This is a genomic window from Aeromonas sp. DNRA1 (assembly GCF_963888745.1).
GTDB classification, from domain to species: Bacteria; Pseudomonadota; Gammaproteobacteria; order Enterobacterales; family Aeromonadaceae; genus Aeromonas; species Aeromonas hydrophila.
This window is the reverse complement of sequence record NZ_CAWPKQ010000002.1, coordinates 57,672-281,477: the sequence shown is the minus strand read 5'-3', so window position 1 is coordinate 281,477 and position 223,806 is coordinate 57,672. Positions and strand designations below refer to the sequence as shown.

At 62.7% G+C, this 223,806-nt stretch carries 214 protein-coding genes, 2 tRNA genes and 2 pseudogenes (2 of these 218 running past the window's edge); 102 read left to right on the top strand and 116 right to left on the bottom strand.

The annotated features are described in order from the left end of the window. The 7 genes from mscM to frdD form a co-directional block, all read left to right on the top strand. Nucleotides 1–819, top strand: partial view of a miniconductance mechanosensitive channel MscM gene (mscM, locus tag AACQ43_RS07355; protein ID WP_168966723.1) — the 3' end only. The gene continues 2,460 nt to the left of window position 1, outside the view; the window shows 819 of its 3,279 coding nt (coding positions 2,461–3,279); the start codon falls outside the window, past its left edge; it ends in the stop codon at nt 817–819. A 22-nt stretch (nt 820–841) separates the two neighbouring features. Beyond that, a complete protein-coding gene (locus AACQ43_RS07350; RefSeq protein ID WP_168966721.1) occupies nt 842–1,561 on the top strand; it encodes a glycerophosphodiester phosphodiesterase in 720 nt (239 codons plus the stop codon). 125 nt (nt 1,562–1,686) lie between these two features. Continuing rightward, on the top strand, nt 1,687–3,564 hold the full coding sequence (locus AACQ43_RS07345; protein WP_076360364.1) for a methyl-accepting chemotaxis protein: 1,878 nt from the start codon (nt 1,687–1,689) through the stop codon (nt 3,562–3,564). 517 nt (nt 3,565–4,081) lie between these two features. Further along, on the top strand, nt 4,082–5,866 hold the full coding sequence (frdA, locus tag AACQ43_RS07340; protein ID WP_011706984.1) for a fumarate reductase (quinol) flavoprotein subunit: 1,785 nt from the start codon (nt 4,082–4,084) through the stop codon (nt 5,864–5,866). Next, the gene (locus AACQ43_RS07335) at nt 5,859–6,593 is read left to right on the top strand and encodes a succinate dehydrogenase/fumarate reductase iron-sulfur subunit (protein WP_011706985.1); all 735 of its coding nucleotides are present in this window, start codon (nt 5,859–5,861) and stop codon (nt 6,591–6,593) included. Before frdA ends, AACQ43_RS07335 begins: the two co-directional genes overlap by 8 nt. A gap of 16 nt (nt 6,594–6,609) precedes the next feature. Continuing rightward, nucleotides 6,610–7,008 (top strand): fumarate reductase subunit C, encoded by a 399-nt coding sequence (locus tag AACQ43_RS07330; protein WP_005298336.1) that lies wholly within the window; start codon nt 6,610–6,612, stop codon nt 7,006–7,008. Between the two features lie 112 nt (nt 7,009–7,120). Beyond that, nucleotides 7,121–7,477, top strand: coding sequence for a fumarate reductase subunit FrdD (frdD, locus tag AACQ43_RS07325; protein WP_011706986.1), 357 nt, complete (start codon nt 7,121–7,123; stop codon nt 7,475–7,477). A gap of 143 nt (nt 7,478–7,620) precedes the next feature. Here the strand turns inward: frdD and AACQ43_RS07320 are convergent, their stop codons facing one another. Continuing rightward, nucleotides 7,621–8,319: a DAPG hydrolase family protein gene (locus AACQ43_RS07320; protein WP_168966719.1), complete on the bottom strand. Its 699-nt coding sequence runs from the start codon at nt 8,317–8,319 to the stop codon at nt 7,621–7,623. Between the two features lie 93 nt (nt 8,320–8,412). Here AACQ43_RS07320 and AACQ43_RS07315 point away from each other — a divergent pair, with 93 nt between their 5' ends. Further along, nucleotides 8,413–9,054 carry a TetR/AcrR family transcriptional regulator gene (locus tag AACQ43_RS07315; RefSeq protein WP_168966717.1) on the top strand — a complete coding sequence of 214 codons (642 nt, stop codon included), beginning with the start codon at nt 8,413–8,415 and terminating at the stop codon, nt 9,052–9,054. 138 nt (nt 9,055–9,192) lie between these two features. Here the strand turns inward: AACQ43_RS07315 and AACQ43_RS07310 are convergent, their stop codons facing one another. From AACQ43_RS07310 to AACQ43_RS07300, 3 genes are all read right to left on the bottom strand, one after another. Continuing rightward, on the bottom strand, nt 9,193–9,969 hold the full coding sequence (locus tag AACQ43_RS07310; RefSeq protein ID WP_073351283.1) for a substrate-binding periplasmic protein: 777 nt from the start codon (nt 9,967–9,969) through the stop codon (nt 9,193–9,195). Nucleotides 9,970–10,024: 55 nt separating this feature from the next. Then, the gene (locus AACQ43_RS07305) at nt 10,025–11,245 is read right to left on the bottom strand and encodes a winged helix-turn-helix domain-containing protein (RefSeq protein WP_168966714.1); all 1,221 of its coding nucleotides are present in this window, start codon (nt 11,243–11,245) and stop codon (nt 10,025–10,027) included. A gap of 277 nt (nt 11,246–11,522) precedes the next feature. After that, entirely contained in the window at nt 11,523–12,161 is a 639-nt protein-coding gene (locus AACQ43_RS07300; protein WP_168966712.1) for a class I SAM-dependent methyltransferase, read from the bottom strand. Nucleotides 12,162–12,379: 218 nt separating this feature from the next. Here AACQ43_RS07300 and AACQ43_RS07295 point away from each other — a divergent pair, with 218 nt between their 5' ends. From AACQ43_RS07295 to AACQ43_RS07265, 7 genes are all read left to right on the top strand, one after another. Beyond that, a complete protein-coding gene (locus tag AACQ43_RS07295; RefSeq protein WP_076360370.1) occupies nt 12,380–13,024 on the top strand; it encodes a thermostable hemolysin in 645 nt (214 codons plus the stop codon). Next, entirely contained in the window at nt 13,021–14,487 is a 1,467-nt protein-coding gene (locus AACQ43_RS07290) for an AMP-dependent synthetase/ligase (protein WP_168966710.1), read from the top strand. The genes AACQ43_RS07295 and AACQ43_RS07290 overlap by 4 nt, the downstream gene beginning before the upstream one ends. After that, on the top strand, nt 14,484–15,143 hold the full coding sequence (locus AACQ43_RS07285; RefSeq protein ID WP_076360372.1) for a TenA family transcriptional regulator: 660 nt from the start codon (nt 14,484–14,486) through the stop codon (nt 15,141–15,143). The genes AACQ43_RS07290 and AACQ43_RS07285 overlap by 4 nt, the downstream gene beginning before the upstream one ends. Then, nucleotides 15,140–15,985 carry an SDR family oxidoreductase gene (locus tag AACQ43_RS07280; RefSeq protein WP_168966708.1) on the top strand — a complete coding sequence of 282 codons (846 nt, stop codon included), beginning with the start codon at nt 15,140–15,142 and terminating at the stop codon, nt 15,983–15,985. The genes AACQ43_RS07285 and AACQ43_RS07280 overlap by 4 nt, the downstream gene beginning before the upstream one ends. A 1-nt stretch (nt 15,986) precedes the next feature. Next, the gene (locus tag AACQ43_RS07275; protein ID WP_076360374.1) at nt 15,987–16,625 is read left to right on the top strand and encodes a tetratricopeptide repeat protein; all 639 of its coding nucleotides are present in this window, start codon (nt 15,987–15,989) and stop codon (nt 16,623–16,625) included. A gap of 82 nt (nt 16,626–16,707) precedes the next feature. Continuing rightward, nucleotides 16,708–17,397 (top strand): response regulator, encoded by a 690-nt coding sequence (locus tag AACQ43_RS07270; protein ID WP_168966706.1) that lies wholly within the window; start codon nt 16,708–16,710, stop codon nt 17,395–17,397. Next, nucleotides 17,394–18,833: an ATP-binding protein gene (locus tag AACQ43_RS07265; protein WP_168966704.1), complete on the top strand. Its 1,440-nt coding sequence runs from the start codon at nt 17,394–17,396 to the stop codon at nt 18,831–18,833. Before AACQ43_RS07270 ends, AACQ43_RS07265 begins: the two co-directional genes overlap by 4 nt. A 55-nt stretch (nt 18,834–18,888) precedes the next feature. Here the strand turns inward: AACQ43_RS07265 and rloA3 are convergent, their stop codons facing one another. Next, nucleotides 18,889–19,395 carry a retropepsin-like aspartic peptidase RloA3 gene (gene rloA3, locus AACQ43_RS07260; RefSeq protein WP_076360376.1) on the bottom strand — a complete coding sequence of 169 codons (507 nt, stop codon included), beginning with the start codon at nt 19,393–19,395 and terminating at the stop codon, nt 18,889–18,891. A 405-nt stretch (nt 19,396–19,800) separates the two neighbouring features. On the opposite strand from rloA3, the gene AACQ43_RS07255 reads away from it, so the two are divergent. The 6 genes from AACQ43_RS07255 (at nt 19,801) to AACQ43_RS07230 (ending at nt 25,521) form a co-directional block, all read left to right on the top strand. Then, nucleotides 19,801–20,844: a GMP reductase gene (locus AACQ43_RS07255; RefSeq protein ID WP_017409231.1), complete on the top strand. Its 1,044-nt coding sequence runs from the start codon at nt 19,801–19,803 to the stop codon at nt 20,842–20,844. A 198-nt stretch (nt 20,845–21,042) separates the two neighbouring features. Beyond that, on the top strand, nt 21,043–22,251 hold the full coding sequence (gene earP / locus AACQ43_RS07250) for an elongation factor P maturation arginine rhamnosyltransferase EarP (RefSeq protein ID WP_168966702.1): 1,209 nt from the start codon (nt 21,043–21,045) through the stop codon (nt 22,249–22,251). A gap of 43 nt (nt 22,252–22,294) precedes the next feature. After that, nucleotides 22,295–22,861, top strand: a complete 567-nt coding sequence (efp, locus tag AACQ43_RS07245; RefSeq protein WP_011707002.1) for an elongation factor P — start codon at nt 22,295–22,297, stop codon at nt 22,859–22,861. A gap of 139 nt (nt 22,862–23,000) precedes the next feature. Then, nucleotides 23,001–23,627, top strand: a complete 627-nt coding sequence (locus AACQ43_RS07240) for a DUF2238 domain-containing protein (protein WP_168966700.1) — start codon at nt 23,001–23,003, stop codon at nt 23,625–23,627. A 67-nt stretch (nt 23,628–23,694) separates the two neighbouring features. Continuing rightward, entirely contained in the window at nt 23,695–24,447 is a 753-nt protein-coding gene (locus tag AACQ43_RS07235; protein WP_168966698.1) for a DUF3530 family protein, read from the top strand. Nucleotides 24,448–24,564: 117 nt separating this feature from the next. Then, a complete protein-coding gene (locus tag AACQ43_RS07230) occupies nt 24,565–25,521 on the top strand; it encodes a D-2-hydroxyacid dehydrogenase (RefSeq protein WP_168966697.1) in 957 nt (318 codons plus the stop codon). A gap of 60 nt (nt 25,522–25,581) precedes the next feature. Here the strand turns inward: AACQ43_RS07230 and AACQ43_RS07225 are convergent, their stop codons facing one another. Together AACQ43_RS07225 and AACQ43_RS07220 are read right to left on the bottom strand one after the other, a co-directional pair. Beyond that, complete coding sequence (locus AACQ43_RS07225; RefSeq protein WP_017409236.1) at nt 25,582–26,052, bottom strand: YMGG-like glycine zipper-containing protein; 471 nt, start codon at nt 26,050–26,052, stop codon at nt 25,582–25,584. Between the two features lie 209 nt (nt 26,053–26,261). After that, entirely contained in the window at nt 26,262–27,815 is a 1,554-nt protein-coding gene (locus AACQ43_RS07220; protein ID WP_168966695.1) for a GGDEF domain-containing protein, read from the bottom strand. 289 nt (nt 27,816–28,104) lie between these two features. Here AACQ43_RS07220 and AACQ43_RS07215 point away from each other — a divergent pair, with 289 nt between their 5' ends. After that, nucleotides 28,105–28,707: a nitroreductase family protein gene (locus AACQ43_RS07215; RefSeq protein ID WP_076360383.1), complete on the top strand. Its 603-nt coding sequence runs from the start codon at nt 28,105–28,107 to the stop codon at nt 28,705–28,707. An 83-nt stretch (nt 28,708–28,790) separates the two neighbouring features. Here AACQ43_RS07215 and AACQ43_RS07210 read toward each other — a convergent pair whose 3' ends face one another. After that, a complete protein-coding gene (locus AACQ43_RS07210) occupies nt 28,791–29,444 on the bottom strand; it encodes an HAD-IA family hydrolase (RefSeq protein WP_029299333.1) in 654 nt (217 codons plus the stop codon). Beyond that, nucleotides 29,441–29,686, bottom strand: coding sequence for a hypothetical protein (locus AACQ43_RS07205; RefSeq protein WP_011707010.1), 246 nt, complete (start codon nt 29,684–29,686; stop codon nt 29,441–29,443). The genes AACQ43_RS07210 and AACQ43_RS07205 overlap by 4 nt, the downstream gene beginning before the upstream one ends. 117 nt (nt 29,687–29,803) lie before the next feature. On the opposite strand from AACQ43_RS07205, the gene AACQ43_RS07200 reads away from it, so the two are divergent. Continuing rightward, nucleotides 29,804–30,712: a LysR family transcriptional regulator gene (locus tag AACQ43_RS07200; protein WP_029299332.1), complete on the top strand. Its 909-nt coding sequence runs from the start codon at nt 29,804–29,806 to the stop codon at nt 30,710–30,712. A 71-nt stretch (nt 30,713–30,783) separates the two neighbouring features. Here AACQ43_RS07200 and AACQ43_RS07195 read toward each other — a convergent pair whose 3' ends face one another. The 4 genes from AACQ43_RS07195 to AACQ43_RS07180 form a co-directional block, all read right to left on the bottom strand. Next, nucleotides 30,784–31,740: a diguanylate cyclase domain-containing protein gene (locus AACQ43_RS07195; RefSeq protein WP_029299331.1), complete on the bottom strand. Its 957-nt coding sequence runs from the start codon at nt 31,738–31,740 to the stop codon at nt 30,784–30,786. A 160-nt stretch (nt 31,741–31,900) separates the two neighbouring features. Continuing rightward, the gene (locus AACQ43_RS07190) at nt 31,901–32,539 is read right to left on the bottom strand and encodes a cold shock domain-containing protein (RefSeq protein WP_029299330.1); all 639 of its coding nucleotides are present in this window, start codon (nt 32,537–32,539) and stop codon (nt 31,901–31,903) included. Between the two features lie 116 nt (nt 32,540–32,655). After that, a complete protein-coding gene (locus tag AACQ43_RS07185; protein ID WP_029299329.1) occupies nt 32,656–33,222 on the bottom strand; it encodes an isochorismatase family cysteine hydrolase in 567 nt (188 codons plus the stop codon). Between the two features lie 33 nt (nt 33,223–33,255). Continuing rightward, nucleotides 33,256–34,419, bottom strand: coding sequence for an FAD-dependent oxidoreductase (locus AACQ43_RS07180; RefSeq protein WP_168966693.1), 1,164 nt, complete (start codon nt 34,417–34,419; stop codon nt 33,256–33,258). A gap of 267 nt (nt 34,420–34,686) precedes the next feature. Between AACQ43_RS07180 and miaB the strand changes: the two genes are divergently transcribed. The 5 genes from miaB to lnt all read left to right on the top strand — a co-directional run bounded on the left by miaB (nt 34,687) and on the right by lnt (nt 40,413). Next, a complete protein-coding gene (gene miaB / locus AACQ43_RS07175) occupies nt 34,687–36,120 on the top strand; it encodes a tRNA (N6-isopentenyl adenosine(37)-C2)-methylthiotransferase MiaB (protein WP_168966691.1) in 1,434 nt (477 codons plus the stop codon). Nucleotides 36,121–36,175: 55 nt separating this feature from the next. Further along, nucleotides 36,176–37,219 carry a PhoH family protein gene (locus AACQ43_RS07170; RefSeq protein ID WP_029299326.1) on the top strand — a complete coding sequence of 348 codons (1,044 nt, stop codon included), beginning with the start codon at nt 36,176–36,178 and terminating at the stop codon, nt 37,217–37,219. Continuing rightward, nucleotides 37,216–37,680, top strand: coding sequence for an rRNA maturation RNase YbeY (gene ybeY / locus AACQ43_RS07165; RefSeq protein ID WP_016351673.1), 465 nt, complete (start codon nt 37,216–37,218; stop codon nt 37,678–37,680). Before AACQ43_RS07170 ends, ybeY begins: the two co-directional genes overlap by 4 nt. Before the next feature lie 95 nt (nt 37,681–37,775). Further along, a complete protein-coding gene (corC, locus tag AACQ43_RS07160; RefSeq protein ID WP_011707019.1) occupies nt 37,776–38,660 on the top strand; it encodes a CNNM family magnesium/cobalt transport protein CorC in 885 nt (294 codons plus the stop codon). 208 nt (nt 38,661–38,868) lie between these two features. Further along, on the top strand, nt 38,869–40,413 hold the full coding sequence (gene lnt, locus AACQ43_RS07155) for an apolipoprotein N-acyltransferase (RefSeq protein WP_029299325.1): 1,545 nt from the start codon (nt 38,869–38,871) through the stop codon (nt 40,411–40,413). An 88-nt stretch (nt 40,414–40,501) separates the two neighbouring features. Here the strand turns inward: lnt and AACQ43_RS07150 are convergent, their stop codons facing one another. Next, on the bottom strand, nt 40,502–40,990 hold the full coding sequence (locus tag AACQ43_RS07150; RefSeq protein WP_005298255.1) for a zinc ribbon-containing protein: 489 nt from the start codon (nt 40,988–40,990) through the stop codon (nt 40,502–40,504). 145 nt (nt 40,991–41,135) lie between these two features. Here AACQ43_RS07150 and leuS point away from each other — a divergent pair, with 145 nt between their 5' ends. The 16 genes from leuS to AACQ43_RS07070 all read left to right on the top strand — a co-directional run bounded on the left by leuS (nt 41,136) and on the right by AACQ43_RS07070 (nt 57,365). After that, on the top strand, nt 41,136–43,715 hold the full coding sequence (gene leuS / locus AACQ43_RS07145) for a leucine--tRNA ligase (protein WP_029299324.1): 2,580 nt from the start codon (nt 41,136–41,138) through the stop codon (nt 43,713–43,715). Between the two features lie 117 nt (nt 43,716–43,832). After that, a complete protein-coding gene (locus AACQ43_RS07140; RefSeq protein WP_016351676.1) occupies nt 43,833–44,315 on the top strand; it encodes an LPS-assembly lipoprotein LptE in 483 nt (160 codons plus the stop codon). A 27-nt stretch (nt 44,316–44,342) separates the two neighbouring features. Continuing rightward, nucleotides 44,343–45,374 carry a DNA polymerase III subunit delta gene (gene holA / locus AACQ43_RS07135; RefSeq protein WP_029299323.1) on the top strand — a complete coding sequence of 344 codons (1,032 nt, stop codon included), beginning with the start codon at nt 44,343–44,345 and terminating at the stop codon, nt 45,372–45,374. A 40-nt stretch (nt 45,375–45,414) separates the two neighbouring features. Then, nucleotides 45,415–46,059, top strand: a complete 645-nt coding sequence (gene nadD, locus AACQ43_RS07130) for a nicotinate-nucleotide adenylyltransferase (RefSeq protein ID WP_029299322.1) — start codon at nt 45,415–45,417, stop codon at nt 46,057–46,059. Nucleotides 46,060–46,244: 185 nt separating this feature from the next. Next, nucleotides 46,245–46,586 (top strand): ribosome silencing factor, encoded by a 342-nt coding sequence (rsfS, locus tag AACQ43_RS07125; RefSeq protein WP_011707026.1) that lies wholly within the window; start codon nt 46,245–46,247, stop codon nt 46,584–46,586. A gap of 22 nt (nt 46,587–46,608) precedes the next feature. After that, on the top strand, nt 46,609–47,076 hold the full coding sequence (gene rlmH / locus AACQ43_RS07120) for a 23S rRNA (pseudouridine(1915)-N(3))-methyltransferase RlmH (RefSeq protein ID WP_005298242.1): 468 nt from the start codon (nt 46,609–46,611) through the stop codon (nt 47,074–47,076). A 207-nt stretch (nt 47,077–47,283) separates the two neighbouring features. Further along, nucleotides 47,284–49,200, top strand: coding sequence for a penicillin-binding protein 2 (gene mrdA / locus AACQ43_RS07115; protein WP_016351679.1), 1,917 nt, complete (start codon nt 47,284–47,286; stop codon nt 49,198–49,200). Continuing rightward, complete coding sequence (gene rodA, locus AACQ43_RS07110) at nt 49,193–50,296, top strand: rod shape-determining protein RodA (protein WP_016351680.1); 1,104 nt, start codon at nt 49,193–49,195, stop codon at nt 50,294–50,296. Before mrdA ends, rodA begins: the two co-directional genes overlap by 8 nt. After that, on the top strand, nt 50,296–51,294 hold the full coding sequence (gene mltB, locus AACQ43_RS07105) for a lytic murein transglycosylase B (RefSeq protein WP_168966689.1): 999 nt from the start codon (nt 50,296–50,298) through the stop codon (nt 51,292–51,294). The genes rodA and mltB overlap by 1 nt, the downstream gene beginning before the upstream one ends. Further along, nucleotides 51,236–52,201, top strand: coding sequence for a septal ring lytic transglycosylase RlpA family protein (locus tag AACQ43_RS07100; protein ID WP_029299320.1), 966 nt, complete (start codon nt 51,236–51,238; stop codon nt 52,199–52,201). The genes mltB and AACQ43_RS07100 overlap by 59 nt, the downstream gene beginning before the upstream one ends. 195 nt (nt 52,202–52,396) lie before the next feature. Next, nucleotides 52,397–53,587 (top strand): D-alanyl-D-alanine carboxypeptidase family protein, encoded by a 1,191-nt coding sequence (locus AACQ43_RS07095; protein ID WP_011707032.1) that lies wholly within the window; start codon nt 52,397–52,399, stop codon nt 53,585–53,587. 292 nt (nt 53,588–53,879) lie between these two features. After that, nucleotides 53,880–54,143, top strand: coding sequence for a DUF493 family protein YbeD (gene ybeD / locus AACQ43_RS07090; protein ID WP_005298227.1), 264 nt, complete (start codon nt 53,880–53,882; stop codon nt 54,141–54,143). A 96-nt stretch (nt 54,144–54,239) separates the two neighbouring features. Next, on the top strand, nt 54,240–54,944 hold the full coding sequence (gene lipB, locus AACQ43_RS07085; RefSeq protein ID WP_017409254.1) for a lipoyl(octanoyl) transferase LipB: 705 nt from the start codon (nt 54,240–54,242) through the stop codon (nt 54,942–54,944). Nucleotides 54,945–55,029: 85 nt separating this feature from the next. Then, the gene (gene lipA, locus AACQ43_RS07080) at nt 55,030–55,995 is read left to right on the top strand and encodes a lipoyl synthase (protein WP_011707035.1); all 966 of its coding nucleotides are present in this window, start codon (nt 55,030–55,032) and stop codon (nt 55,993–55,995) included. 164 nt (nt 55,996–56,159) lie between these two features. Continuing rightward, nucleotides 56,160–56,657, top strand: coding sequence for a GNAT family N-acetyltransferase (locus AACQ43_RS07075; RefSeq protein ID WP_029299319.1), 498 nt, complete (start codon nt 56,160–56,162; stop codon nt 56,655–56,657). Between the two features lie 138 nt (nt 56,658–56,795). Then, the gene (locus tag AACQ43_RS07070; RefSeq protein WP_029299318.1) at nt 56,796–57,365 is read left to right on the top strand and encodes an RBBP9/YdeN family alpha/beta hydrolase; all 570 of its coding nucleotides are present in this window, start codon (nt 56,796–56,798) and stop codon (nt 57,363–57,365) included. Between the two features lie 44 nt (nt 57,366–57,409). Here the strand turns inward: AACQ43_RS07070 and nqrE are convergent, their stop codons facing one another. The 6 genes from nqrE to AACQ43_RS07040 all read right to left on the bottom strand — a co-directional run bounded on the left by nqrE (nt 57,410) and on the right by AACQ43_RS07040 (nt 63,082). Beyond that, nucleotides 57,410–58,009, bottom strand: coding sequence for an NADH:ubiquinone reductase (Na(+)-transporting) subunit E (gene nqrE, locus AACQ43_RS07065; RefSeq protein ID WP_011707038.1), 600 nt, complete (start codon nt 58,007–58,009; stop codon nt 57,410–57,412). A gap of 155 nt (nt 58,010–58,164) precedes the next feature. Further along, entirely contained in the window at nt 58,165–58,476 is a 312-nt protein-coding gene (locus AACQ43_RS07060; protein WP_029299317.1) for a hypothetical protein, read from the bottom strand. A 318-nt stretch (nt 58,477–58,794) separates the two neighbouring features. Continuing rightward, nucleotides 58,795–59,298: a GNAT family N-acetyltransferase gene (locus tag AACQ43_RS07055; RefSeq protein ID WP_029299316.1), complete on the bottom strand. Its 504-nt coding sequence runs from the start codon at nt 59,296–59,298 to the stop codon at nt 58,795–58,797. Nucleotides 59,299–59,337: 39 nt separating this feature from the next. Next, complete coding sequence (locus tag AACQ43_RS07050) at nt 59,338–60,519, bottom strand: MerR family transcriptional regulator (protein WP_168966687.1); 1,182 nt, start codon at nt 60,517–60,519, stop codon at nt 59,338–59,340. Between the two features lie 150 nt (nt 60,520–60,669). Then, nucleotides 60,670–62,400, bottom strand: a complete 1,731-nt coding sequence (gene recJ, locus AACQ43_RS07045) for a single-stranded-DNA-specific exonuclease RecJ (protein WP_029299315.1) — start codon at nt 62,398–62,400, stop codon at nt 60,670–60,672. Then, a complete protein-coding gene (locus AACQ43_RS07040; RefSeq protein WP_029299314.1) occupies nt 62,366–63,082 on the bottom strand; it encodes a disulfide isomerase DsbC N-terminal domain-containing protein in 717 nt (238 codons plus the stop codon). The genes recJ and AACQ43_RS07040 overlap by 35 nt, the downstream gene beginning before the upstream one ends. A gap of 258 nt (nt 63,083–63,340) precedes the next feature. Here AACQ43_RS07040 and mscL point away from each other — a divergent pair, with 258 nt between their 5' ends. Continuing rightward, complete coding sequence (mscL, locus tag AACQ43_RS07035) at nt 63,341–63,748, top strand: large-conductance mechanosensitive channel protein MscL (protein WP_016351692.1); 408 nt, start codon at nt 63,341–63,343, stop codon at nt 63,746–63,748. A gap of 59 nt (nt 63,749–63,807) precedes the next feature. Here the strand turns inward: mscL and xerD are convergent, their stop codons facing one another. Continuing rightward, on the bottom strand, nt 63,808–64,707 hold the full coding sequence (gene xerD / locus AACQ43_RS07030; protein ID WP_039215876.1) for a site-specific tyrosine recombinase XerD: 900 nt from the start codon (nt 64,705–64,707) through the stop codon (nt 63,808–63,810). Between the two features lie 187 nt (nt 64,708–64,894). Between xerD and fldB the strand changes: the two genes are divergently transcribed. From fldB to AACQ43_RS07010, 4 genes are all read left to right on the top strand, one after another. Further along, nucleotides 64,895–65,413 carry a flavodoxin FldB gene (gene fldB, locus AACQ43_RS07025; RefSeq protein WP_017409266.1) on the top strand — a complete coding sequence of 173 codons (519 nt, stop codon included), beginning with the start codon at nt 64,895–64,897 and terminating at the stop codon, nt 65,411–65,413. A gap of 305 nt (nt 65,414–65,718) precedes the next feature. After that, nucleotides 65,719–67,119: a TldD/PmbA family protein gene (locus tag AACQ43_RS07020; RefSeq protein ID WP_011707048.1), complete on the top strand. Its 1,401-nt coding sequence runs from the start codon at nt 65,719–65,721 to the stop codon at nt 67,117–67,119. Beyond that, a complete protein-coding gene (locus tag AACQ43_RS07015; RefSeq protein WP_168966685.1) occupies nt 67,119–68,459 on the top strand; it encodes a TldD/PmbA family protein in 1,341 nt (446 codons plus the stop codon). The genes AACQ43_RS07020 and AACQ43_RS07015 overlap by 1 nt, the downstream gene beginning before the upstream one ends. A gap of 176 nt (nt 68,460–68,635) precedes the next feature. Next, on the top strand, nt 68,636–69,028 hold the full coding sequence (locus tag AACQ43_RS07010) for a VOC family protein (RefSeq protein WP_168966683.1): 393 nt from the start codon (nt 68,636–68,638) through the stop codon (nt 69,026–69,028). 75 nt (nt 69,029–69,103) lie between these two features. On the opposite strand, the gene AACQ43_RS07005 is transcribed toward AACQ43_RS07010, so the two are convergent. From AACQ43_RS07005 to AACQ43_RS06985, 5 genes are all read right to left on the bottom strand, one after another. Next, complete coding sequence (locus AACQ43_RS07005) at nt 69,104–70,030, bottom strand: L,D-transpeptidase family protein (protein WP_016351698.1); 927 nt, start codon at nt 70,028–70,030, stop codon at nt 69,104–69,106. Nucleotides 70,031–70,307: 277 nt separating this feature from the next. After that, nucleotides 70,308–71,591: a glycosyltransferase gene (locus AACQ43_RS07000; protein WP_168966681.1), complete on the bottom strand. Its 1,284-nt coding sequence runs from the start codon at nt 71,589–71,591 to the stop codon at nt 70,308–70,310. Next, entirely contained in the window at nt 71,591–72,466 is an 876-nt protein-coding gene (locus tag AACQ43_RS06995; protein WP_168966679.1) for a TauD/TfdA dioxygenase family protein, read from the bottom strand. Before AACQ43_RS06995 ends, AACQ43_RS07000 begins: the two co-directional genes overlap by 1 nt. A 10-nt stretch (nt 72,467–72,476) precedes the next feature. Continuing rightward, nucleotides 72,477–73,451: an L-tyrosine/L-tryptophan isonitrile synthase family protein gene (locus AACQ43_RS06990; protein ID WP_168966677.1), complete on the bottom strand. Its 975-nt coding sequence runs from the start codon at nt 73,449–73,451 to the stop codon at nt 72,477–72,479. Between the two features lie 555 nt (nt 73,452–74,006). Next, the gene (locus AACQ43_RS06985) at nt 74,007–74,843 is read right to left on the bottom strand and encodes a patatin-like phospholipase family protein (RefSeq protein WP_029304266.1); all 837 of its coding nucleotides are present in this window, start codon (nt 74,841–74,843) and stop codon (nt 74,007–74,009) included. A 140-nt stretch (nt 74,844–74,983) separates the two neighbouring features. Here AACQ43_RS06985 and AACQ43_RS06980 point away from each other — a divergent pair, with 140 nt between their 5' ends. After that, complete coding sequence (locus tag AACQ43_RS06980) at nt 74,984–76,345, top strand: endonuclease/exonuclease/phosphatase family protein (protein WP_168966675.1); 1,362 nt, start codon at nt 74,984–74,986, stop codon at nt 76,343–76,345. 56 nt (nt 76,346–76,401) lie between these two features. Here AACQ43_RS06980 and AACQ43_RS06975 read toward each other — a convergent pair whose 3' ends face one another. From AACQ43_RS06975 to dsrO, 3 genes are read right to left on the bottom strand one after another with little or no spacing between them, the layout of a single operon-like run. After that, the gene (locus AACQ43_RS06975) at nt 76,402–79,509 is read right to left on the bottom strand and encodes a tetrathionate reductase subunit A (RefSeq protein WP_168966673.1); all 3,108 of its coding nucleotides are present in this window, start codon (nt 79,507–79,509) and stop codon (nt 76,402–76,404) included. Next, nucleotides 79,509–80,615 (bottom strand): NrfD/PsrC family molybdoenzyme membrane anchor subunit, encoded by a 1,107-nt coding sequence (nrfD, locus tag AACQ43_RS06970; protein WP_168966671.1) that lies wholly within the window; start codon nt 80,613–80,615, stop codon nt 79,509–79,511. Before nrfD ends, AACQ43_RS06975 begins: the two co-directional genes overlap by 1 nt. Next, on the bottom strand, nt 80,605–81,393 hold the full coding sequence (gene dsrO, locus AACQ43_RS06965) for a sulfate reduction electron transfer complex DsrMKJOP subunit DsrO (protein WP_168966669.1): 789 nt from the start codon (nt 81,391–81,393) through the stop codon (nt 80,605–80,607). Before dsrO ends, nrfD begins: the two co-directional genes overlap by 11 nt. A gap of 259 nt (nt 81,394–81,652) precedes the next feature. Here dsrO and AACQ43_RS06960 point away from each other — a divergent pair, with 259 nt between their 5' ends. From AACQ43_RS06960 to fumC, 7 genes are all read left to right on the top strand, one after another. After that, entirely contained in the window at nt 81,653–83,608 is a 1,956-nt protein-coding gene (locus AACQ43_RS06960; protein WP_168967153.1) for a sensor histidine kinase, read from the top strand. 1 nt (nt 83,609) lies between these two features. Next, the gene (locus tag AACQ43_RS06955) at nt 83,610–84,221 is read left to right on the top strand and encodes a response regulator transcription factor (RefSeq protein WP_168966666.1); all 612 of its coding nucleotides are present in this window, start codon (nt 83,610–83,612) and stop codon (nt 84,219–84,221) included. A 223-nt stretch (nt 84,222–84,444) separates the two neighbouring features. Continuing rightward, on the top strand, nt 84,445–86,139 hold the full coding sequence (locus tag AACQ43_RS06950; protein ID WP_168966664.1) for a LytS/YhcK type 5TM receptor domain-containing protein: 1,695 nt from the start codon (nt 84,445–84,447) through the stop codon (nt 86,137–86,139). Next, nucleotides 86,133–86,870, top strand: coding sequence for a two-component system response regulator BtsR (gene btsR, locus AACQ43_RS06945; protein ID WP_168966662.1), 738 nt, complete (start codon nt 86,133–86,135; stop codon nt 86,868–86,870). The genes AACQ43_RS06950 and btsR overlap by 7 nt, the downstream gene beginning before the upstream one ends. Before the next feature lie 220 nt (nt 86,871–87,090). Beyond that, nucleotides 87,091–88,899: a carbon starvation CstA family protein gene (locus AACQ43_RS06940; protein WP_024944260.1), complete on the top strand. Its 1,809-nt coding sequence runs from the start codon at nt 87,091–87,093 to the stop codon at nt 88,897–88,899. 192 nt (nt 88,900–89,091) lie between these two features. Then, entirely contained in the window at nt 89,092–89,820 is a 729-nt protein-coding gene (gene pepE / locus AACQ43_RS06935) for a dipeptidase PepE (RefSeq protein ID WP_168966660.1), read from the top strand. Nucleotides 89,821–89,893: 73 nt separating this feature from the next. Then, entirely contained in the window at nt 89,894–91,288 is a 1,395-nt protein-coding gene (gene fumC, locus AACQ43_RS06930) for a class II fumarate hydratase (protein WP_168966658.1), read from the top strand. 69 nt (nt 91,289–91,357) lie between these two features. On the opposite strand, the gene AACQ43_RS06925 is transcribed toward fumC, so the two are convergent. Continuing rightward, nucleotides 91,358–91,732, bottom strand: coding sequence for a DUF1090 domain-containing protein (locus AACQ43_RS06925; protein WP_168966656.1), 375 nt, complete (start codon nt 91,730–91,732; stop codon nt 91,358–91,360). Nucleotides 91,733–91,910: 178 nt separating this feature from the next. Here AACQ43_RS06925 and AACQ43_RS06920 point away from each other — a divergent pair, with 178 nt between their 5' ends. Both AACQ43_RS06920 and AACQ43_RS06915 read left to right on the top strand, forming a co-directional pair. Beyond that, nucleotides 91,911–92,264: a DsrE/DsrF/TusD sulfur relay family protein gene (locus tag AACQ43_RS06920; protein ID WP_168966654.1), complete on the top strand. Its 354-nt coding sequence runs from the start codon at nt 91,911–91,913 to the stop codon at nt 92,262–92,264. A 134-nt stretch (nt 92,265–92,398) separates the two neighbouring features. Continuing rightward, a complete protein-coding gene (locus AACQ43_RS06915) occupies nt 92,399–93,481 on the top strand; it encodes a protoglobin domain-containing protein (RefSeq protein ID WP_168966652.1) in 1,083 nt (360 codons plus the stop codon). 3 nt (nt 93,482–93,484) lie between these two features. On the opposite strand, the gene AACQ43_RS06910 is transcribed toward AACQ43_RS06915, so the two are convergent. The 16 genes from AACQ43_RS06910 to rlmE all read right to left on the bottom strand — a co-directional run bounded on the left by AACQ43_RS06910 (nt 93,485) and on the right by rlmE (nt 110,225). After that, on the bottom strand, nt 93,485–94,780 hold the full coding sequence (locus AACQ43_RS06910) for an MFS transporter (protein ID WP_282434307.1): 1,296 nt from the start codon (nt 94,778–94,780) through the stop codon (nt 93,485–93,487). 48 nt (nt 94,781–94,828) lie between these two features. Next, a complete protein-coding gene (gene pnp, locus AACQ43_RS06905; RefSeq protein ID WP_011707071.1) occupies nt 94,829–96,967 on the bottom strand; it encodes a polyribonucleotide nucleotidyltransferase in 2,139 nt (712 codons plus the stop codon). A 167-nt stretch (nt 96,968–97,134) separates the two neighbouring features. Beyond that, a complete protein-coding gene (gene rpsO, locus AACQ43_RS06900) occupies nt 97,135–97,404 on the bottom strand; it encodes a 30S ribosomal protein S15 (protein ID WP_005298162.1) in 270 nt (89 codons plus the stop codon). Nucleotides 97,405–97,548: 144 nt separating this feature from the next. After that, complete coding sequence (truB, locus tag AACQ43_RS06895) at nt 97,549–98,508, bottom strand: tRNA pseudouridine(55) synthase TruB (protein WP_016351717.1); 960 nt, start codon at nt 98,506–98,508, stop codon at nt 97,549–97,551. 1 nt (nt 98,509) lies between these two features. Then, nucleotides 98,510–98,944, bottom strand: coding sequence for a 30S ribosome-binding factor RbfA (rbfA, locus tag AACQ43_RS06890; RefSeq protein WP_168966646.1), 435 nt, complete (start codon nt 98,942–98,944; stop codon nt 98,510–98,512). A gap of 55 nt (nt 98,945–98,999) precedes the next feature. Continuing rightward, nucleotides 99,000–101,693, bottom strand: a complete 2,694-nt coding sequence (gene infB / locus AACQ43_RS06885; protein ID WP_016351718.1) for a translation initiation factor IF-2 — start codon at nt 101,691–101,693, stop codon at nt 99,000–99,002. A 20-nt stretch (nt 101,694–101,713) separates the two neighbouring features. Then, a complete protein-coding gene (gene nusA / locus AACQ43_RS06880) occupies nt 101,714–103,216 on the bottom strand; it encodes a transcription termination factor NusA (protein ID WP_011707075.1) in 1,503 nt (500 codons plus the stop codon). 14 nt (nt 103,217–103,230) lie between these two features. After that, the gene (gene rimP, locus AACQ43_RS06875) at nt 103,231–103,689 is read right to left on the bottom strand and encodes a ribosome maturation factor RimP (protein ID WP_016351719.1); all 459 of its coding nucleotides are present in this window, start codon (nt 103,687–103,689) and stop codon (nt 103,231–103,233) included. A gap of 167 nt (nt 103,690–103,856) precedes the next feature. Beyond that, nucleotides 103,857–103,933, bottom strand: a tRNA-Met gene (locus AACQ43_RS06870). A 92-nt stretch (nt 103,934–104,025) separates the two neighbouring features. Beyond that, nucleotides 104,026–104,110, bottom strand: a tRNA-Leu gene (locus AACQ43_RS06865). 7 nt (nt 104,111–104,117) lie between these two features. Next, on the bottom strand, nt 104,118–104,444 hold the full coding sequence (gene secG / locus AACQ43_RS06860) for a preprotein translocase subunit SecG (RefSeq protein ID WP_010633113.1): 327 nt from the start codon (nt 104,442–104,444) through the stop codon (nt 104,118–104,120). Next, complete coding sequence (gene tpiA / locus AACQ43_RS06855; RefSeq protein ID WP_168966644.1) at nt 104,445–105,209, bottom strand: triose-phosphate isomerase; 765 nt, start codon at nt 105,207–105,209, stop codon at nt 104,445–104,447. 131 nt (nt 105,210–105,340) lie between these two features. Next, the gene (gene glmM, locus AACQ43_RS06850; protein WP_016351721.1) at nt 105,341–106,675 is read right to left on the bottom strand and encodes a phosphoglucosamine mutase; all 1,335 of its coding nucleotides are present in this window, start codon (nt 106,673–106,675) and stop codon (nt 105,341–105,343) included. 17 nt (nt 106,676–106,692) lie between these two features. After that, complete coding sequence (gene folP, locus AACQ43_RS06845; RefSeq protein ID WP_168966642.1) at nt 106,693–107,538, bottom strand: dihydropteroate synthase; 846 nt, start codon at nt 107,536–107,538, stop codon at nt 106,693–106,695. A 62-nt stretch (nt 107,539–107,600) separates the two neighbouring features. Beyond that, nucleotides 107,601–109,550, bottom strand: coding sequence for an ATP-dependent zinc metalloprotease FtsH (ftsH, locus tag AACQ43_RS06840; protein WP_011707080.1), 1,950 nt, complete (start codon nt 109,548–109,550; stop codon nt 107,601–107,603). Between the two features lie 45 nt (nt 109,551–109,595). Then, nucleotides 109,596–110,225 carry a 23S rRNA (uridine(2552)-2'-O)-methyltransferase RlmE gene (rlmE, locus tag AACQ43_RS06835; protein ID WP_011707081.1) on the bottom strand — a complete coding sequence of 210 codons (630 nt, stop codon included), beginning with the start codon at nt 110,223–110,225 and terminating at the stop codon, nt 109,596–109,598. 97 nt (nt 110,226–110,322) lie between these two features. Between rlmE and yhbY the strand changes: the two genes are divergently transcribed. Together yhbY and AACQ43_RS06825 are read left to right on the top strand one after the other, a co-directional pair. Next, a complete protein-coding gene (gene yhbY, locus AACQ43_RS06830) occupies nt 110,323–110,619 on the top strand; it encodes a ribosome assembly RNA-binding protein YhbY (protein WP_005298134.1) in 297 nt (98 codons plus the stop codon). A 104-nt stretch (nt 110,620–110,723) separates the two neighbouring features. After that, entirely contained in the window at nt 110,724–111,317 is a 594-nt protein-coding gene (locus AACQ43_RS06825; RefSeq protein WP_168966640.1) for a PilZ domain-containing protein, read from the top strand. 47 nt (nt 111,318–111,364) lie between these two features. Here the strand turns inward: AACQ43_RS06825 and greA are convergent, their stop codons facing one another. The 3 genes from greA to pomA all read right to left on the bottom strand — a co-directional run bounded on the left by greA (nt 111,365) and on the right by pomA (nt 113,662). Then, nucleotides 111,365–111,841 carry a transcription elongation factor GreA gene (gene greA, locus AACQ43_RS06820; protein ID WP_011707083.1) on the bottom strand — a complete coding sequence of 159 codons (477 nt, stop codon included), beginning with the start codon at nt 111,839–111,841 and terminating at the stop codon, nt 111,365–111,367. Between the two features lie 154 nt (nt 111,842–111,995). Further along, nucleotides 111,996–112,895: a flagellar motor protein MotB gene (locus AACQ43_RS06815; protein ID WP_076360425.1), complete on the bottom strand. Its 900-nt coding sequence runs from the start codon at nt 112,893–112,895 to the stop codon at nt 111,996–111,998. 8 nt (nt 112,896–112,903) lie between these two features. Continuing rightward, complete coding sequence (gene pomA / locus AACQ43_RS06810; RefSeq protein WP_076360426.1) at nt 112,904–113,662, bottom strand: flagellar motor protein PomA; 759 nt, start codon at nt 113,660–113,662, stop codon at nt 112,904–112,906. A 220-nt stretch (nt 113,663–113,882) separates the two neighbouring features. Here pomA and xseB point away from each other — a divergent pair, with 220 nt between their 5' ends. Genes xseB through dxs form a run of 3 tightly spaced genes read left to right on the top strand, consistent with a single transcriptional unit; the run spans nt 113,883 to nt 116,912 of the window. After that, nucleotides 113,883–114,134: an exodeoxyribonuclease VII small subunit gene (gene xseB / locus AACQ43_RS06805; RefSeq protein ID WP_024944269.1), complete on the top strand. Its 252-nt coding sequence runs from the start codon at nt 113,883–113,885 to the stop codon at nt 114,132–114,134. Beyond that, nucleotides 114,135–115,025, top strand: coding sequence for a (2E,6E)-farnesyl diphosphate synthase (gene ispA / locus AACQ43_RS06800; RefSeq protein ID WP_168966638.1), 891 nt, complete (start codon nt 114,135–114,137; stop codon nt 115,023–115,025). 21 nt (nt 115,026–115,046) lie between these two features. Then, nucleotides 115,047–116,912 carry a 1-deoxy-D-xylulose-5-phosphate synthase gene (gene dxs / locus AACQ43_RS06795; RefSeq protein ID WP_168966636.1) on the top strand — a complete coding sequence of 622 codons (1,866 nt, stop codon included), beginning with the start codon at nt 115,047–115,049 and terminating at the stop codon, nt 116,910–116,912. A gap of 77 nt (nt 116,913–116,989) precedes the next feature. On the opposite strand, the gene AACQ43_RS06790 is transcribed toward dxs, so the two are convergent. The 8 genes from AACQ43_RS06790 to ribH all read right to left on the bottom strand — a co-directional run bounded on the left by AACQ43_RS06790 (nt 116,990) and on the right by ribH (nt 125,282). Continuing rightward, nucleotides 116,990–117,931 (bottom strand): ABC transporter permease, encoded by a 942-nt coding sequence (locus AACQ43_RS06790; RefSeq protein WP_016351728.1) that lies wholly within the window; start codon nt 117,929–117,931, stop codon nt 116,990–116,992. A gap of 3 nt (nt 117,932–117,934) precedes the next feature. Continuing rightward, nucleotides 117,935–118,909, bottom strand: coding sequence for an ABC transporter permease (locus AACQ43_RS06785; RefSeq protein ID WP_168966634.1), 975 nt, complete (start codon nt 118,907–118,909; stop codon nt 117,935–117,937). Between the two features lie 99 nt (nt 118,910–119,008). Beyond that, entirely contained in the window at nt 119,009–120,565 is a 1,557-nt protein-coding gene (locus AACQ43_RS06780; RefSeq protein WP_113994139.1) for an ABC transporter substrate-binding protein, read from the bottom strand. A gap of 70 nt (nt 120,566–120,635) precedes the next feature. Then, nucleotides 120,636–122,360 (bottom strand): dipeptide ABC transporter ATP-binding protein, encoded by a 1,725-nt coding sequence (locus AACQ43_RS06775; protein ID WP_011707092.1) that lies wholly within the window; start codon nt 122,358–122,360, stop codon nt 120,636–120,638. Between the two features lie 511 nt (nt 122,361–122,871). Continuing rightward, nucleotides 122,872–123,366 (bottom strand): phosphatidylglycerophosphatase A family protein, encoded by a 495-nt coding sequence (locus AACQ43_RS06770; protein ID WP_168966631.1) that lies wholly within the window; start codon nt 123,364–123,366, stop codon nt 122,872–122,874. Beyond that, nucleotides 123,363–124,322 (bottom strand): thiamine-phosphate kinase, encoded by a 960-nt coding sequence (thiL, locus tag AACQ43_RS06765; protein ID WP_168966629.1) that lies wholly within the window; start codon nt 124,320–124,322, stop codon nt 123,363–123,365. Before thiL ends, AACQ43_RS06770 begins: the two co-directional genes overlap by 4 nt. A 61-nt stretch (nt 124,323–124,383) precedes the next feature. Next, the gene (gene nusB / locus AACQ43_RS06760; RefSeq protein WP_011707095.1) at nt 124,384–124,797 is read right to left on the bottom strand and encodes a transcription antitermination factor NusB; all 414 of its coding nucleotides are present in this window, start codon (nt 124,795–124,797) and stop codon (nt 124,384–124,386) included. 14 nt (nt 124,798–124,811) lie between these two features. After that, nucleotides 124,812–125,282: a 6,7-dimethyl-8-ribityllumazine synthase gene (ribH, locus tag AACQ43_RS06755; protein WP_016351731.1), complete on the bottom strand. Its 471-nt coding sequence runs from the start codon at nt 125,280–125,282 to the stop codon at nt 124,812–124,814. 197 nt (nt 125,283–125,479) lie between these two features. Between ribH and AACQ43_RS06750 the strand changes: the two genes are divergently transcribed. Next, a complete protein-coding gene (locus AACQ43_RS06750) occupies nt 125,480–126,691 on the top strand; it encodes a S1 family peptidase (protein WP_168966627.1) in 1,212 nt (403 codons plus the stop codon). Between the two features lie 63 nt (nt 126,692–126,754). Here the strand turns inward: AACQ43_RS06750 and ribBA are convergent, their stop codons facing one another. From ribBA to glyA, 7 genes and pseudogenes are all read right to left on the bottom strand, one after another. Further along, nucleotides 126,755–127,864 (bottom strand): bifunctional 3,4-dihydroxy-2-butanone-4-phosphate synthase/GTP cyclohydrolase II, encoded by a 1,110-nt coding sequence (gene ribBA, locus AACQ43_RS06745; RefSeq protein WP_016351734.1) that lies wholly within the window; start codon nt 127,862–127,864, stop codon nt 126,755–126,757. A gap of 141 nt (nt 127,865–128,005) precedes the next feature. Further along, the gene (locus AACQ43_RS06740) at nt 128,006–128,659 is read right to left on the bottom strand and encodes a riboflavin synthase (protein ID WP_168966625.1); all 654 of its coding nucleotides are present in this window, start codon (nt 128,657–128,659) and stop codon (nt 128,006–128,008) included. Nucleotides 128,660–128,712: 53 nt separating this feature from the next. Continuing rightward, a complete protein-coding gene (ribD, locus tag AACQ43_RS06735) occupies nt 128,713–129,822 on the bottom strand; it encodes a bifunctional diaminohydroxyphosphoribosylaminopyrimidine deaminase/5-amino-6-(5-phosphoribosylamino)uracil reductase RibD (RefSeq protein ID WP_168966623.1) in 1,110 nt (369 codons plus the stop codon). 96 nt (nt 129,823–129,918) lie between these two features. Beyond that, nucleotides 129,919–130,368: a transcriptional regulator NrdR gene (gene nrdR, locus AACQ43_RS06730; RefSeq protein WP_010675395.1), complete on the bottom strand. Its 450-nt coding sequence runs from the start codon at nt 130,366–130,368 to the stop codon at nt 129,919–129,921. Nucleotides 130,369–130,490: 122 nt separating this feature from the next. Then, nucleotides 130,491–130,823, bottom strand: a complete 333-nt coding sequence (locus AACQ43_RS06725; protein WP_168966621.1) for an NIPSNAP family protein — start codon at nt 130,821–130,823, stop codon at nt 130,491–130,493. A gap of 75 nt (nt 130,824–130,898) precedes the next feature. Then, nucleotides 130,899–131,378: pseudogene (locus tag AACQ43_RS06720) on the bottom strand (hypothetical protein). 84 nt (nt 131,379–131,462) lie between these two features. Next, nucleotides 131,463–132,716 (bottom strand): serine hydroxymethyltransferase, encoded by a 1,254-nt coding sequence (gene glyA, locus AACQ43_RS06715; protein ID WP_106553204.1) that lies wholly within the window; start codon nt 132,714–132,716, stop codon nt 131,463–131,465. Nucleotides 132,717–133,148: 432 nt separating this feature from the next. Between glyA and AACQ43_RS06710 the strand changes: the two genes are divergently transcribed. The 7 genes from AACQ43_RS06710 to AACQ43_RS06680 all read left to right on the top strand — a co-directional run bounded on the left by AACQ43_RS06710 (nt 133,149) and on the right by AACQ43_RS06680 (nt 139,526). After that, a complete protein-coding gene (locus tag AACQ43_RS06710; RefSeq protein WP_168966620.1) occupies nt 133,149–133,436 on the top strand; it encodes a hypothetical protein in 288 nt (95 codons plus the stop codon). Between the two features lie 23 nt (nt 133,437–133,459). Beyond that, the gene (locus tag AACQ43_RS06705) at nt 133,460–133,864 is read left to right on the top strand and encodes a GFA family protein (protein ID WP_146062903.1); all 405 of its coding nucleotides are present in this window, start codon (nt 133,460–133,462) and stop codon (nt 133,862–133,864) included. A 148-nt stretch (nt 133,865–134,012) separates the two neighbouring features. Beyond that, nucleotides 134,013–134,657 (top strand): molecular chaperone TorD, encoded by a 645-nt coding sequence (gene torD / locus AACQ43_RS06700; protein WP_016351741.1) that lies wholly within the window; start codon nt 134,013–134,015, stop codon nt 134,655–134,657. Between the two features lie 7 nt (nt 134,658–134,664). Next, on the top strand, nt 134,665–135,033 hold the full coding sequence (locus tag AACQ43_RS06695) for a hypothetical protein (protein ID WP_016351742.1): 369 nt from the start codon (nt 134,665–134,667) through the stop codon (nt 135,031–135,033). Nucleotides 135,034–135,202: 169 nt separating this feature from the next. Further along, nucleotides 135,203–136,342 (top strand): hypothetical protein, encoded by a 1,140-nt coding sequence (locus AACQ43_RS06690; protein WP_011707106.1) that lies wholly within the window; start codon nt 135,203–135,205, stop codon nt 136,340–136,342. Further along, nucleotides 136,332–136,970 (top strand): hypothetical protein, encoded by a 639-nt coding sequence (locus AACQ43_RS06685; protein ID WP_168966619.1) that lies wholly within the window; start codon nt 136,332–136,334, stop codon nt 136,968–136,970. Before AACQ43_RS06690 ends, AACQ43_RS06685 begins: the two co-directional genes overlap by 11 nt. 105 nt (nt 136,971–137,075) lie before the next feature. Continuing rightward, a complete protein-coding gene (locus AACQ43_RS06680; protein WP_168966618.1) occupies nt 137,076–139,526 on the top strand; it encodes a sensor domain-containing protein in 2,451 nt (816 codons plus the stop codon). A gap of 18 nt (nt 139,527–139,544) precedes the next feature. Here the strand turns inward: AACQ43_RS06680 and AACQ43_RS06675 are convergent, their stop codons facing one another. Then, the gene (locus AACQ43_RS06675; protein WP_168966617.1) at nt 139,545–139,841 is read right to left on the bottom strand and encodes a hypothetical protein; all 297 of its coding nucleotides are present in this window, start codon (nt 139,839–139,841) and stop codon (nt 139,545–139,547) included. Nucleotides 139,842–140,009: 168 nt separating this feature from the next. Here AACQ43_RS06675 and acs point away from each other — a divergent pair, with 168 nt between their 5' ends. The 7 genes from acs to AACQ43_RS06640 all read left to right on the top strand — a co-directional run bounded on the left by acs (nt 140,010) and on the right by AACQ43_RS06640 (nt 147,884). Next, complete coding sequence (acs, locus tag AACQ43_RS06670; RefSeq protein ID WP_168966616.1) at nt 140,010–141,956, top strand: acetate--CoA ligase; 1,947 nt, start codon at nt 140,010–140,012, stop codon at nt 141,954–141,956. Nucleotides 141,957–142,222: 266 nt separating this feature from the next. Next, the gene (gene aroQ, locus AACQ43_RS06665) at nt 142,223–142,672 is read left to right on the top strand and encodes a type II 3-dehydroquinate dehydratase (RefSeq protein ID WP_016351748.1); all 450 of its coding nucleotides are present in this window, start codon (nt 142,223–142,225) and stop codon (nt 142,670–142,672) included. A 36-nt stretch (nt 142,673–142,708) separates the two neighbouring features. Continuing rightward, a complete protein-coding gene (gene accB / locus AACQ43_RS06660) occupies nt 142,709–143,164 on the top strand; it encodes an acetyl-CoA carboxylase biotin carboxyl carrier protein (RefSeq protein ID WP_168966615.1) in 456 nt (151 codons plus the stop codon). Nucleotides 143,165–143,179: 15 nt separating this feature from the next. Further along, complete coding sequence (gene accC, locus AACQ43_RS06655; protein ID WP_011707113.1) at nt 143,180–144,520, top strand: acetyl-CoA carboxylase biotin carboxylase subunit; 1,341 nt, start codon at nt 143,180–143,182, stop codon at nt 144,518–144,520. Nucleotides 144,521–144,632: 112 nt separating this feature from the next. Next, nucleotides 144,633–144,911, top strand: a complete 279-nt coding sequence (locus AACQ43_RS06650; protein ID WP_016351749.1) for a YhdT family protein — start codon at nt 144,633–144,635, stop codon at nt 144,909–144,911. Next, a complete protein-coding gene (gene panF, locus AACQ43_RS06645; RefSeq protein WP_168966613.1) occupies nt 144,901–146,370 on the top strand; it encodes a sodium/pantothenate symporter in 1,470 nt (489 codons plus the stop codon). The genes AACQ43_RS06650 and panF overlap by 11 nt, the downstream gene beginning before the upstream one ends. Before the next feature lie 86 nt (nt 146,371–146,456). Further along, on the top strand, nt 146,457–147,884 hold the full coding sequence (locus AACQ43_RS06640; protein ID WP_106553211.1) for a PTS transporter subunit EIIC: 1,428 nt from the start codon (nt 146,457–146,459) through the stop codon (nt 147,882–147,884). Nucleotides 147,885–147,886: 2 nt separating this feature from the next. Here AACQ43_RS06640 and AACQ43_RS06635 read toward each other — a convergent pair whose 3' ends face one another. Then, the gene (locus AACQ43_RS06635) at nt 147,887–148,759 is read right to left on the bottom strand and encodes a LysR family transcriptional regulator (protein ID WP_043160238.1); all 873 of its coding nucleotides are present in this window, start codon (nt 148,757–148,759) and stop codon (nt 147,887–147,889) included. A 100-nt stretch (nt 148,760–148,859) separates the two neighbouring features. On the opposite strand from AACQ43_RS06635, the gene AACQ43_RS06630 reads away from it, so the two are divergent. The 4 genes from AACQ43_RS06630 (at nt 148,860) to AACQ43_RS06615 (ending at nt 153,180) form a co-directional block, all read left to right on the top strand. Continuing rightward, entirely contained in the window at nt 148,860–149,876 is a 1,017-nt protein-coding gene (locus tag AACQ43_RS06630; protein ID WP_168966611.1) for a zinc-binding alcohol dehydrogenase family protein, read from the top strand. Nucleotides 149,877–150,403: 527 nt separating this feature from the next. Beyond that, nucleotides 150,404–151,282 (top strand): 50S ribosomal protein L11 methyltransferase, encoded by an 879-nt coding sequence (prmA, locus tag AACQ43_RS06625; protein ID WP_168966609.1) that lies wholly within the window; start codon nt 150,404–150,406, stop codon nt 151,280–151,282. A gap of 300 nt (nt 151,283–151,582) precedes the next feature. Continuing rightward, on the top strand, nt 151,583–152,587 hold the full coding sequence (locus AACQ43_RS06620) for a D-2-hydroxyacid dehydrogenase family protein (protein WP_168966607.1): 1,005 nt from the start codon (nt 151,583–151,585) through the stop codon (nt 152,585–152,587). 44 nt (nt 152,588–152,631) lie between these two features. Next, entirely contained in the window at nt 152,632–153,180 is a 549-nt protein-coding gene (locus tag AACQ43_RS06615) for a sugar O-acetyltransferase (RefSeq protein ID WP_049048223.1), read from the top strand. Nucleotides 153,181–153,200: 20 nt separating this feature from the next. On the opposite strand, the gene AACQ43_RS06610 is transcribed toward AACQ43_RS06615, so the two are convergent. The 3 genes from AACQ43_RS06610 to AACQ43_RS06600 all read right to left on the bottom strand — a co-directional run bounded on the left by AACQ43_RS06610 (nt 153,201) and on the right by AACQ43_RS06600 (nt 157,481). Continuing rightward, nucleotides 153,201–154,280, bottom strand: coding sequence for a methyl-accepting chemotaxis protein (locus AACQ43_RS06610; protein ID WP_049048224.1), 1,080 nt, complete (start codon nt 154,278–154,280; stop codon nt 153,201–153,203). A gap of 530 nt (nt 154,281–154,810) precedes the next feature. Next, nucleotides 154,811–155,359, bottom strand: a complete 549-nt coding sequence (locus AACQ43_RS06605; RefSeq protein ID WP_168966605.1) for an NAD(P)H nitroreductase — start codon at nt 155,357–155,359, stop codon at nt 154,811–154,813. A gap of 106 nt (nt 155,360–155,465) precedes the next feature. Continuing rightward, entirely contained in the window at nt 155,466–157,481 is a 2,016-nt protein-coding gene (locus tag AACQ43_RS06600) for an NADPH-dependent 2,4-dienoyl-CoA reductase (protein ID WP_168966603.1), read from the bottom strand. A gap of 310 nt (nt 157,482–157,791) precedes the next feature. Here AACQ43_RS06600 and sppA point away from each other — a divergent pair, with 310 nt between their 5' ends. Then, entirely contained in the window at nt 157,792–159,636 is a 1,845-nt protein-coding gene (sppA, locus tag AACQ43_RS06595; RefSeq protein WP_168966601.1) for a signal peptide peptidase SppA, read from the top strand. A gap of 61 nt (nt 159,637–159,697) precedes the next feature. Here the strand turns inward: sppA and AACQ43_RS06590 are convergent, their stop codons facing one another. Then, entirely contained in the window at nt 159,698–160,255 is a 558-nt protein-coding gene (locus AACQ43_RS06590; RefSeq protein ID WP_017409320.1) for an NUDIX domain-containing protein, read from the bottom strand. A 6-nt stretch (nt 160,256–160,261) separates the two neighbouring features. After that, nucleotides 160,262–161,062 (bottom strand): DUF2989 domain-containing protein, encoded by an 801-nt coding sequence (locus AACQ43_RS06585; RefSeq protein WP_076360455.1) that lies wholly within the window; start codon nt 161,060–161,062, stop codon nt 160,262–160,264. Nucleotides 161,063–161,259: 197 nt separating this feature from the next. On the opposite strand from AACQ43_RS06585, the gene AACQ43_RS06580 reads away from it, so the two are divergent. Next, complete coding sequence (locus AACQ43_RS06580; RefSeq protein ID WP_102988105.1) at nt 161,260–162,690, top strand: glyceraldehyde-3-phosphate dehydrogenase; 1,431 nt, start codon at nt 161,260–161,262, stop codon at nt 162,688–162,690. Between the two features lie 40 nt (nt 162,691–162,730). Continuing rightward, entirely contained in the window at nt 162,731–163,024 is a 294-nt protein-coding gene (locus AACQ43_RS06575; RefSeq protein WP_011707127.1) for a YeaC family protein, read from the top strand. Between the two features lie 219 nt (nt 163,025–163,243). Here the strand turns inward: AACQ43_RS06575 and ansA are convergent, their stop codons facing one another. Beyond that, the gene (gene ansA / locus AACQ43_RS06570; protein ID WP_011707130.1) at nt 163,244–164,251 is read right to left on the bottom strand and encodes an asparaginase; all 1,008 of its coding nucleotides are present in this window, start codon (nt 164,249–164,251) and stop codon (nt 163,244–163,246) included. 514 nt (nt 164,252–164,765) lie between these two features. Here ansA and gltS point away from each other — a divergent pair. After that, entirely contained in the window at nt 164,766–165,965 is a 1,200-nt protein-coding gene (gene gltS, locus AACQ43_RS06565) for a sodium/glutamate symporter (protein ID WP_168966599.1), read from the top strand. 185 nt (nt 165,966–166,150) lie between these two features. Here the strand turns inward: gltS and AACQ43_RS06560 are convergent, their stop codons facing one another. Continuing rightward, a complete protein-coding gene (locus tag AACQ43_RS06560) occupies nt 166,151–168,022 on the bottom strand; it encodes a methyl-accepting chemotaxis protein (protein WP_168966596.1) in 1,872 nt (623 codons plus the stop codon). Nucleotides 168,023–168,275: 253 nt separating this feature from the next. On the opposite strand from AACQ43_RS06560, the gene prfB reads away from it, so the two are divergent. After that, nucleotides 168,276–169,374, top strand: a protein-coding gene (gene prfB, locus AACQ43_RS06555) for a peptide chain release factor 2 (RefSeq protein WP_102988103.1) whose coding sequence is annotated in 2 segments (ribosomal slippage) — nt 168,276–168,350 and nt 168,352–169,374 — 1,098 coding nt in all. Because the reading frame shifts where the segments join, the coding sequence is not laid out codon by codon here. A 24-nt stretch (nt 169,375–169,398) separates the two neighbouring features. Further along, on the top strand, nt 169,399–170,934 hold the full coding sequence (lysS, locus tag AACQ43_RS06550; protein ID WP_011707134.1) for a lysine--tRNA ligase: 1,536 nt from the start codon (nt 169,399–169,401) through the stop codon (nt 170,932–170,934). A 132-nt stretch (nt 170,935–171,066) separates the two neighbouring features. Here the strand turns inward: lysS and AACQ43_RS06545 are convergent, their stop codons facing one another. Continuing rightward, nucleotides 171,067–171,870 (bottom strand): PhzF family phenazine biosynthesis protein, encoded by an 804-nt coding sequence (locus tag AACQ43_RS06545; RefSeq protein WP_168966594.1) that lies wholly within the window; start codon nt 171,868–171,870, stop codon nt 171,067–171,069. A 198-nt stretch (nt 171,871–172,068) separates the two neighbouring features. Here AACQ43_RS06545 and AACQ43_RS06540 point away from each other — a divergent pair, with 198 nt between their 5' ends. From AACQ43_RS06540 to AACQ43_RS06530, 3 genes are read left to right on the top strand one after another with little or no spacing between them, the layout of a single operon-like run. Then, nucleotides 172,069–173,859: an assimilatory sulfite reductase (NADPH) flavoprotein subunit gene (locus AACQ43_RS06540; RefSeq protein WP_168967152.1), complete on the top strand. Its 1,791-nt coding sequence runs from the start codon at nt 172,069–172,071 to the stop codon at nt 173,857–173,859. Next, nucleotides 173,859–175,571, top strand: a complete 1,713-nt coding sequence (cysI, locus tag AACQ43_RS06535; RefSeq protein ID WP_168966592.1) for an assimilatory sulfite reductase (NADPH) hemoprotein subunit — start codon at nt 173,859–173,861, stop codon at nt 175,569–175,571. Before AACQ43_RS06540 ends, cysI begins: the two co-directional genes overlap by 1 nt. Next, complete coding sequence (locus AACQ43_RS06530) at nt 175,561–176,367, top strand: phosphoadenylyl-sulfate reductase (RefSeq protein ID WP_118880605.1); 807 nt, start codon at nt 175,561–175,563, stop codon at nt 176,365–176,367. The genes cysI and AACQ43_RS06530 overlap by 11 nt, the downstream gene beginning before the upstream one ends. A 91-nt stretch (nt 176,368–176,458) precedes the next feature. On the opposite strand, the gene proX is transcribed toward AACQ43_RS06530, so the two are convergent. The 7 genes from proX to AACQ43_RS06495 form a co-directional block, all read right to left on the bottom strand. Beyond that, nucleotides 176,459–177,460 (bottom strand): glycine betaine/L-proline ABC transporter substrate-binding protein ProX, encoded by a 1,002-nt coding sequence (proX, locus tag AACQ43_RS06525; RefSeq protein ID WP_168966584.1) that lies wholly within the window; start codon nt 177,458–177,460, stop codon nt 176,459–176,461. Next, nucleotides 177,457–178,608, bottom strand: a complete 1,152-nt coding sequence (gene proW / locus AACQ43_RS06520; RefSeq protein ID WP_065479113.1) for a glycine betaine/L-proline ABC transporter permease ProW — start codon at nt 178,606–178,608, stop codon at nt 177,457–177,459. Before proW ends, proX begins: the two co-directional genes overlap by 4 nt. Further along, a complete protein-coding gene (proV, locus tag AACQ43_RS06515) occupies nt 178,605–179,801 on the bottom strand; it encodes a glycine betaine/L-proline ABC transporter ATP-binding protein ProV (protein ID WP_168966581.1) in 1,197 nt (398 codons plus the stop codon). Before proV ends, proW begins: the two co-directional genes overlap by 4 nt. Before the next feature lie 501 nt (nt 179,802–180,302). Beyond that, on the bottom strand, nt 180,303–180,794 hold the full coding sequence (gene folA / locus AACQ43_RS06510) for a type 3 dihydrofolate reductase (protein WP_168966578.1): 492 nt from the start codon (nt 180,792–180,794) through the stop codon (nt 180,303–180,305). A gap of 24 nt (nt 180,795–180,818) precedes the next feature. After that, on the bottom strand, nt 180,819–181,286 hold the full coding sequence (locus tag AACQ43_RS06505) for a threonine/serine exporter family protein (RefSeq protein ID WP_011707143.1): 468 nt from the start codon (nt 181,284–181,286) through the stop codon (nt 180,819–180,821). Further along, nucleotides 181,283–182,080, bottom strand: coding sequence for a threonine/serine exporter family protein (locus AACQ43_RS06500; protein WP_011707144.1), 798 nt, complete (start codon nt 182,078–182,080; stop codon nt 181,283–181,285). Before AACQ43_RS06500 ends, AACQ43_RS06505 begins: the two co-directional genes overlap by 4 nt. A 235-nt stretch (nt 182,081–182,315) precedes the next feature. Beyond that, nucleotides 182,316–182,657, bottom strand: a complete 342-nt coding sequence (locus tag AACQ43_RS06495) for a DUF3135 domain-containing protein (RefSeq protein ID WP_073351432.1) — start codon at nt 182,655–182,657, stop codon at nt 182,316–182,318. Nucleotides 182,658–183,055: 398 nt separating this feature from the next. On the opposite strand from AACQ43_RS06495, the gene mog reads away from it, so the two are divergent. Next, complete coding sequence (gene mog / locus AACQ43_RS06490) at nt 183,056–183,586, top strand: molybdopterin adenylyltransferase (RefSeq protein ID WP_043162010.1); 531 nt, start codon at nt 183,056–183,058, stop codon at nt 183,584–183,586. A 31-nt stretch (nt 183,587–183,617) separates the two neighbouring features. On the opposite strand, the gene AACQ43_RS06485 is transcribed toward mog, so the two are convergent. From AACQ43_RS06485 to AACQ43_RS06400, 18 genes are all read right to left on the bottom strand, one after another. Continuing rightward, on the bottom strand, nt 183,618–184,031 hold the full coding sequence (locus tag AACQ43_RS06485) for a DUF2541 family protein (RefSeq protein WP_168966576.1): 414 nt from the start codon (nt 184,029–184,031) through the stop codon (nt 183,618–183,620). Nucleotides 184,032–184,120: 89 nt separating this feature from the next. After that, on the bottom strand, nt 184,121–185,347 hold the full coding sequence (locus AACQ43_RS06480; protein ID WP_168966574.1) for a beta-ketoacyl-ACP synthase: 1,227 nt from the start codon (nt 185,345–185,347) through the stop codon (nt 184,121–184,123). Then, nucleotides 185,344–186,069: a 3-ketoacyl-ACP reductase FabG2 gene (locus AACQ43_RS06475; RefSeq protein ID WP_076360469.1), complete on the bottom strand. Its 726-nt coding sequence runs from the start codon at nt 186,067–186,069 to the stop codon at nt 185,344–185,346. The genes AACQ43_RS06480 and AACQ43_RS06475 overlap by 4 nt, the downstream gene beginning before the upstream one ends. A gap of 9 nt (nt 186,070–186,078) precedes the next feature. Continuing rightward, a complete protein-coding gene (locus AACQ43_RS06470; RefSeq protein WP_043162006.1) occupies nt 186,079–186,540 on the bottom strand; it encodes an ApeP family dehydratase in 462 nt (153 codons plus the stop codon). Then, nucleotides 186,533–187,717 carry a beta-ketoacyl-[acyl-carrier-protein] synthase family protein gene (locus tag AACQ43_RS06465; RefSeq protein ID WP_168966572.1) on the bottom strand — a complete coding sequence of 395 codons (1,185 nt, stop codon included), beginning with the start codon at nt 187,715–187,717 and terminating at the stop codon, nt 186,533–186,535. Before AACQ43_RS06465 ends, AACQ43_RS06470 begins: the two co-directional genes overlap by 8 nt. Next, nucleotides 187,714–188,271: a DUF3261 domain-containing protein gene (locus AACQ43_RS06460; RefSeq protein ID WP_168966570.1), complete on the bottom strand. Its 558-nt coding sequence runs from the start codon at nt 188,269–188,271 to the stop codon at nt 187,714–187,716. Before AACQ43_RS06460 ends, AACQ43_RS06465 begins: the two co-directional genes overlap by 4 nt. Further along, on the bottom strand, nt 188,268–190,616 hold the full coding sequence (locus AACQ43_RS06455) for an MMPL family transporter (protein ID WP_168966568.1): 2,349 nt from the start codon (nt 190,614–190,616) through the stop codon (nt 188,268–188,270). Before AACQ43_RS06455 ends, AACQ43_RS06460 begins: the two co-directional genes overlap by 4 nt. Nucleotides 190,617–190,666: 50 nt before the next feature. Then, nucleotides 190,667–191,281, bottom strand: a complete 615-nt coding sequence (locus tag AACQ43_RS06450; protein ID WP_139393661.1) for an outer membrane lipoprotein carrier protein LolA — start codon at nt 191,279–191,281, stop codon at nt 190,667–190,669. Further along, nucleotides 191,278–191,718: an acyl-CoA thioesterase gene (locus AACQ43_RS06445; RefSeq protein ID WP_016351786.1), complete on the bottom strand. Its 441-nt coding sequence runs from the start codon at nt 191,716–191,718 to the stop codon at nt 191,278–191,280. Before AACQ43_RS06445 ends, AACQ43_RS06450 begins: the two co-directional genes overlap by 4 nt. Continuing rightward, nucleotides 191,715–193,277: an HAL/PAL/TAL family ammonia-lyase gene (locus tag AACQ43_RS06440; protein WP_168966566.1), complete on the bottom strand. Its 1,563-nt coding sequence runs from the start codon at nt 193,275–193,277 to the stop codon at nt 191,715–191,717. Before AACQ43_RS06440 ends, AACQ43_RS06445 begins: the two co-directional genes overlap by 4 nt. Then, on the bottom strand, nt 193,264–194,967 hold the full coding sequence (locus tag AACQ43_RS06435; RefSeq protein WP_168966564.1) for a glycosyltransferase family 2 protein: 1,704 nt from the start codon (nt 194,965–194,967) through the stop codon (nt 193,264–193,266). The genes AACQ43_RS06440 and AACQ43_RS06435 overlap by 14 nt, the downstream gene beginning before the upstream one ends. Beyond that, entirely contained in the window at nt 194,964–195,335 is a 372-nt protein-coding gene (locus AACQ43_RS06430; protein ID WP_168966562.1) for a 3-hydroxyacyl-ACP dehydratase FabZ family protein, read from the bottom strand. Before AACQ43_RS06430 ends, AACQ43_RS06435 begins: the two co-directional genes overlap by 4 nt. Next, nucleotides 195,319–196,689, bottom strand: coding sequence for an AMP-binding protein (locus AACQ43_RS06425; protein WP_168966560.1), 1,371 nt, complete (start codon nt 196,687–196,689; stop codon nt 195,319–195,321). The genes AACQ43_RS06430 and AACQ43_RS06425 overlap by 17 nt, the downstream gene beginning before the upstream one ends. Next, nucleotides 196,686–197,273: a hypothetical protein gene (locus AACQ43_RS06420; RefSeq protein WP_168966558.1), complete on the bottom strand. Its 588-nt coding sequence runs from the start codon at nt 197,271–197,273 to the stop codon at nt 196,686–196,688. The genes AACQ43_RS06425 and AACQ43_RS06420 overlap by 4 nt, the downstream gene beginning before the upstream one ends. 19 nt (nt 197,274–197,292) lie before the next feature. After that, nucleotides 197,293–197,541, bottom strand: coding sequence for an acyl carrier protein (locus AACQ43_RS06415; protein ID WP_011707160.1), 249 nt, complete (start codon nt 197,539–197,541; stop codon nt 197,293–197,295). A 3-nt stretch (nt 197,542–197,544) separates the two neighbouring features. Then, nucleotides 197,545–197,811, bottom strand: coding sequence for a phosphopantetheine-binding protein (locus AACQ43_RS06410; RefSeq protein WP_029299230.1), 267 nt, complete (start codon nt 197,809–197,811; stop codon nt 197,545–197,547). Nucleotides 197,812–197,828: 17 nt separating this feature from the next. After that, the gene (locus tag AACQ43_RS06405; RefSeq protein ID WP_168966556.1) at nt 197,829–198,587 is read right to left on the bottom strand and encodes a lysophospholipid acyltransferase family protein; all 759 of its coding nucleotides are present in this window, start codon (nt 198,585–198,587) and stop codon (nt 197,829–197,831) included. Then, the gene (locus AACQ43_RS06400; RefSeq protein ID WP_168966554.1) at nt 198,572–199,285 is read right to left on the bottom strand and encodes a beta-ketoacyl synthase chain length factor; all 714 of its coding nucleotides are present in this window, start codon (nt 199,283–199,285) and stop codon (nt 198,572–198,574) included. Before AACQ43_RS06400 ends, AACQ43_RS06405 begins: the two co-directional genes overlap by 16 nt. A 176-nt stretch (nt 199,286–199,461) precedes the next feature. Here AACQ43_RS06400 and AACQ43_RS06395 point away from each other — a divergent pair, with 176 nt between their 5' ends. Genes AACQ43_RS06395 through AACQ43_RS06385 form a run of 3 tightly spaced genes read left to right on the top strand, consistent with a single transcriptional unit; the run spans nt 199,462 to nt 201,284 of the window. After that, on the top strand, nt 199,462–199,926 hold the full coding sequence (locus AACQ43_RS06395; protein WP_011707164.1) for a hypothetical protein: 465 nt from the start codon (nt 199,462–199,464) through the stop codon (nt 199,924–199,926). 18 nt (nt 199,927–199,944) lie between these two features. Next, entirely contained in the window at nt 199,945–201,021 is a 1,077-nt protein-coding gene (locus AACQ43_RS06390) for a methyltransferase (protein ID WP_168966552.1), read from the top strand. A gap of 47 nt (nt 201,022–201,068) precedes the next feature. Continuing rightward, nucleotides 201,069–201,284, top strand: a complete 216-nt coding sequence (locus AACQ43_RS06385) for a hypothetical protein (RefSeq protein ID WP_011707166.1) — start codon at nt 201,069–201,071, stop codon at nt 201,282–201,284. Between the two features lie 45 nt (nt 201,285–201,329). Here the strand turns inward: AACQ43_RS06385 and AACQ43_RS06380 are convergent, their stop codons facing one another. Then, nucleotides 201,330–202,085: a DNA/RNA non-specific endonuclease gene (locus AACQ43_RS06380; RefSeq protein ID WP_011707167.1), complete on the bottom strand. Its 756-nt coding sequence runs from the start codon at nt 202,083–202,085 to the stop codon at nt 201,330–201,332. A gap of 242 nt (nt 202,086–202,327) precedes the next feature. Continuing rightward, nucleotides 202,328–203,305 (bottom strand): cytochrome-c peroxidase, encoded by a 978-nt coding sequence (locus AACQ43_RS06375; protein ID WP_168966550.1) that lies wholly within the window; start codon nt 203,303–203,305, stop codon nt 202,328–202,330. 447 nt (nt 203,306–203,752) lie between these two features. Between AACQ43_RS06375 and AACQ43_RS06370 the strand changes: the two genes are divergently transcribed. After that, a complete protein-coding gene (locus AACQ43_RS06370; RefSeq protein WP_168966548.1) occupies nt 203,753–204,478 on the top strand; it encodes a carbonic anhydrase in 726 nt (241 codons plus the stop codon). 75 nt (nt 204,479–204,553) lie between these two features. Here the strand turns inward: AACQ43_RS06370 and AACQ43_RS06365 are convergent, their stop codons facing one another. Both AACQ43_RS06365 and AACQ43_RS06360 read right to left on the bottom strand, forming a co-directional pair. Next, nucleotides 204,554–205,462, bottom strand: coding sequence for a pseudouridine-5'-phosphate glycosidase (locus AACQ43_RS06365; RefSeq protein ID WP_168966546.1), 909 nt, complete (start codon nt 205,460–205,462; stop codon nt 204,554–204,556). Continuing rightward, nucleotides 205,456–206,547 carry a PfkB family carbohydrate kinase gene (locus AACQ43_RS06360; protein ID WP_168966544.1) on the bottom strand — a complete coding sequence of 364 codons (1,092 nt, stop codon included), beginning with the start codon at nt 206,545–206,547 and terminating at the stop codon, nt 205,456–205,458. The genes AACQ43_RS06365 and AACQ43_RS06360 overlap by 7 nt, the downstream gene beginning before the upstream one ends. Before the next feature lie 197 nt (nt 206,548–206,744). Between AACQ43_RS06360 and AACQ43_RS06355 the strand changes: the two genes are divergently transcribed. The 3 genes from AACQ43_RS06355 to AACQ43_RS06345 are packed head-to-tail and all read left to right on the top strand — an operon-like array spanning nt 206,745 to nt 207,531. Next, complete coding sequence (locus AACQ43_RS06355; protein WP_076360487.1) at nt 206,745–207,251, top strand: RNA methyltransferase; 507 nt, start codon at nt 206,745–206,747, stop codon at nt 207,249–207,251. A 6-nt stretch (nt 207,252–207,257) separates the two neighbouring features. After that, nucleotides 207,258–207,356 carry an RNA methyltransferase gene (locus AACQ43_RS06350; protein WP_168966542.1) on the top strand — a complete coding sequence of 33 codons (99 nt, stop codon included), beginning with the start codon at nt 207,258–207,260 and terminating at the stop codon, nt 207,354–207,356. Between the two features lie 7 nt (nt 207,357–207,363). Then, nucleotides 207,364–207,531: a hypothetical protein gene (locus AACQ43_RS06345; RefSeq protein ID WP_168966540.1), complete on the top strand. Its 168-nt coding sequence runs from the start codon at nt 207,364–207,366 to the stop codon at nt 207,529–207,531. On the opposite strand, the gene AACQ43_RS06340 is transcribed toward AACQ43_RS06345, so the two are convergent. Beyond that, on the bottom strand, nt 207,521–207,892 hold the full coding sequence (locus AACQ43_RS06340; RefSeq protein WP_146062869.1) for a FlxA-like family protein: 372 nt from the start codon (nt 207,890–207,892) through the stop codon (nt 207,521–207,523). The two genes, AACQ43_RS06345 and AACQ43_RS06340, sit on opposite strands and share 11 nt — an antisense overlap. 61 nt (nt 207,893–207,953) lie before the next feature. After that, nucleotides 207,954–208,697: a hypothetical protein gene (locus AACQ43_RS06335; RefSeq protein WP_168966539.1), complete on the bottom strand. Its 744-nt coding sequence runs from the start codon at nt 208,695–208,697 to the stop codon at nt 207,954–207,956. A 186-nt stretch (nt 208,698–208,883) separates the two neighbouring features. On the opposite strand from AACQ43_RS06335, the gene AACQ43_RS06330 reads away from it, so the two are divergent. Then, nucleotides 208,884–209,315: a universal stress protein gene (locus tag AACQ43_RS06330; RefSeq protein WP_060389869.1), complete on the top strand. Its 432-nt coding sequence runs from the start codon at nt 208,884–208,886 to the stop codon at nt 209,313–209,315. Between the two features lie 69 nt (nt 209,316–209,384). On the opposite strand, the gene AACQ43_RS06325 is transcribed toward AACQ43_RS06330, so the two are convergent. The 6 genes and pseudogenes from AACQ43_RS06325 to gpt form a co-directional block, all read right to left on the bottom strand. Further along, complete coding sequence (locus AACQ43_RS06325) at nt 209,385–210,020, bottom strand: murein L,D-transpeptidase catalytic domain family protein (protein WP_076360490.1); 636 nt, start codon at nt 210,018–210,020, stop codon at nt 209,385–209,387. Nucleotides 210,021–210,173: 153 nt separating this feature from the next. Next, a pseudogene (locus AACQ43_RS06320) lies at nt 210,174–211,439 on the bottom strand (glutamate-5-semialdehyde dehydrogenase); the annotation flags it as partial. A gap of 81 nt (nt 211,440–211,520) precedes the next feature. Next, nucleotides 211,521–212,624, bottom strand: coding sequence for a glutamate 5-kinase (proB, locus tag AACQ43_RS06315; protein ID WP_168966535.1), 1,104 nt, complete (start codon nt 212,622–212,624; stop codon nt 211,521–211,523). Between the two features lie 159 nt (nt 212,625–212,783). After that, entirely contained in the window at nt 212,784–213,176 is a 393-nt protein-coding gene (gene crl, locus AACQ43_RS06310; protein WP_011707187.1) for a sigma factor-binding protein Crl, read from the bottom strand. Nucleotides 213,177–213,237: 61 nt separating this feature from the next. Continuing rightward, nucleotides 213,238–214,506: an esterase FrsA gene (frsA, locus tag AACQ43_RS06305; RefSeq protein ID WP_043167599.1), complete on the bottom strand. Its 1,269-nt coding sequence runs from the start codon at nt 214,504–214,506 to the stop codon at nt 213,238–213,240. A 119-nt stretch (nt 214,507–214,625) separates the two neighbouring features. Further along, the gene (gpt, locus tag AACQ43_RS06300; RefSeq protein ID WP_016351815.1) at nt 214,626–215,093 is read right to left on the bottom strand and encodes a xanthine phosphoribosyltransferase; all 468 of its coding nucleotides are present in this window, start codon (nt 215,091–215,093) and stop codon (nt 214,626–214,628) included. Between the two features lie 919 nt (nt 215,094–216,012). Here gpt and AACQ43_RS06295 point away from each other — a divergent pair. After that, complete coding sequence (locus AACQ43_RS06295) at nt 216,013–217,464, top strand: beta-Ala-His dipeptidase (RefSeq protein WP_168966533.1); 1,452 nt, start codon at nt 216,013–216,015, stop codon at nt 217,462–217,464. A gap of 690 nt (nt 217,465–218,154) precedes the next feature. Here AACQ43_RS06295 and AACQ43_RS06290 read toward each other — a convergent pair. From AACQ43_RS06290 to AACQ43_RS06270, 5 genes are all read right to left on the bottom strand, one after another. Beyond that, nucleotides 218,155–219,156 carry an ABC transporter ATP-binding protein gene (locus AACQ43_RS06290; protein ID WP_076360494.1) on the bottom strand — a complete coding sequence of 334 codons (1,002 nt, stop codon included), beginning with the start codon at nt 219,154–219,156 and terminating at the stop codon, nt 218,155–218,157. Further along, the gene (locus AACQ43_RS06285) at nt 219,153–220,196 is read right to left on the bottom strand and encodes an ABC transporter ATP-binding protein (RefSeq protein ID WP_168966531.1); all 1,044 of its coding nucleotides are present in this window, start codon (nt 220,194–220,196) and stop codon (nt 219,153–219,155) included. The genes AACQ43_RS06290 and AACQ43_RS06285 overlap by 4 nt, the downstream gene beginning before the upstream one ends. A 25-nt stretch (nt 220,197–220,221) precedes the next feature. After that, complete coding sequence (locus AACQ43_RS06280; RefSeq protein WP_168966529.1) at nt 220,222–222,039, bottom strand: extracellular solute-binding protein; 1,818 nt, start codon at nt 222,037–222,039, stop codon at nt 220,222–220,224. Between the two features lie 82 nt (nt 222,040–222,121). After that, nucleotides 222,122–223,165 carry an ABC transporter permease gene (locus tag AACQ43_RS06275; RefSeq protein ID WP_168966527.1) on the bottom strand — a complete coding sequence of 348 codons (1,044 nt, stop codon included), beginning with the start codon at nt 223,163–223,165 and terminating at the stop codon, nt 222,122–222,124. A 2-nt stretch (nt 223,166–223,167) separates the two neighbouring features. After that, a protein-coding gene (locus tag AACQ43_RS06270) for an ABC transporter permease subunit (RefSeq protein WP_024943518.1) crosses the window boundary here: on the bottom strand, nt 223,168–223,806 show its 3' portion. Its footprint extends 387 nt past the window's final position; only the last 639 of its 1,026 coding nucleotides appear in the window; its start codon lies beyond the right edge, outside the window; its stop codon occupies nt 223,168–223,170.

The window sequence follows — 223,806 nt, the reverse complement described above, 5'->3', positions numbered from 1 at the left end:
CAGGTGAGCAGCAAGATTGGCGGCATTGAACAGCTCTCCGCCATCACCTTGCAGGATCTGATGCTGACGGTGTTTACCTTCATCCTGACCGTGGTCACCGCCCGCAACCTGCCGGGCCTGATGGAGCTGACCCTGCTCCAGCACCTGAGCCTCTCCCCCGGCACCGGCTTTGCCATCACCACGGTGACCAAGTACATAGTGCTGGTAGTGGGGGCGCTGACAGGCTTCTCCATCCTCGGCATCGACTGGTCCAAGGCGCAGTGGATGGTGGCGGCCCTCTCCCTGGGTCTGGGTTTCGGGCTGCAGGAGATCTTCGCCAACTTCGTGTCGGGCCTCATCATCCTGTTCGAGAAACCGATCCGGCTCGGCGACACCGTCACCATTCGCGAGCTGACCGGCACCGTCACCAAGATCAAGACCCGCGCCACCACCATAGTGGACTGGGACAGGAAAGAGATCATCGTCCCCAACAAGGCTTTCATCACCGAGCAGTTCATCAACTGGTCGCTGTCAGACGCCATCACCCGGGTACGGCTGCGCATCCGCATCGGCCTGACCCAGGAGCCCAGAAAGATACAGACCATTCTGGAAGAGTCGATCCGGGCCTCCACCCTGGTGCTGGAGACTCCCTCCCCCGAGGTGTTCCTGATCGAATTTACCGACTCGGCGCTGATCTACGAGATCCGGCTCTACGTGAACAGCATGGATCACCGCATGCCCATCACCCACGAGGTCCACTCGCTGGTGCTGGAAAAATTGCAGCAACAGGGGCTGGGGCTGCCGCACCAGCAGATCGACATTCGTCTGAGCCGGGCCTGAGCAGGCCCCACAGGAGTACATCATGCAGATCATTGCCCATCGCGGTGCCAGCGGACTGGCGCCGGAAAATACCCTCAAGGCCATCCGGCTGGCACTGGCGCTGGGCGCCGGGGCCATCGAAATCGACGTGCAGCTGGCCGACGGCGAGTTGTGGGTGTTCCACGACCGGAGGCTGGAGCGCTGTACCGACGGCAGCGGCGTGTTGACGGCCCAGTCGCGCGCCTACCTGGCGAGCCTGGATGCCGGTGAGGGGGAAGGAATCCCGACACTGTGGCAGGTGATGGAGGTGATTGCCGGCCAGGCCGAGCTGCATATCGAGCTGAAAGGATCACAAACAGCTGACGAGGTGGCCCGACTGACCCGGCGCGCCGAGGCCGAGCTTGGCTTCGGGCCCACGCAGTGGGTCGTCTCCTCCTTCCATCACCCGGAGCTCGCCCGCTTTGCCGCCCTGCGCCCCGACATCCGGCTGGGGGCACTGACTTCCACTATTCCCCTCACCTTGGCCAAATTTGCAGCCGAGCTGGGGGCCTGGTCGCTCAACTGCGACGTGGATTTTGTCGATCAGGCTCTGGTGCAGGATGCCCACAAGAGCGGGCTCAAGGTGCTGGTCTATACGGTCGATGAGCCCGCCGATCAGGCGATGCTGGCTGCCATCGGCGTCGATGGCATCTTTACCAACCGGCCGGACCGCTTCCTGCCGTCGACCAAAAACGGACTCATTGTGTCAGGGGGAGTTCGATAACCGCTGATTTAAGCTATAAATTTAAAGGCACACCGGGATACAAAAAGTTCTACTTTGGCCGATACAGTGTTGGCCCATAACAATAAGACCACACATCGCAGACTGACGCTCACAAGGATGTAAACATGAACTTATCCATCAAGAACAAGCTTGTCCTCGCCATCGGGGTCATTATCCTGGTCATCACCGGCCTGCAGGTCTGGTACAACACCACCCAGCTAAGAAGCGAAACCCAACGCCTGATCTGGAGCTTCATCGACGACAGCTCGGCTGCCAATGTGAAAGGCATCTCCCGCTGGCTGGACGCCCGCATCAGCATGGTTACTTCCACCAAGGAGGCCTTCGCCAAGGAAGACGAGCCCATCAGCCACCTGGCCCAATCCATGAATGCCGGCAACTTTGACCTGGTCTACGTCGGCACCAAGGATGGCAAGATGATCCAGAGCAAGCCGACCGACCTGCCGGCCGGCTATGACCCTCGTCAGCGCCCCTGGTACAAGGACGCCATGGCCGCCGGCAAGCTCGCCATCACGGCGCCCTACGCCGACATCACCACCGGCCAGCTGATCATCACCATCGCCGAGCCTTTCACCCGGGGCAATACCCAGGGTGTCATCGCTGGTGACGTCTCCATCGACGCCCTGGTACGCGATGTGCTGGCCATCAACTCGGAAGGGACCTACGCCATCCTGGTGGACAGCAACGGCACCATCATTGCCCACCCGGACAAGGAGCTGGCCCTCAAACAGGCGACCGCCATCTCCCCCGAGCTGACTGCCGCCAAGGTCAACGAGCTGGCCCATGACAATACCATCTCCGAGATGGATATCAGCGGCAAACCCAGCGTGTTCGACCTGACCGAGATCCCCAACACCAACTGGTATTTCGGCATCGTGGTGGATGAAGCAGTCGCCTACCAGTCCGTCTCCCGCATGGTGACCTCCGCCCTGCTGCAAGGCCTGCTCACCATTCTCATCGTCGCCGGCTTCTCTTATGTCGCCATCAACGGTTCGCTGGCCCCGCTGAAAACCCTGGGCGAAGCGATTGCCGATCTCTCCCGCGGCAACGGCGATCTGACCCGCCGCGTCAAGATCGAGCGTGAAGACGAAGTGGGCATTGTCGCCAAGCACGTCAACACCTTCATCGACCGGATCCACGTGATGGTGCAAGACATCTCCAACTCCTCCGGCCAACTGAACCAGCAAGCCAAGTCGTCCCACAACATGGCGGAAAAATCGAGCCAGGGTCTGGCTCGCCAGCAAAACGAGATCTCCCAGATCGCTACCGCTGTGCACGAGATGTCCGCCACTGCGGTGGAAGTGGCAAGCAACGCCGAGCAGACCGCCGATGCGGCCCGCAGCTCTTCCAGCAGTTGCGAGCATGGCAAGCAGGTGATCGCCCGCAACCAGCGCTCCATCACGGATCTGGCTACCCAGGTCAAGCAGGCCTCCGGCATCATTCAGGAACTGGAAAAGAACGCCCAGGAGATCAACACCATCCTCTCCACCATTCAGGGCATCGCCGAGCAGACCAACCTGCTGGCGCTGAACGCCGCCATTGAAGCGGCACGGGCCGGTGAACAGGGTCGCGGCTTTGCGGTGGTGGCCGACGAAGTGCGGGTGCTGTCCCAGCGTACCCACAGCTCCACCGTCGAGATCCGCAGCATGATCGAAACCCTGCAGCGCAACACCCAGGGCGCCGTCAGCACCATGCACGAGGGTCAGTTGCTGGCCCAGAACAGCGTGGAAGATGCCAACGATGCCACCCAGGCACTGGAGCAGATCACCGCCTCCATCAACCAAATCTCCGACATGGCCACCCAGATCTCCAGCGCCGCCGAGGAGCAACGGGCGGTGACCGACGAGGTCAGCCGCAACATCCAGGCGGTCAAGGATGTCTCGGACGAGCTGGCGGTCGATGCCGACAGTTCGCGCCATCTGTCTGAACAACTTAAAAATATTTCAGGTGAACTGAGCAATCAGGTCGGCATGTTCCGGATCTGATCAACCGAAATCAAAGGGGCCACACAGGCCCCTTTTTTTATAGAAAAATGCTTTTGTTTCAATAGTTATTACCACATCAACCATCGGGACTATGGGGATGAAAATCCCCATACGAAGCGCTATCTCATCATAAAGCAACGCATCAAGGCTGACATTCGGATTAGTTTTTTGAACTCAATCACAGTATTGTTCTATCCGTGAATAATTCTTATTAAATATTTTTGATAAAAAACTTAAAAACTTTATGGGTAATACCTAAAAAGAGAGGTGTTTCTCATTTTTTTGAAAGAAAACTACGTATAATCCTGAGCTTAAAATAACCATAGCAATGACTGCGGCTGATACCGATAACTGAAGGATGGCGATAATTACGGCGTTTTCATCCAAGGAATGGGGTGATTTTGATAAAAGTCACCATTGCCAAGCACTAAAACAAACCAGTTTGACTTGCATCAAGCCTGAATTTTTTTCATAGAGCAAAATCGTGCCCAGCAAATCTATCCCTAAGGAGGCAGATGTGGATATTATCAAGACCGATGTCGCCATCATCGGTGCTGGTGGCGGTGGCCTGCGTGCCGCAATCGCCATAGCAGAAGCCCACCCGGAGCTGGAGATCGCCCTGATCTCCAAGGTCTACCCGATGCGCAGCCACACCGTGGCCGCAGAAGGCGGTGCCGCCGGTGTCGTCCGTGATGATGACTCCCTCGAAAACCACTTCAACGACACCGTATCCGGTGGCGACTGGTTGTGTGAGCAGGACGTGGTCGACTACTTCGTCAACAATGCCACCAACGAGATGATCCAGCTGGAGCACTGGGGTTGCCCCTGGAGCCGCAAGCCGGACGGCAAGGCCAACGTGCGTCGTTTCGGCGGGATGAAGATCCCCCGCACCTGGTTCGCGGCAGACAAATCCGGTTTCCACATTCTGCACACCCTGTTCCAGACCTCCATCAAGTACCCCACCATCAAGCGCTTTGACGAGCACTTCTGCATGGATCTGATCGTGGAAGATGGCCGCGTCCAGGGCGTTCTGACCTTCGACATCCAGAACGGCATCACCCGCTTCATCCAGGCCAAATCCGTCATTCTGGCCACCGGTGGCGCCGGCCGTGTCTACCGCTACAACACCAACGGCGGCATCGTCACCGGTGACGGCATGGCGCTGGCCTACCGCCACGGCGTGCCGCTGCGCGACATGGAATTCGTGCAGTACCACCCGACCGGTCTGCCGGGTACCGGCATCCTGATGACCGAAGGTTGTCGTGGTGAAGGCGGCATCCTGCTCAACAAGGATGGCTACCGCTACCTGCAAGACTACGGTCTGGGTCCGGAAACTCCGGTCGGCCAGCCGAAGAACAAGCACATGGAGCTGGGTCCGCGCGACCGTCTCTCCCAGGCCTTCTGGCAGGAGCAGCAAAAAGGCCGCGTGATCCAGGGCCCGATGGGCGATGTGGTTCACCTCGACCTGCGCCACCTCGGCGAGAAGTACCTGAAAGAGCGTCTGCCGTTCATCTGCGAACTGGCCAAGGCCTACGTGGGTGTGGATCCGGTGAAAGAGCCGATCCCGGTCCGTCCGACTGCCCACTACACCATGGGCGGCATCGAGACCAACGGTCAGTGCGCCACCCGCATGCCGGGTCTGTACGCCCTGGGCGAGTGTGCCTCCGTCGGTCTGCACGGCGCCAACCGTCTGGGTTCCAACTCCCTGTCCGAGATCGTGGTATTCGGCAAGGTAGCCGGTGAGCACGCCGGTGAGTTTGCCAAGACCCAGCAACACGGCAACACCCAGGCGCTGGCCGCCAAGGCCGAGGCGCTGATCAAGCAGCACCTCTCCCTGCTCGATATCGACGGCACCGAAAACCCGGCCGATATCCGCAACGAGTTGGGCATGTCCATGGAAGCCGGGGTCGGTATCTACCGTACCGAAGAGCTGATGCAGGGCACCATCGACAAGATCAACGAGCTGAAAGCCCGTTACAAGAAGATCAAGATCAACGACAAGTCCTCGGTTTTCAACACCGACCTGCTGTACGCCATCGAACTGGGCTACATGCTGGACGTGGCCGAAGCCATGGCGCACTCCGCCCTCAACCGGAAAGAGTCCCGCGGTTCCCACCAGCGTCTGGACGGTTACGAAGAGCGTGATGACGTGAACTTCCTCAAGCACACTCTCTCCTTCTACAACGGTGAAGGGGCCCCGACCATCGATTACTCCGATGTGAAGATCACTAAATCCCAACCGGCGAAACGCGTATACGGTTCCGAGGGTGAGAAACAAGACGAGGCTAAGAAGAATGGCTGAGATGATCGAAATTGAAATCCTGCGCTACCGTCCCGAGCAGGATAACGAGCCCTGGATGCAGACCTTCCAGGTGCCCTACCTCAAAGAGATGTCCCTGCTGGATGCGCTGCAATACATCAAGGATCATCTGGACTCTACCCTGAGCTTCCGCTGGTCCTGCCGGATGGCGATCTGCGGCTCCTGCGGCATGATGGTCAACGGCATTCCCAAGCTGGGTTGCAAGACCTTCCTGCGCGACTACCTGCCGGGCAAGATGACCATAGAGCCGCTCAACAACTTCCCGATCGAGCGCGATCTGGTGGTCGACATGTCCGACTTCATCGAGAAGCTGGAGAGCATCAAGCCGTACATCATCCCGGCCGAGCCGCGCAGCCTGTGTGACGGCGAGTACACCCAGACACCGGCTGACATGGCGAAGTATCACCAGTTCTCCATGTGCATCAACTGCGGTCTGTGCTACGCGGCCTGCCCGCAATATGGCATCAACAAGAAGTTCACCGGTCCGGCAGCACTGGCGCTGGCCTATCGCTACAACGCCGACAACCGCGACAGCGCGTCCAGAGAGCGGATGAAGATCATCAGCCAGGACGAGGGCGTCTGGGGTTGTACCTTCGTGGGCTACTGCTCCGAAGTGTGCCCGAAAGGCGTGGATCCGGCGGCGGCCATCCAGCTTGGCAAGGTCGAGAGCGCCAAGGACTACATGATCGCCATGTTCAAGCCAGATTGAGATCAGGAATGAGACCATGAACAACACCAATAGCAAACGTAAGCCTTACGTCCGCGAAATGAAGAAAGACTGGTGGCTGAAGAATGCCTTCTACACCGGTTACATGATCCGCGAAGGCACCAGCATCTTCGTCTCCATCTACGCCGTCGTGCTGATGTGGGGTCTGTTGCGGCTGGTACAGGGTCAGGAGGCGTTCAACGGCTGGCTGGAATCCCTGCAAAGCCCAATCGCCATCCTGTTCCATGTCATCGCCCTGGCAGCCTGCCTGTTCCACGCCAAGACCTGGTTCGCACTGGCCCCGAAAGCCATGCGCATCTTCCGTGGCGAAGACCTGGTGCCGGAGAAGCCGATCGTCATCGCCCAGTATGTGGCGCTGGCGGTGGTATCCCTGCTTGTCCTGATCATCGTGGCCTGAGGAGAAAACCATGAGACGTTCTGACGAACCCAGTTATTGGTGCCTGTTTGGTGCCGGGGTGTCACTCAGAAACGTTGGCCACGATCTCTCAATCATGATTTGAGGAAAAAATATGAGACGTTCTGACGAGCCTATATATTGGGGACTGTTTGGTGCCGGCGGCATGGTGGTTGCCATGCTGCTGCCGGTCATTGTCCTCATCACCGGTCTGCTGGTGCCCATGGGCATCATGGACGTGGAGACCATGAGCTACGAACGCGCACTCGAGTTCGCCAGCTCCTGGTGGGGTGCCTGCATCCTGCTGGTCATCATCGCCCTGCCCATCTGGCACGGCATGCACCGCATCTACCACGGTCTGCATGATCTGGGGATCCACACCACCAAGCTGCACCACTATGTGTTCTATGGCTTCGCCTTCCTGGTGTCCGCCATCACTCTGGGTCTGCTGATGGTACTGGTATTCCAGTAAGCGCATCCTGACGCAATGACAAACCGGGCCAAGTGCCCGGTTTTTTTATGGCCCCTCGGCGGCTCACACCACAGCCCGATAGCGGCATTCCCCCTGGATGTGCCAAGGCACTCAGCCACATTCAGCGCCAACGGTCAGCCCCGTCACCACAGCGTCGGCGCCGGTTCACGACCATTTTCCGCGTAGTAGAGCGACGGCAGAAACTGCGCCAGATAGCTGAACTCGCTGTAGCAGTGGCGCATCAGGTTGAAGCCTATCTCGTCCGGCACCTCGTCAAACGGGTTGGCGCAGGTTTTGCCCAGCAGGAAGCGGCTACGCAGCACACAACCATAAGGGGTATCACGCGCCAGGTGCAGCATCTCGCCATCCAGCGGCGCACCGTTGTCATCCAGAGCTACCTCGTCGCCAAAGCCGATGCGGGCGCAGATGGCGGCAGAGAGAGCCTGCGTCTCCCGCGCCTCCTGCAGCGGCTGCGACGCAAACACCTCTTCGGCGCCATGGAACTTGAGGCGGGCTGCCACTGGCGGCAGCTCGGCAAGCCACTCCACCGCCGCTATGCTAGCCCCCACATAGCGCTCCCCTTTTTTCCAGTGATGATCCCAGCCCCGGTGCTCGACGTGGTCGTGCGGGTGCCACCACCTGATGTGCTGGGTCGTTTCGAAGAAGGTGAACCACCAATCCAGCATGCGCCCCTTGCAGCCGTGCAGATCGGTGCGGATGGCGACCGTCAGCAGGCCGTCGGAGCTGCGGGTCAGGCCCATTTCCAGGCGTAGCGGCTGCGGCCTGAGCAACTCATTGATGTCATTGACGCCCCAGGGGGCAAACAACGGGGAAGTATCCATGATGAGACTCCAATAAATTAGGAAACGAAATTAGTTTCCTAATTTAAGCTATGCCTGTATGCTGGGTCTGTCAATGCTTTCCAGGAACCAATCATGTCACAGCAAACCGATGAAGAGACACGCTCACGAGGCCGTCCGGTCACCCCGGAAGCCGACCTGCGCGCCGCCCTTGCCGAAGCGACGCTGACCTTGTTGCTCAAGGGGGGTTACGGCGCCGCGACCGTGGATGCGGTGGCCAAACAGGCGGGGGTTGCCAAGAAGACCCTCTACCGCTTCGCCGCCAACCGTGACGAGCTGGTGGCGCAGGCGGTGCGCAGCTGGACCGATGCCTTTCAACCGGCCTTCGAGCAGGATGCTGCTCACCCAGGCGCGCTGGGGGAGATGTTGGAGCAGGGCTTGCAAGCCATTGCCAGCCAGGTGTTAAGCGCGCAGGCGGTGGGCATGTTCCGGCTGCTGCAGCATGAATTCGCGGGGCGCGATGCCCTGCTGGCGGCCTATCAGGAGAACGGCATTGCGCGCGGCAGGGCGACCCTGGCGGCGTGGTTGCAGCGCCAGCAACAACTGGGCTGGCTGCGCGAGCTGGACACCGCCCAAACCAGCGATCTGTTGCTGGCGATGACCATGGCGGAGCCGCTGCGCCAGATGGCGCTCGGCTTGCTGGCGCCTGGCAGCGACATCCGCGCGCGCATCGCCGCCGCCGTAGCCCTGGTTCTGCCCGGCCTGGTGCGAGGGTAAAACCCCCTCGGTAAGGAACCTGCACCAGGGCAACGGGCGAGATGACATCCGAGATCGGAACCTGCCGAGGAGCCGCCGCCAGGCGGCCCCCATCCCAGCCATAAAAAACCGGGCGTCAGGCCCGGTTGTTGATGCAGGTCACTCTGTCGGTGGCAAAAAACGGCGCATCACCTCGTCGCTGTAACCGCTGTCCTGAAACTCGATGAACACCTGGTTGAGGCGGGTCACCAGCTCATAGGCCCGTGGCGACCCCTTGCTCACCAGCAGATAGAAGCCCTTGCGGCTGGGCAGGGCCAGGTTGAGCAGGCCGCTCTCGCTCTGGTAGATGCCAAGGCCGATGCCGCTCATCAGCGGCTCAATCTCGCTGGGCAAGAAGTCGCAGCGATCACGCCCCAGCATGTCCAGCGCCTGCTGCAGCTGCTTGACCCGGCGCGGCTCCAGAACCAGTCCGTAAGGGGCATAGTTGTAGCCGATCACCCCGCACACCCGGGAGCGATTGACCGTCTGCAGATCAGGCGCCTCGGGAAAGCGCCGCTTGAGGTAGAAAAATCCGAGGTGGGTGTAGTAGAGCGGCACGCTGTAGAAGGCATATTCCGCCCGCTCCGGCTTGTAGCTGGCATCCCAGGTCAGCTCGCACAAGCGATTCTGGCGATAGTCGGCCAGCTCCTGCTGCACCCGCGCCCAGGGCAGATAACGGATCTTGTAGGGCAACCCGAGCTTTTTCAGGGCCTCGAGCACCTGGGTTGTGGCGGAGCCGGTGAGACGGCGGGTGTCGGGCACGCCATCCTTGCGCTCCCAGTAGGTGAAGGGAGCCCACTCGTTGCCCTCCCCCAGACAGATCTGCACCTCAGGCTCCGCCGCCTCCACCAGCCCGGCCAAGCCCCATCCCAGCAGCAACAACATGGATCGCGTCATCGTCTCACTCCTTTGCTTCCCTTGCAGCTTAGTTCAGGCGGGAGTAACGCCCCCGTCAGGAGGCTCTCTCCTGCCACAGGGCCAGCAGGGGCGCGGGGATGGCGCCGTAGCGCAAGATCGGGGTCTGATGCCAGTCGGCCAGCCGCTGCAGCGCTTTGGCCAGATCCTGCGCCAGGGTCCTGGTCACCCTGACCCCCGCCTCCAGATAGAGGCTCTTTATCTCGAAGATCCCCTGCTGGCGATGGGCCTTGGCATCCATCCTGCCCACCAGCTTGCCGCGATGCAGCAGCGGCAGCACGAAGTAGCCGTACTGGCGCTTGGGCGCCGGGGTGTAGCACTCGATGCGATAGTCGAACTGGAACAGCTCTCTGGCCCGTTTGCGATCCCAGACCAGCGGGTCAAACGGCGACAGCGCCGTGGTGTGGCTGGCCTTGAGAGTGCCGGACTGGGCCTGGGCCAGTTCGTCTGCCAGCGAAGCGTGCACGAAGGCGCCGTGCTGCCACCCCTCCACCCGCACCGGCAGCAGCTCTCCCTCGTCCGCCAGCTGATGAAGCAGGGCATCGTATTTGCCGCGCCGCAACCGATAGTAGTCGGCCACCCAACCGGTCTTGACCAGCCCCAGCGCCCGACAACTGGCTCGCACCATGTCCCTTTGTGCCTGTTCCGGGCTTGGCAGATCCCGCTCGTCGCGCCACTCGGGCATCACCCGCTCGGCCAGATCGTAAACCCGCTGGAAATTGCGCCGCTCACGCACCATCAGCTGGCCTGCGGTAAACAGCACCTCCAGATGGCGCTTCTCCGGCTTCCAGTCCCACCAGCCGTTGCCCTTTCCCCCCTTGCGTTCAAAATCCGCCGCCCGCACCGGGCCGTGCTGGCGAATGCGTTCGATGATTTCGCCAATCTCCTGTTGGTGGGTGGCAAGCCAGTTGGCCGAAAATTTCCAGCCCATGGCGGCGGGATCCAGCATGCGATGGCGCAGCAGGCGGTAATCCTCGCGCGGCACGAAGCAGGCCTCGTGCGCCCAGTATTCGAAGATCTCGCCATCGGCCAGCAGCTGCTCGAGCCAGCGCGGATCGTAGTGGCCGAGACGGCTAAAGAGCACCAGATAGGGGCTGCGCGCCACTACCGAGATGGTATCGATCTGCAGCAGCGCCATGCGGCGGATGGTTGCCAGCAGATCGGCCGCTCGCGCCTTGCCACGGCGCGGCGTCAGCAGGCCCTGGGCCGCCAGTTGTAGATGACGGGCATCCTGCAGTGAAAGATGGGGAATCGACATGACGAACCACTCCTTGGTATCGGGATATGGGCGGCTTGCGGCGCCTGGGAGTCAATGCAGAGAAACAGGCAAGCGGACCCCGCCAATCAGGCCATCAGCATGCCCAAGCCGCCGTCAAATGAAAATGCCCGGCTCAGAACCTGTTCACGATCTGTGACGAGAGGTCGTCAGCAAGGTAAAGAGCAGCGCAGGAACCAGAGTGTATATAAATACATGAGGATTCCGAGCAGCACATGAGCCTTGATCACGACCTCACAGTAAGAACATGAGCAGGTTCTCAGGGTTTGGTGATGACCGCCACATCCGCGTGAGGAAACTCGACCTGCGCCTGCCAGCGGGCCGCCAGAGCGCGAAACGACGCCTCGGCAAAGAAGACGATATGGGTAGGATCGTGGCGGTAACGCCAGTTCTTGAACCGCTCGTCACCGAGCACCCGCTGGGTTTGCAGCACCAGCATGCCTCCAGGCTTGAGACAGGCCCACAACCGGTCAAGCACGGCGCGCGGTTCGGCAATGTGCTCGATCACCTCGGTACTGGTGATGAAGTCATACTGCTGCGCCAGCAGCTCGGGCTCATCGGCATAGAACTTGTCATAGCCCGCCATCTGGTAGCCCGCCTCGCGGCCCATGGTGATGAGTGCCGGGCCCGGGCCACAGCCAAAATCGAGGCCGCTGGCCGGTGGAGGCAGGCGGCGCTGCACCTCGCCGAAGGCCCGCTGCAAAAACTGGCGATAGCGGGGGTCATTTACCTGGTTGTCGTGGCCGTCATAGACCGCCTTCTCGCGCGCAGGATCCAGGTGCTCGGCCGCATCCAGCCAGACCAGCTCGCAGGCCCGGCAACGATGGTACAGCTTGCCGGCCACCGGCAGCTCATAGGCATCGGCGACGCAGCAGAGCGGGCAGGATAAGGGGGTCATGGCATCTCCTCTCGAAAGCGGGGCGGTCAAAAGTGGCCGCAGCTTGCCTGCCCGCCTGGCGGCTGACAAGGTTTTTGTCCGGCCACCCCGCAATCGCGGTCGCAGCATTATCTATTTTTTCAACCAGTTGCCTCTGTGTGAAACAGATTTTTTACCTCTTAAGGGTTTCTTAAGTTTGCCCCTTTAGTCTGATGACAATCGACAAGAAGGAGCCATCCATGACCACAGACATTCAAGCCCCCTATCGGCTGACGCTGGCCGACACCCCGCAGCAGGTCATGGCTCTGCAGGGCTACATCCAGGCCGCCTACAGCCAGGAATTCAACGCCCGCATTCCCCATTTTCTGCCCTGCCTGCTCGGCCTCTACCGGGCCGACGGCCTGCTGGTCGGCGCCTGCGGTCTCAAGCTGGCCAGCAGCGAGCGCCTCTATCTGGAGCAGTATCTGGAACAACCCATCGAGGCCGCCATCGAAACCCGGCTCGGCGCCCCCGCCCGGCGTGATCGCATCGTCGAAGTGGGCAACCTCGCCTGCAGCGAGCCCGGCAACGCCCGCCTGATGTTTGCGGCGCTCTGCCGCCTGCTGTGTGACAACGACCTCGATTACGTGGTGTTCACCGGCACCGCCAAACTGCGCAACAGCTTCCACCGCCTCCACCTCACCCCGGTCGAGCTGGCTCCCGCCCAGGCCGACAGGGTGGGTGACGACGCCAGCGCCTGGGGCGCCTATTACCACTGCCAGCCCAAGGTGATGGTCGGCGATCTCGGCATCGGACGGCAGGCACTGGCTCAGGGCAGCCTGCTGCTCTCGCTGCTGGCACCCATGCCCTCCCTGTTCAACTGCCCACACCGGAGCGCCTTATGATGCTGTTTGACCAAATCGCCTACTTCGCCCGCCAGACGCCCCACAGCCCGGCTCTTGCCAGCAGTCAGCACAGACTCAGCTACGAGGTGCTGTGGCAGCAGTTGCCACCGCTGGCCGACCGCCTGCAGATGGCCGGGATCCGCCGGCTGGCGCTGCAGCTGGACAACGGTCTGCCCTGGGCACTCATCGATCTCGCCTGCACCATGGCCGGCATCGTGGTGATCCCGATCCCCCACTTCTTCAGCCTGGAGCAGCAGGAGTGGCTGCTGGAGAGCAGCGGCGCCGACGCCCTGATCGGCCCCCACCATCCCGGCTGGCAGGCAAGCGACCCGCTGCAACTGGCGGTCGGTGAACTGCCGTTGTGGCGCCGTACCCCTGCCCGGCTGCCACCTCTGCCCGCCGGCACCGCCAAGATCACCTATACCTCCGGCACCACAGGGCAGCCCAAAGGTGTCTGCCTGTCACTGGCCCAGATGATGGCGGTCTGCGCCTCGCTGGCCGATCGGGTCGCCCCGGCCAACGTCGAGAAACACCTGACCCTGCTGCCGCTCACCACCCTGCTGGAAAACCTGACCGGCCTCTACGTGCCGCTGCTAACCGGCGCCTGCAGCCGCATCCCTTCACTGGCAGAGCTCGGCTTTGCCGGCTCCAGCAAGCTGGACCCTGCTACCCTGGCCCAGGCCCTGCTGCGCTGGCCCACCCACAGTCTGGTGCTGGTGCCCGAGCTGCTGCGCCTGCTGCTGGCCCTGTGCAACGCCAACCCGGCGCTGGCCGAGCAGCTGACCGGCCTGCGCTTCGTCGCGGTGGGCGGCGGCAAGGTCTCGCCCGAGCTCATCAGCCGGGCCCGCAAGCTGGGGCTGCCGGTCTACGAGGGGTATGGCCTGTCGGAGTGCGGCTCCGTCGTGGCCCTCAACGGCCCCGACGGCCACAGCTTGGGCAGCGTCGGCCAGCCACTGCCCCACTGCCGGGTATCGATCGCCGCCGATGGCGAGATCCTGGTGGAGGGAGCCGCCATGCTCGGCTATCTGGGCAGCGACGAGCCGACGCCAGTACTGGTCGCCACCGGCGATCTTGGCCACCTGGATGATGAGGGGTATCTGCACATTACCGGGCGCAAGAAGAACGTCCAGATCACCGCCTTTGGCCGCAACTTCTCCCCCGAGTGGGTCGAGGCGGAAGCCCAGCTCTGCCCGGCCATCGCCCGCATCGTGATCTTCGGCGACGGCCAGCCAGCCAACGTCGCCCTGATCCAGCCACTGCCCGGCGCCGACGCCCAGCTGGCCCAGCAGATCAAGCAGCTCAATCACCGCCTGCCCGACTATGCCCGCATCCATCACTGGCTGCCGGTGGCGCTGGATCAGCATCCGGAGCTGCTGACCGCCAACGGCCGCCCCCGTCGCGAACGGATTTATCACCACTTTTCCCGGCAGATCAGCCAATGCCTTACAGGAGAGACCTCATGAGCTTCTATCAAGTGCTGCAACAAGCCACCGCCCCGGCCCGGGAGCATCTGTTCAACGCCCCCATCATAGAGGCGTGCCGCAAGGGGGAGATCTCCCGCGACATCTACCTGCGCTTCCTCGCAGAGGCTTACTATCACGTGCGCCACACGGTGCCGCTCTTGATGGCCACCGGCGGCAAGCTGGGCCAGGAGTATGAGTGGGTACGTGGCGCCATCGCCGAGTACATCGACGAGGAGTATGGCCATCAGGAGTGGATCCTGAGCGACATCCGCGCCTGCGGCGGCGATGCCGAGGCGGTGCGCCACGGCCGGCCCGGGCTGCCCATCGAGCTGATGGTGGCCTTTCTCTATGACCAGGTGCAACGCGGCAACCCCATGGGCTTCTTCGGCATGGTACAGGTGTTGGAAGGCACCAGCGTCGCCATCGCCCTGACCGTGGCCGATCAGCTCAAGGCGGGTCTCGGCCTGCCCCCCCAGGCCATGAGCTATCTGAGCTCCCACGGCGCACTGGATCAGGAGCACCTCAAGTTCTTCGAGTCTCTGATGAACCGGGTGGAAAGCCCGGCCGATCAGGCGGCCATCATTCACTCGGCCAAGGTGGTCTACCGCCTCTACGCCGACATGCTCTATCAACTGACGGAAAACCAGACATCATGAAGCTTGAAGGAAAACTCGTGCTGCTCACGGGCGCCAGCGGCGGGATCGGCGAAGCGCTGGCCCAGGAGCTGGCAGCTCAGGGGGCGCGCCTGTTGCTGCACGGACGCAGGGCCAGTGCGCTGGAGAGGCTTCGCAAGGAGCTGCCGCACCCGGAGCGCCACCAGATGGTGATCGCCGATCTGGGCTCGCCCCAGGAGCGGGCCAAACTGCTGCAGCACCCGGCGCTGGACGAAGGGCTGGACGTGCTGATCAACAACGCCGGCTGCAACCAGTTTGCCTGGCTGGAGGATCAGAGCAGCGAGCAGGTGGAGCGCCAGTTGCTGCTCAATGTCGAGGCACCGATCCAGCTCACCCGCATGCTGCTGCCCCGCCTGCGCAAACCGGCGGTGATCATGAACGTCGGCTCCAGCTTCGGTGCCATCGGCTACGCCGGCTACAGCGTCTACTGCGCCAGCAAGTTCGCCCTGCGCGGCTTCAGCGAGGCGCTCGGCCGCGAGCTGGAGGGAACCGGCATCCAGGTGCTGCACTTTGCTCCCCGCGCCACCCGTACCCGCCTCAACTCGGAGGCGGCCTACGAGATGAATGCCGAACTCGGCACCCACACCGACAGCCCCCAGGACGTGGCCGAAGAGGCCGTCATCGCCCTGTGCAACGAAACCCGCCGCAGCTGGCTCGGCTGGCCGGAGAAGCTGTTCGTGCGGCTCAACGGCCTGCTGCCCGGCCTGGTCGACCGGGCTCTGGCCAAGCAAAAACCCATCATAGAGCGCTATGCCCGCCACGCGACGCCTGCTGCCGGCAACTCGGGGCACGCCATTTCCGTCATGACAGAGAAGGAACGTTAAGATGAAGCACGCCACTTTCCGCCCCCGTTTCACCCACGGCGCCCTCCTGCTGCTCATGCTGGGCTCGGGGATGGCCCAGGCCGCCGACGCCCTGCCCGTCATCCAGCAGCAGTGGGCCGTCTGTCAGTATCAGCAGACCGGCAAGGCCAAGGAGAGCTGCCTCGAACAGCTGAGCAGCCAGGCCGATCAGGCCAGCGCCAAGGAGGCCTTTCGCACCGACCTGCTGATCTGGTCGGCCATCGTCAAGAGCACCTGGGCCGGCGCCAAGGGTGGGCTGGGGGCGCTGGGTCTGGTCAAGGAGGCCAAGGCCAAGCTGGAGATCGCCCTCAAGCAGGATCCCAAGGCACTGGATGGCTCCGCCTATACCAGCCTGGGCTCGCTCTACTATCAGGTGCCGGGTTGGCCTGTAGGCTTTGGCGATGACGAGAAGGCCGAGCAGCTGCTCAAGCAGGCGCTGGCCATCAACCCGACCGGCATCGACCCCAACTTCTTCTACGGCGACTTCCTGCTGGATCAGGGCCGCAAGGCCGAGGCCAGGGGCTATCTGGAGAAGGCGCTGACCGCCCCGCCCCGGCCTGGTCGCGAGCTGGCGGATCAGGGTCGACGCATCGAGATCCGCGATCGCCTCGACAAGCTATAAACCCAAGTCGGATCAGTGCGCTATTTAAACTCTGCCCACCAGCTTGCATACTGGTGGGCAGCGTCTTTTGAGGGGAATAACAATGCGGATCCTGTTGGTGGAAGATGATGTGATGCTGGGCGACGGCATGGTGGATGCCCTGCGCAGCAGCGGCTATACGGTGGATTGGCTGCAGCAGGGGCTGCCCGCCCTTTCTGTGCTCAAGAGCGAGGAGTTTGCCGCGCTCATTCTGGATCTCAACCTGCCGGACATCGACGGCATCAGCCTGCTGCGCAAACTGCGCCGGGAAGGCCAAACGCTGCCGGTGCTGATCCTCACCGCCCGCGACGCCCTGGACGACCGGGTACTGGGGCTGGATGCGGGTTCCGACGACTACATGGTCAAGCCGTTCGCCCTGCAGGAGCTCAACGCCCGCCTGCGCGCCCTGGTGCGGCGCAGCAAGGGCCAGGCCCAGGCGGTACTGGAATACGGCGAGCTGCAGCTCTATCCCGAGTCCCAGCAGGTCACCTATCGGGGCGAGCCAGTCAAGCTCACCCCCCACGAATACAAGCTGCTGCAGGAGCTCATCACCCAGAGCGGCCGGGTGCTGAGCAAGGATCAGCTGCAGCAGAGCCTCTACGGCTGGGACGAGGGGGCAGAGAGCAACGCGGTGGAGGTGCACATTCACCACCTGCGCAAGAAGTTCTACAGCGACCTCATCCGCAATATCCGCGGGGTCGGCTATATTATTCCCCAGCTTGAACAGGCCCAGCGCCGGGGCCACCGGGCATGACGCGTCCCCGCTCCATCCGCCGCTTCCTGCTCTCCGGCATCCTGGCGCTGGTCAGCGCCAGCCTGGCCATCAGCGCCCTCATCGGTTATCTGGAGGCCAACCACGAGATGGAGGAGCTGTTCGATGCCCGTCTCGCCCAGTCCTCCCGCATCACCAACCAGCTGCTCAGCCGCTATCTGGAGCAAAATGGCGAACTGCCCGCCAACGGCACCGTCTATCAGGACTGGGAGCAGCACAACCCGGATCAGTGGCAGAAGGACACCAGCTTCAACCTGCGGGGGGAGGACAGGGAGCTCACCCCCTTCGGCCACGAATTCGAGCGCAACCTCTACTTCCAGCTGCTGAGCGAGCAGGGCCACATACTGCTGCGCTCCCCCAGCGCCCCCAGCCAACCCCTCGGCGCCCTGGCCCCCGGCTTCAACAACGTCACCAAGGACAACCACGAGTGGCGCACCTTCACCCTCTACAACCAGGACGAGCACACCTGGCTCATCGTGGCGGAGCGGGATGACGAGCGCAGCGAGCTGGCCAGCAAGATGGCCACCCTGGCCATGCTGCCGCTGCTCATCACTCTGCCCTTTCTACTCGGCCTGCTGTGGTGGCTCATCTCCCGCGGGCTGGCGCCGCTGCGACAGCTGGCCCAGGCCATCGGTGAGCGCCACCCGGCCAACCTGAGCCCGCTCACCCTGAAGATCCGCGCCCAGGAGCTGACCCCGCTCACCAACGAGATCAACCGGTTGATGCACGCGCTGGCCGACACCATAGAGCGGGAGAAGCAGTTCACCAACGAGGCCGCCCACGAGCTGCGCACCCCCCTGGCGGTGCTGCGCATCCACAGCGAGAACGCGCTGGCTGCCGAGGATGCCGAGAGCCGTCAGCACTCCCTGCAGAAGATGCTGCTGGCGCTCGATCGCAGCGATCGGCTGCTGCGCCAGCTGCTGACCCAGGCCCGCATCGACAACCAGCAGGGGCTGGAGCTGACCGAACTCAACCTGAACCAGCTGTTGCAGGGCACCCTGGCCACTCTGGCCCCCATCGCCTTGAAAAAGGATCAGCAGCTGTCGCTGGAAGGCACCGAACAGCTGACGGTGATGGGACAGGCCACCCTACTGGAGCTGATGTTCAGCAACCTCATCGACAACGCGCTGCGCTACACCCAGGCGCAGGGCGAGATCGCGGTCGAGGCGTGCCAGGAGGGGCACAGGGTAAGGGTCGACATCCGCGACAACGGCCCCGGCATCCCCACCGCCGCCCTGTCACGCCTGTGCGAGCGCTTCTTTCGGGTCAATCCCCAGCAGGGGGACGGGGTCGGCCTCGGCATGGCCATCGTCTCGCGCATCGCCCAGCTGCACGGCGCCGATCTCGACATCCACAACCGGCCGGAAGGGGGGCTGGAGGTGAGCGTGCTGCTGCCCGCCCCCTCTCGCCCAGCCTGATCATCACCATAAAAAACGGGGGCCAGGCCCCCGTTTTTTATGCCGTTCGCTTCCCTCAGCGACAGCTCGGCTGCACCGTGAAGGTGCGGCTCGAATCCACTGCGCCGAGATCCGCCAGCAGGCGACGCCCCAGCAACACCGGATAGATCATCTTGCTGCGATCCCGCAGGGTGAACCACTCCTCATACACCTTGTCGCCCAGGCAGATGGACATGGTAACCGTGGGGCGCTGCTCCATGCCGCCGGCACCACGTACCGTCACCATGTGCTCCACCGGCCGTTCCAGGGTCTGGCTCACCTGCCGATCGGTATTGGCATCGGTGACCTTCAGGGTAAAGCGTACCCAGGACTTGCCGTCACGCTTGAAGTGGCGCAGATCCCGCGCATCGAGCGAGGAGGTGAGTGCCCCGGTATCCAGCTTCATCTTCACCGCCACCCCGCTCGGCATGATGAGTCCCTTCTCAATCCAGCCATAGACGGCAGGATCGGAGGCAGCCCGAGCCGCTCCCGGCAGGGCGAGACCGACCAGCAACAGCAGTGGCATCATTCGCAATCCGAACATCTTTACTCCTTGTCAGGGCAGGGCCGACGCTGACCCGAGCAGCCCAGAGTGGGGATGGAAAAGGCGGCTGTCAACTGGTGAACGTGGCCGCCTCGCCGCCACCAGCGCGGCCATGGCGCATGGCGTCAGGATCACGCAGCAGCTTGCCAAAAAGGATTCTGTCAGGATCTTTCAATTAGACGAACGGGGGAACATCAACGGGGCTGGATGAAACCCAAGGCTGTGCTCAGGTTGTGACGCCAAAGGCTACCACAAGGCTTCGTGAATTATCAGTCTTGTTCTGGCGGGATTTTTGCCTACACTGTTGTAAACCGGAGGGCCTGAAAACCACCGGTTTTTTTGCGCCTGCCGAAAAGTTGCCACTGCAAAGTGACCTATCAAACAAGGCTCAATAAGGAATTCGTAATGCGTATCGAAGAAGACTTGAAGCTCGGTTTCAAGGATGTCCTGTTCCGCCCCAAGCGCTCTACTCTCAAGAGCCGTTCCCAAGTCAGCCTGACCCGTCAGTTCACCTTCAAGCACACCCAGACCCAATGGCAAGGGGTGCCCGTCATCGCCGCCAACATGGATACCGTCGGCAGCTTCGCCATGGCGCGTACCCTGGCCAGCTTCGAGATGATGACCGCAGTTCACAAGCACTACAGCCTTGCGCAGTGGCAAACCTTCGTCAATGAGACCGACCCGGCGCTGCTGGGTCACGTGATGGTCTCTACCGGCACCTCCGAGGATGACTTCACCAAGACCCGCCAGATCCTGGCCATGTCCAGCGCCCTGCGCTTCATCTGCGTCGATGTGGCCAACGGCTACTCCCAGCACTTCGTCGAGTTTCTGCGCAAGATCCGCGAGGCCTGCCCGAACCACGTCATTCTGGCGGGCAACGTGGTCACCGGCGAGATGGTGGAGGAGCTGATCCTCTCCGGCGCCGACATCGTCAAGGTGGGCATAGGCCCGGGCTCGGTCTGTACCACCCGGGTCAAGACCGGGGTCGGCTACCCGCAGCTCTCCGCCATCATCGAGTGTGCCGATGCGGCCCACGGCCTCGGTGGCCAGATCGTCGGTGACGGCGGCTGCACCTGCCCGGGGGATGTGGCCAAGGCGTTTGGCGGCGGTGCCGACTTCGTGATGCTGGGGGGCATGCTGGCGGCCCACGAGGAGTGTGGCGGCGAAATCGTCGACGTGGATGGCGAACCCTTCATGAAGTTCTACGGCATGAGCTCGTCCAGCGCGATGGACAAGCACGCCGGCGGCGTTGCCGAGTACCGCGCCTCCGAGGGCAAAACCGTGCTGCTGCCCTATCGCGGCCCGGTCGAAAACACGGTGCGCGACATCCTGGGCGGGGTGCGCTCCACCTGTACTTATGTGGGTGCCAGCCAGCTGAAAGAACTCACCAAACGCACCACCTTTATCCGGGTGCGTGAGCAAGAGAACAACGTCTACGGCAAGGAGTAAACCTGGTTCATCTGCTGTACCGCCTGCTTAAAGAGCTGCACAAAGCACACAACACCTTTATCCGGGTACGCGAACAAGAGAGCAATGTCTACGGCAAGGAGTAACCTGCCGCAGCCACCGTCACGCGCTGACGGTTAGAAGCCAGTCAACCGGTGTGCTACCCTGCGCACCGGTTTTTTTGTATCTGGATGCCCTGACATGACCAGCTCCCTCCCCCAATTTGACTGGGATATCTTCTGCTGCGTAGTGGACAACTTCGGCGACATCGGCGTCACCTGGCGGCTGGCTCGCCAGCTGAAACAGGAAGGCGCGCTCCCGACCCACGGCAATGAGGTCCAGGTGCGGCTCTGGGTGGACGATCTGGCAAGCTTTGCCCGCATCTGCCCTGGGCTCGACCCCGCGCTGGATAGCCAGTGGGTCGATGGCATCCATATCCAGCACTGGCACGACACCCTGCCGCCCGATACCCTCCCGGCCAGGGTGGTGATCGAGGCCTTTGCCTGCCAGCTGCCCGCCCCCTTCATTGAACGAATGCCCGAGCAGATGGCGAGCCAACCCAAGCCCCCCTGCTGGATCAACCTCGAATACCTCTCGGCCGAATCCTGGGTCGAGGATTGCCATGCCCTCGCCTCGCCCCAGCGGGTCGGCAACCAGAGCCTCAACAAATACTTTTTCTTCCCGGGCTTTACCGCTAAAACCGGCGGCCTCTTGTGCGAGCGCGGCCTCATCGTCGAGCGCGAATACTGGCAACAGGATGAAGCCGGGCTTGCCGCCTACTGGGCCAGCCTCGGCCTGCCGCCCAAACAAGAGCACGAGCTGCGGGTCAGCCTCTTCACCTACGAGAGCCCTGCCCTGACCAGCCTGGTCGAGAGCTGGTGCCAGAGCGCCACCCCCGTCACCCTGCTGCTGCCGCTCGGGCGCTCCCTCAACGACGTGCTCACCGGCGCCGGGCTGGCAGCGGCCATTCCGACGGCCAGGGCAGGGGCACTGCTGCAGGCGGGCAACCTCACCATCAAGCTGCTGCCGATGACCGATCAGGCCGGTTACGATCGGCTGCTGTGGAGCTGCGATCTCAATCTGGTGCGCGGGGAGGACTCCTTCGTGCGGGCCCAGTGGGCCGCTCGCCCTTTCCTGTGGCACATCTATCCGCAGGAAGAGCAGGCTCACATGGTCAAGCTGGACGGCTTTCTCGACCACTATCTGGCGGAGCTGCCCGCCGCCACCGGCCAGTGGCTGCGTGGTTTCAGCCACGCCCTCAATCAGGGGGAAAACTGTCGCGATTGGTGGGCGCAATGGCCGGAACACGCCGCGATATGGCTGCAACATGGGCGACCTTGGTCACAGAAGCAGCTCAGGGATGGGGATCTCGTCACTCGGCTGGTGAAATTTTTAGAAAGCCGTATATAATCTGGCAGTTTTTATCTGCCCGTATACGAACAGGAATTTTTACATGAAAACCGCACAGGAAATCCGCGCTGGTAACGTCGTCATGATCGGTACCGAGCCGATGGTGGTCCAGAAAGCCGAATTCAACAAATCCGGCCGTAACTCCGCCGTGGTCAAGATGAAGCTGAAAGGCCTGCTGAACGGCAGCGCCACCGAGACCGTCTTCAAGGCCGACGACAAGCTGGAAGTTGTTCAGCTGGAACGTAAAGAGTGCACCTACTCCTACTTCTCCGACCCCCTGTATGTCTTCATGGACACCGAGTACAACCAGTACGACGTCGAGAAAGACAACCTGGGTGATGCCCTGAACTACATGGTTGACGGCATGGAAGACATCTGCGAAGTGACTTTCTACAACGAGAAAGCCATCTCCGTAGAACTGCCGACCACCATCGTTCGCGAAGTCGAGTACACCGAGCCGGCCGCCCGTGGCGACACCTCCGGTAAAGTGACCAAGCCGGCCCGTCTGAAGGGCACCACCTACGAGCTGGCCGTTGCCGCCTTCGTAGAGATCGGTGACAAGATCGAAATCGATACCCGCACCGGTGAGTTCAAGCGTCGCGTCAACTAAGTTGGCCCCTTGAATCCATGGTAAAAAAGCGAGCCTTTGGCTCGCTTTTTTTATGGGTGCACGACGCCACCCGGCTGTATTCGAAACGCAAACATGGCTAAATGGGCAAGCTGGTTTGTGCCATCCTCCGGAGCGCCCCATGACATCTCTGCATAAAGGTCTGTTGCTGCTGTCGACCCTGGTACTGCTGATCCTCTCCGGCTGGCAACCCTATGACAGGGCGACCTGGCTGATGGAGATCGCGCCCGTGCTCATCGCCATGCCGCTGCTTGCCCTGACACACCGCCGTTTTCCGCTCACCAGCCTGCTCTATCTGTGCATCACCCTGCACGCCATGGTGCTGATGCTGGGCGGTGCTTATACCTACGCCCGCGTCCCGCTGGGATTCGAGCTGCAGCAGTGGCTCGAACTCAGTCGCAACCCCTATGACAAGATTGGCCACTTCTTTCAGGGCTTCGTGCCTGCCCTGGTGTGCCGGGAGATCCTGCTGCGCGGAGGTTATGTGCAGGGCCGGCGCATGCTGGCGTTCCTGGTGATCTGCGTGGTGCTCGCCATCAGCGCCACCTACGAGTTCATCGAGTGGGGAGCCGCCCTCGCGCTCGGCCAGGGGGCGGATGAGTTTCTCGGCACCCAGGGCGACCCCTGGGATACCCAGTCCGACATGTTCTTCGCCCTGATTGGCGCCGTCACTGCCCTGCTGCTGCTCTCCCCCCTGCACGACCGCCAGCTGGCCGGGCTGGCAAGTACCAAACGGCCGTCACCCTAGCGCTGTCACTTCCCCCTTCAGAAAACCGGCCTGGTGCCGCTAACCCAAATAACCGGGGGAGCGCACTATGGCCAGATTGTTCTTATCACTGCTGTTACTGACCCTGCTGGCAAGCAACCCCTTGCAGGCCAGCGAGGGCACACCGCTGACGCCGCTCGACTACTGGCAGAACAACGACTGGCAGGGGCTGCCCAACAGCACCCAGATTGACAAGCAGACAGTGCTGTTCGCCAAGCACGACAGCGACAGCTATGTGGGGCTGGCCATCCTCTTGCCCGACTGGCAGCGCAGCGGCCAGCTGTGGCAACTGACCCGGGCCCTCGGCCGGCTCGGCTTCGACACCCTGCTGCTGCTCCCCTCGCCCCAACAGACCGAACTGGACCCCGCCGCCGAGAAAAAGCAGCAGGCCATCGACGACTTTCGCAAACAGTTTGCCACCCGCATCAGCAAGCTGGGGGATGCCAAGATGCAGGAGGGGGGCTTCAAGCTGATATTGGCGCAGGGCACCGGCGCCGCCTGGGCCACCAACCTCATTGCCAGCGAACAACTGCCCGCCCCCGATGCGCTGGTGCTGCTCGACGGCTTCTTCCCCGACCAGCAGAGCAACCAGATCTTCGCCAAGGAGATCGCCCAGGCCACCATGCCGACCCTCGACCTCTATCAGGAGGATGGCGGACGCTGGCCATTGCTGGCCGCCGAGGCACGCAGAAGCGAAAGCCGCCGCAGCCACAAGCTCAACTACCGCCCCTACGCCCTGCTGGAGCTGGATGAAACGCCGACCCGGATCCAGGGCTGGCTCACCCACCTCGGCTGGCTCTGACCCAAAAAATGCCGTCTGCCTCACATCCGGCGCGATTGCCAAGCCATTGATGCGCAGTAAACTGGCCCTCGGTCGCCGATGTTTGGCATCATGAACGCCTCAACGGCAGGAGGCTTCATGCAGCAAATTGTGTTTCTCGACAGCGATACCCTGGATACCGGCATCACCCTGCGCCACCCCGATTTTCCCCATCACTGGCAGAGCTACCCGAGCACGGCCCCCGAGCTGGTGGTGGAGCGACTCAAAGACGCCAGCATCGCCATCATCAACAAGGTGCGCATCGGCGCCGCCGAGCTGGCCCGGCTGCCGGACCTGAAACTCATCGCGCTGGCCGCCACCGGCAGCGAAAACGTGGATCTGGAGGCGTGCCGCGCCGCCAACGTCGGCGTCTGCAATATCCGCAACTACTCGGGCCCCTCGGTGCCGGAACACGCCATGACGCTGATGCTGGCCCTGGCGCGCAACCTCTTCTGCTGGCGCCAGTCGGTGCTGGAGGGGCGCTGGCAGCAGAGCGGCCAGTTCTGCTTCTTCGATCACCACATCACGGATCTGCACGGCAAGCGGCTCGGCATCATCGGCAAGGGGACGCTCGGTCAGGCCCTCGGCGAGCGGGCCAGGGGGATCGGCATGGAGGTGCGCTACGCCCAGAGCCAGGTCGGCGCCAGCCACGACGAGGATCGGTTGCCACTGGACGAGCTGCTGCAAAGCGCCGACGTCATCAGCCTGCACTGCCCGCTCACCCCTTATACCCGCAACCTGATTGGCGAGCGGGAACTCGAGCTGATGAAGCCGGGCGCCTTGCTGATCAACGTCGGCCGCGGCGGTCTGGTGGATGAAGATGCCCTGCTGCGGGCACTGGCCAACGGCCGCCTCGGCGGCGCCGGTTTCGACGTGGCAAGCGTCGAGCCGCCGCCCCCCGACCATCCGCTGATGCAGGCGCTGCAGTACCCCCACTTCATCCTCACCCCCCACGTGGCCTGGGCCAGCGAGGAGTCGATGCAGCGCCTTGCCGATCAGCTGATCGACAACATCAACGCCTTCGCCGAGGGGCGCCGCCAACACCGGCTGGTGTGAGCGGCGGCCGAGCCAAACAAGAGAGGGGCCTGTCGGCCCCTCTCTCATTGCTGGCTGCGATCAATCATCGTCGTGCCATCTGTGTTTCTTGTGCTTTTTGTGTTTCTTGTGGTGCCTGTGCTCATCGTCGTAGTAACGATCGTTGTTGCTCTTGTGGCCATCGCCCGTCTTGGCACCGATGGCGGAGCCGCTGGCCCCGCCGACGCCAGCCCCGATCAGCTGACCCGTGCTGCCACCCACGCTCTTGCCGATGGCCGCACCACCGAGCGCCCCGACGGCACCACCGAGGGCCGCTTCATTCTTGTTGCCCTTGTTGGCCGTGGCGGCGCCACCGGCCGCACCGCCCAGCGCCGCCCCCACCAGGGCTCCGGTATCACCACCCAGCTCCTTGCCGATCATGGTGCCGGCCACGCCACCTGCACCGCCACCGAGGATGGTATTAAGTGTTTCCGAGGCTTGCGCCACGCCGCTGACCAGCAACAGTGAGCCCAGCAGGGCCAGGGCGCTCATGCCACGCTTGTTCATCTCCATGGGGTACTCCTGTCAAACCTGATTAATTTCCCCGAACTATACGATTCCCGCCAAAGGGCGCCACTGTCGCAGGAGAGCGACACCGCCTCCCGCACCGCCTTCGGTACCGTTCAATTCATGCATAAGGTATTGAATTTAAATACGTAAATGACATCGCCTGGAAATTGGGCAACGAACCGTACCGGGGCCCACCGAGCGGCAGCGGTCGCCTAGCCGTTATCCATATGACAGGATCTGTCAGCCCCCAGCTCCTGCCGGGTCAGCTCCGTCAAAGACCAGCCATCGCGCCCCAGCCGCTTGCTCCGATAGAGACACTCGTCGGCCCGCTCGAACAGCAGCACACCGTCATCCGGGCTATGGGCACCGCCCACGCTCAGGGTCACCGCCTCGCGAAACTCGCGCCACTGCTGATTGCGCACCCGCGCCAGCAGCCGGGTCAGCCCGGACTCCAGCTCGCTGCGCGGCCAGGCCAGCAGGGCGGCGAACTCGTCTCCCCCGATCCGGTAGACGCAGCCACTGCCCAGCTCCGCCACCAACAGCTCGGCGACCCGGCAGAGCACGCCGTCCCCCACCGTGTGTCCCCAGTTGTCATTGATGCGCTTGAAGTTGTCGACGTCGAACAGCAGCAGCCAGTGGGGTGTGGCGCTCTCCTCCAGTTCGCTGCGACGCTGGGTGAAGGCCCGCCGGTTCATGATGCCGGTGAGGGGGTCGTGCAGCAGGGCATCCTGCCCCTGCAGAAAGCTGGCCCGCACCTGATCTATCTCGCTCAGGCTGTTGTGCACGAACCAGGTCTTCAGCTGGCAGGGTGTCTGGGTCGGATCCCGCACTATGCCGGTCAGCGAGCCGGCCACCAGCGCCTGCTCCTGATTGAACACCCGCACCAGAAAGTTGATGCTGCAAAACCAGATGGCAAACAGCGAGAGCAGCGGCAGCACCACCATCAGCAGGGCCTCCTCGAGGCCGTCGTGAAACAGCTCGGGCGGCAGATAGATGTTGAGATCCCAGTCGATCCCTTCCAGCTCCCGGCGCAGATGGCGGCCATGCCAGATCACCTCCAGAGCGCTGCCCACCACGCCCGTCGTGGTCGCCGGCGGCTGATAGAGCGCCATGTTGCAGCCCACCACCAGTTCATCTCCCCCCCGCGAGCTGATGTAGATGGCCGCCTGGTTGCGACCCATGGCCCGCTGCAGTGCCTGCTGGATGGCGTTGAACGACATGTCGACCATCAGCAGGCCGAGCAGCTGACCATCCAGCCCTTTTACTCGCTTGATCAGGGTCAGGATCTGCTTGTCCGAGCCGAACTCCTGGTAGGGACCCAGCCAGATGAGGTCATCGCCCGGCATCGACAGCGCCCGATACCAGGGCCGGCTGGCGGCACGATACTCGGCCGGCTGCTGCCAGGACGGGTAGCTGCTGATGTGGTCCGTTTGCGGGTGATAGAAGTAGATGTAGTGGCTGTCGCGCTTGATCTGGTGGGCAATGGCCCAGAGCGGGTTGTCGGCCGGCTCGCCGCGGGCGATGGCGGCCTTGTCCAGCGACGCCTCCAGCACCGCCAGCTGACGCTGGTTGGCCAGCACCAGCTCGTGGATCAGGGCCGCATCGAGGGAGGAGAGCATGTGGCCGTAGCCGGCCACCGTCTTGTCGATGCTGCGCAGATAGCTGGCCGTCGCCAGGGCCAGGGTCACCACCAGCACCAGGGTGCCCAGCAACAGACTAAATGAGGTCAATAGGTAGTAACGCCGACTAATCAGCCACTGAAACATCAACACCCCGATAGAAATACTGGAATGCGGAGATCTTATGGTTGTCGGCAAGAATTATTCATTGATTGAAATCAGCCCTCACGCTGGCCAATTGATAAAAAACATATAAACGTGATACCGCTCATCCATGCCGTGGATATGTATATCAACAAAAAGTAAAAACAGTGACCACTGTGCGTTGACGGCTAACAAGGAAGGGGGTGTTATAGTCTATAGCTTGAACAATCGGAGCCGGATGGCCTTGCCAAGGACCACCGAAGACGATTCCCTGTCAAACAAAGGAGATGTTATGAGCAGTCCGTTTATCGAACAGATCAAAGTACGTCGTACCATCTATGCCCTGGGTGACCAGGTTTCCCATACGCCGGAGCAGCTGACCACTCTCATCCAGGATGCCATCAAGCACAGCCCCTCCTCGTTCAACTCCCAGAGCTCCCGCGCCGTCATCCTGTTTGGCGCCCAGCACCACAAGCTGTGGGATATCGTCAAAGCCGAGCTGAAAAAGATCGTGCCGCCGGAAGCCTACGCCCAGAGTGAGGCCAAGGTGGATGGCAGCTTCCGCGCAGGTTTCGGCACCGTGCTCTTCTTTGAAGACACCGACGTCATCAAGGATCTGCAGCAAAAGTTCGCCCTCTATGCCGACAACTTTCCCATCTGGTCGGAACATGCCACCGGCATCGCCCAGTTCGCGGTCTGGACCACCCTGGCCCAGGAGAAGATCGGCGCGTCCCTGCAGCACTACAACCCGCTCATCGACCAGGCGGTACACAAGGAGTGGAACCTGCCCGCCAGCTGGCTGCTGCGCGCCCAGATGCCCTTTGGCAGCATCAAGCAACCGGCCGGTGACAAGACCTTTATCGACGACGCCACCCGTTTCCGCGTTTTCAAGTAACCGTTGAGATAGCAAAACGCCCCCGCATCTCGGGGGCGTTTTTATTGCGGCTGGCTGTGGCTGCAAGGTGATCTCTCCACCGCTCAAGCGGGCAGCGTCACCAGCAGGGAGTCACCTTCCCCCAACGCCACCTTAACCTCGCGCCAGTCGCGGATCACCGCCACCACTGCCGGATGGAGCGGCGCATCGTTCCCCACCTGCACCACGCGACATCCCGCCCGCAGGGCACTGGTGATGCCGGCCGGCGCATCCTCGAACACCAGGCAATCGGCCGCCGCCAGCCCCAGACGCTCGGCCGCCAGCAGATAAGGCTCGGGAGCCGGCTTGCCATGCACCACATCCTCGGCCCCCACCAGCAGGGCGGGCAATGGCAGAGCGGCACTTTGCAGCCGATGACGGGCCACCCGCTGACTGGCGGAGGTCACCAGCGCCCAGCACTCGCTCGGCAAACCCGCCAGCAGAGTTCGGGCACCGGCGATGGCCTCCGCCTGACCGGTGTGGTTGATCTCCAGCTCGTCGAGCAGGGCCACCTCCTGCGCCATGTCCAGTTGCGGAGCCAGGGCGCGGAGCACCTCTCGCGAGCGCACCCCGTGGCACATGGCCAGCACCGGCTCGGGCGCCAGCTGATGGCGGCGGCACCAGAGCCGCCATACCGTCTCCACTTCGCCGGTGGAGTGCACCAAGGTGCCATCCATGTCCAGCAGCAGGGCGCTGGCCCGCAGCACAAGCCGGCTCATGCGCCGACCCCTGCCAGGCCGGGTTCGCTCCCCGCCAGAATATCGCCGAAGGCCCGCCGCTGGGCCGCCTGTTCATAGCAGGCCAGCGCCTGTTCGGCATTGCTCGCCCACACTTGCAAGGGGCCGACCGCAAAGCCCTGCTGCAGCAGACTGGTAAGCAGCTCTCCCGTCTCCGGCGCAGCCAGCGGCTGGGCCAGCACCAGAGTTCCCTTGATCAAAAACAGATAGCGTTCGGCAGGCATGAGATGACTCCTTGTGACGGTTCGGATGGGGCCAATGGGGCCCGCTACCAGACCATTAGAACAAGGCGATTAGATAATTTATAATCACAAAATGGCCACTTTAGATAACCAAATGGAATGAAATTCGATCTGAAGCAACTGCAGGCATTCGTCACCCTGGCCGACACCGCCAACTACCGGGAGGCCGCCAGCCGGCTGTTCATCACCCAGCCGGCGCTCACCAAGCAGATCCAGGGACTGGAGCAGACCCTCGGCAGTACCCTGTTCAACCGGGGTCGCCACGGTGCCGAGCTGACCGCCATCGGCGCCCAGCTGCTCACCCAGGCGAGTGCCCTGGTCGAACATGGCAAAGGCTTTGAGCGCCATGCCATGGCGTTGGCCAGCGGTATCGCCGGGCGCCTCAAGATTGGTTTCGGCCTGTCGAGCTTCGCATTGGCACCGGCACTGGTGGCCAGCTTCAAGCAGCAGGTGCCCGAGGTGATGGTGCATCTGCAGGACATGACCTCCGCCATCCAGCAGGAGCGGCTGCTGTCGGGCCAGCTGCAGCTCGGCTTCATGCGCCGGCCCCAGGCGCCGCAGTTGCAGGAACACAGACTGCTGACCGATCGGCTGGTGCTGGCGGTGCCGACCCTGATGACGCAGCCGGATCCGGCCGCCTTCGACGTGGAGCAGGCACTGGCCAGCCAGCCCTTGCTGCAGATGGTCGGTCACCGCTGCCCCGGCCTCAGCCAGCAGATCGCCGGCTTCCTCGGCGCCAACCGGCTGACCGGCATGATCCAGGAGGCGGAGGATATCCAGACCCTGGTAGCACTGGTGGCCGCCGGCATCGGCAACGCCATCCTGCCGCGCAGCGTCAGCTTCATCGCCGGCCCGGACGTCACCCTCTACCCCTTGTCCGGCCCCTGCTCCGAGTGGGAGATAAGCCTGGTGTGGAACCCGGAATTTGCCGATCCCATCCGCGATCGCTTCGTGCAACTGGTCATCGATGCCCACCCGGCGCCGCAGCCGGCCATGCCGGATCGCTGATGCGATAGGTTCAGGGAGTCGATATCAGGGGGCTGGTGAGGTATCGCCACAGAGGGGGTGGCAATCGAGTATCAGGCGGCCGGCAGCGCGCTGCAGCTGACGCAGTGGCAGCGATTCTTGCCCCCCTGCTTGGCCAGATAGAGCGCCATGTCGGCGGCGGTCAGCAGCTCCTCTTCCGAGACGCGGGCCTGCTGCGGCAACAGGGTGGCAATACCGACACTGGCGCTGAGTTGAAGTCCATCCGCCCCCGGGATCAGCAGCTCACCGATGCCAACGCGAATGGCCTCCCCCATGCGGGAGGCGGCCTCGTCCCCGGTGTTGCCGAGGATCAGGGCAAATTCGTCGCCGCCGAAGCGGCACGGTAGATCGGTGGCCCGCTGGCAGAAGGTGCTCAGCAGCTGACCCACCTGCTGCAAGAAACCGTCCCCGACCTGATGCCCGAAGTGGTCATTGCACAGCTTGAAGTTGTCCAGATCCAGCATGATGAAGGAGATGGGGGTCTGTTCGCGCATGCTGCGCCGCCACTCGTTGTGCAGAAAGCTGTTGAACAGCCGCCGGTTTGCCAGCCCGGTCAGCGGATCGTGCAGGGAGAGGTAAACCATGTCCAGCTCCTGCAGCTTGCGCTCGGTGACGTTGATGTGGCTGATGGTGTAGAACTCCACCTCGATACCGGGAATGGCGGAGACCCGCATCATGAACCAGCGCTGGGTATCCGGGCTGTGACAGGGGTACTCCAGATGAAAGTGCTGCTGTTCGTGGCGCAGTACCCGCCGGATCCCTTCGGCCGCCATCTGGGCCAGCGGCTCCACCGAGTTGTCGCACACCCTCAGATAGTTGACGCCCAGCCAATCGTACCCCTCTGGCATGCCGTTCTGTTCGGCGAAGCTATTCCAGGCGAGGTTGGTGTAGTGGATGACACCATCCCGATCGATCACCGAGATCTGCTCCTCCAGCGAATTAAGCAATGCAGACAGGTATTGCGCCCGATCGGAGAAGTGAAACAGTGCTCCCTGAAAATAGTCCGTCATGACCCTGCTCCTTACCCAACAACGACGCACCGCACCTGCCACAACCACAACAGTAATGCCGGCATTCCGTCCATGACGAAGGGGCATCGGCGGCCATGGCCCGCCCCCGGCCTGCAAGATAAAGATAGATGATCAACCACTTGCATCAGCCTATCCTTCGCTAGTGACCACACCACTGGCTTTCACATGGAATGCCGTCACCTTCGCCATCCATCTTGGTATTGGGGCAGTTTTGCAAAAACCAGGTCGCCTCCTCGCAAGAGGTCATCTGGGAGCAATACTGCCGACCGTCGCACTGACGGACGAAGGTAGGCACCGCCTGCGGGCTGTCTGTGCTGTCCGCTGCCTGCTGACTGAAAGAAGAGGTTGGCGAAGGCGAGACCGACTCGGCCGAGAAGCGGGAGTAAATGGAGAAGATCCCGGCCAGCACCAGCAGCGGGATCAGCTTGCCGCGCCAGTTGCTGCGGCGCCGATAGACGGGGCGCTGGCGTGCCCTGGCTGGCGTCGGCCGCTCCCCGGTCACAGCCTGTCTGCCCACAGAGGGCGCGGGTTGGGCGCCTGACAGCGACAGCGGCCGGTCCGGAAAGAACACCTGCTCGGCCCTGGGTTTGCCATCCTGGCCGCTGCCAAGCTGATAGGAGACCCGCTCGCCAATCTTGGGCAGCGAGCCATCTGACTGCAGCGCCGAGATATGCACGAACAGCTCGGCACCTTTTGGCTCTCCGTTTCCCTGCTCGGGGGCGATAAAACCAAAGCCGCGCGCCTCGTTCCAGCGCACGATCCGTCCCTGATAACGCATGCCCTCATCCTTGTGGCCATCGATACTCGCTTCATGTTGCCCAAAATGGCTGCGGCCCGACAGGGGGCCGCAGACAAAATGTCAAAACAGTGAGCAAGCTCCGCCTGCCGCCGGGATCAGGCCAGCTGGGCCACCTTGCAGATCTCGGCGATGCGGCCGAGCATTCGCAGCGAGGTATGGTGCTCATTGGCATCCGCCGCCGCGCAGGCATCCTCCAGGATGGTGATGGCGTAGTCGCGATCATGACCCTCCCGCGCCGCCGCCTGAATTGCCCAGCTGGTACTCACCCCGCACAGATAGAGATGGTCGATGTGGTTGGCCCGCAGCGCCGGCTCCAGCGCGGTGCCGTAGAAGGGGCTGACTCTGGGCTTGGTCAGCACCAGATCCCCCGGCTGCACGTCGAGGTCGGCGTGAAAGTCGGTGCCGCTATCACCAAGTGACAGTGCCCCGAACTGGTGAGCCCGGCCAAACATGGGCGAACCCTTGGGTTGCAGCAGATAGTACGGGTCAAAACCCACCTTGATCAGCACCACCAGCCAGCCGTGGGCGCGGGCATGGGCCAGCGCCTGATTGGCGTGCACGATGGCGTCCTGTTCCAGCACATGGGCCGCCGAGGCGGCGATGCGCCCGTCCGGGTGGGCGATGTCGTTGATGAAATCGATCACCAGCAATGCCTTGTTCATGCAGCCTGCTCCCTCATGATGGCGCCGCGCGCCTTAAACCAGCCCCAACGCATAGCGTAGCGCCATCTCCTTGAGCGGGCCCGCCTTGTCCGCCAGATTGAGGGCCAGGTTGCGCGCCAGCTTGAGCGGGCCTATCTCGTTGCTGAACACCCCGTAGAAGAGATCCATCCCCGACTGCATCAGCAGGTTGTCGGGGCGGCGGCGCCGCTCATAGCGCCCGGCCAACGCCCGCTGATGCCAGTCGGCCCCGGCCCCCTGCAACAGATCGCTCCAGCAGGCCACGTCCTTGAAGCCGAGGTTGACCCCCTGCCCCGCCAGCGGGTTGATGGTGTGGGCGGCATCGCCCAGCAGCACCACCCGGCCGGCGTGGTAGTCGTTGGCGTGGCGGCGCACCAGCGGGAAACTCCCCTTGGCCGTCACGGCAAACCCGCCGAGCCGGCTCGGGAAGTGGCGGCGCACCTCGGCGGCCAACCCCTCGTTGCTCATGGCGGCCAGCGCCCGGATGCGGGCCGGACTGTCATACCACACCAGGGAACCGTGCTGGCCTGGCAGCGGCAGGAAAGCGCGCGGGCCGCTCGGGGTAAACTGCTGCCAGGTGATGTCTTCCTGCTCGAAGTCGGTGTCGATGTTGATCAGCATGCAGTGCTGGCGGTACTCAAAGCGCGACACCCCGATGCCGGCCAGCTTGCGGGTGTGGGATTCGGCGCCGTCGCACGCCAGCACCCAGCGGGCGGCTAGCTCGCTGCCATCATCCAGGGTCAGCACCGCCTCGTCCGCGCTCTGGCGCAGGCTCTTGACCGCCGCCGGGGTGTGGGTCTGGATGTTGGGAAAATCTTCCATGCGTCTGAGCAACGCCAGCTGCACCAGCCGGTTCTCGATGATGTAACCGAGCTGGGGCAGGCCGAGGTCGGCGGCGTTGAAGCGGGTGGCGAAGCCGTCCAGCTCCCAGGTCTCCAGCCGGCGATAGGGGCACAGCCGCATCTGCTGCAGGTGCTGCCAGGCGCCGGCCTGCTCCAGCAACGCCACCGAAGCCTGACTGATGGCGGAGACCCGCAGATCCAACGGCTGCTCGGGGGCGTATTGCTCCGGCAGCCGGGTCTCGATGACCCGCACCGACAGACCCTGCGCCGCCAGCAGACAGGCGGTGGCGGCGCCGACCATGCCGGCTCCGACGATGGCGATATCACACTGTTCCATAACTTGATTCCTGCAAGGGGTGAGCCCGGGCAAGGGGAAAACACAGCCGGACCAAATGACTACATGATACCGCAAGGGGCGCCGGGAAACAGTGAAGGGTGTGGAGAATTAGTGCGCCAAATCAAGGAGAAAGCCGATGGCGACAGGAAGCCCGCCGGCGGCGTTCCGGCCGTGGCCGGCTGGATATTCGCTAGGCAGTCTCCGGATTGCGGAGTAAAATGCCCGGTCCTTTGACCATGCCGCATTCAAAACAAGTCAAGAGAAGCAATGAGCAAAAAACTTCACATCAAAACCTGGGGTTGCCAGATGAACGAGTACGACTCGTCCAAGATGGCCGACCTGTTGGATGCCAGCAATGGCTACACGCTTACCGAAGAGCCCGAAGAGGCAGACGTTTTGCTGCTCAACACCTGCTCCATCCGCGAAAAAGCGCAGGAGAAGGTGTTTCACCAGCTGGGACGCTGGAAAAAGCTCAAGGCAAACAAACCCGGTCTGGTGATCGGCGTGGGCGGCTGTGTCGCCTCCCAGGAGGGGGACAACATCCGCACTCGCGCCCCCTATGTGGACATCGTCTTCGGCCCGCAGACCCTGCATCGCCTGCCCACCATGATCAAGCAGGTGCAGGAAGGGCGCGGTGCCCAGGTGGACGTCGCCTTCCCGGAAATCGAGAAGTTCGACAGCCTGCCCGAACCGCGCGCCGAAGGGGCAACCGCCTTCGTCTCCATCATGGAAGGCTGTTCCAAATACTGCTCCTTCTGCGTGGTGCCCTACACCCGCGGCGAGGAGGTGAGCCGTCCGCTCGATGACGTGCTCTATGAAATCGCCCAGCTCGCTCAGCAGGGCGTGCGCGAAGTGAACCTGCTCGGCCAGAACGTCAACGCCTATCGGGGCCCGACCTTCGACGGCGGCATCTGCACCTTCGCCGAGCTGCTGCGGCTGGTGGCCGCCATCGACGGCATCGATCGCATTCGCTATACCACCAGCCACCCCATCGAGTTCACCGACGACATCATCGAGGTCTACAAGGACACCCCGGAAGTGGTCAGCTTCCTGCATCTGCCGGTGCAGAGCGGCTCCGACCGCATCCTGACCATGATGAAGCGCCCGCACACCGTGCTGGAGTACAAGTCCAAAATCCGTCGCCTGCGCGCCGCCCGTCCCGACATCACCATCAGTTCCGACTTCATCGTCGGCTTCCCGAACGAGACGGACGAAGATTTCGAGGCCACCATGAAACTCATCGAAGAGATCAACTTCGACATGAGCTTCAGCTTCATCTACAGCCCGCGCCCCGGTACCCCGGCCGCCGACCTGCCCGATGACGTCGACATGGAGGTGAAGAAAGCCCGCCTGACCCGCCTGCAGCACGTTATCAACAACCAGTCGATGCAGATTGGCCGCGCCATGCTGGGCTCCACCCAGCGCATCCTGGTGGAAGGGCCCTCCAAGCTCGACCCCATGCAGTTGTGCGGTCGCACCGAGAACAACCGGGTGGTCAACTTCGAAGGCCCGCACACCCTGATCGGCGGCTTTGCCGACGTGGAGATCACCGAGGTGCGTCCCAACTCCCTGCGCGGCAAATTCCTGCGCGGCGAGAACGAGATGAACCTGCGCATCGCCACCGCCCCGAGCGAGATCCTGGCCCGCCGCCCGGACAACATACCGGACCAGCTGGGCGTGGCCGCCTTCACTCCCCATTAATCTGTTCACCCCATCCGGCCCCGGCCGGGTGGGATCGCGTCAAGACGAGGACACTTTGAGCCGACACATCTCGACCCTGAATCTGCATCTGGAACCCGCCGACAACCAGCGTCTCGCCAGTCTGTGCGGTCCGTTCGATGACAACGTCAAACAGCTGGAGCGCCGCCTCGGCGTCGAGATCAGCTACCGCGACAACCACTTCCAGCTGCTGGGCAAGCAGGCCCAGGTGGAGGCGGCCGCCGTCATCATCAAGCACCTCTATGTGGAAACCCAGCCGCTCAAGGGTGGCAAGGTGACCGACATCACCCCCGACATGGTCCATCTGGCCATTCAGGAGTCGCGGGTGCTGGAGCAGGATGACGAGCCGGCGCCTAGCATCCCCTATGGCAAGGAGGTGACGGTCAAGACCAAGCGCGGCCTCATCAAGCCACGCAGCCCCAACCAGGCCCAGTACATCGCCAATATCGTGCGCCACGACATCTGCTTCGGCATAGGCCCTGCAGGAACAGGCAAGACCTATCTGGCGGTAGCGGCGGCGGTGGATGCGCTGGAGCGTCAGGAAATTCGTCGCATTCTGCTGACCCGTCCGGCGGTGGAAGCGGGCGAGAAGCTCGGCTTCCTGCCCGGCGATCTCTCCCAGAAGGTGGATCCCTACCTGCGCCCGCTCTACGACGCCCTGTTCGAGATGCTGGGCTTTGAGCGGGTGGAGAAGCTGATGGAGCGCAACATCATCGAGGTGGCGCCGCTTGCCTACATGCGCGGCAGAACCTTGAATGACGCCTTTATCATCCTGGACGAGGCCCAGAACACCACCACCGAGCAGATGAAGATGTTCCTGACCCGCATCGGCTTCAACTCCAAGGCGGTGGTCACCGGCGACATCACCCAGGTAGACCTGCCCCGCAACCAGAAGTCGGGCCTGCGCCACGCGCTGGAAGTGCTGCAGGATGTCGACGGCCTGTCGTTCAACTTCTTCGAATCCAAGGACGTGGTGCGCCACCCGGTGGTGGCCCGCATCGTGCAGGCCTACGAGGCGTTCGATGCCAAACAGGCGGCCGACAAAGTCGCCCCCCACACCAGTAAAGAGAGTGCCCAATGAGCGTGACCCTGGATCTGCAACTGGCCAGCGCCAGCACCGACGGCCTGCCGAGCGAGGCCCAGCTGCAGGGCTGGCTCGACGGCACCATTCTTGGCTTCCAGCAAGAGGCCGAAGTGACGGTGCGCATCGTCGACGAGGCGGAGAGCAACGAGCTCAACCTCACCTACCGCGGCAAGGACAAGCCCACCAACGTGCTCTCCTTCCCGTTCGAGGCCCCACCCGGCCTGGAGCTGCCGCTGCTCGGCGATCTGGTGATCTGCCGCCAGGTGGTGGAGCGCGAAGCCGCCGAACAGGGCAAGCCGCTGATGGCCCACTGGGCCCACATGGTTGTGCACGGCAGTCTGCATCTGCTAGGTTATGACCATATCGAGGATGACGAGGCCGAAGAGATGGAGGCGCTCGAGCGCGACATCATGCAGGAGCTCGGTTTCGCCGATCCTTACCTGAACGACGAAGAGTAAAGAACCGGATGGTCATCGTCTTGAAACAGCCGATGCCCATCCTCATATAGCCACAACGATTTCAAGTGTGTTCATACGAGTAACCAAGAGAGAAAATGACCGACGATCACCCTAGTACCGGCTCGCCGAAGAAAACCTGGCTCGACAAACTCAGCCAACTCTTCCAGGGCGAGCCAAAAGACCGCAACGATTTGGTGGAAGTGATAGCCGACGCCGAAGAGCGCGATCTCATCGATCAGGACACCAAGGACATGATCGAGGGCGTACTCGAAATTGCCGAGCTGCGCGTGCGCGACATCATGATCCCCCGCTCCCAGATGGTGACCATCGAGAAATCCCAGCCAGTGGACGAGATCCTGCCGGTGATCATCGAGTCGGGTCACTCCCGCTTCCCGGTGATCAACGAAGACAAGGATCACGTGGAGGGTATCTTGCTCGCCAAGGATCTGCTGCCGTTCGGGTTTGGCGGCCACCACGCCAGCGAGCCGCTACAGCTGGAGAAGATCCTGCGTCCCACGGTGATCGTCCCCGAGAGCAAGCGGGTCGACCGTCTGCTCAAAGAGTTTCGTGAAGAGCGCTACCACATGGCCATCGTGGTGGACGAGTTCGGCGGCGTCTCAGGTCTGGTGACCATCGAGGACATCCTCGAGCTCATCGTCGGCGAGATCGACGACGAATTCGACGACATCGAGGATGAGCCGGACGAGATCCGCCGCATCAGCAAGCGGGTGTTCGCCGTCAGCGCCCTCACCGAGATCGAAGATTTCAACGACTTCTTCGGCACCCAGTTCAGCGATGAAGAGGTGGATACGGTGGGCGGTCTGGTGATGCACGCCTTCAGCCACCTGCCCAAGAAGGGCGAGGAGATCGAGCTGGAAGGCTACCTGTTCAAGGTGATGCATGCCGACAAGCGCCGCCTGCAGCAGCTGCAGGTGAAGATCCCCGACAACCATGTCGCGGCCCAGTCCGAGGCCCAATAAGCCTTGCTCCGTGCCAACAGCGCCCCGCCCATCGGGGCGCTGTTCGTTTGAGCACACCACCTCTGCTTCTCCCCGGTCACAAGGCCCGTCATCCCCCTTTTATCCCCTCGCTTCGGGCCGTCGGCCGGGAGGCTCGCCGTTGACCGCCTTTACGGGTTAAGATACCGGCCACTCAACCCATTGCAGTTCAATCCGAGCCTTATCGCCCGTGAAATTACAGCCCGTGAAATCAAAACTCCTGACCAGCCTGTTTGCCATGGCCTCTGGCGCCATGGCCGTGCTCGCCTTCTCGCCCTTCAACTACTGGCCGCTGGTGATCCCCTCCCTGCTCGGTCTCTACGCCCTGCTGGACAAGGCCAACCCCAAGCAGGCGGCCTGGCGCGGCTTTGGCTACGCCATGGGGCTGTTTTTGCCGGGGCTGTGGTGGATCCACGTCAGCATGACCATGTTCGGCGGCATTCCGCTGCCGGTGGCCTTCGTGTTGCTGGCCGGGCTGTCGGCCTATCTGGCGCTCTACCCGACGCTGGCCTGCTGGGCCTTCGCCCGCTTCTTCAGCGGTCGCCACTGGAGCCGCTGGCTACTCGCCTTCCCGGCGCTCTGGCTGATGGCCGACTGGCTGCGCGGCTGGGTGATGACCGGCTTCCCCTGGCTCTGGTTCGGCTACAGCCAGATCGACGGGCCGCTCAAGGGCTTTGCCCCCATTCTCGGCGTGCAGGGCATCACCCTGGCGCTGCTGTTGACCGCCTCCGCCCTCTGGCTGCTCTGGCAGAGCCGCAAGCCGGCCTGGCTGCTGGTACCGGTGGCCCTGGTGGGCGCCGCCCAGGGGCTGATGCAGCTGAACTGGGTAACCCGCGGTGAACCGGTCAAGGTGGCGCTGGTGCAGGGCAACATCGAACAGTCCCTCAAGTGGGATCCGGAGGCGCTGGTGCCGACGGTGCGCAAGTATCAGGATCTCAGCCGCGAGAACCAGGACGCCGACATCATCGTCTGGCCGGAGTCTGCCATCCCGGCCATCGAGAAAGAGATGGGCAACTATCTGGAGAGCCTGGACAAGGCGATGAAGGTGAACGATACCGGCCTGCTGGCGGGGATCATCCACTACGATCTCGAGCAGCAGCGCTTCTTCAATACCGTGCTCGGCATGGGGGTGCAGGATGCGGAAGGCAAGGAGTCCTACTACTACCAGCACAAAAACCGTTACTACAAATACCACCTGCTGCCCATCGGCGAGTTCGTGCCCCTTGAAGATCTGCTGCGTCCCATCGCGCCCTTCTTCAACCTGCCCATGTCCTCCTTCAGCCGCGGTGACGAGGTGCAGCCGAATCTGATCGCCAAGGGGCTCAAGTTTGCCGCCGCCATCTGCTACGAGATCATCTTCCCGGACGAGGTGCGCCGCAACGTGCAGCCTGATACCGACTTCCTGCTGACCGTCTCCAACGACGCCTGGTTCGGCACCAGCATTGGTCCCTGGCAGCACATGGAGATCGCCCGCATGCGTGCCCTCGAACTGGCCCGCCCGCTGCTGCGCGACACCAACACCGGCATCACCATCGTCACCGAGATCGACGGCAGCATCATCGCCCAGATCCCGCAGTTTGAGGCCGGCGTGCTGCGCACCGAGGTGCGTCCCGCCCACGGCGAGACCCCCTACCTGCGCTTTGGCAGCTGGCCCATGTATGGCATCGCCGCCCTGCTGCTGGCGCTGGGACTGGGGCTGCGCCCCCGCGCCCACCCCTGGGCGCGCAAGGGCTGACCCGGTCGTACAACCCGATAAATGAGGAGAGGCGCCCTTGGGCGCCTCTTTTTTTGGTTTGGCTTATGGCTTGGCACCGTCTGGCTGCTCAGGGAGAGAGCGGCTCACGGTGATACTCATCGGCCCCGCACTCGGGACAAGTGCCGAGCTGCTCGGGGTGCAGCACGGTATGGCGCCACTCGCAGTGATCGCACACCAAGACCCCGAGCCCCACCCAGTCGCCAGCCCGGTAGACGCCTTTGTGCTCCAGCTCGTCCGCCAGCTCCTGCCACTCCACCTGGGTGCGGTCGGTCACGTCCGCCAGCCAGGACCAGGCGGTATCTTTGAGCGCCAGCATGAAGGCGGACTCCTCCACCTGCTCATCCTTGCGCCCCTCGTCATAGTTGCCCAGATCCCGCTTCACATACTCGGCGATCAGCGCCAGCTCGTCCTGGGTCAGATCCCCGGCCGCCTCCAGATAGGCCTGCACCTTGGCGATCATCCGGTTGAGGCGCTCCCCCTGGAACTGTTCTGTCTCTTGCCACTGCTTTTGCAGCTCGGCAATGAAGGCTTCGTACCCTTTTTGACGTTTGTCCATGGCCGTTACTCCTCTACTGAACCCTGATCAGGCCCGGCTTAAGGCCCGAGGGACGCTGGCGGTTGTTGCCGCCGCAGGATATGGGTATTCTATTGCGATTTCCCAGCTGATTTATCTATCCATTTCACAGATCCGGATGTCACCAATGCAAGAGCAATACGTTCCCCAATCCATAGAACCAGCAGTGCAAAAGCACTGGGATGCCAAGAAAACCTTCAAGGCGGTGGAGAAAGTAGACAAGGAAAAGTTCTACTGCCTCTCCATGTTCCCCTATCCGTCTGGTCGTCTACACATGGGGCACGTTCGCAACTACACCATAGGTGATGTGATCTCCCGTTATCAACGCCTCAATGGCAAGAACGTGCTGCAACCCATCGGTTGGGACGCATTCGGCCTGCCGGCGGAAAACGCCGCCATCAAGAACAACACGGCACCGGCGCCCTGGACCTACGAAAACATCGAATACATGAAGAACCAGCTGAAGATGCTGGGTCTGGGTTATGACTGGGATCGCGAGCTGGCCACCTGCAAGCCGGACTACTACCGCTGGGAGCAGTGGTTCTTCACCAAGCTCTACGAGAAGGGTCTGGTCTACAAGAAGACCTCTTCCGTCAACTGGTGCCCGAACGACATGACCGTACTGGCCAACGAGCAGGTTGTCGACAACTGCTGCTGGCGCTGTGACACCCCGGTGGAGCAGAAAGAGATCCCCCAGTGGTTCATCAAGATCACCGACTACGCCGAAGAGCTGTTGAACGATATCGACAACCTGGAAGGCTGGCCTGAGATGGTCAAGACCATGCAGCGCAACTGGATTGGCCGCTCCGAAGGGGTCAACATCAGCTTCGCCATCGAGGGTCAGGCTGAGCATCTGGAGGTCTACACCACCCGTCCGGACACCTTCATGGGCGTGACCTATGTCGGTATCGCCGCCGGCCACCCGCTGGCGCTGCAAGCAGCCCAGACCAATCCGGAACTGGCCGCCTTTATCGAAGAGTGCAAGAACACCAAGGTAGCCGAAGCTGAACTGGCCACCATGGAGAAGAAGGGCATGGCCACCGGCCTCTACGCCATTCACCCGCTGGATGGCCGCAAGGTGCCGGTCTGGGTCGCCAACTTCGTGCTGATGAACTACGGCACTGGCGCCGTGATGGCGGTACCGGGCCACGACCTGCGCGACCATGAGTTCGCCACCAAGTACGGTCTCGAGATCAAGCCGGTCATCAAGCCGGTCGATGGCGAGCTGCCGAACGTGATCGACGCCGCCTACACCGACAAGGGCGTGCTGTTCAACTCCGGCGAGTTCGACGGCCTCGAGTTCCAGCCGGCATTCGATGCCATCGCCAGCAAGCTGGAAAGCCTTGGCTGCGGCAAGCGCACCGTCAACTTCCGTCTTCGCGACTGGGGTGTCTCCCGTCAGCGCTACTGGGGTGCCCCCATCCCGATGTTGACCCTGGCCGACGGCACCGTCGTACCGACCCCGGAAGACCAACTGCCGGTACTGCTGCCGGAAGACGTGGTGATGGACGGCATCCAGAGCCCGATCAAGGCCGACGCCGAGTGGGCCAAGACCACTTACAACGGCCAGGAAGCGTTCCGCGAGACCGATACCTTCGACACCTTTATGGAGTCCTCCTGGTACTACGCCCGCTACTGCTCCCCGGACTACGACAAGGGCATGCTGGATCCGGCGGCAGCCAACCACTGGCTGCCGGTGGATCAGTACATCGGCGGCATCGAGCACGCCTGTATGCACCTGCTCTACGCCCGCTTCTTCCACAAGCTGCTGCGTGACGCAGGCCTCGTGAACAGCGACGAGCCGTTCAAGCGCCTGCTCTGCCAGGGCATGGTGCTGGCCGACGCCTTCTACTACAAAGACGAGAAGGGCGGCAACGTCTGGGTCAGCCCGACCGACGTCAAGGTGGAGCGTGACGAGAAGGGTCGCATCACCAAGGCCGTCGACAATGAAGGTCGTGAAGTGATCCACTCCGGCATGACCAAGATGTCCAAGTCCAAGAACAACGGCATCGACCCCCAGCTGATGGTCGAGCGTTACGGCGCCGATACCGTGCGTCTGTTCATGATGTTCGCCTCGCCCGCCGAGATGACCCTGGAGTGGTCCGACTCCGGCGTCGAGGGTGCCCAGCGCTTCCTGCGCCGTCTGTGGCGCATCACCTTCGAGCACGTCAGTGCCGGCGTAGCTCCTGCACTGAATGTGGCGGCACTCAGCGGTGACCAGAAGGCCGTGCGCCGCGAGCTGCACAAGACCATCGCCAAGGTGAGCGACGACGTGGGTCGCCGTCAGACCTTCAACACCGCCATCGCTGCCATCATGGAGCTGATGAACAACCTGGCCAAGCTGGGCAGCGACGAGCAGGATCGCGCCCTGATGCAGGAAGCGCTGGAAGCGGTCGTGGTCATGCTCTACCCCATCACCCCGCACATCGGCTTCGAGCTGTGGAAGATGCTGGGCAAGGGCGACGACGTGGATCACGCCACTTGGCCGGTGGCCGACGAAGCTGCCATGGTCGAGACCGAGAAGCTGGTGGTGGTGCAGATCAACGGCAAGATGCGCGGCAAGCTGACCGTGCCGGCCGAGATCAGCCAGGCCGACGTCGAGAAGCTGGCCATGGCCGATGCCTCGGTCCAGAAGTTCACCGACGGTCTGACTGTGCGCAAGGTGATCTACGTGCCGGGCAAGCTGCTCAACATCGTGGCCAACTGATGCCATACCGCCTGGCCATGCAGACTGACCGTCTGGTTGCCAGGCGGTAACAGCAAACGGATGATAACGGCGGGCCCTGCGCCCGCCGCTCTTCACTTCATGCAAAGAGGATTTTCTATGGGCACCACCCTCACTCGCTGGCTGACCATACTGCTGACCGGTCTGCTGCTGCAGGCCTGCGGTTTTCAGATGCGCGGCACCGCCATCCCGCCCGAGTTGATGACCATGAAGGTGGTCGGTGACAACAAGAGCGACTTCTATCGGCTGGTCACCACCCGCCTCAAGGCGGCCGGTGTGCAGCTCGCCGACAAGGAGGGCATCCCGGTGCTGACCCTGTCCGGCGTCGGCAGCACTAGCCAGGTCGCCTCCGTCGACTCCATCGGCCAGGCCCGTGAATACGTGTTGGGCTACAACACCCAGTTCACCGTCTCCATGCCGGGCAAGCCGACCCAGGTCTTCCCCATCGCCTTCAACCGCAGTTTCCTGAACAAGCCGGACGCGGCGCTCGCCTCCTCCCGCGAGCAGGAGCAGCTTGGCAAGGAGATGCAGGAGCAGGCCGCCAACCTGGTGATCCGCCAGCTCAGCCAGGTCAAGTTCTGATGCAAGTATCTTGATGAGAGTTCGTTGATGAGAGTCTATCCCGAGCAGTTTGCGGATCACCTCAAAGCAGGGCTCAAGCCCTGCTATCTCATTTTTGGGGACGAGCCCCTGCTCAAGCTGGAAGCGATCGATGCCGTGCGCCAGGTGGCGCGCAAACAGGGCTTCGATGAGCGCCACAGCTTCGTGGTGGAGCAAGGGCTGGACTGGAATCAGGTCTACGATGTCTGCCAGGCCATGAGCCTGTTCTCGGCACACCAGATCATCGAGCTGGAGCTGCCGGCCAAGGTCGACAAGGAGTTGGCCGCCCGCATCAGCGAGATCGGCAAACAGCTGCACCCCGACCTGCTGCTGGTCCTGAGCGGTAATCGCCTCAACCAGACCCAGATGAAGGCAGCCTGGTTCGACAAGCTGAGCCAGAGCGGCACCTATGTGCCGGTCAACCACCCCGAGCCCCGTTTCTTCCCGCGCTGGATGAGCGCCCGCTTCCAGCGCTTCGGCCTCAAGGCGCTGCCGGATGCGGTCAACTTCATGTGCCACTCCTATGAGGGCAACCTGCTGGCCGCCAGCCAGGAGATAGAGAAGCTGACCCTGCTCTCGCCGCCCCAGCCCATCAGCGTCGCCTATCTGCAGGAGACCATCATCCGCCACGCCCACTTCACTCCGTTTCAGCTCATCGACACCCTGCTGGAAGGGAAGGTGAACCGGGCCCAGCGCATCCTGCTGGCCCTGCGCGCCGAGGGCACCGAGCCCGGCATGCTGGCCTGGGCCTTGTGCCGCGAGCTGGAGCAGCTCACCGAGCTGGCGCTGGCGGCCAGGGCCGGTCAGCCGCTGGTGGAGCACTTCTCCCGCCTGCGCATCTGGCAGAGCCGCCAGCAGCTCATTCAACAGGCGCTGACCCGGCTGCCCTTCGCCAAGCTGCAGCAGTTGTGGCAGCTGATGGCCCGCCTCGACGACGCCCAGCGTCGCTTCGATACCGAGCAGGCCTGGCTGATGCTGCAGACTCTCGCCCTCGGTTTTCGCGATGGTACCCCCTTGCCGCTGGCGGGATCTGACGCATGATCCAGCCCGTCGACATCCCCGCCATCGCCGGAGGAAGCCCATGTTGAAACCGCCCATCGGCATTCTGGGGGGAACCTTTGATCCCATCCACATCGGTCACCTGCGCCCGGCCATCGAGGCCCGCGACGCCCTGGGCCTGGCCGAAGTGCGTCTGCTGCCGAACCATATTCCGCCCCACCGGGCCAGCCCCTTCTGCTCGAGCGAGCAGCGCCTGGCCATGGTCGCCCTGGCAGCAGCGGAAAACCCGGGCTTCGTGGTGGATGAGCGGGAGCTCAAGCGGGACACCCCCTCCTGGACCATCGACACCCTCATCGAGCTGCGTCATGAACTGCCGGACACCCCGCTCTGCTTTTTGATGGGGATGGACTCCCTGCTCGGCCTGCCGAGCTGGCACCGCTGGCAGGAGCTGCTCGATTACGCCCATCTGGTGGTGAGTACCCGCCCTGGCTGGCAGCCCGATTATCCGGCCGAGGTGGCCGAGCTGCTGGCCCGCCACCAGAGCCTGCAGGTGGCAGATCTGCACCGACTGTGCCACGGCCGCATCTGGCTAGCGGACAATCTGCCGGTCGAGCTGTCGGCTACCCGCCTGCGGGCGCTGCTGGCGACGGGCGCGGATCCCCGCTATCTGCTGCCGCCGTCAGTGGCGCAATACATCCGCCAGCAAGGGCTGTACCGGCCGGCATGAACCCGATCGCGGCTGGCGGTTGTCCGGCGCGGATCGCGCACTATAGTGATCAACAGGGGGCGAGTTTGCCAAGCGGGCACGGCCCCTGTTCCACTCCCCTTCGCCGCACTGGGAAACGGGAGTGACCATGATATAATCCGCCGCCCTCACGCCGTGAAAGCGCGCCGGAATACAGGAGAGACTCATTGCAAGGTCAAGAATTGCATGCCTTTATCGTCGACAAGATCGATGACATGAAAGGCCGCGACATCATCACCCTCGATGTACGCGGCAAATCCAGCATCACCGACACCATGATCGTCTGTTCCGGCAACTCCAGCCGTCACGTCAGCGCCATCGCCCACCATCTGGCCAGCGAAGCCCGCCATGCCGGGCTCGATCTGCTGAGCGTGGAAGGCCAGCTCACCGGCGAGTGGGTACTGGTGGATCTGGGTTCGGTGATCGTGCACGTGATGCAGGATGAGCATCGCGACTTCTATCAGCTGGAAAAACTCTGGAGCGGTACCGCTCAAGTGAACGCGCAATAACCGAGTACAAGTGTAATAAACGATGAAGATCCAGTTGATTGCGGTGGGCACCAAGATGCCCGCCTGGGTAGAGCATGGCTTCGAAGAGTATCGTCGTCGTTTCCCCAAAGACATGCCGTTCGAGCTGGTCGAGATCGGCGCCGGCAAACGTGGCAAAAATGCCGACATCCCCCGCATTCTGCAAAAAGAGGGGGAAGCCATGCTGGCGGCAGCCGGTCGTTCGCGTATCGTGACCCTGGATATTCCCGGCAAACCCTGGACCACCGAGCAGCTCGCCGTGCAGCTGGAAGCCTGGAAGCTGGATGGCCGCGACGTGGCCCTGCTGGTGGGCGGCCCTGAAGGACTGTCGCCCGAGTGCAAAGCCGCCGCCGAACAGAGCTGGTCGCTGTCGCCACTGACCCTGCCCCACCCGCTGGTGCGGGTGCTGGTGGCCGAGAGCCTCTATCGCGCCTGGAGCATTACCACCAATCATCCTTATCACAGAGAGTGAACCATGCGCTATTCCAGCATCACCCTCGCATACCCGTATCACAGAGAGTGAACCATGCGTTATTCCAGCATCACCCTCACATACCCGAATCACAGAGAGTGAGCCATGCGTTATTCCAGCATCCCCCTCTCAAACCAGAATCACAGAGCGTGAGCATGCACATCTGCACCCCGTTTCTCACCTGCTCGACAGTCATAAGGTAGCGGCATGCTGAAGAATCGCATCGAGATGCGCGACCACAGCGCCGAGGGTCGCCTCTTCTTCCGACGTACCCTGGTCGCCTACATCGGCATGATAGTGCTGATGCTGGTGTTGCTGGGCAATCTCTATTACCTGCAGGTCGAGTCTTACGACACCTACCAAACCCGCTCCAACGACAACCGCATCCGGGTGGTGCCGGTGGCGCCGCCGCGCGGCCTCATCTATGACGCCAACGGCGTGCTGCTGGCGGAGAACCGCCCGGTCTACAGCCTGGAGATAGTGCCGGAAGAGACCAAGGATCTGGAGAAAACCGCCGACGAGCTGATCGCCCTGCTGAAGCTGCCGGAGGGCACCAAGGAGAAGTTCCTGGCCGAGGTCAAGCGCCAGCGCCGCTTCAAACCTGTCGCCCTGTTCGAGAAGCTGACCGAGTATCAGGTCGCCCTCTTCTCGGTCAACCAGCACAACTACCCCGGGGTCAGCATCGAGGCCTACCTCAAGCGCTACTATCCGTTTGGTGACACCCTCACCCATGCGCTGGGTTATGTGGCCAAGATCAACACCCGCGACGTGGAGCGCCTCGACAAGGAGGACAAGCTCGCCAACTATGCCGCCACCAAGGACATCGGCAAGCAGGGGGTGGAGAAGTACTACGAGGATCAGCTGCACGGCGTGGCGGGCTACCAGGAGGTCGAGGTCAACAACCGCGGCCGGGTGGTGCGCACCCTCAAATTCCAGCCGCCCGAGCCCGGCAAGGATATCTACCTCAACATCGACATCCGTCTGCAGCTCAAAGCGCAGGAGTTGCTGGCCGGTCGCCGTGGCGCCATCGTGATGATGGATCCCAATACCGGCGCCATTCTGGCCATGGAGTCGAGCCCGAGCTACGACCCTAACCTGTTCGTGACCGGCATCTCCAGCGCCAACTACTCGGCGCTGCTCAACGATCCGGCAAGGCCGCTGGTGAACCGCACCACCCAGGGCATCTATGCCCCCGCCTCCACCGTCAAGCCCATGATGGCGGTGATGGGGCTCAACGAGGGGGCCATCACCCCCAACTACCGCTACTTCGGCGGCCCCAGCTTCTCCATCCCCGGCACCACCAAGAAGTTTCGCGACTGGCGCCGCTGGGGTCACGGCTGGCTCGACGTCTACCGCGCCATCGAAGTGTCGGCGGATACCTACTTCTACGATCTCGCCTACCGGGTCGGCATCGATAAGATCAACAGCTACATGACCAAGTTCGGCTTCGGTCAGTACAGCGGCGTCGATCTGTACGAGGAGACCAAAGGGGTGATGCCGTCACGCGACTGGAAGATGGCCCGCTGGCGCCAGCCCTGGTATCAGGGTGACACCATCTCCATCGGCATCGGCCAAGGCTACTGGAGCGCCACCCCGATCCAGCTGGCCAAGGCCATCAGCATTCTGACCCAAAACGGCCACGACGTGACGCCGCACCTGCTCAAGAGCACCGCCTCTATCGATGGCGTGGTCAATGCCCCCATCAACCCGAACATGGCCATCCAGACCAAGAGCGACAGCTACTGGCAAGTGGCCAAGGACGGCATGTGGCGGGTCATCAACGGTCACGAGGGAACCGGTCGGCGCGCCTTTGCCAACACCCCCTACAAGGCGGCAGGCAAGTCCGGTACCGCCCAGGTGGTGGGGCTGAAGGAGAACCAGGTCTACAACGCGGCCACCACCAAGGTGGAGCACCGCGACAACGCCCTGTTCGTCTCGTTCGCCCCGTTCGAAGCACCCAAGGCGGTCGTCGCCCTGGTACTCGAAAACGCCGGTGGCGGCAGCAGCATGGCCGCTCCGGTGGCCCGCCAGATGCTGGACGCCTACCTGCTGCCACCGGAGCCGCAACTGCCGCCGGCGCCGGCCAAGAAGCCCCAATCTGAAGAGGTCGCTCCTCATGAGTAATTCCGCTCGCCAGCAGAGCATCTGGTACAAGCTGCACATCGACTTGCCGCTGCTGCTCGGCCTGCTGACCCTGATGTCCCTCTCCATGGTGGTGCTCTACTCCGCCTCCGGCCAGGACGTAGACTCCATCGTGCGCCAGCTGGTGCGCGGCGGGCTGGCGTTTGCCCTGATGATCGGCATGGCCCAGCTGCCCCCCTCCCTCTATGCCCGTTGGTCGGTGCCGCTGTTCGTGGTGGTGGTGCTGCTGCTGGTCGCGGTGGACGTGTTCGGCCATATCGGCAAGGGGGCCCAGCGCTGGCTGGACCTCGGCTTCATGAAGTTTCAGCCCTCCGAGGTGATGAAGCTCTCCATGCCCATCATGGTGGCCGCCTGGCTCAGCCGCCACTCGCTGCCGCCCAAGTTCAGCCACCTGGTGCTGAGTCTCATCATGGTGCTGCTGCCTACCCTGCTGATCGCGGCCCAGCCTGACCTTGGCACCTCCATCCTGGTGGCCGCCTCCGGCTTCTTCGTGATCTTCCTGGCGGGGATAAGCTGGTGGCTGATCGGGCTGGCGGTGCTGCTGATCTGCGCCTTCATGCCGGTGCTCTGGTTCTTCCTGATGCACGACTACCAGCGCCAGCGGGTGCTGATGCTGCTCGACCCTGAGAAGGACCCGCTCGGTCGCGGCTATCACATCATCCAGTCCAAGATAGCGATCGGCTCCGGCGGCGTGTTCGGCAAGGGCTGGCTGCAGGGCACCCAGTCCCAGCTCGAGTTCCTGCCAGAGCGCCACACCGACTTCATCTTCGCGGTGTTCAGCGAAGAGTTCGGCCTGGTGGGCGTGGCCCTCCTGCTGGTGATCTACCTCTACATCATCAGCCGCTGCCTGTTCATCTCCATGCAGGCCCAGAACAGCTTCGAGCGCCTGCTGGGCGGTGCCCTGACCCTCACCTTCTTCGTCTACGTGTTCGTCAACATGGGTATGGTGAGCGGCATCCTTCCGGTGGTAGGGGTCCCCCTGCCGCTGGTGAGCTACGGCGGCACCTCCATGGTGACCCTGATGGCCGGCTTCGGCATCCTGATGTCCATCCAGACCCACAGAAGGCTGCTCGCCTGATGCGACTGGCCGGTTTGCTGCTCTCTCTCGTTGCCCTCACCGCAACGGCGGCCGTCGAGCCTCCGGGGCTCGCCCGGCTCGCCGAGCAGCAACAGGTGCCGCTGGCCGAGCTGCAGGCCGCCGCGGCCCAGGCCAGCTTGCGCCAGGAGGTACTCGACACCATCAGCCGCCCCTGGGAGGCCAAACCCTGGCACCGTTACCGGCCGCTGTTCATCACCCCGGAGCGGATCCGGGACGGTGTCGACTTCTGGCAACGCCACGCCGCCACCCTGGCGCGGGCCGAACAGACCTATCAGGTGCCGGCCTCGCTCATCGTCGCCATCATCGGCATCGAAACCTTCTACGGCCGCCAGATGGGCCGCCATCCGGTGCTCGACAGCCTCTACACCCTGGGCTTCCACTACCCCGAACGGGCAGACTTCTTCGCCAAGGAGTTTGCCCAGCTTGTGCTGCTTGCCCGGGAAGAGAAGTGGCCGCTCACCCGCCTGAAGGGCTCCTATGCCGGCGCCATGGTCATGGGTCAGTTCATGCCCTCCAGCTATCGCCACTACGCGGTCGACTTCGACGGCGACGGCAAGCGTGATCTGTTCGCAAATCCGGTGGATGCCATCGGCAGCGTTGCCCACTATTTTGCCGAGCACCAGTGGCGCTGGGGGGAGTCGCCGGTCGAACCCGCCTTGATCGGGTTGGCGCCAGTGGGTACCCTGCTGGGGCCTGCCCCCGAGCTGACCCAGACCTGGGCCGAGCTGGCCACCGCAGGCATTGAACTCGCCACCCCGCTGGCACCCGACACGCCGGTGAAACTGCTGGCATTGGAACAGGCCGATGGACCGGAATACTGGGTCGCGCGCCACAATTTTTATGTGATCACCCGCTATAACCGCAGCCCGCTCTATGCGATGGCGGTGTATCAACTCAGTCAAGCAATCCAGGACGCGTATGCATTACAGCCACAAACTTCTCCCGCTCAGCCTGACCTTGTTGCTGGCCGCCTGTAGCAGCCAGCCAGAGCAGCTTCCCCCGCCTCCCGAACCGATCCAGCCGGAAAAACCCCAGGTCATCGAGATCCCGCAGGCCACCGGCGCCATCCCGCGCCCCGAACCCCTGAGCGCCAGCGGCAACCGGGATTACTGGATAGGCAAGCAGAAGAACGAGGTGTGGCGCGACATCAAGCACTACAGCGAAGAGGGGACCGCCAGCTGGCTGGCGCAGGATCTGGACGGCCAGAAGACCGCCAACGGCGACGTGCAGGACAGCAAACTGTTCAGCGCCGCCCACCGCAACCTGCCGCTGCCAAGCTATGTGCGGGTCACCAACCTGGACAACGGGCTGGAGACCATAGTACGCGTCAATGATCGCGGCCCCTTCGGCAGCGACCGGCTGATCGATCTCTCCCATGCGGCCGCCAAGCAGCTGGAGATGGTGGAAGGGGGCGAGGCACGGGTGCGGATCGAGCTCATCAACGACACCCCGGACCAGATGGTGATCATGGCCCCCATGAAGCCCATCGAAATGACACCGACCACGCCGGCTGCCGCGGTTCCTGCTGTTCAGGACGGCTTTGTCGGTCAGCCCACCGAACTGGCCATGACCACACCGGCCGCCGCCGAACAGGCCCCCGTCAAGGCTCCGGTCGCCAAACCAGCCAAACCGGCAGCGGCCAAGGCGGCCACGCCCACCAGCAGCGGCGAGGGCAAGATGATCCAGGTGCTGGCCAGCGGCTCGCAGGCGCGGGCCGAGGCGATGGGCAAGGTGATGACCCAGCGCCATGGGGTGCCCTACCAGGTGGCGGCCCACGGTGCCATCTTCCGGGTCCTGCTGGGACCGGTCCCCGCCTCTCAGCAGAGCGCCCTGCTCGAACAGATCCGTCAGGGGGGGCTGGAGCAAGCCTTCATCGTCCCCTGATCGCGGAGTGGCTCACCCAGCATGAACCACCGCCAACCGCCCGCCATCACGTCGTTTCCCGGCGTGATGGCGGCAATGGATGGATAAAAAACCAGGCCAGATGGCACGTCGGGCTTTGACCGACGGTCGCTTCTGGTATAGTGAAGCCCGCATTTTTAACTTGGGTTACCCCAACCAGGCTCCAGGAATTTCAAGATGTCCAAATTTGCCCGTTCAGTTATTCTGGCCTCCCTGATAAGCGCCACCGCTCAGGCCAACACGCCTGTACCGACCCCGAACGCCAACCCCGTGGTCGTTCCCGCCGCGCCGGAGATCTCCGCCAAGGCCCATATTCTGATCGACTACTACTCGGGTCAGGTGCTGGCCGAGCAGAACGCCGAAGAGCGTCTGCCGCCCGCCAGTCTGACCAAGATGATGACCTCCTACATCATCGGCCAGGAGCTGCTGAAGGGGAACATCAAGCGCACCGACATGGTGACCATCAGCCAGAACGCCTGGTCCAAAAACTACTCCGACTCCTCCAAGATGTTCATCGAGGTGGGCAAGCAGGTCTCGGTCGATGACCTGAACAAGGGCATCATCATCCAGTCCGGCAACGACGCCTGCGTCGCCATGGCCGAATTCCTGGCCGGCAGCACCGACTCCTTCGCCAGCCTGATGAACAGCTGGGCCGCCAAGCTCGGCATGAACGACAGCCACTTCATGAACCCGCACGGACTGGATGCGGAAGGTCACTACAGTACCGCCCACGACATGGCGCGCCTGGGCCAGGCCCTGATCCGCGACCTGCCGGACGAGTACAAGATCTACGCCCAGAAATCCTTCGTGTTCAACGGCATCACCCAGCACAACCGTAACCGTCTGCTGTGGGATCAATCCCTGCAAGTTGACGGCATCAAGACCGGCCACGTCAGCCAGGTCGGCTACAACCTGGTTTCCTCCGCCACCAACAACGAAGGCATGCGCCTGATCGCCGTGGTGCTGGGTGCCAGCAGCGAAGCCTCCCGCGCCGCCGAGAGCAAGAAACTGCTCACCTACGGTTTCCGTTTCTTCCAGAGCCTGACCCCGTACAAGGCCGGCACCGAGCTGGTGACCCAGAAGATCTGGATGGGCGACAAGTCTGAAGTGAAACTGGGCGTCGACAAGGACGTCTCCGTACTGGTCACCCGTGGCCAGGGCAACAACCTCAAGGCCGACTTCCAGCTCGAAAGCGAGCTGAAGGCACCGCTGGCCAAGGGCCAACGGGTCGGTACCGTGTTCCTCAAGCAAGGCGACAAGGAGATCAAGCAGGTTCCGCTGGTCGCCCTGGAAGAGGTGCAAGAGGGTGGCCTGATGAGCCGTCTGTGGGATTACCTGGTGATGCTGGTCTCCAGCTGGTTTAAGTAACCTGCGCACAAACCTGATCAAACAGCGGCGCCAACAGGCGCCGCTGCTGTCTTTTGCGGTCGGGCCAGTCAATAACCCTGCAATCTGCAGGTTCCGCCGACTGACGATTTGTGGTAAAAAGCAGCACCTCCATGCCTCGTCTGCCAGACCGGACCTTGATCCCGGCCTGGGCAATGCCCATATACACTTGAGCAGTGCCCGCCACAGACGGGTAAATGGCGGCCCTGATGGGCCATCGGCCACTAGCCACAAGCGATGAAGTCGTCCCGTGACGACACCAAAAGGTGAGTAAATGAATACCAAGTTTGATGAACTGCTGGAGTTCCCCTGCAAGTTCCCGTTCAAGGTGCTCGGCGTTGCCGACCCGGCGCTGCCGGACATGGTGGTAGAAGTGCTGCAGCAGCACGCCCCCGGTACCTACAGCCCGACCGTGCAGCCCAGCTCCAAGGGCAACTACCACTCGGTCCGGGTCACTGTGACCGCCCAGAGCAAGGAACATATCGAAGCCATGTATACCGCACTCGGTAACATAGAGCTGGTTCGCTACGTCCTGTAAGTCGCCTCTCTCGCCCCGCCACCGGGGCGACTGATTATTTGCCAGCCGGCTGTCGTGGCCGCGCTGGCCGACCCCAGCGCCTGTCAGTGAGGAAAGATGTCACTCCAAACCCCCGCCGAATCACCATCGTCAGCCCCCCGGCTGCTGGTCAGACAGCTGGGCCGCCGTCCCTACCAGCCGGTATGGGATGCCATGAAGGCCTTCACCGACAGCCGTACCCCCGACACCCCGGACGAGTTCTGGGTGGTGGAGCACGACCCCGTCTACACCCAGGGCCAGGCCGGCAAGGCCGAACATCTGCTCGCCCCCGGCGACATCCCGGTGGTGCAGAGCGATCGCGGTGGCCAGGTGACCTATCACGGCCCCGGCCAGCTGGTGCTCTACGTGCTGGTGGATGTGCGCCGCAGCAAGCTGACGGTGCGCGAGCTGGTGACCTGCCTCGAGACCGCCATCATCAACACCCTGGCCAAGAGCGGGATTGAGGCTTATGCCAAACCCGACGCCCCCGGCGTCTATGTGAAGAACCAGCTCGGCGCCTCGCTGCAGACAGAAGCCAAACTGGCCTCGCTCGGCCTGCGCATCCGCAAGGGTTGCTCGTTCCACGGCCTGGCCCTCAACGTCAACATGGACATGACCCCCTTCCTGCGCATCAATCCGTGCGGCTATGCGGGCATGGCCATGACCCAGACCAGCGCCCTGGGCGGCCCGCAGAGCGTGGCCGAGGCGCAAGCGATGCTGGTGGCCGAACTGGCCAGCCTGATCGGCTATGAGACAATCACGAATACCGAAGAGGCGGCATGAGCGAGCCCATGCTGCCTGGCCATGAGGGCACCGAGATGACCCTGGTGGCTATCAACCAGACAATAACAAACACCGAGAGTGAATCATGAGCAAACCCGTTCGTATGGAGCCGGGCGTCAAGCTGCGCGATGGCGACAAGATGGCCCTGATCCCGGTGAAATTCATGCCGGATCCCAACGAAGAAGTGCTGCGCAAGCCGGACTGGATGCGGATCAAGCTGCCGCCGTCGAGCCAGAAGATCGAGCACATCAAGAGCACCCTGCGCAAGAACAAGCTGCACTCAGTGTGTGAGGAAGCCTCCTGCCCCAACCTGGCGGAGTGCTTCAACCACGGCACCGCCACCTTCATGATCATGGGCGCCATCTGCACCCGTCGCTGCCCCTTCTGCGACGTGGCCCACGGCCGCCCGCTGGCGCTCGATCCGGACGAGCCGAAGAAGCTGGCGCTGACCATCAAGGAGATGGGGCTGAAATACGTGGTGATCACCTCGGTGGACCGCGACGATCTGCGCGACGGCGGTGCCCAGCACTTCGCCGACTGCATCAAGCAGATCCGCGAGCACAGCCCGCAGACCCGCATCGAGATCCTGACCCCGGACTTCCGCGGCCGGATGGAGCAGGCGCTGGAAGTGTTTCGCGAGACCCCGCCTGACGTGTTCAACCACAACCTGGAAACCGCCCCGCGCATGTACCGGGTTGCCCGTCCGGGTGCCGACTACAAGTGGTCGCTGGAGCTGCTGCGCCGCATCAAGGAGATGCACCCCCATGTGCCGACCAAGTCCGGTGTCATGATGGGCCTGGGCGAAACCAACGAAGAGATCGTGCAGGTACTCAAGGACTTGCGCGAGCACGGCGTCAACATGCTGACCCTGGGCCAGTATCTGCAGCCGAGCCGCCACCACCTGCCGGTGAAGCGCTACGTGCCGCCCGCAGAGTTCGACGAGCTCAAAGACGTGGCCATGGGGCTGGGCTTCTCCCACGCCGCCTGCGGTCCCTTCGTCCGCTCCTCCTACCATGCGGACCTGCAAGCCAAGGGCGAAGAGGTGAAATAACCTCGCTCCCCCTGGTCAAAAAAGAGCGCCCCTGGGCGCTCTTTTTTATGGGGCCGGCCGCAGGCGGACGCCGTTCCAGCTGCCGACCACGACCAGCGCCGTTTGCACTCACTTCGCCGCCGGGTTAACGTGAGCCTCCCTTCTCCCCTTGAGTGATCTGCAGGATGCCGACACCGCTTATCCGCTTGCTGCCCATGAGCGAGCAGCACTACCCCGCCTATTGCGCCTGCTTCATCGAGGAGTACGCGCAGGATCTCGCCAGCAACCACGGCCACGACCTCGCCACCGCCCGCCACAAGGCCGAGGCCTCCCTGCAGCGCTATCTGCCGCAAGGGGTGGCCAGTGCCGGCCATTGCCTGCTCTGCATCCTGCCCGCAGAGGAAGCGGTTGCCCCCGCCGAGGAGGAGCCACTGGGTTATCTCTGGCACGCCATCGACAGCGACGGCGCCGCCACCTTTATCTATGACTTCTATGTCGCGCCGACCCACCGCAGCCGGGGGATAGGCAAGGCAGCCATGGCGCTGCTGGAAGCCGAGCTCAAACGCAGCGGCATCCACCAGATCACCCTGCGGGTCGCCCACGACAACCCGCGCGCCCTGGCGCTTTACCAGGAGGCGGGCTTCGCCATCACCGGCTACAACATGGCCAAACGGCTGGGTTGAACGCCTTGTCCCGCCCTTGTACTACCCGGACAGGGGCGTGCCACCACCCGGCTGGCGCTGATATGATGAGGCCGCCCCGGCCTGCGTCGCTGCGCACGCCCTGTTTGTTCCCTGTCGCCCCGTTTCAGGATCCTGCTTATGTCACACATCCGCGTCTTCATCGTGCACGGCTATACCGCCTCCCCCCACTCCCACTGGTTCCCCTGGCTCAAGGCACGGCTCGAAGCCCGCGATATCCGGGTCGAGGTGCTGGCCATGCCTGATCCCCACCATCCGCAACCCGCCGCCTGGGACGCCGCCATGGACAGCCTGGTACGCGATCACGATGAGCGGACCTTTCTGCTGGGCCACAGCCTCGGCTGCATCACCATCTTGCGCCAGCTGAGCCGCCTGCCCGCCTCCTGCCGGGTGGGCGGGATCCTGCTGGTGTCCGGCTTCGATCAGCCGCTGCACACCCTGCCTGAGCTGGATCCCTTCATGACCCAGGGTTACGACCCGGCCCACATCATGGCGCTGGCGCCCCGGCGGGTCGTGGTCGCCTCCCGCGACGATGCCATCGTGCCCTATCGCTACTGCCAGCATCTGAGCGAACAGCTGGCCGCACCGCTCTACAGCCTGGAGCATGGCGGTCACTTCCTCGATCGGGACGGTTTTTTGGAGCTGCCGCTGGTACACGACCGCCTGCTGGGGATGATCGAAGACCAATAGATAACAAAACGGCCACTTGCGTGGCCGTTGCAACACTCAGCAGGCTAGAGCGAGATGCCGGAAAAAGACATGAAGCCGAGCGACATAAGCCCGGCCACGATGAAGGTGATGCCGATGCCGCGCAGCCCCTCCGGCACATCCGAATACTTCATCTTCTGGCGCAGACCGGCGATGGCGACGATGGCCAGCAGCCAGCCCAGCCCCGAGCCCGCTCCGTACACCACGGATTCGATGAAATCGTAATCCCGCTGGGCCATGAACATCACCCCGCCGAAGATGGCGCAATGCACCGTCAGCAGCGGCAGATAGATGCCGAGCGCGTGATAGAGCGCCGGGAAATGTTTGTCCAGCACCATCTCCATCACCTGCACCAGCGCCGCCAGCACCCCGATATAGACGATGAAATCGAGAAAGCTCAGATCAAACTCGCCGAGGAAGGTACTCTCGGGACGCAGGATATGGCGGTAGATCAGGTTGTTGAGGGGAATGGCGATCACCATGACCACCAGCACCGTCATGCCAAGGCCGAAGGCGGTGTTGATGTTCTTGGAAACGGCCAGAAAGGTGCACATGCCAAGGAAGAAGGCCAGCGCCAGGTTTTCGACAAAAATCGAGTGAATAAAGAGGTTTACATAATAATCCATCGGGTCGGCTCACAACGTGTACGGGGCGGGAGCCGCCTTCGCGCCCGCCGGCGGGCAGGCACGAAGACGGTGCAAGGAGGGCACCGGACCGCACGGGCATGCCTTCGCGGCTGACATCAATCAGCGAGGAGGGGAAGACTCGGGCGGACGGGCGCTCAGCAAGCAGCCGGACGCGAGTCGCTGTGGCAGAAACGAAATTGCAGGTGATGGCAGCTCAAGCGCCACCGGTGCAGATAACCGAAGTAGTCGCTCAGTTGCCTGAGGTAGATGAGGGGCAGGAAGAATAGCAGGCCGCAGAGCAGGCCGAGGATATCGTGCTGGAACCAGGCCAGCAGCACCTCATAGAGCTCGGCTTGAGCGGCCCCTTCCAGCCGTCGACCCTGCTCGAAGCTGAGTCGCCACTGGCCGCCCGGCGGCAGGCTGACGCTGTTGACAAGCCCGGGATCGGCCGGCTCATGCAACTGCATCGAGGCACCCTGGCCAACCGCGGCCTGACGTACGGCTGCACCGACCTCTGCCGCGGCGAAGGCGGCAAGCCACAGAAGGCAGGCGATGGCGAGGGCCATCGGCCAGGTAGAGCGTCGGCCAGAGGGTGACAAGCGGGGAGTCCCTTCTTTAAAAGAGAATTCAGCGAGGCCGAATATATCACAATTCATCTTTTTATTAAATTATAAACCCTGCAAACACCCACGAATTGATACTAAAAACCCTCTTTATAAATAAAGAGGGCAATTAAAAACCACTATGAGAGCAAGGAGCACCCTCTTTAGCCCTCACGGTGATCCTCACTCCTGCACAAAGGCCGGGTGGTAGCACACTTCGCCACTGGGCATGGCAGCGCCGAACGAGCGGGCCATGAAGTACTCGGCTGGCACGCCGGGCAGCGTCAACCCCGGCTCGGGCACGAAACCGAAACGGCCGTAGAAGCCGGGATCCCCCAGCACCACGCAGCCAGCAGCTCCCATCGCCTTGAGCTCGGCCAGACCAGCCTCCATCAGCCGTGAACCCAGCCCCCTGCCGTGCAGCTCAGGAGAGACCGAAATGGGGCCAAGGCCATACCAGTGCGGGCTGCCATCGCTGATGGTGACCGGCGAGAAGCAGAGGTGGCCGACCACCCGCCCCTCCAGCTCCGCCACTAGCGACAGGCTGAGTGCCCCGGCCTGGCGCAGGTCACGCACGATCAGCTGCTCGTTGTGATCGGTATGGGGGGCATTGAGGAACGCGGCCACGGTCAGCGCTTCAATGGCGTCGTGATCGGCGCCTGTTTCGGGCCGAATGATGATGTTCATAAGTTTTCTCCGTTTGTTATCTTGCAATGGATGGCCTGATCAGACTGCCTGCAAGCAGCAGATCACATAGCCATAGCTGCCCAGGTATTGGCGGTGGATGGCCACTTCCCGGCTCAGATCCTGCCAGGCTGGGCTATCCCCCAGCTCGGCACTGTGGCGCGCCAGATTGCGCTCGATGGGATCCAGATAGTTGTGCCAGGCCCTTTGCGGCAACGGGGTGTGCCACAGGCAGCGATAACCCGCCTCCTGCACCGCTTTGAGCAGGCCCGCCAGGGTCTGCATGGCGGGATAATCCCGCTGCCAGAACGCCAACGCCTCCTCTGGGGGCGTGTCCGTCAGCCACACCAGGTCGCTCAGCACCAGGCTGGCAGCAGGGCCGGCAAGGTACGGCCGCCATGCCTGCAAGGCGTTGGCCACCCCGATGGTGTAGGCGCTCCCCTCGGCCCAGATGAGATCGGCGGGGGCAAGGTCTGCCGGCAGCGCCGCCATGTTGGCGCACAGGGTAGTGACATGACTCAGCCCCGCCGCACTGGCGCTACGGGCCACGGCGGCCAGCGCCTCCTCGTCCAGATCGATGGCCACGATGGTGGCGTCCGTCACCTGTGCCAGCGCCAGGGTGGCGGCGCCGCGCCCGCAGCCCATGTCGAGGATCCGGCGAGGCTGGCTGGGCAGCGCGGCAAACTGCTGCTGGGTGAAGGCGCGATCCCCCGGCCCCCAGTAACTCATGCCATCCAGCAGCTTGATAAAGTCCTTGATGTAACGCTCATGTTCATTCATGTCTTTGCTCAACCATTGCAAGTGGTAGCGATCTTTCTCGCTAAAACCCTGTTTCATCACCCACGCGAAGTAGGCCTCCGGCGCCTCGCGCTGCAGTTGCAGCTGCCAGGCCTTGAATTCCTCACCGGAGCGCGGGCGCAGCCCTGCCAGATCCGCCAGCAGATCCCGGGCGCGCCGCATCCGCGCCAGCTCCTCATCCAGCTCCCTGACCCGGGCCTGCAATGCCGCCTGATCTATCTCGCCCGCCAGACAGGCGAGGCACTGCTTGAGGCTGAGACCACCCGCCTGCAGGGCCTGCACCATCTGCAGTCGTTGCAGATCCCCCTCGTCATAGTGGCGATAGCCGTTGGCGCCCCTCGTGCCCGCAATCACCCCCAGCTTCTCGTAATAGAGCAGGGTGGAGCGGGCCAGGCCGCAGCGCCGGGCCAGTTCGGATATTTTCATGACAACACTCGCTGAGGGGTCCGTGACCCGATGAAGGAAAGCTTAAACTGTGAAGCAATAGACGGGTCAACGACAACATCCGGGTTCATACCATAAAAAAACGGCCACCCAGAGGTGGCCGTCATCGGCAGCAAGAGAGACTCGCGGGAATCAGAGGCCGGCGGCTTCCAGATGCTCCACCAGCAGCTGCACGCTGCGGTTGCCGCGCCACTCGTTGACGTCAAGCCGGTAGACCAGCCGCACCCGCTTGACCGAGGCGTCGGGCCAGCGCTTGAGATCGACCCCGAAGGCGATGGCATCCACCGCATGGCCGGAATCCGTGGTCAGCATCATCTTGAGGTGCTTCTCCCCCACCAGCCGCTGCTGCACCAGCACGAATTCGCCGTCAAACAGCGGCTCGGGAAAGGCCTGACCCCAGGGGCCGGAGGCGCGGATCAGCTCCGCCAGCTCCAGACTCAGCTCATCGGGCAGCAGCTCGCCATCGGTGAGCAACACCCCGGTCAAGAGCTCAGGGGTCACCAGCTCGCCGATGACTGCCTCAAAAGCCCGACCGAAGGCCTCGATATTGGCCTTGGGCAGGGTCAGCCCGGCCGCCATGGCGTGGCCGCCAAACTTGCCCATCAAACCGGGGTGGCGGGTGTCGAGCAGTTCCAGCGCATCGCGCAGGTGCACCCCCGGGATGGAGCGCCCGGAGCCCTTGAGTTCGGTCTCGCTGCTCTCGGCAAACGCTATGACCGGGCGATAGTACTTCTCCTTCACCTTGGAGGCCACCAGCCCCACCACCCCCTGATGCCACTCGTCCCGGTGCAGCACGATACCCGACGGCACCTCGCCGTCGCGAAAACGGATCTGCTCCAAAGTGGCGAGCGCCTCCTGCTGCATCCCCTGCTCGATCTCCTTGCGCTCCTGGTTGAGGCTGTCCATTTCGGAAGCGAGCTGGCGCGCCAGGTTGATGTCCTCGCTCAGCAGGCAGGCGACCCCGAGCGACATATCGTCGAGCCGGCCCACCGCGTTGAGGCGCGGCCCCAGCGCAAAGCCGAGATCGGCGGCGCACAGGCGACGCCCGTCGCGGCCCGACACGTCTACCAGCGCCTGGATGCCGGGGCGGCAGCGGCCGGCCCGGATCCGCTGCAAACCCTGATGGACCAGAATGCGGTTGTTGCCATCGAGCGCCACCACGTCGGCCACGGTGCCGAGCGCCACCAGATCGAGGTAATCAGCCACGTTGGGGGCGCGCAGCCCCTGACGCTCATACCAGCCGCTCTGGCGCAGATGGGTGTTGAGGGCCGCCATCAGATAGAAGGCGACCCCAACCCCAGCAAGCGACTTGGAGGGGAAGTCGCAGCCATGCTGGTTGGGGTTCACTATCGCGTCGGCGTCAGGCAGTTCCAGGCCCGGCAAATGGTGATCGGTAACCAGTACCTGCATGCCTGCCGCCTTGGCCGCCGCCACCCCGGCGATGCTGGAGATGCCGTTGTCCACCGTGATCAGGAACTCGGCGCCGCGGGCTACCGCCAGCTCGACGATCTCCGGGGTGAGGCCATAACCGAACTCGAAGCGGTTGGGCACCAGAAAATCGATGTGGCGACCGCCCATGGCGCGCAGGGCCAGCACGCACAACGCCGAACTGGTGGCGCCGTCGCAGTCAAAGTCACCGACGATGAGAATGCGTTTTTGCGCCGTCAGTGCCTCGGCCAGCAGCGGCACCGCCTGCGCCATGCCGAACAGGCGCTGGGGCGGCAACAGCTGGTTGGCACTGCGCTCCAGCAGAGCGGGATCTTCAACCCCGCGGCTGGCGAAGATTTGACGAAGCAGCGGGTGCAGGGTGGCGGGCAGATGGGAATCATCAACTCGCGGACGACGACGGATTAGCAGGGGCATTGATGTGATCCAGTATCTTGAGCAGTTGTTCAGGGCTCTGATAACCGCGCACCAGGTCGCCATTTGGCAGGACCCAGCTCGGCAGCGCCTTGATCCCGAGCCACTGGCTCAGGCCGATATGATGGGCAAGGATCTCATTACAGCCGGTCTCAGGCAAACGATCACTGAGATCCAGTGCACCGAACTGCCGGGGATTGCACCAGCGCGCCTGCGCCTCGGCCAGATCGGCAAAGGTGCCGAGCACCGGTAGCAGTTGCACGCTGACCCCTCTCGCCTGCAGGACCGGCAGCTCTTCCAGGGTAGTGCGACAGCTGCTGCAGGCGAGATCGGTGAACAGGGTGACGCGATGGCGCTCCTGCTCGGCCCGCAGCTGTACCCGCCGCTCGCCGATCTGCGCCAGGGCAAGTTGCCGCTGCTGACGCAGCCCCAGCATGGTGAGGTTTTTCATGTCGTGGGCCAGATCCAGCATGGTGCCCTGCAGCACATAGTCGCCCCTGGCATCGGTATAGAGCAGCCCCTGGGCGGTGCCCAGCATGTAGAGACCGGGCATGGGGGTCTCGTCCACCAGATAGACCTGTACCCCGAGCCGTTGCTCTATGGTCTGCTTCAACAGTTGGGGATCCATCCCCGCGCTGGCGGCAAAAGAGCCCAGCAGCATCATTCCCAGCAGTAAATACTTCACTCTTTTACTCACTTGGCATGAACGAATGGACTCACAAGGTAACTCAGTGAGTATTCTCTCCTCAACCGCTTAATTATCGATTGATTAATAAGCAGGGCCGCAAAAAATCCCGATCTGACAGGTTGCCAATCGGGCAAAGGCCCAGCAAGCTAACCGGGACGACAGGAAACACGACGGTCATCCTCTGTTTTCCTGAAGCTTTATTATTCAAATACCGGTGCGGCACTGGCCGTACCTTGCCCATTTTTGGAGGGGAAAATGAGTCTGATTCAAGAGTTCAAGGCCTTTGCGTCCAGAGGCAACGTGATCGACATGGCGGTCGGTATCATCATTGGTGCCGCCTTCGGCAAGATAGTCTCCTCCTTCGTTGGAGACGTGATCATGCCGCCCATCGGCCTGATCCTGGGGGGCGTGGACTTCAGCGACCTCGCCGTGACCCTGAAGGCCGCCGAGGGGAGCACCCCGGCCGTGGTCATCGCCTACGGCAAGTTCATCCAGACCATCATCGACTTCCTGATCATCTCCTTCGCCATCTTCATGGGGCTGAAGGCCATCAACACCCTCAAGCGCAAGCAGGAAGAGGCCGCGGCCCCGGCTGGCCCGACCAAGGATCAGGAACTGCTGACCGAGATCCGCGATCTGCTCAAATCCCAACAGGGAAAATAAGCGCCAGCTCCTGTCGTGTATTCGAAAAAAACCGCCTTCTGGCGGTTTTTTGTTGCCGGTCAGGCGCGCGGATGGTGCTGGCCGTGCAGCGCCTTGAGCCGCTCGTTGGCCACGTGGGTGTAGATCTGGGTGGTGGAGAGATCCGCGTGGCCCAGCAGCATCTGTACCACCCGCAGATCGGCGCCGTGGTTGAGCAGATGGGTGGCGAAGGCGTGGCGCAGGGTGTGGGGGGAGAGCTCGCCCTGGATGCCGGCGCGCTGGGCATAGAGCTTGATGCGGTGCCAGAAGGTCTGACGGGTCATCATGCGCGCCTGCTTGGAGGGGAACACCACGTCCGAGCTGGTGCCGCCGAGCAGCAGGGTGCGGGCCTCCCGGTAGTAGCGCTCCAGCCAGTGCACCGCCTCCTCCCCCATGGGCACCAGTCGCTCCTTGTTCCCCTTGCCGACCACCCGCACCAGCCCCTGGCGCAGGCTGACATGCTCGGCGGTCAGCCCCACCAATTCGGAGACCCGCAGCCCGGTGGCGTAGAGCAGCTCGAGCATCGCCTTGTCCCGCAGCTCCAGCGGCTCGTCCACCAGCGGCGCTTGCAACAGCGCCTCCACCTCGGCTTCGCTGAGATCCGATGGCAACTTCTTGGGCAGCTTGGGCCCCTCCAGCAGCACGGTGGGATCGTCGCTGCGCAGCTTCTCCCGGTTGAGGTACTGATAGAAACGGCGCAGGGCCGACAGGAAGCGGGCCGTGCTGCTGGCCGCAAACTGCTGGTCCACCCGCCAGGCGAGATAGTGCTGGATGTCGTCCAGCCCCGCCAGCAGCAGGGAACCACCCTGCTCGTCGAGCCAGAGGGAGAATTTTTCCAGATCGGTGCGATAGGAGCTGACCGTGTTGTCGGAGAGACCCCGCTCCAGCCAGAGGGCATCCAGAAACGGCTCGATCAGGGGATGGGATTCAGACTTGCTCATGGTGCGCCGCGCTCAGGGAAAACATGGCCCATTGTAACGTGCCGACCCACCGCGGCCGCAAGTTGCCGTTGTCCATCGCCCGCCAGGCGATGAAGCGTGCCGGGCAATCTGCTAGACTGACGCCCTCCCCCGGGCGCCACCCTGCGGTTGCCCGCTCCCATTGCCGACTGCGATCAAGAGAAGAGCGATGAAGATAGGTTTGTTTTACGGCTCTACCACCTGCTACACCGAGATGGCCGCCGAGAAGATCCGCGCCCTCATTGGCCCCGAGCTGGTCGATCTCCACAACATCAAGGATGTGCCCCTCACCCTCATGCAGGAGTACGACATCCTGATCCTGGGCATCTCCACCTGGGACTTCGGCGAGCTGCAGGAAGACTGGGAATCCCGCTGGGAAGACATTCAGGATGTCGAGCTGGAAGGCCGCATCATCGCCCTGTTCGGCCTTGGCGATCAGCTGGGTTACGGCGAATGGTATCAGGATGCCCTCGGCCTGCTGCACGATCAGCTGGTCCCCAAGGGAGTCAAGCTGGTGGGCTACTGGCCCAACGAGGGTTACGAGTTCGATGCCTCCAAGGCGCTGATCGACGATGGCCGTCATTTCGTCGGCCTGGCGCTCGACGACGCCAATCAGTACGACCAGACCGAATCGCGCATCGAGCAGTGGGTCGACCAGATCCTGGGGGAAATTCACGAGCTGCTCTGAAGCAGGGTTGCCTGACACCAGTGGCGATGGCCCCCAGCCATCGCCCTCTCCCCGCACGGCATGACGACAAAGGCCTGGTCAAAGGCCCCTTGATTGAACAAACATCAGCGGCGACGCTTCACTGACTGCCGGCGGCCGGGTTTCGGGCCACCGGGCGCATAAATCGCACCGATTTTCTCAATCGGTATCATCGCATGACGCTATAGCGACTTTTTTGTGCTGGTCTGCAACAATGGAAACGGTACCCCATAACAATCACAGCCGGGTATCGGAAGCAAACGGACAGACCAGAATAAGGAAATTCTATGACCCCATTCTCCCTGTTGGCCCCTGCCATCGCCCGCGACGTGCTCGATCACGCGCTGGCGCTGGGTGCCGACTTCGCCGAGCTGTTTGTGGAGCGCAAGCGCCGCAGCCAGCTCAGCCTGCTCTCCAGCCAGATAGAAAACATCAGCGGCGGCCTCGATTTCGGCATCGGCGTGCGCCTGTGCTACGGCCACAAGGTGCTCTACGGCTACACCAACCTGGCCAGCCGCGATGAACTGTTGCGCATCGTCAGCCTGCTGGCGGCCAAGGACCGGCGTGACCCCGTAGTGACTGCCACCGCCTTCGATTTCAGTCGCCTGAGCGATCGCAACCCGGTGGCCTTGCCGCTCTCAGCCGACAAGTTGCTGGAACAGAAGATTGCCTACCTGCACGCCATGGATGCCGCGGCCCGCGCCGAGAGCACCAAGGTGAGCCAGTTTGCCGGCAACGTGCTGGGCTGGGAACAGGAGGTAGAGATCTTCAACAGCGAAGGGGTGCAGGTGAGCGATCGCCGCCACTACAACCGTATCATGGCCCAGACCATCGCCGCCCTTGGCAGCGAACAGAGCGTTGGTTACGAAGCCCCTGGCGCCATGATGGGCTGGGAACACGCCGCCGGCGTGGATCCCCGCGAGCTGGCCCTCACCGCCACCCGCCAGGCGCTGGTGAAACTGGGCGCAGCCCCCTGCCCGAGCGGCAAGCTGCCGGTCATCATGGAGAGCGGCTTTGGCGGCGTCATCTTCCACGAGGCGTGCGGCCACCTGCTGGAGACCACTTCGGTGGCCAAGAAGGCCTCGGTGTTCCACGACAAGATGGGCCAGCTCATCGCCAATCCGGCGGTCAGCGCGGTGGACGAGGGGCTGCAGGGCAACGCCTGGGGTTCCATCAACGTCGATGACGAGGGAATGGCGACTCAGCACACCCAGCTCATCAAGGATGGCGTGCTCACCGGCTTCCTGGTGGACCGGATGGGGGCCCTGCGCACCGGCTACGCCCGTACCGGTTCCGGGCGCCGCGAATCCTACAAGTTCGCGCCGGCCTCGCGCATGCGCAACACCTACATAGAGCCGGGCAATCACAGCCTGGACGAGATGCTGGCAACCGTGGAGCACGGCATCTATGCCAAGCGGATGGGAGGGGGCTCGGTGCAGCCCGGCACCGGCGAGTTCAACTTCAACGTGCAGGAGGCCTACCTCATCGAGGGGGGCAAGATCACCCGGCCACTCAAGTCGGCCACCCTGATTGGCACCGGCCCGCAGGTGCTCAAGGAGATCTCCATGGTGGGGCGCGATCTGGCCCTCTCCGCCGGCATGTGCGGATCGGTCTCCGGCTCAATCCCGGCATCCGTCGGCCAGCCGCCGCTCAAAGTCGACAATATCCTGGTCGGAGGGAACGCCTGATGAGCCAACTCGACATGAACCAACTACTGACCCGTTTGCTGGACCAGGTCGCCGATCTCGGTGCCGAGGCGGACATCATCGCCAACCAGGACAAGGCCTTCTCCCTCAAGGCCGACAAGGGCGAACTCAGCGAATACAAGGTCACCAGCAGCCAGCAGATCGGCATTCGGCTGATAAAAGAGGGCCGGGTCGGCATCGCCTATTCGGAATCCCTCGACGAGTCTGCGCTGGCCGCCATGCTGCAGGATGCGCTGGATGCCAGCCGCTTCGCCAAGGTAGACCCGGATCAGACCATCGCCGTGCAGCAGAGCCGGCTCGCCACCGACTGCGCCGAAATCAATCAGCCCGACACCACCCCCGTGGAGGAGAAGATTGCCCTGGCCCTGCGCCTCGAGTCGGACATGCTGGCGCTGCCGGACGTGACCGGCGCCCCCTACAACAGCTTCTTCGAGGGAGAGGGCCGGCTGTGGCTCGCCAACAGCCAGGGCAGCCTCTGCCAGCATCAGGCGTTCAGCGTCGGCTGCTATAGCTCCGCCCTTATCGAGCGCGACGGTCGTCAGTCCATGTTCTCCCAGGGGCAGTATGAGCGCCGCTTCGATGCGCTGGACAGCCAGACCCTCATCCGCCAGATCCACGCCGTGGCCGACGGCCTGCTGGCGGGGGACGCGGTGCCGAGCGGCCACTACAGCGCCATCTTCGACACCAATGCCCTGGCCAGCCTGTTCGGCTGCTTCCAGGCCGCGCTGTCGGGCAAGTGGGCCCAGCAGGAGATCAACCCCTGGCGCGACAAGCTGGGCCAGTCGGTGGCCTCCCGCTGGCTCACCCTGGAGAGCCGGGCCTATATGCCAGGCGGCATGCACATCAAGGCCTTCGATGGCGAGGGTGCCCCCACCCGGGATCTGCTGCTGATTGGCGAAGGGGAGCTCAAAACCCTGCTGCACAACAGCGCCACCGCCCACCACTTTGGCCTGGCCAGCAACGGCTCGGCGGCGCGCAGCGCCCGCAGTGCGCTGGATGTCAGCCCGCGCCACCTGGTGTTCGGGCTCGGCCCCCACAGCGAGGCCGAGGCGCAAGGCGGCGAGTACCTGGAGCTGGTCAAGCTGGACGGCCTGCACTCCGGCGCCGATGCGGTAAGCGGCGACTTCTCGTTCGGTGCCTCCGGCTTCCTGTGCCGGGACGGCGTGCGGGTGGCACCGGTGCGCGGCATCACGGTGGCGGGCAACTTCTATCGCCTGCTGGGTGAGCTGGAAGCGGTCGCCAACGTGCTGCACCACGACGACGGCAAGAGCTTCTATGCGCCTCTTATCCGCATCGGCGGGCTAAGCATCGCCGGAAAGTAACTGTATATCGAGGGAAAAAACCTCCAGCTTCCCACCTGAAAGCGGCGCCATCAGGCGCCGCTTTTTTTCGCTCTGGCGCCCCTCATGGGCCGCTCCTAACCTCTAGGAAGCTGCCTGCGAACTGCCGCGAGAGGCCGTCAGCAAGGAACAGAACCGCCGGTCGCATCGGCCGGAACATGCTGGAGATCACCAAGATGGACAATACCCTGGTCTGGGCCGACATTCCGACACGGGATCTGGAACGCGCCATGGCCTTCTACTCGGCCCTGCTCGACGTGCCGGTCACGCCGATACAGGAGGAGATCCGCTTCGCCATGCTGCGCCACGATGGCAACAACGCGGCGGCCTGTCTCGGCCCCATGGACAAGTACCACCAGCCAGGGCACACGGGCCCCCTCATCTACCTCGCCCTTGGCCAGCGCCTGCAGGAGGCTGAACAGCTGGTGCCCAAGATCGGCGGACGGGTGCTCGAGCCCCTGCACAGCATCGGCAGCGGCCATGGCTGCCGGGTCATCATCGAAGATAGCGAGGGCAACTGGCTGGCCCTCTATGCCCCTCCCGCCAGCTGATAACCGGTGACAGAGCCAGAAACAACAACGGCGACCTCATGGTCGCCGTTGTGCATTGGCCAGTCTTCCCGGTCATCAGACCTGCGGGTTGAGACGGGTCGGCATGCCGGTACGCTGTTCCAGCACCTGCTTGACCACATTGGAGTCGCTGTCCATGTGGGCGATGAAGCGGGTGGTGGCCGGGGTCATGGGCAGCGGCACGGAGGCGGTGGAGTTGAACTCCTCCTCGTTGCGTGACAGCGGCTCGTGCACTTCCATGTAGCGACCGCCATCCGGCTCGACCGTGGTCTTGACCGGCTGGTTGACGAACTGGACGCGAGTGCCGACCGGCACGTTGTCGAACAGGTACTTGATGTCGTCGGCGCGCAGACGCACGCAACCGCTGCTCACCCGCAGACCGATGCCGAAGGTGGCGTTGGTGCCGTGAATGGCATACAGGTTGCCGATGTAGAGCGCGTGCAGGCCCATGGGATTGTCCGGACCGGCCGGCCAAACCGCCGGCAGGGTCTTGCCCTGGGCGGCGTAGCGGCGACGGATGTTCTCGGTCGGGGTCCAGGTCGGGTTGGCGCGCTTGCGCTCCACCTTGGTGATCCAGTTTTCCGGGGTGTTGACCCCCAGCTGGCCGATGCCGATGGGCAGCACCTGCACCACGTTCTTGCCTTTTGGGTAGTAGTAGAGACGCATCTCCGCCACGTTGATGACGATCCCTTCGCGGGGAGCGTTGGGCAGGATCAGCTGATGGGGGATGACCAGTTTGCTGCCCGCCTTGGGCAGGTAGGGGTCGACACCCGGGTTGGCTTCCATGATGTTGGTCAGACCCAACTGGAAGTCGGAGGCGATCTGCTCCAGCGGACGGTTGTCCGCGGGTACCACGTACTCCTGGTTCTCACCGATCAGGCGGCTGTTGGCTGCAGGCAGCTGGTATTCAACGGCGGCGGCCTGCTGGCTGACCAGCGCCAGAGTACATAAAAGAGCCGAAGCGGCAGTGCGAAGGGGATTCATAAAATTCCTGTGTGGTTTCCTGTACCAAGTTGGCCGACGGCCATTTCATCCTCGGTCTGACCCGTGACGAGTACCTTGCGCCCGAGGTCGATTACCGAGCGCGCATTCTTTCCTGAGTCGGCCAAAAATTCAACGTCGGGATCGCTCTTTTTGCAGGAAAAAGTGCATCCGGCGCCGCTGACGCCGCCTCTTGTCACGCTGGCCACCCTAGCAGCCACAAACTGAGCGCAAGCTGAACAACAGGGAGGCCATCGAGCCCCCCTGTTTCATCACGGGATCACCCTTGCCCGCCGAGCTGGGCCGTCACCGCCCCGGCGATGGCTGCGCGGGCATCGAGCGCAGCCATCTCGTCGGCCAGCAGCCGGGCCCTGGCCCGATAGCGCGGCTCGTGCACCAGCTTGCGCACCGCCACCGCCACCGCGTCCGCCGTCGGCTCGTTGCTGTGCAGATTGATGCCGGCGCCGCTCCACGCCACTCGGGTGGCCACCTCCGCCTTGTCCTCCCCGGTGCCCGCCACCACCAGCGGCACCCCGTGCGCCAGCGCAGCCTGCACCGAGCCATAACCACCGTTGGTCACCAGCACGGCGGCGCGGGGCAGTGCCAGCTCGAACGGCACGTGTTCGGTGACGATGGCATTGGCCGGGACGGCGGCGCCGAGCAGTGCCGGATCCCGCCCGCCGGTGGTCAGCAGCAGTTGCAGCTCGTCGCCGGCCAGCCCCTGCATGGCCGGCAACAGCAGTTGCCCCAGATCCACGTTGGCCAGGGTGCCCTGGCTGACGATGACCAGCGGCCGCTCATCGAGCCGCTCCCACCAGGGCGGTGGCGTCAGCTCAATCCGGGGGGGCAGCAGCGGGCCGACATAGCGGATCACCCCCTCCAGCTCCGGCCGCTCGTATTCAAAGCCGGCGCAGGAGAGCTGCAAAAAGGCATCGGGGGCCGTCACCATCACATCGGTGAAGGGGGCCGTCAGCGGCGGCGCCCCCGCCTCGGCCAGCGCGGCATCGAAGCTCTGCTGTACCTCCCTTTGCAGTTGCCGGGTCGGCTCGTCGAGCCAGGGCAGCTCGCCAAGGGAGCGGCGCAGCTCGGGGGGGATGCGCGGGCCGTAGAAGATGGCGTCCGGACTCGAGAAGGAGACCGGGTTTACCCCCAGCATCAGGATGGGAAGGTGCCGACCGCGCCCCTGCTGCAACAAGGGCAGCACGCCGTAGAAGCCGTTCTCCACCAGCAGCAGATCCACCCCCTCTGCCGCGATCAGCGCCCGCAGATGGCGGTCGTGCTGCGCCATGGGGGCGGCGAAGAAGCGCTTAAGCGCCAGCGCCATCTGGGCGGTACCGCTCAGGCTGGCCCGCTCGGGAAAATGCCGCTCCAGCGCCCGGTAGTCAAAGTCCACCTCGGGGGCGAAGGGCACGAATTCGGCACCGGTTGCGCGGATGCGCTGCTCGAACAGGGCGCCGCACAGCATCAGCACTCTATGCCCCTGCGCCACCAGCAGACGGGCCGCCGCCAGCATGGGATTGACATGGCCCGGGGTGGCGGTGGCCGCCAGCAAAATGGTCGCCATCACGCCGCCCCTTGCGGCGCCAGCGCCGGGTTGAGGCAGACCGGGCTGGCCTGGATGTGGACCCGCTGGATGTGGCGGGCCGAGCGGGCGGTGAACCCCTCGCGGCCGTGCAGCAGGCCGAGGTTGTCGGCGATCACCACGTCCCCCCCTTGCCACTGGTGGGCATAGAAGTAGCGTGGGTCATAGAGCCGCTGGTGCAGATCCTGCAGGAAGGCAGCCTGCTCGGCAGGTGCCACCCCCTCAATCTCGAGGGCATGCTGGTTGAGAAAACGTACCCCCTCGCGCGGCGGCTCGTTGTAGCGCAGCACCGTCTCGCCGCTCACCGGGTGGGGCACCAGCAGCGGCGAGCGCACCTGGCCGCCGTAGTGCACCACCTGCTTGATGCGATAGGTAATGTGCACCCGCTCCCAGCGGGCCAGCCGCTCGCCGTCGAGCTCGGTGAGCAATTGGCGGGTATTGATGAAGGTGGTGCGCCCCCCTTCGTCCGCCGCCGGGGCGTGCACGCAGTGAAACAGCTGGAACTCGGGCAGGGTCGGCTTGTACATGCCGTCCCAGTGCAGCGGCACATAGCTGGAGTCGAAGATGTGGTCGGTGGCGTTCTCGTGCTCCTTTACGTCCAGCACGGCGCCGAAGGGCCACATCATGATCTCGCCCCACTCCTCGCCGTAGCGGGTCAGCCGCTCGGGATCGGTGAAGCCGGACTCGAACCCGCGCAGGATCAGCACGCCGTGGCGGCGGGCCAGCTCGCGCAGCGCCTCGATAGCCAGGCTCTGCACCGGCTGGGCGTTGCGGGCCGGTTCAATCAGCAGGCCGAACGGGGCTTGTGGCAGGATACGGCAGCGCTCGCCACCGAGGGTAACGATGGATGCAGTCATGGGAAACTCCTCAGGCGGCGGCCTGCTTGCCGTTGATCAGGTAGTGGCTCGGACGGCCGTGGATGTGGACCAGCTCATGCTCCATCGCCAGCACGTCGCGCCGTTTCATCAGCACGAACTGGCCATCCAGATTGGCCGCCACCCCGTGCCAGGGGGTGAGCCAGTCATCCCGGGTCGGCAGCATGTGGATGCCCATCTTCAGGCTGTGGCTCGCCTGGGGGTGGATGGAGAGGCGGATCGCCTCGGGGAAGCGCTCAGCCAGCAGGTTGCCCCAGGCACGGCTGCGCTGGATCACCGCATGGGTGCGCGCCTTGGCATCCCGCTGCAGCGCCGTGTTGGAGAGCGGGGTATCCGGCAGCTGGCTGTCTTCATAGAGGAAGCGGGTCATGGCGCGATAGAGGCGAATGCCCTCCTCGGTGCTTCTCACCTCTTCCGTGATCTGTGCCAGCGGCTCGGCATAGCGCTCCACCAGCTGTTCGCGCAGGGTGTCGAAGTCGCGGCTGGCGCAAGACTCGGCCATGCCCGCCACCATGCCTAAGTGGAAGACCCCGAGGTGGGTCGCCCCCAGCTCCAGGATCAGCTGCTCGATGTGGGCCTGATAGGCGTCGATGGCCGGGTCCGCCACCCGGATGAGGTCACCGAACACATGGCCGTCCGAGCAGATGAGGATCCGCATGCCGGGCGCATAGTGCAGCTGGATGCGCTGGCAGAGGTGGTTGAGAAAGCTGAGGGAGAGCCGCTCCGCCATGTCCGGCAGGGTGCCCAGCACCTTGTTCGGATTGGGCGACTTGGTGGGAAAGGCGGGCAGCACGCAGGTGATGGTCTCGCCCCGCTCGATGAAGGCCTGCAGACGGGGGATCTGGATGGCGGCCACCTCTGCTTCCTCCTGCTGCCGATCCAGAATGGGATCGGGGAAGCGGCGGCGATAAGGCAACAGCTCGGCAAATATATTTTGGGCAATATGATGGGAAGATAAACCACTCATTATTCCGGCTCCTTTGGCAGGATTAAAATCAATAAAGATGACTCTTTATCAATGCGTCCAGTCTCTGTCGTTATTATTTTTGTATCCGTTTGCTACCCAAACGAATCGAGAGGGGACAGTAGCCGAGATGAAGTCAGGCTATCAATTCGCCATTGATGTAAACAGATTCAACCCGCAGCGAATAATCTATTTCGCATAAGTTATGTTGAACTATGCATATGAATATAAACAAATTTTATTTAAATAAATGCGTATCAAATATAACCAATCAGAAAAGTTCCCCGGTCGTTTTATTATTAAGTCACAAATTGACTCGTGGATTATTTAGCACAGCTTAATAGTCATATTTTTTCATGGTGGCAATCCTGACCATTTCGCTGTAAATATCGCAAATAATTATCCAGCTACATATTAAGCAGACGAACAGAGTGCAGCCACCGCCGCGCAAGAGGGGAATGACCGGGCGAAATGACGCGTCGCAGATCTGCTGCGCCATCGCCATGCGCTTTCATGGTGGCGACCCCGTTCGGGGCCGAAACTGTACACAGAGCGCGCCTAAGCGCTCCCTAGATAGTCGAGGGCCGCCTGCCAGCCCATCTGGTAACCCTGCTCCAGCCGTCCCCGGTCGGTGGTCATGCGGCCGACCCGAAAACCCGCCGGCGGCACTATGACCCGGATGCGGCAATCGGCCGGCGGCTGGCGGATGAAGTCGATGGCATCGTTGTAGCTTTGATGACGCGACAGGCTGGCGCGAGCCAGGGCCGGCGTCTCGCGCAGCAGGTAGCGATGCAGGGCGGGCAGGCGCGGCGCCCGCTTGCGATAGCCCAGCGGGCGGGAGAGCACCACCGTGATGTCGCGCGCCCCCTGCTCATAGGCGTGACGCACCGGAATGGAGTCCGCCACCCCGCCATCCGTCATGGCCTCCCCGTCGATGCGCACGAAGTCCCGGTAGACCAGCGGCACCGAGCAGGAGGCCTTGATCTGCTGCTCCAGCTCGGCGGCGTTGGCCTTGAGGTAGGCGGCCTGGCCGTCCGCGACCCGGGTGGTCACCACGGTCAGCGGCACCGGGTTGGCGGCAAAGCGCGCCAGATCTAGCCGGCATTCGCGGATGGTAATGGCCCACAGCCAGTCGAGATCGAGCCAGTGGCCGCCGCGCAAGAACTTGGCCAGGTTGATGAACTCGGGACGGCAGGAGTAGTCGGTGATGACGTTGTGGTTGCGCCCCTGCTGACCGGCCAGAAAGGCCGCCAGATTGACCGCCCCGGCCGATACCCCGATGCAGTGATCAAACGCCGTGCGGCCCTTGGCCAGAAACGCATCCAGCACCCCGGCGGCGAAAATGCCGCGCATGGCGCCCCCCTCGACCACCAGGGCCGTCTGTCGCCGACTCATCTCGCCTCTCCGTTTTGCTCTGTGAATGGTCTCACACTTTGGCCCATTCAGAGCCCGGCTGCCGGCCGGGATCCCTATAATGGGCACGCCTTCGCTCCCCATGAGCAAGGTATAACTTATTGATGCTACGGAATATTACAATGAAAAATATCAGCAAATCCCTACTGGCCGCTGCCATTTCCTTCGGATTGATGGCAGGCTGTAACAGCCAAAATGACTCCGAGACCCCGACCCCCATGGTTCGCTTCGCTACCTTCAACCTCTCCTTCGATCGCACCGCAGCCGGCATGCTCGCCGGTGAACTGGCCCTCAGTCGCACCGAACAGGATGCCCTGCTGGCCCGCCTCGCCGACGGCACCTTGAGCGGCGCCGAGAAGACCAAGGCCCTCGACGTGCAGCAGATCCGCAACATCGCCGAAATCATCCAGCGCACCCGGCCGGACGTGTTCCTGCTCAACGAATTCGACAATGACGGCAAGGGCGCCGACACCACGGACCTCAAAGCCTTCAACGACAACTACCTGGCCCACGCCCAGCACGACGAGGTGAAGGCCATCAGCTACCCGGTGCTGCAGAACTTCGCCACCAACACCGGCCTGATGAGCGGCCATGACCTCAACCTGGACGGCAAGATCAACAATGGGCCGGACGACGCCTGGGGCTTTGGCAACTACCACGGCCAGTACGCCTTCGCCGTGATGTCCCAGTACCCCATCGATACCAAGCAGATCCGCACCTTCCAGAAATTCAAGTGGAAGGACATGCCGGGCGAAACGAACCCCGTCATCGACGACTGCAACAATGCCAAGGCGCCGATCCCGGCCGGCCGCCAGTGCGGCGATGCCTGGTATGACGATGCCGCCTGGCAGGCCTTCCCGCTCTCGTCCAAGAACCACGCCGACGTACCGGTGCGCATCAAGCACGGCAACAAGGAGGAGGTGATCCACTTCCTCATCTCCCACCCGACCCCGCCCATCTTCGGCAACGCGGCGCGCCACAACGTCAAGCACAACCGGGCCGAAGTCGCCTTCTGGCAGGATTACGTGGAGACCGCCAGCTACATGGTGGATGACGCCGGCAAGGCCGGTGGCCTGCCCGCGGGCGCCAAGTTCGTCATCGCCGGCGATCTCAACGCCGATCCCCAGATTGGCGATGGCGACCTGACCGCCATTCAGGATCTGCACAACCATGTGCTGGTCAACCAGGCCGTCACCAACGGCACCCTGATCCCGGTCAGCCAGGGCGGCCCCGAGTGCCTCGCCAGCCAGCCGGATCAGTGCAAGCGCAACAACAGCCGCCCCACCCCGGAGCGCATCACCAGCAGCAGCGGCCTGCAGCTTGACCACGTGCTGCCCTCCGCCAACCTGAACGCGGTCGCCTCCGGCGTGTTCTGGCCAGCCAGCTTCGAGCCGGGCTACCACCTGGTGTACGACGCCAAGCTCGGCATCGCCAAAGGCGTCAGCTCGGATCACCGCCTGGTGTGGGTCGACTTCAAACTGTGACAGTGACGCAGAGCAGACAAGCAACGGGGCCCGCAGGCCCCGTTTTCATTGGATCGTCATACCAGCTTCTCCACCCGGGCCGGCAGCCCCTGGCGGGCCGACGAGCCGATGACCCAGTCCACCAGGGGGTAGCGGCCATGGCGGCTGGGATCCAGCACCGCCAGATCGTTCAGATTAACCCCGGCTCCGCGCAGCGGATTGGCAACCACTTTCTGGCCGTCTATCCAGTGTTCCCGCGCCCCCAGCTCCTTGTGGCCGAAGCCGTGTTCGATGGCGATGGCATCGGCCTGCACCCCGGCCACGCACTCGGCCACCCCGATCACGCTGCCATCCGGGGTGCTGACTCGCACCCTGTCCCCGCTCTCGATCCCCAGCTGCGCCGCCGTCTGTGCATTGAGCCGCACCCGGTTGCTGGGGTTCACCTGGCGCAGGCGATCCGAGCCGATGCTCATGGAGCTCATGGTGTGGGATTTGTAGCTGGTGAGCAGCAGCGGCCACTGGGCCGGCTTGAACGCCTCATTGAGCGGCGTGCCGTCCGCCAGCTGGGGGCGGAAGAAGCGCGGGGTGCCGCTCAAGAACTGCCCGCTCTGGCTGTGACGGCGGCTGCCCACCTCGGGGTTCCACACCATCAGCGGCTTGGGCCAGCGCTTGCTCGGCTGACCCGCTGCATCGCGCCCCTTGGCCGCCGGCTCGAAGCGCCCGCCACGGGCGAAGAGGTAGGCGGCGCGACCCGCCTCCTCCGCGCTCAGGGTGGCATTCAACACCGGCAGGATGCGCTCTACTCCGGACCAGGCGAGATCCTCGAGACCTATGGCGGGCACCGGCTCGCCGAGATAGGCAACGTTGGCCGCCCCGTAGAGGGAGAAGTCCGCCGCCTTGTGCAGGGCATGCACCTTGCCGTCCGCCCCTTTGAGCGCCCCCTCGCCAAAGCCCGGCAACCCCAGCCGTTTGGCCACCGCGATAAAGAAGGACTCCATGCAGACCGGATCTCCCTCGGCGGTCTTGGCGACACGGGGCTCCACGATGGGCCAGCGGCCGGTGGAAACCTTGGTCATCACCCCGTGCCAGGCGGTGGCCCAGCCCCAGGACTCGTAGGTCAGGGTATCCGGCACCAGGTAGTCCGACAGCGCCGACGACTCGTTGATGAAGCTGTCGATGCTGATAAAGAGCGGCAGCACCTTGGGGTCTTTCAACTGCTCGCCTATGGCCTTGCTGAGCCCGGCCTGGCCGTAGAGGGGGTTGCCCATGTGGTTGATCCAGGCCTTGAGCCGGTAGGGGTAACCGTTCACCGCCGCTGTCAGGTGTTCGCCGAGCAAGGGGCCCGAGATGGGGAACCAGGGCTCTTGCGCCGGATAGGGATTCTGGCCCGCCTCGCGCTTGCGCCGATACTCAGAGGTCTTCTCGTAGGGGAACTTGGATCGCGACAGGAAGACCCCGGCGGGCTTGACCATGCCGGGGAAGCTCGCCAGATCGTAGCGCGGCCCCGCCCCGAAGGGTTCGAACTTGCCGCCACTCGCCACGGCGCCGCCCCGGGCGTTCAAGTTCCCAATCATGACATTGAGCATCATGATGGCCCAGGCCGAGTAGAAGCCGTTGGCGCTCATGGTGCCGCCGTGGGAGACCACCGCCGCCCGGGTGCCGTGGCTGGTGAACTCCCGCGCCAGCGCCTCGATATCACTCACCGGCACGGCGCACTCTGCGCTGTATTGCGCGAGAGTGTGCTCCCGGCACGCCTCGGCCAGCAGCTGGAAGCTGCTCTTCACCATCAGCGCCCCCTTGGGGCCCTGAATGGGGCGATCCACCCAGAGGTTGGCCCGCTCACACTGGCCAGCGGGTCTCGGCTCGCCGCTGTTCGCCTCCTCTACCAGCATAGCGTCCCCCTCTCCATAGGCTTCCCCCTCAAAGGGCAAGCCGAGATCGCTGGCCCGCAGCATCTGGCCGAAGCGCGGATGCCCCTCGTCGCAGACAACCAGATGGCTGGCGTTGCAAAAACCGCGATAGCCGGCCCGCTCGGCGGCAGCAGCATGGGGGGCCGTCAGGAAAGGCTCGGCGTAGCGTTGGTTGTCGATGATCCAGCGCAGCATGGCCATGGCCAGCGCCGAGTCAGTGGCAGGGCGGATGGGCAGCCAGCGGTTGGCGGGGGCGGAGGGCATGTTCACCGTGTTGGGCAGGCTGGGGGCCACCACCACGCAGGAGAACGGCTTGCCCGGTCGCGCCCGGTTTGCCGCCAGCTGACGGGACTGGCGCTTGAAGGGATTGCCCGATTGCTGGGGCGAGGTGCCCATGAACAGCAGGAAGTCGCTCTCGTCCCAGTCCGGCTTGAGGTGGGCGTTCTTCTCCAGATCGTCCAGCAGGGCGCCGGCCCCGACCCGGAACGACAGGCCGCAATAAGCACCGTGGTTGGCGAAGTTGCGGGTGCCGAAGCTGTTGAAGGTGAAGCGCTTGATGAAGTGATCCCGCCCCTCGTCCGAGGCGTTGCTCACCAGCAGCTGGTTGGCCCTGGGGCCGTACTCCGGGTTGGCCGGGTCGAGCGGCTCGGCGAGGTTGCGAATGGCCCGCAGCCCCTCAACCAGGCCCTCGCCAAACAGATCGCCCCCCTCCACCACCTCGGCCACCAGCTGCTCGAAGGGGATGCTCTGCCAGCGGCCGCTGCCACGGGGTCCCACCCGCTTGAGGCAGCGGGTGACCCGCTGCGGGCTGTCGAGCTGCTCCAGCATGGCATTGCCCCGCGCGCAGGCGGTGGAGCGCCCATCCAGCCCCCCGTCCTGGTAGCCACTGGTGGCGAGCAGCGCCTGCTTGACCGGGGTCTTGAAGTCGATGTGATGGCGGGCGGAGAGGGGGTGATAGGGGTTGCCCAAGATCCGCACTATCTGGTCGCGCTCGTTGTCGATGCGGGCCCGCACTCCGCACAGGGTCCAGCAGCCGAGGCACATGGTGTTGGCAACCCGCTGGGCCGGGTTGGGGTACAGCTCCCCTCGCTCGTCAACCCGGTACTCCACGGCCAGCGAGTTGCCATGGATGGGATCCCGGGTCGGTTTGCCCGAGCTGCCGGTGGCAAGGCCGCTCGCCACCTGCTTGAGGGTGTCGCTGTAACCGGCGACGAACAGCCCGGTGCCGCCAGCGATGGCGGCGCCCTTGAGAAACTTGCGTTTGCTGTGATCCATCAGAGTGCCTCGCGTGCAAAAGTTGTGGATGCCTTGATGGCGGAGGAAGCAGAGGGGCGCACCAGCTCCGAGAGGGCCACCAGCAGGGCCACCAGCAGACCGAAAGTACCGAGAATGCCGAGCACACCGGCCGGGCCCCAGGCGATGTCATAGAGATAGACGCCGGCCCCGTACTTGGGTGCGAGCTGCCCCTGGATCAGCACCAGCCAGCGCAGGCCCCACACCAGGTGCAGCCCCAGCAGCGCCAACCCCCAGAGTGACAGGCGAGCAGAGATCCTGGGCCGCAGCAACATCAGCAGGCTGGCCAGCCCCAGGGTCAGCAACAGCCAGTGGGCCGCCAGCCGCCAGCTCGGGTCGAGCCGATAGAGGGCCGCGGCCTCTGCCGCCGAGGCGCCGCCAAACAGGGCCCAGCCCAGCAGGGAGAGCGCCAGCAGGCCTAACGTCCAACCGCTCTGGCGCAGCAGGGTCGACTCGGTCTGGGCACGCCAGCCCGCCAGCAAGCGATTGAGCAGCAGCAGGGCACTCTGAGCCCCCAGCACGGCGCTCAGGGTCAGCAGCCAGGGCAACCAGGGGGTATGCCAGAGCGGGCGCGCCGCCACCGCCATGGTCTCGAGCCCGGTGTAGAGGGCGATGCTGAGCCCGCTCAGGGCGGCCAGCAAAGAGAGAGGCCGCAGCCAAACGTGCCCCGACCAGCTTCCTAGGCAGAGCAGCCGGGCAAGGCGGGCGATCTTGTCCCCTTCTGCGCCGCGCCGGGCCAGGGCTGGCCTTAGCAGCAGCCAGCCGAGCAGCATGGAGAGCAGGCTGAACAGCGGCAGCAGATAGGCGCCATACCACATGACGGAGCCAAAGCGCGCCTGGGCGTAGAAGTGCCAGGCCCGGGCCGGCTGGTGCAGATCCGCGGTCAGGGCGATGGGGGCCACCAGGCCGGCCGCCACCATCAGCACCGCCGCCAGGGTCTGCAGCCGCGGGTCCGGCGCTTTGCGCCACAGCTCAAACGCGCCGAGCCAGAGGGCTCCGTAGGCGAGGCCGATGAGGAAGAAATATTGCACCGCCCAGGGCAGCCAGGTGATGGGCTGAGCCGGGGCCAGCAGTTCGTTAATGACCATGGGCTATCTCCTTGCCATCGTCGGTGAGCAGGGTGCGCAGGGCCGGGTTGCCGTCGACCTTGCTGACGAAGGCCTCTTCCATGCCGAGATAAAACACCCGCGGCTGGGTATGGGCCTCGGGCTTGAGCACCTTGAGCGCCGGCTCGTGTTCGCGCAGCAGCTGGCTGATCCTGCTCTTGGGATCATTCAAATCCCCTATGATGCGCGCCTCGCCGACACAGCTCTCGACGCAGGCGGGCAAGAGCCCCGCCTCCAGCCGATGGGCGCAGAAGGTGCACTTGTCGGCGGTGTTGGTCTCGTGGTTGATGAAGCGGGCGTCATAGGGGCAGGCCTGCACGCAGTAGCCGCAGCCGACGCACCAGTCGTTGTTGACCACCACGATGCCGTCGTCGCGCTGGAAGGTGGCGCCGGTGGGGCAGACATCGAGGCAGGCGGGCTTGGCGCAGTGGTTGCACAGCCTCGGCAGCATCAAGAGAGAGGCGGGAGCCTCGAGGGCGGCCACGTCACTCACCTCGTACTGGCTCACCGTGGTGCGAAACTGGCCGAGTGGAGGCTGGTTTTCGATGGTGCAGGCCACGGTGCAGGCCTGACAACCGACGCAGCGGCGCAGGTCGATCAGCATGCCGTAACGCTTGCGACCGTCCCCCCGGCTGATGGCCGCCCGCCCGTTGCGGGGAGCGGGAACAGACTGCGCCTGAACCTGGGTGACGGGGATCAGGGCCGCCCCTGCGGTGAGGGCGGCGATCCCGGATAACAATCGGCGCTTGCTGGGCTCCATGGCATCTTTCCTTCTGCTGAGCTGGCTTGAAAGGGGTTGGGCCGATTGTCCTCAACGCAGGAAGTCGCCTCTATTGTGGTTTTCCACATACCGGGAGCCGGGTTGATCCAGCGCAATAAAAAATGCCCCAGCCCTGCTGAACTGTGACCGGGGCGGCGTTTGCCGCCCCTCCCGGCCCCGTTCGCGTGCAAGCGCGCGCCCCAGTGATAGACTGCCCCCTTTGCACCGAGAGGAGAGCCCCCTGCACGCCCCACTTCCCTTGTCCCTGCTCAGCCTGCTGCTCTGGCTCGCCCTGTCAGCCCTGCCGCTGCGGGTGCAGGCCGCCCCGACCCCCTCTTCGCCAGCGCCGGCCCGGCAGCAACCCGCACCATCCCAGGCCGCGCCGGTGCAGGCCTTGGCCGAACCGATACGCATCGGCGTGCTGGCACCCCGTGGCCCGGCCCTGGCCAGAGCCCAGTGGCAACCGCTATTGCGCTGGCTGGCACAGCGCGTGCCCGACCATCGCTTCGTGCTGCATCCGCTGGGGCTCGATGAACTGGCCGAGGCCGTCGCCCGCGAGCACCTCGATTTCGTCATCACCAACCCGGGCCAGTCGGTGAGTCTGGCGCGCCAGTACCCGCTGGCCTGGCTCGCCACCCTCAAGAGCCCGGCCGGGGGGGACAATCTCGCCATCGGCGCCGCCCTGGTGGTGCCCGCCCGGGCCCCCTACCGACACTGGCGTGACCTCGAGGGGCAAGCGGTCGCCGCCGTCTCGGAGAACGCCTTCGGCGGCTACCTCGCCTATCGCTTCGAGGCGGGCGAACAGGGGGTCAGGCTGGAGCGCTTCTTCTCCACCGTGCAGTTCACCGGCTTTCCGCTGGACCGGCTCATTGAGCGGCTGGCGGCAGGGGAGGTGGCCGCCGCCATCGTGCCGGTGTGCCAGCTGGAGCGCATGGAGCGGGAAGGCAAGGTCGCCAGGGGGGCGTTTCGGGTGCTGGACGATCAGGCGCCGGCCGGCTTTGGTTGCCAGAGCTCGACCCGGCTCTACCCCAACTGGTCCTTCGCCAAGACAGAGCGGGCCTCCCCCGCGCTGGCGCTGGCGGTGACCCGCGCGCTGTACGATCTGCCCGCTGATAGCGAGGCGGCCATCGCCGCCGATTCGGCGGGCTGGACCGTGCCCACCAGCGAGCTTGCCATCGACCGCCTACTCAAGGCGCTGGATCGCCACCCGCTGCAGGGCCCCTGGTGGCAAGCGGCCTGGCACTGGCTGCGCCAGCATCAACAGTGGGGCTGGGGCGCCCTGGCGCTGGTACTGCTGCTGGGGGGCCACCACCTGCTACTGCAATACCTGTTCAACCGCAGCCAGCGCCGGCTGCTCAAAGCCCGCCACCAGCTTGAGCAGAAGGGACGCCAGCTGGCACAGGCCAGACGACTCGCCGAACTGGGTGAGCTGGGCGCCAACGTGGCCCACGAGATCAATCAGCCCCTGACCGCCATCGCCAACTACAGCCAGGGGGCACTGCTGCGACTGGACAGATTGGCACAGGATCCGGCCCAGGTTGCCGCCCAGGCCTCCCTGCGTCAGGCCCTGGAGCAGATAGGGCTACAGGTCCAGCGCATCACCCAGACCGTCAACCGGCTCAGAGCCAGGCTGCAAAAGCGCCCTCCCCGCTTCGCGCCTTGCGATCTGCCCACCCTGGTGGCGGAGTTGCGCCCCCTGCTGGAGCAGATGCTGGCGCCGCTCGACGTCGCCTTCACCCTGCACTGGCGGGGCCAGCCACGCCCGTTACCTCTGGACGGCACCGGGATGGAGCAGCTGCTGGTCAACCTCATCAAGAATGGCGCCGAGAGTGCAGCGAAGAGAGCGGCGCAGAGGGCAGCTAAGAGTGCGCACCCCGCTGTTCACTCCCCTGCTCACCCCCCTGTGCAAGCAGCGGCGCAGGCGCCTGCCCGGGTCGAGCTGCTGATCGCCTTCGAGGCGCAGAGCCTGCAGCTGGAGATCCGCGACAACGGCGTCGGCCTGAGGGTCCCCGCCACCGAACTGCAGCAGGCGTTTTACAGCGACAAGCCGGATGGCATGGGGCTGGGGCTCGCCATCTGCCGGGAGGTGGTCGAGAGCCATCGCGGCCAGTTCAGCCTGGAGAACCTGAGCCCCCACGGCTGTCTGGCCCGGGTCATCCTGCCCGTGCCGCCCCCCGAAACCCTCCCTTCATCCACTGACATGCCGAGGAACTGAGATGCCGACCCCTGCCCGCCCCCCGCTCTATCTGGTCGACGACGACGAGGCCGTGCTCGACTCCCTGCGCTTCATGCTGGAGAGCTGCGACGAGCGGCAGCTGCTCAGCTTTGCCGATGGCGAGCGCTTTCTGGCCGAGGTCGACCTGCACCAGCCCGCCTGCCTCATCCTCGACTGCCGCATGCCGGGGCTCTCTGGCCCCGAGGTGCAGCAGCGGCTGAAGACGGCCCAGAGCCCCATCGCCATCCTGTTTCTCACCGGCCACGGGGAGGTGCCACTGGCGGTGGAGTCCCTCAAGCAGGGGGCGGTGGATTTCTTGCAAAAGCCGGTGCAGCTGGCCCCCCTGCTCGCCGCCATTGCGCGGGCCGAGCAGGCGACGCTGAGTGCGGCCACCCGTTTCGCCCAGCTGGCCGCCTACCGGCGGCTCACCCCCCGCGAGCACCAGCTGCTGCAGCTCATCGCCCGGGGCCACAAGAATCAGCAGATTGCGCAGGATCTCTGCATCTCGGTGCGCACCGTCGAGGTGTGCCGCGCCAGCCTGATGAAACGCCTCGAGGTCGATTCCCTGGCCGAGCTGATGCTGCTCTATGCAAACGTCCATTCAGCCCCCTGAGCCGGGATACTAATCCAGGCCCCTGAGCCAGGCCGGGAGAGTGACCCACTTGCCGGGCCTATGCCCATCCCCCATCGGCCGCACAGGGGATGCCTTTGGCTCAGGGTGCCGGCAAATCTGTGCGCAGGCGCGCTATTCCGGCGCCCGCGGCTTGCAGCGCAAATCGGGGTTTGCTAATACTCCGCGTCCATTGGATGAGCATCCCCTTTCGAGATAGTGTGCCGTGGCTTTCGAACAATTCGCGCTCGTGATATCTCTCTTCCAGCAGCTCTGCGTCTATCTGGTGATCGCCTGGCTGCTCTCCAAGACGCCGCTGTTCATGCCGCTGACTCAGGTGACCCTGAGCTGGCCCCACAAGATCCTCTGCTACCTCATCTTCTCCGGCTTCTGCGTGATGGGTACCTATTTTGGCCTCAGGGTCGAGGACTCCATCGCCAATACCCGCGCCATCGGCGCCGTGCTCGGCGGCATCGTCGGCGGCCCAGTGGTGGGGCTGCTGGTGGGGCTGACCGGCGGCATTCATCGCTATTCGCTGGGGGGCTTTACCGCGCTCGCCTGCACCTTCTCCACCATCGCCGAGGGGCTGCTCGGCGGCCTGGTGCACCGCCACTTCGTCGCCCGCCATCGGCTCGACCTGCTGTTCAGCCCCTGGGTTGTCGGCTCGGTGGCCCTCGTCGCCGAGTTGATGCAGATGGGCATCATATTGCTGGTGGCCCGTCCCCTCGATGATGCCATCCACCTTATCGAGAACATCATCGCCCCCATGCTGGTGGCCAATACCCTGGGGGCCGCCATGTTCATGCGGATGATCCTCGATCACCGCGCCATGCTGGAGAAGTACTCGGTTGCCTTCTCCGCCCGCGCCCTCAAGATCGCCGAGCGGGCGATGCGGGTGCTGGACAAGGGCTTCACCCAGCAGGCATGTCAGCAGATGGCGCGCATTCTCTACGAGGAGACCGGGGTCGGCGCAGTGGCCATCACCGATCGGGAGAAACTGCTCGCCTTCATCGGCATCGGCGAGGATCACCATCTGCCGGGCACCGCCATCAACTCCGCCCACACCTTCAAGGCGATCCAGCACAACGAGGTGGTCTATGCCGACGGCAACCTCATCCCCTACAGCTGCAACCTGCATCCCCAGTGCCGGCTCGGCTCCTCGCCGGTCATTCCGCTGCGGGGGGAAGAGGGGTCGGTGGTGGGCACCATCAAGCTCTACGAGCCCAAGCGCAAGTTCTTCTCCTCCATCAACCGCACCCTGGGAGAGGGGATTGCCAGGCTGCTCTCCGGCCAGATCCTGGCCAGCAAATACAACGAGCAGAAACGGCTGCTGGCCCAGTCGGAGATCAAGCTGTTGCAGGCGCAGATCAACCCGCACTTCCTGTTCAACGCCCTCAACACTCTGTCGGCAGTGATCCGGCGCGATCCAGAAAGCGCCCGTACCCTGGTGCACCACCTCTCCACCTTCTTTCGCAAGAACCTCAAACGCCAAGGGGACGAGGTGACCCTGGCCGACGAGCTGGAGCACGTGAACGCCTACCTGCACATCGAGCAGGCCCGCTTCGCCGAGCACCTTAGCGTGCAGATCCAGATTCCCGAGCCGCTGCTGGAATACCGGCTGCCCACCTTCTCCCTGCAACCCATCGTCGAGAACGCCATCAAGCACGGCATCTCCCAGATGTTCGAGCCCGGCCGACTGACCCTGACGGCGCGGCAGGAGGGCGAGCAGCTGGTGCTGGAGGTAGAGGACAACGCCGGCCTCTATCAGGCCAAACGGGAGGAGAGCGGCCTTGGCATGAACATAGTGGATCGGCGCATCAAGGCCCGTTACGGCGCCGAGTACGGGGTCACCATTCACTCCGAGCCCCATCAATCCACCCGGGTGAGGATCACCCTTCCCCTGCAGGAGAGCCCATGCTGACCGCCCTGATCGTCGACGATGAACCCCTCGCCCGCGAGGAGCTGCGGCTGCTGTTGGAGCAGGCGGGCAACATCCGCCTGCTGGGGGAGTGTGCCCACGCCATGGAGGCGCTTCCCGCCATCCATCGCCTCAAGCCCGACCTGCTGTTTCTCGACATCCAGATGCCGCGCATCAACGGGCTGGAGCTGGTGAGCATGCTGGACCCGGACTTGCGCCCCCACATCGTCTTCATCACCGCCTACGACGAGTTTGCCCTGCGCGCGTTCGAGGAGAACGCCCTCGACTACCTGCTCAAGCCGGTCACGGCAGAGCGGATGAACAAGGCGCTGGAGCGCATCCAGCGGCTGCTCTCGCCAAAAGGTGAGCTGGCGGGCCAACCACTGCCGGACCCGACCCGCATCGCCCAGCCCCTGCGCAGCATCCCCTGCAGCGGCCACAACCGCATTCTGCTGCTGCCCCTTGGCGAGGTGGAGTTCATCCACAGCGATCTGGCCGGCAACAAGGTGGTGAGCGCCCAGCAGCAGGGCACCACAGAGCTGACCCTGCGCACCCTGGAGGAGAAGACCGGCTTCGTGCGCTGTCACCGCCAGTACCTGCTCAACCCCGGCCAGATCCGCGAGATCCTGCTGCTGGACGGCGGGCTGGCGGAGGTGGTGACCCAGGGCGGCCACAAGGTGCCGGTGAGCCGCCGCTACCTCAAGTCCCTCAAGGAGCTGCTGGAGATCCCCTGAGGGAGGGAGCGGGCCACTCACTCCGCTCCTGCTCTGCCCGTTACCACTCACCCGCCTCCCACGCCCGCCGGCTCATCCCTCAAACCGCTCGGGGCCGCTTTTCTGCCGCTCGCTGGCGACCCTCTACCACTGACCTTTTCTGCGCTCCCCTTTCCCTGCCGCATCGGTAGAGTGCAGCCTGAGCCCGGCCAGATTGGCCGCAGGAAAAGGAAACTCCGTCATGCAACACGCAATCACCTTCGTCATTGCGGCCCTCTGCATCCTCGCCATCGCCTATCGCCTCTACGGCGTGTTCTTTGTGCGCAAGGTGCTGATGGCCGACGACAAGCTGGTCACCCCCTCCCACCAGCTGGAGGATGGCAAGAACTATGTGCCGACCAACAAGTGGGTCAACTTCGGCCAGCACTTCGCGGCCATCGCCGCCGCCGGCCCGCTGGTGGGCCCGGTCCTGGCCGCCCAGTACGGCTACCTGCCGAGCTTTCTCTGGCTGCTGATCGGCTGCGTCATCGGCGGCGCGGTGCACGACACAGTCGTGCTGTTCGCCTCCATGAAGCATCAGGGCAAGTCACTCTCCGAGGTGGCCAAGGCCGAGCTCGGCCCCATCGCCGGCTGGTGCACCGGCCTTGCCATGCTGTTCATTATCACCATCACCATGGCGGGTCTCTCCATGGTGGTGGTGCACGCGTTGGAGCGTAACGCCTGGGGCGTGTTCGCGGTGTTCATGACCATCCCCATCTCCATGGTGGTGGGGATCTGGCACAAGCTGACCGGCAACCTGCAAGCCGCCTCCTGGGTGGGCTTCATCGCCGTGCTGGCCTGCGTCTTCTTCGGCCCCTACGTGCAGGAGAGCGCCTTCGGTGCCTGGCTGACCCTGCGCGCCGAGACCATCAGTCTGGCGCTGCCGGTCTACGCCTTCTTCGCCACCGCGCTGCCGGTCTGGCTGCTGCTCACCCCGCGTGGCTACATCTCCAGCTTCATGAAGATCGGCGTGTTCGGCGCTTTGGTGATCGGCGTCATCTGCATCAACCCCGAGATCCAGTTCCCCGCCATGACCCAGTTCGTCCACGGCGGCGGCCCGGTACTGGGCGGCCCGGTCTGGCCCTTTATCTCCATCACCATCGCCTGTGGCGCCATCTCCGGCTTCCACGCCTTCATCGGCTCCGGCACCACCCCGAAACTGGTGGACAAGTGGAGCGACATCCTGCCGGTCGCCTTCGGCGCCATGCTGGCCGAGTGCGTGGTGGGCGTGATGGCGCTGATCGCCGCCACCGCCCTGCACCCGGCCGACTACTTCGCCATCAACGCCACCCCAGAGGCCTTCGCCAAGCTGGGGATGCAGGTGGTGGACTTGCCGTTCCTCTCCCAGGAGATCGGCATGGATCTGAACGGTCGCACCGGCGGCGCCGTCACCCTGGCGGTGGGCATGTCCTACATCTTCACCAAGGTGCCCTGGTTCAGTAACCTCGCCTCCTACTTCTTCCAGTTCGTGGTGATGTTTGAAGCTGTGTTCATCCTGACCGCCGTCGACTCCGGCACCCGGGTCTCCCGCTACCTCATTCAGGACTTCTTCGGCGAGTTCTACCCGCCCCTCAAGCGCATCGACTGGATGCCGGGCGCCATCGGCGCCAGCGTGCTCGCCTGCGTGATGTGGGGCTACCTGCTGATGTCCGGTGATATCGGATCTGTGTGGGCGCTGTTCGGGGTATCGAACCAACTGATGGCCTCGGTGGGTCTGATCATAGGTGCCACCATCATCCTGCGACTGGCCAGCAAGCGCCGCTACATGCTGACCTGCCTGATCCCGCTGGCCTACCTGTTCGTCACCGTCAACTACGCCGGTTACTGGATGGTCAGCCACGTCTACTTCAACCCGGAAGCCAAGGGCTACAACCTGCTCAACGGCGGCATCTCGCTGCTGATGCTGGGGCTGGGCGCCGTTATCCTGGTGTCGGCCATCCGCAAGTGGATTGAGCTGTGGAAGCTGCGCCAGCAACCCGAGTTCCGGATTGCCCCGGCCAGCGCCAGCTGACCCATCCGCTGCAACCACAAACCCCGGCATGCCGGGGTTTGTGGCATCTGGCGGTCAAAAAACGGCCTCATCAGGGTACATGGCGCCATCGATCACAGAACCCGAGCAGCGATCGGGCTAGAATGGGGGCTTCCGTCACCCGGCCTGGAGCCGGTGACCTCTTCGCGCTTTCACTTATCGAGGACACGCTTCATGGAACTGCTTCTTCTCAGCAACGGCAAAGCCGCCGAATGCCCGGGCCTGCTCGGCTGGGCCCGAGATCGGGTGCAGACCCTGCTCGCCCGCAAACAGGTCAAGCGCATCCTGCTGATCCCCTACGCGGTGATCCGCAGCGACTGGGATGCCCGCGCCCTGGAGCTCAGCGAGAGCCTGGGGGTGGAGGCCATCAGCATTCACCAGTTCGATGACCCGGTGGACGCGATCAACCATGCCGACGCCATCTTTATCAGCGGCGGCAACACCTGGCGCCTCAACCAGCTGCTGCACGAAAACGGCCTGGTGGTGCCCATCCAGCGCGCCGTGCGCGAGCGTGGCGTGCCCTATGTGGGCTGGAGCGCCGGTTGCAACGTGGCGACCCCCAGCATCCGCACCACCAACGACATGCCGGTCTGCAGCGCTGCCGTGCTGCCTGCGCTGGGGCTGTTCCCGCTGCAGATCAACCCGCACTATCTGGATGCCAGCATCAGCGGCCACATGGGGGAGACCCGCGACGAGCGCCTGGCCGAGTTCTGCGCCATCAACCCGAGCGAACACGTGGTGGCCCTGCGCGAGGCAAGCCTGCTCCAGGTCAGTGGCGAGCACATCGAATACTGGAGCGCCCGCGGCGAAGGCTTCAAGATCTTCAAACACGCCGAGACCACCCAGGAGTTCAGCACGGCCGCACCGCTGGCCGAGCTGACGCCGTTTCGCCCGCGCGGCTGAATGGTGCTGACCGGTTAAAAACCCACAGGGGCGCAGGATGTCGCCCCTTTTTTCGCAATGAAGGGAGGATGAGATGAAGAGCAGGACTGAACACGACAGCTTCGGCGCGATCGCCGTGCCGGCCGATCGGCTGTGGGGGGCCCAGACCCAGCGCTCCCTGCAACACTTCGACATCTCCGGCGAACGCCAGCCGATGGCGCTGATCCACGCCCTGGCCCGCATCAAGTCGGCCTGTGCCCGGGTCAACCACGCCAACGGACTGCTGCCCGCCCGCACGGCGCAGGCCATCATGAGTGCCGCCGACGAGATCCTGTGCGGCCAGCATGATGAGGAGTTCCCGCTGCGGGTATGGCAGACTGGCTCCGGCACCCAGACCAACATGAACCTCAACGAGGTGCTGGCCAACCGGGCCAGTGAGCTGCTTGGCGGCACCCGTGGCGAGGGGCGGCTGGTGCACCCCAACGACGAGGTGAACAAGAGCCAGTCGAGCAATGACGTCTTCCCGAGCGCCATGAACCTGGCGGCCGTTACGGCCATCACCCAGCACCTGCTGCCCGCCCTGGCCACCCTGCGCACCACCCTGGCCGGCAAGGCGGCGGCCTTCGACGACATCGTCAAGATAGGCCGCACCCATCTGCAGGATGCCACCCCGCTCACCCTGGGGCAGGAGTTCTCCGGCTGGGTCGCCCAGCTCGAGCAGGGGGAGCGCCATATCCGGGCCGCCCTGCCCCATCTGTGCGAGCTGGCGCTGGGGGGCACCGCCGTCGGCACCGGCCTCAACACCCCGCCCGGCTTCGCCGAGGCGGTGGCCGCCACCCTGGCCGAGCAGACCGGCCTACCGCTGGTGAGCGCCCCCAACAAGTTCGAGGCGCTGGCGGCCAGCGATGCCCTGGTGCATGGCCACGGCGCCCTCAAGACGCTGGCCGCCTCCCTCATGAAGATCGCCAACGACGTGCGCTGGCTGGCGAGCGGCCCCCGCAGCGGGCTCGGCGAGCTCATCATCCCGGAAAACGAGCCTGGCTCCTCCATCATGCCCGGCAAGGTCAACCCGACCCAGTGCGAGGCGCTCACCATGCTGTGCGCCCAGGTGATGGGCAACGACGTCGCCATCAACATCGGCGGCGCCAGCGGCAACTTCGAGCTCAACGTGTTCAGGCCGATGATCGCCCACAACTTCCTGCAGAGCGTGCGGCTGCTGGCGGACGGCATGCAGAGCTTCCACGATCACTGCGCCGTCGGCATCACCCCGAACCGGCCCCGTATCGACGAGCTGCTGGCCCGCTCCCTGATGCTGGTGACGGCGCTCAACCCCCATATCGGCTATGACAAGGCGGCAGAGATCGCCAAGCGGGCCCACCATGAGGGGCTCAGCCTGCGGGAGGCGGCCATCGCCTCCGGCCACCTGACGGCGCAGCAGTTTGATGCCTGGGTGGTGCCGGCCGACATGGTGGGTCGGCGCGGCGGCTGAGCCAGCACGGCGGGAAACACGAGATAAAAATGAAGCCGGACTGCGCCGGCTTCTTTTTTCATCAATGAGTCAGGGTTTGATCAGCTTGCTCAACGCATCCAGATCGCGCTGGGCGGCCAGCAACTTGGTCTGGGCCTCTTCCAGCTTGGCCTGCTTCTTGGCGATCTTGTCGGGCTTGCCCGTCACCCTGGCGTTTTGCAGCTCGACCAACCGTTCGTTGACCTGCTCCTTGAGCTCGGCCACCCGCTGCTGCTGCTCCTTGAACAGACCAGCGTCGGTGCAGTGAGTCTCGATATTGCGCAGGGCCCGCTCCAGCCCGGCGACCTGATCCGCATTGTCGTGCGCCTTGGCAAACACCAGCTGATCCTTGACGGCCTGATGGCGCGCCTTGCAGCCAACGGCCTCACTGCCATAGGCCTGGCCGGCCAACAGCAGCATGCTCATTCCGATAACCTTCCACATAACGACCTCGTACCCCTGTCATGTTTGATGGCCGCCTATCAGACCGTACTCGGCCGACCGGGTCAAGGCACGGGCAAATCGCTACGACAGAGTTTGTGCGACATCACGCCAACCGGGTGCCGATGGGCCTACAATGGCTACTTTCATCAAGGAGTCTGTTATGAATCAAGAGATTGTCATCATCGCCAACGGCGCCCCCTATGGCAGCGAATCCCTGTTCAATGCCTTGCGCCTGGCCATCGCCCTGCGCGAACAGGGCGGTGCCAACCTGAAACTGTTTCTGATGTCCGATGCCGTCAGCGCCGCACTGGCGAGCCAGGCACCGGCCGAGGGCTACAACCTGCGCCAGATGCTGGAGATCCTGCTGGCTCAGGGCATCAGCATTCGCCTTTGCAAGACCTGTACCGATGCCCGTGGCATCACGGCGCTACCGCTCATCGAGGGGATCGAGGTCGGTACCCTGCCGCTGCTGGCCCAGTGGACACTGGCGGCCGACAAGGTGTTGACCTTCTAGCAGTGCGAGAACCGGGCGCAGGCGCTGATCTGCAACAATCCTGCGCCATTTGAAAACCTGTCTTGGGCTGTTAATGTCTACACTGTCAGTTACATAACAATGCGTGCGCCTCTATTTTCGCTCGGGAAACTGTCATGAATCCAACTGAACAGACTCTGCTGGAGCAGATGCGGATCACAGAGTTCGAAATCGCCCATCGCAAGGAGCTGCTGCTGCTGGATGAGCAGGATTTCGCCCTGCTCGCCAGCTATCGCCCTAAAATCGAGCCCCACATCGATGCCCTGGTCGACAAGTTCTACACCCTGCAAACCGCGATCACCGAAATTGCCCTGCTGATCGGCGACGCCGATACCCTCACCCGGCTGCGGGCGGCACAGCGCCGCTATATTCTCGACCTGTTCAGCGGCCTGTATGACCTGGAATACGTCAACAACCGGCTGCGGATCGGACTGGTGCACAAGCGGATCGGGGTGGAGCCCAAACTCTATCTGGCTGCCATCAACACCCTCAAGGGGCTGCTCATCGAGGATATCTTCGCCCAGATCCCCGATGAGCAGGAGCGGGTCACCATGCTGACCGCCCTCGACAAACTGTTCCTGTTCGACATCACCCTGGTGTTCGAGACCTATATCCGCAGCCTGGTATCGGAAATAGAGTCCTCCAAGGAGAAATCGGAGATCTACGCCAAGGCACTGGAGGAGAAGGTACGCGAGCGCACCCAGCAGCTGGAGGAGATGAGCCGGACCGATGCCCTCACCGGCCTGCTCAGCGTACGCCACCTGCAGGAGAACCTGACCCGCACCCTGCGTACCTGCCAGCGCCGCTCAGAGCCGGTGGTCATCGCCTATCTCGACATCGACGACTTCAAGCAGATCAACGACAGCCAGGGTCATCAGCGCGGGGACGAGATCCTGCGCATCGTCGGCGACTGCATTCGCAAGGTCTCACGGGCGGAGGATTGCTGTTTCCGTTACGGCGGGGACGAATTCTGCCTGATCCTGCCCAACTGCAACGAGGAGCAGGCCAGAGATGTCTTCCTGCCCCGCCTCAACAATGCGCTGAGCGAGCAGATCAGCGACGTCACCCTCAGCATCGGTCTGGTACAGACCGGGCCTGTCCAGTTCGATGAGGGCAACAGCCTGATCAGGCTGGCCGACGAGCGCATGTATGCCGCCAAAAAGGCGATGAAGCAGGTCAACCAGAAGGGGACACACTGAGGCTCAATCCTGCTTGACCCGAATCCGTTCCGGACGCGCAATGCGGGCGCCCCACTCATAGAGCAGGAAAGTAAACAGGCAGAGCACCGCCATCAGCACGTAGAGTGCCTGGCCGCCCCACTCGGCAAGGATCCAGCCCCCCAGCAAGGCACCGATGGCCCCACCCAGCCCGGCCAGCGCACCGGCACCGAAGTAGCTCCCCTTCAGATGCGGAGGCGACATCTGATCGATCAGCACGTTGAGCAGCGGAAACAGTATGGTCTCCCCTACGCTCAACATCAGTACGGCCCCGACCCAGTGTGACCACTGCTGCGGATCCCCCAGCGCAAACAGCACCTGAGCCCCCAGAAACAGAGTGATGCCGACCTGCAGGCGCACCTTGCCCGGCCAGCGGGCCAGAAGGTGCAGCAGGGGAAACTGCAGCAGCACTACGGTCAGGGCGTTGGTGGCCACCAGAAGGGCGATGAGGCTCGCCACCTCTGGCGTCCCGGCCCGGGTCAGGTACTGCACCAGCGGTGAGTGGAACTGGGAATAGACCAGGTTCATCAGCAGGTTGGCCAGTACCAGCAGCAAGAAGCCCCGGTCCAGCCACAGTACCTTGATGGCCGCACGCAAGCCCAGCTCGCTGCCGTGGGTCGCCGCTATCCTGCTTTGGGCAAATCCCCAGAGAAAGGCAGCCCCCAGCAGTAGATAGCTGCCACTGAGCAGCAGGAAGGTCTGCTGCTGGGCACTGATGCCAAGGGTCACCCCCAGCAGGGGGCCGAGAGCCGCCCCCAGGTTGAGCAGGAAGTAACGCAGGTGCAGCGCCAGCTCGCGGGCCTTGGCCGAAGCCAGGCTGTCAGCCATCAACGCCTTGCCGGGCGCATCGATGAGCCCGGAGGAGAAGCCGCTGCCGAGTACCCCGAGTCCGAGCCAGAGCACCGAATGGGAGAAGCCAAGCAGGCCGTAGCAGAGCATCGAGACCAGACAACCCGCCAGCAGGATGTTGCGTCGCCCCAGCTTGTCGGACAGCCAGCCACCATAGAAACTGACCAGGGTGGAGATAGCCGCAGTCGCCCCCAGCATGGCACCGATGGCGGTCGCCGAGAGGCCATACTCCCGATAGAGCAAGATGGAGAGAAACGGCCAGACCATGTAATAGCTGGTGCGCACCATGAAGGTGCCCAGGATTACGGTCCAGACCAGGGGAGGAAACTGCCTTAGGAGGGCCCACGACATCACACTGCTCCTTGTTACCCGTCGCGCGGGAAGCCTTTCGTTATAACAACAGGTCTCTAAAGCAACAACGCCAAGTCGCAAATATAAAAAAAGCCGACCCTGAGGTCGGCTTTTTCACGGCTCGGCGGCTTATTCGGCAGCCGGCTCTTCGACGGCGGCAACAGCCGGCTCGGCTGCGGCTTCGGTCGGGGCGTTCGCTTCCTTGATGGAGAGACGCACGCGGCCCTGACGGTCCACTTCCAGTACCTTCACCTTGACCACGTCACCGATCTTCAGGTAGTCGGCCACGTTCTGCACGCGTGCATCGGTGATCTGGGAGATGTGCACCAGACCATCCTTGCCCGGCAGGATGTTGACGAAGGCACCGAAGTCAGCCAGACGCACAACCTTGCCTTCGTAGATGCGGTTCACTTCGATCTCGGCGGTGATGGCCTCGATACGGCGGATCGCTTCCTTGGCGGCATCACCGTCAACGGCGGCGATGCGGACGGTACCATCATCATCCAGCTCGATGTTGGTGCCGGTCTCTTCGGTCAGGGCACGGATCACGGAACCACCTTTACCGATGACGTCCTTGATCTTCTCCGGGTTGATCTTGATGGTGTGGATGCGCGGGGCGAAATCGGAGATCTCGGCACGCGGCGCCTGGATGGCTTCGTCCATCACTTTCAGGATGTGCAGGCGAGCACCACGAGCTTGCTTCAGGGCAATCTCCATGATCTCTTTGGTGATGCCTTCGATCTTGATGTCCATCTGCAGCGCAGTCACACCTTCGGTGGTACCGGCAACCTTGAAGTCCATGTCGCCCAGGTGATCTTCGTCACCCAGGATGTCGGACAGCACGACGAAACCTTCTTCTTCCTTCACCAGACCCATGGCGATACCGGCAACGGAGGCCTTGATCGGCACACCGGCATCCATCAGCGCCAGGGAGGAACCACAGACGGAGGCCATGGAGGAGGAGCCGTTGGATTCGGTGATTTCAGATACCACACGTACCACGTACGGGAACTCGTCGGCGCTCGGCATCACCGCAGCAACGCCGCGCTTGGCCAGACGACCGTGACCGATTTCACGACGTTTCGGGCTACCCATCATGCCGGTCTCACCGACGCAGTATGGCGGGAAGTTGTAGTGCAGCATGAAGCGATCGGCGCGGTTGCCGGTCAGCTCGTCGATGTTCTGGGCGTCACGCTCGGTGCCCAGGGTGGCAACGACCATGGCCTGAGTTTCACCACGGGTGAACAGGGCGGAGCCGTGGGCACGCGGCAGTACACCGGTGGCGACGGACAGGGCGCGGATCATCTCCGGATCACGACCATCAATGCGCGGCTCGCCACGTACGACGCGACCACGGACGATGCGGCTTTCCAGGCTGTGGAACTCTTCGCCGATCTTCTTGGCATCTTCTTCCACGCCGGAAGCGATCACTTGCTCAACCACGCGAGCCTTGATGGCACCGATGGTTTCGTAACGCACGGCCTTCTCGGTGATGCGGTAGGCTTCACCCAGCTCAGCTGTCGCCAGCTCGGCAACCTTGGCTTTCAGCGCTTCGTTGACGGCAGGAGCAGTCCAGTTCCACGGCTTGGTGCCGACATCGGCAGCGAATTCGTTGATGGCGTTGATAACGGCCTGCATCTGCTCGTGACCGAATACTACCGCACCCAGCATCACCTCTTCGGAGAGGATGGCCGCTTCGGATTCAACCATCAGCACGGCGTTGGCGGTACCGGCAACTACCAGGTCCAGATCGCTCTGCGGCAGTTCGGTAGTGGTCGGGTTCAGCACATACTGACCGTTCATGTAACCCACGCGGGCTGCACCGATCGGGCCGCCGAACGGGATACCGGAGATGGCCAGCGCCGCGGAGGCACCGATCATGGCAACGATGTCGGGAGAAACGGCCGGGTTCACGGACATGACGGTGGCAACCACCTGAACCTCATTGAGGAAGCCTTCCGGGAACAGCGGACGAATAGGACGGTCGATCAGACGGGAGATCAGGGTCTCGCCTTCGCTCGGACGGCCTTCACGACGGAAGAAACCACCCGGGATACGACCAGCAGCATAGGTACGCTCCTGGTAGTTGACGGTCAGCGGGAAGAAATCACGGCCGTGATCGGCCTCTTTCTTGCCAACTACGGTCACAAATACGCAGGTATCGTCCATGCTGACCATGACGGCCGCAGTGGCTTGACGGGCCATCACTCCGGTTTCCAGAGTGACGGTGTGTTGACCGTACTGGAATGACTTTACAATAGGATTCACGTGAATTTCCTTTTTACAATTTGGCGCTTTAAATTCGCGTGCAAGTATACTTGATTCGATGCAAAAGGTAAGCAGCGACACAAATTCTGTGAGGGCGGCAACAGCCTGACGCGCAATAAAAAAGGGGAACCCGGAGGTTCCCCTTTTTCGCGAAATCTGATGATCGATTAACGACGCAGACCCAGCTTGGCGATCAGAGCAGCGTAACGCTGAACGTCTTTACGCTTCAGGTAGTCCAGCAGCTTACGACGCTGGGAAACCATGCGCAGCAGACCGCGACGACCGTGGTGGTCCTTGGAGTGCTCCTTGAAGTGACCTTGCAGATGGTTGATCTGGGCAGTCAGCAGGGCAACTTGCACTTCGGGGGAGCCAGTGTCGTTGGCGCAACGAGCGTTGTCAGCAACGATTTGAGCTTTGATCTCAGCATTTAGAGACATGGTATTACTCCAGTAGAGTGTTTAAAGGTTCACAGCCAATCTCTAATTCAGCCGTGAAATGAGGGCGGTATCATAATCGTCCCCGTCACTTTACGCAACGGGAAAGAGCCACAACGGCCAACACGCGTCGATACCGCCTGAGGATCACTCCTCGTCGTGTTCGTCGTGATAACGCACCAGACGCTTGGGCGCCACGCGCCCCTCGTCGTCGATCTCGCCCACGCCGATGAACTCGCGCTCCGGACCGACCGTCATGCGCACCTGACCGCTCTGCGGCGCTCCGGCGACCTGCACGGCCTGGCCCTGGTTCACATAGGCGGCCACGGCGGCCAGCATGTTCACCTCGGGCAGGCTTGCCACGGCGGTGTCCATCGGCAGCAGCAGCGGATCCAGCTGCTCGCGCGGCGGAATGCTTTCGGCCTTGGCCTGCTCGAAGATGCACTCGAGCTGTTCCAGGGTCAGCATCCGCTCATAGGGATAGCTGGCCACCTGGGTACGGCGCAACTGGGTGACATGCGCGCCGCAGCCCAGCACCTCGCCCAGATCATCCACCAGAGAGCGGATGTAGGTACCCTTGCTGCAGTGCACCTCCAGCTTGACCTCATCCCCTTCAAAGCTGATGAGCTTGAGCTCGAACACCGTGATGGGACGGGCTTCCCGCTCGATCTCGATGCCTTCACGGGCGTACTCGTAGAGCGGGCGACCGTTGTGCTTGAGGGCGGAGTACATGGACGGCACCTGCATGATGGGGCCGCGGAACTGGTCCAGCGACTCGATCAGGGTACCCACGGCCACGTTCACCGGCCGGGTGGAGACCACCTCGCCATCGGAGTCGCTGGTATTGGTGCGCTCGCCCAGCTTGGCGGTCACCTCGTAGCGCTTGTCCGCTTCCAGCAGATACTGGGAGAACTTGGTGGCTTCGCCGAGGCAGATCGGCAGCATGCCAGTTGCCAGCGGGTCCAAGGCGCCGGTGTGGCCGGCCTTGGCGGCGTTGTAGATCCGCTTGACCTTCTGCAACACATCGTTGGAGGTCAACCCGGTCGGCTTGTCCAGCAGCAGGATACCGTGCACGTCACGGCCCTTGAAACGACGTCTACGAGACATCTCAGGCGTTATCCTCAGTAGTTTCATCCGGCGCGACATCGTCTTCTTCACGACCGGATTCGGCCATGCGACGCTTGTCTTCACGGATGGTGTTGGTCACCAGGTTGGAGAGACGCATCCCCTCGACCAGGGTCTGGTCGTAGAAGAAACGCAGCTCGGGCACCACACGCAGGCGCATGGCGCTGCCCAGCAGGCTGCGGATGTAGCCAGCGGCTTCCGTCAGCGCCTTGAGCCCTTCCTTGATGCGCTCGGCATCATTTTCCAGCTGCAAGAAGGTGACATACACCTTGGCATAATTGAGGTCACGGGACACTTCCACATCGGAAACGGTCACCATGCCGATGCGCGGATCCTTGACCTCGCGCTGCAGAATGAGCGCGATTTCACGCTGGATCTGCTGTCCGACCCGACGGGTCCGGCTAAATTCTCTGGCCATATTCTATCCTGCGATAAAAGGGGGCCGCGGCCCCCTATTTAATCTGACTCCAGCCTTACAGAGTCCGTTGAATTTCAACGGTCTCGTAAACTTCGATCTGGTCGCCTTCGCGTACGTCGTTGTAGTTCTTGACCGCGATACCACACTCGTAGCCGTTCTTGACTTCGTTGACGTCATCCTTGAAGCGACGCAGAGATTCCAGCTCGCCTTCATAGATAACCACGTTGTCGCGCAGAACGCGAATGCGGTTGGAACGCTTGACCACACCCTCGGTGACCATACAGCCGGCCACGGCACCAAATTTCGGTGACTTGAACACGCTGCGCACTTCGGCCAGACCGATGATTTCCTGACGGTACTCGGGGGCCAGCATGCCGCTCATGGCCTGCTTCACTTCGTCGATCAGGTCATAGATGACGGAGTAGTAACGCAGATCCAGGCTCTCGGCCTCGATGACCTTGCGTGCAGAGGCATCGGCACGGACGTTGAAGCCCACCAGGATGGCGCTGGACGCGGCAGCCAGGGTAGCGTCGGTCTCGGTGATACCACCCACGCCGGAACCCACGATCTTCACCTTCACTTCGTCGGTGGAGAGCTTGACCAGTGCATCGCAGATCGCTTCCACGGAACCCTGTACGTCGGCCTTGATCACCACGTTCACTTCGGACACTTCGCCCTCGGTCATGTTGGCGAACATGTTTTCCAGCTTGGCCTTCTGCTGGCGAGCCAGCTTGACTTCGCGGAACTTGCCTTGACGGTAGAGCGCCACTTCACGGGCTTTCTTCTCGTCACGCACAACGGTGGCTTCGTCACCGGCAGAGGGAACGCCGGACAGGCCGAGGATTTCCACCGGCAGGGACGGACCCGCTTCCTTGATCTCGCGACCCAGCTCGTCACGCATGGCACGGACACGACCATATTCCAGGCCGCACAGCACGATGTCGCCCTGACGCAGGGTACCTTCTTGTACCAGTACGGTAGCAACCGGGCCACGACCCTTGTCCAAGAAGGACTCGATCACGACGCCGTTGGCCATGCCGTCAACCACGGCTTTCAGCTCCAGTACTTCGGACTGGATCAGGATGGCTTCCAGCAGGTCATCGATGCCCTGGCCGGATTTGGCGGAGACATGTACGAACTGGCAATCGCCACCCCAGTCTTCAGACATGACGTTGTAACGGGCCAGCTCGGTCTTGACGCGATCCGGATCCGCTTCCGGCTTGTCGATCTTGTTGACCGCCACCACCAAGGGCACTTCAGCGGCCTTGGCGTGCTGGATGGCTTCGATGGTTTGCGGCATCACGCCATCATCGGCAGCAACGACCAGCACCACGATATCGGTCGCCTTGGCACCACGAGCACGCATGGAGGTAAACGCCGCGTGACCCGGGGTATCCAGGAATGTGATCATGCCACTGTCGGTTTCGACGTGGTAAGCACCGATATGCTGGGTAATGCCACCGGCTTCGCCCGCGGCAACCTTGGCTTTACGGATGTAGTCCAGCAGCGAGGTCTTGCCGTGGTCAACGTGACCCATGATGGTCACGACCGGCGCGCGCGGCTTGGCTTCGGAGGTCTCGTCACGATCGGACAGTACCGCCTCTTCCAGCTCGTTCTCGCGACGCAGCACCACCTTGTGACCCATCTCCTCGGCGACCAGCTGAGCGGTCTCCTGGTCGATCACCTGGTTGATGGTGGCCATGGCACCCATCTTCATCATCACCTTGATGACTTCAACGCCCTTGACGGCCATCTTGTTGGCCAGGTCGGCCACAGTGATGGTCTCGCCGATCACCACGTCGCGGTTCACTGCGGCAGCCGGCTTGTTGAAGCCGTGCTTCATGGCGTTCGGAGTGGCAACCTTGCCACGCTTGCCCTTGCGAGCACGCGGATTGCGCGCATCGCGATCGTCTTCACGACGACCGGCCTTTTTCGGGCCCTTGGCAGCAGCGGCAGTGCGGCGGCTGGTCTCTTCCTTACGATCCAACTCATCTTCAGCCGCCTGAGCGTGCTTGTTGGTGGTCAGATGGTAATCGCTGCTCTCTTTGGCGCGAGCGGCTTCTTCTTCAGCCCAGCGGGCTGCGTTCTGTTCCGCCATGACACGAGCCTCTTCGGCTTTCTTCGCGGCGAGTTCCTCAGCCTTGGTCAAGGCTGCTTGTTCTTGTTGGCGCTTCAGTTCTTCTGCTTCGCGCTTGGCCATCTTTTCTGCCTCTTGCTGAGCTGTGCTACCGGCTGCTTTGGCGGGCTGTTGAGCCTGTCGAGCCTTTTGTTGTGCCTCGATCCGCGCCTTTTCCTCAGCTTCACGACGAGCCTGCTCAGCCTCACGGCGAGCCTTCTCTTCAGCGTCGAGACGGGCCTTCTCTTCGGCCTCGCGACGAGCTTTTTCTTCTGCTTCCAAACGCGCTGTTTCCTCGGCTTCCGCCTGGCGCTGTTCATCTTCCAGCGCCGAACGTCTTACATAGGTGCGAGACTTGCGCACTTCTACCTGCACTTCCTTGTTCTTGCCGCCAGTCCCCTGAACACTGATGGTGCTCTTGGTCTTGCGCTGCAAGGTCATGCGGGCAGGTGCGGCGACCTCGTCACCTCCATGCTGTTTCTTCAGATGGGCCAGCAGTGTCTGTTTCTCAGACTCGCTGACCATGTCGTCGGCCTTGCTCTTGCTGATACCGGCATCGACAAACTGCTGGAGAAGACGATCAACCGGTGTGTCGATGTCAGTGGCAAGTTGTTTGACTGATACTTCTGCCATTCATTTTCCTCCGTTTGATCTTACTCAGACTGCTCTTCTCCGAACCAACAGATATTACGAGCAGCCATAATCAGCTCACCGGCTTTCTCTGCCGTCAGCCCTTCAATATCAGCAAGGTCATCGATGCCTTGCTCTGCCAAATCTTCCAGGGTACCGATGCCGCGAGCGGCCAGTGCGTACGCCATTTCACGGCCAAGGCCGTTCAGATTGAGCAGTTCTTCGGAAGGCTCTACACCTTCAAAGGATTCTTCTTTGGCCAAAGCCTTGGTGGTCAGAGCATCCTTGGCGCGTTTGCGCAGCTCTTCCACCATGTCTTCGTCCAGGCCATCGATGGCCAGCAGCTCGTTGACCGGCACGAAGGCGATCTCTTCCAGAGTGGAGAAACCCTCTTCCATCAACAGGCTGGCGAAATCGTCATCGATGTCCAGAGTGCTGGTGAACAGCGTCAAGATGCGGTCGTTCTCGGCCTGGTGCTTGGCACGCATGTCCTCGACGGTCATCACGTTCAGCTCCCAACCGGTCAGCTGGGAAGCCAGACGCACGTTCTGACCGTTGCGACCGATGGCCTGGGCCAGGTTGGCGGCTTCCACGGCGATGTCCATGGTGTGGTTGTCTTCATCAACGATGATGGAGGCCACATCGGCAGGCGCCATGGCATTGATCACGTACTGGGCCGGGTTGTCATCGTACAGCACGATGTCGGCGCGCTCGCCGCTCAGCTCGGCGGAAACCGCCTGAACGCGAGCACCACGCATGCCGATACAGGCACCGATCGGGTCGATACGACGATCGTTGGTCTTCACCGCGATCTTGGCGCGGGAACCCGGGTCACGGGCTGCGCCCATGATTTCGATCATCTCTTCACCGATTTCCGGTACTTCGATGCGGAACAGCTCTTTCAGGAAGTCCGGGCTGGAACGGCTGACAAACAGCTGGGAACCACGGGCTTCCGGACGCACGGCGTAAAGCAGACCACGGATGCGGTCGCCCGGGCGGAAGGTCTCGCGCGGCAGCATGTCGTCGCGGAAGATCACGGCTTCGGCGTTGCTGCCCAGATCCAGGATCACGTTGTCGCGGTTGCTCTTCTTGACCACGCCGCTGATGATGGTGCCTTCCTTGTCCTTGAACTGGTCAACGACCTGGGAACGCTCGGCTTCGCGCACTTTCTGCACGATGACCTGCTTGGCAGTCTGGGTGGTGATGCGGTCGAAGGTGACAGAGTCGATCTGATCTTCAACGTATTCACCGATCTGGATTTCTGGCTGCTCGATCTGGGCAGCTTCCAGGGTAATCTCGGCGTAGGGGTTTTCCATCGCAGCTTGATCTGCAATCACCACCCAGCGGCGATAAGTGTCGTAGTCACCGGTCTTGCGATCGATCTCGACCCGAACTTCAATCTCGCCTTCGTATTTTTTCTTGGTCGCTGTCGCCAACGCGGTTTCCAGAGCCTGGAAAATCTTCTCGCGGGGTACCGCCTTCTCGTTGGAAACTGCGTCAACGACCAGCAAAATCTCTTTATTCATATCCGATAGCCTCGTTAACCAAAGTTCGGCACTATGTTCGCTTTTTGGATATTGGTGAAAGCCAACACTTCGTCCTTACCATCTACCGTCAGGGTGATCATGTCGCCCTGCACAGCTTTGATTACGCCTTTGAACTTGCGGCGGTTGTTTGTTGCCATCCGAAGCGTTACCGCCGCCTCTTGGCCAACGTATTTTTCGAACTGGGCAACCTTGAACAGGGGACGATCCAGACCCGGGGAAGACACCTCGAGGTAATACTCCTCGGTGATGGGATCTTCGACATCCATGATGGCGCCAACCTGATGGCTGACCTCAGCACAGTTCTCGACGCTCACGCCATGCTCGCCGTCGATATAGACGCGCAAGGTGGAGTGTTTACCCGCACGGATAAACTCAATACCCCACAGTTCAAAGCCCAAGGCAACGACAGGAGCCTCGAGCAGATCGGTCAAACGTTGTTCCAACGTAGCCAAAGTCACCCTCCGAAAAAACAAAAAAAGGGCATAAAGCCCAGATAGAAATTGGTTCAGAGTAAATTGCACATAACAAAAAGCCCCGATGTCAAATCGGGGCTTGGCGCTTTACCCTGATTGTCGCCTCGCAGCGACCGCCTTCCTGAGCGTAGGAAATGCGTGAAATTTGGTTGCGGGGGCCGGATTTGAACCGACGACCTTCGGGTTATGAGCCCGACGAGCTACCATGCTGCTCCACCCCGCGTCCGAAATCGTGCGAGATTATAGCCACTTCACCCTCGTCACACAAGACTGACTGGCTATAATACACCCGGTTACCCGGGCTCACTGCTTAATTGGTGCCGTGGGCGGGACTCGAACCCGCACACCCTAGAGCACTACCCCCTCAAGATAGCGTGTCTACCAATTCCACCACCACGGCAAAACTCTTACTCGGGAACGTCAGTGTCTTTCTTGACTGGCGCTTTGCTCTGCTCAACCTGTTGGGTTTGTTGCAGATTTTCCCATTCACTACCCTGTTTGACCTTGTTGCTGGACATAGAGCCAAGCACCAAGCTAATCAAGAAGAACAGAGTAGCCAAAATCGCTGTTGTGCGGGTCAGGAAGCTGCCTGAACCACCGGAGCCGAATACGGTATTCGATGCCCCTGCGCCGAAGGAGGCGCCCATGTCAGCCCCTTTACCTTGCTGAATCATCACCAGACCAATCAGAGCCAGTGACACCAGCAGATAAACGACCAAAAGAATCTCGTACATTTAACTTGCACCCTTTGCCGCTTCAACAATTCCTAAAAACGCTTGGTCATCGAGACTTGCTCCACCAATCAGGCCGCCGTCAACGTCGGGCTGGGCAAACAACTCTCTCGCATTGGCTGGCGTCACGCTCCCACCATAGATGATTCTGACTTTCTCACCTATGACCGGAGTATCCTCCGCCAAGCGACCACGTATAAAGGAATGAACCTCTTGTGCCTGCTCGGGTGTGGCGCATTTACCTGTACCTACAGCCCAAATCGGCTCGTAGGCGATGATAGCATTATCGAAAGCCATCGCGCCATTTTTCTCTATGACGATGTCCAGCTCTTCGGCGATCACCTCGAAGGTTCTTCTCGCCTGCCTCGCCGCCCCTGACTCACCCAAACAGAGGATGGGAATCAGACCTGCCGCTCTGGCTGCCGCAAACTTCTCTGCGACGATAAAACTGGTCTCACCAAAGAGACGCCTGCGCTCGGAGTGCCCTACCAGTACGTATCGGCACCCTGCCTCGACCAGCATCTGACACGAAATTTCCCCCGTGTAAGCGCCCTGTCTGTGCTGGCTCACATTCTGAGCCCCCAACTTTATTGCCCGCTGCTCACCGAGCAGTGCGGCCGTAAAGTCGAGATGCACATGGGATGGACACAAGACCACGTCTACTCGTTCATCAATGCCCTTCAGACATTGACCGGTAAACTGCTCTAACTGCGACCTACTACCGTGTAACTTCCAGTTGGCTGCTACAAACGGCTTGCGATGTCCCATCGGCAACTCCCTTGCGAAAGCGGGGCTGATAATATCCAGAGGATTGTCAGCTGACAAGCGCTATTTTCAAATTTTCGAATCGTTTGAACAAGATACAACCAGGGCGGCTTAAAAGCCGCCCTTTTTGTTCATTAAAACGCCGATTCAACCTGTTGTGCGATGCGTTGGGCCATGTCACGCACCTGCTGTTCATGTTCCCCTTCCACCATCACGCGGATCAGAGGTTCAGTGCCGGATTTTCGCAGCAGCACACGACCACGACCGGCCAGCTCCTGTTCCACCTTGGCCACTTCCTGCTGCACGGCGTCGGCCGCCAGCGGATCCTTGCCTTCGGCAAAGCGCACATTGACCAGCACCTGCGGGAACTTGTTCATGCCGGAGCGCAGCTTGGCCAGCGGCATCTCGGCGGTGCAAATGGCAGTCAGTACCTGCAGGGCGGCGACGATGCCATCCCCGGTAGTGGTCTGATCCAGGCAGATGATGTGACCGGAGTTCTCGCCGCCGATGCGCCAGCCCTTCTCGTTCATCATCTCCAGCACGTAGCGGTCACCCACCTTGGCGCGGGCGAACGGGATGCCGAGAGTCTGCAGCGCCAGCTCCAGACCCATGTTGGCCATCAGGGTGCCCACCACGCCGCCCTTGAGGCGACCGTTGCGCAATGCATCGCGGGCAATGATGTAGAGGATTTCGTCGCCGTCGATGATATAGCCGGTGTTGTCCACCATCACCAGACGGTCGCCATCACCATCGAAGGCCACCCCCAGATCTGCCTTGCACTCCAGCACCTTGGCCGCCAGGGCTTCGGGGGCGGTCGAACCGACACCGTCGTTGATGTTGAGACCATCCGGGCTGCAGCCGATGGCGATCACTTCTGCCCCCAGCTCGCGGAACACGGAAGGCGCAATGTGATAGGTCGCACCATGACCGCAGTCCACTACCATCTTCAGCCCTTCCAGGCTCAGATTGGAGGGGAAAGTGCTCTTGCAGAATTCGATGTAACGACCGGCAGCATCGTCGATGCGCAGTGCCTTGCCCAGCTCGGCGGACTCCACGCACTTCAGCTCGTGGTCCAGCTCGGCTTCGATGGCCATCTCGACTTCGTCAGGCAGCTTGGTACCGTCGGCGGAGAAGAACTTGATGCCGTTGTCGTAATAGGGGTTGTGGGAAGCGCTGATGACGATGCCGGCTTCGGCCCGGAAGGTGCGGGTCAGGTAGGCGACGGCCGGGGTGGGCATGGGGCCCATCAGAATGGCCTTGAGACCCGCGGCGGACAGGCCCGCCTCCAGTGCAGACTCCAGCATGTAGCCGGAGATGCGGGTATCCTTGCCGATCAGCACCTTGCGAGTACCCTTCTTGGAGAGCACCTTGCCCGCGGCCCAGCCCAGTTTCATCACGAAATCCGGGGTGATCGGGTATTCACCCACCTTGCCGCGTACACCGTCGGTGCCAAAATACTTTCTTGCCATTGTCTGTTCTCGTTTTTTTATTTGGATATGAAATCTTGTCCCGTCATGACCATCCAGCCGGTACGCAAGGCATCCATGGTCGCTCGCACATCGTGCACCCGAATGATCCGGGCACCACGCTGCATCCCGATGAGCGCACAGGCCAGACTGCCGGCCAGCCGTTCATCAACCGGGCGGCCAAGCAGGTTGCCTATCATAGACTTTCGCGACATACCGACCAAGAGCGGAAGCTGGTAATCGAGCAACTTGTCCTGTTGGGCAAGCAGCTGATAGTTGTGTGCGAGCGTCTTGCCGAAACCGTAACCGGGGTCCAGCAACAACTGCTCCCTCTCTATTCCCGCTGCCAGGCAGGCGGCGATCCGCTCGTCGAAAAAAGCCCTCACCTCCCCCAGCAGATCGTCATAATACGGCTCTGCCTGCATGGTTCTCGGCTGTCCCTGCATGTGCATCAGGCACACCGGAACGTTGGCAACGGCAGCCGCAGCCAGGGCGCCGGGCTCGAGCAGGGCTCGTACGTCGTTGATAAGATGGGCACCCACCGCGCAGCCTTCCCGCATCACCGCCGCCTTGGAGGTATCCAGGGAGATCATCACCTCCAGCTCGGCGACCATGCGCTCCACCACGGGAATGACTCGGTCCAGTTCCTCCTGCTCGCTCACATCGGGAGCTCCTGGACGGGTCGACTCACCACCGATGTCGATGAGGGTCGCCCCCTCCGCCACCATCTGGCGCGCATGGGTCATCGCCCGCTCCAGCTGATTGAAATGACCACCGTCGGAGAAGGAGTCCGGTGTCACATTGAGGATCCCCATGACGTGGGGACGTTCGAGGGAGAGGCTGAGCCCCTTGCTGGTTAGCTGCATCGTTACTTCCGTTGACATAAAGAAAAACCCCGGGGCCAGCCCGGGGTTTGTATCATCACGATTTATTTGGCCGGCAGATCGTTGGCCTTGTCGATATCGACATCAGCCACCTGCTCGGTCTCGGCTACCGCCGGCTTGGCCTCTGCAGCAACCGTGGCCCCTCCTTGCGGGGTATCACCGTGCTCATCATGCCAGTTGCTGGGGGCTCGCACTTCGCGGCGAGCCATCAGATCGTCGATCTGCTTGGCATCGATGGTCTCGTACTTCATCAGCGCATCTTTCATGCTGTGCAGCACGTCCATGTTGTCCAGCAGGATCTGCTTGGAGCGAGCGTAGTTGCGATCAATGACCTGCTTGACCTCGGCATCGATTACGCGCGCAGTATCATCGGACATGTGCTTGGCCTTGGCCATGCTGCGACCGAGGAACACCTCGCCATCTTCTTCCGCGTAGAGCATGGGGCCGAGACGCTCGGACATACCCCACTGGGTCACCATCTTGCGGGCGATGTCGGTGGCGCGCTCGATGTCGTTGGACGCACCGGTCGATACCTTCTCGGCACCGTAGATCAGCTCTTCCGCCAGACGACCGCCGTACAGGCTGGAGATCATGGACTCCAGATGCTGCTTGGAGTGACTCCAGCGATCCTGCTCCGGCAGGTACATGGTCACACCCAGCGCACGACCGCGTGGAATGATGGAGACCTTGTAGACGGGGTCATGATCCGGCACCAGACGGCCAATGATGGCGTGGCCGGCTTCGTGATAGGCCGTCATCTCCTTCTCGGACTCTTTCATCACCATGGAGCGGCGTTCCGCGCCCATCATGATCTTGTCCTTGGCCTTTTCAAACTCGGCCATGGAGACCACACGACGGCTCTCGCGGGCCGAGAACAGGGCGGCTTCGTTGACCAGGTTGGCCAGGTCAGCACCGGAGAAACCGGGGGTGCCGCGGGCAATCAGCGCCGGATTGACGTCATCCGCCAGCGGCACCTTGCGCATGTGCACTTTCAGGATCTGTTCGCGACCACGGACATCCGGCAGACCGACCACGACCTGGCGGTCAAAACGACCCGGACGCAGCAAGGCGGGGTCCAGTACGTCAGGACGGTTGGTGGCGGCGATGACGATGATGCCTTCATTGCCTTCAAAGCCATCCATTTCGACCAGCATCTGGTTCAGGGTCTGCTCACGCTCGTCATGACCACCACCCAGACCGGCGCCACGCTGGCGACCGACCGCATCAATCTCATCGATGAAGATGATGCAGGGAGAAGACTTCTTCGCCTGTTCGAACATGTCGCGTACCCGGGAGGCACCAACACCCACGAACATCTCGACGAAATCAGAACCCGAGATAGTGAAGAAAGGCACCTTGGCCTCGCCCGCAATGGCCTTGGCCAGCAGGGTCTTACCGGTACCGGGAGGACCAACCAGCAGCACGCCGGTCGGGATCTTGCCACCCAGTTTCTGGAACTTGCTCGGATCGCGCAGATAGTCGACCAGCTCCTTCACCTCTTCCTTGGCCTCGTCACAGCCAGCCACGTCGGCAAAGGTGGTCTTGATCTGATCTTCACTCATCAGGCGAGCCTTGCTCTTGCCGAACGACATGGCACCCTTGCCACCACCGCCCTGCATTTGACGCATGAAGAAGACCCAGACACCGATCAGCAACAGCATCGGGAACCAGGAGATGAAGATGGACGTCAGCAGAGACGGCTCTTCCGGTTTCTCGCCCATCACTTTGACATTGTGATTGAGCATGTCGTTGAGCAGCTGGGGATCCGGCGCCGGGATGATGGTGGTGAAGCGTTCACCGGTGCGCTTGACGCCATTAATGACCTTGCCATCCATCCGCACTTCACGGATCTGCTCTTGGGTCACTTCTTTAACGAAGCTGGAATAGTCCAGCTGGCGACTGGTGGTATCGCTGGGGCTGAAGCTATTGAACACCGACATCAACACGACGGCGATGACCAGCCACAGGATTAGGTTTTTCGCCATGTCACTCAAATCAGTAACCTCGCAGACTGACAGTTAACGATGAAGGTTAGGGTACTACAGTTTAAAACCGGTAGCCACAATGTAGACTTCTCGTGAACGAGCACGAGATGAGTCTGGTTTACGAATCTTGACGGCAGTGAAAAGTTTACGGATTTCATTGAGATAGATATCAAACCCCTCCCCCTGGAACACCTTGACCACGAAGCTGCCGTTGGCCCGCAGGACCTGATTGCACATGTCCAGCGCCAGTTCGACCAGATACATGGAACGGGCCTGATCCACCTGCTGGGTACCGCTCATGTTGGGCGCCATGTCGGACATGACGACGTCAACTTTGTCCGGACCTACCCGTTCAAGCAGGGCGCCGAGTACAGTTTCCTCCCGAAAGTCGCCCTGAAGGAAATCGACACCGGCGATGGAATCCATCGGCAGAATATCGCAGGCGATCACCCGGCCCTTGTCACCGACCTGGTCGATGGCAAACTGAGACCAGCCACCGGGGGCCGCCCCCAGATCCACCACCGTCATGCCCGGCTTGAGCAGTTTGTCCTTGCCCTGGATCTCGTCGATCTTGAACACGGCACGGGATCTCAGTCCCAACTTCTGGGCTTTTTTGACGTATTGATCGTCAAAATGCTCTTTTAACCAGCGGGTTGAACTGGGGGAATGTTTTTTCTGGGTCATGATCGTCGACTTTAAAAAACCACAAGGGTTATTAGTATTAAGGGCTAAGTGGGGGTAGAATACGCCCCTTTCAACCCTGACTTATGAAGAAATTGCCATGATTCTCAACAATAAACAGAAACAGTACCTCAAGGGCCTTGCCCACAGTCTGAAGCCGGTCGTCCTGCTGGGACAACACGGTCTGACCGAAGGTGTGCTGGCCGAGATCGATCTGGCGCTCAACCACCACGAGCTGATCAAGGTTAAGGTTGCGTCTGAAGATCGTGAGATGAAACAGCTGGTTATGGATGCCATCGTCCGTGAAACCGGCGCGGTGAAAGTACAGAGCATCGGCCACGTGCTGACCATCTATCGTCAGGCCAACGAGCCGAAAATCCAACTGCCCCGCAAGTAACAGGAAAGAGCATCGCTCTTTCCTTCATTTCCCCTCTTCCCAAGTCGCTTGCCAAAGTAGTCGCCAGGCCCTTAACCTGCGATGAATACTCGTGGATACCCGCTATGGATCACCATCAGATTCTCACCGAAGATGAACTGGCCATGCTACGGGACTTGGGAAGCGATCAGGAGACGGCCGCCGGTCAATCCCTGAGCGGTTATCTCGCCACTCCCCTGCTAGGCCTGCTGCAACGCGCCGACCAGCTGGTGCTGGAAGCCCGTTTTGCCGGACATCAGCTCCGTTTTCCGCTGCGCTTCACTCAAGGGGATGATGGCTTCGTCGAGCCACGCATCGCTGCCCCTGTCATCAAGGAGCTGGGTTATCCCCATCCGCGCACCTGGCGGCTGGACGAGCAAGCCAGCTTCAGAATGGGTGGGCACGAGTATCTGGTGCACAGCCTGTCGCTCGATGGTCTGGTCGTCGAGGGCCTGCCGCCCGGACTGGCCGTCGGCGCCACCTTGACGGGCAGCCTGCTCATCGAGGATCTAGCCCCCCTGCCGCTCAGCGCAGAGCTGGTCAGACACATTCATCGTCGCAACGGCATCCAGGGCTGGGCCCTGCATTTCCAGATGGCCAAACCGGACCTCGAACTGCTGCGCAACTGGATGTTCCAGCGTCATCAGGACGCCTTCACCCAGGCTTACCAGCCCCGCTAAATACAAACAGGGGAGCCGGGGCTCCCCTGTTCTGGCATCAACCTACCTCAGAGGTAGGCAACTTCCAGGATCTCGTACTCCACATCGCCTGCCGGCGTCTTGACGATGGCCACATCGTCCACTTCCTTGCCGATCAGGGCACGGGCGATGGGGGAGTTCACGGAGATCATGTTCTGTTTGATGTCCGCCTCGTCGTCGCCCACGATACGGTAGACCACCTCTTCTTCCGTCTCGCTCTTGAGCAGTGTCACGGTTGCCCCGAAGATGACGCGACCATTGTTGGTCATCTTGGTGATGTCGATCACCTGGGCGTTGGAGAGCTTGCTCTCGATTTCCTGGATACGGCCTTCACAGAAACCTTGCTGCTCACGGGCAGCATGGTATTCGGCGTTTTCTTTCAGATCACCATGTTCACGGGCATCTGCAATCGCTTCGATAATCTGCGGACGCAGCTCGGTCTTGAGATATTCGAGCTCTTCACGCAGCTTTTCAGCGCCGCGAACAGTCATCGGAGTATGATTCATAGTCGAAACCTGGGTTGCTTGAAAAGAGAAGCTGCGGCTATCAGAGAGAGCCGCAGCTGTCGGTTCGGATGAGGCATCTTAATATGAAGCCGGCACAAAATCCATGTCAGTCCCTGCGAGCGGGATCGCGCTTTCTCATCAGAATTTGCCGGAACTATTTCTGCTCCTGCGCGCTGATCGGGGCTGACACCGTCGGTTTGCCCTGCATGATGGAGATCTCCACCCGCCGGTTCATGCGACGGTTTTCCGGGCTGGTGTTGGGCACCAGCGGCTGGGAATCGGCCATGCCCTGTACCACCAGCCGGCCACCATCGAAGCCAGGCACCTTGATCATCTGGTGGGCCACCGCCACCGCCCGCTGGGAGGAGAGCTCCCAGTTGGACTGGAACAGCTCATCCTCGGTGGCCACATTGTCGGTATGACCCGAGATAGTGATCTCGCCGGGCACATCCTTGAGCAGAGCCGCCACCTTGCGCACCACCGGCCAGAACTGGGGCTGCAGGAAGGCCGAACCTGCCGGGAAGGCTGCCTTTTCCCGGATCCGGATGATAATCTGCTGGCCCAGCGCCTCCACCTCGATGGCGCCGTCCTGGATCTGCGCCTTCATCTGATCCGCCAGTGCCTTGGCCAGCGCGTTGGACTGCTCCTGCTGCTGTTGTTTCTGCGCCTCCTGCTGAGTGTCGCCCCCGACCAGCTTGTCCTCGCTCTTGTCATGACCGCCGGCCTTGTCGGCATCGCCGGGCTGGAAATCCAGCTCGGTCTGGGTCATGTCAATGGTCTGCTGCATGATGGTATCGATGGGGGTTGGCTCGGGACGACCCGGTCTGAACTCCTGCGCGATGACAGAGGTTCCCTTGGGGATATCCTTCACCTCGAGAATGTTCTGCACCCCGAACGCCTTCTCCATGGAGCCGGCAATCTGCTTGAACTTCTGCACATCCATCTCGGCAAACGAGAGCAACAGCACGAAGAAGCACATCAATAGCGACATCAGATCGGCGAAGGTACCCATATAGCCAGGCAACCCGGGTGGTGGGCACTTGCAATCAGACATAAGGCCCCCTACTCGCTGCCATTGTTGCGTTTGGACTGGTTCAGGTAATTCTGCAGCATGGACTGGATCACCCGCGGGTTTTGGCCATCCTGAATGCCCATGATGGCGTCCAGCACCAGGCAGCGACTCAGCTTCTCCTCACCGCTGCGCAGTTCAAGCTTGTCGGCGATGGGGATGGCAAGCATGTTAGCCTCAATCGCCCCATACAGGGTGGTAAGCAAGGCCACCGCCATGGCCGGGCCGATGGATTTGGGGTCGCTCATGTTGGCCAGCATGGCCACCAACCCCACCAGAGTACCGATCATCCCCATGGCCGGCCCCAGATCTCCGAGGGTACGAAACACCTTGATGGCGATGGCATGGCGCTCGGAGGTGAGTTCGATATCTTTTTCCATCACCGCACGGATGACGTCGGCGTCATGACCGTCCACCAGCATGTCGATGCCCTTCTTCATGAAGGCATTGGGTACTTCAGCCGCCTCCAGCGCCAGAAAACCGCCCTTGCGAGCTGCATCGGCCAGCTCGACCGCCTTGACGATCAGGTCGTCAAGCTTGTCACCCTTGTAGATGAACGCCTTGCCAGCCACCTTGAACGCCATCAGGAACTGGCCGAGGTTGAACTTCATCATGGCGATGAAGATGGACCCGAGAATAGTGATATAGACCGAAGGCATGTCCACATACATGCTCATGGGTCCACCCAACAGCATGCCGTACACCACCACCCCAAATCCCAGCACTATGCCAATCAGACTACCTAGATCCACATCCCTACTCCTGTCAGCTGAAATTTGTTGTATCTGCAGTTTGTTGAATTTTCTGCTATTGGCTCATCAGCGGCAAGGGTTGCCACAATATTCCCCGTTCAGAAGATGGCTTATTATCGGCCACTTTTCCGAGAGTTTAAGCCGACAGCATTTTTCTGCCTCCCCCCTGCCCGTCGTCGATGTTAAGATAAGCCGTTTTTTTCAATCCCCGAGGATGGACATGGCCAGTAAAAAAATCGACCGCCTGAGTTTTGATGCCACTCTGGAAGAGCTGGAAACCATAGTTCATCAACTGGAACAGGGCTCTCTGCCGCTGGAAGAGGCCCTTAAGCAGTTTGAGCAGGGCATTCATCTGGTGCGGGCCGGCCAGCAGAAGCTGGAGCTGGCCGAGCAGAAGATCCAGATCCTGCTGACTCAGGCCGATGGCAGCGAGCAAGCAGTCCCCTTCCAGCCAGAGCAAGGAGAGGAGTGAGTGACGCTGGACGATTTTTCCCGCCTGCACCGGCAACGTATTGACGACTGTCTGTCTGCACAACTTGAATCCTTGCCTGCCATGGCTCCCCGCCTGCTCGATGCCATGCGTTACGGTCTGCTGCTGGGCGGCAAGCGGGTGCGCCCCTTCCTGGTCTACGCCGTCGGCGAGATGCTGGGCGTAAAGAACGAACTGCTGGACGGCCCGGCCGCCGCGGTAGAGTGCATCCACGCCTACTCCCTGCTGCACGACGATCTGCCCGCCATGGACAACGACGATCTGCGTCGCGGTCAGCCGACGGTACACAAGGCATTTGATGAAGGCACCGCCATTTTGGCTGGCGACGCTCTGCAGACCCTGGCCTTCACCATTCTGGCCGATCACCCGATGCCGGATTCGCTGCAGGCCAATCGGGTACGGATGCTGAGCCGGCTGGCCCGCGCCTCGGGTTATCTCGGCATGTGCGGTGGCCAGGCGCTGGATCTGCAGGCAGAAGGTCGCCAGATCACCCTCGTCGAGCTGGAACAGATACACCGTCACAAGACCGGGGCCCTCATCGAGTGTGCCGTGGCGCTTGGCGCCCTGTGCAAGGCCGACGTGGATGACGCCACTCTGAGCGCGCTGCAAACCTATGCCGCCGCCATCGGTCTCGCCTTCCAGGTGCAGGATGACATCCTCGACATCACGGGCGATACCGCCACCCTCGGCAAGCGACAAGGCTCTGATCTGGCGCTGGAAAAGAGTACCTATCCGGCACTGCTGGGGCTCGACAACGCCCGTGAGCTGGCTCGCGAACTGCATGGTAAAGCCTTAACAGCCTTGCAATCTTTGCCCTACAATACCGACATTCTGGAAGCGTTTGCCGATTACATCATCGAGCGAACCCACTAAACGCTGGATAACAGTAACAATATGAGCGTTGATATAAGCAATTTCCCCAACCTGGCCCTCGCGGATACGCCGGTCGAGTTGCGATCCCTGCCCTTCGAGCGACTGCCCGTACTGTGCAACGAACTGCGTGAATATCTGCTGCGTTCGGTGAGTCGCTCCAGTGGCCATCTTGCCTCCGGGCTCGGCACCGTCGAACTGACGGTGGCGCTGCACTACGTCTACAACACCCCGTTCGATCGGCTGGTGTGGGACGTGGGCCACCAGGCTTATCCCCACAAGATCCTCACCGGTCGCCGCGATCGGATGCAGAGCATTCGCCAGAAAGACGGTCTGCACCCCTTCCCCTGGCGTGGCGAGAGCGAATATGACGTGCTCTCGGTCGGCCACTCCAGCACCTCCATCGGGGCGGCGCTCGGCATGGCCGTGGCGGCCGAAAGCGAAGGGCTTGGCCGCAAGGTGGTGGCCGTGATCGGCGATGGCGCCATCACCGCCGGCATGGCGTTCGAGGCGCTCAATCACGCCGGCGATGTCCACAAGGACATGCTGGTGGTGCTCAACGACAACGAGATGTCCATCTCCGAAAATGTCGGGGCTCTGAACAACCACCTGGCCCGCATCATGTCTGGCAAGCTCTACACCACCATCCGCGAGGGTGGCAAGAAGGTGCTGGCCGGCCTGCCGCCGGTCAAGGAGCTGGCCAAGCGGGCCGAGGAACACCTCAAGGGAATGGTGGTGCCCGGCACCCTGTTCGAGGAGTTCGGCTTCAACTACATCGGCCCCATCGACGGCCACGACATCAACGCCCTGGTCGAGACCCTGCGCAACATGCGCAACCTCAAGGGGCCGCAGCTGCTGCACGTCAAGACCAAGAAGGGCAAGGGCTACGAGCCCGCCGAGAAGGACCCCATCGGTTATCACGGCGTGCCCAAGTTCAATCCGGACGAGTGCACCCTGCCCAAGGCGAGCGGCGGCAAGCCGAGCTTCTCCGCCATCTTCGGCCAGTGGCTGTGCGACATGGCGGCCAAGGATGAGCGGCTGGTCGGCATCACCCCGGCCATGCGCGAAGGCTCCGGCCTGGTGAAGTTCAGCCAGCAGTATCCGGATCGCTACTTCGACGTGGCCATCGCCGAGCAGCACGCGGTCACCTTCGCCGCCGGTCTTGCCATCGCCGACCAGAAGCCGGTGGTCGCCATCTACTCGAGCTTCCTGCAGCGGGCCTACGACCAGCTGATCCACGATGTGGCGCTGCAAGAGCTGCCGGTGCTGTTCGCCATCGACCGGGCCGGCCTGGTGGGTGCCGACGGCCCCACCCATCAGGGGGCGTTCGACATCAGCTTCCTGCGCACCGTGCCCAACATGGTGATCATGACCCCATCCGACGAGAACGAATGCCGTCAGATGCTCTACACCGGCTACCAGTGCAACGGGCCGGCGGCGGTACGCTACCCCCGCGGCAGCGGTACCGGCATCCAGGTCGAGAGCGAGATGCAGGCGCTGGCGCTCGGCAAGGGCCGCATCGTGCGTCAGGGCAAAGGCACCGCCATCCTGGCGTTTGGCACCCTGCTGCAACAGGCCAAAGCAGCAGCCGAGGCGCTCGATGCCACCCTGGTGGACATGCGATTCGTCAAGCCGATGGACGAGGCGCTGGTGCTCTCCTTGGCCGCGAACCACGATCAGTTCGTCACCCTCGAGGACAACGCCATCATGGGCGGCGCGGGCTCTGCGGTGAACGAGCTGCTGATGCGCAGCAAACAGTGCAAGCCGGTGCTCAATCTCGGCCTGCCGGATCGCTTCGTCGAACAGGGTACCCAGGAGGAGCTCTACGCTCTGCTGGGGCTCGATGGCGCCGGCATCCAGCGCAGCATCGAGCAGTGGCTGCAGACTTGACCCCCTCAGCACACAGCAAAAGGGCGCCGTTATGGCGCCCTTTTTGTTTGTCTGTCTCGCTTGTTTACCTGTGACCATCAGCCCTTGTAGAGCTTGGGATTGAACACATCCCGCAGCCAGTCACCCAACAGGTTGATGACCAGCACCAGCACCACCAGGCAGATGCCCGGGAAGGCGGTGATCCACCAGGAACCGGAGAAGATGTAGTTGAAGCCCACGCTGATGAGCGAGCCCAGCGACGGCTGATCCACCGGCATCCCCAGACCGAGGAAGGAGAGCGCCGCCTCGCTCATGATGGCGTTGGCCACCTGCACAGTGGAGATGACCAGGATCGGCGACAGGCAGTTGGGCAGAATGTGGCGGAACATGATGCGCGGGGCGCGAAAGCCCATCACCTTGGCCGCTTCCACATACTCCTTCTTCTTCTCCGCCAGTACCGAGGCACGCACGGTTCGGGCGTACTGCGGCCACTCCGCAATACCGATGATCACCACCAGCATCAGGATGGCGAACTTCGAGTAGAACTCGGAACCAAACGTCGCCTGGAAGATGGCGGAGATGATGATCGCCACCATCATGGTGGAGAACGACAGCTGCACGTCGGCAAAGCGCATCAGCAGGCTGTCGATACGGCCACCGAAGTAACCGGCGATGAGGCCGATGACGATGCCGAGCACCAGCTGCAGCGCCACCGCGAACAGACCTATGGTCAGCGAGATGCGTGCGCCATAGAGGATGGTGCTCCAGATGTCGCGACCCTGGTTGTCGGTACCGAGCCAGAAGCGCTCTTCGCCCCCTTCCAGCCAGGAGGGCGGCAATTCGGCATCCATCAGATCGAAGCTGGTCTGGTCATAGACGTTGTACGGGGCCAGCCAGGGTGCCAGCAGCGCCGCCAGTACGAACACCACGAACACCGCAAAGCTGAACATGGCTACCTTGTCCCGCAGGAAGTAGTAGACGATGTCGGAATTTTTAAAACGTGCCCAACGGCTTGGGCTTGCAGTTACAGCATTAGTCATCTGTTACCCCTTGGCGGTCAGGTTGACGGTCGGGTTGATCAACCCGTAGAGCAGGTCGACCAGGGTGTTGGTCACCACGAAAATGAGCCCGACGAAGATGACGTAGGCGGTGATGAGGGGCGTATCGACCCGGTGGATCGCCTCGAGGAACAGAAAGCCGGTCCCCGGCCACTGGAACACGCTCTCGGTCAGGATGGTGTAGGCCACCATGGTACCGATCTGCACGCCACCAACGGTAATGACCGGTAGCATGGTGTTCTTCAGAGCGTGCTGATAGTAGACCTTGTTGTTGTCCAGCCCCTTGGCACGGGCGAACTTGACGTACTCGGAGGAGAGCTGCTCCAGCATCTCGGAGCGCACCAGCCGGATGAACAGCGGCAGCATGATGGAGGAGAGCGCCACGCAGGGCAGGATCAAATGCTTGATGCCGTCCCAGGTGAAGAAGCCCGACTCCCAGCCCAGCAGGTTGTAGGTCTCGCCGCGGCCATAGGCTGGCAGCCAGCCCAGCTGGATGGAGAAGAGGTACATCAGCATGATGGCGGTCAGGAACACCGGGATCGAGATGCCGATGCTGCTCCCCGCCATGATGATCTTGGTCGGTATGCTGTGCGGGCGGATCGCCGAGTAGACCCCAAGCGGAATGGAGACCAACACGATGATCAACGCAGCGCCAAATACCAGCTCAAGAGTAGCCACCAGCTTGTCGAGGATAACCTCGAGGGCTGGTCGCTTGAAGAAGTAGGAAGTACCCAGATCCCCGTGTACCGCGTTCTTCAAGAAGCGGCTGTATTTGACGAGGAAAGGATCGTTGAGGCCCATCTTCTCGCGCAATTCGTGGCGCTGGGCTTCGGAGACCGATTGTCCCACCAGCTCGCGCAACGGATCCCCCAGGTTGTCCTGGATGGAGAAGGCGACCAGGCTGATGACGAACATCACTATCACGGCCTGATAGAACCGTTTCAGCAGGAATGTAAACATGCTTGTCCTTCTACGTGGCCTGTGTCATGGCACAGGCTTCTGTTAGCAGGCGGGGTGGCCGGCTGACCACCCCGCCCCGTCCTTCCTTGCAACCTTCGCTTACTTGCCGACCACCAGGTCGCCGAAGTAAGGGAAGTTCATCACGTTGACCACCGGCTTGATATCGGCGTTCTTCTTGGCGCCGTAGGCCAGATCTTCCCAGTGCAGCGGCACATAGGCAGCGTCGTCGATCAGCATGGCTTCGACCTTCTTCAGCATCTCGGCACGCTTGGCCGGATCGGTCTCGGCGTTGGCCTGCTCGACCAGCTTGTCAGCCTCGGCATTGGCATAACCGGCGCAGTTGTACTGACCCATGCCGGTCTTGGCATCCTTGGTGAAGGTCAGGAACTCGAAGAAGTTCGCACTGTCTTCGGTGTCGGAGTGCCAGCCGATCAGCTGCATGTCCGCGGCGCACTTGTCAAACTCAGGCCAGTACTGGGCCACCGGCATGGTCTTCAGATCCACCTTGATGTTGATCTTGGCCAGCATGGCGGAGACGGCCTGGGCAATCTTGACGTCGTTGACGTAGCGGGCAGCCGGGGAGATGAAGCTCATCTTGAAGCCCTGCTCATAGCCGGCTTCCTTCATCAGCTGCTTGGCCTTGGCCAGATCATACTGGGGCTTGAGCGCCTCGTTGTGACCGGCATAGCCTTTCGGGCTCAGCTGGCCGGCAGGGGTGCCGAAGCCTTTGTTGATCTTCTCGACGATGCCCACCTGGTTGATGGCGTAGTTGATCGCCTGACGCACGCGCTTGTCTTTCAGCGCCGGGTTGGTGTTCTGGTTCAGCTCGATGATGATGGCGCGGGTACCGGACAGGGTCACCAGCTGGGTGTCCTTGCCGTTCTTCACGCGCTCCAGATCGTTCGGGGCGACCGGGTAGATCACGTCCACATCGCCACCCAGCAGGGCCGCCACGCGGGTGGCGTCTTCCTTGATGGGCACCACGGTCAGGTTGTCGACGTTGCCCTTGGAGGCCTTGTCCCAGTAGTTGGCGTTGCGGGTGTACTCCAGCTTCACGCCCTGCTCGCGGAACTTGACGCTGAACGGGCCGGTACCGGAGACGTGGGTGGAAGCGTAGGAGTCGCCGTTCTTGACGATCTCGGCCTTGTCTTTGCCCGCCTCGGTTTTGCCGGTATAGAACTTGGAGTCCATCGGGAAGATATAGGTGACGGTCTGCAGCACCAGCGGGAACGGCTTGGCGGTGACGAGATCGACGGTGTACTCATCGACCTTCTTCACTTCGGAGATGGGGTCGAAGATGGCCTTGAAGTCGACGGAGGACTTCAGACGGTTGACGGTCCACACCACGTCGTCGGCGGTGAAGTCGTTGCCGGAGTGGAACTTGACGCCCTTGCGCAGGAAGAAGCGCACGGTCTTGTCGTCGATGCGCTCATACTTCTCGGCCAGACGGGGCTCGAACTGCAGGTCCTGGGTGTAACGCATCAGGGGATCGAACACCAGGTGGGACATCTCCAGGGTCTGACCGGAGAGCTGCTCCTGCGGGTCCAGCGAGGTGGCGTCGGAGGCGACGGCGACCTTGATGTCGACGGCGGAAACGTTAAAAGCGAAACCGGCGGCAAACAGCGCCAGGGCAATCTTGGATAATCCTTTCTTCATGTCTTTCTCCATGCTTTTGGCTTTTTATTGACACTTTTTTTGACAAGCAGAGCGGCGGGCCGCCCCTTTCCTAGCTTGCGATTTCCAGCCCCTCGCGGGACATTCCCTTGAACTCCGGCATGAGGGAGATCAGCTTGCGGCTGTACTCATGCTCGGCATTGGTAAAGAGTTTCTCGGTCTCCGCCACTTCCACCAGATGGCCGTGCTGCATCACCCCGATGCGATCGCACATCTGGCGGATCACCGGCAGATCGTGGCTGATGAACAGCATGGTGAGGCCAAGCTCCTGCTGCAGATCCTTGAGCAGGTTGAGGATCTGGGCCTGTACCGACACATCCAGTGCAGAGGTGGGCTCGTCGCAGATGAGGAAGCGTGGCCGGGTCGCCAGGGCGCGGGCAATGGAGATGCGCTGACGCTGGCCGCCGGAGAATTCGTGGGGATACTTGACCCCGGCACCACGGCCAAGGCCGACGTGATCCAGCAGATCCCCCACGATCCCCTCGATCTGGCTCTCGCTGCCGGCCAGCTTATGAAAGCGGATCGGCTCGGCGATGATGTCGCGCACCTTCATGCGCGGGTTCATCGAGGAGTAGGGGTTCTGGAACACCATCTGCATCTGGCGGCGCAGCGGGCGACGCTCATGCTCACCCTTGAGCGCGGTCAGATCGATCCCCTCGAAGAAGATCTTGCCGGTATCGGGCGGATAGAGGCCGGTGATGGCACGGGCGATAGTCGACTTGCCGGAGCCAGACTCCCCCACCAGACCGAAGGTTTCACCCTCGAAGATCTCGAAGCTGATGTTGTTGCAGGCCCGCACATACTGGCGGCGGCTCGGGAACAGGGAATCCTTAGTGACGAACTTCAGATCCACGTTTTCCACCCGCAGCAGCGCCCCTTCATAGGCGCGCTCGTCCTGACTCTGGCCGAGCCAGTGGGTCTTGAGATCGATGCTGGTATCCGCCGCACCGGCGTCCTCGATATAGGAGACCAGCGGGAAGCGCACCAGCTTCACATCGGATCGGGGCACCGCCGAGATGAGGCTGCGGGTATAGGGGTGGTTGGGGCGGCCCAGCACCTGTTCGGTGGTACCGAACTCCACCAGATCGCCGCGATACATGACCGCCACCTTGTCGGTGACGTTGGACACCACGCCCATGTCGTGAGTCACCAGCATGCAGCCCACCTGCCGCTCTTTGCAGAGGTTGCGGATGAGCTGAAGGATCTGATCCTGAATGGAGACGTCCAGCGCCGTGGTCGGCTCGTCGGCGATGATGAGCTCGGGGTCGCCGGAGAGGGCGATGGCAATGACCACCCGCTGGCGCATGCCGCCGGAGAACTGATGGGGATACTGCTTGATGCGCAGCTCAGGCTGCGGGATCCCCACCGCCGCCATCAGGGAAAGCGCCTTGGCAAACGCCGCCTCACGGGTGAGGTCGGTATTTGCCAGAATGGTTTCAACCAGCTGCCGTTCGACCGTGAACAGCGGATTGAGGGAGGTCATGGGGTCCTGGAAGATGAAGCCGATGCGCGATCCTCGAATGGCCCGCATCTCGTTCTGGCTCTTGCCGGAGATGAGTTCGCCATTGAGATAGATGTCGCCACGGGCGATACGGCCAGGGGGGCTCAGCAGGTCGATGACGGCGTTGCCTATGGTGGACTTGCCGGCACCGGACTCGCCTACCACACCGACGATCTCGCCCTTTTCAACGGAAAAAGAGAGATCCTTCACTGCGGCCAGCACCCCGTAGCGGGAGGGATACTCGATCCGCAAGTTTTTCACTTCGAGCAAGGACATGTTTACCTCTGCGGGGGACATCCGTCCCAAATAATTCGTCCGTAAATCGGCCGCAGATGCCGGTCGTGCCGTGGGGTGATCTTGAGTGCTTGATGTGACTGCAAAACGCTCAATCCATGAGACAACGAAACCAGCGATCCGGGCGGGTTTTTTGCATTTTTTTGGAATAACCCGCGAGTAACTTAGACGGTTTGGCGGCGAGTGTAAATGATCGGGTTATACAATTTCGCAATACTTTGCTCAGTCAGCAGCCTGAACAGCAGTCATAAATCATGACTCCTATCACATATACAGACTATATGACCGATAAAATCCATGAATAGTGCTTTTACTTTCAACAAGGACGTAACAGGCGGGAATATTCACTATTGACTTAATAGTCTTAAGCTTCGAATGAGTAGTGAATATTTATGTGAAATGATTTTTTAACGGCAGCATATGCCGATGAATGAAAACTAAACAGAGATATATAGGGGGATGCCAGCATGGCGCTCCCCCCTTGCTGTCACCCTCAACCCAGCCAGTATGCCAGTGATTGCATACAAAACAGGGCGAACAGGCCAGCGATGAGATCGTCCAGCATGATGCCGAGGCCGCCATGAATGCGGCGGTCAAACCAGGAGATGGGCCAAGGCTTGAGGATGTCGAACACCCGGAACAGCACGAAGCCGGCCAGCACCCACTCCCAGCCGGCCGGGGCCGCTATCATGGTGACCCCAAAACCGATCACCTCGTCCCAGACAATGGCGCCGTGATCCGGCATGCCGATGGCATCGGTGGCGCTCTGGCAGATGCGGATGCCCGCCACGAAGCCCACTATCAGCAGTGCGATGAACCAGGGCGTCGACAGACCGCTCACCAGCAGGTAAAGGGGGATGGCGGCGAGCGTCCCCATGGTACCCGGCGCCTTGGGCGAGAGGCCGGAGCCAAGGCCCACCGCCAGAAAGTGCAGCGGATGCTTCAGGTTCAGCCGCTTCAGCTCTGGCTTTATCGTGAACAGACTCATGCGAAGTGGTCCCACCCTTTCAGCTCCAGCTCCACCGTTTGTTCACCCCGCAGATAGTCGATGCCAGGTTCGCCGGCAACGATGCGGCCGATACGGGTAAACTTGACGCCGCAGTTGGCCAGCGCCGTGTCCAGCGCGCCGCGATGCTCCTCCGGCACGGTGAAACAGAGCTCATAGTCATCGCCACCGGCCAGTGCCAGCTGCCAGGCATCCTGTTCGCTCACCGCATCCTGCAGCACCGGCGAGAGCGGCAGCAGATCGAGATCAATCTGGGCCCGCACGCCGGAGGCCTTGAGGATATGGCCGAGATCCGAGGCCAACCCGTCGGAGAGATCCAGCGCGCTGCCTGCCAGCCCGCGCAGGGCCTGTCCGGCCAGAATACGGGGATGGGGATGGTCGAGCCGCGGCAACACGGCCGCCAGCTGGTTCTCGTTGAGGGTTCGCTTGGCCAGCAGATGGGAGAGCGCCAGGGCGGCATCGCCCAGGGTGCCGGTCACATAGACCCCGTCCCCGGCCTTGGCACCGCTGCGCAGCAGGGCACGGCCAGCCGGCACTGACCCTTTCACCGACACCGTGATGGAGAGCGGGCCACGGGTCATGTCACCACCCACCAGCGCTACGTTGTAGTATTCGGCAAGCTCCAGGAACCCTTCGGCAAAGCCGGCCACCCAAGCCTCGTTGATGGTGGGCAGGGTCAGCGCCAGCGACACCCAGCGCGGCTCGGCACCCATGGCGGCCAGATCGGAGAGATTGACCGCCAGCGCCTTGTAGCCCAGATCCACCGGATCCATGTCGGGAAAGAAGTGGACGCCGCTCACCAGGGTATCCGTGCTCACCGCCAGCTGGGTGTCGGGGGGCAGGGTCAGCAGGGCACAATCATCTCCAGGGCCCATCACCACGTCCTTGCGGGCGTGGGGGACCTTGAAGTACTTATCAATCAGCTCGAATTCACCCATACAGTAAAAAGCCAGCAAATAAGCTGGCTCCTCTCTTAGATGCTGTTGACGGACAGCAGGATCAACGCTTGTTCAGCGACTTGATCACCTTGTCCAGTACACCGTTGACAAACTTGTGGCTGTCATCGGCAGCAAAGGATTTGGCCAGCTCGATCGCTTCGTTGATGGCCACGCGCGGCGGCACATCATCACGACGGGTCAGCTCATAGGTCGCCAGACGCAGGATCGCCTTGTCCACCATGTCCACTTCTTCCAGCGGACGGGAGAGGAAAGGTGCGAAGACCTTGTCCAGCTCGTTGCAGTGGAGGGCTACTCCGAACAGCAGATCGCGGAAGTAGTTCAGGTCCACACCCTTGGTGTCCTGATCGATCTTGAACTGCTCTTCGATGTCGCCCACGTTGGCCTTGGTCATCTGCCACTGGTAGATGGCCTGGGTGGCACAATGGCGGGCCTTGCGGCGCTCGGACGGTTTCAATGCATTTCTCCTCGTTACACGTCCAGCTGTTTCAGGACGTTGATCATTTCGAGCGCGCTCAATGCTGCCTCTGCACCTTTGTTACCCGCCTTGGTACCGGCACGCTCGATGGCTTGTTCAATGTTTTCAGTGGTCAGTACGCCGAAGGCAACCGGAATTTCATATTCCATCATTACCTGGGCCATGCCCTTGCTGTTCTCGTTTGCCACCAGATCGAAGTGATAGGTGCCGCCACGGATGACGGTGCCCAGCGCCACGATGGCGTCATATTGACCACTCTTGGCCAGCTTCTTGATGGCCAGGGGGATTTCGACTGCGCCCGGCACTCGCACCAGGGTCAGGTTGCTGTCCTGGACTTGACCTTGACGCTTCAGTACGTCTACCGCACCGTCCACCAGGCTTTCGTTGATGAAGCTGTTGAAACGGGCAACGACAATAGCAACGCGCGCCTCAGGAGCGGCGATATTTCCTTCGATAACCTTCATGGGAAATCCTGTCTCTGTGCAATCAAAAGGGGCCGGAGTCAAAAGTGCGCACATTCTAGCACAAAGGGGAATCGGACAAAAACATGCATCACAATTCTGGCAACGAGAGCGCAATTGACTTTTTGCTTAACTGATCCGACCTGTTAATAATACGTCACCCTACTACGGGTTAAAATAATAACACCAAGGAGTTCAGTATGTTGGATTTCAAACGCAGCAGCGTCGCACTCGCCTGCCTGCTGCCGCTGGCCGCTCAGGCCGATGCTGGCAGCCCGCGCATCATCGGTGGCAGCGCCGTGACAGCCCCCAGCTGGATGGTGGCTATCGGCGAAGTCGTCAACGGCAATTGGAGCAATTTCTGCGGCGGCACTCTCATCGACAAGCAGTGGGTACTCACCGCAGCGCACTGCGTAGCAAATGCCCAGTCCGGCCCCATGGAAGTGGCCATCGGGGTGAGTGATCTCAGCCGTCCTCACCTTCGCAGCAAGGTCGACCAGGTGCTGATGCACCCGGAGTATTACGTCAACCTGCTGATCAATCTGGGTTATCGCGACACCCCGAACGCCTCGGATGTAGCCCTGCTGCACCTTGCCACCCCCGTTACCCAGGCACCAATCACCATCGCCGACCCCGTCATCAAGGATACCTGGCAGCAGAACACGACCATGCTGCATGCCCTGGGGTACGGTGGCATCGACCCCAGCGCGACCAAAGCCAGCCCGCAACTGCTGGCGGTGGATCTCGCCTATCGGGGAGACCGGGACTTCTGGTACGGTGACCCGACCACGACCCATATCTTCGCCGGCAAGCTGGCCGGTCAGGACACCTGCAAAGGCGACAGCGGTGGTCCGCTCACCTATGGTGGACAACTGGTCGGCGTGACCAGCTACGGTGCCTTCCCCTGCGCCACCGGCAGCGCCGGTGGCTATGTCTACGCCCCCGCCTTCCGTGACTGGATCGCCGAGCAGCAGCAAGGCGTCACCCTGACCACGGTCCGCGGCCTGATCCTGCCTTCAGGCACCAGTGGCTGGGCCGACTACCTGCTGGCCAACCGCAGCAACCAGGCGGTCACCCTGAGCGGCATCTACAGCGACGCCCCCGCCATGAGCAACGGCTGCGCTGGCCGTCTGGAAGCGGGTCAAACCTGCACCCTGCGCCTTCGCGCCGATGGCAACGACACAGTCGGTACCCTGCGCGTGAAGGGCGTTGAACTCACCGCCACCAATGAACAGGGGGCGAGCCAGCGTCTTGAAGGGGCCTTGATCAGTCTCACCAGCGAGCCCACCAAGACTCCGGATACCACCACGACCACCACAACGACCACGACTTCAAGCAGTGGCGGTGGTGGCGCCACCGGTTTCGCAGCCCTGTTGCTGCTGCCGCTGGCCTGGTTACGCCGGCGCCGCTAAGGCAAAACAACAAGGGATGACCGAGGTCATCCCTTGTTTCATCTCCGTTTCATCGCATCAGGCTTATTCGCCGACGTACTCCACCACTTCCAGGCCGAAACCGCCGAGGGCGTGGTACTTCTTCGGTGAGCTCAACAGGCGCATCTTGCCGACACCCAGTGCCTTGAGGATCTGGGAACCAACGCCGACCCGGCGCGAGGTGCCCTGCCACTTGGCCCCTTCCGGTGCCAGCCCCTTGTCCGCCGCCTCGAACCCCTTGACCCGGGCCAGCAGCTCGGCGCCGTGAGCTTCCGCCCCCAGGATCACCAGCACCCCGCCTTCGTCGGCGATGCGGGCCATGGATTTGGGCAGCGGCCAGCTGCGGGCGCTGTGGCGATCAGTCAACAGCAGATCGCTCAACACGTCGTGCAGATGGACCCGCACCAGGGTCGGCTGTTCGGCCTGAACCTCACCCTTTTTCAGGGCGAAGTGTACCTGGTTGTCGATGGTGTCGCGGAAGGTGATGAGATCGAACTCGCCAAACTCGGTGGGCAGCTTGCACTCGGCCACCTTCTCCACCGTAGTCTCGTGCTGGTTGCGGTATTCGATGAGGTCGGCGATGGTACCGAGCTTGATGCCGTGCTGCTCGGCGAACAGCTCCAGATCAGGGCGGCGCGCCATGGTGCCGTCTTCGTTGAGGATCTCGACGATGACGGACGCCGGCTCGTAACCGGCCAGCCGGGCCAGATCGCAACCGGCCTCGGTGTGGCCGGCGCGAGTCAGCACGCCACCGTCCTGCGCCATCAGCGGGAAGATGTGACCGGGCTGCACCAGATCGGCCGCCTTGGCGTTCGGTGCGACAGCAGCCTGCACGGTCACCGCGCGGTCGGCGGCGGAAATGCCGGTGGTTACCCCTTCGGCCGCTTCAATGGTCACGGTGAAGGCGGTGGAGAACTGGGCGTTGTTGCGATCGACCATCAGCGGCAGCGCCAGCTGCTTGCAGCGATCCCGGGTCAGGGTCAAACAGATGAGCCCCCGGCCGTAGCGGGCCATGAAGTTGATATCTTCCGGGCGGACACAGGAGGCGGCCATGATGAGGTCCCCTTCGTTCTCCCTGTCTTCGTCATCCATCAGGATCACCATCTTGCCAGCCTTGATATCGGCAATGATTTCCTGGGTCGTGCTTAGCGCCATGGGCTACTCCATCAACATGCTGCGGGGATTGAGCCAGTCGGCTCGGCTTGATAATGCCTATTGTGCTCTAGATGGGGCACAGGGGGCCCCATTTCAATTGGCGCGGGATCACAGAAAAGCGTTTTTCCCGCCGAGGGGCCATCACAGGAAACCGGACTGGGCCAGCTTTTCCAGGGTCAGGGTGGAGGCGTTGCTCTCCTCGCGCTTGCCCGTCATCAGCCGCTCCAGATAGCGGGCAATCTGATCCACCTCGAGATTGACCCTGTAGCCAGCTTTCCACTGGGCGATGGTGGTCTCCTGGGCAGTGTGGGGCACTATGGTCAGCCGGAACAGATCCCCCTGCACCGCGTTGACGGTGAGGCTGATGCCGTCCACCGCGATCGATCCCTTCTCGGCGATGTAGCGGGAGAGTTCGCCCGGCGCCTTGATCCAGTATTCGATGGCGCGGCCGCTGGACGATTTGCTCTTCACCTCGCCGATGCCGTCCACATGGCCGGAGACCAGGTGGCCACCGAGGCGGGAAGTGGGCATCAACGCCTTCTCGAGGTTGACCCGATCGCCCACCCTGGCGGTGGCGAAACCGGTGCGGGAGAGGGTTTCCAGCGACACGTCGGCGGTATAGCTCTTGTCGCCGAGCGCGATCACGGTGAGGCAGACGCCGTTGGTGGCGATGGAGTCGCCCAGCTTGACGTCGCCAAAGTCCAGGGTCGGTGCGTGCACGGTGAGGACCATGTCCTCACCCTGACGGTGTAGCTCGGCCAGGGTTCCCACCGCTTCGATAATTCCGGTAAACATGCAGATCACCTTGCTGATGACGGGGCGGCACCGCCCCCTTTAACATTGATAAATCAGGCCAGTCTGGCCGTAATGCGGATATCCGGCCCCACCATGCGCACATCCTTGATGTTGAGCTTGGGCACCTGGAACAGCCGGGTCAGCCCCGGCAGGTGGAACAGGCCGCGCCCTTCATCCCCCATCAGTTTGGGCGCCTGATAGAGTACCAGGTCATCCACCAACCCCTTGTCCAGCAGGGCGCCGCACAGCCGCGGCCCCGCCTCCACCAGCACAGAGTTGACGTTCTGCTTGGCCAGCAGCATGAACAGGCTGACCAGATCCAGCTTGCCGTCCAGCAGCGGCACTTCCAGCTGCTGCACCCAGGCGGGCCACTCACCGGATGCCTTGTGGCGAGCCAGCAGTACCGGGCCCTCGCTCTGGAACAGCGGCAGATCCGGGGTGAGCCGGTTTTGCGAATCGACGATGACCCGCAGCGGCTGGCGCAGGGTCTCTTTGGGATAGGCGGCCTGGACCGAGGCAGGCAGCTCGTCCCAGCGCACGCTGAGGGAGGCGTTATCCACCAGCACCGTCTCGGCACTGGAGAGCACCGCATCGTGGCGGGCCCGCAGTCGCTGCACGTCGCGACGCGCCTCCGGGGAGGTGATCCACTGGCTCTCGCCGCTCGCCATGGCGGTGCGGCCATCCAGGCTGGCGCCAAGCTTGACCGTCACCTGCGGAAACGCGGTGCGCATCCGCTTGAAAAAGCCCGGGTTGAGCGCCTCGGCTTCCGCGGCCAGCAGGCCGAAATCGGTCTTGATACCCGCCTCGGAGAGCATCCGCAGGCCGCGCCCGCCCACCTGGGGATTGGGATCCACCATGGCGGCCACCACCCGGGTCACCCCGGCTTTGATGAGCGCCTCAGCGCAGGGCGGCGTGCGACCGTGATGGGAGCAGGGCTCCAGGGTCACGTAGGCGGTGGCGCCGCGGGCGTTGTCACCGGCGGCATGCAGGGCGTACACCTCGGCATGGGGCTCGCCCGCGCGCTGGTGCCAGCCCTCTCCCACCACCACGCCAGCTTTCACCAGCACGGCGCCGACGCAAGGGTTGGGGGCCGTGGTGTAACGGCCGCGGCGGGCCAGTTCGAGGGCCCGGCTCATCCATTGGTAATCGTCTTGACTAAACATCTGGGCTCCTCTGACAGCACATCCAGGCTTACGCAATATCGTAGGTTCGATTAGCGCAGCGTAATCGAACGCGGCAACCTGGTTTGGAAGAAAGGCTTACTTCTCCAGCTTGGCGATCTCTTCGCCGAACTCGCGAATATCTTCAAAGCTGCGATAGACGGAGGCAAAGCGGATATAGGCCACCTTGTCCAGGCTCTTGAGCTCGTCCATCACCAGGTTGCCCACCAGCTGGGAGGCGACTTCGCGCTCGCCGGTGGCGCGCAGGCGGGACTTGATGTGGTTGACCGCCTTTTCGATGGCCTCCATGCTCACCGGCCGCTTCTCCAGCGCCCGCAGAATGCCGGCCCGCAGCTTGTCTTCGTTGAACGGCTCGCGCGAGCCATTGGATTTGATGACGCGGGGCATCACCAGCTCGGCCATCTCGAAGGTGGTGAAGCGCTCGTGGCAGAGCAGACATTCGCGACGGCGGCGCACCTGATGGCCTTCGGCCACCAAACGGGAATCGATCACCTTGGTATCTACCGCACTACAGAAAGGGCAATGCATCGGACCTCCGGCGTTGACGGAAAAGGGCGCCGGCCCCGGGGGCTGGCGCTAGGCCGGCCAGTGTAGCACGGCCATCCGGAACCGGTAAAAGCCTGTGGAAACAAGGGATGTGACAGATGCCATCAGCAACCACGGAGTGCATCAATGGCGACATCAGACAACCAGATCACAGTATTGGCGTCGCTCTCGATTAACTCGACAATGGCTTCTCTCGGACCTGTCCGCCATGCTTCAGTGGCATAGAATGCCGCCTGTGAACGATTTAATTCCTCAAGGTCATCGTAAGCCCGCATCAAAAAATAAACGTCCGGATCATGTAGGGAGGGTCCGTGATTCACCACATCCATCCCCCACTCACGATGTAGAGGCAAACTCTGTTCTGCCACCAACTTATGAAAAATCGCTCCACTCCCGGCTTTGAGCCGATAGTTTCGGATCTCTAGCACTCTCTTCACTGAGCTATCTCCTGCAATCCATCTCTTGAAAAATAGTGTTTCCGATGTTCACCCTGACTATCCAATCAACCGAGCTCAGTCGTCATAAGGCAGGGTATCGGGGTCGCAGCCCTGATAATCGGGGGCGGGATCCACGGCAAAGCGGCGCGCCTCGATATGGCTGTGGCCCAGCAGCAACGCCTTGCCTACCCGGTGCATCCCATCCATCACCCGACCGGCGCTGTCGAGAATGATCGGATAGGCGAGATCCGCCGCCATGATGAGCTGGCAGTGCGCCACCACGCTGCGTACCGTCGGAGTGGCGCTGCCATGACCGTACCAGTGCACCTGATCGAGCTCGGCAATCTCGCCAAGCGCCACCGCCTACACCGGCAGATCGCGGCTCAGTCGCACCAGCCGGCGCACGTCCCACGCCAGCAGCCCCTGTTCGCTGGCGCGAAAGTGGTACTGGGCGCGGATCGCCTGCCTGAGCGCAGCCTCCAGTGCCGGTTCTTGCTGTTCACTGGCCTTGGCCACCTTGCCTTGCCCGCAATGCTCTTCACCGTTCAGCGTCATCAGGCCCTCCTGTGTTGCCAAACGCCACAAAAAAACAATGCCACCCGTGGGTGGCATTGGTCTCAAACCGGGTGAGGGCCGTTATCAGGCATACACCGGGAAACGACGGCAGATGTCCAGCACCTGTTCACGTACGGTGGCCAGCACGGCATCGTTGTCGTGGTTGTCCAGCACATCGCAGATCCAGTTGGTCAGCTGGATGGACTCGGCTTCCTTGAAACCACGGCGGGTGATGGCCGGGGTACCGATCCGCACGCCGGAGGTGACGAACGGGGAGCGCGGGTCGTTGGGCACGGAGTTCTTGTTGACGGTGATGTTGGCTTTGCCAAGGGCCGCATCGGCCTCTTTGCCGGTCAGCTCACGGCCGATCAGGTCAACCAGCATCAGGTGGTTGTCGGTACCGCCGGAGACGATCTTGTAACCGCGCTCGATGAAGGTCGCTGCCATCGCCTTGGCGTTCTTGACAACCTGAGCCTGGTAGGTCTTGAACTCGGGTTCCAGTGCCTCTTTGAAGGCCACCGCTTTACCGGCGATGACGTGCATCAGCGGGCCACCCTGACCACCCGGGAAGACGGCGGAGTTGAGCTTCTTGTAGAGCTCCTCGTCGTCGGCGGCGGAGAGGATCAGACCACCGCGCGGACCGGCCAGGGTCTTGTGGGTGGTGGAGGTGACCACGTGCGCGTGAGGCACCGGGTTCGGGTAGACGCCAGCGGCGATGAGGCCTGCCACGTGTGCCATGTCGACAAACAGCCAGGCACCGACCTTGTCGGCGATTTCACGCATACGGGCCCAGTCAACGATGCCGGAGTAGGCGGAGAAGCCACCGATCATCATCTTCGGCTTGTGCTCGACAGCCTGACGTTCCATGTCGTCGTAGTCGATCTTGCCGGACTCATCGATACCGTAAGGAATAATGTTGTACAGCTTGCCGGAGAAGTTGACCGGGGAGCCGTGGGTCAGGTGACCGCCGTGGGCCAGGTTCATGCCCAGCACGGTGTCGCCCGGCTGCAGCAGGGCCATGTAGACGGCGCTGTTTGCCTGGGAGCCGGAGTGCGGCTGCACGTTGGCGTAAGTGGCACCGAACAGCTCTTTGGCGCGCTCGATAGCCAGGGTTTCAACCACATCCACATACTCGCAACCACCGTAGTAACGCTTGGCGGGGTAACCTTCGGCGTACTTGTTGGTCAGCTGGGAGCCCTGGGCTTCCATGACTCGGGGGCTGGTGTAGTTCTCGGACGCAATCAGCTCGATATGCTCTTCCTGACGACGGGTCTCGTCTGTGATGGCCTGCCACAGCTCTGGATCATAGCCGGCGATGGTCATGTCACGTTTCAACATCCGTTTCTCTCCTGAAAATCGTTTGCGCGATAGGTGAAGTGGGCCCGCGCATTGTAACGTGAGCTGGATCAAAGAGACAGTCCAACCACCCAAAAATTTGTTTAAAAAATGTAAAATGTGTCGCGAAATTCACAATGACCATGGCCTCCAATCGGCTGGGCCGCCATCATCCGACACCCACGCCAGCCGTGCCATCGCCAGCCAGCGCCCAGGCAACATGACCGGGCCCGGACTGGTCGAACGGCCAAAACCAGAGCCAGATCATGGATATAGCATTTACTAACAGATAACATCTTTAACTGGCACAGCGGTTGTCCGGCATGCGCAGCAACAACGCGACCGGCAACAGAAGGGCCCTCTCATCGCATCCGGTCAACTGCTGCTCACGTCACCCCTTGCCTCTTTGCACCGCAGACCTCACGGGAGTAAGCCATGCTGGATAACCTGATGCTGTTTCTGATTATTTCGGTATTCGCGCTGTTCTATTGGATCTACTATACCGGCACTCGCAAGAGTCCCTTTGTCACGCAGTGGGATCAACTGCCCACCCGCGAGCAGTATCTGGCAGCCCACCCGGAAGCCATCGATGGCGACATCATCTTCTGCATTCATTGCGGCCACCATCAGCAACTGGATGTGGGCCTGGTGCACCAGACCGATTTCCGGCGCCAGCATATCTGCACCCACTGCAAGAAGACGCTCTATCGCGAGGAGCTCTGACCCATCAGCCAAGGATCCGCAAGATGACATCATTGACCGCCAGCTGCCTGTGCGGCGCCGTCGCCCTGAGCCTGCCCGACCGCTTCGACTATCTGGGCAACTGCCACTGTTCCGAGTGCCGCAAATTTTCCGGCGCCGATTACGCCCCGGTGGGCGGCCTGGATGGCGCGCTCGTCACCATCACCCAAGGAGAGGAGGCCATCAGCCGCTTCCAGAAATCCCCCGAAACCACCCTCGCCTTCTGCCGCCACTGCGGCTCCAGCCTGTTCAGCGAGAAGCGCAGCAGCGGCAAGCTGAACCTGCGCCTCGGCATTCTCGACACAGCGCCGAGCCAGCGACCCGGCTTTCACATTTTCGTCGGCTCCAAGGCTCCCTGGCACGAGATCACCGATGAGCTGCCGCAGTTCGAGACTCGCCCCACCGCCTGACACTGTCGCCGACATGCCCTGAAAAGGCCGCCTCTGGCGGCGTTTTTCCCGACTTGTTCGGCGGATTGTCACCTATGGGTTAACTTTTCCGCCAAAGCCGTTAGAATCGGGCTCAGTCTGCTTCCCGCTTGCCATCCACGGAGGAAAAATGCAGGAATTTCTGGCCACTAGCGAACGTCGGGCCGAACTTTACTGGTGGTTTGCCACCCTGTTTACCGCCCAGCTCAGCGACGAACAGATCGCCGAATACGACAGCTATGATGTGCGAAGCTTCCTGAAGAGCCTCTCCACGCTCGATCCCATGCGCCCGGCCGTGGCCGAGCTCAATGACGCCATCGCCCGCCTGCTGGTGCGTCCCGAGCGGGCCAACGCGCTGGCCAGCGACTTCCATGAGCTGTTCCTGGCCAACGACGCCGTCTCTCCCCATGAATCCGCCCACCAGGACGCCGCTGCGCTCGAGCGCATGCAGGCACGGCTGAGCCGGCTCAATATCGATGTCAGCGCCAAATACCAACAACCGGTCGATCATCTGGGGGTCGAACTGGATCTGATGGGCAATCTCATCATTCGCGCCGCCGAAGCCGCCAGCGCCGATCTGCGCGAACAGTGGCTCGGCGAGCAAGAGGCCTTGCTGCACGGCCATCTGCTGGCCTGGTTCCCGCATTTCGAGCGCGCCTGCCGCGCCGCCGATCCGTTTGGCTTCTACGGTGCCAGCGCCCGCCTGCTGGGGGTCTTCCTCACCATGGATGCCAACTACCTCAGCCTGGTCAAACCGGCGCCAGCCGCCGACTGAGTTCGACATGAAGACGGCCCTGCTGCTGATTGCCTGCTGGCTGCTGGCCCTGATCCCGCTGGATCAGGGCCTTACCCCCCTCGTGACCCTGCTGTTCAACCCGGACCGCGTCCTCTACGGCACCGCCCAGCTCACCGGTTTCGCCGGTATCCTGCTGACCCTCTACCTCGCCAATCTCGGGGTGGAGGTGGTGCTGCGCCGCCGCTTCCAGATAGCGGGCATGCTGGCCCTGCTGGCCGCCTGGGTCGACTTCATCAACAGCAGCGGCAGCGAGGCCCACTGGCTGCTGCTGCTCGCCCTGGCGCTGCCGTTTCACGGACTCGGCCTGCTGGTGCTGGTGCGCGGCATCCAGGCCTTCGGCCGCCAGAAAGGCTGATAAACCGCCAAAACTATTACAAATCATGACAGCCCGATCCGCCCATCCGCCCTTGTCACAAGGGCAGACCCTCAATTCCTAGTAACATTCGCTTACATTCAGCTCCCGTTCAGTTTCGTCGCAACCGTTATAGTGCCGCTCCTTTTCCAACCAATGCAGGAGCATCAGCATGCCTCCACAGGATGCACGCATCACGGGTCTCGACCTGTTGCGAGGGCTCGTCATCTTCATGGCCGTCTTCGAGCACTACACCGGCTACCTCAACTACTGGTACATCGACTTCTTCAACCGGGAACACGCCCTGTGGGACAGCTTCTATCTGTCGCACAAGGCGATGGCCGGCCAGCTGCTGCCCATGGATCACACCACGGCCCAGGTCTCGGCCTGGCTCATTCCCTGGGTCAGCCAGATCTACCTGGCGCTGGCCGCCTTCAACCTCAGCCGCCGCGATCAGGCCAGCTTCAGACCGCAACTGGGTGGCAAGCTGGTGCTGTTCGCCAGCATTATTCTGGTGCTCTATGTGGAAGGGCTGGTGATCGCCCCCAACTTCGGCGAGGCCATCTCGTTCTATCCGGTGATGCTGTGGATGTGCCTGCTGGCGCTCTTCTCGCTGGTCTACGCCTGGTTCGGCATTCGCGGCATGCTGCTGCTGACCCTGCTCAGTCTGCTGCTGGATCAGCTCGGCGTGCAGGATCTGCTCGGTCACATCGACGGCTGGATGAAGCTGCACGTGCACCCCGACTACGAGCTGGATGCCCGCCTCGACCTCTTCATGGCCAGCGGCTGCTTCGGCTTCCTCTACGGCTGGTGCTGGCATCAGCGGCCCCAATGGCGGGACCGCCTCAACGCCCTGGTGCTGACGCTCTCGCTGGTAGCGCTGGCCGTCTATCTCATGTTCGGCGAGACCAGCACGGTCGAGCTCAGCGACATCTACGCCAACGAACACGAACTGGCGATGGACATGGTCGGCCGCGCCGGCATCTGGGGCATGGAGTTTCTGGTGATCGGGGCCGTGCTCTGGCTGCATCAGCGCAACATCCGGCTGTGCTGGCGCCCGCTCAACTGGATAGGCATGTACTCGCTGACCGTCTTCATCTTCCACAAGAGTATCTTCGTGCACCTGTGGGGCCCGCTCTTGCTGTGGTGGACCGCCCGTCAAGGCACCATCTTGCCCAACAACTTCGGCCTCATCATGGCGCTCAGCGCCACCAGCGTGCTGCTCATCTACGCCTTCCAGCGCTCCGGCATCATCTGCCACCTGATGGGCATGCATCAGGACCGTGACTGGGCGCGGCTCTATGGCAAATAAGTGCTGGCTGCCGCTGCTGTTCCTGACCCTGACCCTGCCCCTGTCGGCCAAAGAGCCGGACAACCAGTGGCAGCTGGGCGGTCAGTGGCAGCTCGGCAGCAATCAGGCTGGAGTCCGCGCCGATGCCAGCATGCAGTTCTGGCTCGCCTATGAGCGGGAAACCCAGGTCGGCCTGCTCTTCGCCGATGGCCAGAGCGCCGGGCTGGCCTTGCCGCTCTATAAAAAGAGCTTCTTTGCGGTCGGCGTCGCGCCCATGCAGGTGGTCGATCGCAGCCGTTTCAGCGCCTTCTGGCGCCTCGGCTGGCAACTGGACGACGATCACCAGCTCACCTTGGGCCAACTCTATGACGTCAGCGGCCGTTATGGCCAGCTCTGGTATATGGAGCACAGCCTGCCGCTGCCGGCCGAGATCTCCCTCAACCTCTGGCTGACCCGGGGCAGTCAGGCCCACATGGCTGCCTATGGGGCAGATGAGGGCCTGCGGGACTGGGGAGTCACACTGGAACGCAGCTGGCGCTGGCAGCAGTGGCGCCTTGGCACCGAGTTCGGCGCCAAGCAGTGGCTCATCAAGGAGCACGACTGGCAACCGATGATCAACCTGACCCTGAGCTATCACTTCAGCTGGTAACACCGTAAAAGGGGGCGAATGACGCCCCCTTTCTTCCCTCCAGAATGCTTCATGCCATACTCACAGCAGTTTAAATGACAAAGATGTCAATTCAGGGGGCGCGCGATGGGCGAAGAGACTTTCAATGCCATGCCGGATCCACCGCTGGCGGGGCAATTGGACATGAACGAGCTGCAGCAGCTGTTCGAACTGGCCCCGTTTGGCATAGGCGTGTTTGACCGCCACTTTCGCTGCCGCAGCGTCAACCAGACCCTGGCCGATCTCAACGGCCTCTCCCGAGAAGAACACTACGGCAGATGCCTGCGGGAAATCGTCCCCACGCTGGCTCCGGTGCTGGAGCCTCTGTTCCAGCAGGTCATCAGCAGCGGCGTCCCCCGGGTCGAGCTGAACCTGAGCGGCCATACCGCAGCCCACCAGGGTCGGCAGCGCTACTGGCAGGCCATTTACAGCCCCATGCTGGACGAACAGGGGGTGCCCGACCGCATCCTCACCATAGTGCGGGACGTCACCGAACAGGTCGAAGCACAGCAACGGCTGCAACTGGCCATGAGAGCCGGCCAGATCGGGGTGTGGGAGTGGCATGTGACGGAGGACAGGCTGCAGTTTGACGGCCAGGTCGAGCGCCTGCTCGGTACCACGGCCAGCCAGTTTCAGGGGGGGATGGAGCAGTTCATCAAGCGCTTCGATCCGCTCTCTGGCGAGCAGTTCAGGGCGGCGGTCAACGGCACGGTCCCCATTCACCTCACCCTCGGCTATCTCGGGCCGGATCAGTTGCGGGGCTGGGTCGACATTCACGCCGATCACGTGGCGGCCACCGACCATCAGGGGCGACGCATCACCGGGGTAATCCACGATGCCACCAGTCGCTGCAACCAGGAGGACAAGCTGCGCCAGGCCAACGTGGTGTTCGAGACCGCTGCCGAAGGCATCATCATCATGGATGGCCAGCGCCAGATCATCTCGGTCAACCCGGCCTTTTCCAGCATGACTCAATATGAAGAGGCAGAGATCGTGGGCAAGTCGCCGGAGGCCATCATGCACCCGCGTCGCCACACCGATATCGATTATCCCTGGCATACCCTGCTGCCCGGCAGTCACGCTTGGCATGGCGAGATGATGTGTCTGCGCAAGGATGGCGGCTACTTCACCTCCTGGCAGCATGTCAGCGCTGTGCACGACAGTCGCCACAACACCACCAACTATGTCATCGCCTTCTCCGACATCAGCGCCATTCGCAAGGCCGAAGCACAGCTCAACCACCTCGCCTATCACGATCCCCTGACCGAGCTCGGCAACCGCAACCTGCTACAGGAGCGGCTGGAGCTGGAGCTCAAGACGGCGCAGCTCAACCATCAGCGACTGGCCCTGCTGTTCATCGATCTGGATGGCTTCAAGCTGATCAACGACACCCTGGGCCATAGCGCCGGCGACGAACTGCTCAAGCTGCTGGCCGAGCGGATCCGCCGCGTCCTGCGCCACAACGACGTGGCCGCCCGGCTCGGTGGCGATGAATTCCTGGTGCTGATCCCCTACTTCGAGCAGCCAGAGGAGCTATCCAGGCTCGCCGAGCAACTGCTGGCCAGCCTGCGCGAACCGGTCGAACTCGGCCACGAGCGGGTTGCCGTCTCCGCCAGCATCGGCATCGCCCTCTATCCGGAACATGCCACCAGCTCGGAAACCCTGATCAGCGCCGCCGACAGCGCCATGTACGAGGCCAAGAGCCGGGGCCGCAACGGCTATCTGTTCTATACCCCGGACATGACCGAGCAGACCCGGGAGCGAATGAGCATGGAGCAGGGGCTGTTCAAGGCCATCGAGCAGCATCAGCTCTGCGTCCTCTATCAGCCCATGACGGAGCTCGCCAGCAACCGCATGAGCGGGCTGGAGGCTCTGCTGCGCTGGCAACACCCCAGCGAGGGGATGATAGGGCCCACCCGCTTCATCCCGGTGGCCGAGGAGTGCGGGCTTATCGAGCAGATCGGCGAGTGGGTCATGCACACCGCCTGCCAGCAGGGACAGGCGTGGCTGGCCGCCGGGCTGGCGGTCCCCAGGCTGTCGATCAATGTGTCGGTGCGGGAGATGCGCTCGGCAGGTTACGTGGAACGGGTCGCCGCCATCCTGGCCGAGACAGGCTTCCCGCCAGAGAAGCTGGAGATAGAGGTCACCGAGAGCATCATCCAGCGGGTCGATCAGAGCCTGCAGCTGTTCAGACGCCTGAAGGCGCTGGGGGTACAGATCGCCATCGACGACTTCGGCACCGGCTTCTCCTCCCTGAGCCTGCTCAAGAGCCTGCCCATCGATCGCATCAAGATTGACCGCACCTTCGTGCAGGCACTGCCCGATGACAAGCACAGCCGGGAGCTGTGCCGCACCATCATCAATCTGGCTGACAGCCTGGGCATGGTGGTCACCGCCGAAGGGATTGAGACCCAGGCCCAGCGCCAGTTTTTGCAATCCCTGCACTGCCAGGAGGGGCAGGGCTATCTGTTCAGCCATCCGCTGGCCGAGCCCCATCTGGCCGAGCAACGGGGCTCGCGCAAGGGTGCCTGGTGCTAGCGGCGCAGGTGACGCTCATCAGTTGAACGTCAGCCTGGCATCCCACCCTTCGTCCTGCCGCCGGCGTGACTCTTCCAGCAACGCGTCCTGCGGATAGGAGGATTTTTTCTCTTCGAGGGTGACGGACACCGACGGCTTGCGCGCCAGCCAGGCCTCGCTCAACTGACCGCTGATGTGGTCCCGCAGGGATGGCGAAGCAGGCTGTACCGGTGTCAACGCAAGGCCGTTGGCATGGGGGGCCGCCAATGCGGCCTCATCGGCGACCTTCGGGGCCTCGAACTGCCAGAGGGAGGAGCACAATAGCAGGGTCAACATGGGACTATCTCCGTCGATAAAACGACGTTTTACCCAATCAGCGATGAATTGTCATCGACTCGACTGTAAGCGGATGTTGCCATCTATCCAAAAGTCTAATTGCCCTCCCCCGCCAAAGGTATAAGTTGTTACTTAATCATTACAAGAATGTATTCAAAGGAGTGACACATGAGCGAGAGCAAGGTCTACCCGGTCAAAGCCCACATCAGCAAAGGCGCCCTGCTGAACAAGGCAGGTTATGAAGCCATGTACCGGGCCTCGGTGCAGGATCCGGATGCCTTCTGGGGCGAGCAGGGCAAGATCCTCGACTGGATGCAACCCTACACCAGGGTCAAGAACACCTCCTATGATCCGGGCCACGTCTCCATCAAATGGTATGAAGACGGCCTGCTCAACGTCTCTGCCAACTGCCTGGACCGCCATCTGGCCCAGCGCGGCGACAAGGTTGCCATCATCTGGGAAGGGGACAACCCGGCCGAAGATCGCAAGCTCACCTACCGCGAGCTGCACACCGAGGTGTGCAAGTTTGCCAACGTCTTGAAGGCACAGGGAGTGCATCGCGGCGACGTGGTCTGCCTCTACATGCCCATGGTGCCGGAAGCCGCCATCGCCATGCTGGCCTGTACCCGCATCGGCGCGGTACACAGCATCGTGTTCGGCGGTTTCTCGCCGGAAGCCCTGGCCGGTCGCATCATCGACTCCGGCTCTTCCATCGTCATCACCGCCGATGAAGGGCTGCGCGGCGGCCGCCCGGTGCCGCTCAAGAAGAATGTGGATGAAGCGCTCACCAACCCGGAGACCAAGGTCAACAAGGTGATCGTACTCAAGCGCACCGGCGGCAACATCGCCTGGCACAACCACAGGGACATCTGGTGGCACGACGCCGTCGCCACCGTCAGCGCCGACTGTCCGCCGGAGGCGATGGGGGCCGAAGACCCGCTCTTCATCCTCTACACCTCCGGCTCCACCGGCAAACCCAAGGGGGTGCTGCACACCACCGGCGGCTATCTGGTCTATGCCACCCTCACCTTCAAGTACATCTTCGACTACCACGAAGAGGACATCTATTGGTGTACCGCCGACGTGGGTTGGGTCACCGGCCACTCCTATCTGGTCTACGGACCGCTTGCCAACGGCGCCACCACCATCATGTTTGAAGGGGTGCCCAACTACCCGGCCACCAATCGCATGAGCCAGGTGGTGGACAAGCACCAGGTCAGCATCCTCTACACCGCCCCCACCGCCATCCGGGCGCTGATGGCCAAGGGCAACGAGGCGGTAACCGGCACCTCCCGTTCGAGCCTGCGCATCATGGGCTCGGTGGGCGAGCCCATCAACCCGGAAGCCTGGGAGTGGTACTACCGCACCATCGGCGAGGAGCGCTGTCCCATCGTCGATACCTGGTGGCAGACCGAGACTGGCGGCATCCTCATCAGCCCGCTGCCCGGCGTCACCGATCTCAAGCCAGGCTCGGCTACCCGTCCCTTCTTCGGCGTGCAGCCGGCGCTGGTGGACAACATGGGCGAGCCGCTGGAGGGGGCCACCGAGGGCAACCTGGTGATCACCGACTCCTGGCCGGGCCAGATGCGCACCGTGTTCGGCGATCACGAGCGGTTCGAGCAGACCTACTTCTCCACCTTCCCCGGCCGCTACTTCACCGGCGACGGTGCCCGTCGCGACGAGGATGGTTACTACTGGATCACCGGACGGGTGGATGATGTACTGAACGTCTCCGGTCACCGCATGGGCACCGCCGAGATCGAATCTGCGCTGGTTTCCCATCCCAAGATCGCCGAAGCGGCGGTGGTGGGCGTGCCGCACGAGATCAAGGGTCAGGGCATCTACGCCTATGTCACCCTGATCGCTGGTGAGGAGCCGAGCCGCGAGCTGCATAAAGAGGTGAAGGAGTGGGTCCGCAAGGAGATCGGCGCCATCGCCACCCCGGACGTGATCCACTGGGCCGAGGGGCTGCCCAAGACCCGCTCCGGCAAGATCATGCGGCGAATTCTGCGCAAGATCGCCACCGGCGAGACCGACAGCCTGGGGGATATCTCCACCCTGGCGGATCCGGGCGTGGTGGACAAGCTGATCCGCGAGAAGTCGGAAGCAGCCTGATCCTGACTGCGTTCCTGCCTCCAAAGCCGGCCTCGAGCCGGCTTTGTCGTCTTTGCTACTGAGCGTTTCAACAACGCACCGCTTAGCGCAAAAAATAGACAGATGTAGAGATTAGACCAGTAAAATGCTGCTAATTTTCACGAAATCAATATAATTGCGAAATCTGTGTGCCAGTGCACACCGATTTGCGCAGAAAATGACTAGATTTCTGATAGTCCACAAGATGGCTGACAGATAGCAGCATTATCATCGAGGATGTACTCAATATGTCGCAAAAACACCGAATTCTCCTGCTCAACGGGCCGAACCTGAACCTGCTGGGCAAACGGGAACCGGGCATCTACGGCAGCAAGACGCTCGATGAGATCGTCGCCGATCTGACGCACAACGCCGGCGAACTCGGGGTCACACTGGAACACCTGCAATCCAATGCCGAACATGAGTTGGTCGGCCGCATCCACCAGGCCATGGGTCAGGTGGATTTCATCATCATCAACCCGGCCGCCTTCACCCACACCAGCGTCGCCATCCGTGATGCGCTGCTGGGTGTGGCCATCCCCTTTATCGAGGTTCACCTGTCCAACGTCCATGCCAGGGAACCCTTCCGTCATCACTCCTATCTGTCTGATGTCGCCAAGGGGGTCATTTGTGGGCTGGGGGCCGATGGCTACCAATTCGCTTTAACCGCGGCCGTGCACCAGTTGCGCGCGGCTTGATAATCACTGATCAGATAAAGAAGAAAGAGAATGCTAATGGATATCCGCAAAATCAAGAAGCTGATTGAACTGGTTGAAGAGTCCGGCATCGCCGAACTGGAGATCTCCGAAGGTGAAGAGTCCGTTCGCATCAGCCGCAACTTCTCCGGTCAGGTGACCACTGCTCCGCAGATGATCATGCAACAAGCTGCCGCCCCGGTTGCCGCTCCTGCCGCCGCACCGGCTGCTGCTGCCCCGGCTGCCGACGCCATCCCGAGCGGTCACCTGATGCGCTCCCCGATGGTTGGCTCCTTCTACCGCTCCTCCAGCCCGGAAGCCAAGCCGTTCGTGGAAGTCGGTCAGCACGTCAATGTCGGCGATACCCTGTGCATCGTCGAAGCCATGAAAATGATGAACCAAATCGAGTCTGACAAGGCCGGTGTGATCAAAGCGATCCTGGTTGAAAATGGTCAGGCCGTCGAATTCGACGAGCCGCTGTTCATCATCGAATAAGGGAAGTCGCCACCCATGTTGGACAAAGTAGTCATCGCCAACCGCGGTGAAATTGCCCTGCGGATCCTGCGCGCCTGTAAAGAGCTCGGGATCAAGACAGTGGCCGTTCATTCCACCGCCGACCGGGAGCTCAAGCATGTGCTGCTGGCCGACGAAACCATCTGTATCGGCAAGCCGGCCAGTACCGACTCCTACCTCAATGTGCCGGCCATCATCGCCGCCGCCGAGGTGACCGGTGCCGTCGCCATCCATCCGGGTTACGGTTTCCTCTCCGAGAACGCCGACTTCGCCGAAGTGGTCGAGAAATCCGGTTTCATCTTCATCGGCCCGCGCGCCGAGACCATTCGCCTGATGGGTGACAAGGTCTCCGCCATCGAGGCGATGAAGAAAGCGGGCGTGCCCTGCGTACCGGGCTCCGACGGTCCGGTCGACAGCGATGCCAAGCACAACGCCGCCATCGCCAAGCGCATTGGCTACCCGGTGATCATCAAGGCCGCCGGCGGCGGCGGTGGTCGCGGCATGCGCGTGGTGCGCAGTGAAGCCGAGCTGTCTGCCGCCATCGCGCTGACCAAATCCGAAGCAGGCCAGTTCTTCAAGAACGACATGGTCTACATGGAGAAGTACCTGGAGAACCCGCGCCACATCGAGATTCAGGTGTTGGCAGACGGCCAGGGCAACGCCCTCTATCTGGGTGAGCGCGACTGCTCCATGCAGCGTCGTCACCAGAAGGTGGTCGAAGAGGCGCCGGCACCCGGCATCACCGAAGAGATGCGCAAGTTCATCGGTGAGCGCTGCGTACGCGCCTGTATCGAGATCGGCTACCGCGGTGCGGGCACCTTCGAGTTCCTGTACGAAAACGGCGAGTTCTATTTCATCGAGATGAACACCCGTATCCAGGTTGAGCACCCGGTCACCGAGCTGGTTACCAGCGTGGATCTGATCAAGGAGCAGCTGCGCATCGCCGCCGGTCAGCCCCTGTCGATCACCCAGCAGGACATCCGCATCCGTGGCCATGCCATCGAATGCCGGATCAACGCCGAAGACCCGGCCACCTTCATGCCGTCTCCGGGCCTGATCCAGCGCTTCCACGCGCCGGGTGGTCTGGGCGTACGCTGGGATTCCCACATCTACGCCGGCTACAAGGTTCCGCCCTACTACGACTCCATGATCGGCAAGCTGATCTGTTACGGTGAAAACCGCGACGTCGCCATCGCCCGCATGCGTCAGGCGCTGGACGAGCTGGTGGTGGAAGGGATCAAGACCAACGTCTCCCTGCAAAAAGAGATCATGAAGGACGAAAACTTCCAGCACGGTGGGACCAACATCCACTACCTGCACAAGAAGCTCGGTCTGTAAGGATCCTTGACGAAGACCGCCATGTCGGTGGACGTCGGCTCCGCAAGGAGCCTCTGTTGAAAAAGGGCCATGGCGACATGGCCCTTTTTTGTTATCCTTGCGCCCCTCAAAATTGTCGGAGGCCAAGGTGAATCGTTTCGCGCTCGCTCGCCGGGAAGCAGCCCTCTGCCTGCTGCTGACCCTGCTCTACTTCCTTGCCTGGTATGGCACGGCCTATTTCATCCCCGCAGAGATTGAATGCTGGGACATGCCGCTCTGGTTCCTGCTCAGCTGCATCCTGATGCCGCTGCTGTTCATCGTGCTGTGCGGCCTGATGGTGGATCGTCTGTTCGTGGACATCCCCCTCGACTCCCCTCCCCTCGATGCCAAGGAGCCTTCCCATGAATCTTGAGCTGATGCTGCCGTTGTGCATCTATTTGGTGCTGGTGCTGGGAGTCGGCTTCTGGGCCAGCCGCCACAGGGTGGGCGGCGACTTCGTCCAGGAGTACTTCATCGGCAACCGCAGCATGGGCGGGCTGGTGCTGGCCATGACCCTGGTGGCCACCTACACCTCTGCCTCCTCCTTCATCGGCGGGCCGGGAGCGGCCTACAAGATTGGCCTTGGCTGGGTACTGCTGGCGATGATCCAGCTGCCCACCGTCTGGCTCACCCTGGGGGTGCTTGGCAAGAAGTTCGCCATCATCGCCCGCCGGGTCAATGCGGTGACCATCAACGACATGCTGTGGGCCCGCTACCAGAGCAAGGCGGTGGTGGTGCTGGGCTCGGTTACCATCATCCTCGCCTTTATCGCCACCATGGTGGTGCAGTTCATCGGTGGCGCCCGTCTGCTGGAGACCGCCACCGGCCTCAGCTATCAGCAGGGGCTCCTGCTGTTTGCCAGCTGCGTGCTGCTCTACACGGTGATCGGCGGCTTTCGCGCCGTGGTGATGACCGATGCGCTGCAGGGGATCATCATGCTGATCGGCACCGGCGCGCTGCTGGCGGGCATTCTGGTGGCCGGTGACGGCCTGCCCAACCTCATCCACCAGCTCAAGGTGATCGATCCCAAGCTGGTGAGCCCGCAGGGGGCCGGCGACATGCTGACCCAGCCCTTCATGCTGAGCTTCTGGGTGCTGGTCTGCATCGGGGTGGTGGGGCTGCCCCACTCGGCGCTGCGCTGCTTCGGCTATCGCGACAGCAAGGCGCTCCATCGCGGCATCCTCATCGGTACCATCGTCAGCGCCTTGCTGATGTTCGGCATGCACCTGGCCGGCGCCCTGGGCCGCGCCATCCTGCCCGGCATGGACAGCCCGGACAAGATCATGCCCTCCCTGATGATGGAAGTGCTGCCTCCCTGGCTGGCCGGGGTTTTCCTGGCGGCGCCCATGGCGGCCATCATGTCTACCATCGACTCCCAGCTGATCCAGGCCTCCGCCACCCTGGTGAAGGATCTCTACCTCAACTACTTGAGTCCGGAGAAGGCCGGCCAGGAGAAGCTGGAGGTGCGGGTGCCGCGCCTCTCCCTGCTCTGCACCCTGATCCTGGGCACGCTGGTGCTGCTGGCGGCGCTGCAGCCCCCCGAGATGATCATCTGGCTCAACCTGCTCGCCTTCGGCGGCCTGCAGGCGGTGTTCCTCTGGCCACTGGTGCTCGGCCTCTACTGGTCGCGGGCCAACGGCCCGGGGGCCCTGGCCAGCATGGTGTGCGGCATCCTCTGCTACGCCATCCTGAGCCAGTGGGAGATCAAGCCGGCCGGCCTGCACGCCATCGTGCCGAGCCTGGGGCTGGGGCTGATTGCCTTCGTGCTGGTCAGCCTGCTCACCCCGGCCCCGAGCCAGCATGTGCGGCGCTTGTTTGAGCCGCAATCATAAATGGATTAATAAAGGGTTCCGAAACTATCCCAAAATGGGTGTTTTACGGGTAAACTGTGCGCCATATCACAAAATGCCGCGCCCTTATGCCCGTACAGAACGCCAGACAGATCCTGACCCAAGCCCTGCAGCGACTCGGTTACGCCCTGTTGCTGCCGGTCTCCATCCTGCCGCTGGCCGCGCTGCTCTATCGGCTCGGCCAGCCGGACGTGCTGGATCTGGCGGTGCTCTCCCTCACCGGCCGCGCCCTGTTCAGCCAGATGCCGCTCATCTATGCGGTGGCCATCGCTTTCGGGCTGAGCCGCCAGGGTGAAGGCACTCAGGCGCTGGCCGGCGCGGTCAACTTTCTGCTGCTGAGCTCGGCGCTCGGCACCCTGGCCCCCGGCCTGCACAGCGACATGATCTGCGGCCTGCTGGCGGGATTGACCACCGCCATCGTCTACCCCTGGCTCAAACGCCACCCCATGCCCCACTGGCTACGGCTGGTCAACGGCGACTTCACCAGCCTGCTCGCCTCGGCGTTCACCTGTCTGCTGCTGGCCTTCCCCCTTGCGCTGCTCTGGCCGCTGCTGGAACAGGGCATCACCCTGCTCGCCTCCGAGCTGCTCACCACCCCGTTCGGCGCCTTCTGCTACGGCGTGCTGAACCGGCTGCTGATCCCGCTCGGTCTGCATCAGGTGCTGGGCAGCCTCATCGGGCTGGGGGAAAGCAACCTGCAGGCACTGGCCAGCGCCCAGCCGCTGCACGAAGGCTATGTGGCCGGGCTCTATCCCATCATCATGTTTGGCCTGCCGGGCGCCTGCTTCGCCATCTGGCTGCACCGCCAGCGCATGCAGCGACTGCCGCAGGGGGGCTTGCTGCTCACCCTGGCGCTCACCTCGGCGCTGGTGGGCATCACCGAACCCATCGAGTTTCTGTTCGCCTTCACCGCCCCCTGGCTGTTTCTGGCCCATGCCCTGCTGACCGGCCTGTCGCTCGCCACCTGCAGCGCGCTCGGCATCAAGGTGGGCAGCTACTTCTCCGCCGGCCTGCTGGATCTGGTGCTGAGCTACCACGCCGGCGAGCACAGCTTCTGGCTCATTCCGGTCGGCATCCTGTTCTTCGTCGCCTACACCTTGCTGTTTTATCAGCTGCTGGAGCGCACGCCCCTCAGCCTGCCGAGCAAGCCCATCGCGCCGGAGCACCCGCGCCTTGCCAGCGTCGCCCCCTCCGATCCCCAGATGCTGGCGATCCAGTACCTCAAGGTGCTGGGGGGCATGGACAACCTGCAGGCGATGAGCGTCTGCCTGACCCGCCTCAGCCTGCGGGTGCGCGACATCTCACTGGTGGATCAATCCCGCCTGCTGGGGCTGGGCTGCCTCTCCTGGATCCAGCTCAACGACCATCAGCTGGTGCTGGTGCTGGGCCCCAACGCCAGCCTGATCGAAGGGCAGATCCGCATGCTGGCGGAGCGTCAGTCGGTGCCGCTCGGCCTCAAGCCCAATCAGGAGTCCGCCGGCCAGAGCGGCTGGTAGCCTCAGGCAAATGGCAACCGCTCGGCCACGAAATCCATCAGGCTGCGCAGGGCGGGCGCCAGGTGCTCCCGGCTCGGATAGATGAGGTAGAAGGGGTTGGGCGGCACGGCGAGCTCGGGCAACACTTTTTGCAAGCGACCACTCGCCAGATCACCTTCGCAGACATGATGCGGCAGCAGGGCAATTCCCCCCTCGTTGATGGCCAGCTCCCGCAGCGCCAGCAGGCTGTTGCTCAGACAAGCCCCCTGCGGCCGCCAGCCCCCCTCCTGCAACGGCCACACAGGCAGCGACGTGTGCACCAGGCAGGCGTATCGCCCCAACTCGCTCAGCTGTTGCGGTGTGCCGTGGGCCGCCAGATAGGCGGGCGCCGCCACCAGATGGCGCGGCACCTGACCGATGCGCCGGCAGATCAGGCTGGAATCTTTCAGCGGTGCCGCCCGCAGCGCCAGATCATAACCCTCCCCCACCAGATCAAGCTGCTCATCGCAGAGGGTCAGCTCCAGCACCACCTCGGGGTAGAGGGCCCGAAACTCGGCCAGGATCCGGCCGAGCAGCAGGGTGCCGGTCGCCTCCGGCGCGGTGATCCGCACCCGGCCGGCCGGGGCCGCGCGCAGCCGCGCCATCGCCAGATTGGCGCTGCGGGCCAGTGCCAGCAGCGCCCGGCACTGCTCCACATAGACCTCTCCCTGCGGGGTCAGGCTCAGCCGGCGGGTGGTGCGCTGCAACAGGCGCACCCCGAGCTGGGATTCGAGCCGCGAGATCTTCTGGCTGACCGAGGATTTGGGCATGCCGAGCAGCTCGGCCGCCCCGGTAAAACTGCCCTGCTCCACCACAGTGGCAAACAGCCCCATCAGCTCCAGTTCGACATTGTTCATATATTCAAACAGTCTTTACCAATTACCCATCTTAATCTGAATAATCAACCAGACTAGAGTGGCTGGCAATCCCCATCCAACCGATTTGAAAGGAACTGCCATGAAAGCCATCGCCCTGACCCACTATCTGCCGAGCGATCATCCCGACTGCTTCATCGAGGTCAATCTGGCCGACCCGACGCCGGGCCCGCGCGACCTGCTGGTGCGGGTCAACGCCACCTCCATCAACCCGGTCGACACCAAGGTGCGCGCCCCCAAGGCCAAGGTCGAGAGCAGCCCGCGGATACTGGGCTGGGACGCCGTGGGCGAAGTGATCGCCGTCGGCCGCGAGGTGACCCTGTTCAAGGTGGGCGACCGGGTCTGGTATGCCGGCGACATCAGCCGCCCCGGCAGCAACAGCGCCCTGCAACTGGTGGATGAGCGCATCGCCGCCCTCGCCCCCACCAGCCTGAGCGACCTGGAAGCTGCCGCCCTGCCGCTCACAGCCATCACCGCCTGGGAAACCCTGTTCGAGCGCATGCGCCTCACCCGCGAGAGCCGCGGACGGCTGCTGATCATCGGCGGCGCCGGTGGCGTGGGCTCCATCGCCATCCAGCTGGCCCGCCAGCTCACCGGCATGGAGGTGATCGCCACCGCCTCGCGCCCCGAGACCCGGGCCTGGTGCCTGCAGATGGGGGCCCACCAGGTGGTGAGCCATCACCAGTTGCAGGAGGAGCTCACCGCCCTCGGCATCACTCAGGTAGATGCCATCTTCTGCACCAATGCCACCGAGCAGCACTGGGATGCCATGGCCAGCCTCATCAGCCCGTTCGGCCATATCTGCACCATCGCCGAATCGAGCGTGCCCTGGGACCTCTCCCTGCTCAAGAGCAAGAGCGTCACCTTCAGCCAGGAGTTCATGTTTACCCGCTCCCTGTTCCAGACCCCGGACATGATCGAGCAGCACAACCTGCTGGGGCTGGTCGCCGCCCTGGTGGATCAGGGCGTGGTCAAGACCACACTCAGCAAGGTGGTGGCCGAGCTGACCCCGACCACCCTGGCTCAGGCCCATGCCGAGGTGGAAGCCGGCCGCATGGTGGGCAAGCTGGTGATCGACATGAGCCAGTTCGGCAACTAATCCCTTATGGGTAAAAACTGCACCATCATGGGGTGAACTCACCAGTGACAAGCCCCATCACAGCACAACTCACATCAGGCAACAGACAGTCACCACGCAGCATCACCATAAAAAGAGCCAAAAAAAGGGGCCATCCCGCCGGGATGGCCCTAAATACCTGAACGTTGGGGTAACAATCACACACATATCCTTATGCAGGACCTCTGTATCTTTGCAGCTAGTGTGCCAATCCCACCCCTCTCCCCGCTTGCTTGCCACATTGCACCCTGCCACCGGGGTCTGCAGCCCCCGGCCAACCTGCAGGCAAAAAAAAAGCCACCCGAAGGTGGCTGAAAAAGATGACGGAACTTTCCTAGAGCAAAGCATTCAGCGGGAACAGGTTGCTTCCCGTCACCCAATGAGGAATACATTAACCGTGCCAATTCGGCAAAGACCGCATCCTCCACCACACTGCATGGGCAAACCACGACAGCACACGCCCATGATGATAGAATCCCGCGGTTTCACATTTATGAAGAGTCGACGCCATGCCCTGGATACAAATTCGAATCAACGCCACTGCCAAGACCGCAGACAAGGTGAGCAACATGCTGCTGGGGCGTGGTGCCCAGGCGGTGACCTTTATGGATGCCAAGGATGTGCCCGTCTATGAACCCATGCCGGGCGAAACCCCGCTCTGGGGCGAGACTGAAGTAATGGGGCTGTTCGACGCCGAAACCGATCCGGCGCCCACCATCGCCTTCTTCCAGCAGATCTTCGGTGAGGACGTTGGCTACAAGGTGGAGCAGCTGGAAGACAAGGACTGGGTGCGCGAGTGGATGGATCACTTCCACCCCATGCAGTTCGGCGAGCGGCTCTGGATCTGCCCGAGCTGGCGCGACGTGCCGAACCCCGATGCGGTCAACGTCATGCTGGACCCAGGTCTGGCCTTCGGTACCGGTACCCACCCCACCACGGCGCTCTGCCTGCAGTGGCTGGACAGTCTGGATCTGGCCGGTAAAACCGTGGTCGACTTTGGTTGCGGCTCCGGCATCCTCGGCATTGCCGCCCTGAAACTGGGTGCCGCCCGGGTCATCGGCATCGACATCGATCCGCAGGCCATCCAGGCCAGCCGTGACAACGCCGAGCGCAATGGCGTCGCCGATCAGATAGAGCTCTATCTGCCGGCGGATCAGCCGCAAGATGTCGAAGCGGACGTGGTGGTCGCCAACATCCTGGCCGGCCCGCTGCGCGAACTGGCGCCGCTGATCGCCGGCCACGGCAAAGCGGGCAGCCTGATGGCCCTCTCCGGCGTGCTGGAAAGCCAGGCGCCGGAGCTGGAGACCATCTACGGCCAGTGGTTCGAGATGGATCCGACCGCCGTCAAGGAAGAGTGGTGCCGCCTCTCCGGCCGCAAACTCGGCTAATAAGCAACAAACCACGGCGGCTGCCAACCCATCGGCCGCAAACTCGGCTAATAAGCAACAAGCCACGGCAGTTGCCAACCTATCGGCTGCAAACTCGGCTAAGTCATTGACACAAAGCTGCCAACGGGGCTCCCACACGGGAGCCTCGCCTGTTTTCAACCTGCCCGCAGCAGCCACCTCTCTGGTACGGCCAACCAGCACCATCCATACCCGCACTGCAATCAGTGCTCATTTGACCACACAGCTCACCCCGTTTCCGGTAGGATAGGCCGCCAGTCCCCCTTGCGACACGGAGTGCTTATGCGGATTGCCATACTGGATGACTATCAGGATCAGGTGCGTCATCTGCCCTGCTTTACGCGCCTGGCAGGCCACGACGTCACCATCCTCACCCAAAGCGAACCTGACCCCGAGCGCCTTGCCGCCAAGCTGGCAGGGGTGGAAGCGCTGGTACTGATCCGCGAGCGCACCCGCATCGACGAGGCGTTGCTGCGCAGGCTCCCCTCCCTTCGGCTCATCAGTCAGACCGGCAAGATCAGCCAACATATCGACCCCCTCCTGTGTCAGCGCCACGGGGTGGCCGTCGCTGAAGGCATCGGCAGCCCGGTGGCGCCCGCCGAGCTCTGCTGGGCGCTCATCATAGCCGCCTCCCGCCACCTCCCGGCCTATTGTCATGCCCTCGCCCAGGGACAGTGGCAGCAATCCGGTACACTGGGGCTGGGCCGTACCTTGCAGGGGCTGACGCTCGGCATCTGGGGCTACGGCAAGATTGGCAGGCTGGTGGCCGGTTACGGCCGGGCCTTTGGCATGTCGGTGCTGATCTGGGGCAGCGAGGGTTCCCGCCAGCAGGCCGAGCGGGATGGCCATGCCAGCGCCCCCGACAAGGAGGCCTTCTTTCGTGACGCCGACATCCTCTCTTTGCATCTGCGCCTGCACGAGGCAACCCGTGGCTGTGTGACCCGCACCGATCTCGCGCGGATGAAGGCCGACTCCCTGCTGGTCAACGTCAGTCGAGCTGAGCTTGTCGAACCGGGCGCCCTTTATGCTGAACTCGCCGCCAACCCCACCCGGCGTGCAGCGCTCGACGTGTTCGACGCAGAGCCGGCCACGGCGCAAAGCGAGCCTTTGCTGCGCCTGCCCAATGTGCTGGCCACGCCCCATCTCGGCTATGTGGAGCGCAACAGCTACCAGCTCTACTTTCAGGCCGCCTTTGACAACCTGATTGCCTTTGCCGAGGGCAGGCCGACCAATCTGGTGCTGCCCAGCGGGCCGCTGATCACGGTTATCCGGCGGCCGGACCGCTAACATGTGAACCCCATGCGCCACCAAGGCAAGCCACAGGAGCAGCCATGACCGAGTACGACAAGATGATCGCCAGCCAGCCCTACAACTGCATGGCACCGGAACTGGATCTGTTGCGCCGGGAGACGGCCCGTCTGTACCGCCGCCTCAATCGCAGCGACAAGGAGGATGAGCAGCTGGCGCTGCTGCAGCAGATCGTCGGCGAGCTGGCCCAGGGTGCCTTCATTTGCCCGCCCCTCTACTGCACCTATGGCCGCCACATCTACCTTGGCGAGCGCAGCTACATCAACATGGGGGCCACCCTGCTGGACAATGCCCCCATTCGCATCGGCGCCGAGGTGATGATTGGGCCAAACGTGCAGATCTACACCGCCGCCCATGCGCTGGATGCCGATGAGCGCATTCAGGGGGTTGAGACGGCGCTGCCGGTCACCATTGAAGACAGGGTCTGGATTGGCGGCGGTGCCATCCTGCTGCCCGGTGTCACCATAGGGCGGGAAGCTGTTGTGGGCGCTGGAGCCGTGGTCACCAAAGACGTGCCGGCCGGCGCCAGGGTGGTGGGCAACCCGGCCCGGCTTTTGCCAGTCAAAGACTAGGCAGAGGGCCCGAGGCTCGCTCAGGCGCTCTCCAGCAAGCGGTCGATGCAGTGCACCACCTGCATGCTGGCGTTTTCCATGGTCTTGAGCTGCTCGACCATCCCTTTGATATCCCCCTGCTCGCGCGCGTGCAGGGCAGCCTTGCCGCTCTCGTGGACCCGCTTGTGCGGCCCGTCCAGTTCACGAAAGCCCGGCTTGTGGGCAAAGAGCTCGGCACCCTGCCCCTCTAAATACCATTTACCCAACCTGCACTGAGCGTGGTCGCTCACCGGCTCGTGAAAATGCTGCTGATCGATGAGCCGATAGATGGTGTTTTTCCAGACGGCGTGATCCAGCTTGGTGGTATTGAGGAAGGAGGTGGTGGCCGCGCTGTGGATCACCTGCTGCATCCGGCCAGATTGTGCCAACACCTGGGTCACCACCACATCGATCTGGGAGGAGGAGGTCGCCACTTCGGCGGCACTGGCCTGGTTGTCATCGATGATGGACTTGATCTCCTGTGCCTGGGCCACTATCTGCTTGACCAGCACCTCGATCTGGCTGCTGGCCTCATGGGCCTTGCTCGCCAACTGACGCACCTCATCGGCGACCACGGCGAATCCTCGACCAGCTTCACCGGCCCTGGCCGCCTCGATGGCCGCATTGAGTGCCAGCAAGTTGGTCTGCTCCGAAATCCCCTGGATGGCGGTCACGAACTGGTTGATGGCGGACGTGCTGGTATCGAGCTGATGGACGGCCGTGAGACTGCGAACAGCCTCATCCGTGATGGCATGGGCACGATTGGAAAGACGGGTGATGGCGCCCCTTGTCTGGGCAAAGAGCTGATCCAGCTCGCAGAGTGCTCCCTTTTCCGCCATCAGGTGCTCGGCACTGCCGGCCAGTGCTTCCCGCACGCTCTGCAACATCTCTCCCCCCTGATTCTGACAGGAGATCACCTGATTGAAGAGATCGCCATGCTCCCGACTGGTGCGCTGCATGTGCTCGTACTCACCGATGGTGGCTCGCAATTCGGCCAGCTCGCTCTGGTGCTGCTGCTCTTTGAGAAGCAACGCCTCCCTAAGCTGTTGATTCTCTTTTTCAAGCTTGCGGTTGAACCACATATGGCCTCCGGATGGCATAGGTGCGGGCAGTCGATGTCAAAGGGAAGCCTCTGGCTCTCTTGTCTCTGTCGATGCTGGCGGATCCCGAGCCGGATTTCACCTGTAAATGCAGGATCTTTGATCCTGATCCTGATTCCAATCGAGGCCACACGCATAACTGTGCAAAAGATCGCCGCAAAGAGGCAGGGTGAGGTAGATAAGAAGAGGAAAAAGAACGCGGAAATACCGGCCCTACAAAAAATGAAGCCCAATGTCATCAAGACGTTGGGCTGTAAAAAGGTGCTACGGAATTGCGACTCTCATCGCAGAAAATTAGAAGGGGTCACCTTCTAAACTGGCACAGGGATATTAACGAGGCGCAAACGTTTTACATAGCGTAATAAACCAGGATTGAGAACGGCATCTCACTATTTAAAAAATTCCCTGCCAGCCACGGCCGCCCTCTTGGCAATCTTCCAAATATCAGTACAGCCTGTCACCAGAAACAAAAAAGCCCTGACAAGTCAGGGCCTTGCCAGTAATGAGGCAGACTAGAAGCGGCGCACGAACTCGCTCACCGGCAGCTCGCGCAGCTTGCGGGCCTCCAGCATGGGGGTACCGAGGTAGAGGAAGCCCACCAGCTGATCCTCCGGTGCCAGTCCCAACCCTTCATTGATCTGCTCGTCGAAAATGAACCAGCCGGAGCGCCAGATGCCGTTGAAGCCCTGGGCCTGGGCCGCCATCTGCATCGCCATCAGGGCGCAGCCGGCGGAGAGCTCCTGCTCCAGCCGCGGCACCTTGGGATGCTCCTGATAGCGGGTTGCCACCGCGATCAGCAGCGGTGCGCGCAGCGGAGCTTCCTGACACTTCTTGATGCTCTCCTCATCCTCACCGCGGCTGCGAGCAGCCTGTGCCAGCAGGGTACCGAGCCGTTCGCGCCCCTCCCCTTCAAACAGGATGAACTGCCAGGGGGTCAGGGTGCCATGATCCGGCGCCCGCAACCCGGCCTTGAGGATATTGTCGAGTATCTCGCCGCTCGGGGCGGGCTCGGCCAGACGACCACAGGAGTGACGATTCAGTAACAGGTGGAGGGCATCCATGGGCAGTTCCTTGTCAGGGGCTATGATGGCGCTACCTTAGCACAGCACCGGATGAAGAAAACCCCTGAGCATCAGGGGTTTGTCGCAATGCATGGCGGCCCGCTGACTAGATGACTGCAGCCAGTTCGGCCCCCTGGCGGATGGCACGCTTCGCGTCCAGCTCGGCGGCCACGTCGGCCCCGCCGATGATGTGTACCGGCTTGCCCACCGCCTGCAGACCGGCCTGCAGCTCCTTGAGCGGCTCCTGGCCGGCGCAGATGATCACCTGATCCACCGGCAGACACTGCTGCTGTTCGCCCACCTGAATGTGAAGCCCTTCATCGTCGATACGCAGGTACTGCACGCCGGAGAGCATCTCCACCTTGCGATTCTTGAGCACGGTGCGGTGGATCCAGCCGGTGGTCTTGCCCAGGCCGTCGCCCACCTTGCTCTCCTTGCGCTGCAGCAGCCAGACCTGGCGCTCGGGGGCGTCGATCACCGGGGCCATCAGGCCGCCGCGCTCGCCAAGCTGCTTGTCGATACCCCACTCCTTGAGCCAGTGATCGCGACTGCGATCCCCCTTGCCCTCTACCAGGTATTCGGCCACGTCAAAGCCGATGCCGCCGGCACCGATCACTGCCACCTTCTCGCCCACCGGCTTGTGATCCCGCAAGACATCGAGGTAGCTCATCACCTTGGCATGCTCGATACCTGGAATGTTGGGAGTGCGCGGGCGGATGCCGGTGGCGAGGATCACCTCGTCAAAACCGCCGCCCAAGAGGCTCTCGGCACTCTGGCGCTGGCCCAGATAGAGCTCGACGCCGCACTTCTCCAGCCGCTTGGCAAAGTAGCGCAAGGTTTCGTGAAACTCCTCCTTGCCCGGGATCTGCTTGGCGAAGTTGAACTGGCCGCCGATTTCGCTGGCCTGATCGAACAGGCTCACCTGATGGCCGCGCTCGGCGGCGTAGCAGGCAAACGCCAGCCCGGCGGGACCTGCGCCCACCACCGCCAGCTTCTTGGGCTGGGGCACCCGGCCAAAGGTGAGTTCGGTCTCGAAGCAGGCGCGCGGGTTGACCAGGCAGGAGGCCCGCTTCTGTTTGAAGACATGGTCAAGACAGGCCTGGTTGCAGGCGATGCAGGTGTTGATCTCGTCCGCTCTGTCTTCAGCAGCCTTGATGACAAATTCCGGGTCCGCCAGGAAGGGGCGCGCCATGGAGACCATGTCCGCCTCGCCGCCCGCAAGAATGCGCTCGGCCACCTCGGGGGTGTTGATCCGGTTGGTGGTGATGAGCGGTACCTTGAGGTGCTTTTTCAGCTCGGCGGTCACCCAGCTAAAGGCGCCGCGCGGCACGCTGGTGGCGATGGTGGGAATGCGCGCCTCGTGCCAGCCGATGCCGGTGTTGATGAGGGTGACTCCCACCTGCTCCAGCGCCTTGCCAAGGGCGATCACTTCCTCAAGGGAGGAGCCCTGCTCCACCAGATCCAGCATGGAGAGGCGGAAGATGATGATGAAATCCGGCCCGACCCGCTCACGGATGGCGCGGACAATCTCCACCGGGAAGCGCATGCGGTTTTCACTGCTGCCACCCCAGCCATCGGTGCGCTTGTTGGTGCGCTCGCAGATGAACTGGTTGATGAGATAGCCTTCCGACCCCATCACCTCGACCCCGTCGTAGCCCGCGCTCCTGGCCAGTTGTGCGGTGGCGGCGAAGTCGCGGATGGTGCCGCGGATCTGCCGCTCGCTCATGGCGCGCGGCTTGAACGGAGAGATGGGGGCCTTGAGGGCGCTCGGTGCCAGGCTGAATGGATGATAGGCGTAGCGGCCGGCATGGAGGATCTGCAGTGCTATCTTGCCCCCCTCCTGATGTACCGCACTGGTCACCTTCTTGTGCTTGGCCACCTGCCAGGGAAAGCTCAGCTGGGAGCCGTGGGGCACCAGCCGGCCACGCAGGTTGGGGGCGATGCCGCCAGTCACGATGAGGCCGACCCCGCCCCGGGCCCGCTCGCCATAGAAGGCGGCCAGCTTGTCAAAGCCCCCCTTCTCCTCTTCGAGGCCGGTGTGCATGGATCCCATCAACACGCGGTTGCGCAGCTGGGTAAAGCCGAGATCGAGGGGGGTCAGCAGGGTCGGGTAACGGCTCATCATGAACTCCTTTTCGGGGCCCGGCTGGATGGCACCACGCCCATTCCCCGCCGCCTGGACTCAAGCCCAAGACACGACGGCAGGATGGGTGGGCGGCTCACAGGGCCTCCAGTTAATTTTTTGTTATCAAACCGAGGCTAGAGTAAAGAATCGAAAATGCTTTTTCAAACAAATGTTTGGACAATTTTTCGGCGAACAGACGTGTTCCGAACAACCGGGCTCCGATCCTGTCCAAGCGGAAATGGCATTTCACCGGCCAACTGGTTAATAATGGCGCTTCCCTCCCCATTAACAGGGCGATAACGCGACTATGTCTATTTTCAAAGGTCTGGGTTGGCTGTTTCGCAGCCTGTGGCGCCTGCTCAATTTCACCCGGCTGATGCTGGTCAATCTGCTGTTTCTCGTCGTGGTCTTGATCATCGTCTTCAGCATCAGCCAGAAAGAGGCGCCCAGCGCCCCCATCGAAGGGGCCCTCACCCTCAATCTCTCCGGCGTGCTGGTGGAACAGCGCTCGCAGACCGATCCCACGGTGCAGCTGCTGCGCCAGGTGGACAACAGCGACGAGCTGCCCAGCGAGATCGTCCTCTCCGATCTGCTGTGGGCCATCAAAAGCGCCAAGGATGACGATCGCATCAAGGCGCTGGTGATCAAGCCCCAGGGGCTGCAGGGCACCAGCTTCTCCAAACTGCAGGAGGTGGCGAGCGCCATCGATGCATTCAAGGAGAGCGGCAAGCCGGTCATCGCCATGGCCGACTTCTACACCCAGGGCCAATATCTGCTAGCCGCCCACGCCGATCACGTGCTGCTCAACCAGAGCGGCGCCGTGGTGATCGAGGGGCTCGGCGTCTACCAGACCTACTACAAGTCGGCGCTGGAGAAGCTCAACATCACCCCGCACGTGTTCAAGGTCGGCACCTACAAATCCTTCGTCGAACCCTACACCCGTGACGAGATGTCCCCCGAGAGCAAGGAGGCGAATCAGCGCTGGTTGGATCAGCTGTGGCAATCCTATGTGGCCGACGTGGCCGAGCAGCGGGAGATCGAACCGGACGCCGTGGCACCGGGCAAGGATCGCTTCCTCGAGCTGCTGCGCAAGGCCGGCGGCAACGCCGCCAACTACGCCCTCGACAACGGTCTGGTGGACCAGCTGGCGACCCGCGACGAGATGACCCAGGCGGTGATCAAGGAAGTGGGCGAGAGCGATGACCACGGCTGGAAGGGCGTGGGCCTCAAGGAGTACCTGGCCGCCATCCCGAGCCAGTATCCCCAGAGCGGCAAGGATGAGGTGGGCCTCATCGTCGCCAGCGGCGCCATCATGGATGGTGTCCAGCCAGCCGGCACCATCGGTGGCGACAGCCTCGCCGACCTGCTGGCCGATGCCCGCCGCGACGACAAAGTGAAAGCCCTGGTGCTGCGGGTCGACAGCCCGGGCGGCAGCGCCTTCGCCGCCGAGCAGATCCGCGCCGAGCTGCTGGCCCTCAAACAGGCCGGCAAGCCGGTAGTGATCTCCATGGGCAGCTACGCCGCCTCCGGTGGCTACTGGATCTCCGCCGATGCGGACAAGATCTTCGCCTCCCCCGCCACCCTCACCGGCTCCATCGGGGTGTTCGGCATGTTCGCCACCATCGACAAGGCGCTCTCCCAGTACGGGGTACACTCCGACGGCGTCGGCACCACCGACTATGTCGGCGTCGGCCTGACCCGAGCCCTGCCGGAACACGTCGGCCAGGCGATCCAGCTGAGCGTGGAAGACACCTACCAGCGTTTCGTCGGTCTGGTGAGCAAGGGCCGTGGCCTGAGCCCGGAAGAGACCGAGAAAGCAGCCGAAGGCCGGGTCTGGACCGGTCAGGATGCCAAGGCGCTGGGACTGGTGGACGAGTTTGGCGATCAGGAGGCGGCCATCAAGGCGGCGGCCGAGCTGGCCAACCTCAAGGAGTGGCAGGTCACCCCCATCGAGCAGGAGGAGTCGGCCAAAGACAAGTTCCTGCGCCAGCTGTTCGACAGCAGCGCCCAAGTGCTGGCTTCCCACCTGCAGAGCTGGTTGCCGGCCGGGCTCGGCAAGGCACTGGTGGAGGTAAACCGCAGCCTGGACCCGCTGACCCGCTTCAACGATCCGCAGGGCACCTACGCCCTCTGCCCGGTCTGTACGCTCTGATCGGCAGCAAACGAAAAAAAACCGCCTTGGGGCGGTTTTTTTTATGGCGTGCGGGCTGCGTTCAGCCCAGCAGGCCGGCGCCGTGCCAGTGGTGCAACTCAGCCAGCACCCGGGTCTCTCGCACCGTCCACTGCGGACAGGGGCCTGCCAGCTGGGTCTTGTTGGTCTGCAGCGCCTCGGCCAGTTCGAACCAGCCAGGGGTGAAACCGAGCCTTATCTCGTAGGGCTGGGGCTGCGGTTCACACCACGCCTCCCCCACCTGACAGAGGTAGTAGAAGGAGCGGATGCAGTAGGCATCGTAGTCAGCCTCGCGGGCCGGCCGGTACTCCCGCGTCTCGCCAAGCAGGGCACCGACCGCCACCAGCTCGGCACCGCACTCTTCGCGCAGCTCGCGCGCGAGGGCCGTGCGGTGACACTCCCCGTGCTCGATGCCGCCACCGGGAAACATCAGATCGCCGTTGACCCGGGAGTGCACCAGCAGCAGCTGGTCGCCGCGCAGCACCACGGCCCTGACGGTGACCCGCTCCAGCTGGCGGCCATCTGTGTTGACCCGGCCGTGGGTGAGCCGGATGTCGAAGGGGTGTGGCCAGTCGCTGGCCAGAGATTCAATGTGGTTCATCAGGGTTCAGGGACGATAGGTCCCGCTTTTCAGTTGCTCAACCAGGGTGGCAGCCTGGCTGTCCAGGCTCTCCTGCTCTTGCTTGCTCAGGGAGTGATAGAGGCTGAAACGGGTGGCCGACACCTCGGCGGCATTCTGAAACGACTCGCTCACCTTGCCCCACAGATAGGCCTGTCCGTACTGCTTCTGGCCCATGTAGAGGGTGCTGAGGGAGGTAAGGACCCGGCCGTTGACCTGATCCCCTTCCCGGTAAAGGGAGAGGGCGTGCTGCATCAGCGCGATGGCCTTTTGCGGCTCGCGCTTGGCATAGATGCCCCCAAGTGCCAGTTGCAGCTCGGGCTCCTCCAGCACGGGTTGCCCCTCCAGCGCAAGAAACTGCTGGCGAGCCAGCTCGTTGGTGTTGTTGGTCCAGTGCCAGAGCAGCAGGTAGGGATCTTTGGCATTGCGGGTAGCGGCGTCGAGCTGGGCCAGTTGTTCGCCGGCCGCCAGCATCCCCTCCACCCGCGGGCTCTTCTGCTCGCGGGCCCGCTTGTACTCGATGTTGGTGGAGCGTTCGGCACATTTGAGATAACGCTCCAGGCTGCGCATCAACTCGTACTGGCGCCGCTCGGTCCCCTCCGCCTGCAGGTAGTAGCGGGCCCGGATGATGTCGCTGCGCTCGTAACGACACCAGCCGTCATCCACCAGATCCTGACAGAGGGCCGGGTAATTGGCACAGATGTTGTGGATCCTGTCATCGTCACAGGCGGTGAGCAGCAGGCCGAAACAGAGGCCGAACAACAGGGAACGAGCTGGAAAAGGGGTCATGGTTCATATCTTGTTGGTAACAATTGCAGCCTGCCATGGCCACCCTTGGCTAGCAAACGGATTACATATCCATTACAATGCGCGCGCCGTATAAGGCCGCGACTGCAGAATAATATAACGAAATATACACCCCTACACTGATCTGCATTCGACGAATTTCTATTTGCCCCAACAACGTGAAATAAAGGATCTGGTCAATGACCCACGAGCACTATCTGCAGGCGTGGCAGGAGAGCCAGGAGCTCGCCGAAGCCATGCAACCCTTGATCGGTCGCCTCTACCGCCAGCAGGGGATCGAGATCACCATCTTCGGCCGCCCGCTGCAAAACGCCTCCACCATCGATATCCTCAAGGCCCACCGGGTCGTTCGCCGCCACCAGGGAGCTCCCCTCCCGATCCAACAAAGCTTTCCCCTGCTGCAAGCCATCCTGGCCCTGAACCCGACCGCCGCCGAGATCGATCTGGGCAAGCTGGCCGTGGGTTACTGGCAGGATCACCAGGATGAAGCCGGCATCGACGACTACCTTCGTGCCAAGCTGGCGCCGGCCCTGGGTCGCGGTGTACCTGCCCCCACCGACGTTGTGCTGTACGGCTTTGGCCGCATCGGCCGCCTGCTGGCCCGGCTGCTGATCGAGCGTACCGGCGCCGCCAACTCCCTGCGACTGCGCGCCATCGTGGTGCGCGGCGGTCGTGACGGGGATCTGGAGAAGCGTGCCAGCCTGCTGCGCCGAGACTCGGTGCACGGCCCCTTCAACGGCTCCATCGAGGTGGATGTGGAACGCAGTGCCATCATCGCCAATGGCACCTTCATCCAGGTGATCTATGCAAACAGCCCGGCCGACATCGACTACACCGCCTACGGCATTCACGATGCGCTGATCGTCGACAACACCGGGGTCTGGCGTGACGAGGCGGGGCTGTCTGAACACCTCAAGGCGCGCGGCGCCGCCCGGGTGCTGCTGACCGCTCCCGGCAAGGGGGAGATGAAGAACGTGGTGTTCGGGGTCAACCACGAGGTGATTGGGCCGGATGACAAGATCATCTCCGCCGCCTCCTGCACCACCAACGCCATCACCCCGGTGCTCAAGGTGATGCAGGACAAATACGGCATCCGCCACGGCCACGTGGAGACGGTCCACTCCTACACCAACGACCAGAACCTCATCGACAACTATCACAAGGGCGAGCGCCGCGGTCGCAGCGCAGCCCTCAACATGGTGATGACCAGCACCGGCGCCGCCAAGGCGGTGGCCAAGGCGCTGCCGGAGCTCAAGGGCAAGCTGACTGGCAACGCCATCCGGGTGCCGACCCCCAACGTATCGCTTGCCATCATTAATCTGTCGCTGGAACAGACCACCGATCGGGAGAGCCTCAATGCCTATCTGCAGCAGATGGCACTGAGCTCGGCCCTGCATCGCCAGATCGACTTCAGCGCCAGCACCGAGCTGGTCTCTTCCGACATGGTGGGCTCCCGTTTTGCGGGCATCGTCGACTCTCAGGCCACCATCGCCGAGGGGGATCACTGCGTGCTCTACGTATGGTATGACAACGAGTTCGGGTACAGTTGTCAGGTAGTGCGGGTGATGGAGCAGATGGCTGGCGCAGTTCGCCAGGATCTGCCGGTCTGATCCCGATTCGTCATGGCTCAATGTGCAAGGAGAAGGCCGGATGTCGTTTCAACAAGGTGAGTTTCTACAAGCAATCAGGCAGATGCCCGCAGAGGTGTACGAGCGCCTCAAGACGGCGGTCGAGCTCGGCAAGTGGCCGGACGGCAAGCCGCTCACCGACGAGCAGAAGGCCACGTCGCTACAGGCTGTGATGGCCTGGCAGGCGATGCACCTCGACAACCCCGAGCACATGAACATCGGCCGTGACGGCGAGATCGTGATGAAGAGCAAGAGCGAGCTCAAGCGTCAGTATCGCGACGAAGAAGAGATAGTGCGGGTCGACCTCAACCACTGAGCCTGACCCACCCGCCACAACGAAAGAGGGGAGCCAATATGGCTCCCCTCTCTTTTTCCTGACATATCCCCTCATCCCCGGCCCTTCTCCCGCCAGGGGAGCAGACTCGCAGCTGCGAACAGTAAGCGGGCCACCTGCCGGCGATCTTCATGGCAAACCTCGCCACCTCGATCTATCCCCTCTCCCACTGGGAGAGGGTTAGGGTGAGGGGGAAACCAGTCAGGGGGTCAGCTCCCCGCGCAGCGACTGCTGCATCAGCTCGCGGATGCGCGGCGCCGGCAGATCCTGGCTCAGCAGGAAGTGCAGCTTGGTTAGCGCCGCCTCGGCGGTCATGTCGAAGCCCGAGATGACCCCGGCCCGCGACAGCGCATTGCCGGTGGCATAGCCCCCCATGTTGACCTTGCCGTGCAGACACTGGCTCAGGTTGACGATGATGACGCCGCGGGCCGACGCCTCGGAGAGCAGCGCCAGCATGGCCGGATTCTGCGGCGCATTGCCCACCCCGAAGGAGAGCAGGATCAGCGCCCGCACCGGCTGCTGCAGGATGTTGGCGATCACCTCGGCCGAGATGCCCGGATAGAGGGTCACCACGCCGATGGGCTGGGGGGTGATGTCGTGCAGCACCAGCGGCCGCTCGGACGGCACGCCCAGCTCGCCCGCTTCCAGCGAGATGGCAATGCCGGCGTTGAGCAGCGGCGGGTAGTTGGGCGAATCGAAGGCGTGGAAGCCGTCGGCGTGCACCTTCTTGCTGCGGTTGCCGCGGTAGAGCTGGTTGTTGAAGAACAGCGTCACCTCGTGGATCGGGTAGTTGGCCGCGATGTAGAGAGCATTGAGCAGGTTCTGCTGACCGTCGGAGCGCAGCTCGGCGAGCGGGATCTGGGAGCCGGTGATGATGACCGGCTTGTGCAGATCTTCGAGCATGAAGGAGAGCGCCGAAGCGGTAAACGACATGGTGTCGGTGCCGTGCAGAATGACGAAACCGTCGTACTTGTCGTAGTTGCCTTTAATATCCTCGGCGATGCGCTGCCAATCCGCCGGCGTCATGTCGGAGGAGTCGATGAGGGGCGCATATTCGTGAATATGGTAATCCGGCATCTCGGGACGATGGAACTCGGGCATCCGCGCCAGACAGTCTTCCATGAAGCCCGCCATCGGCACATAACCGTGGTCGGACCGCTGCATCCCTATGGTGCCGCCTGTGTAGGCGATGTAGATGGACTTCTTCACACCCTCTCCTCTTTGATGGGCACAACACCCGCGAATCGTGGCTAAGCCGGGGCGAAACGGCGGCATCGACTGCCCGCCGCGTTCGCCATGGGCCGAAAGCCCGCCCATGATAGCGCGCCGGGCAGCCAGCTCACATCCCACCAGTGTCGTCCGGCGGGCCAAAAACCGCCGAATTATAGGGACTGGCGCCCCAAATGACAGCCGGAAAATGGTCTGCAGCCGGTATTAAACGGCGACTAACCCAATAGTGTTAAATGTCACGAGATACATCAAGATTGAATATTTATCTGACAAATGTGGATATAAGTGGTGCTTTTTGCTACTATCCGCTCGATTTTTCATAAATCTCATCTGGAAGCCTGAACCGTTCAGGCCCGCACCGGCCCCATTTTTACGTGGGGCGGGGGCATGTTGCCCCTTCTTTGTTGGCACCTGAGCCACACTGTTTTTATCCCGGCTGAATCTGTGAGTCTGCATCAACGAAAGACACAGCCAATCAACATGGGAGTACTGAATGCTACAACTTGATTCCTACGCCACCCTGGTCGCAGCCACCCTGGTGTTGCTGCTCGGTCGTTTGCTGGTGACCCGAGTCGGGCTGCTGCGAACCTTCAACATCCCCAAGCCGGTTGCCGGCGGCCTGGTGGTCGCCCTGGTGCTGCTGCTGCTGCGCTCCACCCTGCAGATGGAGCTGCAGTTCGATACCAGCCTGCAAACCCCGCTGATGCTGGCGTTCTTCGCCTCCATCGGTCTCTCCGCCGATCTCGCCAGCCTCAAGCGCGGCGGCAAGGCGGTGCTCACCTTCCTGCTGGTGGTCACCGGTCTGCTGCTGGTGCAAAACAGCCTGGGCGTAGGTCTGGCGACCCTGCTCGGTCTGGATCCCCACATGGGGCTGCTGGCCGGCTCCATCACCCTCTCTGGCGGCCACGGCACCGGGGCGGCCTGGGGTGCCACCTTCACCGAGAAATACGGGGTGCAATCCGCCGCCGAACTGGCCATCGCCTGTGCCACCTTCGGTCTGGTGCTGGGCGGCCTCATCGGTGGCCCGGTCGCCCGCTATCTGGTGAAAAAGGTGAAGGTACCCGGCGAGGAGCACAACCGGGATGACGCGCCGCAAGGCTTCGAGATGCCGGACATGGAGCGGCCGCTCACCACCTTCAGCCTGATCGAGACCCTGGCGCTGATCGCCATCAGCCTGAAAGGGGGCGAGATGCTCTCCGCCTACCTCAAGGGCGGCGCCTTCGAGTTGCCGGTGTTCGTCTGCGTGCTGTTCGTCGGCGTGCTGCTGCGCAACATGCTGACCCTGCTGAACTGGCATGAGGTGAGCGACCGCGAAGTCTCCCTGCTCGGCAACGTCAGCCTGTCGCTGTTCCTGGCGATGGCGCTGATGAGCCTGCGACTGTGGGATCTGGCCAACCTGGCGCTGCCCATCTTCGTTCTGCTGGCGGCCCAGACCGTGGCCATGGCGCTCTACGCCATCTTCATCACCTTCCGGGTGATGGGCAGCAACTACGATGCGGCCGTGCTGGCGGCAGGCCACTGTGGTTTTGGTCTGGGGGCCACCCCCACCGCCATTGCCAACATGCAGGCCATCACCCAGCGCTTCGGCCCCTCCCACCTGGCGTTTCTGGTGGTGCCCATGGTGGGCGCCTTCTTCATCGACATCATCAACGCCATGGTGATCAAGCTGTTCCTGGCACTGCCCTTCCTGTAATTCCTTTCCCGTCAGACGTCTATGAACAGAGCCCACCTCTTGGTGGGCTCTGCCATTTCTGCTCGCCAGCGCCGCTACATCCCATCCTTCATGGGTGCTCGCTGCGAGATGCATAAACAAAAAGCCCCGCGCTCGGCAGAGGGCGGGGCTTTGTCATGGCGGCCGTGCTCGCCGCGTGTCAGAACTTACAGGATAAAGGTCGAGACCTGCTGGTTCAGGTCGGTGGCCCGGCCCTTGAGGCTCTCGGCCTGATCCAGATCGCGCATGGCGGCAGCGGTGATCTCGTCACTCACGTCCTTGATGGCGGTGGTGTTCTGGGTGATCTCGCCGGTCACCTGGGTCTGCTCCTCGGCGGCGGTGGCGATCTGACCCGCCATGTCGGAGATGAGCGACACCGCCTGGGTGATCTCTTCGAGCGCAGCGGCGGCGGCATCGGCGTCTTTCACGCTGTTGTCCGCCAGCCCCTGGCTGGTCTGCATCAGGCTCACCGCACGGGCCGTGGTCTGCTGCAGGGTCTCGATGGTGGACTGGATTTCCTGGGTGGAGTCCTGAGTCCGGCGCGACAGCACCCGCACCTCGTCCGCCACCACCGCGAAACCGCGACCCTGTTCACCGGCGCGGGCCGCTTCGATGGCGGCGTTCAGCGCCAGCAGGTTGGTCTGCTCGGCGATGCCCTGAATGGTGGAGAGGATGCCGGAGATGGCCTGGGCGTGGCGGCTCAGCTCGCCGATCACCTCGGTCGCCTGCCCCACTTCCTCGGCCAGACCGTTGATGGACTGACGGGTCTGGTTCACCAGCATCTTGCCCTGCTCACTGCTCTGGGCGGACTGCTGGGCCGCAGCGGCGGTGTTCTCGGCGTTGCCGGCGATCTCCATGGTGGCGCTCGCCATCTCGGTGACGGCGGTGGCGACCATGGTCACCTCTTGCTGCTGACGCTGCAGCTCGTCCACGGCGGCCTGGTTGGTCACCAGACTGCGCTCGGCATCGGCATTCAGCTCGTTGGCCAGCTTGCGGATATTGCCGATCAGCTGGTGCTGGCTGCCGACGAAGCGGTTGAAGCTGTTGGCCAGCTGACCCACTTCGTCGTTGGTGTCGATCTTGATGCGCTGGGTCAGATCGCCGTTACCGTCGGCGATGCGCGCCAGGGCCTGGGAGACCTTGCTGAGCGGGCCGAGCAGCATGCTGACCAGCCAGGAGATGGCGAGGATGCTGCCCACCAGCACCAGCAGGGCTAGGCCGAGCTGGGTCATCAGCAGGGAAGAGAGCGGCGCCTCCAGGGTCTCTTTGTCCAGCACCAGCACCAGCTCCCAGTCGGTATCGGGAATGTCCACCGCCCACAGCAGCTTGTCGCGCCCTTCGTTGTCGAAGTAGGCCGGCACCAGGCTGTTGCGGGTCTTGCTCTGCTCGATCAGGGCATTGGTCAGATCGTTGTCGATCTCGGTGGCCGGTTTCATCGCCTTGGCGGCGTCCTTGTAGGCGATGACGGTGCCATCTTTGTGCATCATGATGGCAAAACCATCGGCCGGCAGCTTCATCTTGGTGACGTCCTCCACCAGCGAGGCGATGGAGAGGTCGCCGCCGACTACGCCGCCCTGAGCAGGCTGGGCCAGGGTCACCACCATGATGTTGTAGGCCACATCCAGATAGGGTTTGGTCACGATCAGGCCGCCCTTGCTCATCGCTTCCTGATACCAGCCACGGGAGCGGGGATCGTAACCGTCACGGTTGATGGAGGGATCGGAGTCGTTCATCTTGCCGCCGCTCTCGCCAAAATAGGTGAGCTGGAAGCGGCCGGAGACTTGTGCCTGTTGCAGGGCGTTGAGGGGTTCGGCACCGGCCTTGTTACCGAGCGCCTGAATGACGTCGCGACGGGCCGCGAGCCAGTCACTGACACTGGCGGCCTGCTGGCTGCCGAGGCGTTGAACCTGTTCCTGACTGCCTTGCAGCAACAGGGACTTCTGGCTGGTATAGCTCTGCCAGGAGAGCAGCAGGATCACCAGCGACAGGGCGATCACCACCGACAACAGTATCTTCTGCTTGAGTGATAGGTTTTTCATCATGCGTTCTTCTTATGAGGTCAGGAACAGGATTTCCCAAAAAGTGCACAGCACTGCGTAGTTATTAACGACCCGTCGGCACAAAACTGAACCGGAAAATGGGCCGGCGGGCGATATTTTCCACCGAGTTGGGGAAAACTGCACCAGAAATTGACTACGAGGCACGCACAAGGACAGCCGACCCTGTTTATTCCTTCCACAATTGGCTAGAATATCCCGTTTTTAAATCACATCGACCCCGAGAGTTTTCACGATGTTTGAAGTCAATCCTGTATTAAACAAGCTTAAGGAGCTGTCTGAGAGGACCGAGCTGCTTAGGGGGTACCTTTGACTATGACGCCAAGAAAGAGCGTCTAGAAGAGGTCAACGCCGAGCTGGAACAGCCGGACGTCTGGAATGAACCCGAGCGCGCACAGGCGCTGGGCAAGGAGCGCGTGGCGCTGGAAAACGTGGTCGGCACCATCGACACCCTGACCCAGGGCGCCGACGACGTGGCCATGCTGGTCGAGCTGGCCGTGGAAGGTGAAGACGAAGACACCTTCAACGAAGCCGTGGCCGAAGCCGACGTGCTGGAAACCAAGCTGGTGGATCTCGAGTTCCGCCGCATGTTCTCCGGTCAGCACGATTCCTCCGACTGCTACATCGACATCCAGTCCGGCTCCGGTGGTACCGAAGCGCAAGATTGGGCCAACATGGTCCTGCGCATGTACCTGCGCTGGGGCGATGCCCACGGCTACAAGCCCGAGCTCATCGAATGCTCCGAAGGCGACGTGGCCGGCATCAAGTCCGCCACCATCAAGTTCACCGGTGAGTATGCCTTCGGCTGGCTGCGTACCGAGACCGGCGTGCACCGCCTGGTGCGCAAATCCCCGTTCGATTCCGGTGGCCGTCGCCACACCTCGTTCTGCTCGGTGTTCGTCTACCCCGAGATCGACGATGACATCGACATCGAGATCAACCCGGCCGACCTGCGTATCGACGTCTACCGTGCCTCCGGCGCCGGTGGTCAGCACGTCAACCGGACCGAATCCGCGGTACGTATTACCCACATTCCTACTGGGGTCGTGGTACAGTGCCAGAACGATCGTTCCCAGCACAAAAACAAAGATCAGTGTATGAAGCAGCTGAAGGCCAAGCTCTACGAGCTGGAAATTCAGAAGCAGAATGCCGAGAAGCAAGCCCTCGAAGAGACCAAGTCCGATATCGGCTGGGGCAGCCAGATCCGCTCCTATGTGCTGGATGATGCGCGCATCAAGGATCTACGTACCGGCGTCGAAACCCGCAACACCCAGGCGGTACTCGACGGCGACTTGGACAAGTTTATCGAAGCTAGCCTGAAATCAGGCCTGTAAAAAAACAGAACAGCAGGAATCACCATGTCTGAACAAACCACTACTCCGGAAGTCGACCAAACTCTCGATCTGAACAACGAGATGCAGGAGCGTCGTTCCAAGCTGGCCGCCTTGCGCGCCCAGGGCAACCCCTTCCCCAACGACTTCCGTCGTGACAGCCTCTCCGGCGATCTGCACGCCGAGTTTGGTGACAAGAGCGCCGACGAACTGGCCGCACTGGGTAAACGGGTGAAGATTGCCGGTCGCATCATGACCCGCCGGATCATGGGCAAGGCATCTTTCGCCACCCTGCAGGACATGGCTGGCAAGATCCAGGTCTACGTCACCCGTGACGACCTGCCGGAAGGCTTCTACAACGAGCAGTTCAAGAAGTGGGATCTGGGCGACATCGTGGGTGTCGAAGGTACCCTGTTCCGCACCAACACAGGCGAACTCTCCGTTCATGTCTCCGACATTCGCCTGCTGACCAAGGCCCTGCGCCCGCTGCCCGAGAAGCACAAAGGTCTGACCGACCAGGAAGCCCGCTGCCGTCAGCGTTACCTGGATCTGATCGCCAACGAAGAGTCCCGCAAGACCTTCGTGACCCGTACCAAGGTCGTGGCCGGTATCCGCAAGTTCCTGAACGACAAGCGCTTCATGGAAGTGGAAACCCCCATGATGCAGGTCATCCCGGGTGGCGCCTCTGCCCGTCCGTTCATCACCCACCACAATGCGCTGGACATCGACATGTACCTGCGTATCGCTCCGGAACTCTATCTGAAGCGTCTGGTGGTTGGTGGTTTCGAGCGTGTGTACGAGATCAACCGCAACTTCCGTAACGAAGGTATCTCCGTTCGCCATAACCCCGAGTTCACCATGCTCGAGTTCTATATGGCCTACGCCGACTACATCGATCTGATGGATCTCACCGAAGAGATGCTGCGCACCCTGGCGCAGGACATCCTGGGCGACACCAAGATCCGTTACGCCAAAGAGGGCGAAGAGGGTCTGACCATCGATTTCGGTCAGCCGTTCCAGCGCCTCTCCATGGTTGACTCCATCCTGAAGTACAACCCGGATGTGACCCGTGACGACCTGGCGACCCTGGAGAAGGCCACCGCCGTCGCCAAACGCCTGCACATCGAGCTGATGAAGAGCTGGGAACTGGGCCACGTGATCACCGCGATCTTCGAAGAGACCGTGGAGCACATGCTGCTGCAACCGACCTTCATCACCGAGTACCCGGCCGCCGTTTCTCCGCTGGCCCGTCGCAACGACCAGAACCCGGACGTCACCGACCGCTTCGAATTCTTCATCGGCGGCCGCGAGCTGGCCAACGGCTTCTCCGAGCTGAACGATGCGGAAGATCAGGCCGAGCGCTTCCAGGCTCAGGTTGACCAGAAAGCCGCAGGCGATGACGAAGCCATGTTCTACGACGCCGACTTCGTGACCGCGCTGGAACACGGTCTGCCGCCGACTGCCGGTCAGGGCATCGGTATCGACCGTCTGGTCATGCTGTTCACCAACAGCCACACCATCCGCGACGTCATCTTGTTCCCGGCTCTGCGCCCACAAAAGTAAGAGCCGCAGAAACAGGGCCGCAGCAAAACGCTGCCGTCCATGGCAATCAAAACGCCCCGCAATTGCGGGGCGTTTTTTATGGCAGGCACAAACCGCTGACGAACCTTCAAGACGCCGCCAGCTTGCCGTTTATCAGGCCACTGGCAACTGCCACGCCCCCTGCCACAAGGTGACGGCCTCACCGGCCATCAGCACCCGATTCTCCTGCAGTTCTAGCCGCAGCTCACCACCCCTTGCCGAGATCTGACGGGCCCGCAACTGCCGCTTGCCGAGCCGCTCGGCCCAGAAGGGCACCAGGGCGCAGTGGTTGGAGCCGCTCACCGGATCCTCATCCACCCCGACCCAGGGGGCGAAGTAGCGGGAGACGAAGTTATAGTCATGGTCGCGCGAGGGTGCCGTCACCATCAGGCCGCGGCCTGGCAGGGCACGCAGGGCCTGAAAATCTGGGCTGAGCGCACGAACTTCCTCCTCGCTGGCCAGCTCCAGCAAGAACTTGGCGCCAGCCGCCAGGGTTTGCAGCGGCTGGCAACCGACCGCAGCCGCATAGGCCGGATCCAGAACCAGCGGCACCGTGGCAATGCGCGGAAAATCGAGCCAGATCCACGCCCCTTCGCGCCGGGCCAGCAGCTCGCCGCTGCGGGTCTCGAAGTAAATGACCTCACCCTCTGCCAACGCTCCCGTCTGCCACAGCACGTGGGCCGCCGCCAGGGTGCCGTGGCCGCAGAGATCCACTTCCAGCTCGGGAGTGAACCAGCGCAGCTGATAGCGGGCATGGCCAAGGGGCACCAGAAAGGCGGTCTCCGACAGGTTGAACTCGGCCGCCATGGCCAGCAGGGTGGCATCCGGCTGACTCGGCCCCAGCACCACCACCGCCGGGTTGCCGCCAAAGGGGTGCCGGCTGAAGGCATTGACATGAAACAAGCTGATGGTCGACATTCACGCTTCCTGTGTGGGTAATACGGGCTCATTCATCGCTCTTTATACCATGAGAGCCCTGTCGACCTGAGTCGCTTTGCGCCCCTCTCCATCACCGTTTTAATGCAGTAATAGAATAAAAAAGACATTTTTATTCTTTGTTGTTATCCATCACACCCCTTAACCTGACCAAAAATCAGACCATGGAAGACGTGTGTGATGCAATTGAAGGACTCCCTGACCAACCTGACTCCCCTCTCCGACGAGCAGCAGCGACAGCTGAGCCAGGCGCTATCGACCCTCAACACCCAGCAACTGGCCTGGGTGAGCGGTTATCTCTACGGTCTCTCCCAGGCGGGCAGCCAGCCGGCCGTGACCGGCGCAGCAACCACTGCCACCAGCGGCAATCTGACCATTCTCTACGGCTCCCAGACCGGCAATGCCAAGGGCGTGGCCAGCGCCATCAAGGCGCAGGCCGAGGCGCGCGGTCTGCCGGTGACCCTCACCTCCATGGCGGACTACAAACCCAAGCAGCTCAAGAAAGAGACCCACCTGCTGGTGGTAGTGAGCACTTACGGGGAAGGTGAACCGCCGGAGAGCGCAGTCGATCTGTTCGAGCAGCTCAAGAAGGGCAAGGTCGGCAAGCTGGAAGGGCTCAAGTTCGCCGTGCTGGGGCTGGGTGACAGCTCCTATGAATTCTTCTGCCAGACCGGCAAGGACTTTGACAGCCTGCTGACCAAGGCTGGCGCCGATCGGGTGCATGAGCTAGCCAGCCTGGACGTGGATTATCAGGATGCCGCCAAAGCGTGGGGTGAACAGGCGCTCAATGCCATCGCCGCCACCCTCTCCGCCGGTCCTGCCGGCAGCAGCGTGGCCAGCGCGGTACAACAGGCGGTCGGCCACAGCCAGTACAGCAAGGAGAACCCCTTCCCGGCCAGACTCTCGGTCAATCAGAAGATCACCGGTCGCGACTCGACCAAGGATATCCGCCACATCGAGATCAGCCTTGAAGAGTCCGGTATCCGCTACCAGCCGGGCGATGCCCTCGGCATCTGGTTTGACAACGACCCCGCACTGGTAAACGAGGTGCTGGCGCTGGCCGGTCTCTCCGGCGACGAGGCCACCGCCCGCGGCAGCCTGCGCGAAGTGCTCAGCCGCGAGCTGGAGCTGACCCGCTTGCACGGCGGCTTTATCACCGGTCTTGCCGAGATCTCGGCCAACGTGGCACTGAAAGATCTGGCCGGCGACAAGGCCCAGGTCAACGCGCTGGTGGCCTCTGCCCAGGTCGTGGATGTACTGAAACGCTTCCCGACCGCGCTCACAGCCGAACAGCTGCTGGGCCTGCTGCGCCCGCTCACCCCGCGCCTCTACTCCATCGCCTCCAGCCAGAGCGAGGTGGAAGAGGAGGTGCACCTGACCGTCGGCGTGGTGCGCTACCCGCAGGAAGATGGCACTGTGCGCAGCGGCGCCGCCTCCTCCTACCTGGCGGACCGGCTGGCCGAAGATGCCGAAGTGCGGGTATTCGTCGAGCACAACGACAACTTCCGCCTGCCGCCAACCCCCGACACCCCCGTCATCATGGTGGGCCCGGGTACCGGCATCGCACCGTTTCGCGCCTTCCTGCAGGAGCGCGAGGCCCAGGGGGCCGAGGGCAAGAACTGGCTGTTCTTCGGCAACCCGCACTTCACCCAGGACTTCCTCTATCAGGTGGAGTGGCAGCGCTATGTGAAGAGCGGGCTGCTCAGCAAGATCTCGCTGGCCTTCAGCCGGGATCAGGCCGAGAAGGTCTACGTACAGCACCGCCTGCGGGAAGCGGGCCAGGAGCTCTATCAGTGGCTGGAAGCAGGCGCTCACTTCTATGTGTGCGGCGATGCCAACCAGATGGCGAAAGATGTGCAGGAAGCCCTGCTGGATGTGATTGCGGAACATGGCCACAAGAGCCGTGAGGAAGCAGAAGAGTATTTGAGCGAATTGCGTCGTGCCAAACGTTATCAAAGGGATGTCTATTGATGAGCAAGCAACTGATTCCAGGGCCGGTGGAAGGACCGCTGGCCGACAACGAACGTCTGAAACGCGAGAGCGATCACCTGCGCGGCACCATAACGCAGGATCTCACAGACCCGCTCACCGGCGGCTTCAACGGCGACAACTTCCAGCTGATCCGCTTTCACGGCATGTACCAGCAGGATGACCGCGACATCCGCCCGGAGCGTACCGCCCAGAAGCTGGAGCCGCTGCACAACGTCATGCTGCGCGCCCGCCTGCCCGGCGGCATCATCACCCCGGCCCAGTGGCAGGTGATCGACAAGTTCGCCGAGGATCACAGCCTGTACGGCAGCATCCGTCTGACCACCCGCCAGACCTTCCAGTTCCACGGGGTGCTCAAGCGCGACATCAAGATGATGCACCAGACCCTCAACAGCACCGGCATCGATAGCATAGCCACCGCCGGCGACGTGAACCGCAACGTGCTCTGCACCAGCAACCCGGTGGAATCCGAGCTGCATCAGGAGGCCTACGAGTGGGCCAAGAAGATCTCCGAGCACCTGCTGCCCAAGACCCGCGCCTACGTGGAGATCTGGCTGGACGGCGAGAAGCTGGGGGGTGACGAAGAGCCGATCCTGGGTTCCAACTACCTGCCGCGCAAGTTCAAGACCACTGTGGTGATCCCGCCCCACAACGACGTGGACATCCACGCCAACGATCTCAACTTCGTGGCCATCGCAGATGGCGGCAAGCTGGTGGGCTTCAACGTGCTGGTGGGCGGGGGTCTGGCCATGACCCACGGCGACACCAGCACCTACCCGCGCAAGGCGAGCGATTTCGGCTTCGTGCCGCTCTCCCATGTGCTGGAAGTGGCGGCCGCCGTGGTCAGCACCCAGCGCGACTGGGGCAACCGGGTCAACCGCAAGAACGCCAAGACCAAGTACACCCTTGAGCGCGTCGGCGTCGAGGCCTTCAAGGCCGAGGTGGAGAGCCGCGCCGGCATCCAGTTCGGACCGGTACGCCCCTATGAGTTTACCAGCCGTGGCGATCGCTTCGGTTGGGTAGAGGGGATCGACGGCAAGCACCACCTCACCCTGTTTATCGAGAACGGCCGCCTGCTGGACTTCCCGGGCAAGCCCCTCAAGACCGGCATGCTGGAGATCGCCAAGGTACACCAGGGGGATTTTCGCCTCACCGCCAACCAGAACCTGATCATCGCAGGCGTACCTGCCGGTGAGAAGGCCCGCATCGAAGCACTGGCACGCCAGTACGGCCTGCTGGATGACGGCGTGAGCGAACAGCGCAAGCAGTCCATGGCCTGCGTGGCCCTGCCCACCTGCCCGCTGGCGATGGCCGAGGCCGAGCGCATGCTGCCGACATTCGTCAGCGACATCGAAGGGCTGCTGGCCAAGCACGATCTCGCCGATGATGCCATCATCTTCCGGGTCACCGGCTGCCCCAACGGCTGCGGCCGCGCCATGCTGGCGGAGGTGGGTCTGGTGGGCAAGGCGCCGGGACGCTACAACCTGCACCTGGGTGGCAACCTCGAGGGGACCCGCATCCCGCGCCTGCACCTGGAGAACATCACAGAGCCGCAGATCCTGGCCGAGCTGGATGCCCTGATCGGTCGCTGGGCCAAGGATCGCAACACTGGCGAGTGCTTCGGCGATTTTGTCATTCGCGCCGGCATCATAGCCCCGGTCATCGATTCTGCGAGGGACTTCTATGCAGCCTGATCAGACCGATACAGCCCGGCTGGCGCGCACCGCCGATGGCCGGCTCGACCTCGACGCCCTGCTGGCCTTGAGTCGCGAGGAGCAGGTCGAGGCGCTGGCCCCCCTCAACCGGCAGCTGGATGCCATCAGCGCCCCAGAGCGGGTGCGCTGGGCGCTGGCCAACCTGCCGGGGGAGCATGTGCTGTCATCAAGCTTCGGCATCCAGGCGGCGCTGATGCTGCATCTGGTGAGCCGCGAGCGGGCCGATGTGCCGGTGGTGCTGACCGATACCGGTTATCTCTTCCCCGAGACCTACCGCTTTATCGACGAGCTGACCGAGCGCCTCGCCCTCAACCTCAAAATCTACCGGGCCGAGCTCACTCCGGCCTGGCAGGAGGCCCGCTTCGGCCTCCTGTGGGAGCAGGGGGTGGAGGGGATCACCCGCTACAACCAGCTCAACAAGGTGGAGCCGATGGACCGCGCCCTGAACGAGCTGGGTGCCCGCACCTGGTTCTCGGGCCTGCGCCGGGAGCAGTCCGGCAGCCGGGGCAAGCTGCCGGTGCTGGCCATCCAGCGCGGCCGCTTCAAATTCCTGCCGGTGATCGACTGGAGCAACAAGGACGTCTTCTACTACTTCAAGGAGTTCGACCTGCCCTACCACCCGCTGTGGGAGCAGGGCTACCTCTCGGTCGGCGACGTGCACACCACCACCAAGTGGGAGCCTGGCATGAGCGAGGAGCAGACCCGCTTCTTCGGCCTCAAGCGCGAGTGCGGCCTGCACGAGGAGAACGGCGAGAACGACGGCTCCGGCATCTGAACCAGACGGCCCGCCCGCACGGCTTCCATAAAAAACGCCCGGCAACTGCCGGGCGTTTTTCTTTGCGCAAAGAGCGAGCTACCGCCCCTCGTTACTTGGCGGCGGCGCGCGCCTGGGTCAGCCAGTCGTTTACCAGCGCCTCGTGGCCCTTGAGCCAGGCGTCGGCGTGACGCTCCACGTCCGCCGGCTTGTTCTGCCCCTTGTTCATCAGGCCGTTCTGGACGTTGATGTCATTGAGCGGCAGCTTGACGATGGAGAACAGCCTGGCGGCTGCCGGGTTGGCCTCGGCAAACTGCTTGTTGGCGACGATGTGCATGGTGTTGACCGGGAAACCGTAGTTCTTGCCGTTCGGCAGCCGGGTCTTGGCCGCATCAGGGCCATCGGCGGGCACCTCCAGCCACACCACATCCTTGCCCGGCACCAGCTCGCTGCTGAGCCAGTAGGGGGTCCAGGTGTAGTAGAGCACCGGCTTGCCGGCCTGGTAACGGGCACGGGTATCGGCGATCAGCGCAGCGTAGTTGCCCTGCTTGTGGGTGACGGTCGGGGTCAGACCAAAGCCGGCCAGATGACGGTTGATCGCCTCTTCGCAGCCCCAACCCGGGTTGCAGCCCACCAGGTCGGCCTTGCCGTCGCCATCGCCGTCAAACAGCGCCGCCAGCTTGGGGTCCTTGAGCTGACCCAGGTTGGTGATGCCGTAGCGGGTCGCAGTCTGCTTGTCGATGAGATAGCCCTGGGCGGCACCGGCCACATAGGTACCCTCACGGAAGAACACCTTGTCACCCCCCGCCTGCTCATACTTGTTGTTTTGCAGCGGTATCCAGTTGAACGCGAGGAAGGTGCCATCCCCCTGCGCCACCGAGGCGTAGGCCACGTTGTAGTCCACCTCCTGGGTCGGCAGGACGTCATAGCCGAGGCGCGCCATCAGCTTGCTCACCAGCAGGGTCTGAAAGCTCTCCTCCGGCAGCGAGCTCTGCAGGGGCTGGACGCGCACACCCTCCCCCGGCAGCTCGGTGCTGGCCATGGCGAGCGGGCCGAGCAGTTGGGAGCTCAACAGCAGGGAACCCAGGGTCAGCGTCTTGGTGATGAGTCTCATGCATTTACTCCTTTGTAATCGATAGACTTGTCGCGGCCGAGCAGGCGCAGCAGCAGGGCGGCGGGACCGCGTTGATACCAGCGGCCGCTACGGCTGCGATCCGGCTGTCCCATCGCCTGGGTCAGGCGGTCGAGCACGATGGCCAGCAGCACTATGCCGAGGCCGCCGATGGAGGCGAGCCCCATGTCGAGCCGGCCGATGCCGCGCAGCACCATCTGGCCGAGGCCCCCCACCGCGATCATGGAGGCGATCACCACCATGGAGAGTGCCAGCATCAGGGTCTGGTTGACCCCGGCCATGATGGTGGGCATGGCGAGCGGCAGTTGTACCTTGAACAGCAGCTGAGAGGGGCTGGCACCGAACGAGTGGGCCGCCTCTACCAGATCCGCAGGCACCTGGCGAATGCCCAGCATGGTCAGCCGGATCATCGGCGGCAGCGCAAAGATGACGGTCACCACCACCCCGGGCACGTTGCCGATGCCAAACAGCATGACGATGGGAATGAGGTAGACAAAGGCCGGCGTGGTCTGCATCGCATCCAGCAGCGGCCGGGTCCAGCGCGACAGTCGCTCGCTCCTCGCCAGCAAAATGCCGACCGGCAGCCCGATCAGCACGCAGAAGAACAGCGAGGTCAGTACCAGCGACAGGGTCACCATGGCATCGGACCAGGCGCCGATCAGCCCCACCACCACCAGGGAGAACAGGGTTCCCAGCGCCATGCGACCGTTCACCAGTTGCCAGGCGATCAGGGTCAGCAGGCCGATCATCAGGGTGGAGGGCACCGTCTGCAGCAGATGGGTCATGCCGCCCAGCGCCAGCTCCACCGGCGCACGGATCAGCTGAAACACGGGACGCAGGTTGTCCACCAGCCAGCCGATGCCGCCCTCGACCCAGCTATCCAGCGGCACCAGCGCCTGCTGGAAGGGATCCAGCCAGTCGACGGCGGCAGTGGTATCAACCGCCTCGATCTGGTTCTGCCAGTCGGTAGCCTCAGTGTCGGTACTGCCCCAGGGATCGGCAACCTCGGTGGCGGCAGCACTGGCCCCCCAGGGGTCGGCTGCCGCCTCATCGGCACGCAGGGAAGGGCTCGCCAGCAGCACCAGGGCCAGCAGCCCGCTCAGTAAAAAATGGGGATTCATCCGCTTCATGCCGGGGTACTCCTGTCCAGGGTGTTCAGCAGGTTGGCCTTGGAGATGAGGCCGAGGTAAGTGCCATCCTCCTCGACCACGGGCACCTGACAGGGAGCGGCCGCCACCTGGCTGATCAGTTCGTTGAGGGCGGTGTCCGCCAGAATGGGCTGGATGTCCGCCAGCAGCGCCTGTTCCAGGCTGCCTTTGGCCCTGACCGCCTGACCGAGCGACTCCACCGAGACGACCCCGATGAAGCGACGCCGGCGATCCACCACGTAACCGAACTCCCGCTCCTGCTCCTTGAGCTGGCGCAGGGCGTTGCCCGGCCCGTCGGTGGTGTGCTTCTTGATGAGCGGCATCTGCTTGCGGCTGGCCACGTCGCGGGCGCTGAACACGTTGGCCAGATCCACCCCGCGAAAGAAGGCGCGCACATAGTCGTTGGCGGGCTGGTTGAGGATCTCGTCCGGGGTGCCGACCTGCACCAGCTGGCCGTCCTGCATGATGGCGATGCGATCGCCGATGCGCATCGCCTCGTCCAGATCGTGGGAGATGAAGACGATGGTGCGCTGCTGGCTGGCCTGCAGCTTGAGCAGCTCATCCTGCATCTCGGTGCGGATCAGCGGATCCAGCGCGGAGAAAGCCTCGTCCATCAGCAGGATGTCGGGGTCGTTGGCGAGTGCGCGGGCCAGGCCGACCCGCTGCTTCATGCCGCCGGAGAGGGCATCGGGGAAGGCATCAGTCCACTGACCCAAACCCACCTGATGGAGCGCCTGACGGGCGCTCTGCTGGCGCTCCGCCAGCGGCACACCAGCCAGCTCCAGCCCGAAGGCGGTGTTTTCCAGCACGCTCAGGTGCGGCATCAGGGCGAAGGACTGGAATACCATGCTGATCTTCTTGCGTCGCACCTGACGCAGTTCGCGCTCCGAGATGGCAGCGATGTCCTCGCCATCGATCAGTACCTGGCCGCGGGTCGGCTCGATCAGCCGGTTGAAGAGACGCACCAGGGTGGATTTGCCCGAGCCGGAGAGGCCCATCACCACGAAGATCTCCCCTTCGTCGATGGCCAGATTGACATTCTGGACCCCCAGGGTCTGCCCGGTTTTTTGCAGGATGCTGGCGCGGTCATGCCCTTTCGCCAGCAATTTGAACGCTTTTTCCGGCTGTTCGCCGAAGATTTTGTAGAGTGATTTAACCTCGAGTTTGACTGTCATATTGTCCTTTTTTCTTGGCCGACGACTTGCCTGGCAAACCGTCGAACGTGAGCCAATTACTTTTAACACTAAGTAATTTTCAGCCAAAACAAAAGAACCAAAAGAGTCCAAACAAAAAAGCAAAATCATAATTCATTGATTTTTAAGGATTATTTAACACCATAAAAATTCATCAGAAGGTGATACAAGACCCTGTGACAAGCCATTAAATGCAAACAAATTCAATCATAATGCCGGATTTATTGAGGAATAAAGCCAGAAAAAGGTCAAAAAAACGCGCCAGACAAGGAAGGAATCTCGCATATCTGCCAAGGGCAATAAAATGATTAGACAGCTAACTATTTTCAAGTCCACTTTAGGGAGACAAACAGAGAGGGTGCAGGTCAATCGATACCTAGATCAACACCGCCATTCATCCCTCGCGCGGCAGCTACGGACAACAAAAAGGCCCCTTGTGCAGCACAAGGGGCCTTTTATCTGCCAGAGCGGTAACGTCGCCCGTCAGCGCCGCTGCCAGGTCTCGAAACAATAGAAGTGAGGGTTCTTCTCGTCGGGCTGATGTGGCTCGCGCTCGATGCACGACCAGTCGCCCTCATCGAAGGCCGGGAAGCGGGTATCCCCCTCCACCGCCAGATCGATGCGGGTCAGATAGAGCCTGTCGGCCCGTGGCAGCAGCTGGCCATAGAGATGACCGCCCCCGATCACCATCAGCTCGGCCACGTCGCTACCGGTCAGCAACGCCAGCGCCGCCTCCACCGAGTCGATGACCTCCACGCCGTCGGCCCGGTAGTCGGGGTTGCGGCTGATCACCAGATTGCGGCGGCCAGGCAGCGGCCGCCCGATGGATTCAAAAGTTTTGCGCCCCATCAGTACCGGCTTGCCCAGGGTCACCCGCTTGAAGTGGGCCAGATCCGCCGGCAAGTGCCAGGGCATCTGGTTGTCCAGCCCTATCACCCGATCGTGGGCCATGGCGGCAATCATGGAAATCATCATGGGGTCAACCTCTCGAACCGTCGGTCAGATAATGGGGCGGTTACGGTACACGACCAGGGAGGGGATCGCCAAACCGAAACTGAGGGCCCCCACGATAAACAGCGCCTTGAGGCCGTTTTCCACCGCGCTCTGGATAAGCTCCATCGTCACTCCGGAGATATTGAGCTCCACCACCGCGATCATCGCCTTGAACGCATAGCTACCCGGGATCATTGGGATGATGGAGGCAACGCTGAACACAGGGCGTGGCGCCAGCAGCCGGCGCGACCAGTAGACGCAGACAAAACCGACCGTGGTCGCCGCCGCCAGGGTGGCCCACTCGATGGGCATGCCCTGATGGATCAGCAGGGTGCGCAGGCTGTGAGCCAGCGCGCCGCCCATGGCGCAGTACTTCAACATCCGTGGCGGCACGTTGAACAGCATGGCAAACCCCACCGCCGGAATGGCCGACCAGAAGGCATCCTTGGCCAGCAGCCAGATGAAATCCATCATACCTTCCACCCCCAGATACCGGTCACCGACATGGCGAGAATAATCCCTATCGCTGCGCTGATGGTCAGCAGGGTCGCCGTGCCCCAGCGGGCCAGCCCCATGTTGAAGTAACCCTTCACCATGTCGGAGACCGCGTTGATGAGCGGAAAGCCCGGCACCAGCAGCAGTACACTGGCCGCCATGGCGAGATAGGGCTGCGCCCCCCAGTTGAAGAAGGTGGCGCTGGAGGCGAGCAGGGTGGCGATGAAACCGGTGGCGGCAAAGTTGATGAGGGGGCTGTGGTGATGGCGGGCGATCAGCTGACGCACCCGCATGGCGACCGAAGCCGAGAAGCAGGTTACCAGGAAGATGGGCCAGTCACCGCCGAACAGCAGGCTGAAGGCGCCGCAGGAGAGCCCCACCATGGGCACCACCAGCCAGGGGTGATAGTGAAACGGCACTATGGCATCGAGCCGCTGGCGCACTTCCCGCGCGCCGATGAGCTCCTTCTCCGCCATGATGCAGATACGCTGGATCTCGCACACTACCTGCATGTTGATGCCATGCTCGCGCACCCGCCGGGTGGTGGTGACGCAACTGCCCTGATAGAGGCTGGTGAGCACGATGGCGCTGGAGGAGATGGCCATCTCGACGCTCTCCAGCCCGAGCGCCATGCCGAGCCGGACCGTGGTCTGCTCGATGATGCGACTCTCGGCGCCGAACTGGGCCAGCATCTGGCCCACCTTGACGATAATGCGGGTGATCTCCGTCTGCTGCTCCCGCGACAGCACCCGTCTTGGTGTGATACTTCTCATAATCCCTTCGAGTCGTAGCAAATTAAAAAAGTCTCGCCATATTAGCCTAACAATCGGCGCCATACATCTACACATATCACGCCAATAACCAAACTCAAATAAAATAAAAGGCGACACAAAAATACATCAAATGGATTACAAATCACGCCAAACTGTTCAACGTTCGTCAGCCAGCCTCACCCGGCAACTGCGCAGAATAACGGAGATATATTTTGATAATTACTCAGGAATAATATTATTTTTTCTTGCGGTAATAATCGCTGAAATAGAGCACATTGTTCTCCTTATATTCCGGCAGTGGTTCAGCATAATCAGGATTATTGAGATGAACCATTTCACAGCGCATGGAATAAAAGGAGTCGTGCATCATGGCGGCAATCCGGATGCAGCTGTCCAGGTTGTTTTTGGCCAGCTGACGTTGGCAGTCGATGCGAAATTGCAGACCGCGCAGACGCATTTGCTGCTGCGGGCTGACCCGGTCGATCAGCCCCTCAATCTGCTGCTGCAGCAACTCGTCAAGCCGCTCGGGCTCCGCCACCGCCAACCGTTTCAAGGTATCAAAATCAGGCAACTCCATATGCCCTCCCGCGGCCAGCCGCTGCATGGTGATACTCAAACAACAACAATCGGTTCATATTTTCACCAATCGCATATGGAGTTATATAAGCCGAACCCCGCCGCGGTTCAATCCGCCGGGCCCGCTTTCCCCTCCTCTTGCGCCAAAAGATGACGGCGCAGCCGGACCTCAGGCGGGTTATTCGTTATGGATCAACCGATTATTCCTGAATATCGATGGCGGGTTCGTTTATACATTTTTGGCACGGCAATATGCCGATGTTATGTCTTATTGAAAGGAGGTTGCCAATATGGCTTGCCATTTGACGCTCGCCTTCACGCCACCATCCGGCTGGTTTAACATATCTTGCTGATTATGTTATTTTATTTGCCACTTATAGCGGCAACCAAGAGCAGACCATGAGCAAGGCAAAAATCGGTATCGTCACCGTCAGCGATCGCGCCAGTGCAGGCATCTACGAAGACCTGTCCGGCAAGGCCATCATCGACACGCTGAACGCATATTTGACCTCGGCGTGGGAGCCCGTCTATCAGGTGATCCCCGATGAACAGGAACAGATCGAAGCGACCCTGATCCGGCTGGCGGACCAGGAGCAGTGCAGCCTCATCGTCACCACCGGCGGCACCGGGCCGGCCAAGCGGGACGTCACCCCGGAGGCCACCGAAGCGGTGTGCGATCGCATGATGCCGGGCTTTGGCGAGCTGATGCGGGCCGAATCCCTCAAGTTCGTGCCGACCGCCATCCTGTCGCGCCAGACCGCCGGTTTGCGCGGCAGCTCGCTCATCGTCAACCTGCCGGGCAAACCCAAGTCGATCCGTGAGTGCCTGGATGCGGTCTTCCCCGCCATCCCCTACTGCATCGACCTGATGGAAGGCCCCTATCTCGAGTGCGACGAGACCGTCATCAAGCCGTTTCGTCCGAAGAAATAAAGGCTGGGCGGGGATTTGCCCCGCCCTTTGCTTATTTGCGGCCGTATACCTTGACCCCGGCCTTGCTCCCTTCCGAATTGCCGTACACCTCGATCCGCTTGATGCAGAGCCGGCTGCCGAGGGATTTCCACCCCGACTCCTGATCCTCTTTCAGATCCTTGTCGAAATAGAGGGTCTTGCTGCGATCGTTGCCATAAAACACCTTGACCCGCTCCAGGGTCAATTCCCGCCCAGCCTTGACCATGATGGATTTGGTCGGCCGGCAGGCGAGCATGGGAATGATGGCGGGATGATCGCCGACCCCGAGCAGAATGGTCTTGCCCAGCCGAAATTCATCATCGGCCATGGCGGGGGCGGCCAGCGCCCACAACAAGCTGGATAACAGAACGCCCTGCAGGACGCGCAGACGCTTGGCGGAAAAAGAAAAACCAGATAACAAAGACATGATGCCTCCCGAAAAAAACGGGGGGCATATTAATTCATCAAGGCTAAACCCAGCCTGTACCGGTGCCCTGCCAAGCAGGGCACCGACACTCAGGACCAGCGTTTGAAGATGAGGGAGGTGTTGATGCCGCCGAAGGCGAAGTTGTTGGACATCAGGTACTCCACCGCCAGCGTGCGGCCGCTGCCCACAACGTGATCGAGCGGGGCGCAGGCCGGGTCCGGTTCGGTCAGGTTGATGGTGGGAGCAAACCACCCCTCCTGCATCATCTCCAGCGCCAGCCAGGCCTCGATGGCGCCACAGGCTCCCAGGGTGTGGCCGAAGTAGCTCTTGAGCGACGAGATGGGGGTACGGTCGCCAAAGATGGCGGCGGTGGCGTGGCTCTCGGCGATGTCACCGCGCTCGGTGGCGGTGCCGTGGGCGCTGATGTAGCCGATGTCGGCGGCCGCGAGCCCGGCCTGGGCCAGCGCCATCTCCATGCAAAGCTGCATGGTCTCCTGCTGGGGCTGGGTCACGTGGGCGGCATCGCAGTTGGTGGCAAAGCCCACCAGCTCGGCGAGGATGGTGGCGCCGCGCGCCTGCGCATGTTCCAGCTCCTCCAGCACCAGGGTGCCGGCCCCCTCTCCTATCACCAGCCCGTCCCGCTGCCGGTCAAACGGGCGTGGCGCCAATTCGGGGTTGTCGTTCATCTGGCTGGTGGCAAACAGGGTATCGAACACCACGGCCTCCGACGGGCAGAGCTCTTCCGCCCCGCCAGCCACCATCAGGGTCTGGTAGCCGTGCTTGATCGCCTCATAGGCATAACCGATGCCCTGGCTGCCGGAGGTACAGGCGCTGGAGGTGGGGATGACCCGCCCGCGCAGGCCGAAGAACAGCCCGGTGTTGACCGCCGCCGTGTGCGGCATCATCTGCACATAGGTGGTGGCCGTGATGCTGGCGGTGCTCTTGTCGTTGAGCATGACCCCGAAGGCGCGGATAGGATCCGTGCTGCCAGTGGAGGAGCCGTAGGCGATGCCGGTGCGCCCGTCGGTGAGCACCGGGTTGTCCAGCAGCCCCGCCTGCGCCAGTGCCAGCTCGGTGGCGACGGTGGCAAGCGCCGAGACCCGCCCCATGGCGCGGGTCTTCTTGCGCGGATAGTGGGCCGGCAGCGTGAAGTCCGGAATGGGGGCCGCCAGCCGGGTGTTGAGGCCGTCGTAGATAGCCCACTCCGGCATGTTCACCACGGCGTTGTGTCCCGCCTGCAGGCGAGCCCGCACGCTCGGCCAATCCTGCCCGAAGGCGGTCACCCCGGCCATGCCGGTCACCACGACCCGCTTCATACCATGCCTCCGTTGATGGAGATGACCTGGCGCGTGACATAGCCGGCGATGTCGGACATCAGGTATGAGACCAGCCCGGCCACTTCGTCGGCCTGCCCCATCCGTTTGAGCGGGATCAGCTTCATCGCCTCCGCCTTCACCTCCTCGTCCACCATGCCGGTGTCGATGAGGCCGGGGGCCACGCAGTTGACCGTGATCTTGCGCTTGGCGAGCTCCAGCGCCAGCGCCTTGGTAGCCCCCATGATGCCCGCCTTGGCGGCGCTGTAGTTGACCTGGCCCCGGTTGCCCATCAACCCGGATACCGAGGAGATGGTCACGATGCGCCCACCCCGGCGCAGGCCGATCATCGGCATGATGCAGGGCTTGAGCAGGTTGTAGAAGCCGTCCAGGTTGGTGTGCAGCACCCCGTCCCACTCCTCGTCGGTGAGGGCGGGGAAGGCGCCGTCACGGATGATGCCGGCGTTGCAGACCACGCCGTAATAGGCGCCGTGCTCGGCCATGTCGGCCTCCAGTTGCGCGCGGCAGCCCTCGCGGTCGGCGATGTCGAACTGGAGCAGGCGCCCCTGCCCACCGGCAGCCTGCAGGCTGGCCAGAGTGGCTTCGGCCCCGGCCCGATCGCTGTGGTAGTGCACCACGATGGAAAAACCGTCGGCCGCCAGCTTGAGGGCGATGGCGCGGCCTATCCCCTTGCTGGCGCCCGTGACCAATACGCTAGAGATCATGAAGCTTCCTCAGGCTAACAAATCGGACAATTCGCCGGGGCTCGGCTGGTAGGTGGAGAGTCGCGCCTGGGCGCACTCCTCCCCCGCCAGCAGGATCCGGCAATCAAAACTGGCCATACCGCCGTCTTGCAACAGGCAGTAAGCCTCTATGGTGAGCAGGCTGCCGGCTGCAAAGGCGGGGCGCAGGCAGCGATACTTGCGACTGCCAAGCAGCATGCCGATGCGCACCGGCTCGCCGCGCAGACGCCCCTGCATGCCGGCCCAGGCGGCGATGGTCTGCGCCATCAGCTCGATGCCTACCCAGCCGGGCAGGTTGCCCTCACTATCCAGCAGCAGGGCATGGCGGGCACCGATTCGGGTCTCGCAGCGCGCCTGCTGGGCATCCGCCGCGCAGAGCCGGTCCAGCAGCAGCATGGGGGCCTGGTGGGGCAGCAGGGTCTCGATGGCGGGCAGTGAACTTGGCTCATTCATGGTGAACGCTCCCAAGCAGCAGGCTGACGTTGTTGCCACCGAAGGCAAAGGAGTTGGAGAGCACCCGGGGCGCCGCCAGCGGCACCTCGCCGCTCACCAGCCGGATGGGCGCCAGCGCCGGATCCGCCGTGGCCACCCGCTGGGTTGGCAGCGGCAGAGCGCGCTCCAGCAGCAGGCAGGCAAGCGCCGCCTCGATGGCCCCCGCCGCCCCCAGGGCATGACCGGTGAGCGGCTTGGTGGAGCTGCAGGGCACCTCGACACCAAACAGCCGATGCACCGCCTGGCTCTCCATGGCGTCATTGAGACGGGTGGCGGTGCCGTGCAGGTTGACGTAACCCACCTGTTCCGGCGTCAGGCCCGCCTGGGCCAGAGCCATCTGCATCGCCGCCTCGGCGCCGATACCGTCGGGATGGGGCGCCGAGATATGCCAGGCATCGGAGGACTCCCCGGCCCCCAGCAGTGCCAGCGGCGCAGGCGTGCGGCTCAGCAGAAACAGCGCAGCCCCCTCGCCGATGTTGATCCCCTGGCGCGCCTCATCAAACGGCTGGCAACGCGTACAGCTGAGGGACTCCAGACTGTCAAAACCGTTGAGAGTGAGCCCGCACAAACTGTCGGCGCCACCCACCAGCACGGCGTCCACCAGCCCGGCCGCCAGCAGCCGCTGGCCGCTGATGAAGGCGCGCGCGCTGGAGGAGCAGGCGGTGGAGATAGTCCAGGCCGGCCCGGTCAGGCCGAGATGGCGGGCCAGAAATTCCGACGGCGAGCCCAACTCCTGCTGGCGATAGTCAAAGGCGGGCGGCACAGCCTCCCCGCGCCGGGCGGCGGCAACCGCCAGCTCGGCCTCGCCGATCCCGGCGGTGCTGGTGCCAAGCACCAACCCCACTCGCGCAGGGCCAAACGTTTCCAGCGCCTCGTCGAAGGCGGGCCGCACCTGGGCCAGCGCCGCCAGCAGCAACTGGTTGTTGCGCGAAGCATAGGGAGCCAGCGCCACCGGTATGGCCGGCAACTCCCCCTCCACCCGCCCCACCGGGGTCAGCCGGCCATCCAGCAGCGGCGCCCGGTGGCGATCCAGCGGGCTCACGCCCGACTGCTGCCAGGCCAGCAGCGCCTCGGCGCTGGCATCACGCCCCATCCCTAATGCCGAGACGAGGCCATAGGCGGCGATATAACAGCTCATTGGTTCAGGGTCTCCAGTTGCAGACGGTAGTGGAATACATGCTGCTGCAGGCCGACCGGCTCGCGCACGCCGTCGGCGTCGCGGTAGCGGATTTCGGTCACCAAAGTGCCGTCGGGGGCCCGCAGCCGGCGCAGCGGCCCTTCGTCGCGCAGCGTCCAGCCCGGTGGCAGCTGTGGCTGCCAGCTGGCGAGCGGCCAGTAGCAGAGCATCACGTCCGCCAGCACCTGGCTCACCGGCGGCATGCCGGTGGTGAGCAGCGGGCTGAACTGGCGGGTGGAGATCCCCTGCTGGTCATAGCGCACCAAGAACAGCCGCACCCCGCTCGGGGTCAGCCCAACCAAAGTCAGCTGGCGGCCGTCAGCCTCCAGCACCGTCATCAGCTGGTGAGTGCTCTCCCCCACGCTGGCGGTCAGCAGTTGCTGGCGATAGAAGGGGGCGGCCAGCACGGGGGCCGGCAGCGTCATGACGGTCCCCTTGTCGAGATAGGCGGTGGGAGTCGGCAGGCTGCTGCAGCCAGCCAGCAGCAAGACGATGAATACGAACAAAGCTTTCATGATGAAGTTGGCTCCCGGCCATTCGGCCCCGGCAACTGCGGTCGCACCCGGTCCAGCACCAGGGGCGAGAGCAGGAAGGCGGTAAAGATACCCCCGCTCAGCACCAGACCAAAGCCCGCGATGGCGGGGGTGTGACTCAGCGCCAGCAGGCCGAAGGCCAGCTGGGTGGTGAGGTTGGCCAGCAAGATGGCGAGCAGGGTGGAGCTCTGGCGTGCCACCTGGTTGCCGCTGTGAGCAAAGAAGAGGCCGTAGTCGATGCCGATGCCGAAAATGAGGCTGAGCGCCAGCACCCCGAATAGGGTGAGCAGCTGGCCACAGGCGGCGAGCAGCGCCAGCCCCATGGCCAGTGCAATCAGGTTGACCAGCAGCACCCGGGCCGCCCGCGCCGCCCCCATCCGCCGCCACAGTAGCAAGGCCACCAGCGCGATGGCTACCGACAGCAGCTCCGCCAGCTTGATGCGGTAGTGGGCGAACAGCTGACTCCATTGGCTGCGCTGATCCTGCCAGTAGACTCCCTGCTCGGCCGCCGCCAGTGCCGTCAAAGCCCCTTCATCTGCCACCCCCACCAGCGGCACCCAGATGGCGACGCGGCCATCGGCCAAGGCGTGCCACAACAGGCGGCTCCCCTCGCTGACCGGGCTGGCCAGCCAGGCGGCCGGGGTCAGCCAGTGCGGCTCGCGGGTAGGCACCTGCAGCGGCAGACCGGCTGCCTTGAGCCGGCTCACCACCTCGGGCAGCAGGGTACGGATGGCGGCGGCATCCTCATGCTGGCGCGCCAGCGAAGGCAACCAGCGGGCAAGCGAGACAAAATCCTGCAGCGCTCCGCGCTGTTTCAGCTCGGCCAGCCGGCCATCGAGCCGTTCCAGTCGTTGCAGTGCCTGTTCGCCGTCCGCCCCCGTCACCAGCAAGCCCTGCATGCCCCCCTGCTGGCCGGTGAGAGTCTGGATCCGCTGCTCCTGCCCCTGCAGCGCCACCGGCAAGGGTTGCAGCCGGCGGATATCATCATCCACCTGCAGCTGGCTGATGCCGAGTGCTGCCAACAGCAGACAGCAGAGCGGCAAACCGATGCGCACCAGCGGACGCTGCTGCCAGGCCAAAAGCCAGCACAGCAGCCAGCGCTGGCCTCGCAGCGGCCTTGTCGGCAGCGGGCCGGCCCAACGCGGAAACAGGCAAAGTACCGTGATGAAGGCGCTGAACAGCCCCGCCAACGCGCACACCGCCAGTTGCTGCAAGCCGGGGAAGGGGGCGAACCAGAGCAGGCCATAGCCGATCAGGGTGGTCAGCACCGCCAGCGACAGACTCGGCAGCAATTTGAGCCGGGTCTGGTGTGGCGTCTCGTTGTCGCCGTGCAGCCGCCGCTCGCACAGGAAGTGAATGGCGTAGTCGATGGCGATGCCGATGAGGCTGCTGCTGATCACCAGGGTGAAGATGTGGATCTCGCCGAACAGGATGAGCACTGTGCCGAGCCCCCACATCAACCCCACACCGATGGGCAGCAGGGAGAGCAGCAGCGCCCGGGTCGAGCGGAACACGCCCCAGATCAGCAGGATGACCCCGACCATGGAACCCAGCCCTATGGTGGAGATGTCCTGCTGGGCAAGATTGCTGGCATGCTGGCTGTAGAAGAGCGTGCCACGGCGCAGCAGCTCAGCGCCGGGATAAGCCTCGGCGAGGCGCTGCTCGGCCCCGGCCAGTTCGCTCAGCAGCGCCTGGTTGCGCTGGATGTCGAAGGCGGAGAGATCCAGCTCGGCGCGCACCATGTACCAGTCGCGGCCGGCCTTGTCCCGGCTCACCAGCCAGCCATCCTTGAGCTGCATGGGGCCGCGGGCCTCGGCCAGCACCCCGGCCCGGGTCAGCAGCAGGGGATCGTTTTGCCATTCGGCGCGGGAGACGCCGCCGAAAGGGGAGTAGATCTGGCCGAGCACCCACTGGCTCCAGCCCTCGGCCCCCTCGGCGAGCCGCGCCCGGCTCGCCGGATCCAGCCGCTGCCAGGCCAGCTCGTGCAGATAGCGCTGCCAGGCGGAGGCCAGCTCGGGCTGGTAGCCCTTGATGTGGGAGAACGCGGTCAGCTTGCCCAGCTGCGCCACCCAGAACTGGGCGGCGGCCCGTCCGTCCTGGCCGGCGGGCAGGCTCAGCAACCAGACCAGCTGGCGGTCGAGCTGCTGCAGCAGCCCCTGCTGCAGGGCCGGGTCCAGATCGCTGCGGGACTCGTGGGGCAGCAGATCCATCAGGCTGGTGTTGATACGACTATGGGGCAACTGCCAGGCGAGCACCGCCGCCAACAGCAGGCAGAGCCAGATCCAGAGAGTGCCGAGCCGGCGCCAGGTGGTTTCAGCTTGCAGCAAGAGGAGCTCTCCTCGTCCCGGCGGGGGCGCCGCGCTGGCGCGTTATCGTGCTAGTGGGCAGCAAAGCGGGCCTGCTCTTCAGGGGTCAATGGCAGGGCGCGATCCCGCCAGGCCGTGAAGCGGATGCGAGTGCTGTCGCCCTGCTTGTCGGCGATGAGCAGCTGATCCAGCTGCCCCTGCCCGCTCAGGGTGAGGCTGGCAAACACCTTGTCGAGCGGTGCCAGGGTCGGCACCAGCACCAGCTGCCAGCCCGCCTCCGTGCTGTGAAAATCGATGCTGAAGTAGCGGCTCAGGGTCGCCTCGTCCGAGCCGAACAGCGCCAGCAGCATCTGACTGAACTCCAGCAGCTGGGGGTTGTCGATGACGGTGGCGGGCTGGCCCGCCATCTGCTGCACCATGCGCGTCGGCGTCAGGACAAGGGTCAGCGGGAAGGGTTTCTGCTGCTGCCACCAGAGCCCCTGATCGCGCACCAGCAGCAGCTCGCCGGAGGCTTTGAGCGGCTGGCTCAGCCCCGCCACCTGCTTCTCCTGCTCGAAACTGGCCTGCTTGGCCTCGTTCAGGGCGAGCAGTTGCTGCACCTCGGCCCGGCTCAGGGGCGCCGCCTGCAGCGGCCATGTCAGCAGCAGGAACAGACCGGCCAGCAGCGGCCTTGTCAGCCGGCTCATTGACTCACCCCCAGCTTGTCCAGCAGCACCTGGGGCGAGGCCAGGCACATCTCGCCGCTCGCCTTGCTGACCGCCACCTGGATGCTGTAACCCTTGCTGGTGCGGGTGCCGCTTGCGGCGTCGCTCAGCAGGTAGTCGATCTTCAGGCGGTTCTGGTACTCGGTCAGGGTGGCGCGCACCCGCACCCGCTGGCCGAAGCGCAACGGCGCCAGGTACTTCATCCGGGTGTCGATGATGGGCCAGAGGTAGCCGGAGGCCTCCATTTGCGGGTAGTTGTAGTCGATGAGATCGAGCAGGGCGCAGCGGGCCAGCTCGATGTAGCGAAAGTAGTGGCCGTGCCAGGCAACCGCCATCATGTCCACATCGTGGAATGGGATGGTCACCTCGACTTCGGCGCTGATCTGCCAGGGTTCAGGCGTAGTCTGGATACGGCTCATAGTGAAGATTCCTGATAGAGGGGATAGTGACGCTGGCGAATGCGGGCGATCAGCGCCCTCAGCTCGGGCTCGAGCCCCCGATCTTCCAGCAGCGGGGCAAACTCGGCCCGCACCTGCGCGACCATGGCGACCAGCGCCGTGCCAAGCGGGCGGGTGAAGGGGGTGGGCCGGGCCAGACGCAGCTCCACACCCTGCACCGCCGCCAGCAGGCAGGCGGCCGCCACCTGTTCGGTCAGGGTCAGCACCCGCAGCGCATCGCGCGCCGCTATGGTACCCATGCTCACCTTGTCCTGGTTGTGGCACTCGGTGGAGCGGGAGAAGACGCTGGCAGGCATGGTCTGCTTGAGCGCTTCCGCAGTCCAGGCCGAGACACCGATCTGCACCGCCTTGAAGCCGTGGTTGATCATCTGCCGCTCCTCTGGCGCGCCGGAGAGGTTGCTCGGCAGGCCGCCGTTGAACTTGCTGTCCACCAGCTGGGCCAGCTGGCGATCCAGCAGGTCGGCCAGGTTGGCGACGGCCGCCTTCATGCTGTCCATCGCCATAGCGATGTGGCCGCCGTAGAAGTGGCCGCCGTGCATCACGTGCTCCTCCTCGCCGTCGATCAGCGGGTTGTCGTTGGCGCTGTTGAGCTCGTTTTCGATGAGCTGGCGCCACCAGGGCAGGCTGTCGGCCACCACCCCGATGACGTGGGGGGCACAGCGCAACGAGTATCTGTCCTGCAGCCGGTCGCTGTGGCGCGGCAGCTCGCCGGCCACCAGGTCCTCCCTCAGCCAGGCCGCGATGCCCTGCATGCCGGGGTGCGGCTTGGCGGCAAAGAGTCGCTCGTCGAAGTGGAAGGCGTTGCCCACCATAGCGACGCTCACCAGGGCGGTGATCCGGGTCGCCAGCCGCATCAGGTAATCGGTACGGGCGTAGGCGAGGCAAGCCAGCGCCGTCATCACCGAGGTGCCGTTCATCAGCGCCAGCCCCTCTTTCGGCCGCAGGGTCAGGGGGGCAACCCCCAGCTCCTGATAGACCTCGGCGGCGGGGCGCAGCACACCATCGTGATGAAGCTCACGCTCCCCCACCAGCACGGCGGCAACGTAGGAGAGCGGGGTGAGATCGCCGCTGGCGCCCACCGACCCCTCTTCCGGAATGCGCGGCACCAGATCCTGCTCCAGCAGCCAGCAGAGCCTCTCGAGCAAGGCCGGGCTGACCCCGGAGACCCCCTGCGCCAGCGAGCAGAGCCGGGTCGCCAGCACGGCGCGGGCGGCATCGAGCTCGAGATCCGCCCCCAACCCACAGCCGTGAAAGCGGGTCAGGTGCAGCGGCAGCTCAGGCACCAGCTCGGTCGGTACCGGCCGGGTCACCGAGTCGCCGTAGCCGGTGGTCACCCCGTAGATGACCCCCTCTTCGGCCAGCAGCCGGTCGAGAAAGTCGGCCCCCCGCTGGATGCGGGCCATGAAGGCCGGATCCGGATTCAGTGCGGGGGTGGCGCGCCCTTCGGCCAGCGCCACCACGTCCTCTATGGTCAGCGGCTCGGCGCCGAAGGTGACGCACTTCATCTCACTCTTGTTCATCGGTCAGCTGCCAGAAATCAAAAAAGTTGAACCAGTCCAGCGGGGCCTGCAGGCAGTGATGCTGCAGGCGATCGGCATAGGCCTGCACCCGGGACGCAAGAATCTGTTGACGCCCCTGCCGCGGCAGGGGCTGGCCGTCGGCAAAGGGCTCGAAATGCACCCGAAAGCGGCCCTGCTCCTTGAGGCCAAACATCAGGTAGACAGGGCAGCCCAGCACGCTGCTGAGTACGAAAGGGCCAAGCGGAAAGGGGGCCGGTGCGCCGAGAAAGTCGGCCCAGATCACCCGCTTCTCCCGGGTCACCGAGGTGCGATCGCCGACGATCACCACCCACTCCCCCCGCTCCAGCTTCTCCTTGAGCAGGATGGCGGTATCGGCCCCCAGCTCCTGCACCTGGATCAGGTTGAGGTGCGAATCCGGGTTGATCTGTTTGAGCAGGGCGTTGAAGCGGGCCGCGTGGCGGGTGAACACCAGCGCATTGATGCGCAGCCCCTGCTTGCGACTGCCAAGCGCCCGGCAGAGCTCCAGATCGCCCAGGTGGGAGCCCAGCAGCAAAACCCCCTGACCGCTGTTGATGGCCGCCTGATAGTGCTCCGCCCCCACCAGTTCAACCTCTTGCTCGGTGATGTCGCCACGCCAGCCCGCCAGCTTGTCGAGCGCTGCCTCGCCAAAGCGCAGGAAGTGGCGAAAGCTCGATCTCGGCTCGGCGGGCAACGCCACACCGCTCGCATCGGCGAAGGACTCGAGGCGGGTCAGATAGGCTTGGGATGCCTGGCGTTGGGCCCGGCCGGTCAGCCAGAAGTAGCCGATGACCGGATAGAGCAGCAGGGAAAACCCGCGCCGCCCCAGCAGGCGATAGCTGGCCAGCATGATCTGCATGCCGAGCAGGGATCCCCGCTCCGGGGTGTGCGACCAGTGGGTGCGCCGCTCGCGCCACAGCTGCGCCGCCCTGGCGCAGAGGCGGCGGGGCCAGCGGCAGAGACGCAGCAGCTGATCCCACAGCAGGCGGCACACCAGCCGGGTGTGCATCCAGGAGATGTCGCGGTTGTCGCGCCAGAGCTGGAAGTGGGAGCTGCCATCGGCGGGATAGATGACCCGGGTCGGTACGAAGCGCACCGCCACCCCGGCCCAGTAGAGGCGCACCATCACCTCGGTGTCAAAATCCATCCGCCGGCCAAGTGCCACCCGTTCGAGCTGCGCGCAGGTGGCCGCCACTGGATAGACCCGAAAGCCGCACATGCTGTCCTTGATGGCGAACGACAGCGTCTCGATCCAGACCCAGACATGGGTGATGTAGCGGCCGTAGAGGCGCCCCTTGGGCACGGAATCATCGTAGAGCGGGCGGCCGGAGACAAGCGCCGCCGGGTGCTTGTCCGCCTCGGCCAGCAGGGCCGGAATGTCCGCCAGATCGTGCTGACCGTCGGCATCCACCTGCAGGGCGTGGCTGAAGCCGAGTGCATGGGCGCGGCGCAGCCCCGTCATCACGGCGCCACCCTTGCCCTGGTTGTGGGGGTGGCGCAGCAGGGTGACCCAGGGGTAACGCGTGGCCAGCGCATCCAGCTCGGCGGCGGTGACCGGCTCGCTGCCATCGTCGACCAGCAGGCAGGGCAGCCCGTATTTGGCCAGCCGTGCCAGCACGGCAGCCAGCGGGCCGGCATGGTTGTAACAGGGGATGAGAATGCAGGGCGTCATGGGATCAGTCGCACCCGGCCGCTGCTCGCCGGCTCATCGCCGACCAGATAGTGGAAGAGGAGCTGGCCCTTGTCTGCCTGCCACTGCAAACACAGGCTGCACTCGGCCCCGGGGCGCAGGGGGCGCTGGAACTTGAGCTGATCCACCCCGTGAAACGGCTGCGCCAGCTTGAGCAGGCTGGCGGCATAGTGCATCACCCAGTGGATCTGGGTGACCCCGGGCAGCAGGGGCGCACCGGGAAAATGGCCTGCAAACCAGGGCAAATCGGGATCGAGCCACAGTTGCAGGCGCACCCCGTCGGCCAGCGTCTCGCAGGCCAGCACGGTGGGCAAGGTGTTCGCTGGCAGAGAGTCAACCGAGAGGCGCATCGAACAGCTCCTTGAGTTGTGGCCAGGGGCGCTTGCCCTGGGCGTTGACGGGCATCTGTGCGACCCGGCGCACGCTGCGCGGCAGGGCGACCGGCTCGAGCCAGGGACGCAGCTGCTGGCGCAGGGCCAGCAGGAAACGCCCGGGCCCGAGCTCGGCCCAGCGGGCGGCGCCCAATTCGCTCAGCACCAGCACGGCGCCGAGGATCTGGCGCTGGCCCTGTTGCAGCGGCAGCACGGCGGCTGCCTCCACCTCCGCCAGTGCCTGCAGGCGCGCCTCCACCTCGTCGAGGGAGATGCGCTTCTCCTCCAGCTTGACCACCCGATCCTGGCGGCCCAGCAGCTCGAAACCGCCCTCGTGCAAGGCGATGCGATCGGCGCAGGCCAGCCACTCCGCCGTCGGCAGGAAGGGGGAGCGCAGCAGCAGGCTCTGATCCGGGCCGACCCGCACCTCGACTCCGGGCAGCGTCGTCCAGGGGGTATGTACCAGGTGGCGCTGGCGCCAGCCGATGCCGCCGGTCTCGCTGCTGCCGAAGATCTCCACCGGCAGCTGACCGAACAGCATGTTGGCCCGCTGGGCATCGCCCGGTTGCAGGGGACCGCCGGAGGAGACGATCAGCCGGCAGCCGGCAGCGGCAATGGCCGGGTCGAGCCGGCTCAGAAACGCAGGAGAAGCGATCAGGCACCAGGGGGCCGTTTGCAGCGCCAGCTGCTCCGGGTAGTCGATGCTGCGACGATCAAAGGGGATACCGAGACCAAGCGGCAACAAAATGCGAAACAGCAGGCCGTAGATGTGCTGGTGACTGACGCTGGCCAGCACCCGGGTGCCCGCCAGCCGCTCACCCCACAACGCCATCTGCACCCGCAACTCTGCTTCCAGCTGGGGCCAGGCCTTGGGGATCGCCTTGGGCTCGCCGGTGGAGCCGGAGCTGAACAGGGTGAAATCGAGGCGCTCGGGCGACAGAGCAGCGCCGTCTGCCTCCGGTTCGTCATCCGCCGCCAGCAGCGGCAGCCTGAGCTGCGCCGCCATGAGCGCCGTTCCCGGCAGCTCACCGTCGGTGAGCAGGCCGTCGAACTGGCTCTGCAGCGCCTGCAGACCGGTCAGCCGCTGATGACCCGGCAGGATGGCCCGGTGCCCGCCGAGGGCGCAGGCGAGCAGCGCCTGGGCAAACAGCAGGCTGTCATCGAAACAGAGCGCCCAGCGCATGCCGGACCGATCTGGGCCGGCCAGACGGGCCATGGCCCGCGCCAGCTGCAGGCTGCCGCGGCGCAGCTCGGCCAGAGTCACATCGCCATCCGGGCCGAACGCCACCACCTGCTCGCCGTCCCGCTGCCAGATAGTTTGCAGCAGGGTCATGGGGCCAGCCTCTTGAGCAGGCGGCGGCGCACCAGATACTCAGCGCCCATCAGGCTTCCCATCAGGGCGTAGCTGATGAGGCCGTTGTAGAGGCTCCAGAGCGCCAGATCCCCGTGCCAGATGGTGAAGGCCGCCAGCGCGCCGTTGATGACGAAGAAGCCGCACCAGACCTGGGTCACCCGCCGGGTGTAGCCGATGGCTGCCGGCGGCAAAGCGGGATCCTGCAGGCGGGCCAGCCGCTCCACCAGGCTCATGGGACGGGTCAGACTCCAGCCGAACAGGCACAGCAGCGCCAGGCTCACCGCCAGCGGGTAGTAGAGCAGCCAGTGCCGGGCACTGAACAGGGCCGACAGCAGGGTCAGCCCCAGCCCGATGCAGGCCAGCAGGCGGCCCAGCCAGAGCCACTCCGGCAAGGGGCCGAGCCGGACCCGCCCCTTGAGCAGGCCGGGCAAGAGTCGCAGCGAGAAGATGAGCAGCAACCCGAGCAGCAGCGGAGTCTGACCGGCGTGGGTCAGCCCCCAGTAGACCGCCAGCGGGTAGAGCAGCAGGGCACCACCGGCCAGCCAGGAGAGCCAGCGCATCATGGCAGGGCGTGCACCGGCATCAGGCGTCGGCCAGCAGACGCTCGACCGCATCCACCACGTCGTTGACGCTGCGCACCGACTTGAACTCTTCCGGCTTGATCTTCTTGCCGGTCAACTTCTGCAGGTGCACCACCAGATCGATGGCGTCGATGCTGTCGAGCTCGAGATCCTGATAGAGACGGGCCTCGGGGGTGATGGCCTCTTCATCGACCTCGAACAGCTCGACGAGGGCGGCCTTGATCTGGGCAAAGATGTCGTCACGGGTCATGGCTCAGGCCTCCCCTTTCGACTGGGCCTGCACCAGGGCGACCAGGGCCGTGACGGAGGCGAAATGACGACGGGTGTTTTCATCCTCGGCGGAGAGCACGATGCCGTAGCGGCCCTTGATGGCAAGGCCCAGCTCCAGCGCATCGATGGAGTCCAGCCCCAGGCCGTCACCGAACAGCGGCGCCTGACTGTCTATGTCGTCAGGGGTGAGCCCCTCGAGGTTGAGGCTGTCGATGATGAGTTGTTTTATCTCTAGATGCAGGTCTTGCATAACTGTTCCACATGCTGTCATTGGGGCCCCGGTTGCAGGGCCTGGGTGAGAAACCGGGTCAACTGGCGGGCGGCCAGCGCACTGCTCTGGCCGGTGGCGACCACCTCGTCCGCCGCCACTTGCTGCAGGAATTCTATGGTGAAAATCGGCTTATTTTCCGGGATCTTGAACCATTTGTCCTGCTTGGTGAGAAATCGGGTGCTGCAGTGGATCCGCACCAGTTGCAACGGCACCTGGCTGCGCACCGCCAGCTGGGCGGCGCCGCGCTGCAGCTTGATGGGTTCGCCCGGGGTGGTGCGGGTTCCCTCCGGAAACACCAGCAGCAGGCCGCCGGCCTGGATCCGCGCCTGGCACAGGGCCAGCAGATCCTCGCCTGCCACGTTGGGCAGGTAGTCGGCAGCCCGTACCACGCCGCCGATGAAGGGGTTGCGCCAGAGGGACTGCTTGACGATGCAGTCGCACACCGGCATCTCGGCCGCCAGCATGACGTAATCGAGCAGGCTGGGGTGATTGGCCACCACCAGAGCACCGCGCAAGTGGGCGGGCATGCCGCTCACGCGGTAATCGAGTACTCCCCAGCCGCGCAGCACGCCGAGAAACAGACGAAAACTGTGGCGAATGGTGAGCTGGGCCAGGGTACGGCGCCGCTCGCCGCGCAGACAGAGCGCCAGCAGCGGAAACCAGCACAGGGAGAGCAGCAAGCCCCCCACCCCGAACAGGGTGAAGCCCAGAGCCGTGCCGATCAGCCGCCAGCCCCGGTTCAGCAACGCTGCCATCTCCACTCCTGACGGCCGTCAGCGAGGATCAGGGTCGGCTCGCCTCGCAGCAGGGCACGCCAGCAGGCCAGACTCTGCGGCAGCGGGCGGCCGGCCGGATCGACAGTGCGATGCGCCCCCGCACAGCGCCACTGGTCGCCCGCCGTCAGCACCAGCCCCAGCGCGTGGGGTGGTGCCTCCTCCGCCAGCCAGGGGCGGTGAAACGCGGGCACCGGCCCCTCGAAGGCCACCAGCAACACCCGGCGGGCACCGGCCTGCAGGGCGCAGACCGCTTCGGTCAGGCCCGCCATCAGGCTGTTATCCCCCGCGGCCAGCGAGGTCATGGGGATGGCGGCCTTGCCCTGAATGGAGCAGAGCCCGGCGGCGGTATTGTGCACCGACATGGAGAAATCGGTGGGCGACAACGCCTGCCCGTCCGCCAGCGCCTGCAGCAGGGTCATGGAGCGGGCCAGCTCGCCGTGGCGGCTGACGAAGACGGCACTGTCTATCTGGTGGCGGGCCAGCAGGCTCAGCCCCACCTGCACCGCCAGCCGGGCGCCCTGACTCAGGCGGCGCGCCATCATCATCGGCAGCAAGGGGGTGGCGGGAAATGGCGGGTCGACAGGCCAACAGCCCTGCTGCGCCCACGCCTGCCAGGCAGCCTCATCGGCCAGACCGGGTGACAGGGCCTGACTATCCAGCAGCGAGAAAGAGAGCATGTTTCGGGCAACCTGTCCTTACATCGATGGGTGGACGCGAAGACGATAAAAGGCACTCACCCGGCGGGCAGTGCCTGCTCCACGACATTGAATGGCGTCATCAGTTTAATACCGGCGGATAATACCATTATTCATCAAAAATAATAGCCAGCGCAGATTATCCACCGCCTTGGTCATTGAAAATAAACTATTTGTGTTGTCTCATTGCCACGCCCAAATTGATGAATATCCTTCCCAAGGAAAATATTATGAAACTCATTAATAAAATATCCCTGCTGCTGGCCTGTGCCCTGCTTGCCGCCTGCTCCACCAGCCAGCCAATTCGCAATATGGCAGCCAATCCGGTGCCCTTCAATCTGACCGAAGAGCAGGTGGCCAATGCCATTATTACGGCCGGCATCAGCAAGAGCTGGGTAATGCGCCAGGAGCAGCCAGGACTAATTCGAGGCCAGGTCAATGTGCGCCAGCATCAGGCGGTGATCAATATTCCTTATAGCGCTCGCGATTATTCCATTAATTATGTGAGCAGCGTCAATCTGGACGACAAAGGCAAGGGCAGCATCCACCGCAGTTATAACCGCTGGGTACTGGGTCTGAATCAGGCCATTCAGGCGGAACTCGCCCGCACCCAGAGCCGCTGATCCGGCAGGAGCCACCCCGTGAATCACTATCAGGCGGATCCGTACAACGCGCTGGAAGCCATCAGCGAGGCCCAGAAAATCGCCTTCGGGCCCATGCTGTTTCAGGCCAGCTGGTGCCTGCGTGAAACCGGGGTGCTGGCCTATCTAGAGACCCGCGGCTCGCAGGGGTCCGCGCTGGCCGACATCGCCCAGGCGTGTCAGCTCAGCGAATACGGCGCCGGCGTGCTGCTGGACATGGGGCTCGGCGGCGGACTCTGCTATCTGAGCGAGGAGCACTATGTGCTGGGTCGGGTCGGCAAATACCTGCTGCACGACGCCATGAGCCGGGTCAATCTCGACTTCACCCAGCACGTCTGCTATCAGCCCCTCGCCCACCTGCTCGACGCCATCCGCGACGGCACCCCCGCCGGTCTGCAGGAGTTCGGCCCCTGGCAGACCCTCTATCCGCACCTGAGCGAGCTGCCCGAACCGGCCCGCCGCAGCTGGTTTGCCTTCGATCACTTCTACTCCGACTGGGCCTTCCTGCAGGCCCAGGACAAGGTGTTCGGCTACGAGCCGCGCCACCTCTACGATCTGGGCGGCAACACCGGCAAGTGGGCCATCGCCTGCGCCAGGCGGGATCCGGCGCTGCAGGTCACCATCCTGGACCTGCCCGAGCAGCTGGCGCTGGCCAGCTGCAACATCGAGGAGGCGGGGCTGGCGGCGCGGGTGCATGGCCACCCGGTGGATCTGCTGCAGGCGGGCCCCCTGCCCGGCGAGGCGGATATCTGGTGGATGAGCCAGTTTCTCGACTGCTTCAGCCACTCGCAGATCGTCGCCATCCTGAACCGGGTCCGGCTGGCCATGAAACCGGACGCCCGGGTCTGCATCCTGGAGCTGTTCTGGGACAGGCAATCCTTTGAAGCCGCCAGTTTCAGTCTCAACGCCACCTCCCTCTACTTCACCTGTCTGGCCAACGGCAACAGCCGCTTCTACCACTCCAAACAGCTGTACCAGTGCCTGCGCGAGGCCCACTTTCACGTGGAGGCCGAGCACGAGATCCCGGGGCCGGGCCACACCCTGCTGGTTGCCCGCCCATTGCACACGAGGCCATAATGCCGCCATCGGCATGGAGATGATGATGAAACGAGAAGGAGCACGGCATGAGGCGTGACTGCATGACCCTGATGGCGATCGGCCTGACCCTGGGCAGCCTGCTCGGCGGCTGCGCCGACATCAAGGAGGCGGGCAGAACCGTGGGGCACACCACTCGCAACGTGACCCGCGAAATTGGCCACACCACCCGCGATGTGACCCGGGAGATCGGCCACGGCACCCGGGATACCGTCAAGAAGGTCGGGGATGAACTGAGCAAATGAAAACAGGGGCCGCGGCCCCTGTTTTCATGGTGCTCATGACCAGGCTCAGTTGCCCCACATGGCCATCAGCTGAGACTCCATGGCCTCTTCCTGCTCATCCGGCAGCTCGGCGAAGAAGTCGAGCCCGGTCTGCTCCTCCACCGCATCCACCGTCACTATGTAGTCTGCCAGCTTGCTGGCCGACACGTTCTGCTGCGGCAGGATGAAGGCGATCGCCTCCTTGTTGGCCACATCCATCACCACCCGGTAATAGGCGTGGGGCACGGTCACGCCGTTGCCGATGGAGGCATCGGAGTTGGTGAAGATGGGGCCGGTGATCACGTAGACATCCTGGTAGGCGATGGCCCACTGCCGGGTCTTCTCCTCCAGGATGCGCCAGGCCCCCTGGTTGAGCGCCGGCAACTGCGGGGTCATGTTGGTCAGCAGGAAGCTCTGCTTCATGGTGGTGGCGGTGGAGCGCATGTCCGCCGCCGGCGCCTGATGGCCGCGGTCATAACCGGAACCCTTGTAGTCGGCCAGGGTGGCGCGGAACTGCACCGGCACCTCCTTGTCCTCGGCAAAGGCATCCTTGCGCGGCACCTGGCCCTGGGCGCTGGCGGCCGTCATCCGGTAAGAGACCCAGTCAGAGACCTTGGTGTCGTAGTTGTAACCGGCGGCATAGCCGTCCCGGCACAGCAGTTGACTGGATTGGCTGGGCACCCCGAGCTTGACGTGATCCTTGCATTGGAAGCCCGCCGCCAGGCTCGGGAAGGTGGTGAGAGTGAATCCGATAGCCAGAACTAATTTATTGATATTATTCATTATTATGCCACTCCTTGTATTAGGCGGAGTGATTTGACACCAGGTCGGATGAGTAAGGCAATCGAACAAATTGTGAGCGTGTCGGAAATGTGAAGAGGGCTGCAAATCGGTAAAATCGGCGTCGCCAGCTGGGGGATTGTCATCCTTTTGTCATTGTGTAGTGCAGTAACTTCGAGAGGCTTATCAGATAGATAGGAACAAAAAAGCGGAGCCGGTGGCTCCGCTGCAATCATCAATCCCGCTCAGCTCTTGACCTGAGGCCTGGGGGTATCGGGTTGGGAGGGCGGCAGGATCGGCAATACTATCTGTGGCTGCTCGCCGGTCAGGCTCTTGAGGTAGGCGGTCATGTCGTCCGCCTCCTGCTCGCTCAGGGTCTGGCCGAGCTGGATGTCCGCCATGATCTGCACCGCCTCCTTCAGATCCCACACAGAGCCGTCGTGGAAGTAGGGGTAGGTCAGCTCGATGTTGCGCAGGGTTGGCACCTTGAACCAGCCGATGAACTGCTTCTCGCCGGTCACCCCACCGCGTCCCTGGGCCGGGTTGTCGGTCTTGAACGGCTTGACCAGCCCCATCTTCTGGTAAGAGTTGCCGCCGATGGCCACCCCGTTGTGGCAGGCGGTACAGCCCTTCTCCTTGAACAGCTGATAGCCCTTCAGCTGCTGCGCGGTCAGCGCCTTGGCATCCCCCTTCAGCCAGCGATCGAACGGCGCATTGGGGGTGACCAGGGTCTCCTCGAAGGCGGCGATGGCATCGGTCACCTCGTCGATGCCGAAGTCCGCCTTGCCGTACACGGCGCTGAACCGGGTCCGGTACTCGGGCAGGGTGTGCAGGGTCTCCAACGCCAGCTTGTGGGTGAAGGCCATCTCCAGCGGGTTCTCGATGGGGCCCGCCGCCTGCGCCTGCAGATCCTTGGCGCGCCCATCCCAGAACTGCACGAAGTTGAGGCTGGAGTTGAGCACGGTGGGCGAGTTGATCGGCCCCTCCTTCCACTTGTGGCCGAGGGAACTGACCTGGTTGTCTACCCCGCCGGTCGCCAGGTTGTGGCAGGAGTTGCAGGAGATGGCGTTGGATTTCGAGAGCCGCGGCTCGAAGAACAGCATCTTGCCCAGCTCGACTTTTTCCGGTGCGCTCACCTTGGCCGCTTCCACCGGCTGGATCGGCTCGTTCGCCCACCCCATCCCTGGCAGGCCCAGCGCCAGCAACAGACAATATTTATTCATTTTTTCTCTCTCCCTTGTGGCTGTGCATAACAACAGCCTCAGCCTGCCCGGGAAAGCCTGTGCATTATTTGTTCAAGATCAAATGAGACCAACAAAAACCACATTAAAAACAATGAATTAATATATTACAGACGGACTGGTGGCGGGGACTTGCGCGGCAAAAAAAATTGAATTCTGATGAATGAATTATGAGCAAATTCATCTGCGATAACAGCCAATTAATTAGATTGCTGTCATTGAATAAAGCGATTGTTCAATATGCAGGCGTGGCGCCCATTATTTAGATTCATATTAAATACATCATAAATATCGTCGGCGATCACCCAGCCAATAATAAAAATACCGTCTGACCTTCTGTATCCCGCAATTCAGATGATGCCTTCCGTTATTTCCTCGTCAATGCAGGAAACGGATCGCCGTGCTTTTCAATCAAGATAAGGATGCATGATGAGAAAGTCCCTGTTGGCCGCCGCCCTGTTGCTCTGCCCCGCCGCCTTCGCCGCCCCCCCGCATTGGGAATACAGCGGTGAGGCCGGCCCGGCGCAGTGGGCCAGGCTGACCCCGGAATTTGGCCAGTGCGCGGGCAGCAACCAGTCGCCGGTCAACCTCGACGGTCTGGTCGAGGCCGAGCTGGCCCCGCTGCAGTTTCACTACCTGGCGGGGGGCCGCAGCGTCACCAACAACGGCCACACGGTGCAGGTCGACTATGCCCCGGGCAGCAGCCTTGAGCTCGACGGCATGCGCTTTGAGCTCAAGCAGTTCCACTTCCACGCCCCCAGCGAAAACCTCATCAAGGGCCACTCCTATCCGCTGGAAGGGCACCTGGTGCATGCCAACGCCAAGGGTGAGCTGGCGGTGGTGGCGGTAATGTTCGAGCCGGGCCATGCCAATGCAGCCCTGAGCCAGGCCTGGCAGGTGCTGCCAGCCAAGGCGGGCGAGATCCACGCTCTCAATGAGCCGATCTCGGCCGAACAACTTCTGCCCATCAAACACGACTACTACCGCTTCAGCGGCTCGCTGACTACGCCGCCCTGCTCGGAAGGGGTGCGCTGGCTGGTGATGAAGCAGCCGGTGCAGGTGAGCCAGGCCCAGATCGACGCCTTCAAGGCGGTGATGCACCACCCCAACAACCGCCCCGTGCAGCCGCTGCACGGTCGGCTGGTGCTGCAATAACGCCTCCGGCGACTCATAGAGCCGACATGAAAAAAAGAGGGCCCGCGGGCCCTCTTTTCCATTCTCCACGAGCCATTACAGGCTGGCGGCGATGCGCGCCCCCAGCGCGGCGTTGTTCAGCACCAGCTGAATGTTGGCCGCCAGCGAGTTGCCGCCGGTCAGTTCGCACACCCGAGCCAGCAGAAAGGGGGTGGACTCCTTGCCCTTCACCCCCTGCTCGTCCGCCTCTCGCAGTGCCTGGGCAATGGCGGCGTCGATGTCGGCCTTGGCCATGGCAAACTGGGTCGGGATCGGGTTGGCCACCACGGCGCCGCCCGCCAGCCCCAGCTCCCACTTCAGACGCAGTGCCTCGGCGATTGCCGCCGGGCTCTCGAGGCGGTAATCCACCTTGAAGCCGCTCTCGCGGGTGTAGAAGGCGGGCAGCTCCTCGGTCTGGTAGCCGATCACCGGCACCCCCTGGGTCTCCAGGTACTCCAGGGTCAGACCGATGTCGAGGATCGACTTGGCGCCGGCGCAGACCACGGCCACCGGGGTCTGAGCAAATTCCTGCAGGTCAGCCGAGATGTCGAAAGTCTCCTGGGCGCCGCGATGCACGCCGCCGATGCCGCCGGTGGCGAACACCCGGATCCCGGCCATGGCGGCCACTATCATGGTGGAGGCCACCGTGGTCGCCCCCAGCCCCTTGTTGGCCAGCACGAAGGGGATGTCGCGACGGCTGCACTTGGTGGCGGCGTGGCCGGCCCGGCCCAGCGCCTCCAGGGCCCCCGCATCCAGACCCACCTTGAGGCGGCCATCGATGATGGCGATGGTGGCCGGCACGGCGCCATTGTCCCGCACCACCTGCTCCACCTGGCGCGCCGTCTCCACGTTCTGCGGATAGGGCATGCCGTGGGAGATGATGGTGGACTCCAGGGCCACCACCGGCTTGCCGGCGGCCAGCGCGGCGGCAACTTCAGGTTGGATATCGAGGTAAGCGTTCAACATGGGTACTCCTCCAGCATGCGTTCAACGGCGGCCTTGGATAGGCCGGAAAAGACGGTATCGGAACAATTGACGGTGAGGGCGGCGCAACCGAGGGCGAACCGGGTTGTCTCGATGATGCCCTGCTCCTGCAGCCAGGCGTGGGCCAGCCCTGCCATGAAGGCATCGCCGCCGCCGGTCACGTTGACGACCGGGCTGCCGAGCACGGGCAGATGGCCCTGGCAGGCCCCGTCGCTATAGAAGATCCCCTGATCGCCGAGGCTCAGGAACAGCCGCTGCACCCCGGCGCGGTGGAACCAGGCCGCCGCCATGGGCCAGGTGTCGGATCCCTCGATGGTGAAGCCGCACAGCTGCTCCGCCTCGGTGCGATTGGGTTTGAGGGTGTGGATGCGGTGCAGCCAGGGGCGGATCTTCTCCACCTTGGCCACCGACACGGTGTCCACGAAGATGATGTGCTCCCCCTGGCGCTCGAACAGCCAGTCCAGGGTGTGGGTAGCGAGGTTGGTGTCGAGCACCCAGAGGCGGGCCGCGCCAAGAAAACCGCTCAAGGGGGTGAGCCGGGCCGGGGTGAGCTGCTCGATGATCGCCATGTCGTTGACGGCGCAGCTCATCTCGCCGCTGCCATCGTGCAGGCTGAGGTAACAGGAGGTCGCCTGGCCATCCAGCATCAGCACCTGGCGCACGTCGACGCCAGCACGCTGAGTCACATCCAGCAGATGATGGCCGTATTGATCGTTGCCCACCGCGCTCAGCAGCCGGGTGTCGGTGCCAAGGCGAGCCAGGTTCTCGGCGATGTTGCGCCCCACCCCGCCGGCCGAGGTACGCACCTTGCCGGGGTTGGAGTCGCCGATACGCAGGTTGTCGTGGCTGCAGCCGCAGATATCCATGTTGGCACCGCCGATCACCACGGCGTAGGGCCCTTCGCGCAGCACATAACCGCGCCCCTGCACATAGCCCTGACGCATCAGGCTGGAGATGTGGCTCGCCAGCGCCGAGCGGCTGATGCCGAGCCTGTCTGCCAGCTCCTGCTGGGCAATCATGGGGTCCTGGCGCAGCAGGGCGAGGATCTCTTGCTCACGTTCCGTCATAGACAAACACCCAATTACAAACGTTTGTCTATTATTTCCGAAAAACGTTTGCTCGCCATCGTCTTGTGCAAGAATTGTCGGCTTGCGCACAAAAATCAGACGATAGGAAGCAAGCGAATCTCGGCCTATACCTGTCACTTTTTCTGCGTTTGCCGGCGGGCACGGCTTATAATGCCGCCGCCACAGAGGAGAGCGAGATGAGAGAGTCAGATCACGAATGCCTGCCACCACAGGGGGATGAGTCAACGCCACACGGCGAGGCAGGCTATTGCTGCATCGGGCTGGTCAACCCCAAGTCACCGGAGAACGTGGGGGCCGTGATGCGTGCCGCCGGCTGCTACGGGGCGGACGAGGTCTACTACACCGGCAACCGCTTCGAGCTGGCGCGCCGCTTCGCCACTGATACCAAGCAGATGGTGGAGAAGATCCCCCTGCTCGGGGTCGACGATCTGATGGAGATGGTGCCGGCCGGCTGCACGCCGGTGCTGGTGGATCTGATCGAGGGGGCCACTTCCCTGCCGGACTATGTGCACCCGGAACGCGCCTTCTACATCTTCGGCCCGGAGGACGGTACTCTGGATCCCGCCCGCTTCAAGGCGGTGCAGGAGGTTATCTACGTCCCGACGCAAGGCTGCATGAATCTGGCCGCTTCGGTCAACGTGATCCTCTACGACCGACTGGCCAAGCAACTGCGTGCCAAGTAAGCAGCAATGCTCTACGTAGCCACACCCAAGGGCTGCATGAATCTCGCCGCTTCGGTCAACGTGATCCTCTACGACCGGCTGGCCAAGCAGCTGCGTGCCAAGTAAGCATTAGATGCTCTACGTAGCCACACCCAAGGGCTGCATGAATCTGGTGGCTTCGGTCAACGTGATCCTCTACAACCGGCTGGCCAAGCGTTCAAGAACGGAGCAGGCAGAGCAAGAAGGTCTCTTGAGCGCCCATACCAGCAAGCCAGTGGATGTTACGGGACTCAGACTCTGATGGAGAAAGTACTGTTTGGCGGCAGCACATTTGGGATGGGACTGGCATTGGCGACTGCAGGTGTGGCCTGCGACTCGCCAGCTACGGGCTCACCTGTTCTGGCCTCTTCCGCCCGCAGACGCGCTATCTCGGCCATGATCTGCTCCAGCTGCTGACGCAGCATATTCATGTGATCTTGCCGCGCTTTTTCAGCCTGAGGATCTGCCTTCTCCTTATCTTCCTTCTGACTGGTCAGCTCTTTTAGATGCTCCCTGATCTTGGCAGCTTTGGCCTCCAGCTGGGCCACTCGCCCCTGAGGTTCATCAGACTTGGTGTAGGCATCGGGACGGCTGATGGCGCTGGATGGCAGGGACACTTGCATATGCTCTCTCTTCAAGGCGGTTGAACCACTGTTATCGACAGCTAATCGATATATTTAAGGCTCAATTGTCACCAAACTTCAGCCTCTGCTCCTGCTCTTCGATAAAATCACGATAGTAGTCGTAGAGCCGGTAGCGCCGGTATATCTCGGCCAGGGTGCCGTGTCGCACCAGGTTGGCCATACCTTGATCCCAGAGCTGTTGCAGGCTGCGTCCCTTCTCGGTATCGGCAAAGATGGGATAGGTCGGGACCCAGCGCAGGAAGATGCGCTGCATGTTGGCGGGGATGGCGTCCGCCGAGTAAAGCACCCCGGCGGTCAGGTAGTAGCGATAGCGCTCCTTGGCCAGCAGCTGCAGCGCCATGTCGTGGCTGTCGATCTCGTGCCAACGCATGGAGACCGGTATGTACTTGTCAAAGGCCCAGCCCCGCAGCCATACCACCCCCTGCCCGCTCAGACTGTGCTCCCCTTGCCACTGAGGCCGCCACTTATTGAGCATCAGCACCGTCAGATCATCGGCCGAGGCGGGATGACGGGGTTGCAGCACACCGCTCACCTCGTCCCGATAGACCCCCATCGCCATGTCGCCCCCTTTCTGGGCGATCACCGCCAGGGCCCGCTTGTAGGGCACGATGCGCGGGATGACCTGGTAACCGTTGGGCTGATAGATGGCCCGCACTATGTCCAGATAGACGCCCCTGCCATCCGGCTGGCAGAAGCCCGGCCAGTCATCGCAATAGACATCGAGGGGATCGGCCCGACCCGGCCAGCAAATCAGCAACGTCAATGAAAGCAACAAACGAATCATGTCTTACCGTTTCTCCGCAGGCGATGCCATTTGCAGCCGCGCCCAAGCCATTTCCCATGATATGAAGATCTGACGGCAACGCACCTCTTTTTCCCGGTTTTGCGAGCGAGTCGAGGGTTATTGCCCGCTGAATCGGTATTATTGACAATAAGATTCATTAGTAACCCAACATAGGGGAGCCTTCATATGCCATCCATTAAAACCCTGCTCTGTCCGGTCGATTTTTCCCAGATGTCACAAGCCGTGCTCGACTATGCCGTCTTCATGGCCCAGAGCCACCAGGCCGAACTCAAACTGGTCCACGTGGTGGATCAACTGCACGGCTTCGACAGCTACAAGATCCTGCACATGACCGCCATCGAGATCACCCACGAGATGGAGCGTCAGGCCAAGAGCCAGATGAAGGAGCTGGTCGCCAGCCTGCCTATTCCGGCCACCTTCGAGGTGCGCTTCGGTCGCGCCGCCGACGAGATCGTCGTGCAGGCCAAGGAAGAGAAAGCCGACCTGGTGGTGATGGGCAGCCACGGCCGCTCCGGCATCAGCCATCTGCTGGTAGGCAGCGTGGCCGAGTCCGTGGTGCGCCATGCCCCCTGCCCCGTGCTGGTGGTACGCAAGTAGCCGCAACGCCAGACTCACTGCCAAAGGCCAGCATCTGCTGGCCTTTTCTATTTGGGCTCGCGGCAGACCTCAGCCGTGGGCATAGATGACGCTCCCCCCCTTGATGATGTCGATGATGGCCCTGGACTGCTCCTTGGGCAGTGCGGGGCAGCCCCAGCTGCGGCCCAGTTTGTCATATTTGCGCAGATGGCGCGGGCTGGCATAGTCGGCGCCGTGCACCACGATGGCGCGCTTGCGGGCATTGCTGTTCTGGCCAGGACTGAGGCCGTCGAGGCGCAGCGAATAGCCGTGCTTGCCCTGATAGGTCTCGGCGGTGCGATAGACACCGAGCGAGCTCTTCATGGAGTTGAACTGGTTGGAAAACTGGTTGGCAGCCAGCTCGCCCGAGTTGCGACCATGGCTGACCCAGGTGTGGTAGAGCAGCTTGTGGCGCTTCACGTCGATGACGAACAGCCGGCGCATGGTCGAGGGTTTGCTGTAGTCGATAATGGTGAGAATGGGTTTGCGCTTGTGGCGCACGCTCTGGTAACTGGTGATGGCCTTGCGAAATACCTGTTTGTCGAGCTTGCCGGCCAGCCCCAACTGGCGGTAGAGATCCTGATCCCAGCTGGCGTGGCTATTGCTGCTAAAGCAGAGCGCCCCCAGCAGCAGCGGCAACCCCAGCCAGAGCGCCCCCCAGCGCTTCATCCAATCTGTTTGCTTCATCCTTGAATCTGCTCCCTTTTTTGTGGCTAGCGCAGCGCTCAAAATATCGCCACACCTCGCTGGATAGTTATATGCAAGCCCCTGATAGCAGGCAAGAAAAAAGCAAAAAAATGCCGACCTGAGTCGGCATCTTCACACAGGAGCACAAAGGCGTCAGGCGCGACTCAGGTAGTCCGCCAATCCCACCCACTTGTAGCTGGTGAGCTCGGTCAGCCCCATGGGGCCGCGGGCGTGCAGCATCTGGGTCGAGACCGCCACCTCGGCACCCAGCCCGAACTGGCCGCCGTCGGTGAAGCGGGTGGAGGCATTGACGTAGACCGCCGCCGAACCGGCCCCGTTGACGAAACGCTCGGCATTGGCCAGATCGTTGGTGAGGATGGCATCGGAGTGACCGGCGTTATGCTCGCGCATATGGGCCAGCGCCTCGTTCACATCCGCCACCAGCTTGACCCCCAGGGTCAGCGAGAGCCACTCGGTATCGAAGTCTTCCGGGCCGGCGGCACGCAGGCTGTCGGCACCCGCCAGCAGCGGCATGGCCTCGGGGGTAGCGACCAGGGCCACCTTGCGCTCATTCATCAGGCCGACCAGTTGCGGCAGCAGGGTCGCTGCGACCTTCTCGTGCACCAGCAGGCTGTCGAGGGCATTGCAGGCGGAGGGGCGCTGTACCTTGGCGTTGTCGATGACCGCCAGGGAGCGCGCCAGGTCGGCGCTCTCGTCCACGAAGATGTGGCTGATGCCGAAACCGCCGATGATCACCGGAATGGAGCTGTTCTCCTTACACATCTTGTGCAGCCCGGCGCCGCCGCGCGGGATGATCATGTCCACATAGCGGTCGAGGCGCAGCAGCTCGCCCACCAGCGCCCTATCCGGGTTGTCGATATACTGCACCGCATCGCTCGGCAGGCCTGAGGCCGCCAGCGCACTCTGGATCACCCGCACCAGCTCCAGATTGGAGTGGAAGGTTTCGCGGCCGCCGCGCAGTATGCTGGCGTTGCCGGTCTTGAGGCAGAGGCTGGCGATATCGATGGTGACATTGGGACGCGCCTCATAGATGACGCCGATGACGCCGATGGGCACCCGGCGGCGGGAGAGGCGCAGGCCGTTCTCCAGCACCCGGCTGTCGATTTCGGCCCCGACCGGATCGTCCAGAGAGATCACCTTGCGCACGTCCGCCACGATACCGGCCAGCCGGGCCGGGTTGAGCAGCAGCCGATCCAGCATGGCGTCTAACAAACCCGCCGCACGGCCGGCGGCGATGTCTTTCTCGTTGGCGGCCAGGATCTGGTGGCTGCGCGCCTCCAGCTCGTCGGCGATGGCGGCCAGCGCCCGGTTCTTCTGCGCCGTGCTGACGGTGGCCAGCTGATAGGCGGCTTCACGGGCCGCCCGCCCCATTTTCTCCAGACTCATCTCTCTTCCCTTTGGTTCTTGCGGGGCCGCCCGATGGCAGCGTCCCCCCTTATCTTGATGTGCCGCTGCCCTTGCGTGGCAGCGGCTGGCGACTCACAGCAGCACCATGTCGTCGCGGTGGATGGCCACGGCACCGTAACCGTAACCCAGCACCTGTTCGATGTTGTCCGAATGGACGCCGCGCAGCTTGTTCAGCTCCAGGTGATTGTAACGGCAGATGCCGCGCGCCAGCTCGGCCCCCTTGGGGTCGAGAATGCGCACCACGTCGCCACGCACGAAATCGCCCTTCACCGCCACTATGCCCTTGGGCAGCAGGCTGGAGCCCTTCTCCTGCATGGCGGCCACGGCGCCCTGATCCACCTGCACTTCGCCGTGAGGAGGGGGCCCTGCCAGGATCCAGCTCTTGCGCCCTTCCAGCGGCGACGCCAGCGCCGGGAACAGGGTGCCGATGCGCTCGCCCTTGGCGAGACGGCCGACCACTTCCGGCATCTGGCCGGTGGCGATCACCACATTGACGCCGGCGCGGCGCGCCACGTCGGCGGCCTGCAGCTTGGTGGCCATGCCGCCGGTACCGAGCCCGCTGACACTGTCCCCCGCCAGCTTGCGCAGGGTGTCGTCGATGGTCTGTACCTCTTCGATGAGCTGGGCATCCGGGTTGGTACGGGGATCGGCGGTAAACAGCCCCTTCTGGTCGGTCAGCAGGATCAGCAGATCCGCATCGGCCAGGATGGCGGCACGGGCGGAGAGATTGTCGTTGTCGCCCACCTTGATCTCGGCAGTCGCCACCGCGTCGTTCTCGTTGATGACCGGGATGATGCGGTGATCGAGCAGGGTACGCAGGGTGTCACGGGCATTGAGGTAGCGCTCCCTGTCCTCCAGATCGGCGCGGGTCAGCAACATCTGGCCAATGTGCAGCCCATAGAGGTTGAACAGATCCTGCCATACCCGGATCAGCTGGGTCTGGCCGACGGCCGCCAGCATCTGCTTGTTGGGCAGGGTTGGCGCCAATGGAGGGTGGCCCAGATGCTCACGGCCGGCCGCAATGGCCCCCGAGGTGACCACCACGACCCTGTGGCCGTGACGGTGCAAGGCTGCACACTGTCTGACCAGCTCGACCATGTGGGCACGATTGAGCTGGGAAGATCCCCCGGTGAGCACGCTGGTGCCCAGTTTGACGACTATGGTTCTGTTTTCCATGGGAGCAAAAAGGCTGAAATATAAGGAATCCCTTTATACCCACGGCCCTGTTGCCCTGCAAGGCAATTAACACAAGGGCAGCGGCGGGTGCAGGCAAAGCGGAGCAAGCGGCAAAGAAACGCCCCGCCAGCCGATGGGTGGCTGGCGGGGCGGGGGTCATCAGGCGGCGGTGACCGTCAGTTCATTGGTGACCTGCTCAGCGGGAGCGAGCTGGCAACCAAGCTGATGCAGCTTGTCACTGATGAGCTTGTAGAAGTGGTTGAGGGTACGTTCGACCTCTGCCTGATGCTTCTTGGGCAGCGGCTTGTTGAGCCACTCCCCTTCGGCGTTGTAGAAGCCGACCTGATAGTGATAGCTGAAGCTGTGATCCTGCTGCTCCAGCACCAGCCACCAGCCCCAGAATTCCCGTTTGTCCGGCGCCGGCTTGGCGCTGACACAGACGGAAAGGCAGTCGAAACGGTAACGCCCCTCTTCACACAGGTCCTCACGTAAATAGGGGCCAATCGCGGCAAACTGCCTCAGCAGTCGCTTGTAGGTCACTCTTTCTGACATGTTAACCTCCCTGTTGAACAAGCCACATCACCCTGGGATGACGTTATATTTTAGCGCTATATCATGTACATAAGTACTTCTTGAGCCAGTCGACCATCTCTTTCAACGCCTCGTCGTATACCTCCAGCAAGGGTTGCTTGTCGAACACCACCGCCTTGCCGTTACGGCTGGCGGACGCCAATGCCCGGACATCCTGCTCGGGACAAATAAAATCTTTCTTGTGTCCAATACTCAATATCGGCACGGAAGTGCGAGTCCCCAGCAATCCTTGCGTCTTGAGTGAAAATACCTGGCACTTGGTACGCAGCGACTCCCACTGGGCCGCATCGGCCCCCAGCCGGTTGGCCAGCCCGTCGCGCATCATGCGCGGGCAGCGGGCAAACATCTCCTGATTGGTAAACACCTGGTTGACGCCAGCGCCGATGCAGACCACGGTCCTGAGCTTGAACGGCTCGATGAAGGCAAGACGCGCCGCCACATTGCCCGCCAGGCGAAAACCCACCATGGCGATGCGCTGGTGATCAACCCAGGCCACTTCGGACAGATGATTCAATACCGCCTGATGCAGCCGGCTGGTGTCCTGCACCAGCGGCCAGTGCTCGGCATAGCCGATGCCCGGCATATCGAGCGACAACATGCCGATGCCGTTGGGCTCCAGGCACTTGAGATAGAAATTGAGGAAGTCGACCTGCAGCGAGTCGATGCCGCCGCTGACGATGACCAGGGGCACCGGCTTGTCGGTGGTCGGCAGATGGAGGTAGCCCTGAATGTGCTTGCCGCGAAACGGCACCTGCAGCTCCTTGAGCGGCACCTTGAACAGCCGTCCCGCCTCGCGGTAGGCCATGTTGCCGAGCAGCTGGGCCTGATCCGCCAGCTCGTCATTCTTCAGATGGGGGTAGCTGGCGATGGAGTAGTAGCGCACCGCCTTGAGCAGGCTTTTCAGGGCCGCGGCCCGCTCGCCCTGTGCCACCAGCTCGCGACCCCGGTTGAAGTAGCGGCCGGCCAGCTGGCTCCACTCATAGACCCAGTTGCCGGGCACATAACCTTTGATGGTATCCAGGAAGCGCTCGTGGGTACGCTCGCCCTCTCCCATGGCGATGCAGGCCAGGGTCTGCTCCACCTCGACCGGGTCCGCCCCCTGCCAGGCCCAGGTCGGCCGGCGCAACAGACGATACCAGCGCGATGACATGGAACCGTCGATGAAGGTCTCATCGACATTGTCATCCTGCTCCGCGACCGGGCTGGAGTTGGAGACTTCGGAGGTCTCCAGCACCTTTTTTACCCGGGTAAAGAGCTTCTCGGTCAGGTTAAGGTCGTCATTCAAGTCCAAAGCTATTACTCATACTGTCATGCAATGGCTCCATCTTAACCACTTTTCCCGCCCGGCAGCCAGTTGCACCACAAAAAAACAGGGCTCCCTATAGGAGCCCTGTGAAGCTGATTCGCTGCTTACTCTTCGTCGCAGATCGGCGTGGCAAACTCCAGCGCCATATCCCACGGCTGTTCGATCCAGGTGTCCTGCGGGATGGCGACTTCGAAGTCATCCAGCAGTTGCTCACCCATCGGCTTGGCGAAGATCGCGATGAACTTGGCCTTGGGGTAGAGCTCGCGGATCGCCTTGGCGGTTGTGCCTGTGTCCACCAGGTCTTCCACCACCAGCCAGCCTTCGCCGTCACCGGCGGTGGTGGCGGCCTTCACCACCACCAGATCACGCTGGCTGTTGTGGTCATAGCTGGAGATGCAGAGGGTTTCGACGTTGCGGATACCAAGTTCACGCGCCATCAGTGCAGCCGGTACCAGGCCACCGCGGCTGACCGCGATGATCCCTTTCCATTGGCTGACAGGCAGTTGACGACGGGCCAGACGGCGCGCTTCACGTTGCAGGTTGTCCCACGACACATAAAACTTTTTCGGCATACAATCGATCTCAACGAGTTATAAAAACAATCACTTAAGACTTGAAAACCCGTGCAGACGCACGTGATTTCGTTAATGCTGACGGCCCTTTTTCCCAAATTCGGCTTGCACCACGACCGCCTCGGGAGAAGACCCTCGGCAGCGAAAACAGATGCAATGGAAGCAGGATGGGCAGAGCTGGCGGTCATGTCACAGAGGGGGCAGGACCGCAGACAGGCTGTTGGGCGGGCATGATACCATCGTTTGCGGATAAATTGACTGGCAAACGTATGCGAAATGCAGGAAAAAAATCGAAGCAAGTCCGGCTGACTCCCTCTTTTTCCCTCTCCCGGGCGGAGTTCGCCGAACAGCAGATAAAAAAATAGCAGGGGGAGGATGGATTCCTCACTCGCCTGCTGTTTTCGATCTGCCTGTCAGCCCGGCCGGCAACCTGCCTTAACGGCGGCTGGCGTAGGGGTTCGGATAGTTGAAACCCTGGGTATAAAGAGACTGGGCGAACCAATAGGTTGAATTGCTGCCTGACATCATAAACTCCTGATTGCTTAACAAGTTACGTACCTTAATGCGGGTTCAGATCCTTGAACGGACACTCGGTTCCATGGAGGCGCACTTGCTTTGCTTCGGTTCCCTGGAGGCATTCATCGTCATCCTGACGGGTGGCGAACCACGGTCGTTAATTTACCAGCCGGCGCCATAAACTCAATATTTTTTGTGATGCGAGTCACAAATTTTCTTTTGTGCTGGTTCGTTTCGTCCATACCGGAGCTGTACGCTGCCATTCCCCCGCTTGCCAGCACAAGCCGCCCGCAATTTGCGCTGATCGCTCACATTTTTGTGTGATTGACTGTATTATCGTTATCCTCTTGCTCGCCCCGCTACCGGGGCCCTGTCATCTTCCGTGCTGGTAAGGAGTCCCGACGTGGCACAGCTTAGTTCTCTCTCTCCCAAACTGATTTGGCATTTCTTCGAACAGATCTGCTCCATCCCCCACCCTTCCAAGCACGAAGCCCAGCTGAGCGCCTGGATCGTCCAATGGGCACAAGGGGAAGGTCTGGCGGTCAAGCAAGATTCCGTCGGCAACATCATCATCAAAAAACCGGCCACGCCGGGGATGGAAAACCGCAAGGCGGTGGTGCTGCAGGCGCACATCGACATGGTGCCGCAGGCCAACGCCGACACCCAGCACGACTTCACCAAGGATCCCATCGATGCCTACATCGACGGTGAATGGGTCACTGCCCGCGGTACCACCCTGGGCGCCGACAACGGCATGGGCATGGCCGGCTGCCTGGCCGTGCTGGCCGACAAGACCATCAAGCACGGTCCGCTGGAAGTGCTGCTGACCACCGACGAAGAGACCGGCATGACCGGCGCCTTCGGTCTGGAAGCGGGCTGGCTGGAGGGCGAGATCCTGCTCAACACCGACTCCGAAGAGGATGGCGAGGTCTACATGGGCTGCGCCGGCGGGGTGGATGCCAATATCCGCTTCCCGCTGGAGCTGGTCGCCGCCACCGAGGGCGAAGGTTTCGAGCTGCAGGTCAAGGGCCTGCGCGGTGGTCACTCCGGGGTCGACATTCATCGCGGCCGCGGCAACGCCAACAAGCTGCTGGTGCGTCTGCTCAAGGCCGCCGACCCGCTGGGCGTGCGTCTGGCCGAGATCCATGGCGGCACCCTGCGCAACGCCATCCCGCGCGAGGCCCGAGCCAAGCTGCTGGTGCCCGCTGCAAATGTCAACGAATTCAAGGCCCTGGTTGACCGTTATACCGGCATCTACCAGAGCGAGCTCGCCGCCACCGAAGCCAACCTGACCGTGCTGCTCACCACCCAGGAAAAACCGGTCCAGCTGATGAGCGAGTCCCTGCAGGCCCGCCTGCTGGACTCCCTGATGGCCTGCCCGAACGGCGTCATCCGCATGAGCGATGCCATCCCGGGCGTGACCGAGACCTCCACCAACCTGGGTGTCATCAAGACCCAGGATGGCGAAGTGTATGTGCAGTGCCTGATCCGCTCCCTCATCGACTCCGGTCGCGAGAGCGTCGAACAGATGACCCGCTCCCTGTTCAATCTGGCTGGCGCCAGCTGCGAGTTTACCGGCGCCTACCCGGGCTGGGCACCGAACGTGGACTCCCCGGTGATGGCGCTGGTACGCAACAGCTACCAGACCCTGTTCGGCGAGATGCCGAACGTCATGGTGATCCACGCAGGCCTCGAGTGCGGTCTGTTCAAGAGCGCCTACCCAGAGTGGGACATGGTCTCCTTCGGCCCGACCATCCGCGGCGCCCACGCCCCGGGCGAGAAGGTGCACATCCCGGCGGTCGAGCGGTTCTGGCAGCTGCTGGTTCACGTGCTGGAACAGATCCCGGCCAAATAAGTCCGCAGGTCAAGGCCGACCGGCCACACCACATACCCCGCCAGGTGCGGGGTATTTTTTTGCCTGCTCCCGCCAGCCCTTGGCATGCTTCCCCTCGAAACCGCCGGACTGCTCTGCTGCGCTCCCCCCATCCGTGGCTCATCCAGACCCGTCAACCAGAGCACGGGTATCAATCTGAGAGCCTGCTGAAACCGTCTCCATAAGCAACCTTGGATTTGAAAACCCTTTCTATGATTTATGTAAATTTACAACACAAAAAGTTGATCCAGCTCACAGAAGGCCATAGGATCAAAGCGTGACCCAGGTCACATATAACAAGTCAACAACTGAGCAATGAGGTGAATATATGTTTGAGAATCTGGCAGTCCTGTTCCACCTGAAAGGTGTAACCAGCAAGAAAGGCGTCGTAGAGAAAGATACCTATGCGCCGGCAACCCGCAACTACTACTTCCGCTATGGCGCCTGATGCCGCCAGCGGACAGTTTCGTGAAAGCGTGATCGGACATTTAAGTAGTAAAATTACAAAAAACAGCAATCCACACAGCAGCCATCCCCTTGCGGGGGAGCTGTCCTGCCCTGGCCAGATGTTCCACGGCCAAACCTGAACTCCAACCATGAAGATGGGGCCCGCAGGCCCCATTTTTTATTCGCTGTTTCCCGTGCCATCTTGCTGCGATGCGGGCACCGGCATCATACCGCCTTTCCCAGGGGGATCGCCTCGGCCAGCGGCAACGGCGTGTGGCAAGCCACCTGATGCTCGGCCCCGTCACACGATTGCAGGCTCGGCGCCTTGGTGCGGCACAACTCGCCAGCATAGGGGCAGCGCTGATGGAAATGGCAACCGCTCGGCGGCGAGATCGGAGATGGGACATCCCCCGTCAACAGGATGCGCTGGCTGCGCCGACGCGGGTCCGGCACCGGAATGGCCGAAATGAGCGCCTGGGTATAGGGGTGGCGGGGGGCCAGATAGAGCGACTGGGCCTCGGCCAGTTCGACGATCCTGCCCAGATACATCACCGCAATCCGATCCGAGATGTGCTTGACCACCGACAGGTCGTGGGCGATGAAGATGATGGCGAGGTTCATCTCCCGCTGCAAGGTGAGCAGCAGGTTGACGATCTGGGACTGCACCGACACATCCAGCGCCGACACCGCCTCGTCACAGACCAGCAGCTTGGGCTTGAGGGCGATGGCCCGGGCGATGCCGATGCGCTGGCGCTGGCCGCCCGAAAACTCATGGGGATAGCGATCCACCGCGCTGCCGGGCAGCCCCACCTTCTCCAGCAACTCCTGCACCCAGACCCGCCGCTGTTCGGCGTTGCCCTTGCCGTGGATGACGAAGGGCTCCTCCAGGATCTGCCCCACCGTATGACGGCTGTTGAGGGATTCCGCAGGATCCTGAAACACGATCTGCATCTCCTGGCGCAAAGATCGCATCTCTTTGGGCGGGAGGTGGGTGATGTCACGTCCCTCGAAGGTGATGGTGCCGGCGGTCGGCTCGAACAGCTTGAGCAGGGTGCGCCCCAGGGTCGACTTGCCGCAGCCGGACTCGCCCACCAGCCCCAGCGTCTCCCCCTGCTTGAGATCGAAGCTGATGCCGTCCACCGCGTAGACATGGTACTTCTTGCGCAGCAAGCCGCCGCCCAGCTGGAAGTGCTGCTTCACGTCGCGCACCGATAAAAGCGTCTTCATACGGCTAGCTCCCTCCAGTGGTGGCAGGCCACCCCGTGCCGCTCGGCGAGCTGCTCGGTGGCCGGAATGGCCCTCACACAGATCTCGGTAGCATGGGGACAACGGTTGGAGAAACGGCACCCTGCAGGCATCTCGTGCAGGGCCGGCACCTGCCCCTTGATGGTCTTGAGCAGGCTCTTGGGCTCATCCTCGAGCCGCGGGATCGAGCTCATCAGACCATGAGTATAGGGATGGCGCGGGTGGTCAAACAGCTCGAACACATCGGCCTGCTCCACCGCCCGGCCGGCATACATCACCACCACCTCGTCGCACAGCTCCGCCACCACCCCGAGATCGTGGGTGATGAAGATGATGGCCATGCCGGTCTGGGCCTGCAGCTCCTTCATCAGCTCCAGGATCTGGGCCTGAATGGTCACATCGAGCGCCGTGGTCGGCTCGTCGCAGATGAGCAGCGCCGGCTCGCAGGCGAGCGCCATGGCGATCATAACCCGCTGGCGCATGCCGCCGGAGAGGTTGTGGGGATAGACGGCAAAGCGCTGGGCGGGCTCGGGGATCCCCACCTTCTGCAGCATGGCGATGGCCGCCTCCCTGCGCTGGGCCTTGCTGTAGTCGGGGCGGTGGAGGCGAAACACCTCCATCAGCTGATCGCCGACCGTCTGCACCGGGTTGAGCGCCGTCATCGGCTCCTGAAAGATCATCGAGATGCGGTTGCCGCGCACCTTGTACATCTGATCCGGCGCAAGCGACAGCAGCTCCTCCCCCTGAAAGCGAATGGAGCCACCTACCACCTGACCATGGGGCTTGGGCAGCAGCCCCATGATGGCGAGCGAGGTGACGCTCTTGCCGCAGCCGGACTCGCCGACCACCCCCAACGTCTGACCGGGGGCCACCTGGAAGCTGACTCCGTCGAGCACCTTGATCTTGCCGTCGTCGACGGCAAACTCCACCGCCAGATCGCGCACCTCCAGAATGGGGGCCTTGCTCTGGCCATCCCTCCCATGCTCCCGGACACCGGGGTGAGGAGCCTGTGTGTTGGACATGACTGCTGCTCCCTTCTGCGCCATATCAGTGACGTGCATAGGTCTTGTCGAGCAGGTTGATGGGCGCCAGCGCCTCTCCTGCCTCCTTGGCTTTCAGGGTATCTTCCTTCACCTTGGGATCGAGCCAGAGCAGGCCGCCACTGCTGTGGGGATAGCCGTCCATGGGCCAGTAGAGCAGATCCGGCGTGTTCTTGGTGGCGGGCACCTCGGGCAGCATCACGTAACGCCAGCTGCTGGCCCGCACGTAGTTGAGCTGCACCCCGGGCACGAAGATGGCGAGATCATAGATACGCTGCTGGATCTGGCGGGAGAGCTCGGCCCGCTTGGTCATGTCGAACTCGACGTTGTAGGCATCGATCAGCCCATCGAGCTCCTTGTCAGCCACGTTGAACAGGTTGTTGGTCTGCGGCTTGTTGGCATTGGCCGAGTGGAACGACTCCCAATACTGCGGATAGAGACCACCACCACCCCAGCCGAGCCAGGCCGCCTCGTGTTTTTTCTCCAGCATCGCCTTGAAGCCGGTGGCCCCATCCACCAGGTTGAGCTCCAGATCCAGGCCCGCCTTCTTGGCTTCTTCTTTGAGCACTGTCAAACGCTTGGAGTGCTCCTGACTGGTGTAGGTGAGCGCCAGGGTCAGCCGCTCCCCCTTGTCGTTTTGCAGGATGCCGTCCGGCCCCGGCTTGGCGTAACCGCCCTTGGCAAAGTAGTCGCGCGCCTTGGCGATGTCATAGGCCCGCTCCGGCAGTTGCATGTCGGTGAACTCACCAAAGCCCGAGCCGAAAGTGGTGGCTCTGTCATAGTCGCCGCGCAGCACGGTTTTAATCATCTTGTCGATGTTGAAGGCGTGCTGGATACCGAGCCGCACGTTGAGGTCAGCCAGCTTGGGATTGGCGACATTGAGGTGAACCCCCTGCCCGCCCTGCTTGGTGTCGGTCATGGCCATCACCTTCTGCACATATCCCTGCTTGTATTCGGGGGTAACCGCTTTTTCATGCCACCAGTTGGGCAGGATCATCTCGAAGGTATCGAGCTCCCCCTTCAGGAAGTGACGAAAGGCGATGTTGTGATCGCGGATCACCTGCACCTTGATGGTGTCGAGGTTGAACCTGTGCTGGTTGTAGCGATCGTCCTTTGCCCACCACTCCTTCTGCTTGCTGAAGGTGATGGACTTGCCCTTCTTCACGTCGCTCATCACGTAGGGGCCGGTGTTGGGCACCACGGCCCAGTTGTACTGCTTCACCCAGTTGGGGGTCAGCTTGTAGTAGTGCTTGGGCTGGGGCCACAGCTCGGTGGTGTTGAGCAGGTCCAGCTTGGCCTTGCGGGTACCCGCCTTGACCAGGATGGTATGGTCGTCAACCTTCTCCACCGCCACCACCTCGGTGGTGTAGTAGTTGTTGAACCAGGGCCCCTTGATGTCCTTGGAGCGCATCATCTCGTAGCCGAAGGTGTAGTCATCGGCGACCACTGGCTTGCCGTCGGACCACTTGGCGCGCGGATCCAGCTTGAAGTAGACGGTCTGGTTGTCCGGCGCGATGGCCCAGTGGGTCGCGAGCGACGGAATGGGGTTGCCGGTATTGGGGTGAAAGCTGATAAGCCTCAGCTGGTTATCCATGATGAAGGAGCGGAACGCGCCGTTGGAGTCCGGCCCCACGGTGCGAAACGTCAGTGGAAAACTGTCCACGAACATGGTGATGCTGCCACCGGGCAGCGCCTTGGGCGAGGCGAACACGGGGTCGGTGTCGTTGGTCTCCCATTTGAGATCTGCAGGCAGGCTGGCCGCCCACACCCAGGATCCGTTCACCAGCACAAAGAGAGCACCAATCCATTTGATTTTATTTTTCATGTTTGACTTCCAGGTCATACCCCTGCACTGGGGGCTTGTCGATTCAAGGGTGAGCAACCCGGGGCCATAAGCCCGCACCAGGTCACTGATAACGGGTAAATTTGCGCGGGTCGAACGCCTCGCGGATCGCCTCGCCGATGAAGGAGACCATGATGAGCACTAGGCTCACCGCTGCCACCACCGAACTCACGATCCAGATGGCATCTAGGTTGTTGATACCCTGGGAGAGCAATTCCCCCCAGCTCGGGGTGGGCGGAGCCAGGCCGAAGCCCAGGTAGTCCAGCGCCGTCAGGGTGGAGATGTTGCCCACCACGGCAAACGGCGCCAGAGTGACGATCATCATCAGGGTGTTGGGCAGAATGTGGTGGAAGATGATCCGCCCGGTACCGGCCCCCTGGGCCCGTGCCGCCATCACGTAGTCCCGCGCCCGCTCCTTGTAGGTGAGGGTGCGCATGTACCAGGTGATGCCCATCCAGCCGAACAACACGTTGATGGCCACGAACAGGCCGAAATTGGGCTTGGCCAGCGACACCAGGATCATGATGACGTAGAGAAACGGCACCTGGGACCAGATCTCGATAAAGCGCTGCAGCACCAGATCAAACCGCCCGCCGAGAAAGCCCATCATGCAGCCGATGGTGACCCCGATGGCATAGCTGGCCACCAGCGCGATGAAGGCGAAACCGATGGCGATGCGAAAGCCGTAGACCAGCCGTGCCAGCACATCGCGGCCGCTGGTGTCGGTGCCGAGCAGATGGCGCTCGGCCAGGCTGGGCGCATAGGGCGGGTAGGCGTCCTGCTTGAAATCCTGCTCATAGGGGTTCCAGGGCACCGGCGACAACACCACCCAATCCCCCTTGCCATCGGCGGCGAATTTGTCTTTTAGCTGGCGATAGTTGGTCTCGTACTCGTAATCGAGCCCGAACTGCTGACCCGGGATCACGTCGCCATAGGTAGGAAAATAGAGCTCCCCCTGATAGCTCACCATCAGTGCCCGGCTGTTGACCAAAAGCTCCGCCAGCAGGGAGAGCAGCACCAAGGTGGTGAAGATGATGAAGGAGTAGTAACCGCGCTTGATCGATTTGAAACGCTTGAGTTTTTTTAAGGTGACAGGGTTCATGTTCATGCTCACTCTCCAAACCGTACTCGGGGATCGACCAGGGCAACGCAGATGTCGGAGACGATATTGCCCACCAGCATCAGCATGGAGGTGATGGCCAGAATGCCCATCACGGTGGGGTAATCCCGCTCGACGATGGCCTCGTAACCGAGCAGACCGATGCCGTCGATGTTGAAGATGGTTTCGATGAGAAAGGATCCGCCGAAGAAGACGGTGAGCACCGACCCCAAGTGACTGGCGATGGGGATCAGGCTGTTGCGCATGGCATGATCGGTCACCGCCTTGCGAAACGGCAGCCCCTTGGCCACGGCGGTGCGCACGTAATCTGCCGACAGGTTCTCCATCAGGCTGTTCTTCATGGTCATGGTGAGGATGGCAAAATCCCCGATGGCGTAAGCGATGAGCGGCAGCAGGGCATGGGCGAACACTGTGCGGATCTGATCCCAGCTGCTCTCCATGCCGTCAAACTCGTCCCCCGGGAAGCCTCCCATGGGCAACCACTCCAGATGGAACGCAAAGACGGTGATGAGAAAGATCCCCACCACATAGGCGGGCAGCGCATAGGCCATGTAGATGAGCATGGAGCTGAACGAATCGAAGCGGCTATTGTGCCTGAGCGCCTTGGCCACCCCGAGCGGAATGGAAAC

What these genes read in the sequence shown, in the direction of transcription:
- acs (WP_168966616.1), top strand. Translation starts at nt 140,010, where the DNA reads ATGAGCGAGAGCAAGGTCTACCCGGTCAAAGCCCACATCAGCAAAGGC.
- AACQ43_RS06290 (WP_076360494.1), bottom strand. Translation starts at nt 219,156, where the DNA reads ATGAAGACGCTTTTATCGGTGCGCGACGTGAAGCAGCACTTCCAGCTG.
- AACQ43_RS07195 (WP_029299331.1), bottom strand. Translation starts at nt 31,740, where the DNA reads ATGACGGACTATTTTCAGGGAGCACTGTTTCACTTCTCCGATCGGGCG.
- miaB (WP_168966691.1), top strand. Translation starts at nt 34,687, where the DNA reads ATGAGCAAAAAACTTCACATCAAAACCTGGGGTTGCCAGATGAACGAG.
- AACQ43_RS06680 (WP_168966618.1), top strand. Translation starts at nt 137,076, where the DNA reads ATGGGCGAAGAGACTTTCAATGCCATGCCGGATCCACCGCTGGCGGGG.
- AACQ43_RS06740 (WP_168966625.1), bottom strand. Translation starts at nt 128,659, where the DNA reads ATGTTTACCGGAATTATCGAAGCGGTGGGAACCCTGGCCGAGCTACAC.
- AACQ43_RS07215 (WP_076360383.1), top strand. Translation starts at nt 28,105, where the DNA reads ATGAGCAGTCCGTTTATCGAACAGATCAAAGTACGTCGTACCATCTAT.
- greA (WP_011707083.1), bottom strand. Translation starts at nt 111,841, where the DNA reads ATGAATCATACTCCGATGACTGTTCGCGGCGCTGAAAAGCTGCGTGAA.
- crl (WP_011707187.1), bottom strand. Translation starts at nt 213,176, where the DNA reads ATGTCAGAAAGAGTGACCTACAAGCGACTGCTGAGGCAGTTTGCCGCG.
- AACQ43_RS06495 (WP_073351432.1), bottom strand. Translation starts at nt 182,657, where the DNA reads ATGGAGTTGCCTGATTTTGATACCTTGAAACGGTTGGCGGTGGCGGAG.
- AACQ43_RS06445 (WP_016351786.1), bottom strand. Translation starts at nt 191,718, where the DNA reads ATGAGCCGTATCCAGACTACGCCTGAACCCTGGCAGATCAGCGCCGAA.
- ribBA (WP_016351734.1), bottom strand. Translation starts at nt 127,864, where the DNA reads ATGGCGCTAAGCACGACCCAGGAAATCATTGCCGATATCAAGGCTGGC.
- ybeD (WP_005298227.1), top strand. Translation starts at nt 53,880, where the DNA reads ATGAATACCAAGTTTGATGAACTGCTGGAGTTCCCCTGCAAGTTCCCG.
- AACQ43_RS06975 (WP_168966673.1), bottom strand. Translation starts at nt 79,509, where the DNA reads ATGGATCACAGCAAACGCAAGTTTCTCAAGGGCGCCGCCATCGCTGGC.
- lysS (WP_011707134.1), top strand. Translation starts at nt 169,399, where the DNA reads ATGTCTGAACAAACCACTACTCCGGAAGTCGACCAAACTCTCGATCTG.
- nusA (WP_011707075.1), bottom strand. Translation starts at nt 103,216, where the DNA reads ATGAATAAAGAGATTTTGCTGGTCGTTGACGCAGTTTCCAACGAGAAG.
- rlmH (WP_005298242.1), top strand. Translation starts at nt 46,609, where the DNA reads ATGAAGATCCAGTTGATTGCGGTGGGCACCAAGATGCCCGCCTGGGTA.
- frdD (WP_011706986.1), top strand. Translation starts at nt 7,121, where the DNA reads ATGAGACGTTCTGACGAGCCTATATATTGGGGACTGTTTGGTGCCGGC.
- secG (WP_010633113.1), bottom strand. Translation starts at nt 104,444, where the DNA reads ATGTACGAGATTCTTTTGGTCGTTTATCTGCTGGTGTCACTGGCTCTG.
- glmM (WP_016351721.1), bottom strand. Translation starts at nt 106,675, where the DNA reads ATGGCAAGAAAGTATTTTGGCACCGACGGTGTACGCGGCAAGGTGGGT.
- AACQ43_RS07255 (WP_017409231.1), top strand. Translation starts at nt 19,801, where the DNA reads ATGCGTATCGAAGAAGACTTGAAGCTCGGTTTCAAGGATGTCCTGTTC.
- AACQ43_RS07345 (WP_076360364.1), top strand. Translation starts at nt 1,687, where the DNA reads ATGAACTTATCCATCAAGAACAAGCTTGTCCTCGCCATCGGGGTCATT.
- leuS (WP_029299324.1), top strand. Translation starts at nt 41,136, where the DNA reads ATGCAAGAGCAATACGTTCCCCAATCCATAGAACCAGCAGTGCAAAAG.
- ribD (WP_168966623.1), bottom strand. Translation starts at nt 129,822, where the DNA reads ATGTTTAGTCAAGACGATTACCAATGGATGAGCCGGGCCCTCGAACTG.
- rodA (WP_016351680.1), top strand. Translation starts at nt 49,193, where the DNA reads ATGAGTAATTCCGCTCGCCAGCAGAGCATCTGGTACAAGCTGCACATC.
- AACQ43_RS07205 (WP_011707010.1), bottom strand. Translation starts at nt 29,686, where the DNA reads ATGCCTGCCGAACGCTATCTGTTTTTGATCAAGGGAACTCTGGTGCTG.
- folA (WP_168966578.1), bottom strand. Translation starts at nt 180,794, where the DNA reads ATGATGATTTCCATGATTGCCGCCATGGCCCACGATCGGGTGATAGGG.
- panF (WP_168966613.1), top strand. Translation starts at nt 144,901, where the DNA reads ATGAATCTTGAGCTGATGCTGCCGTTGTGCATCTATTTGGTGCTGGTG.
- AACQ43_RS06825 (WP_168966640.1), top strand. Translation starts at nt 110,724, where the DNA reads ATGGATCACCATCAGATTCTCACCGAAGATGAACTGGCCATGCTACGG.
- AACQ43_RS06705 (WP_146062903.1), top strand. Translation starts at nt 133,460, where the DNA reads ATGACATCATTGACCGCCAGCTGCCTGTGCGGCGCCGTCGCCCTGAGC.
- AACQ43_RS06695 (WP_016351742.1), top strand. Translation starts at nt 134,665, where the DNA reads ATGAAGACGGCCCTGCTGCTGATTGCCTGCTGGCTGCTGGCCCTGATC.
- AACQ43_RS06435 (WP_168966564.1), bottom strand. Translation starts at nt 194,967, where the DNA reads ATGACGCCCTGCATTCTCATCCCCTGTTACAACCATGCCGGCCCGCTG.
- AACQ43_RS07310 (WP_073351283.1), bottom strand. Translation starts at nt 9,969, where the DNA reads ATGACGCGATCCATGTTGTTGCTGCTGGGATGGGGCTTGGCCGGGCTG.
- AACQ43_RS06480 (WP_168966574.1), bottom strand. Translation starts at nt 185,347, where the DNA reads ATGAAGCGGGTCGTGGTGACCGGCATGGCCGGGGTGACCGCCTTCGGG.
- AACQ43_RS06545 (WP_168966594.1), bottom strand. Translation starts at nt 171,870, where the DNA reads ATGTCGACCATCAGCTTGTTTCATGTCAATGCCTTCAGCCGGCACCCC.
- mltB (WP_168966689.1), top strand. Translation starts at nt 50,296, where the DNA reads ATGCGACTGGCCGGTTTGCTGCTCTCTCTCGTTGCCCTCACCGCAACG.
- AACQ43_RS06420 (WP_168966558.1), bottom strand. Translation starts at nt 197,273, where the DNA reads ATGATGCGCTGGCTCTCCTGGCTGGCCGGTGGTGCCCTGCTGCTCTAC.
- AACQ43_RS06365 (WP_168966546.1), bottom strand. Translation starts at nt 205,462, where the DNA reads ATGTTGAACGCTTACCTCGATATCCAACCTGAAGTTGCCGCCGCGCTG.
- proV (WP_168966581.1), bottom strand. Translation starts at nt 179,801, where the DNA reads ATGACAGTCAAACTCGAGGTTAAATCACTCTACAAAATCTTCGGCGAA.
- rloA3 (WP_076360376.1), bottom strand. Translation starts at nt 19,395, where the DNA reads ATGTTCGGATTGCGAATGATGCCACTGCTGTTGCTGGTCGGTCTCGCC.
- AACQ43_RS06685 (WP_168966619.1), top strand. Translation starts at nt 136,332, where the DNA reads ATGGCAAATAAGTGCTGGCTGCCGCTGCTGTTCCTGACCCTGACCCTG.
- AACQ43_RS06505 (WP_011707143.1), bottom strand. Translation starts at nt 181,286, where the DNA reads ATGATGGATTTCATCTGGCTGCTGGCCAAGGATGCCTTCTGGTCGGCC.
- AACQ43_RS06675 (WP_168966617.1), bottom strand. Translation starts at nt 139,841, where the DNA reads ATGTTGACCCTGCTATTGTGCTCCTCCCTCTGGCAGTTCGAGGCCCCG.
- AACQ43_RS07060 (WP_029299317.1), bottom strand. Translation starts at nt 58,476, where the DNA reads ATGCAGTTGCATGAGCCGGCCGATCCCGGGCTTGTCAACAGCGTCAGC.
- AACQ43_RS07290 (WP_168966710.1), top strand. Translation starts at nt 13,021, where the DNA reads ATGATGCTGTTTGACCAAATCGCCTACTTCGCCCGCCAGACGCCCCAC.
- dsrO (WP_168966669.1), bottom strand. Translation starts at nt 81,393, where the DNA reads ATGGAGCCCAGCAAGCGCCGATTGTTATCCGGGATCGCCGCCCTCACC.
- AACQ43_RS06750 (WP_168966627.1), top strand. Translation starts at nt 125,480, where the DNA reads ATGTTGGATTTCAAACGCAGCAGCGTCGCACTCGCCTGCCTGCTGCCG.
- mog (WP_043162010.1), top strand. Translation starts at nt 183,056, where the DNA reads ATGAGCAAGGCAAAAATCGGTATCGTCACCGTCAGCGATCGCGCCAGT.
- rbfA (WP_168966646.1), bottom strand. Translation starts at nt 98,944, where the DNA reads ATGGCCAGAGAATTTAGCCGGACCCGTCGGGTCGGACAGCAGATCCAG.
- AACQ43_RS06410 (WP_029299230.1), bottom strand. Translation starts at nt 197,811, where the DNA reads ATGCAAGACCTGCATCTAGAGATAAAACAACTCATCATCGACAGCCTC.
- sppA (WP_168966601.1), top strand. Translation starts at nt 157,792, where the DNA reads ATGTCTATTTTCAAAGGTCTGGGTTGGCTGTTTCGCAGCCTGTGGCGC.
- AACQ43_RS07020 (WP_011707048.1), top strand. Translation starts at nt 65,719, where the DNA reads ATGACCCCATTCTCCCTGTTGGCCCCTGCCATCGCCCGCGACGTGCTC.
- AACQ43_RS07200 (WP_029299332.1), top strand. Translation starts at nt 29,804, where the DNA reads ATGAAATTCGATCTGAAGCAACTGCAGGCATTCGTCACCCTGGCCGAC.
- AACQ43_RS06920 (WP_168966654.1), top strand. Translation starts at nt 91,911, where the DNA reads ATGAATCAAGAGATTGTCATCATCGCCAACGGCGCCCCCTATGGCAGC.
- AACQ43_RS07190 (WP_029299330.1), bottom strand. Translation starts at nt 32,539, where the DNA reads ATGCGTTATCAGGGACGGATCGTGCGCTGGAACGAGGCGCGCGGCTTT.
- xerD (WP_039215876.1), bottom strand. Translation starts at nt 64,707, where the DNA reads ATGAGCAAGTCTGAATCCCATCCCCTGATCGAGCCGTTTCTGGATGCC.
- AACQ43_RS06500 (WP_011707144.1), bottom strand. Translation starts at nt 182,080, where the DNA reads ATGAGAAGTATCACACCAAGACGGGTGCTGTCGCGGGAGCAGCAGACG.
- AACQ43_RS07150 (WP_005298255.1), bottom strand. Translation starts at nt 40,990, where the DNA reads ATGGACAAACGTCAAAAAGGGTACGAAGCCTTCATTGCCGAGCTGCAA.
- AACQ43_RS06780 (WP_113994139.1), bottom strand. Translation starts at nt 120,565, where the DNA reads ATGAAGAAAGGATTATCCAAGATTGCCCTGGCGCTGTTTGCCGCCGGT.
- yhbY (WP_005298134.1), top strand. Translation starts at nt 110,323, where the DNA reads ATGATTCTCAACAATAAACAGAAACAGTACCTCAAGGGCCTTGCCCAC.
- corC (WP_011707019.1), top strand. Translation starts at nt 37,776, where the DNA reads ATGACCGACGATCACCCTAGTACCGGCTCGCCGAAGAAAACCTGGCTC.
- AACQ43_RS06470 (WP_043162006.1), bottom strand. Translation starts at nt 186,540, where the DNA reads ATGAATGAGCCAAGTTCACTGCCCGCCATCGAGACCCTGCTGCCCCAC.
- AACQ43_RS06630 (WP_168966611.1), top strand. Translation starts at nt 148,860, where the DNA reads ATGAAAGCCATCGCCCTGACCCACTATCTGCCGAGCGATCATCCCGAC.
- rpsO (WP_005298162.1), bottom strand. Translation starts at nt 97,404, where the DNA reads ATGTCTCTAAATGCTGAGATCAAAGCTCAAATCGTTGCTGACAACGCT.
- dxs (WP_168966636.1), top strand. Translation starts at nt 115,047, where the DNA reads ATGAGCGTTGATATAAGCAATTTCCCCAACCTGGCCCTCGCGGATACG.
- nadD (WP_029299322.1), top strand. Translation starts at nt 45,415, where the DNA reads ATGTTGAAACCGCCCATCGGCATTCTGGGGGGAACCTTTGATCCCATC.
- AACQ43_RS06620 (WP_168966607.1), top strand. Translation starts at nt 151,583, where the DNA reads ATGCGGATTGCCATACTGGATGACTATCAGGATCAGGTGCGTCATCTG.
- accB (WP_168966615.1), top strand. Translation starts at nt 142,709, where the DNA reads ATGGATATCCGCAAAATCAAGAAGCTGATTGAACTGGTTGAAGAGTCC.
- btsR (WP_168966662.1), top strand. Translation starts at nt 86,133, where the DNA reads ATGCTGACCGCCCTGATCGTCGACGATGAACCCCTCGCCCGCGAGGAG.
- AACQ43_RS06710 (WP_168966620.1), top strand. Translation starts at nt 133,149, where the DNA reads ATGCTGGATAACCTGATGCTGTTTCTGATTATTTCGGTATTCGCGCTG.
- AACQ43_RS07295 (WP_076360370.1), top strand. Translation starts at nt 12,380, where the DNA reads ATGACCACAGACATTCAAGCCCCCTATCGGCTGACGCTGGCCGACACC.
- earP (WP_168966702.1), top strand. Translation starts at nt 21,043, where the DNA reads ATGACCAGCTCCCTCCCCCAATTTGACTGGGATATCTTCTGCTGCGTA.
- mrdA (WP_016351679.1), top strand. Translation starts at nt 47,284, where the DNA reads ATGCTGAAGAATCGCATCGAGATGCGCGACCACAGCGCCGAGGGTCGC.
- AACQ43_RS07070 (WP_029299318.1), top strand. Translation starts at nt 56,796, where the DNA reads ATGTCACACATCCGCGTCTTCATCGTGCACGGCTATACCGCCTCCCCC.
- gltS (WP_168966599.1), top strand. Translation starts at nt 164,766, where the DNA reads ATGCTACAACTTGATTCCTACGCCACCCTGGTCGCAGCCACCCTGGTG.
- proB (WP_168966535.1), bottom strand. Translation starts at nt 212,624, where the DNA reads ATGGAAAACAGAACCATAGTCGTCAAACTGGGCACCAGCGTGCTCACC.
- AACQ43_RS06475 (WP_076360469.1), bottom strand. Translation starts at nt 186,069, where the DNA reads ATGATCTCTAGCGTATTGGTCACGGGCGCCAGCAAGGGGATAGGCCGC.
- AACQ43_RS06485 (WP_168966576.1), bottom strand. Translation starts at nt 184,031, where the DNA reads ATGTCTTTGTTATCTGGTTTTTCTTTTTCCGCCAAGCGTCTGCGCGTC.
- AACQ43_RS06915 (WP_168966652.1), top strand. Translation starts at nt 92,399, where the DNA reads ATGAATCCAACTGAACAGACTCTGCTGGAGCAGATGCGGATCACAGAG.
- AACQ43_RS06325 (WP_076360490.1), bottom strand. Translation starts at nt 210,020, where the DNA reads ATGAAGCAAACAGATTGGATGAAGCGCTGGGGGGCGCTCTGGCTGGGG.
- AACQ43_RS07100 (WP_029299320.1), top strand. Translation starts at nt 51,236, where the DNA reads ATGCATTACAGCCACAAACTTCTCCCGCTCAGCCTGACCTTGTTGCTG.
- AACQ43_RS06605 (WP_168966605.1), bottom strand. Translation starts at nt 155,359, where the DNA reads ATGGATGCCCTCCACCTGTTACTGAATCGTCACTCCTGTGGTCGTCTG.
- AACQ43_RS06375 (WP_168966550.1), bottom strand. Translation starts at nt 203,305, where the DNA reads ATGAATAAATATTGTCTGTTGCTGGCGCTGGGCCTGCCAGGGATGGGG.
- AACQ43_RS06465 (WP_168966572.1), bottom strand. Translation starts at nt 187,717, where the DNA reads ATGAGCTGTTATATCGCCGCCTATGGCCTCGTCTCGGCATTAGGGATG.
- truB (WP_016351717.1), bottom strand. Translation starts at nt 98,508, where the DNA reads ATGTCTCGTAGACGTCGTTTCAAGGGCCGTGACGTGCACGGTATCCTG.
- AACQ43_RS06980 (WP_168966675.1), top strand. Translation starts at nt 74,984, where the DNA reads ATGAAAAATATCAGCAAATCCCTACTGGCCGCTGCCATTTCCTTCGGA.
- AACQ43_RS06530 (WP_118880605.1), top strand. Translation starts at nt 175,561, where the DNA reads ATGCAGCCTGATCAGACCGATACAGCCCGGCTGGCGCGCACCGCCGAT.
- accC (WP_011707113.1), top strand. Translation starts at nt 143,180, where the DNA reads ATGTTGGACAAAGTAGTCATCGCCAACCGCGGTGAAATTGCCCTGCGG.
- AACQ43_RS07350 (WP_168966721.1), top strand. Translation starts at nt 842, where the DNA reads ATGCAGATCATTGCCCATCGCGGTGCCAGCGGACTGGCGCCGGAAAAT.
- glyA (WP_106553204.1), bottom strand. Translation starts at nt 132,716, where the DNA reads ATGTTGAAACGTGACATGACCATCGCCGGCTATGATCCAGAGCTGTGG.
- AACQ43_RS07235 (WP_168966698.1), top strand. Translation starts at nt 23,695, where the DNA reads ATGGCCAGATTGTTCTTATCACTGCTGTTACTGACCCTGCTGGCAAGC.
- AACQ43_RS06995 (WP_168966679.1), bottom strand. Translation starts at nt 72,466, where the DNA reads ATGACTGCATCCATCGTTACCCTCGGTGGCGAGCGCTGCCGTATCCTG.
- AACQ43_RS06560 (WP_168966596.1), bottom strand. Translation starts at nt 168,022, where the DNA reads ATGAAAAACCTATCACTCAAGCAGAAGATACTGTTGTCGGTGGTGATC.
- AACQ43_RS06785 (WP_168966634.1), bottom strand. Translation starts at nt 118,909, where the DNA reads ATGTTTACATTCCTGCTGAAACGGTTCTATCAGGCCGTGATAGTGATG.
- AACQ43_RS06425 (WP_168966560.1), bottom strand. Translation starts at nt 196,689, where the DNA reads ATGACCCTGCTGCAAACTATCTGGCAGCGGGACGGCGAGCAGGTGGTG.
- AACQ43_RS06590 (WP_017409320.1), bottom strand. Translation starts at nt 160,255, where the DNA reads ATGAACCACATTGAATCTCTGGCCAGCGACTGGCCACACCCCTTCGAC.
- AACQ43_RS06610 (WP_049048224.1), bottom strand. Translation starts at nt 154,280, where the DNA reads ATGTGGTTCAACCGCAAGCTTGAAAAAGAGAATCAACAGCTTAGGGAG.
- AACQ43_RS06345 (WP_168966540.1), top strand. Translation starts at nt 207,364, where the DNA reads ATGCTCTACGTAGCCACACCCAAGGGCTGCATGAATCTGGTGGCTTCG.
- ribH (WP_016351731.1), bottom strand. Translation starts at nt 125,282, where the DNA reads ATGAAGGTTATCGAAGGAAATATCGCCGCTCCTGAGGCGCGCGTTGCT.
- AACQ43_RS06955 (WP_168966666.1), top strand. Translation starts at nt 83,610, where the DNA reads ATGCCGACCCCTGCCCGCCCCCCGCTCTATCTGGTCGACGACGACGAG.
- AACQ43_RS07265 (WP_168966704.1), top strand. Translation starts at nt 17,394, where the DNA reads ATGACGCGTCCCCGCTCCATCCGCCGCTTCCTGCTCTCCGGCATCCTG.
- pepE (WP_168966660.1), top strand. Translation starts at nt 89,092, where the DNA reads ATGGAACTGCTTCTTCTCAGCAACGGCAAAGCCGCCGAATGCCCGGGC.
- AACQ43_RS06635 (WP_043160238.1), bottom strand. Translation starts at nt 148,759, where the DNA reads ATGAACAATGTCGAACTGGAGCTGATGGGGCTGTTTGCCACTGTGGTG.
- AACQ43_RS06405 (WP_168966556.1), bottom strand. Translation starts at nt 198,587, where the DNA reads ATGGCAGCGTTGCTGAACCGGGGCTGGCGGCTGATCGGCACGGCTCTG.
- AACQ43_RS06335 (WP_168966539.1), bottom strand. Translation starts at nt 208,697, where the DNA reads ATGATTCGTTTGTTGCTTTCATTGACGTTGCTGATTTGCTGGCCGGGT.
- AACQ43_RS06385 (WP_011707166.1), top strand. Translation starts at nt 201,069, where the DNA reads ATGAGGCGTGACTGCATGACCCTGATGGCGATCGGCCTGACCCTGGGC.
- AACQ43_RS07180 (WP_168966693.1), bottom strand. Translation starts at nt 34,419, where the DNA reads ATGGAACAGTGTGATATCGCCATCGTCGGAGCCGGCATGGTCGGCGCC.
- AACQ43_RS06450 (WP_139393661.1), bottom strand. Translation starts at nt 191,281, where the DNA reads ATGAGCCGGCTGACAAGGCCGCTGCTGGCCGGTCTGTTCCTGCTGCTG.
- holA (WP_029299323.1), top strand. Translation starts at nt 44,343, where the DNA reads ATGAGAGTCTATCCCGAGCAGTTTGCGGATCACCTCAAAGCAGGGCTC.
- AACQ43_RS07220 (WP_168966695.1), bottom strand. Translation starts at nt 27,815, where the DNA reads ATGTTTCAGTGGCTGATTAGTCGGCGTTACTACCTATTGACCTCATTT.
- AACQ43_RS06775 (WP_011707092.1), bottom strand. Translation starts at nt 122,360, where the DNA reads ATGTCCTTGCTCGAAGTGAAAAACTTGCGGATCGAGTATCCCTCCCGC.
- lipB (WP_017409254.1), top strand. Translation starts at nt 54,240, where the DNA reads ATGTCACTCCAAACCCCCGCCGAATCACCATCGTCAGCCCCCCGGCTG.
- folP (WP_168966642.1), bottom strand. Translation starts at nt 107,538, where the DNA reads ATGCAGCTAACCAGCAAGGGGCTCAGCCTCTCCCTCGAACGTCCCCAC.
- fldB (WP_017409266.1), top strand. Translation starts at nt 64,895, where the DNA reads ATGAAGATAGGTTTGTTTTACGGCTCTACCACCTGCTACACCGAGATG.
- AACQ43_RS06690 (WP_011707106.1), top strand. Translation starts at nt 135,203, where the DNA reads ATGCCTCCACAGGATGCACGCATCACGGGTCTCGACCTGTTGCGAGGG.
- AACQ43_RS07075 (WP_029299319.1), top strand. Translation starts at nt 56,160, where the DNA reads ATGCCGACACCGCTTATCCGCTTGCTGCCCATGAGCGAGCAGCACTAC.
- AACQ43_RS06330 (WP_060389869.1), top strand. Translation starts at nt 208,884, where the DNA reads ATGCCATCCATTAAAACCCTGCTCTGTCCGGTCGATTTTTCCCAGATG.
- AACQ43_RS06280 (WP_168966529.1), bottom strand. Translation starts at nt 222,039, where the DNA reads ATGAAAAATAAAATCAAATGGATTGGTGCTCTCTTTGTGCTGGTGAAC.
- AACQ43_RS06940 (WP_024944260.1), top strand. Translation starts at nt 87,091, where the DNA reads ATGCAACACGCAATCACCTTCGTCATTGCGGCCCTCTGCATCCTCGCC.
- AACQ43_RS06790 (WP_016351728.1), bottom strand. Translation starts at nt 117,931, where the DNA reads ATGACTAATGCTGTAACTGCAAGCCCAAGCCGTTGGGCACGTTTTAAA.
- AACQ43_RS07140 (WP_016351676.1), top strand. Translation starts at nt 43,833, where the DNA reads ATGGGCACCACCCTCACTCGCTGGCTGACCATACTGCTGACCGGTCTG.
- AACQ43_RS06580 (WP_102988105.1), top strand. Translation starts at nt 161,260, where the DNA reads ATGACCCACGAGCACTATCTGCAGGCGTGGCAGGAGAGCCAGGAGCTC.
- AACQ43_RS06925 (WP_168966656.1), bottom strand. Translation starts at nt 91,732, where the DNA reads ATGAGCATGCTGCTGTTGGCCGGCCAGGCCTATGGCAGTGAGGCCGTT.
- AACQ43_RS06815 (WP_076360425.1), bottom strand. Translation starts at nt 112,895, where the DNA reads ATGTCTGATTGCAAGTGCCCACCACCCGGGTTGCCTGGCTATATGGGT.
- AACQ43_RS07015 (WP_168966685.1), top strand. Translation starts at nt 67,119, where the DNA reads ATGAGCCAACTCGACATGAACCAACTACTGACCCGTTTGCTGGACCAG.
- AACQ43_RS06575 (WP_011707127.1), top strand. Translation starts at nt 162,731, where the DNA reads ATGTCGTTTCAACAAGGTGAGTTTCTACAAGCAATCAGGCAGATGCCC.
- AACQ43_RS07185 (WP_029299329.1), bottom strand. Translation starts at nt 33,222, where the DNA reads ATGAACAAGGCATTGCTGGTGATCGATTTCATCAACGACATCGCCCAC.
- AACQ43_RS06275 (WP_168966527.1), bottom strand. Translation starts at nt 223,165, where the DNA reads ATGAACATGAACCCTGTCACCTTAAAAAAACTCAAGCGTTTCAAATCG.
- AACQ43_RS06285 (WP_168966531.1), bottom strand. Translation starts at nt 220,196, where the DNA reads ATGTCCAACACACAGGCTCCTCACCCCGGTGTCCGGGAGCATGGGAGG.
- AACQ43_RS06600 (WP_168966603.1), bottom strand. Translation starts at nt 157,481, where the DNA reads ATGAGCCGTTACCCGACCCTGCTGACCCCCCTCGATCTCGGCTTTACC.
- nqrE (WP_011707038.1), bottom strand. Translation starts at nt 58,009, where the DNA reads ATGGATTATTATGTAAACCTCTTTATTCACTCGATTTTTGTCGAAAAC.
- torD (WP_016351741.1), top strand. Translation starts at nt 134,013, where the DNA reads ATGCAGGAATTTCTGGCCACTAGCGAACGTCGGGCCGAACTTTACTGG.
- mscL (WP_016351692.1), top strand. Translation starts at nt 63,341, where the DNA reads ATGAGTCTGATTCAAGAGTTCAAGGCCTTTGCGTCCAGAGGCAACGTG.
- AACQ43_RS06415 (WP_011707160.1), bottom strand. Translation starts at nt 197,541, where the DNA reads ATGACCCGTGACGACATCTTTGCCCAGATCAAGGCCGCCCTCGTCGAG.
- AACQ43_RS07230 (WP_168966697.1), top strand. Translation starts at nt 24,565, where the DNA reads ATGCAGCAAATTGTGTTTCTCGACAGCGATACCCTGGATACCGGCATC.
- gpt (WP_016351815.1), bottom strand. Translation starts at nt 215,093, where the DNA reads ATGCCGAAAAAGTTTTATGTGTCGTGGGACAACCTGCAACGTGAAGCG.
- proW (WP_065479113.1), bottom strand. Translation starts at nt 178,608, where the DNA reads ATGAAGCGGATGAATCCCCATTTTTTACTGAGCGGGCTGCTGGCCCTG.
- rlmE (WP_011707081.1), bottom strand. Translation starts at nt 110,225, where the DNA reads ATGACCCAGAAAAAACATTCCCCCAGTTCAACCCGCTGGTTAAAAGAG.
- fumC (WP_168966658.1), top strand. Translation starts at nt 89,894, where the DNA reads ATGAAGAGCAGGACTGAACACGACAGCTTCGGCGCGATCGCCGTGCCG.
- AACQ43_RS07005 (WP_016351698.1), bottom strand. Translation starts at nt 70,030, where the DNA reads ATGAATCCCCTTCGCACTGCCGCTTCGGCTCTTTTATGTACTCTGGCG.
- AACQ43_RS06360 (WP_168966544.1), bottom strand. Translation starts at nt 206,547, where the DNA reads ATGACGGAACGTGAGCAAGAGATCCTCGCCCTGCTGCGCCAGGACCCC.
- AACQ43_RS07000 (WP_168966681.1), bottom strand. Translation starts at nt 71,591, where the DNA reads ATGGCGACCATTTTGCTGGCGGCCACCGCCACCCCGGGCCATGTCAAT.
- AACQ43_RS07270 (WP_168966706.1), top strand. Translation starts at nt 16,708, where the DNA reads ATGCGGATCCTGTTGGTGGAAGATGATGTGATGCTGGGCGACGGCATG.
- nrdR (WP_010675395.1), bottom strand. Translation starts at nt 130,368, where the DNA reads ATGCATTGCCCTTTCTGTAGTGCGGTAGATACCAAGGTGATCGATTCC.
- AACQ43_RS07330 (WP_005298336.1), top strand. Translation starts at nt 6,610, where the DNA reads ATGAACAACACCAATAGCAAACGTAAGCCTTACGTCCGCGAAATGAAG.
- AACQ43_RS07225 (WP_017409236.1), bottom strand. Translation starts at nt 26,052, where the DNA reads ATGGAGATGAACAAGCGTGGCATGAGCGCCCTGGCCCTGCTGGGCTCA.
- AACQ43_RS07320 (WP_168966719.1), bottom strand. Translation starts at nt 8,319, where the DNA reads ATGGATACTTCCCCGTTGTTTGCCCCCTGGGGCGTCAATGACATCAAT.
- xseB (WP_024944269.1), top strand. Translation starts at nt 113,883, where the DNA reads ATGGCCAGTAAAAAAATCGACCGCCTGAGTTTTGATGCCACTCTGGAA.
- AACQ43_RS06440 (WP_168966566.1), bottom strand. Translation starts at nt 193,277, where the DNA reads ATGAACAAGAGTGAGATGAAGTGCGTCACCTTCGGCGCCGAGCCGCTG.
- lipA (WP_011707035.1), top strand. Translation starts at nt 55,030, where the DNA reads ATGAGCAAACCCGTTCGTATGGAGCCGGGCGTCAAGCTGCGCGATGGC.
- AACQ43_RS06640 (WP_106553211.1), top strand. Translation starts at nt 146,457, where the DNA reads ATGCCCGTACAGAACGCCAGACAGATCCTGACCCAAGCCCTGCAGCGA.
- AACQ43_RS07240 (WP_168966700.1), top strand. Translation starts at nt 23,001, where the DNA reads ATGACATCTCTGCATAAAGGTCTGTTGCTGCTGTCGACCCTGGTACTG.
- AACQ43_RS07050 (WP_168966687.1), bottom strand. Translation starts at nt 60,519, where the DNA reads ATGAAAATATCCGAACTGGCCCGGCGCTGCGGCCTGGCCCGCTCCACC.
- prmA (WP_168966609.1), top strand. Translation starts at nt 150,404, where the DNA reads ATGCCCTGGATACAAATTCGAATCAACGCCACTGCCAAGACCGCAGAC.
- recJ (WP_029299315.1), bottom strand. Translation starts at nt 62,400, where the DNA reads ATGCCCCTGCTAATCCGTCGTCGTCCGCGAGTTGATGATTCCCATCTG.
- tpiA (WP_168966644.1), bottom strand. Translation starts at nt 105,209, where the DNA reads ATGGGACATCGCAAGCCGTTTGTAGCAGCCAACTGGAAGTTACACGGT.
- AACQ43_RS06990 (WP_168966677.1), bottom strand. Translation starts at nt 73,451, where the DNA reads ATGAGTGGTTTATCTTCCCATCATATTGCCCAAAATATATTTGCCGAG.
- cysI (WP_168966592.1), top strand. Translation starts at nt 173,859, where the DNA reads ATGAGCAAGCAACTGATTCCAGGGCCGGTGGAAGGACCGCTGGCCGAC.
- AACQ43_RS07300 (WP_168966712.1), bottom strand. Translation starts at nt 12,161, where the DNA reads ATGACCCCCTTATCCTGCCCGCTCTGCTGCGTCGCCGATGCCTATGAG.
- AACQ43_RS06540 (WP_168967152.1), top strand. Translation starts at nt 172,069, where the DNA reads ATGCAATTGAAGGACTCCCTGACCAACCTGACTCCCCTCTCCGACGAG.
- AACQ43_RS07285 (WP_076360372.1), top strand. Translation starts at nt 14,484, where the DNA reads ATGAGCTTCTATCAAGTGCTGCAACAAGCCACCGCCCCGGCCCGGGAG.
- AACQ43_RS07315 (WP_168966717.1), top strand. Translation starts at nt 8,413, where the DNA reads ATGTCACAGCAAACCGATGAAGAGACACGCTCACGAGGCCGTCCGGTC.
- AACQ43_RS07210 (WP_029299333.1), bottom strand. Translation starts at nt 29,444, where the DNA reads ATGAGCCGGCTTGTGCTGCGGGCCAGCGCCCTGCTGCTGGACATGGAT.
- AACQ43_RS06430 (WP_168966562.1), bottom strand. Translation starts at nt 195,335, where the DNA reads ATGCGCCTCTCGGTTGACTCTCTGCCAGCGAACACCTTGCCCACCGTG.
- AACQ43_RS06770 (WP_168966631.1), bottom strand. Translation starts at nt 123,366, where the DNA reads ATGAGTCTGTTCACGATAAAGCCAGAGCTGAAGCGGCTGAACCTGAAG.
- efp (WP_011707002.1), top strand. Translation starts at nt 22,295, where the DNA reads ATGAAAACCGCACAGGAAATCCGCGCTGGTAACGTCGTCATGATCGGT.
- AACQ43_RS06985 (WP_029304266.1), bottom strand. Translation starts at nt 74,843, where the DNA reads ATGAGTCGGCGACAGACGGCCCTGGTGGTCGAGGGGGGCGCCATGCGC.
- AACQ43_RS06355 (WP_076360487.1), top strand. Translation starts at nt 206,745, where the DNA reads ATGAGAGAGTCAGATCACGAATGCCTGCCACCACAGGGGGATGAGTCA.
- AACQ43_RS07335 (WP_011706985.1), top strand. Translation starts at nt 5,859, where the DNA reads ATGGCTGAGATGATCGAAATTGAAATCCTGCGCTACCGTCCCGAGCAG.
- AACQ43_RS06400 (WP_168966554.1), bottom strand. Translation starts at nt 199,285, where the DNA reads ATGCTCTCTTTCTCGCTGCTGGATAGTCAGGCCCTGTCACCCGGTCTG.
- nrfD (WP_168966671.1), bottom strand. Translation starts at nt 80,615, where the DNA reads ATGGTCATTAACGAACTGCTGGCCCCGGCTCAGCCCATCACCTGGCTG.
- AACQ43_RS06460 (WP_168966570.1), bottom strand. Translation starts at nt 188,271, where the DNA reads ATGAAAGCTTTGTTCGTATTCATCGTCTTGCTGCTGGCTGGCTGCAGC.
- AACQ43_RS07305 (WP_168966714.1), bottom strand. Translation starts at nt 11,245, where the DNA reads ATGTCGATTCCCCATCTTTCACTGCAGGATGCCCGTCATCTACAACTG.
- proX (WP_168966584.1), bottom strand. Translation starts at nt 177,460, where the DNA reads ATGAGACTCATCACCAAGACGCTGACCCTGGGTTCCCTGCTGTTGAGC.
- AACQ43_RS06350 (WP_168966542.1), top strand. Translation starts at nt 207,258, where the DNA reads ATGCTCTACGTAGCCACACCCAAGGGCTGCATGAATCTCGCCGCTTCG.
- aroQ (WP_016351748.1), top strand. Translation starts at nt 142,223, where the DNA reads ATGTCGCAAAAACACCGAATTCTCCTGCTCAACGGGCCGAACCTGAAC.
- AACQ43_RS07275 (WP_076360374.1), top strand. Translation starts at nt 15,987, where the DNA reads ATGAAGCACGCCACTTTCCGCCCCCGTTTCACCCACGGCGCCCTCCTG.
- infB (WP_016351718.1), bottom strand. Translation starts at nt 101,693, where the DNA reads ATGGCAGAAGTATCAGTCAAACAACTTGCCACTGACATCGACACACCG.
- AACQ43_RS06380 (WP_011707167.1), bottom strand. Translation starts at nt 202,085, where the DNA reads ATGAATAATATCAATAAATTAGTTCTGGCTATCGGATTCACTCTCACC.
- AACQ43_RS06615 (WP_049048223.1), top strand. Translation starts at nt 152,632, where the DNA reads ATGACCGAGTACGACAAGATGATCGCCAGCCAGCCCTACAACTGCATG.
- AACQ43_RS07055 (WP_029299316.1), bottom strand. Translation starts at nt 59,298, where the DNA reads ATGAACATCATCATTCGGCCCGAAACAGGCGCCGATCACGACGCCATT.
- AACQ43_RS06585 (WP_076360455.1), bottom strand. Translation starts at nt 161,062, where the DNA reads ATGACCCCTTTTCCAGCTCGTTCCCTGTTGTTCGGCCTCTGTTTCGGC.
- thiL (WP_168966629.1), bottom strand. Translation starts at nt 124,322, where the DNA reads ATGGGTGAATTCGAGCTGATTGATAAGTACTTCAAGGTCCCCCACGCC.
- AACQ43_RS07280 (WP_168966708.1), top strand. Translation starts at nt 15,140, where the DNA reads ATGAAGCTTGAAGGAAAACTCGTGCTGCTCACGGGCGCCAGCGGCGGG.
- AACQ43_RS06370 (WP_168966548.1), top strand. Translation starts at nt 203,753, where the DNA reads ATGAGAAAGTCCCTGTTGGCCGCCGCCCTGTTGCTCTGCCCCGCCGCC.
- AACQ43_RS07010 (WP_168966683.1), top strand. Translation starts at nt 68,636, where the DNA reads ATGCTGGAGATCACCAAGATGGACAATACCCTGGTCTGGGCCGACATT.
- ybeY (WP_016351673.1), top strand. Translation starts at nt 37,216, where the DNA reads ATGAGCGTGACCCTGGATCTGCAACTGGCCAGCGCCAGCACCGACGGC.
- AACQ43_RS07095 (WP_011707032.1), top strand. Translation starts at nt 52,397, where the DNA reads ATGTCCAAATTTGCCCGTTCAGTTATTCTGGCCTCCCTGATAAGCGCC.
- AACQ43_RS06340 (WP_146062869.1), bottom strand. Translation starts at nt 207,892, where the DNA reads ATGCAAGTGTCCCTGCCATCCAGCGCCATCAGCCGTCCCGATGCCTAC.